The sequence below is a fragment of the Rhizobium sp. KNZ14-9A genome, assembly GCF_056755015.1.
In genome coordinates this window covers 2,239,009-2,466,225 of sequence record NZ_JBPGXB010000004.1, presented here as the reverse complement: position 1 = coordinate 2,466,225, position 227,217 = coordinate 2,239,009, and the positions used below count along the sequence as shown (strand labels likewise).

Genomic DNA, 227,217 nt, shown 5'->3' with positions numbered 1-227,217 from the left:
CTGTCACGCTCCCTCGGCATCCTGCTGGAAAGCAATCGTCAGAAGATCAAGCTCGAAGTCGATGCGGAAACGTCACGGGCTCGCGAGGAGGTCGAACGGCAGCAACGTTCCGTCCTCCATGCCGCCCGCGAGGATTCGATCAAGTTCGCGGTGAGCGAACTCGGGAACGGACTTGCCCGCCTTTCGAATGGAGACATGACCGTCCGGCTGGAAAAGCCATTCACTGACTCCCTTGACGAGATCCGCGTCGATTTCAACGCATCTGTGGAAAAGCTCCAGGCAGCCCTGATTTCCTTCTCCGAAAACGCCGCCGTCATCCAAGCCGGTTCCGAGGAAATCCGCTCGGGCGCCGATGATCTCGCGCGCCGCACAGAGCAGCAGGCGGCTTCCGTCGAGGAGACGGCCGCCGCGCTCGAGCAAATCACGACGTCCGTCAAGGACTCCACCCTTCGCGCCGAGGAGGCGGGGGCTCTCGTTGGTCGGACCAAGGAAGGCGCGGAAAAATCCGGGGAGGTCGTGCGCAGTGCCGTTGAGGCCATGAGAGGCATCGAGCAATCCTCTCAGTCGATCTCCAACATCATCGGCGTGATCGACGACATCGCCTTTCAGACGAACCTTCTGGCCCTCAATGCCGGCGTTGAAGCGGCGCGTGCTGGGGAAGCCGGCAAGGGTTTCGCCGTCGTCGCACAGGAAGTACGTGAACTCGCACAGCGCTCGGCGGCGGCAGCCAAGGAGATTGAGGCGCTGATCACCTCGTCCGGCGACCAGGTCAAGCGTGGCGTCAGCCTGGTCGGCCAGACCGGCAAAGCACTGCAGGCGATCGTCGCCGAGGTGCAGCAGATTGACATCAATGTCCAGGCGGTTGTCCAGGCCGCCCGCGAGCAGTCGACGGGTCTCATGGAGATCAACACGGCCGTCAACCAGATGGACCAGTCGACCCAGAAGAATGCCGCAATGGTCGAGGAATTGAACGCCGCCTCCCATACGCTGGTGACGGAGGTATCTGCTCTCTCAGGGCGTCTGGCCCAGTTCAATCTCGGCCAGGCGACAAAGGCAGCCTCCGCCGCTCGTGCGGCTACCAGGCCGTCGGCGCGCCCGGTCGCGACGCTTATTGCGCATAGAGCGGTTCCCGCCTCGACCACCAACTATAAGCCCGCTGCCTCGCCAGCCCGCACACTCGGTGGGAAGCTCGCAGTCGCGCTTGGCACGTCGCCAGCACAGGTGACGACGGAGGGCAACTGGGAAGAGTTCTAGACGCGGTGCGCGCCATGTCTGCATGGCGCCCGATTGGCAATGTGATGTTGACCGGTGCTTGAGTTTTGCTGGTCGGATGCATTCATGTCTCCGGCCCGTTTACGTATTCGATATGGCAGTTGGCCCTGATCGTGTCCGCTTGAACCGATCCCTATCAGGTTCATCTAAGGCCTCATCTTTTCTGACGTGCGAAGGTCGGCACGCCGCATATTCCGGGAACGTGCACGGAACTTATACTGGCTGCATAGGTTGTCTCTTCACGGCCGTGTGAACCCGGTCAGAGAAAGAGAAAAGCCTCAATGAAAAATATGATCCTAGCGGCGGCGCTCGTCGGAGCGTCGGCACTGACTGCTGTCGCACAGACGGCCCCTGCTTCCTCCACCGATACCACAACGCCCCCCGTCGCAACGACCGATGCGAAAAACCCGGATGCCCCGGTCGCAGGCGCAAACAGCTTCACCGAGGCTCAGGCCAAGGAACGCATCGAGAAGGCCGGCTTTTCCGAAGTCAAAAACCTCAAGAAAGACGACAACGGCATCTGGATGGCAGCAGGCACGAAGGACGGCAAGGCCGTCATAGTCGCCCTCGACTATCAGGGCAACGTCGTCGCGAAGTAGCGCCACGCCTCAAATTCCCAAGGATATCTCTCATGAAAACCATTACTGGACTTTTTGACGACTACACCGATGCGAGTTCTGCCGTCAGCGCGCTTGAAGCAACCGGCGTTCCCTCAAATGACATCAGCATCGTTTCCAACAACGCGGACGATCGCCATTCCACTAACGGTGCTGCGACCGGAGCGGAATCCGGCGCAGGGCTCGGTGCCGTCGTCGGCGGCGCCGGCGGTCTTTTGACCGGGCTCGGCATTATGGCCATTCCAGGCGTCGGTCCTGTGGTTGCTGCCGGCTGGCTTGCCGCAACCGCAGTCGGTGCCGTCGCGGGCGCAGTAGCCGGCGGCGCGGCCGGCGGACTGATCGGAGCATTGACCGGCTCGGGGGTGTCTGAGGACGACGCCAACTTCTACGCCGAAGGGGTCCGTCGCGGCGGCACTTTGGTCACAGCCAGGGTCGATGATGCCCTTGCTCCGGAAGCCTCAGCGATCCTGAAGCGTTCGAACTGGGTCGATCCTGCAGAACGCAAGGCCGCTTACAATGAGCAGGGCTGGACACGCTTCGACGACACGCTCGACCCCTACGGACCGGAGCAGATCGAACAGGAACGCGACCGCTACCGTCGCCCTCCGACGGCTTGATCCAATGCACGGCTGCCTCACGGCAGCCGTGAACGTGAACGGAGCCCTGGTCCCACAGAAATTATTCCAAACCCGAGGAGCCAATAATGGCCAAGCAAACCAAAACACTCGACGTCCTGTTTCACGACACCTTGAAGGACGTCTATTTTGCCGAAAACAAGATCGTTGCGACGCTGCCGAAAATGCATGCCGCAGCCAGCAGCAAACAGCTTAAGGACGCCTTTACGAAGCACCTTGCCGAGACCAAGGTGCACGTCACCCGTCTCGAAGATGTCTTCAAGATCATCGGCAAAAAGCCGGAGCAGAAGACCTGCGATGCGATGATGGGCATCATCAAGGAAGGCGCAGAGATCATGGACGAGTATCAGGGCACGCCGGCACTCGACGCCGGCCTTCTTGCCGCAGCCCAGGCAGTCGAACATTACGAGATGTCGCGCTATGGCACCCTGCGCACATGGGCACTCGAGTTGGGAATGAAGGATGCCGCCAAGCTGCTGCAGACGACGCTCGACGAGGAACAGGCGACTGATATTGCTCTCACGTCCATTGCGACAAAAGTCGTCAATCAGAATGCCGAAAAGGCCGCCTGACACCATGACGCAACCGCGTCAGCCATCACCCCACGGTCACCGCCGCATCGTCGGCGGTGACCGGCCAAGGCAGTCGAGGCACCCAATGAAAGGGAACTCTCCGATGACCGAATTCCAGGATATCAAGATCGTCGAGTTAAACGACGGTGCATCCGGCGCCGCGGTAGGGCCGCTCACGACAATGGTGCTGCAGCTTTCGGCCGATGCGCCCGAGGCCTGGTCCGATACGTTCAACGAGACATGGAAGGGCGGCGCATCCGTGATGAGACGGGCGGCTACAGCTTCCGGAAACACAATAACATCGGCGTGCATGCCATATGAACTGCAGGGCCAGATAACGGAATTAAACACAGTTGTCGCCGCGACCAATGCTGCCCATCGAGACGTGATCAAACAGGCGACGGCTCGACAGGACGCCGAACTCAGGCATTTGAAGGCCACTCTGAACTTCGACTAGGATGATGACGTGGTGGCTCGACTGAGAATACGTTCGTCGTCGTCACCTCATCGTCATCCCGTCCTATCTCTTAATGAAACGACTTCCTCGCTCCAAGATTGTAAAAACAAGGCTTACAGAAGAAGCGATACCATGGATGACATCCAGGTAGACGTCCAGGCTATCGGGCGGATGGCAGAGGTGCCGACGATCCTCGAAGTCATCTGCAAGACAACCGGGATGGGGTTTGCTGCGGTCGCTCGGCTGACGGACAGTCGCTGGATTGCATGCGCCATTCTCGACAATGGCGGTTTCGGGCTGAAGGCTGGCGGGGAACTCAAGGTTGAGTTGACGATCTGCCACGAGATTAGGGAAAGTCACGATTTCGTTGTCATCGACGACGTCGACGAGAGCCTACCATACCTACCATATCGCGACCATCACACGCCTGCGATCTACGGCCTGAAAAGCTATATCTCCGTGCCGATCATCAGAGGCGACGGCAGCTTCTTTGGAACGCTCTGTGCCATCGACGCGGCACCTCACAAGGTCGACAATTCCGTGACGATAGGGATGTTCCGGCTATTCGCCAAACCGATTGTGAGTAACTTGGATAATAATGCCGATCTCGTGGCGACCGCAAAAAGCCCATCGAAATCGGCGCGACGACGACCGGAGGCCGTCTGGAACTCTGGGTCGCCAACAGTGGCCAGCCGATATCAGACAAGGTGAAGACGACACCGTTTCGGCCCTTTTTCCGGGGCGAAGTCCGAAGCAGCCAGCAGGGTTTGGGTCTTGGTCTCTACATAGCGAGCGAGATCGCCAGAGTGCACGGGGGAAAGCTCTCCGTAAATTCGGACGAGTCCGAGACACGATTCACATTGACGATGCCCCTATAGGCGCGTCAGCGCAGGTCCAACAAACAGCGTGAGCGCCCTGCCCCGTAGTCTGAGCAGGGCGATGCTCAGGATGGGAAGTGCTCCTGCAATGTTTCAAGAACGGTCTCGGCGGAAAACGGCTTGCGTATGAAGCTCGCATTGCCCGGGAGCTTGCCCTCCTTCGGCACTCTCGCTCCGGACGCGACGACGACCTCTATGTTCGGCCACCGCTCGGCGATCTTCCTCGCCAGTTCAAAGCCGTCGAGATCACCACCCGTCTGCACGTCCGTAAAGAGCAGCTGGAGCGAGCTATATTTCTCGAGAAACGCCAGAGCTTCGTCAGCCGTGGCCGCCTCTACGACATGATATCCGGCATCGGAAATGATGTCGGCGATATCCATCCGTATCAACGGTTCGTCATCCACGACGAGTGCGATAGGCCCCGGGATCTTGTCGAGTCTCTCTTTGTCCATGCCCGGTAACACCATCCGTAAAGGCTTGTTCCAAGCTTTTGATATAATTCCCAAAATAACCAGGGCGGGCGCGATTGCAAAAATCGAGATGACGGCGAAATCCCCCTTCCGGGGTCGAACGAGCCGACCGCCGCCTCAACAACAGGACTGTCGCGACACGGGAGGCAGGAGCGATCAGCCCTCGAGGGTCAGAATGAAGATCCGAGCGATCTCTACCAAACATTCACGGTTGGCGCCTGGTTATTTTCGAAGTTTATAATTGAAAGCCTTGCAAACCATCCACAGGACATCCATATGGCATCTACGTGGATGGTGCATAATGATGGCTGACGGCGTTTACAAGCTTCGCGACAAAAATAGCGAGTCGGAAAAAATCACGATCAATCTCGGCTATGTCGATCTTGGTCGTATCGACCTTCTCGTGCAGGAGGGTTTTTATTCCAATCGCAGCGATTTCATACGAACAGCGATTCGAAACCAGCTTGCCAGCGAGAGTGAGGCTGTCAAACAATCCACGATCAGGCAAACGCTGGAACTTGGCCTAAGGGACTACAGCAAGGCTGATCTGGAAGCGATAAAAACCGCTGGAGAAAAGCTTGAGATCAGGGTGCTCGGACTGGCCCGGATCGCCCCAGACGTCACACCCGAGCTCGCTCTTTCGACAATTGAATTGATCACCGTACTTGGCGCGCTTCAGGCGAGTGCGGAACTGAAATCGGCATTGGCCGAACGTATTCGCTAGGCTAAGGCCCGGCCACAAGGACATCCGATGAACAATTTCCTCATTGCCATGAGGCGTGCGACGTCGTTGACGCGATCCTTCAATCTCGCCGAGGCAACCCGCGTGATCCAGGATGCACTCGCTAGCCGACCGATCTCCGGCGCTCATGCCTTAACGGAACCCGACATCTCGGACGCTGCACGAGCGCATCATTCGAAACCTTTTCAGATAGATCCGAACGCCGAGATCATCGAGCCTGAAACACCGCAAGCAGCCGGAGCCACGAACCCGCTTGACGGTGTTGGATTTAATCGGCTGCGAAAGCCCCTTGGCGAGACACTCAGCATCCTACGCGAGGGACGGGGAGGCTCTGGCGCATTCGCTTCCGTGCCGGGCCTGGGTCTGCACGAACCGACGAAACCTGAACTCTCTGCTGCTGTGCCGTCGGGCGCACGATTTCTGGCACGATCCTATGCCTGCGCGGCTGGCATCCGAAGTTACAAACTCTATATACCGGCATCCAAACAGGGCCAGCCACTGGGATTGGTCGTCATGCTCCACGGCTGCAAACAAGACCCAGGCGACTTCGCCACGGGCACCGGCATGAACGCCGTTGCAGAGGCGCATGGCCTCCTCGTTGCCTATCCCCACCAGACCGGATCGGACAACGCCTCATCCTGCTGGAACTGGTTCAGGCCCTCCGATCAGACGCGCGATGCAGGGGAGCCATCGATCATTGCTGGAATTACCGCGGAGATCATGGCGGAATTCCACCTCGATCGCAGTCGGGTTTTTGTTGCGGGACTGTCAGCCGGCGGCGCCATGGCCGCGGTTATGAGCGAGACGTATCCCGATCTTTACAGCGCCGTGGGCATTCATTCCGGACTGGCCTGCGGTTCGGCAAACGACGTCATGTCAGCCTTCTCCGTCATGCGAGGAGATGCGCCTCTCATATCTGATCCAAAACCCCGCTACCGCTCCACACCGGAGGTTCGCACGATCGTGTTTCAGGGTGGTGCAGACCGCACGGTCCATCCCTCAAATGCTGAGCGGATAGTCGCGGCGGCCATTCCGCCAGAACCCACCAGGACAATTCAAACTCATACCGGCCGCTCCCCCGGTAAGCGTGCCTACACCAGAAAAATTGTTACAAATGCGCAGGGGTTGCCGGCGCTAGAATACTGGCTTGTCGAAGGCGCCGGGCATGCCTGGTTCGGCGGCGACGCTCGCGGATCGTACACAGACCAGCGCGGGCCGGACGCAACAAATGAGATGGTGCGTTTTTTCCTCGAACCTGGCAACGCTTCGCACGAAAATGTGGCCGCTGAGTAGGGGGTAGGGTCGCGGTACGCGAGTGCGTCGCATCCGGAACATGGATCCTCGAGTTGCTCGGCCCACGTCAAGGGCAGCACATTGTTCGTCACCGCTGAGAAAGTGCCCGATGGCGGCAAGTGGCCGTATTCCATCGCAGACGATTTAGGTGATGGCCAGCATCGGTATCGCATAAATCGTTCGGGGTCACGTATGGCCATGCCCGCTTTGAAGGGATTCTAGTCGACGGCCCAAACAGCGACCGTTCCGGTTCGACGCGACTTGGATCGATTGATCGCCAGCGCTTCTCTCACCTCCCAAGCCGCGCCAGTGACATTGCGATATCGATGGTGTCGTCACGGGCGACGGTCGGGTCTTCCCTGTTCCAGACGAGGCGGTCGTGAGGCGTCGGAGGTTTTAGCCGGACGAGCGCATCAACCCGCTCGGCTACCTCCTCGGCCGCGACCGCGTACAGCATGGGACAGTGACGGCAATCGCCGCGATGCGGACATACGGCCGGGATGGCGACTTCGCCATTTGGTTTGCACATAGGTCTTCTCCGGAAATTCTGGACCGGCAGCGGGCGAGCCTTCTCCCGCCCGCTGCCGGCCTTTCAGGCTACCAGCTGCAATGCGCCGGCGAGCTGCGCGAAGTCGCCGACCGAAAGGGCGGGGCGGACGGCGAAATCGATGACCGCTTGGAAGACTTCCGGTGGCGCATCCTTCTTCATGGCCCCGAGCAGAGCAGCACGTTCGGCCGGATTGATCGCCGGGATCATGATGCGCATAAAGGCCATGCTCTTTTCCGGCGGCAGGGAAGCGATGATACGCATCTCGATACCCAGCATTTCATCGTCGGTGAAGTTGCGCCACAGAAGTGGGCCGGTCACCGCTTCCTCCTCGTGCATATGCGCGAAGTCGTCGGCGATATACGCCGCGAAAGCGAGGTAAAGCTTGCGCCCGCAGGCCGGCCTGTGCAGCGGCCAGGCATTTTCCCAGGCGACGATCAGTTCTTCGAGTTCACGGAAGGCAGTACGGTGATCGTCGTGCTGTTCGTCGAGCGTGGTGGTGGAAAGGCCCTTGGCGGCGAGCGCTTCGTGGATGTGGTCATCTTCATGACCGACGTGGGAGGCGGCGAGCATCAGGTAGTGGCGCAGGTCCTCGATCAGAAAGCCGGTCTCCTCGGCATTGTGGAAATCGGCCGTGCCGAGGCGTGCGAGCAGGTCACAGCCGGCCTTGCGCAGGCCCTTGTGGACGGCGCCGTAGATATCGTAGCGGCCATTGAGACCGGGAATGCTGGTAAGCGAAAATTCGTGGCTCATGACTGGTTTTCCTCTCTTTAGCCGGCGGCGTTTCTCTGTGTACCGGCCGATAGGGAGGGGATAGTCGAGGTACCTGCGAAGAGCTTCCTAAAACCATCCTAAGCGATCGTCACGATTGCTAAGAATATCCTAACTACTTATCGTGACTTCGTAGCAGGGAGAAAAGCATTGCTGGGCTCGAAACTGGCGGAATTCATCGAAAGTCCCGTCATGATGCTGTTTGCGACGCGCGACGCTAGCGGCCGCCCAATGATCGGCCGCGGGTCGGGCGTGCGCTTGGATCGGTCAAGCGGCTATCTGCATTTTCTCGCCTCGCGCTGCCAGTGGCCGAAGGCCGTGGGCGAGGCGTTGGTCGGGCGCCCGATCGCCACGACCTTTGTTCGGGCGGCCGATTACAAGGCCTGTCAAATCAAGGGCCGGATCCTGAATGCCGGACCCGCGGACGCCGCCTGCCAGACGCTGGGCGAGGCCTATGTCGCCGAGCAGCTGGCGCGCATGCTAGCGCTCGGTGTCACCCGCATGCAGCTTTCCAGCACGCTGTCCGACCAGGATCTTGTCTGCCTGACGATTGAGCCGCAGGAAGTCTTCGAGCAGACGCCGGGGCCGGGCGCCGGACGCAGGCTGACGCCGGAAACCATGGCATGATCCCTCTCGAGCGGCTGCGCGACAGTTTCGAAGGCGTCATCCCCTCCGTTATCGCCACCACCGATGCCAATGGCATGCCCAACGTCTCCTATCTCTCGCACGTGCACTATGTCGACGAGACACATGTGGCGCTTTCCAACCAGTTCTTTTCCAAGACTGCCGCCAACGTGGCGCGCAACGGGTTCGCGACCGTCATGGTGGTCGACGGCTACAGCGGCCAGCAACACGTGCTCGACCTTGTTTTCGAGCGCTCGGAGACGGAGGGCGAGGCCTTCGAACGCGTGGCAGTCCATCTCGCGATCCTCGAAAGCCGGATGAGCGGGATCATGAAGCTGCGCGCCCTCGACATTTACCGGGTGGAGGACTGCCAGCCGGTTCCGGCCGCCAATCCGCTCGTCGCGCCCGAGCCCCTGGTGCTGCCCGACCTGATGGGCAAGGTGGCGAGGCTTGCGGCGTGGATGTCGGGTTGCGCCGACCCCGAAACGCTGCTCGACATGACGCTCGAGGGGCTGGCCGAGCACTTCGGCTATGGCCATTCCATAGTCCTGGTGCCGGACGGCGAACGCGGGGGCCTGACGACGATCGCCAGCCGTGGCTACGAGCAGTTCGGCTTCGGCGCCGAGGTTGCGGCCGGGAGCGGCATCATCGGGGTCGCCGCCGAGCGCAGGAGCGCCGTCCGGATCACCGATCTCAGCCGCGGCCAGCGTTACGTCCAGGCGGTGCGGGCCATGGCCGGTATCGAGGACGCCGCATCCATCCCGCTGCCGGCTCTCGAAAAGCCCTTGAGCCAGATCGCTCTGCCGCTGGTCGCGCACTCGAGACTCGTCGGCGTGCTCTTCCTGGAATCGACGGAACGCTTCACCTTCCGGCATCGCGACGAGGAAGCGCTGACAGTAGTGGCAGCACACCTCGCCACTGCCCTCTCCTTCCTGTCCGATGAGCGCGAGCGGGCCGAGACGGGCCTGCGCGACAGGGCCGGGCCGCAGGTGGAACACCTGCCGGCCGGTCGGCGGATCGCGGTGCGCTTCTACCAGCGCGATGGCTCGCTATTCGTCGACGACGACTACCTGATCCGCGGCGTGCCGGGGCGGCTGCTGCTGCACTTTCTCGAAGACTACACCCGTAGCGGCAAGCAGGAGTTCCTGAACCGCGAGATCCGCCGCGACCGGCGCCTGCAGCTGCCGGATTTTAAGGACAACCTGGAGACCCGGCTGATCCTGCTGCGCCGGCGGCTAGAGGAAAAGGCCGGGCCGATCAAACTGGAACGTGCCGACCGAGGGCGTCTGCGGCTGACGCTCACCGGCCGGCCGGAGATCGAGGTGATCGAGGACTAAGCCTTCCGCACCGCCTTTCGCCAACGCAGCCACATTGGCGCGGTTTCGGGTGCAGCGAACCAGCCGGCGTCGGTGCTGACCGTCACCCTCCGTTGATAGCCACCTCCATCTCGCAGGTGAGGGTGAAGTCGTCCCTCCGCTTGGCGACGATCCGAAGGTCAGAAGCTGCCGCGACGGAAGACAAGCACCACCGGAAAGCGGCCTCGAAGCTTGGAAAGCATCCGGCGCTTTCCTGAGTGATCGCTCGCAATCGGGGAAAACTGCCCGGTCACAATATCTGATCGCATCCGGCTCTCACATATCGATGACGAGCTCGCCTTTCGGCTGCGAGCAGCACAGAAGCACATTACCGTCCGCCGGGGCATCGATCGGATCGGGACGGTAGCACACTGCACCGGAAATCAATCCGGTCTCGCAGGTGTGGCAGACGCCTGTCCTGCACGACCAGCGCACGGGCACGTCGCAGGCCTCCGCGAACTCCAGAAGATTGTTGAACTTCGGGTTCCAGGCGACGCTAAGACCACTGCGTGCAAACGAGATCAAGGGGCCTGCACCGGGTGGCCCGTCCGGCAGATGCGGTTGCCGGCTCGGCGAGGCCGCGATCCCTGGAGTGATCGACGAGGCCGATCCGAACATTTCGGTATGAATTCTGCCTCGCTCCACTCCAAGCTTCTCAATCCCTGGTGCCAGATCGTCCATGAAGCTTGCCGGCCCGCAGAGATAGAAGTCGGCGTCCAGCGGCAGGCGCAGCGACTGGATCACCGCCAGATCGAGGCGAGATCGTCTGTCGTAGTCAATACCTGGCTTATCGGCCGGATCGGGTGCGCTGTAGCAGACAAGGTTTTGCGCATGCGGAAGGATTTGTAGTAACCCTCTCACTTCGTCCGCAAACGGGTGTTCTCGTCCATTCCGGGCGCCATGGAGCCACCAGATTTTTCTGCCCGAGCGATCGACTGCCAGGGCGTGGAGCATGGCAAGGACGGGCGTCGCGCCGATGCCCGCGCTGAGGAGGACGATCGGCGTCTCGCCCTCGGCCAGCGTAAAGCTGCCGCGCGGAGCGCTTACCTGCACCACCTCGCCGAGGCCCAGCTCGTCATTGACATAGGCGCTGGCTGCGCCGTGAGCTTCCCGCTTGATGCTCACTCTGTAATAGGCGTCATTTGACTGGCCCGACAAGGAATAGCTCCGAAGCAAGACAGGAGCCCCTCCGGGCTGGAAACCGAGCACGATGAACTGTCCCGGAAGGAAGGCGGGCAGCCGCTTTCCATCCGTCGGCTCGAGCTCAAGAGACTTGACGCTTTCACTCTCGAGCGACATACGCGACACTTTGAACGAGCGAAATCCCTCCCACGCCGGCTCGAGATGCTTCGCCCCCGTAAGGCCAGCGTTTCCAGGCGAAGCCCCGTTTTTTGGAGATTGCTCCAGCAACGACTGAAACGAGCGACGCCAACCGGGACTTAATGCGAGGATCCGCAATGCACGTTCCAATCGATCGCGAGGGTGACCAGGCTTGTAAAGAAGGTCGTTGATGTCGGCGACCGTCATGCTGTCCTCTGCCGATGCCACCTGTTCGACTTCGTCACCCTCCTGAACTTTTCCTTCCTTCAGGACACGGAGATAGAATCCCGGTCTTCCGTGCGAAACCAGCAGAGCGGCTATTTCCGGCAGTTCCATCCGAATACCGAGCCGATAGCAGGTGACGCGAGGCTGGCTCACCTCGAAGACAGCTTCGCCGATGCGGTAGCGGTCGCCGATGCAGACTTCAGCGTCTGGAAGACCGTCGACGGTGAAGTTCTCGCCGAACTGACCATAGACGAAATCACGTCGGCCCAGATGTTCCTCCCAATACCGGTAGGAATCCGTCTGGTAGACATAAACTGCGCGGTTCTCGCCGCCGTGGCCAGCGCGGTCCGCCTGGCCGTCGCCGTCGATATTGAGGCGGCGCACCATGCAAGGTCCTTTGACCGGCGTCTTCCAGATCGCCGTATTCACCAGCTTCCCCTGCCACTCGATATCGCGTGGCAGGCCGACGTTGACCGAAAGCAGATGAACCATAAAGTTCCCTTTCGAAGATCATGACGAGAACCCCTCGCCGCACCACCCCGCAAGCTCCGCACAGCGCCTGAAGCAGGCAACAGCCTCACCCGCTCACAATCCATCATACGATGGTATCGAGTGACACCGTCGTTCCGGTGTCAAGCCGCACGGCGCATTTCTTTTTTCCTAAGGCTTCCGATTTCAAAAGCCGGGTCCTACGGCGTTGACGGGCGATCGGGCTAGCTTCTCCTAAACGCCGTCGACGATCTGGGACTGGGGAACACTTGCACGTCTCCGGGCCCTGTCCCCCGCAGAGGCATCGGACAATCCAGATCCGCGCCGGCCGGCCGTCTGCCGTTACGGCTGCGACCCGCGTGGCTGTGGCCCGGGTCAGTTCTAGTGGAAATCAAAAGAATAGCTATATTTTACAATTCTTTTTTAAGGGACATAGTGCAGCAGGAGATGGCCGAGTGCTGGCGGCTGAAAGTTGGCGATATCGATATGGCCCAGCGTCCAAGGAAAGTGCACGTGAACACGAAACCCTGCGAGCGCGTTGGTCGCATAAACTACACCGTGGGCGCAAGCAGTCGCTCAGGCCGTAGCTTGCCCAATTCATCCTTGCTTGGAGATATCCGTTGACTTTCATATCGACCGCAATGCGCTCCGCCATTAATGCGCCGACGGTTTTGACGGTCGAAACTATTTTGGAAAATCGCCTTTATGCGTTCGCCTTAAGGGATGCTGCGCTGAAGCTCATTGCCATGCACGATGCTGCGCCTCGTATCGTTCGCTATACCGCAGATATGAAACGATGGTTGCTGACGCAATCAATTCTGGCTTTTCATTTTCAGCGCGTCACGTCGCCGTCTCATCCAGGCCTTACGGCCGCCAAACTGAATGCCCTCATTGCCGAGAGTGACGTTGCCTCCAAGAACACGGCATTCGCGCATCTCGCAGAGATGCGCAATTACGGTCTCTTGGTTGATACTCATGAGAGCGGGGACAAGCGCGTTCGCCAGCTCAGAATTTCCGAAACGGCCGAAACCTTGATCCGCGAATGGTTCAACGAACATTTGAAATCACTCGACATGCTGGATTGCGGCACGCGATTCTCGCGATCATCAGCCGATCGGCGCCTGCTTTGGTATGCGCAACCAAGAATGTCCCAGAGCCTCTTCCACGATCCAAACTGGACTAGTCCTCCGCAGACGGTGGACACTTTCGTCCGAACTGCTTCCGGCAGCAACATCCTGCACGACCTGATGTCCCGCTTACCCCCGGGAAGGGAACTGGAGCCGCGCATGCCTATTGGTCCTTTGCGCATCGGAGAATTCTTCAAGCGCTACGCCATCTCTCGGACCCATGCGCGGCGCCTTTTCGATCGCGCTCACTTGCTTGAGGCTTGTGGATGGGACCTCTCCAGTGACCGCGGTGATTTCTGGCTTGGAGCAGAGCTGGTCCGCGACTATCGCCATTGGCAGGCAGTCAAGTTTGCCGCCATCGACGAAGCGTTCGAATGGGCCTACTGTCATCTATCCGAGCCAACCAATGGGCAACAACAGGATTGAGCTCTTGGCGCGGCAGCGCGAGACCTGGAGGGCTTATATCCACCTCGTGCTAGCAAACTACTCGCTCAGCCAGAACGGCCTTGGGCCAAATCTGCCTTGACAACGAACACAGATCACCTGCCCGGCCGCACCCGCGATCGTGCGATATCAATGATGTCATCGGTGGTGGCGCTTCGATATGCATGCGGATATCAGGATATTTGCGGGCAATGCGCGCAAGGAACGCAGGCAGCACGCCGATGGTGGCGGGATAGACGGTGCCGATCGCAATCCTCCGCGTCTTGCCGACAATTGAAAGGGCGATCTTTCGACATGTCCACCGCTCAAGATCCTGGCCGCGCGCTGATAGAGGGCTGTCCCTGACCGACAGCCGGCGAGGCCGAGTTCTTTCCGCCCGATGGACTCAGCACCGCCAAGCGGCAGACGTCTTGTTCGACCTCGCGCTCCGATCTCACCCTCGGTGGCGGCAATGGCTTGTTTGGCTTCTTCCAGCAGAATGTCCTCGGCGCCGTCCGCATAGCGGCGCCGATGCAGCCAGCGCACGTCCTGCCGCCCAGCCAGTTCGAGAATGCGCCTTGCGTTGTTCAGCACCGGCTCAAGCCCGACATTGCCGGCGACACAGGTTACAGCGATCATGTCCAGCGCGTCCGACCGACCAAGCGCAGCATGGCGAGCGCATCATCAGCACCAGGATCGCAATCTTAGAGAAAACGCAAAGCAGTCATCGCTTAGTTCCCTGGGTCAATCCTTGTCGGCCAGGAAGCGAGCAGCTTCCGCCGACCAGCCGAAACGGACCGTCGAGCCGACTGCCACATCGCCGGCCTGGGCTGGTGCGCGGGCAATGATTTCTTGTGCATCGGCATCGATGATGACGCGCAGTTCCGAACCGCCGTAGACCGTTTCGCGCACACGCCCCTCGCAGAAACCTTCGCCAAGCGTGATCATTTCGGGGCGGACGACGAGCGCGCCCTTGGCACCTTCGGCCGGAGCAGCACCGGCGATCGGCAACGTCCCGATAGCCGTTTCAAGCGCACCGGCCCTGACCGTGCCGCGAATAATCGAGGACAGGCCGATAAAATCCGCCACGAACAAGTTCTCGGGCTCGTCGTACATCTGCCGGGGCGTGCCGAGTTGAGCGATCTTGCCGTTGTTCATCAGACATATGCGGTCGGAAAGCGCGAGCGCTTCCTGCTGGTCGTGAGTGACGAAGATGATCGTGGCACCCGTCTCGCGGTGAATGCGCTTGATCTCGATCTGCATCACTTCGCGCAATTTGGCATCGAGCGCGCCGAGCGGTTCATCCATCAGAATAATGGCCGGATCGTAGACGAGGCAACGAGCGAGCGCCACGCGTTGCTGCTGGCCGCCGGACAGCTGCGAGGGGGAACGTTCGGCCGCATGGGCAAGCCCGACGGTTTCCAGCGCCTTGGCCACCTTGGTACTGATTTCGGCCTTCGGCAGGTTGCGCATTTTCAATGCAAAGCCGACGTTTTCCGCCACCGTCATATGTGGGAAGAGCGCGTAGTTCTGGAACACCACACCGATGTCGCGCTTGTTGACCGGCGCGTGGGTCTGGTCCTTGCCGTCGATCACGACGGTGCCAAACGTTGGTTCCTGCAGGCCGCAGATGAGCTGCAGGAGCGTGGTCTTGCCGGAACCCGAAGGTCCGAGAAGCGTCAGAAGTTCACCCTTTCGCACTTCGAGATCGACATGATCGAGTGCGGTGGTCTGGCCGTAGAGCTTGGCAAGCCCCTGAACCTGAAGCTTGATTTCCGGCGTGTTGGCAGAAGCGGCTGACATGTCGAAAGTGGTTCCTTTGGTCGTGATTGGAGAGGCAGGTTCACGCATGTCAGCGCGGCCTTGCCTTTTCGGCGATGACGAAGAGCACTGTCACCACCGCCACGATGAAGACCGAGGCCGCGGCCAAGGTCGGGGAAATGCTGAGGATGATATCGTCCCACATCTGCTTGGGCAGCGTCTGCTTCACGCCCGCACCGACGAACAGCGCGATGGTAAGTTCCTCGAAGGAATGCAGCAAGCCGAACAGGAATGCCGCCACGGCACCGCCGTTTACCAGCGGCAGAAGCACGAGACGGATCTGCTGCCAGCGGCTGGCGCCGAGCGTCGCCGCCGCCTGCAGCAAACGCCAGTCGACGCTGCGGAAGGTGGTGAGCAGGATCACGAACACGATCGGCATTGCGGACAGCGTATGGCCGAGGATGATGCCGGTATTGGTGGCGATCAGGCCGACCTTGGCGAGCACGTAGAACAGCGACACGCCGATCACAATGTTTGGCACGACCATGGGCAGCATGAAGGAGAGGAAGATCAGGCCACCCGCCTTGCGCTGCGTGCGTGCCAGGCCATAAGCTGCCATGCCCGAAATGATCGTAGCGAGAACACCGGTGACGATAGCGATGACGGCGGAACGCGTGGTCGCCCCCATCCACTGGTCGGAACCCATATAGGCCTGGAACCAGCGCAGCGAAAAGCTCTTTGGCGGGAATTCAAGGAAGGTCGAGCCAGAGAAGGCCATTGGCGGGAAGGCAAGAACCGGTACGATCATCACGGCAATCACGATCCAGACGAAGATGATGAAGAAACTGCGACTGAGGCGGGCCGGCAGCAAGCGGGCGACGAAATCGCTGACGGCAGCGCCGACCTCGATGATCAAGCCGCCGATCGCTCCAATGATACCGCCGCGTTTTGCGACCGCACCGTTGCCCGATACGGCCGACATTCCGAAGAAGCGGTCATAGACGGCGATAGTGATAAGCGTCACCGCCAGAAGCAGAGCTGCAAGCGCACCGGCAAGCCGCATGTTGAAGAGTTTCTGCACCTGCGTAATCATCATCTGGCCGATGACGGTCTCGTTCGGCGATCCGAGCAGAGCCGGCGTGATGAAGAAGCCGAGGCCCATGACGAAGATCAGCAGGCCGGCAGCAGCGACGCCAGGCATCGAAAGCGGCATGAAGATGCGCCAGAAGGACTGGCTGCGGCTTGCGCCCATCGTCATTGCCGCGGGCATCAGGCGCCCGTCGATGGCCAGCATGGTCGGCAACATGGTGAGGATGGCGATCGGCAGCATGGCGTGCGCCATGCCAAAGACGACGGCGCCGCGACCATAAAGCAGGTTGAGCTCGGTATCGAAACCCATGCCGGTCAGCATCTGCGCTACAATGCCTTTGCGAGCCAGAAGCACGATCCAGGCAAAGTTCTTAAGAAGCGGGCTCACCCAGAAGGGCAGCAGGACAAGCCACATGGCCATGCGCCGGCGCCGCTCCGGCATGCCGGTCAGCCAGACGGCGATCGGATAGCCGACCAGAAGGCACACGATGGTGACCTGCGCCGAGATGGCGAATGTGTTGGCAAGGACCTTCATATAGACCCCGGCCGAGAACATCTGCTCGTAGACGGTCAGATCGAAAGCACCGGTCTTCGGGTTGACGAAGGACTGCCAGATCAGCGCGCCGGCCGGCAGGATCAGCAACAGCGCCATATAAACAAGCCCCGGCATGGAAAGCCACAGGCTGTCGAGCCTCAGGCGCTGCCGAGAGAATGTGTTGTTGGCGGAGAGTTCAGCCATGATAGTTCCGTTCGTTGAAATGGCCCGTTCCGCATTTTACGGAACCGGGCCACCCATTGTCAGATACGGAGCCCCGCCGAAAGGCGGGACTTGAAGATCAGGTGGTCTTGCAAGCTGAAATCAGCTCAGGATCCACTGCTCGAAACGCTGTGTCAGCTCGTCCTGATGTTCTGCCCAGTAGGCGGCATTGAGAACTGTCAGACCCTTGATATTGTCTGGCGCCGTCGGCAGCAGAGCCGCCTTTTCTGCGCTCAGATGCTCATAGGCCTTCATGTTGGTCGGGCCGCAGGCAAGGATGTCCGTATAGGCAGCCTGACGCTTGGGATCCAGGCACCATTCGATGAACTTGCGCGCGAGATCGGCCTTCTCGGTATTGCCGGCGATGGTCCAGCCGTCGATGTTGAACAGGCCGCCGTTCCAGACGATGCCGGCCGGTGCGCCGGCATTGATGGCGGCCTGCGCGCGGGTCGACCAGGTCGACATCAGGTCCAGTTCGCCGTCCTTCAAAAGCTGGGTCGCGTGGGCGCCGGACGTCCACCAGATGTTGATGTGGGGCTTGATCTTGTCAAGGCTCTTGAAAGCACGTTCGACGTCGAGCGGATAGAGCTTGTCGAGCGGCACGCCATCGGCAAGCAGTGCCATTTCGAGTGTCGTGACCGGACTGCGCCACAGGCCGCGGCGGCCCTGGAAGGCTTCGGTGTTCCAGAAATCGGCCCAGCTTGTCGGAACCGTCTTCACGGTATCCTTGCGGTAGCCCATGGCCAGCGCGAAGATCGCCACACCGGCAAAATCCGGCTCGAACGTGTGCGGCGTGAAATCGTCCTTGTTGGGCACTTCTATGTTGAGCGGCAGCATGTAATTGTCGCCGAGTTGGCGGATGCGCAGCACGTGCTCCGGCGTCATCAGGGCGACGTCGAACAGCTTCGTGTCCGTATCGATCGCCATCTTGTACTGCGGGATCGGGTCGGGCTCGTTGGTATTGGTCTGGATGGTGACGCCTGTCTCGGCGGCAAAGGTGTCGTAGAAGGCGACTTTGAAGCCTTCGTAGAAGGCGCCGCCCATGTCGCGCACGACCAGAGTTTCGCCGGCAAATACGCGGTTGCCCTTCAGAAGCGCCGGAGCGGCAAGCGCCACGGCAGCAAGCCCGGTGGTCGTCTTCATGAAACCACGGCGTGATACATTGTTGTTCATTTTTACCCTCCGGTATTTTTGTTTGACCTTCGTCAACTCTACTTTTCCCGTCGCCACGGCTTCGGTAAATTACATTTTTCCGTGCATCTGCTTTGGGACATACGAAGCAAGCAGGCGACGGCTTGCGCAAAAGCGAATAACTGCGGCAGCGATTACCGCATCGCAGACGGCAAGCTGCGTTTCCTCGATGAATTCGTCCGGGCGATGTCCCTGGTCCATGCTGCCAGGCCCGCAGATCACCACCGGCACCTCCAACGCCTGCGCAAACAGCCCAGCCTCCGTTCCGAAACTGACGCGGCATTCCTTGCTGCCCTTCGGCAGGCACGAAGCAAAGGCCTGAACCACAGGATGGCTTCCATCAATCGAGTGGCCGGGATAATTGCCGGTGATCTCAATATCGATCGATGCTTCCTTGAATCGTTCCTTATGCGGGGCAACGCCGGCAGCGCCGGCCTTGCGGACCTGCTCGGCCAGAGCAAGAGGATCGTCCGCCGCCATCATCCGGCATTCTATCAGCAGTTCAGCGTGATCCGGCACGAGATTGACCGCAGTTCCGCCCGCCAATTTGCCGACATGCACCGTCGCATAGGGCACGGAATAGCCCGGCTCACGCGGGCCGCGGGCCTCGATCTCGTCCTGCAGGCGCCGCAGGCTCGCTATGAAGTCCGTGGCGATATGCAACGCATTGAGGGCTAGCGGCGCTTCCGCCGAATGGCGTGGAACGCCGGTGGCCTTCACATGGAAAGCCATCTTGCCCTTGTGACCAAGGCCGAGCTGCATCGATGTCGGCTCACCGATGACGATCAGATCCGGCAGGATGTCGCGAGCCGCGATTTCCTCAAGCATCGGCCTGACGCCGACACAGCCGATTTCCTCGTCATAGGAGATGGCCAGCCACAGCGGAGCCGCCAGACTTTTGACGTCGATCGTCTCGGCCAGCGCCAATGCCGAAGCGACAAATCCCTTCATGTCGGTCGTGCCGCGCCCGTAAAGCCTGCCGTTCTTCCGGGTCAGGTTAAAAGGAGGCACCGTCCAGTCCTGTCCGGCGACCGGCACCACGTCAACATGCCCGGAGAGCATCAGCCCGCCGGGTGCGTCCGGGCCTAGGCGCGCCAGAAGCGCCGCCTTTTGGCCGGTCGCATCGTAGAAGCGCTCGCAGACGGCGCCGGCACTCGCCAGCGCGGTCTCGATCTCCTCGATCAGCGGCAGGTTGGTGTCCGAACTGACGGTGGGATGGGCAACCAGTCGCTCCAGCCAATCCAGCGTCGAGGTCACAGTTTTGCCTCCGCCTCGTCCATTGCGGCGTTGATCTCTGCAATCAACCCGGCAACCTCGGCCTCCGGAATGGACAGACGAAGACGGCGCTCGAGCGAGGTGAAAATGCCAAAGAATGAGTTCGAGCAATGCGTGAGCATGCGCATCGCATCCTCTTTCGAAATATTGCAGCGGTTCGTCAGATAGGCGCAGATGTGCTCACAAGCGATGGCGTTCGGCAGCACATAGGCCGGCTGCGTATCATAGGCGATCCGGCGGAACGGCAGGACCGAAGGTTGGATCGTCAGCTTGGCGGAGAGTTTTGGATCGCGCGAAGAGGCACCGACGACAAGGCGCGCATCGACACCTTCCAGCACCCAGCGCCCAAGCACCGGATCCCAGATCGCCAGATCAAGACCCTTGATGGCAAGTTCGATCCGCTTGCTTTCACCGGGCGCCAGCACCGGCTTGGCAAAACCCTTGAGTTCCTGCGGCGAACGCTTCAGCCGCTTGCCGGGTGCCTGCAGATAAAGCTGAACGACTTCAGCACCTGCCCGGTCACCCGTATTGGTCACGGTGAAGGCGATGGTGATCTCGTCGCGAAGCCCGATCTGCACCGATGACACCGTGAGGTCGGAATAAGCGAACGTCGTGTAGCTCAGGCCGTGGCCGAAAGGGAACAGGGGTTCGATTTCTCGCAGATCGTAGGCGCGGTAGCCGACATGGATGCCTTCACCGTAGATATGCCGGCCGTTTTCACCCGGGTAATGCAGGAAGCCGGGCACATCGGCGAGACGCTTCGGGAAGGTAACGGACAGCTTGCCGGACGGATTGACCTTGCCGGTCAGCACGTCAGCGACGGCACCGCCCATCGCCTGGCCAGAGTAGAAGGTGACAAGCACCGCCTTGACATCATTGACCCATGGCATTTCCACCGCATCCGGGCAGGCGATCACTACCGCCACCTTCTGCGACACCGCCGCAAGAGCGGCGATCATCCCATCTTGACCGGGGCCGAGCGCCAGCGTGGTTCTGTCCGAACCCTCGCCATCATAGGCACCTTCCGTCGACGTATAGACCAGAACCAGATCCGCCTTGGCCGCGAGCGCCAGCGTTTCCGCATCTGCCTCCTCGCGGAACGTCAGAACATGGCTTGTTCCAAGAGCCCGTTCCAGCTGTTCCAGCGGCTGATCGACCATCGTCGGGATCGTGGTGGCGCAGCCGGAGCCTTGAATGACCGGGGTACCCGCATCACGACCGACCACGAGGATATTTCTCATACCCGGCCGAATCGGCAGGAGACCTTCATTGTGCACGAGCACCATGGAAGCCGCGGCCATCGCGCGCGCTTCGCCATGATGTTCCTCCGCGGTATAGACCGGCAGCGGCGCCTTTGCGCCTTCATTGCAGCGCTTGATCATGTCCAGCATGCGCTGGCACGACAGGTTCGCGACTTCCGCCGGAACAGCGCCACTGTCCAGCGCTGCGAGAAGATCGGCCTTGCGGCGCGGGCTTTCCGGCATGTCGAGATCGCCACCGGCAACCAGCGATACCGGACGTTGCTTGATGCCATGCCAGTCCGAAACGACGACGCCGTCAAAACCCCAGTCCTTGCGCAGGACCTGATCGAGAAGCCACGGATCCTGCGAGGTTTGGACGCCGTTCAGGCGATTGTAGGAGGACATGATCGTCCAAGGCTTGGACTGCTTGATGGCGATCTCGAAACCCTTGAGATAGATTTCCCGGAGTGCGCGTTCTTCGACGACGCTGTCCATTGTCGTACGCTCGACTTCGGAATTATTGCAGGCGAAATGCTTGAGCGACGTGCCGACGCCTTGGGACTGAACGCCCTCAATGACGGCAGCCGACAGCTTGCCGGTGACCAGCGGATCTTCCGAATAATATTCATAGGACCGGCCGGCAAGCGGCGTACGGCGCAGGTTGATGCCGGGGCCTAGAAGCAGATTCACGCCCATGGCACGGCATTCCTGGCCGAGTAGCACGCCCAGCCGCTGCATCAGGCCTTCGTCCCAGCTGTTGCCCATGGCCGAGCCATTCGGGAAGCAGGTCGCCGGCTTCATTTCTCCCCATGCGATGGCGACGTCGCTGGCGCGCTGGTTGACCACCGACAGGAAGGCATCAAGATCCATGCCGCCACGCTCGTCGCTGTCGATCTGCGGAATCGAGTAGCGCACGCCATACGTTCCGTCGGTCATGACGATCGGCTTGATGCCGTAAGCGGGAACTGCCGCGGTCTTCCACATTCCGAAGCCGGAAAGGAGATCGACCTTTTCCTGATTGGTCATCGCTTCGACGATCGATGCGATTGTCTGGCTTGCGGACTGGCTCTTCTCTTGCATGCTGGACTCCTTGATGCGGCACGCCGCGCTGGTCAGGCGACGTTTGGCGCGCACACTGTCAGCCGACGATCAAAAAGAAAAATAGGATATTCGGAACTGGTGCTTTGAAAAAAGCGAGCCTAGCTCTGGCTGGTGCGACGCAGATTGAGGATCGGAGCTTCCATGCCGGGCACGTAATTGTCGGAAATGAGATTGCTGCAATGCTCTTCGAAGGTCCGTACAAGCCGGGTAGACACCTGTTGTGCGACACGGATCAGGCCGATGCGCATCGGCTTGTGTTCACCGGACAAACGAAGACTGACGAGCCGCCGGCCATCCAGCGCCGCCTTGTTCTTGGGCCGGACGTTGGCGAGCGTGTAACCATAGCGGTTGCCGACCATCGTGCGAATGACTTCCTGATGCTGGATCTGTGCGACGATATTCGGGTTGGCGCCGGCGGCCGCAAAAAGCCCTAGGAAATAATCCCGAGAGAGCGGCAGATCGAGAAGAATGAATTCATGCTCCTCGAGTTCGGCCAGCGAGATCGCGGAGCGTTCCGCCAGCGGATCGGTTTCGGCCACCTGAACGTAGGGCGGCAACTCCGCAAGCGGCGTAAACTCAAATCCCTCCGGAATCAGCAGGTCATAGGAGAGCGCGATATCCAGCTCGGCACGCTCCAGCCGCGTCAGGAGCGTTCGGTGATCGGCGACTGTGGGCCTTACGGTGACGCCGTTATAAGCGGCCTTAAAACTCTGGCTGACCTCTGGCAGCAACATCGGCGCAAAGGTCAAGAGACAGCCGAGTGACAAAGTTCCGCGGATCTGATCCGTCGCCTCAGAAGCCGCGGTGTAGAGATTTTGCACCTGCTCGATGACCGTCTTGGCTTGCAGCAACAGCTTCTGGCCGGCAGGCGTCAGCGACAATCCCTGGGCATGGCGCCTCAAGAAAAGCTGGGTGTTGAGCTCGATTTCAAGCTGGGAGATTGCGGTCGAGATGGAAGGTTGCGAAACGCGGATACGGTCCGATGCCAAAGTGATCGAACCGGCCTCGGCCGTCGCGATGAAATATTCGAGCTGACGCAGTGTGAAGCGCATTTGAGGCCCTGATGCCAAGTGTCACGCCCAAAGAGCTGACGCGTATGCCCATGCCAATGCGAAGGCTACGGAGGTCAGCTTAATATTTGCCATTTGCTAAAATGTAAATGTTCTCCCGCGCTCTGCTTTCGGCAATCCTAACCAATGCTGCAGCAAATCGTAATTTTCCGAATGCCAACCGTTCGCTAGAGCGGAACGATAGCTGACGCCGATCGGCGGGTCGTGGCGAAACAGAAAAGGGCGAGTGCATGTCAGTCGAGAAGATCCATACGCTGGTTGTCGGAGCCGGCCAGGCTGGTGTGGCGATGAGCGAGCATCTCAGTCGCAATGGCATCGACTATATCGTCCTTGAACGCGGACGCATCGCCGAACGCTGGCGTTCGATGCGCTGGGATTCGCTCGTTGCCAATGGCCCCGCCTGGCACGATCGCTTTCCCGGCATGAACTTTCCCGGCGATCCGGATGGCTTCGTGCCCAAGGACGGCGTCGCCGATTATTTCGAAGCCTATGCCGAGATGCACAAGGCGCCGATCCGCTGCGGCGTCGACGTGACCAAAGTCGAACGACTTGAAGACCGCCCCGGCTTTCGCGTCGAAACATCGGATGGCGTGATCGAAGCCCTCAATGTCATCGCCGCCACCGGACCGTTCCAAAGCCCGAGCATTCCGCCCATAGTACCTGCAGACGCCGGTATTATGCAGATGCATTCGAGCGATTATCGCAATCCTTCCCAACTTGCGGAGGGCGCCGTGCTGGTGGTCGGCGCCGGCTCGTCAGGTGTCCAGATCGCCGAGGAACTGATGCTTTCGGGACGCAAGGTCTACCTTTCCGTCGGCCCGCACGACCGCCCTCCCCGGGCCTATCGCGGCCGCGACTTCGTCTGGTGGCTCGGCATTCTCGGAAAATGGGATGCACAAGCGCAGGCCCCCGGCTCCGAGCACGTGACCATTGCCGTTAGTGGTGCGGGCGGCGGCAAGACGATCGATTTCCGCCGCCTGGCAGCGCAAGGCATGGTGCTTGTCGGCATGACCGGCGCTTACAGTGACGGATCTCTGTTCTTTGCCGACGATCTCGCCCGCAATCTCGATCACGGCGACCGGAACTATCTGGCGCTGCTCGACGAGGCCGATGCCTTCGTGACGCGCAACGGCCTCGATCTGCCGAAGGAACCGGATGCGCGCATGCTTGGGCCGCAAGTCGACTGCGTGATGAACCCGCTGAAGGAACTGAACTTGCAGGATGCAGGTGTCACAACGATCATCTGGGCAACAGGCTTCGTCTCCGATTACAGCTGGCTGAAGGTGAACGCTTTCGACGATGCCGGTCGCCCCAAGCATCAGCGCGGCGTTTCCGCGGAAAAGGGAATCTATTTCCTTGGCCTTCCGTGGCTGTCCGGGCGAGGGTCCAGCTTCATCTGGGGCGTCTGGCACGACGCGAAACACGTGGCTGACCACATCCTGATCCAGGACAATTATCTCGCCTATGCGCCCAGGAGCTGATCAAGGCAGTGCGCCGGCATTTTGCATGAACAATCCTATGGAGAAGAGAATGGCACATACGCGCATTCGCCCGTTTAATACCAAAGAAACCTACCCGGAGCAGAACCTCGACAACGACCTCTGCCAGGCCGTTGTTGCCCGCGGCACGATGATCTTCCTGCGCGGCCAGTGCCCGCAGGATCTCGACACCGCCAAGAACATCGAAAGCCGTGACCCGGTCGAGCAGACCCACAAAGTCATGCAGAACATCCGCCAATTGGTACAGGAATCCGGCGGCCAGATGGAGCATGTTACCAAGCTGGTTGTCTATCTGACCGACGTGCGCCACCGTCAGGCGGTGTACCGGACCATGGGCGAATACATCAAGGGCGTTCACCCGGTCTGCACCGGCCTCGTCGTGGTGGCGCTGGCCAGACCGGAATGGCTCGTCGAGATCGACGCGACGGCCGTCATTCCGGACTAATATCTGAGCGATAACATTGGTCTCGTCGCTCGCCGAGACCAACCCCTGACGAAAACAATATCCCACTGTCCTGACACAGGAGTTCCCATGACCTTCTCCATCGCCGCTCGTTGTGAACAGACCGGCCAGCTCGGCGTCGCGATTTCGTCATCTTCTCCTGCTGTGGCCGCGCGGTGCGCCTGGGCTCGCGCCGGCATCGGCGCGGTTGCGACGCAGAATGTCACCAATCCAGCACTTGGCCCAAAAATGATCGAGGAACTTGCAAACGGCGCGAGCGCGGCAGATGCCGTCGCTGCGGCGCGACAGAGCGATGATTTTCCAGACTATCGCCAGTTGCTGGCAGTGGATGCGGAAGGCAGGACGGCCATTCATTCCGGCACCAACGCTCTCGGGATCTGGACGTCATTCACCGGTCATCAGTGCATTGCGGCCGGCAACTTGCTGGCAAACGACGGCGTGCCGAAGGCGATGGTCGACACGTTCGAGGCAGCGACGGGTGCTTTGGGAGACCGGCTGATCGCGGCGCTCAAGGCGGCCGTTGATGCGGGCGGCGAAGCCGGCTCGGTCCATTCGGCAGGCCTGCTTATCGTCGACAATGAATCCTGGCCTTATGCCGAACTACGGATCGACTGGCTTGATGAGGGCTGCCCAATATCAGCAGTAGCCCACGCATGGGAAATCTATAAACCACAAGCTGCAGATTACGTGACACGAGCACTCAACCCGCTGGCTGCTCCGTCATACGGCGTGCCTGGCGATGAGTGACCGGCTCTCCTGTCGAATGCCGTCCAGACCAAAGACACAGTTCTTGTGACGGATTAGATCCGACATGCGTGCGGCTTCTGCCTGGGTTCAGCCTTGCGCCTTTACGTGTGCCTCAGGAGCGATCGAACGCGTCACGATGCCATCGCATAATGCCGATTTTCTGAGATGTGAGCGCTGCTTGTCCGGAACCGGTACAGCAATTCCGCTAGGTTCTCAGTTTCCTGCGTCAGACTCTGAGCTGCAGCCGTGGTCTGTTCGACCATCGCGGCGTTTTGCTGGGTCACCTTGTCCATCTGGTCGCCGGCGGCCGAGACCTCGCGCAGGCTTGTGGCCTGCTCGCGGGCGGCCACCGCGATCTCGGCGACCGTCGCATTCATCGCGGTCACCTGCTCGACGATCTGTTCGAGCGAAACACCGGATTCGCCGACCAGTTCGACGCCCGTCTTGACCTGCATCGAGGAGGTGGAGATGAGTTCCTTGATCTCTCTTGCCGCATTGGCCGAGCGCTGGGCGAGTTCGCGCACTTCCTGGGCGACGACGGCAAAGCCCTTGCCGGCCTCACCGGCGCGTGCGGCTTCGACGCCGGCATTCAGCGCCAGCAGGTTGGTCTGGAAGGCGATCTCGTCGATGACGCCAATGATGTTGCCGATCTTCGACGAGGAGTTCTGGATTTCCGTCATTGCGGCGATGGCGCGGGAGACGATCTCCCCACCCTTTTCGGCGTTGGTGCGGGCCGTCGCCACGACAGCCTGGGCGCGGCTGGCGCCCTCCGCCGTTCCGTTGAGGCCGCGGGTGACATCACTGAGCGCCGCGACCGTTTCTTCCAACGAAGCGGCCTGCTGCTCGGTACGGCGGGCGAGATCGTTAGAGGCGGTGGAGATTTCCGCAAGGCCTGACCGAATGGTCGTGACCGCGCGAATAACGGAACCGATTGCTTCTTCCAGGCTTGCCACCGAGTTGTTGAAGTGATCGCGGATCCTGACGTATCGGTGGTCGACTTCGCCGACGCGGACCGAGAGATCGCCCTTCGAGAGCGCATCCAGGCCGACCGAAATCTGGCGGAAGGCATGCTCCATCACCTGTGCATCGCTGAGGCGCTCGGCTTCCTGGCGCAGCCGCTCTTCTTCGGCGGCGAGGCGGGCGCGCTCGGCATTGGCCTCGGCGATCAGTTTGGCGCGACCGGTCTCCTGGAAGACCTTCAGCGAACGCGCCATGGCGCCGAGCTCGTGACGATGCTCGACGCCCTTGATCACGATGGTGTCGTCGCCCCGGGCAAGCCGCTCCATGGACTGCGCCATGCCGCGAACGGCGGAGGCAATCAGTCGGCCGACGAGATAGGAGAGCAGGAGGCCGATGACGATCAACAGGCCACTGATGACCAGCGTCGTGCTGGTCGCGGAGGCGACGGTTGCTTCGACTGAACCGTCCAGGTTCTTCTGCGCGCCGGTCACGCTCTCCTGCAGATCCTTGAACTCACCCGATATCTTCGGCGCGAGCACGTTGAGCTGCGTCTGACGGATATTGCCGGATGCCTGCAGTACTTCCTTCAAATCGCTGAGACGGGCAGTGTAATTCTGCATGAGCTGGCCGGCGCCCATCAGGCGCTTCTTCTGCAGCTCGTTCTTCACCGCCTTGGCGGCGGCATCGTTGAGCGCCACCGCCTCGGCGAGCGCTGCCTGCGCCGTATCATAGGCGGCGAAATCGTCCGAATGCACGAAACGCTCGGAAAAATAGAGGCTGCGGTTCAAGGCCTCCAGCGTCTCTGCCGTCATGTGCTGCAGGGCCACGTCATTCTGGCGCCAGGCGCTGCGCATGACGTCGTTGAGTGCGATGCTGGTCCAGGGTCCGAATTCGGTGACCTTGGAAATCAGCATGTCACGTCGGGCCTGAAGGGCGACAATCTGTTCGAACGCATTGCCATAGGCGGCAATGTCCTGGCGGATTGTCGCAAGACCGGACTGCAGGTCCTTGTTATCTGCAAAACGCGGATCGCCCGCCTCGAAGGCTTTGACGCCGGCGCGGAAGCTGTCGACGACGGCCTGCGTCGGCGTGGAGCGGAAGGCTTCCGCTGACATCTGGATCTCGTGCAGTCTGTCGCTGTAATCGGAGATGGCGAGGCTCTGGCCTGCCGTGGCGCGATAAGAGGTGAAGATGGCAGCAAGCCCGTTCATGCCGGAGATCGCGCTGACGGTAAGAAGGCTCATCAACAGGATCAGCGGTACGAAGCCTGAGGTGATCTGCGCGCGGATGCCGAATTTATTCCAGAAATGCAACATGATTGGCCTCTTATGCTCACTGGCTCTTCGGCAAATATTTGGTGATGTTCTCGGGCGTCACGAGTTCGAAGGGAACGTTGTTTTCGCGCGGCACCTTCTCCTTGTTGGCGAGCTTCACGGCAGCGTCGACAGCGGTCGCACCCTGCCCGACAGCGCTCTGAAGAATGGTGACGTCGAGATCGCCGGCTGCCATCGCGGCAAGCGCGTCGTCGGTCGCATCGACCCCGGCGGTGACGACGTCCTTCATCGTCATACCGGCCTTCTTCATGGCGCGGATCGCGCCGAGCGCCATCTCATCATTGTTGGCGATGACAGCGTCGAACTTGACGCCGGCCGCCAGCCATTCTTGCATCTGCTGATCGGCATAATCGCGCGACCAATAGGCGGCCTGCCGCTCGACGATCTCGAGGCCCTTGCATTCCGGCGTGGCGATGACGTCCGATATGTCCTGGGTGCGGGCACGGGCGGCCGCGTGGAAGGGTTCGCCCATCAGCACGACGACGCGGCCCTTGCCCTTGAGGAGCGCGCAGACCTGCTTCGTTTGGAGCGTCCCTGACTCCTTCTCGTTGGAGGCGACCACCACCTGATTTTCCGGCAGGTCGAGCAGGTTGGAGGGAACGTTGTTGATGTAGACCAGCGGAATGCCCGAGTCTGCCGCCATCTTGGTCATTTGCGGCCCGAGGTCGCCATCGGAGACGGCAAGGATAATGGCGTCGACCTTGTCGGCAATGAGCTTCTGGACCTGCTTCTTCTGCAGCTCATTGTCGCCCTTGGCATTTTCGGTGACGAGCTTGAGTCCTGATATCGTCTGCCCGTGGGTGACGACGCCGTTCAGCAGCGCCGTTCTGAATTTGTCGAGATCGGACATCGAGACGCCGATTGTCTGGGCGCCGGCGGCGGAGATCGACATCGCCAAGGCTATGGATGCGAGCGTGGCAGTCTTCACTAAATTCCCTCCGCGATTTGGATAGGGTCGGATCGTTACAAATCTTGGTAAATTTTACCTTGCATTCGCAGAGAGGTGGACAGGGAAATTTCCCCGCTTGCTGTGGCGCTATGGAGAGAGCGGCCTTCGCCACATCCGGACTGGCCTAGTTTTGCTGCCCGATGACAATAATCTTGTGAAAAATCCGATACTAGGGCACAATTTCCGAAGGCATCTGAAGTTGCGGCGCAGTCTCAAATCCGGCCGTCTCGCGCCGAGTGGCAGTTCGCGTCGGAGGGTCGGCGTCGATGGATCAGGGGTTTTTTCTTCTGTTCGCTGCGGTATCCGTGATCACGGCCCTGACGGTGGTCCTGGCGCGCAATCCGGTTCACAGCGCATTGGCGCTGATGGCGTGTTTCCTGCAGGTCTCGGCAATCTTCGTCTTGCTCGAGGCACCGCTGCTCGCGGTCATCCAGATCTTCGTCTATGTCGGCGCGATCATGGTCCTGTTCCTGTTCGTGATCATGATGATCGATGTGCGCGAAGTGGTGTTGCAGCGGTTCTTGCCGGGCGGCAACCTACCGGCTCTGGTACTGCTCGTCCTGCTCGGGGTCGAGATGCTCGTGCTGGTGCTCTGGAGCGACCGCTTTTCGCTCATGGAGCCCGTCGCCATGGGCGGCGGCGATGAGGTCAGGCAGCTTAGCACGGCACTTTTCGCCGACTATCTCCTACCGTTTGAAACCGCCTCCGTAATCCTGCTGGCGGCCCTGGTCGGCGCCATCATCCTGGCGCGGAAGGAGCAGGGGTGATGGTTCCGCTCTGGTGGTACATTGTGCTCGGAGTGGCCCTGTTCGTGATCGGAGCGGCGGGCGTGCTGCTCAGGCGCAATATTCTCGTCGTACTGATGTCGCTGGAGCTGCTGCTCAACTCGGTCAACATCAATTTCATCGCTTTCGGGCGTTACCATGCCGATTTCCGCGGGCAGATCTTCGCGATCTTCGTCATCGCAATCACCGCGGCAGAGGTTGCCGTCGCCCTCGGTATCCTGGTCGCCCTCGTGAGGAACAAATCCACCCTCAAGGTCGACGACGTGACGGTGATGAAAGGATAGCGGCTTTGGACCCGGTTGTATCGATCCGGCCGTTGCTTGCCATCACCGTCGCCGGTCTGGCGGCCCTTGCAGTTCTCCTTTTGAACAACCGCGAGAGACTTCGCGATCTGGTCTCGCCGTTGGCCGCGATCGCCATGTTCGCGATTGTCGTGTCGATGGCGCCCACGGTGCTGGCGGGCGGGACGGTCGAATTGCGCCTGTTCGAGATTCTACCGGGGATCGACTTTGCTTTCCGGGTCGATGCGCTCGGCATGGTGTTTGCCACCGTCTCGTCGCTGCTGTGGATCGTGGCGGCGATCTATTCCATCGGCTACATGCGGCATCTGAACGAGCATGCGCAGACCCGGTTCTTCGCCTGCTTCGCCAGCAGTCTTGCGGCCGCCGCCGGGGGCGCCTTCGCCGCCAATCTGTTTACGCTGGTGATCTTCTACGAAGTGCTCAGCCTCGTTACCTATCCGCTCGTCTACCACCACGAGGACGAAGAGGGATGGCGGGGCAGCCGCAAGTACCTCGTCTATCTGATGGGTGCCTCGAAAAGCGCGCTGCTCGCCGCACTGGCGCTGACCTATCATATTGCGGGATCGCTCGACTTTGTCGCGGGGGGACTGCTGGCGGGGAGCAATGCCTCGGCGGCGCTGCTGACGGTCGTCTATTTCTGCTATCTTTTCGGCTTCGCCAAGGCCGCCGTAATGCCGATGCACGCCTGGCTGCCCGCCGCGATGGTCGCGCCGACACCGGTCAGCGCGCTTTTGCATGCAGTGGCAGTGGTCAAGATGGGCGTGTTCTGCGTGCTGCGGGTGGTGTTCCATGTCTTCGGCACGGAACTAGTGGGCGGGCTCGGCCTCGGCATCGCCACGGCCTATCTGGCTTCGTTCACGATCCTGATGGCATCGGTTTACGCCCTGACGCGAGACGACCTGAAGGCCAGGCTCGCCTATTCGACGGTCAGCCAGCTCTCCTACATCGTGCTGGGCGCGGTTCTGTTGTCGCCGGTCGCGATGGTCGGCGGGATTATCCACATCGCGGCGCACGCATTCTCCAAGATCACGCTCTTTTTCTGCGCCGGGTCGATCTATTGCGCGTCGGGCAAGCGTAACATCAGCGACATGGCCGGTATCGGCCGCAGGCTGCCCTGGACGATGGGAGCATTCTTCGTCGCCTCGCTCAGCATGATTGGCGTGCCGCCCACTGCCGGCTTCGTCAGCAAGTGGTATCTGGCGGAGGGCGCCGTGGCGGCAGGAGAGACCGCGTTCCTGGTCGTGCTCCTGGTGAGTTCGATCCTGAACGCCGCCTATTTCCTGCCGGTCAGCTATGCCGCCTTCTTCCAGGCGGAGAGGAAAGAGGAGAGCCGGACCACGGTCCGTGAAATTCCGTTGGTCACGATTCCATTGGTCGCAACGGCGATCCTGTCGGTGCTGATGGGCATTTTCCCGGGCTATTTTCTCACCCTGGCAGACGGAGTGATCCGATGATCAAGCGTGTCGTCGACTTCTTTGGTGACGAGCAATATGCGAGGCCGCGACGCCGACTGTTCTACCTCGTGCTCGTCCTGATCGTCCTCGCCGACTTTCTGGTCTTGCGCGAACATGCCGAATATCTGTGGGACAGCCTGCCGGGTTGGTCGGCCGTCTACGGCTTCGTTTCCTGCGTCCTGCTTATCTTCGTTTCCAAGTTTCTCGGCCATCGGGTCGGGCTGATGCGGCGCGAGGACTATTATGACTGACTTCATCCATCCGGCTCTGCTCTTTATTCTTGGCGCCCTGCCGATCCCGTTCCTCAGCGGGTCGATCCGCAAGGCCTATCTGCTTCTGATCCCTGCGCTGGCGATCCTTGCCGTACTTGCGATGGAGCCGGGCAGCTATGGTGAAGCGCGGTTCATCGGGCAGGAGGTCCTGATTGCGAAGGTGGACAAGCTCAGCATCGTCTTCGCCACCGTTTTCACCATCATGGCGCTGATCGGCATGGTCTACGCGCTGCACCTGACGGATGCCGGCCAGCACGTAGCGGCATTCGTCTATGTCGGCAGCGCGCTTGGCGTGGTGTTTGCCGGTGACTATCTGACCCTCTACCTGTTCTGGGAGGGCATGGCATTCGCTTCCGCCTATCTGGTCTTTGCGCAGCGTGGTGGGCCGGCGATCCGGGCCGGCTTCCGCTATCTCATGGTCCATATCACCGGCGGCGTCGTCCTGCTCGGCGGCATCATTTCCCACGGGCTCGCCACCGGTTCACTGCTTTTCGGTCCGATCGCGGGGGACCTCACCAACGGGGGAATGGGGGGCGGCGACTACCTGATCCTCGCCGGCTTCATCCTCAACGCGGCCGTGCCGCCGCTCAATGCCTGGCTGACCGATGCCTATCCGGAGGCGACCGTCACCGGGGCGGTGTTCATGAGCGCGTTTACCACCAAGACCGCCGTCTATGTGCTGGCGCGGGCGTTTCCGGGGACCGAGCTCCTGGTCTGGCTCGGCACCATCATGGCGCTCTACGGCGTCATCTACGCGGTGCTGGAGAACGATTGCCGGCGGCTTCTCGCCTATCACATCGTCAGCCAGGTGGGCTATATGATCGCGGGTATCGGCATCGGGACCGAAATGGCGGTGAATGGAGCCGCCAGCCACGCCTTCGCGCATATCCTCTATAAGGCGCTGCTGTTCATGGGTGCCGGGGCAGTCATCTACGTCACCGGCCGACGCAAGCTCACCGAGCTCGGCGGGCTTTACAAGACCATGCCGCTGACCGTGGCGCTTTACATGGTCGGCGCCTTGGCGATCTCGGCCTTCCCGTTCTTCTCGGGTTTCGTCACCAAATCGATGGTGATAGCGGCTGCAGGAGCGGATCACCGCGCGCTGGTGGTGCTGGCGCTGACGATGGCATCGTCCGGGACGTTCCTGCACACCGGCCTCAAGCTGCCCTATTACATGTTCTTCGGGACGGACCGGAAACTGGAGGCGCGGGAGCCGCCGAGCAACATGCTGATTGCCATGGGCATGGCGGCAATACTCTGCATTGCGATCGGCGTGTTCCCCCAGCCGCTTTATGCGCTTCTGCCCTATCCGGTGGATTTCGAACCCTATACGGGCTCGCATGTCATGGAGAGCCTCGGCCTGCTGATGTTCACCGCCCTGGGGTTCGTGCTTTTCCTCTGGGCGCTCGATCCCGAGAACACGATCAGCCTCGACACCGACTGGTTTTACCGCAAGGGTGCGCGGGCCTTCATGTGGCTCGCCGAAAGGCCGCTGGCGCGCTATGAGCAGGTGGTGAGCAATGTCTCCGAGACCGCAGCGATGCCCTTGCTGCACGGCGCCGCGCGGGCAGGACTCCGGCTCGATCTTGCCGGCGTGGATGCCGTCGTGAACGGCGTCGCCCACTCGATCCTGCAGAGCGGCGGACGGCTCAGGCGGCTCCAGACGGGTGTCGTGACCCATTACGTGCTGGCGATGGTCGTCGGTCTGATCGCAGCCACCGTCGTCTTCGTCGTGGCGTGGCGGTAGGGGGTGCCATGGGCTTCCCGCTGCTGAGCCTCATCATATTCACACCGGTCGCCGGGGCCGCGGTTCTGATGTTCCTGCGCGCTGACGATGCGGCGCGGTGGACTGCGCTCTCTTTCACCGTCCTCGACCTTGCTCTCTGCATCGCCATGCTGGTCGGCTTCGACACCACGACCCATGCCATGCAGTTCACCGAAACGCGCCCGTGGGTGCCCGCGCTCGGGATCAATTATGCGCTTGGCATCGACGGAATCAGCGCGCTCTTCGTCTTCCTGACCGCACTGTTGGGGTCGATCTGCGTGCTCGCCTCCTGGGTCGCGATCGACCGCAAGGTGAAGGAATTCATGATCTGCCTGCTCTCCATGCAGGCGCTGATGCTCGGGGTCTTCTGCGCGCTCGATCTGTTCCTCTTCTACGTCTTTTGGGAGGCTATGCTGATCCCGATGTACCTCATCATCGGCGTCTGGGGCGGCGAGGGTCGGGTCTATGCGGCGATCAAGTTTTTCCTCTACACGCTGGCGGGCAGCCTCCTATTCCTGATCGGTGTCATCGTGCTCTATTTCTACGGTGGCAGGACCTTCGATATCCTCGCTTTGACAGAGCAGGACTTGCCGTTTCGGATCCAGTCCTGGCTGTTCTTCGCCTTCCTGATCGCTTTTGCGGTCAAGGTGCCGATGGTGCCGGTCCATACCTGGCTGCCGGACGCCCATGTGCAGGCGCCGACGGCGGGCAGCATTATCCTCGCCGGCGTGCTCCTGAAGATGGGCGCCTACGGATTCCTGCGGTTCTCGCTGCCGATGCTGCCGGAGGCATCGATGTATTATTCGACGCTGATGCTGGCGCTTTCGGTGCTTGCGATCGTCTATGGCGGGTTGCTCGCGCTGGCGCAGGACGATCTGAAGAAGCTGGTCGCCTATTCCAGCATCAGCCACATGGGCTTCGTGACGCTCGGGATTTTTGCGCTGAACCTCCGTGGGCTCGAGGGCGGTATCCTGCAGATGTTCAATCATGGCGTGACGACAGGCGCCCTATTCCTCTTCGTCGGGCTGATTTACGAGCGGACCCATACCCGCAGCATCGCCGACTATGGCGGGCTGATGAAAGTGGCGCCGGTCTACACCACGTTTCTGGCACTGTTTACCCTGTCGTCGATGGCGCTGCCGGGAACGAATTCGTTCGTCGGCGAGTTGCTGGTGCTGTCAGGCGGGTTTGCCGCCAACCTGGTCGCCGGCTCGGCCGCCGTTTTGGGCGCGTTGCTGGGGGCTGCCTATCTGCTTGGCATGTATGGGAAAGTCGCGCTCGGCCCGACCAGCGTCGCCGGGTTGACGATACGCGACGTGAACGCACGTGAGATGGCTGCGATCCTGCCGCTGGCCGTCTTCGTACTTTGGGTTGGGCTCTATCCGAAACCCTTTCTCAACGTCATCGATGCCTCGGTGAAGCATCTGCTGACGCAGGTGCAAAGTAGGGGGAGCGGCCCATGACCGCCGCCACGCTTTTCCAGTCGGCCCTGGCGAGCCTGCCCGAGATCGTGGTGATCACTGGCGCCTGCATCCTGCTGATCCTGGGACAGTTTGTGCGAAAGGGACAGGAACATTTCCTTGTCTGGGCGTCGGTCGCGGTCGTGTTGATTGCCGCCTTGGCGACACTCATGCTGGCGAGCGAGGTGCGGCCGGCCTACACGGGCATGTTCCTCGCCGACCGCTTCGCGGTCTTCTTCAAGTTCGTCTTCTACTTGGCCACCGTTCTGACATTCCTCCTTTCGCGAAAATATGCCGATATCGAAGGGATCGGCAGCAGCGAATACTATGTCCTGCTGCTCTTTGCGCTTTCGGGCATGATGATCATGGCCTCGGCGACCGATCTCCTGTCGATCTATGTGGGCATCGAACTGATGGTGATTTGCACCTATGTGCTGACCGGTTTCCTGCGGCGTGAGCGGCGGTCGAACGAAGCAGCACTGAAATACGTAATCCTTGGCGCGGTCTCGACCGGGATTTTCCTTTACGGCGTTTCGCTGGTCTACGGGCTCACAGGCACAACGCAATTGGACGGGATGGCTGCGGCCGTGACCGGCGATCGGCTCGATCCCGGATTGTTGCTGGCGGTGGTCTTCATCGTCGCGGGGCTGGTCTTCAAGGTCGGCGCGGTTCCCTTCCATATGTGGCTGCCGGACGTCTATGAAGGCGCGCCGACGACGATCACCGCCTTCATGTCGGTAGGCCCCAAGGCGGCGGGGTTCGCGGTGATCCTGCGGGTGTTCCTCAACCCTCTGGTCGCAGCCTCGGACGTCTGGATCATCCTCGCCGTCATTGCGGTGGTGACCATGGCGCTCGGCAGCTTCGTGGCGCTGGTCCAGGATAATTTCAAGCGTCTCCTGGCCTATTCCAGCATCGCCCATGCCGGCTTCGCCATTTTCGGCGTGGCCGCCGGCGGTGCCGATGGGATCGCCAGCGTGATGCTCTATCTGCTGATCTACGCTTTCATGAATCTCGGCATTTTCGCCGCCGTCATCATGATGCGGAACGGCGATTTCTCGGGCGAGGTCATCGAAGACTATGCGGGTTTCGCCAAGTCACATCCGGGGCTGGCGCTTCTGATGCTGCTCTATCTCTTCTCGCTGGCCGGCATTCCGCCGACGGCCGGGTTCTTCGCCAAGTTTTACGTGCTGGTCGCCCTCGTCGAGCGTGGTTTCGTCATGCTGGCGGTAATCGCAGTGCTGCTCAGCGCCGTCGCCGCCTATTTCTACATCCGCATCGTCATGGTGATTTACATGCGCGAGCCGAAGAGGGCCTTCGCCCCGGCGCTGACGCCTCTGGTGGGTGCGACACTCGCCGTCACCGCCGCCGGCACCATCGGCATTGGCCTGTTTCCGTCGTGGTTTCTGAAGCTTGCCCAAGGATCGGTCTTTGGTGGGTGAGCGATTGGATTTGCAATGATCACACCGACGGAATAGACTTGAACGCGGAGGAAGGATTGCCCAAGTCGCGCCGCGGCGGACCGATTTACCGGTTCGGGATGAGGTCGGTGGGCAACCGGTGCAGTGATATGACTGCAATGGAATTCTTGCCCGTTCTTTTCATGGTCGCCGGAGTCGTTCTGGTGGTCGGGGTGACGTTGTTCGTTTCCTCGCTGCTGCGCCCATCCAATCCCTACCCCGCCAAGAATATGCCCTATGAATGCGGCATGGATGCAGCGGGCGAGGCGGCGGCGGGCCGCTTCAGGGTGCCGTTCTTTATCCTCGCGATCCTGCTGGTCGTTTTCGATGTCGAAGCGATGTTCCTCTTTCCCTGGGCCGTCGTCCTGAAAGAGATCGGGCTGGTCGGCTATATCGAGATGATCGTCTTCATGGTGCTGCTTCTCGTGGGCTTCGCCTACGCCTGGCTGAAAGGAGCGCTGGAATGGGAGGCGTAAACAACGCGATCCGCGACAGCGTGCTGTTCACCACGGCTGACAGCATCATCAGTTGGAGCCGGAGATCGGCGCTGTGGCCGGAGACCTTCGGCATTGCCTGCTGCGCCATCGAGATGATCTCGGCCGGTTGCGCCCGCTACGATCTCGACCGGTTCGGCGTGGTGTTCCGCCCTTCGCCGAGACAATCCGACGTCATGATCATCGCCGGCACCGTGACCCGGAAATTCGCGCCCGTCGTGCGGCGGCTCTATGACCAGATGCCGGAACCGCGCTGGGTGATCGCCATGGGCACCTGCGCTATTTCGGGCGGGGTCTACAACACCTATGCCGTGGTGCAGGGATCGGAAACCTTCGTGCCCGTCGATGTGCATGTGCCTGGCTGTCCGCCCCGGCCCGAGGCGCTGATGCACGGCTTCCTCCTGCTTCAAGAAAAGATCAAGAGATCCCGGGCGCTCGCCGGCACACCTCTGGATCGGGTCATAGCGTCATGAGTGCGCAGCCCTCCCTCAATCGCGCTCCGATCATGGAGCGCTTCGGAGAAACAATCGAGGACCTCGGCACTGCGCACGGTATCGACGCCTTTGCCGTTCCGCCCGGAGGGATCGTCGAGTTCTGCCGGTTCCTGAAAGAGCATCCGGCGCTGCAATTCAACTTCCTCTCGGACATTTGCGGGGTTGATCACTATCCCGAAATGCCGCGGTTCGAGGCGGTCTACCATCTTTATTCGCTGCCCAACAGGTGGCGGGTCCGCATCAAGTGCCGGCTTGGCGATCCTCCTGAAGTGCCTTCGGTCACGGGGGTCTGGCGCACCGCCAACTGGCATGAGCGTGAGGCCTGGGACATGTATGGCATCCGGTTCCAGGGACATCCCGATCTGCGCCGGATCTACATGTGGGAAGGCTTCGAGGGCTTTCCCCAGCGCAAGGATTTCCCCTTAAGGGGCTATAAGGACCAGTTGAACCCCTTCGGTGCCGAAGGTCCGCCGCCAACGCAGCCCGACCTTGCCACCAGGGACATTCCGTAAGGAGGCCGTTCTACGCCGGAACGTTGAGATGACCGAAGTCACCGAGCTCAGCAGGCCTGAGGGCGAAGCGCTCAATACCAGGGAAGTGCTTCTCAACCTCGGTCCGCAGCACCCCAGCACGCATGGGGTTCTTCGGCTCGTCCTCCAACTGGACGGCGAGTTCGTCGAGCGCGTCGATCCGCATATCGGCTACCTTCATCGCGGCACCGAAAAACTGGCGGAGAGCTTCACCTATACCCAGATTTTCCCGCTGACGGACCGGCTCGACTATCTCTGTCCGCCCTCGAACAACCTGGCCTTCGCGCTGGCGGTGGAGAAACTCCTCGGCATAGAAGCACCGATCCGAGCGCAATATATCCGCGTGATGATGGCCGAGCTGGCACGGATCTCCGGTCACCTCCTGATCACCGGCGCGCTGCCGATGGATCTCGGCGCCATGACCGCGCTGCTTTACGTCATGCGCGAGCGCGAAATGATCATGGACCTCCTGGAAATGATCACCGGTGCGCGCATGCACACGTCCTTCTGCCGGGTCGGCGGGGTGCGCGAGGACCTGCTTGACGGGTTCTTCCCGAAGATCCGGGAGTTTTGCGACATCTTCCCGAACCGGATCCGCGACTATGAGCGACTGCTCGAAGATAACCGGGTGTTTCTCAATCGCACGAAGGGGATCGGCGTGATCTCTGCCGAAGATGCTGTCGATCTCGGCCTCAGCGGCCCGAACCTGCGTGCTTCCGGTGTCGACTGGGACATCCGGCGCGATGAGCCCTACGAGATCTACGACCGGCTCGATTTCAACGTCATCACCCGTAACGAGGGCGATTGCTATGCACGCTGGCGATGCCGCGTCGACGAGATGCGCGAAAGCATGAGGATCATCGAACAATGCATCGACCAGATGCCTGAGGGCCCGTTCCAGATCGACAATCCGACAATCGCCTTCCCGCTCAACAAGGATCGGGTGCACTGCTCGATGGAGGCGCTGATCCAGCATTTCGACCTGTCTGCCTACGGCTTCAAGGTGCCGAAGGGCGAGGTCTATTCAGCGATCGAGGCGCCAAAGGGCGAGCTTGGCTTCTACATCATCAGCGACGGGTCGCCAAAACCGTTCCGCATGAAGGTGCGGGCACCCTCGTTCGTCAATCTTCAGGCTCTCTTCGGGGTCACCAACGCCCGCTATCTGGCGGACATGATCGCCGTGCTCGGCAGCCTCGACCCTGTGATGGCGGAGGTGGACAAGTAGCAAGGATTTGAATGCGATGACCATGCGCGAAAAGATCCAAGAGGCGGCGGCGCGCTATCCCGACCAGCGTTCTGCGATCATGCCCGCGCTGCTGATCGCGCAGGAAGAACATGGCCATCTGCCTGGGCCGGTGTTGGAAGAGGTCGCCGACATTCTCAAGGTCGAGCGGATCTGGGTCTACGAGTTGGCGACTTTCTACACCCTTTTCCACACCGAGCCGGTGGGGATGTTCCACCTGCAGCTCTGTAACAATGTTTCCTGCATGCTGTGCGGATCAGAGGAGCTGCTAAACCACCTGGAAACGGTGCTGGGGATCAGGAAAGGCGACACCACCCCGGACGGGCTGTTCACGCTTTCGACCGTCGAATGCCTCGGCGCCTGCGAGATGGCTCCGGTGATGCAAGTCGGCGACGATTACCACGCCAACCTTGATGTGGCGCGGATAAACGCACTGTTGGGCAGCCTGCGGGCGACAGTGGGAGCGCCGAGCGTCGAGCACGCCTCCGCGCGGCTGCCGGGGGAGTAGCGCCATGTTCGAGCCGGTTCTTCTCAAAAATGTCGATGTGGCCGACAGTCATTTGGTGTCGACCTACGAGGCTGGCGGCGGCTACCAGGCGCTGGAAAAGGCGCTGCGCGCGTACACGCCTGACGAGGTTGTCGACCTCGTCAAACGGTCCAACCTGCGCGGTCGCGGCGGTGCCGGATTCCCAACGGGCATGAAATGGGGTTTCGTGCCGAAGCGCACCGGCAAGCCGACATATCTGTGCTGCAACGCCGATGAGGGCGAGCCAGGCACGTTCAAGGACCGGATCATCATGGAGCGCGACCCGCATCAACTGATCGAGGGGCTGGCGGTCAGTGCATATGCGATTGGGGCAGAAACCGCCTATGTCTACATTCGCGGAGAATATGTGACGGCGACCCGTCGTCTGGAGCAGGCGATCGCCGAGGCACACGCAAAGGGCTATCTCGGAAAGCGCATTCTGGGCTCCGATTTCAATTTCGCCGTACATATCCACTGCGGCGCCGGCGCCTATATCTGCGGCGAGGAGACTGCGATGCTCGAGTCGCTCGAGGGCAAGCGGGCGCAACCGCGATTGAAGCCGCCATTTCCGGCCGTGGCCGGGCTCTACGCCAGCCCGACCGTGATCAACAATGTCGAGACGCTCGCTTGCGTGCCGCATATCGTCATACGGGGGTCGGACTGGTTTCGGGGCATCGGCCCGGACAAGAGCCCCGGCCCGAAGCTCTACTGCCTCAGTGGACAGGTGCGCAAACCCGGCCTCTATGAGTTGCCGATGGGCATACCGCTGCGCGAACTGGTCGAGAACCACGCCGGCGGCGCGCTGCCGGGACGCAGAATCAAGGCGGTGATCCCGGGCGGGGTCTCAGCGCCGGTCATACCGGAGCACGGGCTGGAGGTGAGGATGGATTTCAACTCGCTGGCTGCCGCCGGCTCGATGCTCGGTTCGGCTGGCGTTATCGTCATCGACAACTCGACCTGCATGGTCAAGGTCGCCACCCGGATCATCGAATTCTTCCATCATGAGTCCTGCGGCAAGTGCACGCCATGCCGGGAAGGATTGAACTGGGTCGTGAAGGTCCTGCGCCGGATCGAGGCCGGCGAAGGTGCGCCCGGTGATCTGGAGCAGCTGGAGATGCTCTGCAAAGGCATTTTCGGCAATACGTTTTGTGCCTTGGGTGACGGGGCGGCGATGGGGTTGCGGGCGGCACTCGGCCATTTTCGCGATGAGTTCGTTGCCCATATCGAGGACCGCAGGTGTCCTTTTCACTGAAGGCGTGTGCTGCGACAGGACTGCGAGGAAGCATGGTTAGCATTACGATCGATGGACAAACGCTGGAAGTTGAGGCTGGCTCGACAGTGCTGCAGGCCGCCCAGCGTTTGGGCATCGATATCCCGACCTTCTGCTATCTGAAGCGTCTGCCGCCGCTGGCCTCCTGCCGCATGTGCCTGGTGGAGATCGAGGGGCAGCGGCGGCTGCAGCCGTCCTGCGCCACCGCCGTCACCGAGGGTATGGTGGTGCGGGCGAACACAGCTCTGATCGAGGAAACGCGCTCTTCCATGCTCGATATGCTGCTCGCCAACCACCCCCTCGATTGTCCGATCTGCGACAAGGGCGGCGAATGCGAGCTTCAGAACATGGTGATGGCCTACGGGCCCCGCGAGAGCCGATTCCGCGATGACAAGCGTGTGTTCCACTCCGAGGACATTCGTCTGAGCCCGGTCATCATCATGAACGTCAACCGCTGCATCCAGTGCCAGCGCTGTGTCCGGATGTGTGAGGAGGTCGTCGGCGCGGTCGCCCTCGGCACAATCGAAAAAGGCATGGATACCGCCGTCACCGGCTTCGAGGGCAGCCTCGCGGCTTGTGACCAGTGCGGCAATTGCGTCGAGGTCTGCCCGGTCGGCGCGCTGATGAGCTTCCCCTATCGCTACAAGGCGCGGCCTTGGGATCTCACTGAGACCGACACGGTCTGCCCGCATTGTGGCACCGGTTGCCAGCTGACGGTGGGCACACGTAAGGGCGAGTTCATGCGGGTGCGCTCGAAATGGGACGAGGGGGTCAACCGCGAAACGCTCTGCGTCCGGGGACGCTTCGGCCTCGATTTCGTCGCGAGCCGGGACCGGATCAAGCGACCGATGATCCGTCGTGATGGCGCCCTGGTTCCGGTTTCCTGGGATGAGGCTGGGGACTACCTGCGCCGGCGGCTATCGGGCGTCGAGGGCAAGGCTGCCGGCGGGCTGGCCTCGCCTCGCCTCCCCAACGAGATGCTCTATCAGTTTCAGAAGCTGATGCGGACGGCATTCCGGACCAACAACATTGATTGCTCGTCACGCTGGTCCACGCCCTTCGAAACGCTCGGCCCGCTACTGGCAGCCTTCAACAGCCGTGCACCGCTGGACGACGTGATCGGCAACGACTGCGTGCTCGTCGTCGGCGGCAATGTCACCGAGGAGAACCCGGTCACCGAATACCTGCTGCGGGATGGCGTGCGGCGGCGGCAGACCGGATTGCTCATGCTCTCGGCGCGGCCATCCCGTCTGGATGCCGATGCCAGGGTGGTGGTTCGCGTGCTGCCGGGCGGAGAAGCGGCGAGCCTTGCGGCAGTGGTGGCCGGTCTCGCAGCGGCTGTTGGTCAGGCCTTGCCGGACGACGTTCTTGCAGGCATCGCCGCGACAATCGGCAAGCCGGCGGCGGAAACCGGCATTGACGGGCCGGATCGTCTGGCCGCGGCGCTCAGGGAAGGCCGTAGCGTCACCCTGCTTGTCAGCGTCGACCTCCTGAGATCACCCGAAGCGCGCGCGACGCTGCAGCAGATCAATAACCTGCTGCAGGTTCTGCGCCTGCTCGGCAAGGGCCTGGCAATGCAGTTCCTCTTCGACCGCGCCAACCAGATGGGCGCCTGGGACATGGGAGTCCTGCCGGCCGCTCTGCCGGGGCTGCGGGCGGTCGCCGACGATGTGGCGCGCACAAGTCTTGCGCGGGACTGGGGCGCCGAAATCCCGCCTGAACCCGGCGCGGATCTCGACGCCATTCTGGAGCTCTGCGTCGGCGGGCGGATGGGCGCCCTCTACATCGTCGGAACCGACCCCCTGATCGCCTATCCCGACAGGGATTTCGTGACGCGCGCGCTTGGCGCCGCCGATCTCCTGATCGTGCAGGACGCCTTCCTCACGGATACGGCGGGCCTTGCCGAGGTCGTCCTGCCTGCGGCAGGTTACGGCGAGGAAACCGGCACGTTCACCAACAACGAGGGCCGGACCCAGACGGTCCGCAAATTCCGCGAACCCGCCTTCGAGGCGCGGAGCAATCTGGCGATCTTCGACTTCGTCGCAGCGCTCCGCAACCAGGCACTGCGGCCGTCGACGCAAGGCGAAATTTTCGACGAGATTGCACGGCTGGTTCCGGCCTATCAGGGATTGAGACAGGACGGGCTTGGCGCCGACGGCGCATTTACCAAGGCGGTGCCGACGCCACCTGTGGCCAGGTTCTTTGCGCCGCCGTCCGTCCCGGCGGAAGCCGACCGGCTCATGTTGATCACCGGCGACTGCCTGTTCCACAACGGATATCTTTCCGAACGGTCGGACATCTTAAACACGGTCGCCAATGATCCCTATGTCGCGATGAGCGCGCAGGATACCGCGCAGCTTGGCCTTTTAGATGGCGATCAGGTCATTGTGCGTTCCGCCCAGGGCGAACTGACGGCGCAGCTCAAGGTCGACAGGCGGTTTCCCAAGGGCCTCGTCTTCGTTCCGGAAAACTATCGAGCCTTGCGTCTCAACGGCTTGATGCGGCGGGGCGAATACCCATGCCCGGTGGAGGTCCACAAGGTGCATGCCACTCTTGAGGTCGACCGCACGAGCCGGATCTGGCGTGGGGTCTGAAGATTTGGGATCGCCGCGCCGCGGGCCACCCGGCAAGCTGCCCTGCCCCAGCGCCTTCACATCAAGTTGGCGACGTCAGTGATACCTGGTCCCGCAGATGTAATCCTGCAGATCCTGCTCTGTGCGCTGCGCTTCGTCGAGCCTGTGTTTAACCACGTCGCCGACACTGACCACACCGACAACGTCGCCTCCATCCATGACCAGCACATGACGCGTACGCCGCTGGGTCATGATCCCCATCGCGACGGGTAGCAAATCCCGTGTCGAACAGGTCGCCACATTGCGGTTCATGACATCCGCGACCGGCATCATCACCGCCTCGGCCCCGTATTCCGCCACCGCATTGCAGCAATCCCGCTCCGATAGCGAACCCAGGTATTCGTCGTTCGATTGGCTGACGACGACGAAGCCGATATTGTTGTCGCGAAACAGCCTCAAGACTTCCACCATCGTCTGATCGGGAGCGACAGCGATGACACCGACACCCTTGTTCTTCATGATTTCGCCGACAAGCATCTGAGCCTCCTGTCTGCGCGCTCCGGCTTGACGGATGGCGCGCGTTCACGTTCGCCGGATATTCCGCCACCAATTGTAGCCCTGCATCTCTTTCGTCTCGACGAGCACGTCCTTCTGTGTATTCAGGCGCGCAGCGACCACGCCGCCGCCGGTTTCAGCCTTGCCCGGCTTGGCGAGCAGGTCGTCGCGCCCGATCACCAGGTCACGCGAGGAAAAACTCGAAAATTCGTACTGCTGGCCAAGCGCGATTGCATCCGCTGGGCAGGCGTCCTCGCACAGCCCGCAGAACAGGCAGCGAGCCGTGTCAATCTCAAATTTTGCCGGGTGCCGGTTGCCCTTCTCGTCCTCGTAGGGAACGACTTCGATACAGTCGCAGGGACAGATCCGCGCGCAGAGTTCGCAGGCCACGCACTTGATCTCGCCCTCTTCATCACGCGTCAGGAAGTGATGCCCGCGATAGCGTGAGTAGGGTAGCCATTTTTCCGTGTCCGGATATTGCATGGTTACGGTTCTGGAGAACAGGTAGCCGAAGGTCAAAGCCAACGCATTCGCCAGATCGGCGAAGAACGCCCAGCCAATCCATGTTCCAACTCTGTCCTGCGCGCGCGACATCGCCGCCTCGCTACGGAGCCGCTACGGCCCCTAAAAGTACACCGGTTATAATTATGTTCGCCATCGACAGAGGAAGCAAGACTTTCCATCCGATCGCCATCAGTTGGTCGTAGCGGTAGCGGGGGAAAGTGAAGCGGACCCAGATAAACACGTAGACGAAGAATGCGACCTTGAGCACAAACCAGAGGAGTGGTGGCAAGGGGATTAGCACACCGTTCCAGCCGCCGAAAAACAGGATCACCACCAGGACCGATACCAGCAACACGATGGCATATTCGCTGACCATGAAAAACGCAAAGCGGATACCGCTGTACTCGGTATGGAAGCCGGCCCCGAGATCTCCCTCCGCTTCCGAAAGATCGAAGGGAATACGCTGCGCTTCGGCCAATCCGGCGACGAAGAACACGAAGAAGCCGACCGGCTGGTAGACGATGTTCCAGACATCGGTCTGGGCCCGCACGATGTCGAGCAGGCTCATGGATTGCGCCAACATGACCACCCCGATCACCGCAAACCCCATCGGAATCTCGTAGCTGATCATCTGCGCGCAGGTCCTGAGGCTGCCGAGGACCGCGTATTTGCTGTTAGCGGCCCAGCCACCGAAGATCACGCCATAGACCTCGATCCCGATCACCGCAAAGACGAAGAGTAACGCCACATTCATGTTGGAGACGTAAAGCGTGATCTCGGCGCCGAGGACCGAGATGCTTTCGCCGAAGGGGATCGCGACGAACACCACAAAGGGCGGGGTGAGCGCCAGGATTGGCGCCAGTTTGAACAGGAAGCGATCGGCCTCGGCCGGGATGTGGTCCTCCTTGGTTAAGAGCTTAATTCCGTCCGCCACCGGCTGCAGCAGCCCGTGCCACCCGACGCGCATCGGCCCCATCCGCTGCTGGATGTGCCCGGCGATCTTGCGTTCCACCCAGGTTAACGGCAACGGCAGCAGCAGCAGGATCGCAATCAGAAACGCGACCTTGAAGACAATCAGGCCAAGGGCGACGATAAGTTCCATGATCCGCGCCACTTATTCATCGGGTTGAAACATGCGACCGGACTTTGGCTCCGGCTATACATCGAGCACTATGCGCAACCGTCGGGCTACATGGTACAACGGCGACACACCGCATACAATGCCATCACAGTTAAGTCGCTGCTGGCTATGATGTGTCCGGCTCAGGATGTTTGAGACAAGTGGTTCGATGCGCGTCTCTGGCTTTGCGCCATTTGCGGACAAAGCGGTGGTTGTACCACCTCGGCGCCGTTACGAGCCGCCGCCGATGCCTAGTTTGCGCCTTTGCCGCCGGCTTTGGTACGAAACGTTTTGGCCATCAGCGTCTGGTCCAGCTGAGGCAGCTTTGTGACCGAGTAGACGAAGTCGACATTGATGGAGCCAAAGGTGACGATCACGACGTATCCTTTTCAGGCCACCTGAACGAAGTGGCCGTCACCGGCTTGTTCGTAGGTGCGCTTCGGCGGCACATAATCTGCAGCGCGGAACGGGCTCTTGATCTCGGCGTCGGAGATCCGTCGCGGCTGCCGGCGTGACGGACCGGCGATCGGCACCGCCGCCATCAGGCGCTTGGTATATTCGTGCTGCGGGTTTTCGAACACAGCCTGGCGCGGGCCGGTCTCGACGATTTCGGCGAGATACGTGACCGCCACCCGATGGCTGATGCGCTCGACCGCCGCCATGTCATGGCTAATGAAGAGATAACCGAGGCCGTATTTTTCCTGCAGGTCGAGCATCAGGTTGATCACCTGCGCCTTCACGGAGACATCGAGCGCGGAAACGGATTCGTCGGCGATCAGAAGCTTTGGCTCCAGCGCGAGCGCACGCGCGATGCAGACGCGCCGGCGCTGGCCGCCGGAAAACTCGTGCGGAAAACGATCCGCCATCGAAGCTGCAAGGCCGACACGTTCCAAGAGATCGCCGACACGTTGGCGGGCTTGCGAAGCCGTCGCGAGGCCATGAGTGACGCGGGGCTGTCCAAAGTCAGACAGCGCCTCAACGCCGCTCGATGGAGGAACAAAAACCGCGCATCGATGTTGTGCTCTTCAAAGGCTTGCATGCTCGGAGGAATAGACAATGCAGAAAACGCTTCAGTTCGTGCTCGTAGGTATGGCGGCCATGTCCGGGCTGACAGTCCTCCCGACGATCGCGTCAACTCAGAATCTGGAACTGCGCGTAGGCCCCGGAGGCATCGGCGTCTACGACCGTGATCAATATGAACGCTACGACCGGCGGCCACGAGGCTGCCCTCCTCGGGAGGCCCTTGACATTGCGCGAGGCGAAGGGCTCCGCAGAGCACAGGTCGTCCGGGTGACACCTCGAAGCATAGTCGTCGAAGGGTTCACCAGACGAGGTCCGGATCGGATGATCTTCGCAAACCGTCGGGGATGCCCCGAAATCTAGCCAGGAGAAATAACTATGATGAGCGGACCTATGAAGGCCCTACTCGGCGTTCTCGCAGTTGCCGGGTACCAGAACAGAGACAAGATCGGCGAATTTCTGCGGGGGCTGCAAGACCGGCAGCGTGACGGAGCGTCAGCCCCGCAACCAAGCGACGATCAGGGAGGCGTCAGGCCCGGCGGCTTTGGAGACCTTCTCGGCGGTCTCACCGCGGGGGGCATCCTCAGCGGGGGACTGGGCGATCTCCTGAAGACCTTCCAGCAAAACGGCCAGGGCGAAAAAGCGGAGTCCTGGGTCAAGCCCGGCCCTAATGCGGAGATCAACGATGGCGAACTCGAGCAAGCGCTGGGCGCCGAGACCTTAGACGAGTTGGCTGCCAAGACAGGGCTCTCTCGAGAAGAAATTCTCGCCCGTTTGAGCCGCGACCTTCCCAAGGCGGTCGACGACCTCACCCCTAATGGCCAAGTCCCCAGTGCCGAGGATAATTTTCTGTCCTCTGCCAGCAACAATACGTCACGAGGACAGACATCGATCTAGTCGGCGTCGATGCCACGTGGAGATGCTCTTGCGCGACAGCAAGCGTCCCTTGGCGACGGCCAGCAGATAGCGCTCGTGGGCAATCGAGAAGAAGCGCAAGGAGCCGATATTCTCTACCGGCCTGAATCGAGCGGCAGACGCTGCTCGATTGGATCGGCGCGGATGTGCATCTGGTCCAGGCGATCCCCCTGCGTCAGACAGAAACGGCGTGACGGCGATCTATCCTCCCGATACCGCCGTCGCGGCACTTTTCGACACTCTTGGCAGCGCCGTGCAACGCGCCTCCAGGAAGGAGTACGATCTTCTTGCGGCAGCGAGTGCGCTGATGTCGACCTATTTCGGGGTGACGGAGATCGCGACGGCGTGGCTTGCAGAGTTGGACTTGCGCAATCGAAGGCCCATTCCTATCTCGCCCCTCTGTTCGAGAGGCTTGCCAGATGCGCAAACGAGGACCCAGACGCGAGCGTTGTCGAACTGAGCCGCGAGTTCGCCACCAAGGGCGGACTGAACGAACAGGTCCTTACGGACTTCCAGACGAAAGGCGGCCAGGCTTCACTCCATGACGCACTTGGCCGGGTGCTTGCCCGCATCCAGGGCCGTCCCTAGAACGTCGGGGGCGTGCAGGCGCTGACGACCTCGCAGGCAGCGGGGCCAACGCATCGAAAGCGATGCGGGCGGCGGCTCTCGAAATAATAGGCGTCACCCGGACCTAGGATTCGTCGCTCATTGTCGACTGTGACCTCGAGTCTTCCCGACAGGACGAGGCCGCCCTCCTCCCCCTCATGCACAAGGGGCACCTTTCCCGTGTCGGCGCCGGGCTGATAGCATTCCTTGAGGATCTGCAGGCTTCGGCCGAACATGCTCTCGCCCACCTGCCTGAAGGAGATGCCGCCCTTGCCGATCTCGACCAGTTCGTCCGCGGCATAGAATGCCTTCCTTGGCTTTTCCGGCTCCAGGGCAAAGAATTCCGCAAGTCCGATGGGAATGCCATCCAGGATCCGCTTCAACGCACCGACCGACGGATTCGAGGCATTCGATTCAATCAGCGAGATCGTCGAGTTCGGCACTCCGGTCCGCTTCGCCAGTTCACGCTGGGAAAGCTTGCGAGCCGTCCGCACATAGCGCAGGCGGTTTCCAAGATCAAACGACATGTATCACCGTTTATGTTGTCCAGAATATCGAAATCTGTAGGTCAGCACTCACGTATATTCAATAGGTTACGGGCACAAAGAAAAGGACTTGTTCGATCGATGAAAATACGGGAGGTCTCTCTGACAGCCAAAGGAGGGCAAGATGGATCAGATCAGCAAGACGAACGCGCCGGTGCTCGATAATTTCTGGATGCCGTTCACGGCGAACCGCCAGTTCAAGGCGGCGCCCCGCCTCCTCGCTTCCGCTGAGGGCATGTACTATACCGATGTCGACGGCAACCGCGTTCTCGATGGAACGGCTGGCCTCTGGTGCTGCAATGCCGGCCATGGCCGCAGGAAAATTTCCCAGGCCGTTGAGCGCCAGCTATCGACCATGGATTTTGCGCCCACCTTCCAGATGGGACACCCGATCGCCTTCGACTTCGCAGCCAAGCTCGCAAAAATCGCGCCCGGCGGGCCTGACGCGAAGCTCGACCGGATTTTCTTCACCGGTTCCGGCTCGGAATCGGTCGACACTGCACTGAAGATTGCGATCGCCTATCAGCGAGCGATCGGCCAGGGCACCCGCACCCGCATTATCGGCCGGGAAAAGGGGTATCACGGCGTCGGTTTCGGCGGCATTTCGGTTGGCGGCCTCGTCAACAATCGCCGGATGTTCCCGCAGATCCCAGCCGACCACATGCGCCACACGCTCGACGTGGAGCGCAATGCCTTCACCAAGGGCCTGCCGGACCATGGTGCCGAGCTCGCCGACGATCTCGAACGCCTCGTTCAGCTACACGGGGCCGAGACCATCGCCGCCGTCATCGTCGAACCGATGTCCGGCTCCGCAGGCGTTATCCTTCCGCCGAAGGGATATCTACAAAGATTGCGCGCCATCGCCGACAATTACGGCATTCTCCTGATCTTCGATGAGGTGATCACCGGCTTCGGACGGCTCGGAACGCCGTTCGCAACAGACTATTTTGGCGTCATTCCAGATTTGATCACGACGGCGAAGGGGCTGACGAACGGCACGATCCCGATGGGGGCGGTCTTTGCCAGCCGGAAGGTCTATGACGGACTGATGGTCGGTGCGGAAAACGCCATCGAGCTGTTTCACGGCTATACTTATTCGGGCCATCCGGTCGCCTGTGCCGCCGGTATCGCTACTCTGGAGATCTACGAGGAAGAGGGGTTGCTAACCCGTGCCGCCAGCCTTGCCGATCACTGGCAGGAAGCCCTGCATTCGCTGAAGAGCCATCCCCATGTTGTCGACATCCGCAACCTTGGTCTTGTCGGCGCCGTGGAGCTTACGCCTCGCGAGGGCGCGCCGGGCACACGCGCCTATGACGTCTTCGTCGATTGCTTCAACAAGGGACTGCTGATCCGCGTCACCGGCGACATCATCGCCCTCTCCCCGCCGCTTATCGCCGAGAAGAGCGAAATCGAAACGATCGTATCCAAGATCGGCGATGCCCTGAACCGCTTGGCGTGAATAGAGCTAAGACATGGACATTGCGCAACGAGAAAGAAGCGTATCGGAGCTTTCAGCATAGATGAGGTAATCGGCTTCGTGCCTCATCTTCGCCGACCGGAAAGGAAGGTGCTGCGCCCCGAGCTTATGATAAACCGTGGTGTGTTCGTAACAGCCCCAAGCAAAAGAGTGCCGATCTAAATCGTCTGCGTCGTCTTTCCGGCAACTGAGCGGACGATCTCGGTTTCGCGCCACTCGGGCCTCAGCGACCGGCGTCCGTTTCGATCCCTTTCGGGTACCAGCGATTGCTGAAACTGGGCTTGCGGGTGATGTCCTGTTGTTGCCATTGAACCTAAGGATCATATTCCAAACTTGGCCATTCCAGCCGCATCCCAAAAAAGGAACCGCACGCTCAGTACATTGGCTCCACCGTCACACATGGGCTTGACCAAACGCGAACTCACCTTCGTCAGATTCACGATAGAGCGATGCGATCAGAACTGCTGCATAAAGAGCCGCTACTCCACCCAAAACGATCCAACCGCTTACCGGTCCGAGGGCGGCATTCGCCACTAGGTCGCTCCAACGGTTGACGACCTCGGCCTTTGTATCGTCTGGCAGCAATTTCGGTGACGATATCTTCAATGCCCATGCGAGAACGAGGATAAGATACATCCAACTGTAGTTGCGGCAAATCCTTCGGAACACGGCCTGCCTATACGAAATAAAGAATGTCGGCCTGCGCAGGCTTTGTGCAATTGCGCACGCCCAATCCACGTTCAGTTCGGCTTGCGGGCTTAAAACCTGAGCGAAGTAATAGCGCTCCAATTGTCGCACCCGGCTGCGGTAGACGTCGAAGAAGCGATAGCGTCGTGCTTCGATCAGCAAAAGAAGCGATACAAGCAGCATGCCGAACACGATCACCCCATGATGAGACGTCGGTGTCGACAATGAGACCGATAACAGTGCCGCGACGACGGTGATTGCCCAGTTGGATGTCCGGTCAATTCGATCCCGCCAACTTGTCATCCGGCCCATCTCACCGCGATAGTAGTGGATAACCGCATTCACCTTCTCAGTGGAACTTGTCGGAAGCGGCGGGCCAATTCGCTCGTCTGAGTCCTTATTGAGCGGAATTGCAGGTTTCTGTCCTATGAGAGTCTCCACGGCTTGGGTCCTCCAGTGCAGGTACATCTGGAAAACGACCGGCAGTGCGCGCGTGTTCCTCCATCTCAGTCATCGTTTTAGTCAAATCGGCCAGACCGACAATAACAGCCCGCCCGGCCCCATCCAAGTGTGTTCCACTGATGCCCGATGGGGGTCAGAAAATCGCAGCCGGCGAGGCTGAAGCCACTTCGACGGGCGGCCAGCGCCGGGAGGGCGAACGATGATCGAAAGGCTTGGCACGCTCTTCCGCCACCATGCGGAGCGGTTTTGCTGTTCGGTGTTTCCACCTTTAGCCACGCCGCGACGGTTCTCAGGACGGGAACAAAGCCTTGAAGGTTGACTCTCCGGCATCGGCCATTAGCTTTCCACACGCACTGAGGTGCTTTCGACTACCTTTCTGAAACAAACGAATGGTGAGTTAAGTGAAGGGAATCAAAGAACTTTCGCATAGCGAAATCGATCATGTCTCCGGCGGCGCTTCCGTTACCGGGTCTGTCAGAAGCTATATTGACGGCGCGGCCGCATTGGCCGGCGGCGGGGCTATGGGTTATGCCGCGGCAATCGGTGCCGGGGTCGGTCTATCGACCTTCGGTGTCGGCGCTCTTGCCGTCGGAGCGGTGGGCCTCGGAGCTTACGGCATCTACAGGCTCGCAACGGCCTGAGACAATTCCTTTTAAATCACTCAGGCTCTTCGCCGTCAGGCGGAGAGCCGCCAGAGATCGGTCCGCGCCCGCAAGTGGCCGATTGGCTCCATCCTCAGAAAGCGTGACCGTTTGCTTTCAGCCAGCCGCTTTTACGCCGATCCCTGGGCAAGCTGGGGATACGAGTCGAGCTTTGATGGAACACTGCTGGCATGGTGGGGCACGAAGGGCGGACACCCGACGGTTTTCGTCGGCGAGATCACAGCAAAGCCGCTGAAGGCCTTTGCGAGCTTTTCCGGACCCCTGTTGCATTTCTCTTGGCGCGACTACGCCAACCGGCTGCTGCTGACGGAAGGGGACCGGCTGTTCGAGGTGGATCCCAGACGTCCGAACGGACGCATCGACGTCACGCCGCAGGGTTTCCAGACCTGGCAGATCATTGCGGAGCCGTCCGCCCCCGGCGCAAGACAGGCCGTCATCTCGCACGACCGCAGCCCCGTCTTCACCGATCTTTACACGACCCTCGCCGACGGCACGGCACGGCAACTGCTCGAGGAAAATTCCGGGCGCACCGAAAGCTGGCTGCTCGATGCCGATCTGCTGCCCTGCCTGCGTGTCGAGCGCAGCGAGGATGGCGCCAGGCGCTATGTCGCAAGGCTTGCCGACGGCAGCTGGAAAGAGATTGCGGCGCTTAAGGCTGAGGAAACGCTGATCATCTGGAACGCCGACCCGCATGGCCTGCGCTACGAGGCACTGTCGAACCGCGGCCGCGACAAGATCGCCCTCGTCGGCATCGATCCTTCAACCGGGCAGGAAACCGCAATCGCCGGCAGCGACGCCGTCGATATCCTCGATGCGATCCGTTTCAACCCCGCAGAGCCGACCGACCTTGTCGTCATCCGCAACGGCTTTCCACGGCTCGTGCCTATCTCTAAACGCGGTGAGGCCTTCGCCGAACTCGTGTCCAGCGCTGGCCGGCATGCCGATTTCGAAATTTCCGGCGCGTCGAAGGATGGCAGGATCATCGCCGCCTCCGTCTCTTTCGACGCGCAGCAACCGCGCGCCATGCTCTTCGATCTCGCTGGGAAAACCGCTCTGACGCTCGGGCCTGGGCCGCAGGCGTTGCCCGCGACGGCAACCACGCCCGTAGAGATCGCCGCACGCGATGGCGAGCAGTTGAGCGCCATTCTCACCTTGCCGGAAAAGGCTAAAACACCCCTGCCCGCCGTCATCGCCGCCCATGGCGGCCCGGCCCGGCATGAGAATTGGGGCTTCGACCGCGACAGGGCCTTCCTGGCAAGTAGGGGCTATGCCGTACTGTCGGTCAACTATCGCGGCTCGACCGGTTTTGGAAAGCGCTTCCAGGCGCTCGGCTTCCGGCAGTTCGGCCGCGCCATGCAGGATGACCTCGCCGATGCCGCACGCTGGCTCATCGACAAGGGCATTACCGTGCCCGGCCGCATCGCCATTCAGGGCGAAAGTTTCGGCGGCATGATCGCGGCGCTCTCCATGAGCCGCGACCCCGGGCTGTTTGCTGCAGCCATCATCGATTATCCCGTCGTCGACCTGCCCTTTCAGATGGAACACAACCCCGCCAGCTGGGCGCTTTTCACCGAGCAGGTAGAGCAATATTTCGGCACCCCCGCCAATGAGGCGGATGCCCGCGCACTCACTGAATCCTCGCCGATCAACCAGGTCGAGCGCGCCGAGGGCGCCTTCCTGCTGACGGCAGGCGAAGCCGATTCGATCGTCGGTGCGGAGCAGACCAGGCGGTACGAAATGGCGCTGCGCAAAGCCGGTCGCGCGGTGACCGCTCACTACTTCGCCGGCGAAGCACACGGCTACACGAAATGGCAGACGAAACTGGCCAGAGCCCGTGCAATAGAGCTCTTTCTTGCCGGTTGCATTGGCGGAAAGGCAAAAAAATTCGATTGGCGGACGGCCCTAGCAAGGTATTGGAAATAAGAAAAAATTGGTCCTCCAGATGATTTACACACGCAGTGCGCGTCAATTTCATTGGTCACGAAGGGTTGATGCTCGTGCTGATTGCTCTAAACTTGCTCTCGTTCGCTAGAAACGGCGGATTTCTGTTCACCTCGGAGGCACCTATGGCTGACGTTCAGAGCGTTAACGCAAATTCGAACGACTACTATATCCTTCCCCTCGAAGACTTTGAGATAGATGCGGTCAATGGCGCCGGCTCCTGGGTCGGCCACGTCGATCGCGGCATGATCGGCGGCACGGCTGCGGCCGGCGCTACCTTTTCGACGACAGGCAGTCTCAGCAAGGCGGGAATAGCCAGCGGATTTGGATTTGCCGCGGGTGCCGGGAACAGCGTCTACAATGGCGGATTATCCGGTAGCGGCAACTCGAGCGGCCGCGTGATCTGCACTCATTTCTATCGACGTGGAAAACTCGATCGCGATCTTTGGCGCGCGGATCTTGAGTTCACCTTTGCGAACCTGTCGGAAACCACCATTCGCGGCTATCACTACTGGGCTATCCCTTACGTGCACCTGATGCGCCGCAGCCGGCTCGCAGAACAGATCATGTATCCGCTGGCAAGGGCCCGTGCTGAGGAAATAGCCTTCCAGGCGGGCCGTCGCGCCAAAGGATCGATTTCCGGTAAGATCGTTCGTCTGATCGGCGAACCGATTTGCTACGTGATCGGCTCCATGGTGAAGCAAAAGGACTTTGCGCCGCTTTGGACCGAAACCAGTAACGTGTGAGGTGTCGCCATGACCGCACTCCAACGCATCATTATCAGCGAAATCGGTCTTTCCGCCATCATTGCGGCGGCCGCGGTGATCGGGTTGCCGAAGCTCAGCGATCCGGCAGCGCCGGTAGACTATCCGCTGGCTATCATCGTGTTTCTGGCATGCTCCGCTGCCTTCGTTGGGTACGAACTTTTCGCCCGGCGGACCTGAGCTTTAGAAGCTGACACGATCAGGGGCCGGGTCACCGGCCTCATTCTCATCGCGCAGAGCCCGTCCCTTCCGTCGAAAGCTTCATTTTTCCTCTCAAGGTTGACGAATATTCCTCTTCGCCTAGCTCCTTTAGGGACGACAGAGGAGGAAATTCAAGTGAATGTCGATACAGGCATCCAGCCGGCCTTGCCCCGCCCCTACCCGATCAGAGGTCTTGTCTCGTTGAGATGAACCTGTTTCGCCGAGAAGCTCTGGAAAGACAATCCCAGCGGCTGGCCGGAACGGTCTCCATGGCCGTACCGATGGGCTGGCATCTGACCGGCTATCTGATGGCTGTCGTGCTTGCGGGCGTCGTGATCTTCCTCTCGATGGCGAGCTATTCGCGCATCGTCCAGGCCACGGGCGTCATCCTGCCAGACAAAGGCATTGCCGTGGTCATCCCGCCCCGCGCCGGCGTCATCATGCAGATGATGGTGTCCGATGGCGACCATGTGAACGAGGGACAGGAACTGATCGCCGTGCGCTCCGAGGACTATCTCGTCAGCGGCGAATCCGCCTCGAAAAAAGTCGCCGAGATGCTGCAGCGGCAGAATGCCAGCATCGACGAGCAGCTGCAGGAAGTGAAGAATGACGAAGCGTCCCAAACGGCGCAGTTTTCCGCGCAGATCTCCGGCTTCGAAACGCAGATTACCAAACTCGAAGGCCAGATCGGCCTGCAGCAGGATCTCATCAAGTCGATCGAGGCCGATGTCGAGCGCATTCGCGGCCTCGTCAGCAAGGGCATCGTGGCCCAGCGCGACGTGCTGCTGCGCGAGGACTCGCTGACCGAGCGCCGCCAGCAGATGTCGGTCATCGAGAGTACGCTGTCCGAACGGCGCTCGGATCTTTCCGATGCGCAACGCATGCTCGACCAGGTGAAAGCCCGCGCCAATGAGAAGATGGCATCGCTGGAGGCCCAACGCGAAGACGTCAATCGCGGCATGGCGACCAACGAGCAGTCGCGCGCCTATATCATCCGCGCCGCCATGCCCGGCACCATATCGGGGCTCACCGCCAGGATCGGCGAGGCCGTCAATCCGCAGCAGGCGCTGATGAGCATCGTGCCCGATCAGGCCGTGCTGCATGCCCAGCTCGACGTGCCGAATGCGGCAATCGGTTTCATCGAGGTCGGCCAGGATGTTCGGCTCGCCATCGACGCTTTCCCCTACCAGAGCTTCGGCACCGTCGGCGGCCATGTCAGCAGCCTGTCGAAAAGCCCGGTGTCGCGCAGCGGCGCCGGCAGCGCCAATCTCAACTATCTCGTCAAGATCGAGCTCGAACGGCAGGATATCCTCGCTTACGGCAAGCCGCAGGCACTGTTTCCCGGCATGACGCTGTCGGCCCGCATCGCGACGGCCCGCCAGTCGCTGCTGGAGTGGCTGTTCCAGCCGCTCTACGCCTTGCAGCGCCGCTAGGAGACGCACCCCGTGAACACTGCCGTCCTCCAATCAGGCTTCCTCTCCAGCGCCCGCGTGCGGTTGATCCGCCAGACGGAAGTCAGCGAATGCGGCCTTGCCTGCCTTGCGATGATCGCCGGCTTCTACGGACGCAGCGTCGATCTGGCGACCATGCGCCGGCGCTTCACGCCCTCGCTGCGCGGCGCGCCGCTCTCGAGCCTCATCAAGATCGCCGACCGGATCGGCCTGTCGCCGCGCGCCGTCAAGCTGCCGCTGGAGCAGATCCCCAATCTGGCGCTTCCCGCCATCCTGCACTGGGATATGAACCACTATGTGGTGGTCGAAAAGGTCTCGGCCGGCAAGGTGCTGATCCACGATCCTGCGGGAAGAAGCGAATGGCTGCAGACCTCGGAAGTGTCAGGCCATTTCACCGGCGTGGCTCTGGAGCTGAGGCCCAACGAAACATTCGAGAAGAAGAGTGAGCGCGAGACGCTGCGCTGGTCGCAGCTCTGGAGCCGTATTACCGGGCTTGCCGGCGCCTTCGTGCAGGTGCTGGTCTTGAGCCTGGTGTTGCAGGTCTATGTGCTGGCGCTGCCCTACTACCTGCAGATCGGCATCGATACTGCATTGCCGGCCCTCGACCACGATCTGCTCAGCGTCCTGGCGCTGGGCTTCGGACTATTCACCGTCTTCAATGCCGCTGCGAGTTTCCTGCGCTCCTTTGTCATCCTTGCCGCGGGTTCCGCCCTCGGATTCGGCATTGCCGCCAATATTGCCCGCAAGCTCTTTCGCCTGCCGCTCGACTGGTTTCAGAAGCGCGAGGTCGGGGACATCCTCTCACGCTTCCAGTCGGTGACACCGATCCAGAAGCTGCTGAGCGAAGGAATTGCGGCGACACTGGTCGATGGCGTGTTGGCGCTGACGACGCTAGTTATCATGTTCTTCTACAGCGCCAAGCTGGCGCTGGTCGCTATCACCGCCTTCTTCCTCTACTTCGTCGTGCGCCTCGTCTCCTTCTCGCTGGAACGCCGGGCACAGGAGGGCAGCATCATTGCCCATGGCAAGGAACAGACGGCGCTGATCGAGACGATTCGCGGCATCCAGACCTTCCGGCTCTACAACCGGGAAAGTATGCGCCACAGCATGTGGCAGACGCTGCTGACGGATGCAGTTAACGCCAATATCCGCGTCTCCCGCGTCGGCATCTGGCAAAGCACAGCCAATGCGCTGATCTTCGGGCTGGAAAACATCGTCACGATCTGGCTCGCAATCGGCTTCGTCATGGAGGGTGGCTTCAGCGTCGGCATGGTCTTTGCCTATCTCGCCTACAAGGGCCAGTTCCTGGAAAAGACCGGCAACCTCGTCGACCAGGCAACGGCCTTCTTCATGCTGCGCCTGCATCTGGAACGTCTGTCCGATATCGCACTCGAACCCGACGATCGCAGCTTCGGCTCAACCGAGAATTCGATGACGAAGCTCAAGGGCGCCATCGAGCTCAAGAACCTCTCTTACCGCTACTCGCCGACCGATCCACTGGTGCTTTCCGATGTCGGCCTGACGATCCGCGCCGGCGAGCATATCGCTATCACCGGCCCCTCGGGTGCGGGCAAGACCACGCTCTTGAAGCTGATGATCGGGCTCTTGGAACCGATGAGCGGCGACGTGCTGATCGACGGCATGCCGCTCAACCAGTTCGGCCACAAATCCTTCCATAACCAGATTGCAGCCGTGCTGCAGGACGACAATCTCTTCGCCGGCTCGATTGCCGACAACATCGCCCTCTTCGACGAGCAGCCGGACCGGGACGCCATCATCGCCGCCGCCAGTGCCGCGGCCATTCACGACGAGATCATGGCGACACCGATGCAGTATGAGACATTGGTGGGCGACATGGGTTCCAGCCTGTCGGGGGGCCAAAAGCAGCGCGTGCTTCTCGCGCGTGCCCTTTATCGCAAACCGAAGATGCTCTTCCTCGACGAAGGCACCTCGCACATGGATGTCGCCAACGAGGCCCGCGTCAACGCCTCGGTCAAGGCCCTCGGCATCACCCGCATCATCGTCGCCCACCGCCTTGAAACCGTGGCTTCGGCCGATCGCGTGCTTTATCTTGACCAAAACGGCCTCGTGTCGGTTGAGACAGAGCACGTGTTCAGTGATGGTAGCGGAAGGTGATTTGTCCGAACACGATCGTGAGACCCCAATCTGGATGACCCGATGGGTGATGACCTTGCGCGCCCCAAGTCTTATCCAGTCTTGAGTTGCTCCAGCAGTCGACCAACCCACGGCGTACGTGGGTGACGTGACAGAGATTGAAGATGAGATCGATATGCTAAAGCAACTTCAAATTGCGCGACATGAAGCGTCGTTCTTCGCTGTCGCCAGACAGATCGCAGCTGCTGTGTAAAGTCCAAAGGGCAGGAAGCACGAGTACTATTTGCCTAAAATCAAAGACCGGTCAGCGGTCGGGGTGTGTCTCCACTGATGGGTGCGTTTGCGAAAAGCAGGCAGAGCGAACGGATGAAGGAAGGTCTTATTCAGATGCGTCTTCATGTCGGGCCAAAGTAAAATCGATTAGCAATATCCGGGACGGTTGACCTCCTGCGATCTGGCTGCTTTGGAAAGCTGCACTTCGATAGAACAATGATTTTTCGTTGAAGGCGAACTCTTAGCGGTTTCGGCTCTTTCCTGCGGTGAGATATATGACGTCGGATTTCAATGCCGAGCTCCATGCCCGGCCTTCCATCTACTTTACCGGCCCCGCCTTTGTTGAACACATCGCGCTCATGCCATCCGCCCTCCCCGCCTTTCATGGCAGTCGCTATCTACCCGACGGAGGCAACAATGACGATCCGCGAACACAGGTAGAGCACCACACCGAGTTCGTGACCATCACGCGTGTCACCCAATTGAGCGCAGAAGCCGACACGTGGCCGGTTTCCAGCCTTTCGGTAAATGACATCGCGGCGCTGGTAGAGATGGACGCGCCACGGCTCATATCCCGGGTGGGTATCCTGGTGCTCGGCTCCACACCAGCGGAACTCGGATCAACCCTTTCAAAGCTCGGATTTCGCGATACCGCTGCGTCGTTAATCGGCGGCGGGGCGGCACAGGTGTGTTCGGATTTTCGTGTCCAGGACGACCAGACGAGTCGCATCCTTCTTTTCAACAAGGATCTGAATGCCTACCGCCTCGGTAGAATGGTTCGGAGGATCTATGAGATCGAAACCTATCGATCCATGGCCCTGCTCGGTCTTCCCGAAGCCCGCCGGCTAGCTCCGCTGCTCGGAGATTATGACAAGAAGCTCGTGCAATTGACGAACCGAAACCAGACGACGCCGACCACTGAGCATAAGAGACTGCTCGACGAAATCTCCAGCCTGTCCGCCCAGATCATTTCGGCGGCTGCCGAAACACGCAATCGTTTCGGCGCAACGTCCGCCTATGCAAAAATCGTCGAGGAACGCATCGGCGAGCTACGCGAATCTCATGTTGCGGGCTTCCAGCGGTTTGGAGTTTTCGTTGCGCGGCGCTTCCGACCTGCCGTTCGAACCTGCGAAGCGACCGCGTTGCGCCTAGATCAGCTCTCCCACGCAACGATGCACCTGATCGACCTTCTGCAGACACGCATACAAGTCGAGATCGAATATCAGAATGCCATCCAGATCCAGGCGATGGCAGACCGGGCCGCGACACAGGTCAAGATCCAGAGGGCGGTGGAAGGATTTTCCATCATCGCCATCAGCTATTATCTTCTCAGTCTGCTCAAGGTCGCTTTCGAGACCGCCGATCACGCTGGCTTTCACATCAGCCCGTTGGCGATGCTCGTATCGATCCCACTCGTTATTGGAGCCGTTGCCATCTCCATACTGCGCGTGAAACACGCGCTTTCAGCGCATGCGTGAAGACGATTTGTTTTCAATGCTACGCGAAATGCTTTTCGGAGCCGCCACCGGGACAACGGAAAGCCTGGCTCTCGATCAAAAGAACGAAATCCTTAAGCCCGGAGGACGCTGCGCAACACGACCTCCGCGTTGCTACAAGATCACTCGCCGAATGCCTCGATGTTCGGCCGCATCCAAAAAAGCCGACGCGATCAGTGATTGAGGATTTTGCTCAGAAAGGATTGTGAGAGAAATGATCCGGGCTGCAAAAACCGGGCGGGAGCGCGACTTCGACGATCTCAAGATTTTCGGTTTGATGTGCCTAAAGGCTTCTGTCGGCCCGAAGCGGTCATGCCTCAGAGTGGGCGCCCCCAGCAGCCAGTTCAATAAGGTCACGTATTTCGCGATGAGAGCGAAGCACCACTACAGGAAGATCCGCCCCATGCTGATCAATCTGCTTGATGAAAAGAGGGGCGTATTTCTTCTCGAAATTCCAGATGTAGGACAGGAACTCTCGATCAGGCAGCGGTTCAGGGCAGCCCTCGGCCATCGCTGGGCGAACTGAACCGTAGTAACGAGAAACACGTTTCAACAGGCCGAGCAGCGCGGTACGTCTAGGCACTCGCACCCACAATATCAGTTCAGTTCGGGGCAGCCTGATATCGAATGAAGACGCTCCGCTGCCATCCATGACCCACCGCTCGCGGTGAACCAACTGCGCGATGATGTCTCGTTGTTCACTTCGATCACGCTCTTATGGCGGAACGCCGCAATCTTTGCAGAGAACGTCGTCTTGCCTCCGCCCGAACATCCGATAACCAGCACGCGCTGAACTTTCGTGAGAAGGTCTGCCGCTTCCCCCAGAGAAACATATCGTGGCATCCACCCGTCACCTCTTTGACCAACATGCTGCAGAAATTGATTATTTGTTCCCCCATACCGTGGCAATGTCCGCTGTTGGCGCGAGCTACCGTCTCATCATGGCGGCAGTCTTGGAAACTGCTTAGAGCATCTTGGTCAAGGTGCAACCGGGACACCGCTTGCCGAAAGCTCAACGGTCTTAGCGAGAATGAGGTTTCTGGGACAGAAAATATCTTGTCGCAGAGCAATCCCTTGCGCCGACAGCAATCAGTCCTCTATCGGGAAAGCAAAGCCAGCTTTCACTCGATCCATTACCACCATGGTTTTGAAACCTTTGATGTCGTGGTTCTCATAGAAGAACCGACGTGTGAAGGCTTCGTAGTCCTCCATGTCTTTCGCCGTGATGACCAGGATGAAATCGGCATCTCCCGTCACGTAATAGCCGATCATCACTTCCTTTGTGGCGCGGATCGCCGCCTTGAATCGATCAACGATGTCAGCCCGTTCGCGCTCTAGAGAGACAAGCACGATCATGGTGATGCCGCGCCCGGCAGCCTTGGGCGAGACGATCGACACATCCGCTTCGATCACCCCTTCCTCACGCAAGCGCTTCAGCCGTCGCTGACAGGCCGTCGGTGAGAGATTGACGATCTGCGCCAGCTCTTCCGAGGTCAGGCGATTGTTCTTTTGAACAGCCTGAAGCAGCGCTCTGTCGGCTCTATCGAGAGTAGTCATGCAGAAATCCTGCGGGCACAGTCCAAATTGAGCACAATTCCTGCATGGTGGATCAGATCAATGCAGTCAAACGATCATGGCCTACCGTTAGTCTCTTTGTAAACCCAATTTGGAGATTCGTATGAAAGGTATTGCCAGCGCTGCGCTGAACAACCTGCAACGACCCGATCTGATCGAGCGCCGCGCCTTTCTGAGTGGCACATGGGCTTCGCGCGAAGAGACGCTGAGCGTCACCGATCCGGCAAGCGGCGAATACCTCGTCGACGTGGCAGCCTGCTCGCTTGAAGATGCCGACGCTGCCGTCGACGCGGCGAAAAATGCCTTTCTCGATTGGCGTGACAAGCTTGCCGTCGAACGTGGTCAGATCCTTCGTGTCTGGGGAAAGCTGATGCGCGACAACGCGCAGGACCTCGCCGTCATCATGACGGCCGAACAGGGCAAACCGCTGGCAGAGTCGCTAGGCGAGATTTCTTATGCCGCGAATTTCCTCGAGTGGTTTGCCGCCGAAGGCGAGCGTACTTATGGCGAAACGATACCGAGCCACCTGCCGGGCAGCCGCCTCGCGGTACAGATGCAGCCGCTTGGTGTCACCGTCGCGATCACGCCTTGGAATTTTCCCTCCGCCATGATCACCCGCAAGGCAGGTGCTGCGCTCGCGGCCGGCTGCACCATGATCGTCAAGCCTGCCCCGGAAACACCACTATCGGCGCTTGCTCTGGCAAAGCTCGCGCAGGAGGCCGGGATGCCCGCCGGCGTATTCCAGGTTCTCACCGGCGAAGCTGCACCGCTTGCGCGCCGTCTGCTGGAACACACGGATGTGCGCGCATTTTCCTTTACCGGCTCTACTGAAGTCGGGCGCATTTTGCTCAGGCAATCTGCCGCCACGGTGAAGAAGGCCTCGTTGGAACTTGGCGGCCACGCACCATTCATCCTGTTCGGCGACTCCGAGCTTTCCAAAGCCGTAAAGGGCTGTATGGGCGCAAAATTTGCCACGTCAGGGCAGGACTGTCTCGCCGCCAATAGGATTTACGTCCAGCGCGGGCATTACGATCACTTCGTCGATGCCTTCGCCAACGCGACCCGGCAGCTCAAAGTCGGTCACGGCCTCGACCCCCGCACCGATATCGGGCCGATGACACGCCCTTCGGTCGCTGAAAAATGCCGCCAGCAGATTGCGCAGGCGCTTTCCGCTGGCGCGCGTCTCGTCTGCGGCGGACAGGACAGCCCGCTTGGCGGCAATTTTGTCACGCCGACCGTGCTTGCCGATGTCACCGATGACATGCTGATCGCACGCGAAGAGACCTTCGGCCCAGTTGCCGCAATCCTGCCGTTCGATGACGAACAGGAGGTCCTCGCCCGAGCCAATGCCACCGAAATGGGGCTGGCAGCCTACGTCTACACCAATGATCTTGGTCGCGCGATGCGCCTGACCGACCGGCTCGAATACGGCATGATCGCCGTCAACACCTCGAAATTCACCGGCGCGCCCATCCCCTTCGGTGGATGGAAGCAATCCGGCCTTGGTCGCGAAGGCTCCCGCCACGGCGTCCTGGAATATCTCGAAACAAAATATGTCTGCTTCGGCAACCTCGCCGCATGAAAGGATCTGTGCTGCCATGACCGCCAACCTCGATCAGATCGCCGAAATGGACCGCAATTCGGTCCTGCATCCCTTTACGCAGATCAAAGATTTCGCCAGCGGGAAATTGGGCGACCCGACAATCGTCGAAACCGGCAAGGGCATCCGCATCCAGGATGCACAGGGAAAGCAGCTGATCGACGGCTTCGCCGGTCTTTACTGCGTCAATGTGGGCTACGGGCGCACCGAGGTCGCCGAGGCCATCTCGCGCCAAGCCTATCGCCTCGCTTATTACCATAGCTATGCCGCCCACACGACGGACGAACTCGCGATCCTCTCCGATCGTCTGGTGAAAATGGCACCTGGTAGGATGAGCAAGGTTTTCTACGGCATGTCGGGTTCCGACGCCAACGAAACCCAGGCCAAGCTCGTCTGGTACTACAGCAACCTGCGGGGCACGCCGAACAAGAAGAAGATCGTCTCCCGTGAACGGGGTTATCATGGTTGCAGCGTCGTCTCCGGTTCCATGACGGGCATGAGTTTTTACCATGACCATATGGACCTGCCGCGTGGGGGTATTCTTCACACCGGCGCGCCGCATCATTATTGGGGCGCGGAAGCAGGCGAAACGGAACTCGAATTTTCCAAGCGCCGCGCCGACGAACTTGAAGCCCTGATCCTGCGCGAAGACCCCGACACCATTGGGGCCTTCATCGCCGAGCCCGTACTTGGCACCGGCGGCATCACCCCACCGCCGCAAGGCTATTGGGACGAAGTGCAAAAGGTCCTCAAGAAATACGACATCCTGCTCATCGCCGACGAAGTCATCACCGGTTTCGGTCGCACCGGCTCGATGTTCGGATCGCAGCACTACGGCATCGAACCTGACCTAATTACGGTCGCCAAGGGCCTCACCTCGGCCTACTTCCCGCTATCGGGCGCAATCGTCGGCGAAAAGGTCTACAAGGTGATGGAAGAAGGGGCCGACCGCGTCGGCGCGTTCTCACATGGCTACACCTATTCCGGCCACCCGATTGGCGCTGCAGCAGCCAACGCCGTTCTCGACATCGTCGAGAAGGAGGATCTGCCGGGCAATGCACGCACGGTCGGCACCTATTTCCAAGCGCAGCTGAAGGAAAAGTTCGCTCAGCTTCCGATCGTCGGTGAAGTGCGAGGCGTCGGTTTGATGGGCGCCATCGAATTTGTGGCGGATCGCGAAAAGAAGACGCGCTTTGCGCTCAGCCTTGCTGTCGGTGCACGTATCTCGAAGGCCGCGCGCAGTCGTGGACTGATTGCCCGTGCCATGCCGCATGGCGATATTCTGGGTTTTGCGCCGCCCCTCGTCACGACGAAGGAAGAGGTCGACGAGATCATTGTCATCGCCGAATCCGCTGTACGCTCAGTCATGGACGAATTGGTCCAGGCTGGCGAGAGGATCTGATGCAAGCATGGCCGCCACACGGGACAAGGCTTGCTCGGCACTGCCGCCTGCCGAGCAAAATCGCGGCGATCGTGATTATTCCTGATGCAATCACGGCTCTGGCTGCATAACGCTTCATCTTTTGAAACGAAGCGTGCATAATGTCATGAAATAGTCGTCCTCAAAACGAGACAATTTCATGCGACGTCAAGCCAATCCCCTGAACCTTGTTCCGGTCACGGCCACCAAGCCGGTGGCATGGCAACCGCACCTTTCCAAGCAAAAGGGTGAGACGAAGCATGCAGCACTCACCGAGCGCATCATCGCCGATATCGATGCCGGCGTTCTCAAGCCAATGGATCGCATGCCGACGCATCGCGATCTGGCGCGCGAACTCGGCCTTTCCGTCCAAACCGTCAGCCTCTCCTACAAGGAGGCTGAGCGGCTTGGCTATCTGAGCGGTGAGATCGGTCGCGGCACCTTCGTCAAGACACGCGTGACCGACCGCGCCGGCCGCATGATGCTTGACCATAGCGCCAACGAAGTGCTCGACCTTTCCATCATTCGCGGCATCTATCTCGATGCGCATGAGGCCGCATCGCGCGAGATCCTTCGTGAGCTTTCCGAAGGCGACAATGCAAGCTTCATGCGTCCCTGCCGCCCGATCGCCGGCCTTGATCGTCATCGGGAGACGGCGCGCATCTGGTTACGCACGCTCGGCGTCGCGGCCGGGGTAGAGCGCATTCTCCTCACCAACGGCGCCGCCCACGCCATTTTTCTTGCTCTGAGCTGCATTGTCCGCTCCGGCGATGTCGTCTTAACCGAAAATCTCACCGATCACGGTATCATCGGGCTTTCCAATATCCTCGGCTTCAGCCTGAAGGGCTTGCCTACCGACAATGAGGGCATTTTGCCCGATGCGCTGGAGGCCGTGTGTGCAGCAGGCGGTGTCCGGGCGTTGGTGCTCATTCCGACCCTCAACAATCCGACAGGTCATGTCGCGGGCGCAGGACGCAGGTGTGAGATAGCCGCGATTGCGGCTCGTCACGGCGTGTTCGTCATCGAAGATGAGGTCTATCGACCGATGATCGAAGAGAACCTGCCTTCGATCACAGAAATGCTGCCTGATCTCGGTTTCTTCGTCACGAGCTTCACCAAGGTGGTGCTGACAGGGTTGCGCGTTGGCTATCTTGTTGTTCCACCAGCCTATTCCATCCGCGCCGCCTCAATCCTGCGCGTGTCGAGTTGGAGCGGCACCTACCTGACCGGCGAAATCGCAACACGCTGGGTCGAGAATGGCACGGCGCAGCGTCTGCTCGAAATCCAGCGTGACGAAGCACAGGTGCGCCAGAACATCGCCACAGAAATCCTCGGCGACCATATCGCCTCCACTCATCCGCTCTCGCTTTGCGCCTGGCTCAAGGTCCCGCCGCATTGGTCCGAGGAAGGTCTGGTTCGTTCGCTCACCAACCAGAAAGTCGCCGTCACGCCGTCCGAACCCTTCATTGCCGGGCCGGGTCATGGTGGCGGGATTCGTATCTGTTTGGGCGGACGCCTGAACCATGCAAGCCTGGCCAAGGCGCTGACGACCGTGCGGCAGGCCTTTGAGCAACTGCCCCCGGTCTATGATGTCGGTTCGATCGGCTAGAGCGATCCCACGGCAATCATTGAATCATTACAATATAATAATTGACATGATTTTAGTTCGCTCACAACATGACAATCATGAAGAGCGACGCCCAGTCCAGATTGACCGAAGAAAAGGTCCAGCCAGTCGTGCTGGCAGACATCAAGCAGGCTGCAGCCCGCATCGTCGGCCGGGTGACGCGTACGCCGCTCATTCGCTCTCGCACGCTCTCTGAACGCACCGGTCAGCCTGTCCACCTGAAGCTCGAAACGTGCCAGCCCATCGGCGCCTTCAAGCTGCGCGGCGCGATGAACGCCATCCTGTTGCTCGATGATGCGGCGCGCAAGCGCGGTCTCGTTACCGCCTCGACAGGCAATCATGGTCGCGCCGTCGCTTACGCCGCACGCGAGCTTGGCGTTCCCGCCATCATCTGCATGTCATCGCTCGTTCCGGCCAACAAGGTCGAAGCGATCCGCTCGCTCGGCGCCGAAATCCGCATTGTCGGCCTATCGCAGGACGATGCACAAGAGGAGGTCGAACACCTGACCGAGAGCCGCGGCCTCACGCCGATCCCGCCGTTCGACCATGCGGACGTCGTTGCCGGTCAAGGCACGATCGGCCTCGAAATTGTGGAAAACCTGCCTGAACTTGCGGCCGTGCTTGTTCCTCTTTCCGGTGGGGGTCTGGCCGGTGGCATTGCGGTTGCCGTCAAGGCCTTGAAGCCACAGAGCCGCGTCATCGGCATATCGATGGAGCGCGGGGCAGCCATGCATGCAGCGATTGCCGCCGGCAAGCCTGTCGCAATCCGCGAGGAGGAAACGCTGGCGGATTCGCTAGGGGGTGGCATCGGCCTCCAAAACCATGTCACCTTTATCCTTTGCCGCGATCTGCTCGACGACGTCATCCTCCTCAGCGAGGACGAGATTGCCGAAGGCATCCGCCATGCCGCGCGCAACGAGAGCGTAACCGTGGAGGGCGCTGGCGCAGTCGGCATTGCCGCCATCCTCGCAGACAAGGCCCGCCTATCCGGTCCAACCGCCATCATCGTATCAGGCGGCAACATTGACCCGAAGATGCACCAGAAAATCGTCGATGGGACCACCCTATGAGCCGCATCAGCATTCTGATGGAAAAAGACCTTCGCACCATCGTCAAGCTCGACGTCGCTGCCGTCGATTGCGTCGAACAGGCCTTTGCGGCGCTTGCCACCAAAGCCGTTGCTATGCCGCCGATCCTGCGCCTCGACATTCCGGAATTTCGGGGTGAAGTGGACGTCAAGACAGCCTATGTGCCAGGCCTTGACGGCTTCGCCATCAAGGTCAGCCCTGGCTTCTTCGACAACCCCAAGATCGGTCTGCCAAGCCTGAACGGGCTTATGATCTTGCTCAGCGCCAAGACCGGATTGGTCGAAGCCCTTCTTCTTGACAACGGCTATCTCACGGACGTGCGCACGGCAGCGGCCGGTGCCGTCGCCGCACGACATCTGTCGCGCGAAGACACCTCCGTCGCCACGATCTTTGGTGCAGGCATGCAGGCGCAGCTGCAGCTTGAGGCTCTCATGCTTGTGCACCGGATCAAATCGGCGCGAATCTGGGCACGCGATCATGCAAAGGCGCAGAAGCTTGCGATTGATTTCGCTTGCGACCACGGAATCGACGTCGCCGCCGTTGCCGATCCGCGCGAGGCCGTGCGCGGGGCAGATATCGTCGTCACAACAACGCCGGCAGAAAGGCCGATCCTGATGGCCGAATGGCTCGAACGCGGTCAGCATCTGACCGCAATGGGATCGGATGCAGAGCACAAGAACGAGGTCGATCCGGCCGTCTTTGCTCGCGCTACTTACGTCCCGGATCGAATATCGCAGACCCGCATTCTCGGCGAGTTGCACCATGCCATCAAGGCCGGCGCAGTCTTGCCGGACCAACAGTTTGCCGAACTCGGAGCTGTCATCGCCGGCAAGGCGATTGGCCGGTCGAATGCAGACGAAATAACCTTTGCAGACCTCACGGGCACCGGCGTGCAGGACACAGCCATCGCCAACCTGGCGCTCGCCCGCGCGACAGACGCCGGACGGGGCCAGACGATCGAAAATGACATCAAAATGGGAGATGCAGCGTGAGTGTGACGCTGAACTTTACGCGCGAGGAATATGCCGCGCGCCTTTCCAAAACCCGTCACGCGATGGAACAGGCGGGGATCGATCTCCTGATCGTCACCGATCCATCCAACATGCACTGGCTGACCGGCTATGACGGCTGGTCCTTCTACGTGCATCAATGCGTCCTGGTGCCGCCAAGCGGCGAGCCGATCTGGTACGGTCGCAAGCAGGATTCCAACGGCGCCAAGCGCACCGCCTATCTGGACCATGACAATATCATCGGCTACCCCGATCACTACGTCCAGTCGAGCGAACGCCACCCGATGGATCTCCTGGCGCAGATCATCGATGAGCGCAGGTGGTCCAGCCTCACTGTTGGCGTCGAGATGGACAATTATTATTTCTCGGCTGCCGCCTTCGCCTCTCTGCAAAAGCATCTGCCAAATGCCCGCTTCAAGGATGCGGCGGGGCTCGTCAACTGGCAGCGCGCGATCAAGAGCCCAACTGAACTCGACTATATGCGAAAGGCAGGCAAGATCGTCGAACTGATGCACAAGCGCATCGTCGACGTCGTCGAACCCGGCATGCGCAAATGCGATCTCGTCGCCGAGATCTACGATGCCGGCATACGGGGTACGTCCGAATTCGGCGGCGATTATCCGGCGATCGTGCCGCTCCTGCCGTCGGGCGCAGACGCTTCCGCGCCGCACCTGACCTGGGACGACAAGCCGATGCGTTCGGGCGAAGGGACGTTCTTCGAAATCGCTGGCGCCTATAAGCGTTATCATTGCCCACTGTCGCGTACCGTATTCCTGGGCAAGCCGACGCAGGCCTTTCTCGACGCGGAAAAGGCAACGCTCGAAGGCATGGAGGCGGGCCTTGCCGCAGCAAGGCCCGGCAATATGTGCGAGGACATCGCCAACGTCTTCTTTGCCGTCTTGAAAAAATACGGGATCATGAAGGACAACCGCACCGGCTATCCGATCGGTCTTTCCTATCCGCCTGACTGGGGCGAACGCACGATGAGCCTGCGCCCAGGCGACCGTACGGAGCTGAAGCCCGGCATGACATTCCATTTCATGACCGGTCTCTGGCTCGAAGACATGGGGCTGGAAATCACGGAGAGCATCGCGATTACCGAAACGGGTGTCGAATGCCTGTCCAATGTTCCGCGCCAGCTGTTCGTGAAAGGCTGAGGCCATGCTGACGAGTGCGCCCCGCCCCTCGCCGATCGCCTCATCCGTCGATTTCGACGGGAAGGGTGTGCAGCACGGGCACCTGCGATTGCCCTATAGCCGTGACGACAGCGCCTGGGGTTCGGTCATGATCCCGATCTGCGTCATCTCCAACGGCGAAGGTCCGACCGCCCTCCTCACCGGTGCCAATCATGGCGACGAGTATGAGGGTCCGGCGGCTCTCTACGAGCTGGCACAGACACTGGATCCGGCGCAGGTGAGTGGGCGCATCATCATCGTCCCGGCGCTCAATTATCCCGCGTTTCGCGCAGGGACCCGCACGTCGCCGATTGATCGCGGAAATCTGAACCGTAGCTTTCCGGGTCGCCCGGATGGAACGGTGACGGAAAAGATCGCGGACTATGTCACCCGCCATCTCATACCGCTCGCCGACATCGTGCTCGACTTCCATTCGGGCGGCAAGACGCTCGACTTTCTGCCCTATGCCGCGGCACACGAGTTGCCTGACAAGGGTCAGGAGGCGCGCTGTTTTGATGCCGTTGCGGCTTTCGCTGCGCCCTACTCGATGAAGATGCTGGAGATCGATGCGGTCGGCATGCTGGATACGACGGTCGAGGAGATGGGCAAGACCTTTGTCACCACTGAGCTCGGCGGTGCTGGCACCGCCAGCGCGAAGTCGATCGAGATCGCGCGAAAGGGCAGTCTCAACCTCCTGCGCCACGCCGGAATTCTTGAGGGGGCGCCGGATACCCGGCCGACGTGCTGGCTCGATATGCCGTCGAGCAACTGTTTCACATTCGCAGAGGATGACGGCCTGGTCGCCTTTGCGCAGGATCTCGGAGATCCGATCCATACCGGCGATATCATCGCCAGCATCTACCCGGTCGGAAAGACCGGTGTCGCGCCGATCCACTGCCGCGCAGCCATGGATGGCATTCTGGCGGCTCGCCACGTGCCCGGCCTCATTAAGGCCGGCGACTGCCTTTCCGTCATCGCGACGATCACGGAGAAGACCAAATAAACGCAACCATGTGAGATCCGAAAACGGACCACAAGAACCTTAACCAGAGGAGAATTCGAATGCGCATCTCAAAATCCATTTGCCTTTCCGCGCTGGCGCTCAGCATCGGCGTGACATCGGCCAGCGCACTGACCGTCGAAGAAGCCAAGAAACAGGGATTTATCCGCGCCGCGACAGCCAATGAGGTACCCTATTCGTATATGCAGCCGGACGGCACCTCTGCCGGCATCGGCCCTGACGTCGCCAATGCCGTCCTAAAATCCATGGGCATCGAGGAGGTCAATTGGACCGTAACGCCCTTCGGCACGCTCATTCCGGGTCTCAAGGCTCGTCGCTTCGATTTTGCCGCCGCCGAGCAGAACATATCGCCCGAGCGCTGCAAGCAGGTCGCCTTTACCGAACCCAACTCGTCCTACGGTGAGGGACTGCTGGTCAAGAAGGGCAATCCGAAGGGCCTGACGACCTATGGCGACATCGCAAAAGACCCATCCTTGAAAGTCGCCGTTGTTTCCGGCGCAAACAATGTCGACTTCCTGCGCGCCGTCGGCGTCAAGGACGAGCAGATCGTCTTCATTCCGGCGAATGCCGATGCGATCCCCACCGTGCAAAGCCGGGTCGATGCCTATGCGGCAACCGAGTTGACCGTTTCCGAACTTGCCAAGGGACAGGCCAATGTCGAGCAGGTCGCGCCATTCAAGGATCCGATCGTCAAGGGCGCACCGGTCCGCAACTATGGCGGCTTTGCCTTCCGTCCGGAAGACAAGGAATTGCGCGACGCGTTCAACACTGCGCTCGTCGCGTTCCGAAAGACGGACGACTATAAGAAGATCCTCATGAAGTATGGTCTGTCGGAACAGAGCATCGCGGCAGCGGCAGAGAAGAACGTCGCCGATCTCTGCGCCGGGAAGTAACAAGAAAGGCGCCCGGTCCCGGACTGGGCGCCGCCTGCTTTCATTCGGAGAGATTGCCAGATGAGCTGGACAGCCTATCTGCCGATGCTTTGGCAAGGCGCTACCGTGACGATGACGATCACTTTGGCAGCGATCGTCTGCGGCGCGGTGCTTGCCTTCGTTTTCGGCATCCTGCGCGTCGAGGGAGGACCGATCCTGTCAGCCGTCGCGCTCTGCTACACGGAGGTGTTTCGTGGGACCTCGCTGTTCGTTCAGCTGTTCTGGTTCTATTATGCGCTGCCGCTCGTCGGTCTGAGTTTCGATCCGATCACCACCGGCATCCTGGTATTGGCCGCCCATGTCGGCGGCTATGGGGCCGAAATCGTTCGAGGGGCCCTCATGTCGGTCTCCGTGCAGCAGCTGGAAGCCGCCCGGGCGTTGAACTTCAACCGTGCCCAGACCCTCTTTCGCATTTCGCTGCCACAAGCCATCGTCGAAATGATGCCGGCCTTCGGAAACCTCGCCATCGAAACGCTGAAGCTGTCCTCGCTGGTGTCGTTAATCTCGATAGCCGATCTCACCTTTGCGGCCCAATCCATCCGCAACATCACGCTGGACAGCGCAAGCATCTATTCAATCACCCTCGTGTGCTACTTCGCCATGTCGCTCGTCTTGATGGCAGCCGTGCGCGTGATCGAGCATTTCGTGCGGCGCGGCGATGTCTTCCCTCGCTCGGCTCATTCGTGAGGACCTTACGGCTATGATGTATGGTTACGAATGGGACACAACAACCTGGGTTACCTACACGACCTCGATCCTGCCAATCATTCTTATTGGTTTGACCGTCACGTTGAAGGCTGCAGCCGCTGGATTTGCGATTGCACTGGTGCTCGGCCTGGCGTTTGCCCTCCTGCGCCGAAGCCGCGTCAAGGTGATCTCCTGGGCGACAGCCTTTATCGTGGAGTTCCTGCGCGATACGCCGCTTCTGGTGCAGCTGTTCTTCCTCTACTACGTGCTGCCCGATTTCGGTATCGTGCTGCCGGCCTTTCTCACCGGTGCAATGGCCCTCGGTCTGCAATATGCGGCCTACACGTCGGAGGTCTATCGCGGCGGCATCGAAGCCGTGCAGCACGGCCAATGGGAAGCGGCAACCGCGCTCAACATGACCCGCATGCAGACCTATTACGACATCATCCTGCCCCAGGCCATTCCGCGAATCGTGCCCGCCATGGGCAATTATCTCGTGGCCATGATCAAGGAGACCCCGGTTTTATCGGTTGTCACCGTTCTTGAGATGATGGGCCTTGCCAACATGATCGGCGAACGCACATTCGAATATCTCGTGCCGCTGACGCTTGTCGGCCTGATCTTCCTTCTGCTGACGCTGATCTGCTCAGCAGGCCTCCACCGCTTGCAGAAAGCTCTTCCAAAGGCAGGAATACCCTTGCGATGACCGACAGTATCGATCCACCCATCATCGAGTTTTCCGATGTCACCAAGCGCTTCGGCATTCTGACAGTGCTTGACCATTTCAATTTCAGCGTCGCGAAGGGCGAGAAGGTCACGCTCATCGGACCGTCCGGCTCCGGCAAATCGACGGTCCTGCGTATTCTCATGACACTCGAACCGTTCCAGGAAGGCAAGCTGACGCTTGCTGGTACGTCCTACCATGAGCCGGATGGCAAGGGCCGGTTCCAGGCCTCGGAAAAACACCTGCGCCAGATCCGCAACCATGTCGGCATGGTCTTCCAGAGCTTTAATCTCTTTCCTCATATGACAGTCCTTCGCAACGTTGTCGAAGCGCCGGTACGGGTACTGGGAATGGGGCGGGCGGAAGCGGAAGCGCGAGCAATCGAACTGCTGCAGATGGTGGGGCTGGCGGACAAGAAGGACCATTATCCTGTGCAGCTTTCCGGCGGTCAGCAGCAGCGTGTGGCAATTGCCCGTGCGCTTGCGATGCGCCCACGGGTTCTGCTTTTCGATGAACCGACCTCTGCGCTTGATCCGCAACTGGTGGGCGAGGTGCTTTCCGTCATCCGCGGGCTGGCGCATGAACATGATCTCACCATGCTGCTCGTCACCCATGAGATGCGCTTTGCCCGAGAGGTGTCGGATCGCGTCTGCTTTTTCGACAAGGGGCGCATCTGCGAGCAGGGTGCGCCTGAAGAGATATTCGGCGCGCCGCAAGTGGAGCGGACGCGCGAATTTCTATCATCGGTTTTGGGATAGTCTGGAAACCCAGCGGCTAAGAGACTCCGGCAGACGGCTTCGAAACAGAGCGGCTGGACAGGTGTTTTTGAAAGGATATGGACCTGGTGTGGATCGTGATGGGTCGTCCGCATTTGATGTCGAGGAGGAAAGCACTTCGTGCTCACCAATAGGCAATGATCCAGGCGGTTGAGGCCCTCGTCCACGAGAGTGAACCCTGCTTTTCAATGGTTTGCGATTACAGGATGGGTTGGATCGGTGCCTTGACCCACTTACGTCAGTTATCGCCGAGATGCCAAGCCTCAAACAACAGGCCAGAGGCACCTTGCACCGGATCGGTTTCAGGTAAGGCGACGTCGGCGATTGTTCTGAGGAGTTCTGCGGTTGGAGCGCTTGTCTGAATATCGGCGTGTTGGCCTGGCGGGTATGCGCCAACCACTTGAAAGTCGCTGCTCGCTTCCAGGTTTTGATGACCTGTCCCCGCTGGAAGGACAAGACAATCTCCCGGATGCAACTCGAACACCTTACCGGTCGGACCGCCGATCAGCAGCTTTCCCGTTCCCTTTCCGACACCAAGCACTTCATGAGCGCCCGCGTGATAGTGCTGATAATCGAAAACACCATCGCGCCAGATGCCTTCCCACCCGTGCGAGGTGAAGAGACGCGCGAACTCCTCGCACCCATCATCGCAGATGAAGATGCTGCGATAGACGATAACCGGAATCGTCTGGTTGTTGGGCACCCAGTCGCTTTTCTCAAAAACGATCTTTTGCGTTTCCATGTCTTTCCCCATCGCCGATAGCCTAATTTGTGGAACGCACCGTCATTGAACCGTCACGCGCCAGACCGTATTGCCGACGGGTTCCAAAGCCAGAGTGCCGAAGACCTCGGCAGAACACGTTACAGCCGCGATTTGTTCCTTTCGTGCGCAACAATGGCAATGCGTCCGGGGCATATCGACATCGAAATGTCGCCAAAGGACCTGAATGGCGCTACTCGACGTCCTCCCGACACACATCCTCAAGCAAACCGGATCGCATGCGCAGGCGAGCTACGCCATCCTGGATACACCGGATGTCGTGCAGCAGCATTACGGTCGATTCCTGCCGCAGGACAAGGCAGCATTGGCGGCCAAGATTTTGAATCAGGTTTGGCAAGCTGCTTAACCGGTCAAACCGGTCGCCTCAGGGGCAGATCAATCCGCATCTGAGGCGACCTGATAATCAAAACGCCTTGAACGGGGTTGAACCTATGCCCCATTCCGGAACAGGCGTTTTGAATCAAGGTTCCTGACCATGCTGAACGGCAGCACGTTATCAGCTTCAAACTGGGCTGCCGGCGCGGGCCTTGCAATGAAATATCCCTGGAGCTGGTTGATTCCGTACTGCTGCATCAGCCGCTGATGTTCGATGGTCTCGACGCCTTCAATGAGTATCCTCACGCCGCGATTGCGCAGCAGGCTGATGATGTCGAGCAACATCCTCTTGCCTCTCTCCGTGTTGCAGTCATGGAGGAAGGATCGATCGATCTTGACGGTGTCGAACTCTATGAGGCGAAGCCACGAGAGCCCTGCGAAGCCTGTGCCAAAGTCGTCGAGCCAGACTTGAGCGCCGAGCTTTCTCAGGTCGCTAATGCAACGAACCACATCCTGGTCGATTTCCAGCTCCACGCCTTCGGTAATCTCGAAAGCAAGTCGGGCACCCGTCACGCCGAATTCTGCCAGTGTTGCCGCCACATAGGTGGCGAAACCCGGCATCTTGAGTTCAATCGGGGAAACGTTGACGCTGGCAACCTGCACGAGGTCGGTCGCCAACAAGTCTCGGCAAACAGTGCGGATTGCCCACCGGCCGAGTTCGACGATCGAGCCCGTCCTTTCCGCAACCGGGATGAATTTACCAGGCGATACGGGCGTTCCATCCAACATGCTCAAACGCATCAAAGCTTCGACAGCGTCCGTCTTGCCCGTCTGGACGTTGCGGATCGGTTGATAGACGAGCGAGACAAGGCCGTGCTCGAGCGCGATCTTCAGGGTCGCAGCTATATCCTCGCTGTCATCGCTGCTCTCAGGATCTTCGGGATCGAAGACCACGAGGGTGTTGCGGCCCGCAGCCTTGGCGGCGTAAAGCGCGCGATCAGCTTCGTGAATGACCTTCTCGATCTGCTTGCTCTCGTCCCGCGTATAGGACACGCCGACACTCACGGTGATGACAGTGGTCCCGTCTCGCCTGTGTTCGTGTGGCCAAGCCAACGCCCGAACGGCAGCACACATTGCTTCTGCGAGCTCGACCGCTCGCTGCGAATTCGGCATCGGTGTGATGACGATGAATTCCTCACCGCCGTATCGCCCGATGATCGAACCCCAGGAAGAGGCCACGCTTTGAAGAAGCTGGGAGACAGCGATAAGACAGCGGTCACCTTCCTGATGGCCGTAGCAGTCGTTATAGCGTTTGAAATAATCCACATCGATAAGCAGGACGGCAAAGGGCACCCTGTCGTCCTGCCAGCGTTGCCAATGATCACGCAGACGTTGATCGACTGCCCGGCGATTTTCGAGGCCGGTCAACGAGTTGGTGTTCGAGAGGTGCAAAAGAGCCTTGCCTCTTTCGTCGGCGGCAGCTTGCTGCAAACTCGCTTCAACTGCATTAAGGAAGACTTTGTAGCGCTCCCTATTGAGCTGAAGGTTCACGTAAGACGTGAAAATAAAGCAGGAAATACAGAACGAGCCGAGGATGAGCTTGTGGAGAAGCAACATGGGCGCGAACAGATAGAGGGCGCCGATGAAGATGAGCACGTTCGTTGCGGAGGCCGCAAGAGCAACCGAAAACCGGAAACTGAAGAACAAGTTGACGCTCATCATGAAGATCGCGCCAAACACCATATAATATGAGAACGCATCCCCGGCCGCGCTCATCTGGGCGGTGAGAAGCCAGACAAGATAGGCTACGAGCACCGACATCGCCGCGGCCATGTCGACCGTATCGGCTTTTGCCTTGCGGTAGAGCAGAAATTCCAGCACGCATAACGCACTGACGCCAACCGCCAGCCGGCCGGCGACCGTGTACTGGACGACATCGCCGATAAAAAGATAGTCCGTGAAGGAATATGCAAGGTAAGCAGCGACCGCTGTCCAGAGGCCTTTGCGCGTCCCGCTCTTTCGACCGCTCTCGCTCTTCTGCTCATAAAGGCAACGCAACTGCTCTGGCGACAGCGTCGGCCGCACGGTAGCAGCTGCGGTCTCGGCTAACACGTGCATCATGCCCCTGCCACCCAACATCTTGCAGCAGTTGCCCTTCGCAGACTGCCAACTAAAGCTGGATAGCCGTACGCAGACTCCACATCAACCGATAACGCTCAAACGATCCCCAAGCGGGCAGGCTATCTCTCGGGTTCACTAATATTTTCTAAAGCTAAGACGTGCACTGGCGCCGCGGCCCAACCTTAACGCTTGACTTGCGTGAAAATGGTGAGGATTTTACGCAATGTTTTAAGTTCTTATTCACCAGTGAGGTTTCAGTGGCTCAGCCGCTCTTTTCTCTTGATGGCCAAAGCCTGATCACGCCGCAGTCCTTCAGCAATAAGCTTCCCTCACCGAACCGAGATGACCAAACAGACCTCCTGCGAACTGCGGAGGCTGAGTTTGCGATCGTCATCAACATCGCGATACAACGGTTCTCCGCAGGCAAGAACCTGCCTGATGCAGTCAGGTGGCTGATTGGCCAGCTCCATGACGTCCGTCATAAATTCGGCGCTGCCGTGTGGCAGAAGCTCATCCCTGTCATTCAGGCCCATCCCTCGGCAAAGATCCTCCAGCAGTGCCCGTTCACCCGTTGGTCCTTTGACAAGCCTCGCGGCTATTCCGGTGATGCCAGTCTCATAGACTTCATTTATGGGCATCCGGCGGTGGCCGAAGAAGTGGCCAGATCCACCCGTCTCGGCCTGGATATCTTCGACTATACGATAAACGCCCCCGGCCCGGTCGCCGTAAGGGAACGTCGCGACATCCTGACCCGCTACGTCGACGAGACCGCCGCGCGAACGGGTTCGAATACCGAAGTCCTGGCCATCGCTGCCGGTCACCTGCGCGAAGCGGAGGCATCAAAGGCACTTGCGGAAGGCCGCCTTAAACGCTGGGTAGCTCTTGATCAGGATCCGGAAAGTATCGGCTCGATCTCTAGCCAATTCCACGGAACTTCCGTCGAACCTATCAATGGATCCGTGCGCGGCTTGCTCGCACGCAAGCATCGGATCGGCACTTTCGATCTGATCTACGCAGCAGGATTGTACGATTATCTCACCGATAAAGTGGCAATCCGGCTCACGCAGATTTGCATGGAAATGCTGAAGCCAGGCGGCGTCTTTCTATTTGCCAACTTTTCCGACGAGATGGCCGATGACGGGTACATGGAATCCTACATGAACTGGGAGCTTCTCCAGCGTTCGGAAGCCGACATGTGGCGTATTTCCCATCATAGTGCGACGGAAGACACTGATGACAAGACGGTCTGGTTCGGTGCCAACCGCAACATCATTTACGCCACCATCAGGAAGCGGTCGTAAGCCCCGACGGGCCGGGCGCGCATCACAAAATCCGATGCCCGGGTTTTGCGATGTCGACGCTTGCGCGTGGCGGCATGACCTGTCGTTATTGAGGCACCGGCCATGTTGCGCTTCATTTCGCGCGACAAACAAACGAGCCAGACCGATAGCGTGAGTTGGACACTAAAGGGGTTACTGATCGAATGCTCGATGAGTAACCCCTGCTCTTGAAATGGATCGAACCGCGGCTCCGCACTTATGCCTCGCAAGGGAGCGCCGGCACACGCGCCTATGACGTCTTCGTCGATTGCTTCAACAAGGGACTGCTGATCCGCGTCACCGGCGACATCATAGCCCTCTCCCCGCCGCTTATCGCCGAGAAGAGCGAAATCGAAACGATTGTCTCCAAGATCGGCGATGCCCTGAACAGGGTGGCGTGAATACAGCTAAGACATGGAAATTGCGCAACGAGAAAGAAGCGTATCGGAGCCGGACATGTCAGGTAACTGCATGCTGCGGAATTATCCCGAGCCGCAATCGCTGGATGAGCAGGACAGAGTGGCTCAATACTGCGTGAAATCGCCCGATTCCGACTGAAGCAACGTCAGCGGATAACGCGCAGGATGATGGACCAGCGCCGTCAGGTTGACCGGGCGGTTGCGATCGTCGAATGCGATCTGATCCACGGTGAGAACCGCAGCTGGCGGAGGCAGCCCGAGCATCGCAGCCTCCTTATCCGTCGCAAGACGCGCGCTCAGCGTTGTCTGCCCCCGTTTCGGATGAATGCGATAGCGCTCGCGAAGCTCGGCATAGAGCGACCGGTTGGCAACGGCCCAGTCGAGATCAAGCAGGCCCGGAACGCGGGCCACCGGTATCCAATCGGTCTGGACGACAGAAGGTATGTTGTCGAGAAGACGAAGCCTCGACAAGAGAACCACCTCGGCGCCGGGTGCAAGGAAAAGCGGGCGGCTCACCTCAAGCGGCGCATGCACGATGCTGGCCTCAATCAGCCGATGGCCGGGACTTCGCCCGTTCGCCATGGCAATGCTGGTGAAGCTTTTCAGAACTTGGAGTTCGAAGCCGCCACCACGCTCAGCGACGTAAAGTCCTTTCCCCGGCTGGCTATGTATGACGCCTTGCTGGATCAATTCGCGCACGGCGTGGCGCACGGTGATCCGGCTGACATTATAGAGATCAACGAGTTCCCGTTCTGATGGCAGCTTGCCGCGCAACGGCAACTTACCGTCGCGGATAGATGCCAAAAGAGCTTCGTAGACCTGCTTGTGCAAGGGGCGAGGGTCGTTCCGGTCGATGCCGCCCTGTGTCGCAATTAATGATGCCGGAGCTTGCTGCATCTTCGAAATCCGATCCTGTGCGGAGCACTCTTGCCGTTTTGCATCTTCGACGCAAACGCCGGCAAAGTCCATGTTGACATGACTGGTCATAACCAGTCCTATTGGAAACAAGGGGACAGAGAGCTCCGCATGATGCCGAAGCGTTATCAACGAAGGGAACAATCGATGCTGAAGAAAAGCCTTGCCGCATTGGCGATATCTGCAGCCCTCTGGGGCGGCAGCGCGCATGCCGAAACCATTTCCGTGTTTTGCTCGCCGACGGAATTCGAGCTCTGCACGAACGTTGCCAATGCCTGGAAAGAAAAGACGGGCAACGAGGCCAAGATCAACAAGATGCCCGCGCTTCTGGACGATGCGATCCCGATCTATCAGCAGTTGCTCGCCGCCAAATCCAAGGATGTCGACGTCCTTTTCCTCGATGTGATCTGGCTCGGCATGTTCAAGAGTAACCTGCTCGACCTCAAGGCAATGATCCCGCAGACAGATCAGGACAAGCATTTCGCCTCGACACTCAATGCGGCCAAGCTCGATGGCAATCTTATTGCCATGCCTGCCTATATGGATGTCGGGCTCATGTTCTACCGCAAAGACCTGCTCGAAAAATACGGCAAGCCGGCGCCCAAGACCTGGGACGAGCTTGCTGCCACCGCCAAGGAAATTCAGGACAAGGAACGGGCTGCAGGCTCGGCCGACATGTGGGGTTATGCCTGGCAGGCCAAGAGCTATGAAGGCCTGACCTGCGATGCGATCGAGCTTGTTGCTTCCAACGGTGGCGGCACCATCATTTCTGACGACGGAAAGGTGACTATCGACAACCCGCAGGCTGCCGAGGCGCTCGAAAAGGCGAAGGGCTGGATCGGCTCGATCAGCCCAGAGGGCGTCCTCAATTATGATGAAGAGCAGTCGCGCGCCGTCTTCGAATCCGGCAACGCGGTCTTCCACCGCAATTGGCCCTATGTCTGGGGCACTTCGCATGAAAAAGGGAGCAATATTGTCGACAAGGTCGGCGTGATGCCTCTACCGGTCGGCAAGGAAGGCGAAAAGTCAAGCGGATGCCTTGGCCCAATGTATTACGGCGTCAACAAATACAGCGCCAAGCCCGAGGTGGCGGCCGACTTCGTGAACTTCATCACCGGCCCCGATATGCAGAAGATGCGGGCGTTGAAGGCCGCCCTCAACCCGTCGATCCAGGCGCTCTACAGCGATCCGGAAGTTCTTGAGAAGATACCCTTCCTCAAGGATAACCAGCAGGCCTTTGCCGACAGCGCCGTGCGCCCGTCCGGCTACACTGGCACCAGCTACAACCGCGTTTCGCAGGCTTTCTACCGTTCGGTTCACGACATGCTTTCCGGCGGTGCCGAGGTCAAGTCCAGCCTGACGTCGCTGGCCGGCCGGCTCGAGAAACTGAAGGAAAGCCGCTGACGCTCTTCGGATTTCCGGCGGCGGGAACGGTCCGCGACCGGAACGCGTCACTGCCTCGCCACCAATCACGGTGGCGAGCCCTCTGCCGTCTCATACCCCCAGGTGAAAAATGGCATCGGTTTCGCTCGAATCCGTTTCGAAGAATTTCGGTACGCATGCTGTTATCCAGAATGTTGACCTGCAGATCATCGACGGCGAGTTTGTCGTTTTCGTCGGTCCCTCCGGTTGCGGCAAGTCAACGCTTTTGCGCATCGTCGCCGGCCTGATCTCCGCATCGAAGGGTGTGGTGAGGATAGGCGGCGACGACGTGACTGATGTGCCTGCCTCCAAGAGAGGCGTAGCCTTCGTCTTCCAGTCTTACGCGCTCTATCCGCATATGAACGTTGCGCGCAATATCGGCTTCGCGCTTGAGACCCTCGGTATGAACAGGGCCGCAATCAGTGAGAAAGTGCGGTCGGTCGCACGAATGTTGAAGGTCGATCATCTGCTCGAACGCCGGCCGCGCGAGCTGTCCGGCGGACAGCGCCAGCGCGTGGCGATCGGCCGCGCCTTGGTGCGCCAGCCCGAAATCTTCCTCTTCGATGAGCCGCTGTCCAATCTCGACTCGGATCTGCGCATGGAGATGCGCATGGAGATCGCCAAGCTCCACGACGATCTGAAGACGACAATGATCTATGTGACCCATGACCAATCGGAAGCGATGACGCTTGCCGACCGGATCGTCGTTCTCAATCACGGACGCATTGAGCAGGTCGGCACGCCGAAGGAACTCTACCACACTCCTGACAACCGGTTTGTCGCAGGCTTCATCGGCAGTCCCCGCATGAACTTCCTGCCCGTGCAGACAACATCAGCCAAAGTGAGCGGACCGGGCGGCCTCGTCATCGATGCGGACACCGAGGGCCAGGCAGTCACCGAGATCGGCATACGGTCGGAAGCGATCCAACTGGTGGCGGCAGGGGACGGACGAATGACCTGCATGCTCGAACGTATCGAGGATCTTGGCCACGAGCATTTCGCCTATTGCCGCATCAACGGTGACGTCATCTGGGTCGTCCGCGTCAATGTCGAGCCGCCGAGGGAACTGATCGGCAAGGAGGTCGGCCTGAATTTCCAGGACGCCTCGATCTTTGCCTTCGCCGCCGACGGAAGACGGCTCATTCTCAACCGCCAGGTCGGCGTGACCGAAGGAGCGCGGCAATGAGTGCCCGGCTCGCCCGCCGCGACCATCGTGCGGCCTGGCTGTTTCTGCTGCCGGTCATCATGGTCATGCTGGTCGTCGCCCTCTGGCCGCTCGGCCGCACCTTCTTCTTCGCCTTCACCGATGCCTATCTTGACGATCCCTCCGTCTATTCGATGACAGGGGTCGACAACTTCCTTGAGGTCATCAACGACCGCAGCTGGTGGATTGCCGTCAAGAACACACTGATCTTCACGGTCATCTCGGTCGCGATCGAGACGGTTCTCGGCCTGGCGATAGCGCTCCTCGTCAATGAAGCCATTCCCGGCCGCGGGCTGGCGCGCGCCGCCATCCTCGTGCCCTGGGCAATCCCGGTCGTCGTCTCGACGAAGATCTGGGAATGGATGCTGAACGACCAGTTCGGCGTTATCAATAAGCTCCTCATCGGGCTCGGCCTCATCGATCATGGCATCCCCTGGACGGCGAGCGGATCGCTGCTGATGGGCGTCGTGATCTTTGTTGACGTGTGGATGACAACCCCGTTCATGGTTCTGCTCATCCTGGCGGGCCTGCAACTGATATCCTCGGAGATATTCGAGGCGGCAGAGGTCGATGGCATTCCGGCATGGAAGCGCTTCTGGTCGATCACCCTGCCGATGCTGCGCCCGGCGATCGGCGTAGCGGTGCTCTTCCGCGTCCTTGATGCGCTCAGGATGTTCGATCTTGCCTATGTGATGGCGGCCAGCAACGAGAGCGTTATGACCGTCTCCATTTACGCGCGCGACCGGCTGATCAGCTTCCAGGAGCTCGGCATCGGCTCGGCGGCATCGACCTGGGTCTTCCTGCTCGTCGCGCTTGTCGCCATCATCATCATCGGGGTCCTTCGCCTCGACAGAGCCGCGGGGACCTGAGCGACATGGCCGATGCAACCATCCCGAAGACCATGCGCAAGCCCGCCTCCTACTTCCGGATGCGGCGGCGCGCCGCGCGAAGCCTGCAGATCCTGGCTCTTCTGCTCGTCCTGTTCTACACGCTGTTTCCCTATTACTGGGCCTTCGTTTCCTCGACGAAGCAGGGTTCGGCGCTCTATCAATCCGCGCTTATGCCTGCGTTCGACTTCACCTACTATCGCCAGTTGATCGACAATCCTGTTTTCATGGGCTCGCTTCTGAACTCGGCCTATGTCGCGGTCTCAACCACGTTCCTGTCGCTCGTCATCGGGCTCAGCGCCGCTTATGCGCTGGGGCGCATCGACTTTCCGCAACGGCGCACTATCCTGATGATCGTGCTGATGATCTCGATCTTCCCGCAGGTCGTCGTTCTCTCCGGCATGTTCGAGCTGATCAACTGGATGGGTCTGTTCAACCGGCCAAGCGCGCTCGTCCTCACCTATCTCCTGTCGACCGTGCCCTTCACGACCTGGATCCTGACCACCTTCATCCGCGAGTTTCCAAGGGAGCTGGAAGAGGCTGCGATCATCGACGGCTGCTCACATTTTAGAATTCTGACGAAGATCCTGCTGCCCTTGATGGGACCTTCGCTTGCCAGCACAGGCATCCTTGCCTTCATTCTGGCGTGGAACGAGTTTCTCTTCGCACTGACCTTCACCCTGACGGACGAGAACCGGACCGTGCCGGTTGCGATCGGCCTGATCGCAGGCAATAGCCGGTACGAATATCCGTTCGGTCAGATCATGGCCGCATCCGTTACCGTGACGCTGCCGCTGATCATCATCGTATTGATCTTCCAGAGACGCATCGTTGCCGGCCTGACGGCAGGCGCCATCAAAGGCTGACAAAGGAAAAGACCATGGACATGCTGGTAAAACTCTACGAGCTGAGGGCCGATCCTGAACTCGATGCGCGCATCGCCGAAAAGGGCATCACCATCCGGCGCGTCCTTGCGCCGGAGTTGAGCGCTCTGACGGCCTGGATCGAGCCGCGCTTCGGATCCGGCTGGGTCGCGGAAGCGACCGTTGCCACCATGCGCCAGCCGCCCACTTGCTTCATCGCAATCCAGAACGACGAACTCATCGGCTTTGCCTGCCACGAGGCAACCGCGAAGGGCTTCTTCGGGCCGACCGGCGTCGATGCGGTCGCCCGCGGCAAAGGTGTTGGCCACGCTCTGCTGCTGACCACGCTTCTCGATATGTACGCGCAGGGGTATGCCTACGGGGTAATCGGGGGCGCCGGTCCAATGGAATTTTATCGTCGAAGCGTCGGGGCAGTTCCGATCGAAGGCTCGGAACCTGGCATCTATCGCGGCATGCTGCCTCTTGCCGAGCCGAAAGGCATCTCGGAATCGGGCCACTAGGTCTGGTCGAGACAGCCGAGCGGGCCCTTTCGATTTGCAGGACTTCAGGTGCATTGCGGTCGGTCTCCAAGCTGATCGAACGCGGCACCAGAAGGGCTGCCATGTCGGCTGCACTGCGTCCGCCCGCGCAAGACGCGCGGCGCCGATCGAGGTTGAACAGCCTGTCGGAACGCACCGGCAGGTCGGGAAACCTTTTCCGATACGCTTTGACATGCAGCCAGCCGACACAGGCCTCACGGTTCGTGCCGAAAATTCTCTCGTAATACCGAGCAACCGCCAAGCACGGGCCCGTTCATGACGCCAGCGCATGAAACGTGGCCTATGCGCGCGAGGTCGCGCGCGGCGGTCAATACAGAATTGATGGGAAAAACCAGTTATTTATTGCCGGCTAATGTTCCCTTCTGTAGCCTCCTATTTGGGAGGACTACTATGCAACACATCGATTCGATTTCAGCCGAGCCCATCGTAGTGACGAAGGTTTGGTGCATTTCTGATTTTTGCTCGAAGCACAGGCTGGACGAAAGGGAGCAAGCGAAGCTGACCGCGCTTTTCGGTGAGTTCGCGACGACAAGTGAGCTTGCGCACAATGTGACGCGCAGGTCCAAATCTAGGTAAGTCACGCCCGGGCTGATACGTGACCGGGCGTCCACCGCAACTATCTGTGCGTCCGGAAAGTGTGGGGCTATCAACCCCCTCGGCTTGTGAGGGTTTTGAATTGTGGTAAACCTCCCTCACCAATCCTTCGGTCAGTTGCTTCGTCAGTTCCATCGCCTTCCATGAAGCCGATATTTCTAGATGAGGGGCCTTCCGATGATGGCGGCAAAGGCGGAAATACTACCTAGATACTGTGCAACCAAACATGTGATCCGACAGATCACCGGGTATGGCCTGTCGATCATATCTTCCCGAGCAGAGAAATACTCGACCTTCAGTAGGAGAGCTCATAGTGGGTTGGAAAACGCCGAAAATCGATTATGTCAACGGTTACAAGATTGTTGAGGTCGATGGCCCCGCCTTCAAAGTCTTTGAGGGCGACCATCAGCTCGGGGATGATTTCCCTTACCCCGGGGAAGCGGCAGCTCACGCGAATTCTCTACCAAGGCTGAACCCTCCACGAGGCTAGGCAAGGGAGAGGCGCCCCCGCGCCTGCTTGATCTCTCCGATTTACCCCACAGATTCCCACTTTTTCCAGCTATTACTCGGCTGTGCATCAGTTACGCCTCTGCTCTTGAAGGGACACGATCTGGATCCCTACGATCCTCAACCAACTGCATGCCAACTCAGAGCGCTGAGTCTTTACGCCCTGATTATAGTCACGGTTCGCTGTAATTCGCTCGACCAGAATCTAAACTTAGGTATCGGTCAAATAGACCTAGTCCTGATTCTCCAAAGTCTCCAACTGCGCGATCCTCGATTGTGAACCGACGCTCATCGGCATCTTGAGGAAACCCCGATGTCACACACCCAATTATCCTTGTACCATCGCGGTCGGGGCGAGACCTCGTCGTCCCACTCGCGCGTTCTGACCGTCGCGAATTCGAATTGCCAAAACACTCTAGCGGTGCCAATGGCGTTCCCTTCCGGCCCCGAACCCGGCCCCTTAGGCGTGAACACGGGCATGCACAGTTCGCGTCAATTGCACCCGTTGATTGCGCTCTCGACAGTTCTCCCTATCGCGATTGTCGCGTTCGTTGCCGTTTCTTGGGCGGGAGCCCAGCTGATCGGAATGCTTCTCGCGCTATACCAATGACACAGGGATTGAACTCGTGTGAAGTTGCCCGATGTCGTCAACGGGCCGGAATCTCCGGCTAGGGAGAGGTGTTTTTCAAACCTTTTCAAACTGACAAAACAGCACGGAATCGGCATGGGCCTCGCCATTTGCAGGTCTATCGTCGAAGCCCATGACTGAAAAGATCGGCCGGAGCCAATGCGTCGGGCGGCGCGCCGTATTCCGCGTGAGCCTGCCCCTCACTCACAAAAAAACGAACTCAAAGGAGTAAGTATATGGAAGCGATCTACACAGCCAAGGTAACTGCCTTCGGTGGACGTCATGGCAAGATTAGGAGCGACGACGGCATTCTCGACTTACAGCTGGCTATGCCGCAAGCTTTGGGCGGCAAAGGAGGCGCGACCAATCCTGAACAACTTTTCGCGGGAGGCTATGCCGCGTGCTTCGAAAACGCCCTTTTCCGGGCAGCACGGGAAAGCCGTCATCACATTCCCGACGGTGACATCGAGGTAGTTGGTGAAGTTGAGCTTGGCAAGACCGAGAGCGACACGTTCGTGCTGGCTGTTACCCTGCACATCACGATTGCAGGGATTGAACCGGGCCTGATCGACGAGCTTGTCGCGCGGGCTGACGCGATATGCCCATACTCGAATGCCATTCGCGGAAATGTTGAGGTTAGGAAGCTGGCCCACTCTAGGGTCTCGTAATCGAATATCCGATGGGAACAAGCGGCCCCCGTCAGAAAGAGACCTGACGATCATCACTACTACCTACCACGGAGTGTGGGGGTACCTACACTTTAATTTGGTTTCACTCCAATCCGGTCTGGCCTAACCTAGCACTCATCGCCCGACATCGTCAGCGCAAAGCGTTATGAGGACGGCAAACCCATAGCCTCAGACGAAACGTGCCGAACGCCCGGTCACTCGGCGGCGATCGAAACAGCGTGCCCGGAGCAAACTTCTGATTTTGCAACGTTAGACTCGATTCAGAAATTAATCGGCGACAGCCTTTAACCAGCAGCAACAGAGGAACCGTGATCATGAGATACACTAGCGCATGCATGGCTCTTGCCACACTCCTTCCGCTCGCGACCTTGGCCAATCCCGCAGCCGCAGAACCTGTCAAGAACATCGTTCTCGTGCATGGTGCGTGGGTAGACGGTTCCGGCTGGAAGCCGATCTTCGAAATCCTGACGAAGGAAGGGTTCCACGTTTCGATGGTCCAGGAACCCGAAAGTTCTTTCACCGATGACGTGGCGGCGACGAAGCGCGTCCTCGACATGCAGGACGGCCCTACACTGCTCGTTGGCCACAGTTATGGAGGCTCCATCATCACTGAAGCGGGTGTCCATCCGTCTGTCGTAGGTCTGGTCTATGTCGCCGCCCATGCGCCGGATGTCGGGGAAGACGAAGGATCGCTAGGCAAGAAGACGCCCAGCGTGCTCGCCAAGACGCCGGGCGCGGTCAAGAAAACCCCGGATGGCTACACCTATCTCGACCCCGACGAGTTTCCGAAACTGTTCGCTCCTGACCTTCCCCGCAAACAAGCTCTGTTCGGAGCACGTTCGCAGGTCCTGGCATCTGCCGAAGTGTTCACCCAACCACTGACCGCGGCCGCGTGGAAAACCAAGCCAAGCTGGGCTGTCGTTGCCGGCAACGATCAGATCATCAATCCGGACCTTGAGCGTTGGTACTACAAGCGCGCCAATAGCCACACGGTCGAGATCAAGGGTGCGAGCCACTCGGTCTACGAGTCCCATCCGAAGGAAGTGGCGGCCGTCATCACCGAAGCGGCGCGAAAAGTTGAAACTGAGGCCATGGCGAGCGACAAATAACAGCCGGCCAAAAAGGCTGCCGCCAGGCGGCAGCCCTTCATCCCGCAATTCGGTCCACACCGACGGATCGCATGGTCTACCTTCCAAATGCAGGAGTTTCGCATGCAGTGGCACAAGAACCGTGACGCCAGGGATCAACGCATCGAAGCGGGCCGCAAACTGTCAGCGGGAAAAATCGTCGACGCCCAGGATGCCACTCGCCTGCTTGAAGCCGTCATCCGTAAAGGCGATCGCGTTTGCCTGGAAGGCGACAACCAGAAGCAGGCCGACTTGCTCAGCTCGGCCCTCCTGGCAGTAAATACGGAAAACATAAGCGACCTGCATATCGTACAGTCGGGCGTGGTACTTCCCGAGCATCTCGACCTCTTTGAGCGCGGCGTCGCCACCAAACTCGACTATGCCTACTCCGGTCCGCAGTCGGCCCGCATTGCGGAAATGCTGTTCGGCGGAAAAATTCAACTCGGCGCGGTGCACACCTACCTCGAACTGTTTGCCCGCTATTTTATCGATCTGACGCCCAACGTGGCTCTTATTGCGGCGGTTAGCGCTGATCGCGAAGGCAATCTCTATACGGGTCCGAATACCGAAGACACGCCGACTGTCGTCGAAGCAACTGCTTTCAAGGACGGTATCGTCATTGCCCAGGTCAATGAAATCGTCGCCAAGGTCCCTCGCGTGGACATCCCCGGAGACCGCGTGCACTTCGTGGTTAAAGCCGACAAGCCCTTCTTCGTCGAGCCCCTTTTTACCCGCGATCCGGCGGCCATCACCGAAACCCAGATCCTGACAGCAATGCTTGCCATCAAGGGCATCTACGCGCCCTACGGCGTCAAGCGCCTGAACCACGGCATCGGGTTTAATACGGCTGCCATCGAGCTTCTTTTGCCGACGTTCGGCGAAGCTCTGGGGCTGAAAGGCAAGATCGCAAGCCATTTTGCCCTCAACCCGCACCCCGCACTTATTCCCGCAATCGAATCCGGGTGGGTGGAGCAGATACACTCGTTTGGCTCCGAGGTCGGGATGGAAGACTACATCAGGGCCCGATCCGATGTTTACTTCACTGGGCCTGACGGGTCGCTTCGCTCGAACCGCGCCTTCAGTCAGGTGGCGGGCCTTTACGCTTGCGACATGTTCGTTGGCTCGACGCTCCAGATCGACTTGGCTGGAAACTCTTCAACGGTGACGACCTCAAGGATAGCGGGATTCGGTGGTGCTCCCAACATGGGATCGGATGCTCGCGGTCGGCGGCATCCGAGCGATCCCTGGCTGCAGGCAGGAAGTGAAGCGGACCCCACGGGATTGCCGGCCCTGCGCCGCGGCCGGAAACTCGTCGTCCAGATTGGCGAGACGTTCGGAGAAAAGAACGTCCCCTTGTTCGTCGAGAAGCTGGACGCGCTTGCCCTGGCCGAAAAGCTCAAGCTCGATCTCGCGCCCATCATGATCTACGGGGACGACGTCACTCACATCGTGACGGAAGAAGGCATCGCGAACCTGCTGCTGTGCCGCAACCCGCAGGAGCGCGAACAGGCTATCCGCGGGGTTGCCGGCTACACAGACGTGGGCCGCGCCCGCGACAAGGCGATGGTCAACCAGCTCAGGGGCCGCGGCGTCATTCTCAGACCGGAAGACCTTGGAATCGATCCGCTTCAGGCGGACCGCAATCTGCTGGCAGCACGGTCCATCAAGGACATCGTTCGCTGGTCGGGCGGCCTCTACGTTCCGCCCTCGAAGTTTCGCAACTGGTGATGGGAGCAGTCCATGGAAAACCTCACATTCACACATGCCGTGGCCGACAAGGCCGCGGGCAACACGAAGCAAGCGATTACAGGGGTCGTTGCGTCAGGAAATTTGGAAGTCCTCGTAGAGCGCATCGTTCCTGAAAAGCAGTGCGTTGTCGAGATTCGAACCACAGTTCGAGGGTTCGATCCCGTCTGGCAGGCGGTCGTCGAAGATTTCGTCGAGCGCTTCCAAACGGGCGGCCTGCGGTTCTCGATCAACGATGGCGGCGCGCGACCCGACACCGTGTCGCTTCGCCTGGCACAGGCTTTGCGCCTGATGGAGAAAACAGAGAAATGAACGTTCCAACAAACGCTGCCACCCAAGCCGCCGGCACCGACGCCAGACAAGCCAGCTGGTATGAGTCCTCGGCTCGCGCCCGTGTATCGCTTCTCCTAGACGACGATAGCTTCAACGAGTTTCTCGGCCCGGCAGAACGCGAGATGAGCCCAAATCTCAAGTCCTTCGATCTTCCCGAGCAATTCGATGACGGGATGATTGTTGGACGTGGGCTGATCAAGAGCATACCCGTTTTCATCGCAGCGCAGGAAGGCCGTTTCATGGGCGGGGCTTTCGGCGAGGTTCACGGCGCGAAACTCACTGGCCTTCTTCGGGCGGCCCGCGATATGCGTTCGGTACCAGTCATCATCCTGTTTGATACGGGTGGTGTGCGTCTCCAGGAAGCCAACGCCGGCGAACTGGCGATTGCCGAAATCATGCGTGCCGTCATAGAGGCGAGGATCGCCGGTGTCACAGTCATAGGCCTCATTGGCGGAAGAGCCGGGTGCTACGGCGGCGGGGGCCTGATTGCCGGATGCTGCTCGGCTCTCGCAGTCTCCGAGCAGGGCCGCATTTCCGTCTCGGGACCCGAAGTGATCGAGACAAATCGCGGCGTTGAGGAATTCGATTCTAAAGACCGGGCACTCGTCTGGCGCACCATGGGAGGCAAGCATCGCCGTCTGATCGGTGGGGCCGACGCCTTCGTCGATGACACGATCGCAGGTTTCCGGGAGACCGCCCTCAGCCTGTTGGCCGACACTCGGCCGCTCACTCTCCAGACATTGCAGGACGAGCAGAGGCGGCTCGAATGGCGGATTGAACAGTTTGGCAAATCCGCCGATGCGATCGACATCTGGCGGTCCATAGGTATCACCGACGCCGCTTCCATTCCCGAGATGACCTATGCGCGGTTCACGGCCGCCGCTCAAAAAGTACGGAGGCCGAACCATGCAGCTCGCTGATATCCTGGCGTCACTTTTCCCGGACGGTCACAGCATCAAAACCGACCATGGTCTGCTGTACGGTTCGGCTCTGCTTTCGGACGGACAGCAGGCACTTGTCGTAGGCGTTTCGGATCGGGCAGCAGTTGGTGTCGATCAGGCCTCCCTGCTTTCCCGTCACATCCTCGACGACCATTCGGGAACGGGGCCGATCCTGGTGATCGTCGACAGCGATAGCCAAATGATGAGCAAACGCGACGAGTTGCTCGGGCTCAACGAGTTCCTGGCTCATCTCGCCAAATGCCTGATCTTCGCTGATCTTCATGGCCGTCTGACGATCGGCATCCTCTACGGCCACACGGCGGCCGGGGCGTTTCTCGCGACCGCGCTTGCGACCCGGGTTCTCGTCGCGCTTCCTGGCGCGGAGCCTGCTGTGATGGACCTCGCGTCCATGTCAAAGGTGACAAAGCTATCCATCGAGATTCTGCAGGAAAAGGCTAAGACGACTGCCATCTTCGCTCCCGGATTGGACAATCTCTCGAAGACGGGTGCAGTCCATTTCGTATGGAACGAGCGGGAATCGCTGGCAAGCCAACTGAGCGCGCTTCTGGCCGATCTCCCTGACGCAGTCGACAAGCGCGACCTTCTCGGCTTCGAAAGGCATGGCCGTACCAAAGCGGCGGAAATCGCGGAGCGCGTCTATGCGATCGCACGCGCTTCCTAAGCTTCGCCCGCTGAAGCGCCACGACCTGGTTTATCTCGACCCGGCGAGATGGAATTCCGTGCTCGAAAGGCAGCTCGGATCAGATCGCGCCGATCCTCTGATCCGGTCCTGGGTGGACAGAGAATGGCCGCTCGTGGCGCGCCGGCCCATGGTGCACGAGACGCACGGCATCGCCCTTGGCCTGCCGCTGCCACCATCACTGGAAAAGCGACGCATTCCGTTCGTGGTGGAGGCCGATGACATCCTCGCGATCCACGAACCGACGGCGCTCGCCTGTGCCCGCGGCCAAGCCCCCATGTTATGGCAACGGACCTTCGACGAACTGGAATTCTTCGCGGCGCATCGCGGTATCGAACTGCAAGTATTCGGCAGCCTCGCTTGGCAGGCGCTGACCGGTCTTGCGTATCTTACAAGCTCGTCGGACATCGACCTGCTGCTGCATGTCCGTTCCCCGGCCGACATAGACCTGCTCTCCTCGGAGATTTCCAGGATCGAGGATGTATCGCCCAGCCGCATCGACGGCGAGTTTATCCGTGACGACGGCCTTGCCGCCAACTGGCGCGAATTCCTGTTCAGGCCGGCCGACGTCATGGTGAAGTCCATGCAGGGCATCGCACTACTCGACCGAAGACGGTTCCTCGCCGGAGATTTTCTCTCATGAATGCCCTCTCCCTTCCTGTCTCCATGTTCGAAGCTTCCGCGCGCTTGACTGTCGATGCGGCGGGCATCGCTTCTCTAGCGAAGAAAAGCCTCCTTCTGGAGGTGGAGACGTGGCCGAAGCCGGGTTTGGTCAGCCATGTGGATTCAGGCAGCCACAGTGACATGGACGCCGGGACGTTTCGCGACAGTGCTTCCGCAATCGAGCCGTATCTCCGGTCTCTTGTGGTCGCCGGCGCAAGTGGCTGTCAAATGACGCATCTCAGGTCCATCGGACTCGCAGCCGAAACGGCGATGCTGTCGGCGACGAACGGCATTAATACTCATCGAGGAGCAATCTTCGGCATGGGTCTGCTATGTGCTGCCGCGGGCGCGAGGGCCAACGGCGTTGTCAGCCCCCGATCGCCGCTTGGCTCGGTCGTCCACGAGCTTTGGGGCCAAAGCATTCTTGCAGGTCCAAGGCTTGCCGATAGTCACGGTGCACAGGCGCAACTTCGCTACGGAGCGGGCGGCGCGCGAGCGGAGGCCGCCAGGGGATTTCCGAGTGTCTACAAGATCGGAATTCCCGCACTACAGGCTGCGCGGCTCAAATCGCCCGACGATCTGGAGGCGCAGAGGGTCGAAACCTGCTTTGCGCTGATCGCAGAGCTGGATGACACCAACCTTCTGCACAGGGGCGGCGAGGAGGGCCTTCGCTTTGCCCAGCGGGCTGCACGTCATTTTCTGGCGACAGGCGGAATCAGCGCCGGTCGCTGGCAACGACGCGCACAATCGATCCACGAAGAGTTCATCACCAGAACACTCAGCGCAGGCGGAGCAGCGGACCTTCTTGCAATGACGCTGTTCGTCGATGAGATAGAGGGCCCCTGAAGTCGATGCCCGGAACCATCCTACTCGCGCTGACACCAATTTTCTTCATGATGTCACTAACGGTGTTCAGCGTGATCACCCTGCCCATTGCCATATAGGTGCAGTCATGACACTCGCCATCTTGTGTTCCGGTCAGGGGAATCAGAACCCGAACATGTTCACCCTGACCGGGGATTGCGCGATGGCCAGCCACTTGTTCGCCAGTGCGACGATGCTGCTGGACCATGTCGATCCACGCATCATCGTAAGGCAAGAGGCCGAGAATGGGGTCTTCGAAAACCGGACCGCTCAAATCCTCTGCACCCTTCAGTCGCTCGCTGCGATAACCGCGCTGAAGACGAGCATTCCGCAGCGTTCGGTTTTCGCCGGTTACAGCGTCGGAGAGATTGCATCGTGGGGCGCAGCTGGCGTCTTCCGTCACATTGATACCTTGACGCTTGCTGCACGACGCGCCGAGATGATGTCTGGGGCTAGCGCGGCAGGTGATGGGCTGGTCTTTATAAGAGGTCTCGCCTACGAGACGATACGTCGCCTCTGTGAAGAGCACCACGGAGCCATAGCGATAATTAATCCAGATGATGCTTTCGTCGTCGGAGGGGGGCAGGCCTTCCTGGCGGCGATCACGCGGAACGCTAGTGAAGCACACGCCACGCGCATCGTTCGTCTCCCCGTGGAGGTCGCGTCTCATACCCCGCTCCTTTCCGAGGTATCCGCGCAGTTTCGTAGCGCCCTCGAAGGTCCATCCAAGGCGTTTCCACCTATTGCTGGAGCTAGACTTCTGAGCGGGATCGATGGAGCCAGCGTGTCCCGACTGGATCAGGGGCTGGACAAGCTGGCGGCGCAGATTTCGCACACGGTCAGATGGGCGGACAACTTGCAGGGCTGCGTCGAAAACGGTGCAACGGCATTCCTGGAACTTGGACCGGGACGCGCGTTAAGTGAAATGGCTGCCACGAGTTACCCGGACATTCCGAGCCGATCGCTCGACGATTTCAAGACGCTGGACGGAGCGCGGGCATGGATTTCCAGGTGGACATCACGATAGGACAGCCGCTCCAGGTCGGTCGATTCAGAGCGTGGGCATAGCAAATCCACGCCAAAGTCCCTTTGTTGCCCGAGGCGAAGGGCGAGCCGTCGAACAAGCATACATCGCGCTACTTGCCAGTCCTGACGCCAGCCAGTTCCACATCATCCAGCCGCAGGTGATGACATAGAAGAGGGCTATCGAGAATGGCCAGTATATCGCACTGGCGCCGGAAGAGGTCGCCGCCGTACCCGATGGCGACAAGACCTTGAAGATCGAGGCCTTCATTCTCCGTTTACAGATCGATACCACTTATTTCGACAAGCCCTGTTACCTGGCGCCAGACAAGATGGGCACGGCAGGTGGACGGAGGTTCAGTCGAAAAAGCCCGCATCCTCTTCCCTGAGATATCTCCTGGCCCCTTCAGCGTCGATATCGAGGCCGAGCCCCGGCGCTTCCAGCAGGTCCACCATGCTGTCCTTCACGATCTGCGGCGGCAAGCCGATTACCAGATCCTCCCACCAGGGGTCGGAGGCGCTCGGATATTCGAACGCGATGTAATTTGCAGGCAATGTGGCGCAGACATTGATCAACGCGCCGAGGCCTAGCAGACCGTTAGCGGTGCCGTGCGGTGCCATCAGGATCGAGTGCATGTAGGCGTGCTCGGCGACCCATTTAAGCTCGGCAATGCCGCCAATATCAGCCGGATCTGGGCCGATGACGCGCACCGCCTGCGTCTCGATCAGCTCCTTGAAATTGTGCCGCAGGTAGATCTGCTCACCAGTGTGGATTGGCGTCGAGGTGGAGGTTGTCAGTTCCCGATAGGCCTGCGGATTGACCCACGGCACGTAGTCGCCAGTCAGCATGTCCTCGAGCCACATCAAATTGTACTTCTCGACTGCGCGAGCGAACTTGATCGCATCGGGCAGCATCCAGCCCGGGCCGCAGTCGAGCGCCAGGCTGACTTTGTCGCCCAGCACTTCCTTCATCGCGATCACGCAGTCGAGCATGTGATTGAAACCGCGCTCGCTGATCACGCCCTGATCCATGGCACCGTGATAACCGGCCTTCTTCTGCGTCACGCCGTAGTGGAAGTCCTCGATGGTGTCCTTCATGTTCGAGTGGAACGAGATTCCTTGCTTGACCATGAAGAAGTTCTGCGGCTGCTCCATCATCCATTTGACATCAGCGGCGTAATCCTCCGGTCGGTCGCCCGTGCGTTTCTGGCGGACAGAGCCGTTGTATACGCGCACCTTGTCCCGCACCTTGCCGCCGAGCAGTTTATAGACGGGCATGCCCGCGGCCTTGCCAGCAATATCCCACAGCGCATGCTCAATAGCGCTCACCGCCGCGCCGTACGGCTTGAAAGAGCCGCGTTGGCGGATCTTCAGCATGACTCTCTCGACATCGGTCGGGTCTTCGCCGATCAGCGCCTCGCGGAAGTGCAGCACAAAGGGCTTGAGGTAGGACTTGGTGAACTCGACTTCACCCAAACCATAAAGGCCCTCGTCGGTTACGATGCGGACAATCGGGTGTTTGCCGATAACGGCGCAGCGCAGATCGGTGATCTTCATCTTCGTCCCTTTTCGCCTTAGCTCCAGGTGCGATCCCAGGAATACTCATCGTCCCAGCGATCGGTAGGCTGCCAAATGCCGGTGACGCCCGGCTGCAGATGCTGCGCGATCACCTCGTCGACGACATCGTCAATCCCAAGGCCCGGCTTATCCGAAACAGTGATGAAGCCGTTCTTGACCAGCGGCTTGGGAAGGCCCGTGACGATATCGTCCCACCAGTCGACATCGGCGGAATGGTATTCGAGCGCCATGAAATTTTCGGTCGCGGTCGCGACATGTACGGCGGCCATTGCAGCGATTGGACTTTCTGCCATGTGGATAGCCATGGCGACACCACGGTCCTGCGCCATATCGCCGATCTTCTTGGTCTCGAGGATGCCCCCACTGGTGAGCAGGTCCGGGTGGATAACGGAGACGCCACCGCTGTTGAGCAGAGGCTCGAAACCCTCCTTGAGATATATATCCTCGCCAGTGCAGATCGGTATCGTGGTGGCGTCCTGCAGTTGTCGGTATTGTTCGGTATATTGCCAGGGGATCACATCCTCGAGCCAGGCTGGCACGTATTTTTCAATGCGCCTGGCAAGGCGAATGCCGTTCTGCATAGAGATATGGCCGATATGGTCGATCGCAAGCGGCACATCCATGCCGATAACTTCACGAACCTCGGCGATGTATTGCTCAAGCAGGTCGAGGCCCTTGTCGGAAAAGTGCAGGCCGGTAAACGGGTGCGGGACGTTATGCAAATCGTACGCAGCGTTGCGGAGACGCCGCTCTTCAATGGTCTTCAGCGGCCCGCGACTGGGACCGTCGCGGTATCCTTCAAGTGAGCCGGCAGGAAATACGACCGCACCGGGCACATCCGCGATCTGCATCAATCCCAAATCCATCTTGAGGAAGGTGAAGCCGAGCTCCATGCGCTGCTTCAGGCGCTTACCCGTTTCGGTCCCGCTCGGCACGGTAGCGTCGGTATCGCAATAGACGCGCACTTTCTCGCGAAACCGGCCACCGAGCATCTGGTAGATAGGGACGCCATAGGCCTTGCCGGCAAGATCCCACAACGCGATTTCAACCGCCGATACGCCGCCGCCTTGCCGGCCGTGCCCGCCGAACTGCTTGATGCGGCGAAACAGGCGGTCGATGTCGCAAGGGTTCTCGCCAAGCAACCGGCTCTTCAGCATCAGTGCGTAGGTGGCGCTGGCGCCGTCGCGCACCTCGCCAAGCCCGACGATGCCCTGGTTGGTGTAAATCTTAAGCAGCACTGAGGTGAACGGCGCGCCGACAATTTCGGCGACCCGCATGTCGGTGATGCGAAGGTCGGAGGGCTTGGAATGCGTGTTCACCCGATTGAGCGCCTCGTCGGCTCCATGTGCCTCTGGCATGATCTATCCTCGTTCTGGTCGGGGGGCTCGTCGTCGCGCACGCTGAGGCGGCGTAGAGCGTTGCTAGCTAGTCGAGCTCTATCTCGTGATTTTGAAGGTAGTCGCGGTTCATTTCGACGCCGAGACCAGGCTTGGGCGTAAGCTTGAGGCTGCCGTTCGAAACATCGAGTGGTCTGTCGATGAGGTGATCGTATTTGCCCAGGTTCCACTCTGAGGTTTCAAGTTTGTAGAAATTGGGAACGGTCATCATCACCTGCGCTCCCGCAACCACGTTGATCGGCCCTGCAGCGTCATGCGGCGAGACCGGGATGTAGTAGGCTTCGCAGAGCGCGGAAATCTTCTTGAGTTCGGTAATGCCGCCCGTCCAAGTGACATCAGGCATGATGTAGTCGGCGAGCCTGCTTTCGAGCACCGGCACGAAATCCCACTTCGTGTGGCCACGCTCGCCCCACGAGATCGCGGCGCTGACCTTCTCACGGACCTGTCTGAGAGCGTTGAGGCTCTCTGGTGGACAGGGCTCCTCGAACCAGTCGATCTGACCAGCTTCCTCGAGGCTCCGACAAAGGCGAATGGCGGTGGGAACGTCGAACCGGCCATGCGCATCGATGAGGATGTCGACATCAGCGCCCGCCGTCTGGCGGATCAGAGCCGTCAGTTCGGCGGCTTCGCGCTCATCCTTGCGGGTCATGCTGCCATCGAGATAGCCGTCCCGCTGCTCGCGAGGCTGTCCATCGGCGGTGCGGCCTTGGTGGGGGAAAGGATCGAACTTGAGCGCAGTGTGGCCGGACTCGACGATGTCTCGAATTTCCCGGACCACAGCCTCTTTGCTGGTAAACTTGGCCTGGTTGGGATGGGTGTAGAGCGAAATTTCATCGCGTACCGGTCCGCCCAACAGCTCGTAAATCGGCTTGCCGAGAACTTTGCCGCGGATGTCCCAAAGGGCGATATCGATGGCGCTTACGCATTCGACTGCCGCACCGCGACTGCCCATATAAGTGAAGCTACGGAATATCTTGTGCCACAGATACTCGATCCGCGCCGGGTCCTCGCCTGTCAAAGCGGCACCGAGCTGGCGAAGGATCGTGCAGAGGGCGCGATTGGCAAGCCTTGTGGTGGTGGTGATCTCTCCCCAGCCGCTCACCCCGTCGTCAGTCGTCACTTCGACGAACAGGAACTCTCCCCAATAGGAAGCATCGGATCTGATTAACCACGGCCGAACGCTGGTGATTTTCATCTCAACTGCCTTTAACTGAAGTGGTCGGGATAACGATATTCAGGTTGTGGATTCTATCCTGCTCGAGCGGCATTACGCGCACGCATGTGCTCGAGGATGTGCCGGCCGGAGCCCTCAACATGGCGTGCAATAAGTTCGGCGGCCTCGTTCGCATGTCCCGCTTTTACATGAGCGATGAGCTCGCGATGCTCGCTAAGGATTGCGGCACGCCGGGCGAGCGTGAAGTCGAAACGCCGACTTACAGCTCGAAGCACTTCGCGATGCTTCCACCAAAGCTCGGCGGCATGGCGGTTGTAGTGCTTCTGGTACATTACCGTGTGAAAGGCGGTGTCCAGTTCGCTGTGTCTGAACGGGTCGGCGAAGTTGTTCTCTTCAATCAGGCCTTGGATGCGTTCGAGTTCAGCAATGTCCTCGACGGTGGCCATATTCACGAACCATTTCGTCAGTGCCGGCTCGATCAAGACCCCGATCTCATAGATGTCCCTAACGAAATCCTGATCTATGGGCCGGACACGCGCTCCGCGGTTGGGGACGAAGGTGACAAAGCCCTCCCCGCGCAACAGTTGCAGAGCCTCGCGCACGGGGTTGGTCGAGGTGCCGTGGCGCCGGGCGAGATCGGTGACAACAAGCCGCTCGTTGGCAGCGAGCCGCCCTTCGATGATGTCATCCCTGATCAGTTGATAAAGCGAGGCGCCCTCACTGGAGGCCCCGATAGCGTCGATGCCTTCGGGTGGCTGTGCTTTAAAATCGCTCGTTTCGGCCAAGATTGTCCCCAATGAATACACACATTGTTCGGATATCACGCGAAGCTTCTCCAAACAATGTACGATTTCTCTGATTGACAGGCAATCTACGATCTGAAAACGTATGATCAGGTCGAAGGGATACATTAGGGGAAATCCCGTGGCCGGAGAGCAAAGACCGCTCGCCTCGATGCAGAGCGGCATGGGAGAAAACCTGGGAGGTTACCTATGACGAGGATTTCACTCGGCCGTGCCATCCTGTGCGGCACTGTCTCGACTGCTTTGATGGTATCGTTGATGTCCGTGTCTGCGATGGGTGCGCCGGTCGACCTGAGCAAGTGGTCGCCGGAATACGTTCGCTCCATCGCCGGCACACAAGATTTTGACACGGCCGGCGATTGCGCCAAGGTCACTCCGCTCGACTATAAGGGGCGACTGACTTTCTGGTATCAGGGCGTCTTCGAGGGCGACCCCGACCTCCTGCGCCAGTATTACAAGGACTTCTTCGAGACCTTCCGCAAAACCTATCCGAACATCCAGCTCGAGGAACAAGCCCTCACCTATAACGACCTGCTGGACAAGTTCCGGACCGCACTCCTTGGCAATGCAGCGCCCATGGCGGTCCGCCTGCAAATCCTTGGTGGCACCGAGTTCGCCGCAAAGGGCTATTTGCAGCCGCTCAAACCCGAGGATGTAGGGTATTCGACCGAGGATTTCTGGCCCGGCGCAATGAAGGCTGTAACCTGGGACGGGGTGACCTACGGCATTCCAACCAACAACGAGACGATGGCGTTCATCTGGAACGCCGACATCTTCAAGCGTGCAGGCCTCGATCCGGACAAGGCTCCGGCAACCTGGGACGACGTCGTCAAAGATTCCAAGCAGATCCACGACAGGCTCGGCATTGCCGGTTACGGCCTCGTGGCGCGCAAGAATGCGGGCAATACGCCGTACCGTTTCATGCCGCAGCTGTGGGCTTATGGCGGCGGCGTCTTCGATGAAGCTACCGCCAACCCAACCTATAAAGAGGTCGAGCTCAATAGCCCGCAGAGCAAGGCGGCATTGCAAGCCTCCTACGATATGTATGTTCGCGACAAGTCGGTTCCGGTTTCGGCACTCACCAACCAGCAGGCCGACAACCAGCCCCTCTTCCTGGCTGGCCAGCTAGGCATGATGATCTCGCACCCGTCCGACTATAACGTCATGCTCGACCTCCAGAAGAAGACGACGGGCAGCGACAAGGACAAGGCGCAGACCGTCATCGACAACATGCGCTACGGCCTGATTCCGACCGGCCCCGACGGCAAGCGTGCCGTCGTGTTTGGCGGCTCCAACATTCACATCCTGAAGCCGGAATATGTCGAGGGCGGCAAGGTAGACGAGCCGGCTGCAAAGGCTATCATCTGCATGTGGACGAGCCCCGAATGGTCGCTGAAGATGGCCTATGCCGGCTCGAACCCGGGAAACCTTAACGGCTTCAAGACCAAATGGATGAAGGAACGGCTGGACAGTATCAAGTTCCTTGATGTCACGACCTCGATGCTGCCATATGGAATCCCCTTCCCGGCGCTGCCACAGTCTCCCGAGATCATGAATATTATCGTCCCGGACATGCTGCAGAATGCCCTGACCGGAGCCATGACCGTCGACCAAGCAGCGGACGACGCAGCCAAGAAGGTAAAAGACCTGACGGACGGCGGACTCTAGTCCAGGCTTGCCGATCTGACCGGCTGCGCCTCGATTGCAGCCGGTTTCTTCCGAAGAATAAGGGCAGGGCACAGTGACGATCTTGACTGGCAAGGCCGAGGTTCGCCGAAGACTGCACCCCGATAGGTCCGGCGTGCTGCGAAAGATTTGGGAGCATCGCGCTGACTACGCGTATGTGCTTCCTGCGATCGCCGTGATGCTCATCGTTATAGCCTACCCTATCTACTACACGATCGAGCTGTCGTTCTTTAATACACCACCTGGCCTTCAGCTCCGGGACAAGATTTTCGTCGGCTTCGACAACTACGTCGCCATTCTCACAAGTCCGGTGTTCTGGACGGTCACCTCGAACACTCTTATCTGGACACTGGCATCCACTTTTGTCTCATTTGTGCTGGGATTTGCCTGTGCCCTGGCGCTCCATCGCGACTTTATCGGCCGCGGCATCCTGCGGGCCATCCTGATCATTCCCTGGGTCATCAGCGCGGTCGCCGCGTCCTATATCTGGAAGTGGATCTACCATTCGGACTTTGGGATCATTGGCGCGGTGCTGGTCGGCCTCGGGTTGGCCGACCGACCGCCGAATTTCATCGACAGCGTCAGCACGGTGCTGCCCTCGCTGATCGTCGTCAATATCTGGCGAGAGTTTCCGTTTGCTATGATCATGATGATGGCTGGGCTGCAGACGGTTCCCGATCAGTTGCTGCGCGCAGCAAAGGTCGACGGCGCCAATGCATGGCAACGGTTCTGGCACGTCACCTTTCCGCACTTGAGAAACGTCTCGACGGTGACGATCCTTCTCTTGGCAGTGGCCAACTTCAATTCTTTCATCATCCCCTGGATCATGACCGGCGGTGGTCCGTCGAACGCATCGCATATATGGATCACCCATATTTATGAGCTGGCCTTCGGCCGCCAGCGCTGGGGCGTGGCATCAGCCTATTCGGTGCTGCTGTTCCTGATCCTGATGTCGCTCGGCTATTTCTACGTCCGTGCGCTAAGCGGCAATGAACGGAAGGATGGAAACGAATGAGCGCGATTGCCGAGACTGCTCGTCGGAGCCAGGCGCGTCGCCGTACCCGCATCGATGGATGGCGGTGGGGCGGACGCATCTTCCTCGTGTTCATGCTGCTTTACACCGCATTACCGATGATCTGGATGCTGATCACCTCGATCAAGTCCGGCTTCGCGGCCATGCAATTCCCGCCGCAATGGTGGCCGGACCAACCCACCCTTGCCAGCTACCAAAAGCTGCTCGATCCGCAAAACAGCGTCGGCCAGGACTTCCTCCGCTTCTTCTGGAACAGCCTTTTCGTCTCCACCGCCACGACCATCCTTTCGGTGATCGTGGCAGTTCCTGCGGCCTACGCGTTTTCGCGCTTCACCTTCCCGGGCCGGAACTTTCTGTTCTTCGCCGTCCTGCTTCGCAACATGTTCCCGGCAGTGATTTTTCTCGTGCCGCTCTTCATCCTGATGCGCGCGATCGGGCTGGTGAACACGCATGGGTCGCTCATCCTCACCTACCTCACATTCGGCCTGCCGCTGGCAATCTGGCTGCTCAAGGGCTTCTACGACAACATCCCGGTGCAACTCGAGCAGGCTGCGCGCATCGACGGCGCAACGCGGTTCCAGGCCTTTGTCCTCATCGTGATGCCGCTCTCGGCGCCAGGAATCATCGCCACGGCGATCTATTCCTTCATCGGAGCGTGGAACGAGTACATCTACGCCTACACCTTCCTCTCCAAGAACGAGCAGTTGACACTGCCGGTCGGCATTCAGCGCTTCTTCTCGGAAAATACAACGGACTTTCCGGGCCTGATGGCGGCGAGCTTCATGATGAGCGTGCCCGTCGTGGTCCTGTTCCTTGTCCTGCAGCGATACTTCGTACGCGCTCTCACGGAAGGCGCAGTCAAGCACTAGGGAGTTGCCGGTGGCCCACGTGGTCCTCAAAGATCTGGTCAAGACCTATGGCAGCTTCAAAGCTGTCAACAATGTTTCGCTGACGGTCAACGACGGCGAATTCGTTGCACTCGTCGGCCCCTCAGGCTGCGGCAAGACAACCACGCTCAATCTTGTGGCGGGGCTCATCCCCATCACATCTGGCGATATCGTCATCGGCGACAGGGTGGTCAACGACCTCGACCCCAAGGACCGGGACATCGCAATGGTGTTCCAGAACTACGCGCTCTACCCGCAGAAATCGGTCTACAAAAATCTGGCGTTCCCGCTGCAGATGCGCAAACTGCCAAGGGACGAGATCGACAAGAAGGTCAAGGAAGCAGCGCGCGTGCTCGACATGACGCAACTGCTCGAGCGCAAGCCGCGCGAACTTTCGGGCGGGCAACAGCAGCGCGTGGCGCTGGGCCGCGCCCTCGTTCGCGATCCGGCGGTATTCCTGATGGATGAACCACTCTCCAACCTCGACGCAAAGCTGCGCGTGCAGATGCGCTCCGAGATCAAGCGTTTCCACCAGGACCTCAACGCGACGATCATCTACGTGACGCACGACCAGCTCGAAGCGGTAACCATGGCCGACAGGATGGCGGTGATGAACGGCGGCTACTTGCAGCAATACGATACACCGGCGCAGGTCTTTGCCCATCCTGTGAACATGTTCGTCGCCAGCTTCGTCGGCAGCCCGGCGATGAGCCTTGTTCCGCTGGAGGCATCAACGGCAAACGGCAACACTGTGTTGACGAGCGCGGAGGGCTGGCGCCTCGAACTCTCGCCGGAAAACGCTCAGAAGGTCTCGAGGGCAACAACCAAGAAAGTCGTGCTCGGCGCACGACACTCGACGATCAGGCTGCATAAGAGTGCGATACCTGGAAGCGTCCCTGCCAAGGCCTACACGGTGGAGCCGACCGGAGACGTCACTTTCGTGCAGGCGTTCCTGTCCGGCGCCATCGTCAACGTCAGCGTGCCGCCGACCATTGCGGTGGCGCCCGACGAACAAATTTGGCTCGAGTTCGATCAGGAGCGGATGCATCTTTTCGACGGCGAAACAGAAATGGCGCTCAAGGCCAACTAAGACCGGGCGGGTGCGTGTGAAACGAGGGCGTGGATGACTGCGAAGCTTAAGATCACGGCGATCAAGCCCTATCCAGTATGGGTAGGAACGCGCAATCAGATGCTGGTCAAGGTCGAGACCGACGATGGCATCTTCGGCTGGGGCGAGAGCGGCCTGAGCGGGCGCGAGAAGGCCGTGACCGGCGCGATCGAGCACTATCGCGAATTTCTCATCGGCCGCGACCCGATGCAGATTGGTCGGATCTGGCAAGAAGTTTATCGCAGCCAATATTTCGAAAGTGGGCGGGTTCTGCAGGCGGCGATTTCGGCCATCGACATTGCCCTTCACGACATCAAGGGCAAGGCGCTGGGGGTGCCGGCCTACGATCTGTTGGGCGGCAAGCAGCGCGACCGCATTCCGACCTTCGCCTCGACCGGTGACGAGGCCGAGGGCGATGTTGCCATCGAACGGGCCCGCGAACTACGCGCCCAAGGGTGGCAAGCGATCCGCTTCTTCCCCATCGGGCAAAACAGCAGGGATATCTTTGAGCCGCGGGAGTCGATCGGGCCTACCGCACGAATGCTGAACAAGGCGCGTGAAGCGCTGGACGACGACGTCGTCCTCGGCATCGACTATCATCATCGGCTGTCGGTGGCAGAGGCGGCGAGCTTCTGCAACAAGCTCGACCGTGGCGTGCTTGATTTCCTCGAGGAGCCGATACGAGACGAAACGCCGGAGGCTTACCAATCCCTGCGCACGATGACCGACATCCCGTTCGCCATCGGCGAGGAATTTGCCAGCAAGTGGCAGTTCTTGCCCTATATCGAGCGGGGCATCCATCAGTTCAACCGGGTCGATGTTTGCAATGTGGGCGGGCTTACTGAAGCGATGAAGGTCGCGGGCTGGAGCGAGGCGCACTATGTGGACCTGATGCCGCACAATCCCCTCGGCCCAGTCTGCACGGCCGCGACCATCCATCTCGCCGCCGCGGTCGCGAATTTCGCTTGGCTCGAGACCAGGGCGCCCGAAGCAAAGCTGGGCTTCGATAATTCCGACTTCTTCCCCGTGCAACCACGGCTAGACGGCCCCGACTATCCGGTCAGCGATCTGCCGGGGCTCGGCGTCGAGGTCAACGAAGAGGCGGTCAAGGCGGAGAGCTTTCGTTTCTGGGAAGCGCCTCACCTGAAGCGCCGCGACGGTTCTGTCACAAACTGGTAGTTTCATTCACCGGAGCCTAAAATGACGCACACGCCCGACATTACGCGACCGCCCAAAGAGCTGATCGACGCACTGAAGGAAATCGGCGCCGCGACGGTTTCCGGCACGCTTGGCCACATGGGCTTCCGCAATCCGCACATGGTCGGTCCCGTGGCGCAGAATCGTGGAAAATCGATCGTCGGGCCGGCCCTGACGCTTCAATTCCTGCCACAGCGGCCGGACCTCTTCACCGAGGGAGAATATGCAGATCCGGAGACGCAGTTGCACCGCCATGTGCTTTATCACGCGCAGGAGGGCGATGTGGTCGTGGTCGACGCGCGCGGCGACATGAGTTCGGGCGTCTTCGGCGACATGATGTCGACCTATTTCAAAGGAAGAGGCGGCGCTGGCATCGTGATCGATGGCTGCATGCGCGATCGGCCTAATGTCGACAAGCTAGATCTACCTTTATGGCTGCGCGGCTGGACGCCCAACTATCATGTGCAGACTGGCATCTATCCAAACGCCGTCAACGTTCCGATTGCCTGCGGCGGTGTCACGGTAATCCCCGGAGACATCATCGTCGCCGACGATGACGGGGTGGTGGTGCTTCCAGTCGCAATGGCCTCGAAGGTAATCGAAGAATTGCAAAAGCATCACGATTGGGAGGAGTTCTCGCGAGTGAAGCTTATGGGAGGCGGGTCGTTGCAGCGCTACTATCCGCTGCATGACGATGCCCGCGCAGAGTACGAAGAGTGGCGCAAAACAAACCGGCTGGGAACAACTTAGCCAATGGATTACCTAGGCGGCGGAGAACTTCCTGGAGTATCGCCGGCGTCTACACAAAAAGCACGGAGTTCGAGTTTCGCCACCCAGATTTCCTGCCGCCTCTTCAGGTCATGATACATATCGCCCAGGAAGTCCCGTCGCTCAGGATCGTCGACGATGCCCTGTGAAAAAAGGTAAAGAAGCGACAGGTGAATTGGCGCGGGGGGTGATATCGGTCGGCGATGTTTCCTGAATCGTATGACATGATGGCCATGTCAATCGGCACAGGTGCCGAGGATCGGTGTCATGAGCTTCACGTGCGCATCAATCCGCTCGAGCACCTTTTGAGGAACGACCTCACGCTCTGGCAGCGACCACCAAAACTGGTTGACGCGTTCAACGGTTTCGGTCACCATTTTAAGCACGGCAGCTTCCGGCAGGCGTGCTCGATTGGCGAAGGCCTTCCAAAGCTCTGGCTACCGGCTTGGGATCCTTGCGCAACCCTCCGGTTGCCGCTCGGAAAGAGAGACTGAGCACAGGAAAGCCGCCTGTCGAGCGATAACTTTCCTCGAAGCTGAACGCGTTGAAGTCGCCAGGTGTTCTGACAATCGTTCCGACTTTCAGATCGTTCAGCAACACCTCAAGCGATGAGATGGATCTTGGATCGATAGAAGCCTCAGGCATCGGCGTCACCGTCAGAGCTGGCTAAGAAGGCAGGTAAATCATCGTCGTCATCATGCGGCTGCAATAGAGCACCGACCGCCGGAACCATTGCCTGCGGAATGAGCATCAGTTCGAGACCAAGCGCACGAGCAATGTTGATCAGGGTTGTCGTGCGGGCCGCGCTGCTTCCAGTCTCGATTTCGCGATACCGCGGACGCGATATGCCCGCCATGTCGGCGACCTGTTCTTGAGTGAGCCCCAGGCCTTTGCGGGCTGCCTTCAACAGCTGACCTATTTCCAGAAGAGCCTCTGATGCCGGCTTCATCGTAACACCTAAACAGATCATTTTCTTCGCGATGATACGTATAAATATCCTAGATCACCGAGATCGTCGAGAAAGAAGATACCAATAGGGATCATATCAGCGAGTATGATCCATTTATGTATCATTTATTGTGGCAGTCATGCGATTGCCGGCGCGAGCGCCACGACCGTAAATCTCGCCCACGGCGTCGCGACGACCCCGCTGCAGGCGGCGGCTGCGGCCGCATCTCTTATCAACGGCGGCAATGTCATTTCGCCGACCTTCCTACCACGGTCGCCGGAACAGGCCGCAACACTGTCGCGAAACGTCATCAAGCAAAGCACGAGCGCGGGTATGTCACCCACTTTCCTTCCCCGTAGCCGCGCCGAGGCGACGGCGACCAGCGCATTGGCGGGTGAAGTCGTCAACGACAGCCAGGACCCGAAAGCGACGACCATCCGTGAAAGCGTCGCTGACGAAGTCGAGGCTCCAGCACTCATTGGGACGCGATGGCAATGCCAAAGGCCGTCGCGTTCCCAAGGCACGCTTGCGACCGCCACGTTTGCGCACGGTCAGCTTCTCTTCCCGATAGAGACGCCAGAGCTTCTTCAGGCTCATGACGATCCCCTGCCGATCCAGCATGACGTGAATGCGCCGATAGCCGAAACGACGGCGCTCTGACGCCACCATCTTCATAGCTTCACGGATATGACCGTCATCGGGCCGGATGCTGCGGTAGCGCACGCTCGACCGATCAATGGACAAAACCTCGCACGCCCGACGCTGGCTCACACCATGCTTCTCGCAGACATGAACTACAGCACGCCAACAACCAATATGCTCCTTAGTATCTCGTCGCCAGCTCGGATGATTCCCCAGTGACGCCTGCGCTCACGCGGGCCGTACGTTCCTCACCCGGCCGGTTGTCGGTGACACTGCGGAGAATGCCAAAAGGTAGAAAACCTTGATGGCATTGACAAAAATCTCTTTGCGCAAATATTTTATCGTGAATACGAAAAATATATCTGGCTTTTCCAGAACTTTTATTGAATATCCAATCTCGGTAAGGCTTTTGGCGTCGTTCAATACTGCATATCTCAGGTGATTGGGATGTCGGTTCACATACGCAGCAAGGCCATATACGTGTTCACGGATGCGCGAATGCTTCCGGCAGCCTGCTGCGCGCTTCTATCTGTCGAACGCAACAGTCAAAAGCATGATATCAAGCTGATCATTGTCGGCATCGATTTGCCTGAGGACCAGAAAGCGCGGGTTGCGACCTTCAACGCCGTCAACGGCATCGATATCGACATCATCGACTTCACCTTTCCCACCGATACGCCCGAGACGGAAGGCCGCTGGCACAAGTCGACGCTTGCGCGCCTCTATCTCGACAAGCTGATGGGCGAGGAGCTGGAGCGCGTTCTTTACCTTGATGCGGATATATTGGCCGTCGGCAATGTCGATCCACTCTTCGATGTCGATCTCAACGGCAAGGCGATCGGTGCGGCTGACGACTACCTCATTGCCTTCCCCGACAAGATCGGACGGCTGGAGCGGGAACTCGGCCTCGACCCGGGGGCGGGATATTTCAATGCCGGCGTCTTTCTCATGGATTGCGCCGCCATCCGAGCCGGCGGCTTTTTCGAGATGGCACGTTCGCTGCTCAGATCAGGGCAATGCTTTGCCTCCAACGACCAGGATATTCTCAATATTGTCTTTCGCGGGACGTGGCAACGGCTGGACAACCGGTGGAATGTCCAGACCGGGATCATGCCGTATATCCGTGATGCTGTGCTCCTGCATTTCACCGGACGTCGCAAGCCGTGGCATTTTTCGGTGCAGGCTGGGCAGTCGGTCTATGCCGAGGTCTATTCAAACATGCTTTCGAAAACGCCGTGGTCGGGATTTGTCAGCCAGCGCAGCGGCTTCCGAAAGGCTGCCGACTATCTCCTGGCGCTCGGCAAGCGCGTCGGCGCGATAAACCGCTCCCAGCAACTGAAGGCACATTTTGCCGCGAGTGGGGTCCCTAGGGCCGAAAGGAACCCCGGATCCGAAAATTCCGGAAGCCACGTCTTTCACACACAGGGCGCCGATGCGTGGCGCGCATTCTTCAATCGCTATTCGCACATTGTTCTGGTCGCCAATAGCGAGGCGCTTGATCCGCAGCGGATGCGGACGGAGCTTCCCGGCAATGCGTTGTTCGTCTTCTTCAACAAAGTCTACAAGGTTCTCGACGACAGTTTCCCCGGGTATGCCATTCTTGTGGCGCGCAGCGGCATGATGGGCGCCAATATCGTCCATCGGCGGGAGGTGGACGAGGTCCTGAAATTCTTCACTTCCGACAAGTTTCTCGGCGTTCTGAATATCCGTACGGCACCAGAAGAGCGCTTCAGCCCCGTCGGCGCATTCAACGGTGCGATAGTGATGTACAGCGATCTCGAGACGCTGATGGCGGAGCACTACCCGCCGGACAAGATCCCGACGAGCGGCTTTGCGCTGGTTGCGTGGATGCGGGAGCTTCAGCTGACACCGAAGATTGTGCTCGCCGGATTTTCCGGGAAACGGAGCGCGCGCTGGAAGGTCTTCGACGTTCATGACTGGACATTCGAGCGGATCTATTTCAGGCTTCTGGCGCGAAGAGGTGTCATCACCAGCGCCGAACATGCCAGGCCGCCACGCTTCGATCTTCTGACCCGGCATTTTCCGGATGCGAAAAGCGAGGAGATCCAGGCGGCGATCAACGATGCACTCTCCACGCGGCTCGATCACGCGCTGACCCTCATCGACGGCCTGATGTCACTAACCAAATGGCAACGCGCGCTCGATCAGGCCTTCCGCAAGGCGCGGCCAAAAACCCGCAAGCAGCGCGCGCTCGACCGCCCAAAGAAGCAAGCTTCCTGAAGGCAACACATAATTCGTCCCAAGGAGAAATTGATATGGCCGATATCGTCAACATCTATGTTGGTTTTGATTCAAAGGAAGTTGTCGCCCATCACGTGCTGTCGCAAAGCATTCTGGAAAAATCGAGCGTGCCAGTGAGAATCACGCCGATCTACCTGCACAATATCGAGAGCACGTTTACGCGTGAACGCAACGCCCTGCAGTCGACCGAGTTCTCCTTCTCGCGCTTCCTGACGCCCTATCTCAGTCGGTATGAGGGATGGAGCCTGTTCATGGATTGCGACATGCTTGCGCGGACGGATATTGCCGAACTCTGGGCGCTGCGCGATGAGCGCTATTCCGTCATGTGCGTGAAGCACGATTACCAGCCGAAGATCGAAACGAAGTTTCTCGGCCAGGTGCAGACGAAATACGAAAAGAAGAATTGGTCGAGCCTGATCCTCTTCAACAATACGAAATGCAGGGCGCTCACGCCCGATTATGTCAACACCGCAACCGGGCTGCAGTTGCACCAGTTCAAGTGGCTCGACGGTGACGATCTGATCGGCGAGCTACCGATCACCTGGAACTATCTTGTCAACGAATATGACAAGCGCGATGACGCGAAGATCGTGCATTTCACAGATGGCGGACCCTATTTCGACGAATACAGGAGCGACGATTACGCCGAGGAATGGTTCGCGACACGCGAGCGCATGCTACACGTCCAGCAGCGTGGCTGACCGGCATGCAGGGCGGATGGGGCGCTTACCGAAGGCCAGTCTCGAAAAACGGAGTAACTTCGGGGCGAGCAGGCCTGGTGACCTTGCCCCAGGTTTTATCCAATACCGTGTTCTCTCCAGCGGCCTGCCTAACGGAATGTCCTCCGACTTTCGTCTGAAATACCCATGGCGTGAAACCTGGCCTGGAAAAGGCAAACAGGATTTAGCGGGCTAAGACGGCCGGGAAATCGTCGCTCGAATTCAGCTCGACATTACGACTAGCGGCAAAAGTAACTGGTGGCGCTGTAGGGCGGATTTGCGTTCGAGGTCCGGCACAGAGCCATGCCGCAGCAAGGCTGGGCTGAGACCGCGTGAAGCTTTCCGAGCGGCCGAGGATCATTACGACAAGCTGAAGAAACTTCACGGTCGATGACGGCGATAGGAGGACGCACCATACTTCAGGTACCGAAGCCATTGCTGCGTTGCGCGCGAAATTTGGAGACGCGCCGAAACACCTTTGATGATGCATCGGCCGTACCACACCAGCCTGACGATGCAGGGTTGCAGCTTGCAATTTTTTCGCGGAGGATGCGTTGCGACATGTAACGCAACGGGCCTGGAGGTTCTATCGTGAACGATGGAAACCCCTTTGTTGAAGTTGTGCTGGATGGCTTGGTAGCCGTCTTTATCTTCCTTAGTGCGGCAACCGTAATCGCGATGGCAGCAGCATTTGCCTCTCTCATCAGTCATGTTGCTGGAATTGTGCACGACCCAGGCGCGACAGGCTCGCTGTTTGCAACATCCGGTATTCTTTTACTGTCAACTATCTTGTCGGTTCTCGCCTCAATAGCGGCTCAACGTCTCAGCGTCGGCTGGTGCCGACTGAAAAGCCGCGAAGGTTACCCAAGCCGAGTTGGCCAGCGGATCGGTCAGCGCCCGACGTTCGTTTCAAAATTTGAGCTGGATAGAAGGCGCCTCGACGCGGCAGAGGGGTGCGCGCTCCGGCGGGACCATCCGGCGGAGATCACATGGAAGCTTGAAGGCGAAGTATCATCACAATCAGCGCGAAGTCGCGCATGCCCTCCACCTTTGAGGATGTCATCGACGTTATGGGGGAATGGGATTGGTTCGGGGCGCTGAAGTCCCGTCCCGACATTTCCGGCCGCAGCGCCGGAGCGCGATTTGTACGCGCTAATACGCGCCGCGCCGGTGGGCAGTTTTCGCCCACTGGATTGTGATCCTTCTTCGCTGTACAGCGAGAAGGTATCAGTTGCCGAGCCCATCACTTTTAGGTGCAATTTTATGACAAGAAAAGTTTATCTCGCTGGCCCGGAGGTCTTCCTTCCCAACGCCCGTGAGATCCTCGACCGCAAGGCAGCACTTGCCCGTGAGGCCGGACTTCTCCCGCTCTCACCCGGCGATCTGGAAATCCCGCACACGAACTCGAAGCGCGAGCGGGCCGCAGCGATAAACGCGGTGGACGAGAAGATGATGATCCAGGCTGACGCAATCATCGCCAATCTGACGCCCTTTCGTGGCATTGCCGCCGATACCGGGACGGCCTTCGAACTCGGCTTCATGTGCGCAAGCGGTAAGCCTGTATTCGCTTACACGAATGTGGCACGCGATCACAGCGGCCGAGTGAGCGATCTTTATGGCGGGGCCGTCGCGTATGATGCGGAAGGTCGACTACGTGACCCGAACGGGATTGCGATCGAGGATTTCGGCCTGGCCGACAATCTCATGCTGCACGCCGGGATTGAGCGACGCGGTGGCGTCCTCATCATCGGAGACGCAGCGCGGGATGCGCTCTATACGGACCTTGCCGCGTTCAGGACGTGTCTTGCCGTCGCCGTTGAGAAGCTGCGCTAAAGTGCTCAATCCCGGCACTTGATGGATTGGCTTAGGGTAAACCTTTCGGGTTCTCTGCATGCGCAGCGTCGTTATCAAGGTAATCAGCGTAGACGTCGTTGTGCGGTAGGGCAGCCGCCTTCGCCTTGCTGGCCGAGATGACGTCACGGGCGCTGGGATGGATCAGCACATCATGGACGATCAGATCGTCGCGTTGCGGCAGCGACGAGAAGGGCGCGACATTGGCCGCAAATCCGCTGCCGAAATAGAGCCCTTTCAATCCCGAAAAACGCAGCCGCTCCGCTTCGTGCACCTCATGTGCTCATTCAGTTGGTCTGTCTGCCTTGCCGTTCAGGAGATGAATGAGTTCCATGGGGAACGGGAATATGATCGTCGAACTGTTTTCCCCGGCAATAACGTTCAGCGTGCTCAAGTAGCGCAGCTGCATTGACAACGGTTGCCTGGCCAGCATTTCAGCCGCTTCCACCAGCTTTGCCGCGGCCTGCTGCTCGCCCTCGGCATTTATGATTTTCGCACGTCGCTCGCGTTCTGCCTCAGCTTGCCTGGCAATCGCACGGATCATCAACTCGTTGATGTCGACATGCTTGATCTCAACATTGGCCACTTTGATGCCCCACGCGTCTGTTTGGGCGTCGAGCATTCTCTGGATATCTTCGTTGAGCCTGTCGCGCTCCGCGAGCATCTCGTCGAGATCGTGCTTGCCGAGCACCGAGCGCAACGTCGTTTGGGCAAGCTGGCTCGTGGCTGCCATGAAATCCTCGACCTGAATCACTGACTTCTCCGGATCGATGACCCTGAAGTAAATCACCGCGCTTACTCGAACCGAAACGTTGTCACGGGAGATGACGTCCTGGCTGGGGACGTCGAGCACGCGCGTGCGCAGGTCGACCCGAACCATTTGCTGTACGTAGGGAACAAGTAGGATCAATCCGGGGCCTTTAACGCCGGTAAATCGACCAAGTGTAAAGACGACGGCCCGCTGATACTCGCGCAAGATTTTGATCGCGTTCGCCAGGACGATCAGCAGCAGGACGACTGCGACGATATAGAAGATGAAACCTCCAATCATGGTCATGTGCGCTCCTCCTTGCTTTCTTTCTTGCGGGGATCACGGGTGACCTCGAGGGTTAGCCCATTTCTGGCAATGACCGTCACGTCGTCTCCGTCCGTGAGCGGTTCGGCGGAGGCGGCGCTCCAGCGCTCTCCATGCGCGACAATGTAGCCGGTCGTGCCCGTCCAACTGGAGACTTTCCCTGAAATGCCGATCATCTGCTCCGAACCGGTCACCACGGCACGCCGGCGCGCGCCGAATGCAAGGCGAACGACAATGAGGCTGAAGGCGAGGGCTGAAACACCGATACCAACCATGACCTGCCGGCTCACTTCCAGATCGGGCACATCCGTATCGAAGAGAATGGTTGCGCCCAGGATGAGGGCGACCGCACCGCTAAGGCCGAGGACGCCGAATGTCGGTGCATGCGCCTCCGCGACAAAGAGAGCAACCGCAAGCACGATGAGGCCGATGCCGGCATAGCTGACCGGTAGCATTGCCAAGGCGTAGAGACCGAGCAGCAGGCATATGCCGCCGACTGTTCCCGGGATAACCGCTCCGGGCGTGAGAAACTCGAATATCAGGCCGTAAATGCCGATAACCATCAGAATGAGTGCGACATTCGGGTCGGCGATGACCGAAAGCAGGCGCGTTCTCCAGTCAGGCTCGATGCTCTGGACAGCGAGGCCCGTCGTATCAAGCCGGATGTCCGTTCCTCCTGCCCGTACCGTGCGACCGTTGGCTTTCGCCATCAACTCGTCGACGCTGAACGCGACGAAATCGATGACTTTTTCGCGTTCGGCCGCAGTCGATGAGAGGCTGGCTGCGTCGCGTACCGCCTTTTCCGCCCAGTCGGCGTTGCGATTACGCAACTCGGCCAACCCCCGAAGATAGGCAGCAGCGTCGTTCACTGCCTTTGCCTCTGCAGCGTTGGGCGACTGTCGCTCCTTGCTGTCGCCGTTCTGGCCGTTTTCTTGTCCACTCCCACCGAGAGCGATGGGTGTTGCGGCGCCCAGATTGGTACCCGGCGCCATGGCGGCGATATGACTGGCATAGAGGATGTAAGTGCCGGCACTGGCCGCGCGGGCGCCGCTCGGAGCCACGTAGCTCGCGACCGGCACAGACGAGGCAAGGATTGCCCGAACGATGTCCCGCATCGACGTATCGAGACCGCCGGGCGTATCCATCTGCAGGACGACCAACGTCACTTTACGATCGTTGGCAAGCTGGATGCCGCGTATCACATAGTCGGCGGACGCCGGGCTGACGGCGCCATTCAATCGCAGCAGTAAAGCGACGCGTTCCGAGCCCGCTGTCGTGGCGACGGAAAACAGGAATGCTGAACCCCAGATCAATGCCAAAGCGAAAATACGGATTGCCTCTCGGCAATACCTCCGGGGCCGCACGGTCACCCGATCAATATTCATACACTCAAATATACGCCAGATTTACCAAAAGATAAGGCAGAAGTTTCTTCACCAGCCACGGCGATCCCAAAGCGTATGTCAAATCTGAAGGCGATCGGTTGCCAGTAACTGGTATTGCACTTGAACACACTTGTGGCGTTTGTGTTGCGAGGCTTTGCGGCCAATGTGAACCCACTCATGAGAAAGATCTTTGCTATCCGGCCTTCCTTGAGTCCGGAAAAGATTTGAACCTACATCCCGTTAAGGGACCCGCTTCGCTCGATGTCAAACCTGCTGGAAGTCCTTAATCATTGTTGGCAAGTTCCGTCGTAGCCGACATGTCGAGAGAGCCGTTCGTCCACGTCCTTTTCCACTGTGTTTTCCTGCCAGAATTATCGTTTGGTCACATGCCAAAAACCACGGCACCACCCATCAGGCCGGCGCCGGCGGCATGCTGCACCGGTCAACGGCGAGCGGCAGTGTCCTTGGCTCTCTCAACAAGCGGCTCGACATGCAGTCGGATTTCGTAAGCCACCTGCAAGCCAGCATGACATCCGGGATCGGCCGTCTGGTGGATGCGGACATGGAGGAAGAATCTCCCAGGCTAGCAGCACAACAGACCCAGCAGCAGCTTGCCGTCCAGGCGCTTCAGATTGCAAACACGACCCCTGGCACAATCTTGCAGCTTTATTCAGGTCGATAGGCTCGTGTGGGGCACCATCGCGGCGTGCGAAAGTGGTGGGGAGCGTCGCCGTGACATCAAGGAGGTCGACATGGTCATAGGCGGGAATGCCCAATATCATGGAAAACCTCCTCGACACCCGGTTCAGACCGACAGCCGGACCCCGTTGAACCATGTTGCAGGCTGGGGGCCGCGTTTTCGCTCGAGAAGAGCAAGGATCATCGTGGCGGCCATGACAGCCCAGTGAACGATGCCGCTGGAGACGAGGACCACCAGCATGAAGGCCCAGCAGGTCGCCGCGCATGACAGTCCGCGGGCCACACCAAACCGAAACACGTCGAGGTCGGCCCGCTTGCCGTAGGCCGCAAGAGGCGGCCTACCATGGCAGGCGTTCAGGAACCATTGCTTGCTCGGCGTCACCTGCCAGACGAAGGCGATCAGCAGCGCGGGCAGGATTGGTGCCAATGCGACGGTCTGGCTCCAGGCATTCAGCACGATGGCGGCAGGAACGAGTATGGTCCCGGCTGCAATCCAGACGAGGAGATAGGCCACGACAAACGCACCGACAGCTCTTGGCCTGCGGCGGCTGAAACTGCGTCGCCAGACATGCAGCAATGGCCCGGCGAGCAGAGGCGGCATCATTGCCAGGATCATCGCGACCCAGGCCAACGCCGTCAAAAACAAACCTTTGTCTGCGAGGGTGACATCGACCTGGGTCGTCAGGCGGCCTGCCACCGAGGACGAGGAAAAGCAGAGTTTAGGCATGGCCGGCAAAACCTCTTTGCCCGTCATCACCATCCAGCCGAACAGCGTGGCGAGGAGAAGCGGCTTGGGAAGTCGTGTGATGAGACACCAAACGACGACGACGGGCCGCACCTTACTGCTCCTGTCGGTAGACGCTGATACGCCCGATGGAAATTCCTTCGCTTGTCACCCCCGGCACGGCCGAGACGAGTTTGACCGAAATCTCCTCTGCCAGTCCCTCTTGGGCAAAAGTGGCATCGATGATCCTGGTGATGTCGAAGGAGGCATTGATGCCGCTGCCGCCGGTCGGCCCTTCCCGCTTGCTTGCCTTGCTGACACCGAACATCGACAGGGTGCCGGCCAGATGCTCGGTATCGTCGGATGGATCGGCATCGCCGGGCAAGTTGACATAGACGTAAAACACCGCGGCGTCGGTCGGACTTTTGACGTTCTCAAGGTTGAGATAGACCTTGTCCGGTTCCTTCTGGACGCTGGGCGAGATCGACAAGGTGGTGGACAGCCGCTGCTGCTGGTCCTTGTCAAGCCGCACTTTTGTCTCGACGACGTCATCGCCAAGTTTGATCGTCCCGCTATTGGCTCCGAGGAGCTCTGCCTGTTTCGGTGGCGCCATTGACACAGCTCCTGCAACCTGGAATGCGACCTGCGGCGTTGCTCCGAGCCGCTGGAGGCGAGCGGCCACCACGCTCGTCAGGTCCTCGCCGGCCGGCTCGTCATCATAGATATAGTTGAGCGACGGCGATTGTGTATCGAGGACGTCCTGCGCCTTGAAATTATAGATCGTGCCATCGACGGCAGGCATCGCAAATTCTCGATCCTGTGGCCCATCGAGCCAGTCCGGGTCAGTCGGATTGGCAAACACATCCGCACTGTCGTTCGGACGGCGCTTCTGGCGCAACCAGACATTCCAAAGGCGGTCGATATTGGCATGATGCAGCCAGAAGATGGGATCGAGGGCGGCGGTGTCGGGGTTGGTCATCCAGCCGATTTCCAGGGGATCCTGACTGAGGCCGTTGCCCTTGAAGCCGCCGCCGACGAGAACATGGACGGGGCCGTGGGGTTGGGTTTCGAGCACGCCGAAGGTGCCGTCATTGCTTTCGTCGCCATGCCAGAAGGGCGTCTTGACGCCCCCGAAGCCTGGCGAACCGCCACCGGCCGAGCCTTCGAAAAACCGTTCGGCGAGCGGGTCGGTGATGGTAACGGCGCGGGGGTCGAGCACGATTGGCGATTGCACCTGGGGTACTTGCCCCGTACCGTAACGCTGCGCCACAAAGAGGAAGTTGCGCTGACCGCCGACAAGCTTGTCCGTCGCGAAGGCGGGCGGCAATTCGCGACTGCGCGCATCGGCCGAATAATTCCAGTAGGGGAGCGCCCAATCCTTCGGGCCACCCAGGTCGATAATGGCGTTGCGGATGATACGCTCGAAGGCAAGCAGATAACCTCTGTGCCAGGGAAGGAAATACCAGGTCAGATGCTGGCACTGCCGCCAAAGCGCTGTCTGCGCCGGGCCGGCCGGCAAAGTTGCGCCAGCGGGGATGATGTTGAAACCGCGCCAGATCGGTTCGTCGATGCCGTGCATGGCGGCAAGCGACCACCAGCTCGTGACATCGGAAAATGGCAGTCCCTGAAGACGCTCGACAGCACGGCCATACCAAAGTAACGTTTGATCGCCACTTGGTAGCTTCCAAATATCTTTGCGAACAAACATCATGACCTCCCCCGATAGGCATTATTCTGGTAGAGTTTTAGGATGTGCTTGGATTATACATGCGGGATACGGCATTACAATGTTAAATCGCAATCCACTCAGATATTCTATAATAACGCGCACTGGAACGCTCAGAAAACCGAATGCCGGGCCGTGGCCGCGAGGTCATTGCCGACGGCGGCAATCACCAGCACGCGGTTGTCGAGCGCCCTGCCGATTGCCGTGCGAACGGCTTCATCCTCGCTTGCGCCACCGAGGCTAAGATTGATGATATGGCAGCCGTCCTGCACCGCCCGGTCCATGGCGTTCATGATGTCGTAATTGGTTGCCCCGCCCCCAGTGTGGCGAAAGACCCGGTAACTCCTCAGTGTCACCCCCGGGGCGACGCGGAAGCCTTACCGACGCCGAGACCTTTTTACGAATGATGCAGGAATTCCAATCGGGTAAAATCGATTGAAGCTGAAAACTTTAGGGCGTTTCTACTATATTTCATGGGCATTCAAAATCTGTTCGGCAACGGTTCAATTTTATACTTTAATTTTGATATTGATTTGCTATCATGCACGCTGAACTTGTATTTCACAGCAGGATAAAACCGCGCCACATGCGTGGGAAAAGTGGCTCGAAGGAATACGAGCACTGGCAGGGGGAGGCCAAAATGGTCGTCAAAAAGAAGGGCAGCGCTGACATATTCACACTGAAGTCAGACACGCAACTTAAGTCCGTCTTGAAAGAAGTCACCCACGTCTATCACGGTGGCGCGTGCTGCGAGACTGATGGCGTGGGATTTGCCTTGCCCGACAACCGGTCGATCACCGAAATCGTTGTCGACGCCACCAACGGATTCATCCCGCTGTGGGACAGCAATGTGACCTTGAATTGGAGGTTTCAGGAGGCGTCTCTAAGACAGTTCGCTGATCCCGACGCAGTCAAATCTTATCTACGGACGCTGTTTGGTGAGACGCTGATCAAATGGGGAAAGGCGGTTCCGATCAAATTCTCAGAAACTTCCGAACCTTGGGATTTCGAGTTCGTCGTCAAGTCACAGGATAATTGTAGCTCCTTAGGCTGCACCTTGGCGCGCGCCTTCTTCCCGGATGCCGGACAACACGAGCTCGTACTCTTTCCGAAAATGTTCGAGCAAGTGCGCAAAGAGCAAATCGAGACCCTCGCGCACGAGCTCGGTCACGTGTTCGGACTGCGCCATTTCTTTGCGAAAGTGTCAGAAACGGGCTCCGCGAGCGAAATCTTCGGCACCCATGATCCTCTCTCCATTATGAATTATGGGCCTCAGAGTGTCCTGACAACCACCGATATCGATGATCTCGCACGCCTTTATCAACAAGCCTGGAGCGGCTCCCTGACTGAGATAAACGGTACGCCGATCCGCTTAATGCAGCCGTTCAGTCATTTTCGACAGAAACCGCAGATGCCGCCTCAGTTCTCATTGGCGGCTCGGACAATCATCTAGGCGACTGTCGGAGTGCTGATCAGACCATCGTCGATGCCGGTGATTTGCATGTCTACGCACCCAGGCGCTAACTCGCGAAGCGAAAGGTCAGCCCAACGGCGTCGCTATCGACCATATCTGGATCGAGAGGATCAGCTTTACCGATAAGCCCCCTTATTGCGGTCCGGTCATGCAAAAGATCGTTCAGGAAAAGATCGAGAAAGCGAAAAAGCAGCTGGGGCTGATGTAAGCGCAGCCCTGCTCATCCTCAGAATTCAGGATCCGAAATGCACGCATAGCCATAGGAGCAGTCCATGTTCACGATCCGGTTCGTCACCGAGCAATACGCTCCTGGACAAACCGTTACCCTCCGCTGGGCGCCAAACTGGAACTTGGAACGAGGTGGCGTTTTCAAGAACGGCGCATGGACCTTCGACCTTGACGAGGCTGCGTTCCCGAACGGGGTCGAATTCAAGTTCGTACTGACGCCGGCGCGCTGGATGCTCGGGCAGAATCTTTTTCTCCCGCGAGCTGATCTGGCTGGTGTGCATGACTACGTGGCACCGCAAGTCGCCTTTCAGCCCGTTGAAGCCCTGGTCACGGAAAACGGGCTCGTCGCGCAACGTTTCTTCGTCCGCAACCTTGATCCCAATCATGAATACGACGTAATCGTCGTGGGGTCGGGAATGGGCGGCGGGCTGCTCGCTTCACGATTGGCCGAAGAAGGCGCGGACGTATTGGTCCTGGAAGCAGGTTCATTTCTGTTTCCGACCCATATCGGAAACCTGCCGCGGCGATTGAGGATCGGGCAATTCGACAAGCATGTCTGGTCGCTTTGGCCGGACTTCAAGGTCAAGAACTTTGTCAACGGACCAGGATCGGAGTTTGCCGGCGCGCAAGCGTTTAATCTCGGAGGTCGCTCCGTTTTTTGGGGCGGATTAATTCCGCGCCAGGTAGGCTATGAGCTGGCGGCTTGGCCGGCGACGGTCGGAGACTATCTGCTCGGGCCTGGATATCCGGCCGCAGAGAGGGTGATGAATGTCGTGCCGCCCGCCCCCTCGAACTACCAGACCGCCACCAGAGGGTTTCTGCAGAACACGCTACCGAGCTATGTCGCAGAAGACGCTTCCATGGCCGTGCAGTATCGAGGCGCCACCCGCTGTGGTCCATTCCGGCAGGCTTCTTCTCCACGGCCGACCTGCTGATGGAAGATCGCCTTTTGGACGGTCTTGCCGTGGCGCAAGCCAAGCCAACCGTCAATCTCAATTTCGCAGTATGGCGGGTTGTGAAAGATCCCGCTGCTCAGCGACGCGTCGTCGGAGTGGAAGGCTGGGATCTGCTGGGCCAAAAGGCGCGCACGTTCGAAGCCAAGAAAGTGGTTCTGGCGGCAGGCACAATCGAGTCTGCCAAGATTGCGCTCCAGAGCGGCCTCATCGACCCATCTGGTAAGATTGGAAAGGGCATCACGGATCACACGATCCGCTATCGCCATTTCACGCTTCCTCCAGGCGCCCCGCAGTCCAGTGCGATCGATTCCGCCAAGGTGATATTGCGGCACCCGATGGCGGCGGACGGTTCTCACGCATTCGACATCGTGGTGGAACTCGGAAGCGACTTCAACCAAGGTCGGTATATCGACCCTGAAGACTTGGCCCGCGAACGCGCAGCACGCGCCGACTGGATGCTCTGCGAACTCGTTTTCATGAGCTATTCGAAGTTGAACGAAAACAACGCCATCACAGTGACGGGCAATCCCGCAGACCCGGTGGGATTGGAGTTCAAACGCAGCATGCCGACCGCTGCAGATCTCGCCGAACAAGATGCCCTCGCCGCCCAGCTATTCGCGACCATCGGGGCGCAACCCGTTCTCGGCGAAAACAGCCTGGCTTTGCAGTTTGCAGACCTCGGCGGGGTCGCTCACGAGGTTGGGACATTGAGGATGTCCGGCAACGGGACCGGCGTCGTCGATGCCGACCTGAAATTCGAGGGCTACGACAATCTCTACGCCTGCGACAATTCCGTGTTCCCCGCTTCTCCTGCGGCGAATCCGAGCCTGACACTGGCGGCATTGGCGATGCGCTTGGCTGCGATACTGGCCGCGGCTGACTGAGATGTGCGCAACGAGGAAGTTCAGGTAGCTTTGCGGGTATCAGTGCATGACGGAGGAACCTCATCCAATGGATAGGGCGGTCGGCAGGAAGATCCGCCTCCATCGCGTGCCAGTGCGCATATCCGAGGGTCATCTCGGCGCACGCGTCGGTGTTTCGTTTCAACAGATCCAGGAATACGAAAGGGCCTCAACAGGATATCGGCAAGCATGCTGTGCGACATCGTCTGCGCGTTGCGCTTGAAGTCGACAATCCGGCAGGTGACGGGCAGCCGGTTACCATTTCCCCTTCCCGCTCGATCCGTAGTCGGCTTGCCCCTATCGAGTGCCAGGCACACAGCACGACATGGACGTGAACGTTTACTTCGGGACGCCTTAGCAATTGAAGAATGCGTGGCTTCTTGAAAGATAATTTACCTCGCTGCTCGCGAGACAAGTCCTTCATCTTGAGAGGCGAAACACCTGTCGCAGATCATCGCGTTTCTGGGCCGACAGGATGAGCCTGAGGAGACCGCCGAGATTGGTAGTGCCTCGCAAAAAAACCTGGAGCAGTTTTTCTCGAAATTGTGCCCCGCCGCCCTTTACGCCTGATATCCGTCTAAGCAATCAGGGATATGGTCGCCTTGAAGGGCCTAGAACACTCGACCCGCTATTTCGACTTCGTGGCATAACGTTGATTTTTGGAACTGTTGTTAGCGTGTTGCCGCAGCACCCAACCAAATGTCACGTGTTAAACCGTCTCCCAAGGTTTCATGTATTCGATCGAGACATGATCCCCGCATAGTAGTTCGTATGGCCCGGATAATCGTTTGCGTTGAATGTTTGTGTCACCAAGGCACCTCGAGTAGACTAGGTATCCTGAACTTCGGCTGAAGAGTTCGAACTCGCCGCGTCACTATTGCAAGGTACTCGGACGCGGGGCCAAACCGATCGGTAAAAGGTCCTAGGCTTGAAACAGCCCCGCGACAACCGTGCAGGACACGATAGCTAGCCACACGGACGCGGTCCGCTGAAGTATCATCAGCCGCCAATGGCTTCGCACACCGACCTGCGTCAACCTGCCGATCAAACCCCAAATCACGGCAACGATGCTTGCCAAGGCAACGAAAATGATAAGCTTTGGCAAGAAGTCCGACGCGCTCGGCGGAGGTAGAAGAGCAAGTCCGAATACAAGGGCCTTGGGGTTGAGCGTCGTCGTCACATATATGCGTCGAGCGGTCACGCTGCGGTCCGATACATCTTTGTTTCCCGCCACCCAAAGCTTTATTGCGACATACATAACCCAAATCGCCGCTGCGGCCTTCAACACCAGAGCTGTTTCCGGCCAACGCGCGATCAGCTCTCCCCCAAGCCACGTAAGGGGCAAGATCATAGTGAGGTAACCGAGCAATTCGGCGGGGAGCAGTCTCGGAACGACCCAAAAACTGTTGCGTGCCGATGCCAACCCCATCAATGTATTGGTCGGGCCGGGGCTTAGTAGGAGAATGAACACCGCCGGGATAAATGCTGGATAGCTCATTACAGGTCGCCCGTAGTGGTAGTGTCTTGAGTCAATTTCGATGGGGTACACGCAGGTGCTTGCCCTTGGCTTTTCTCAGGTCCAACTATCTGTCTCGTCGTTGTGAGGAATGCTCGACTGGCTTCCCGGACGCGAGCAGGCAATCGCAGCGGCCTTTGCGGCTCGTCGCATCGCCGCGTCGAGCGAGAGGCCTCGATCGAGAGCCGACGCGAGGACGCCTACAAAACAATCACCAGCTGCGGTCGTATCCACAGCATCAACGCGAAGCGCCGGGACCGTTACTTTCTCGCCATTGATGAACGCTTCGGCTCCCTCTCCTCCCATGGTGCGTAAGACCCCGGTGTTGAGAGCCACGGACAACGATCTCGCGCTCGGCTCGCAACCAAGCCAACCGGAAAGAGCTTCGGCCTCGTCTTCGTTGACGATTACGATGTCGACGAGAGAGAAGGTCGCGATCCAACCGGTAGGGCGGCGCGAGGTTGAGAATCGATTTTGCGGGATGATTGGAAACCCGTCTGATTAGATTTTCAATCTGAACAGCGTCGTTCTCCATCTGCATTAGGACGTAACTTGCGTTACGAAGCAGCTCATCTTCAACGCCGGTGGATCGGGCTACCAGGTTGGCGCCTGCTGCGACTGCGATCATATTGCGGCCATCGGCATCGATGATTATTGCGGCGGAGCCGGTAGGCTCCTTCGATCGGACCACGCGGCTGATATCGACCTCGCTTTCCAAATTCTGAAGGGCGATAGGGGCCATGGCGTCGTCACCCACCGACCCCGCCATGACGACATTTGCGCCATCCCGCGCAGCTGCCAGCGCTTGGTTAGCCCCCTTCCCTCCAGCCTCCGTTCGCGATCCGCGTGTTAAGACAGTCTGACCCGCTTGAGGTATCTCGTTGACCAGGTAGATGAGGTCAACATTGATGGATCCGAACGTGACGATCATACTACCAACCCCTAGCTTGCTGCTCGCCGGCGGCGCCAAAATGGTACCTTAGCCATGCGCGATGGATGTGATCGTCGTTGGTAATCGAAGTGAACATCACCGAGACATTCCCATCAGTTCTCACTCTCAAGCGCATCGCACATAATCAGAATTACTTTTTCTTTTAGAATCCATTTCTATTTTCATCAAGCTCAAAGAAGCAAATCCGAACGTTTCTGGCGAGCGCATGCCCCAGACCAACAAACCGACACTTGACGGCAGCGACAAGAAACGGGGATCGTTTATGGAAGCCTATTCCATATTGGAAACAAACCTTATAGGCTTCGCTAAAAGGAGATTAAGGTTTGACCGTCGCAGCCGTATCACGATGCCTGACGCTCTTGGAAGAGTTGGCTGGAGAAGCAGGATCAATCGAGTTGTCCGACCTCGCTGGACGTCTTGATATGCCAGCGAGTGCGGTCCATCGCCTTTTGACTACGCTGATTAACCACGGTTGGGTTACCCAGGACGCCGCAAGCCAAAACTATGCCCTTTCTCTTCGGTTGAGCGCCTTGGCCTTCCGGAATCTTGATGCCCGGAACGTCCCCGACGTGGTCCAATCTGTCCTGAATAGGCTGGCTGCGGAAACACAGGAATACTGCCGTTTAGCGATCCTGGAAGGCCAGGATTTGGTATGGGTGGCACGTGCGCAAGGTGCGACAACCGGCCTTCGATATGATCCGGACATGGGACAAGAGATCGTCCTTCACGCAACGGCGAATGGCAAGGCGTGGCTTTCTACCTTGCCTGAAGAACGCGCACTGGAGATTGTCTATTCTCGCGGTTTTACGGCCAAACGGAAACTTGGTCCCAATTCTGCACGGTCAATCGATGAACTCAGAGTGCGACTGAATCAAACCAGGGAGCGAGGCTTTGCAACCTCTGTCGAGGAAGGTGAAGCTGGTACCGCAGCAGTTGCGGTTCCCTTTCGAACGAGTTCTGATGCTGAAGCGCCAGTCGCTGGAACGATCTCCGTTGCAGGACCGCTTATGCGCATAACCGAAGATCGTTGGCCCGACTTGGTTCGTTCCCTCAAGAAGGCTGCGGACGAGCTGAGCGATATCTGGCCTCTGCGAGTTCGTCAGCGAACCATGACGCCACTGATCGTTGCAACCGGCGCAGTGCGGTAGCTGCGTCTACAGTTACTTTGAAGCATGATCAAGGCCGGCTGGATCTGCAAGGATCGCCGGGCTCCGGCATTGCAGCCCTCATCATGTGCCATCACGGAGGCGGTTCTGCGCGCCTCCCACGCCCTCGCTAGAACAGCTTGTCCACTGCCAGCCCGCCAGCAACGCAGGCTGAATGGGAGCACACTCGCGTTTTTCCTCTACCCTTTGCCGGACATCAGCCTTTTCCTCCCTATCACCGTCCCGATGTCCTGCACCCGAAGGCGCGCCTGACTAAATTTTCCACTAGATTTGAAAGGTGGTTTCGTTTTAGAAATCATTTCCAATTAAATCTGCAAGTGGAGAGGATTTGCGATGAGCGTAACAAGGTGGGAGGACGACGCCACGCTTTGGCACGGGCCAAACTATGGGTCGGAGGCTTTGCATTACCATCCGGACGTCAAGTCGGCGGCTGTCGCAGGTCGGATCATCACCTGTGTCGAGATCGTCGATTGGAGCGGCACAGGTACAAAGGACATGCTGATTTCTGCATGGGACGCCTGCTACGACGGTCGCGTCTTCTTGCGTCGCCAAATCGGCACCAATCCTGACGGCACACCTATCCTGGGTAAAGAAGAACTGGTCGAAAGCGTCCGCGGCTACGTGACGGCCGTTAAGGACGGAGATATTTTCCATCTTGTCTCCGCGTCGCGGCTGCGCAAGCAGATTTATGTGTTTCCCAACATTGGAAAAAAAGGCGCGCCTGAATTTGGCGACCCCGTGCGCCTTGACCTCGATGCCGACTGGGTCAAGGGTAACGAATATTTCCATATGGCCCGGTTCCACGATATCGATGGCGACGGGGTGGCGGAACTCATCGTCGGTAGCGACTACTGGAACGACTATTGGCCGAACGGTCTGGAATGGAACGACGAAGGTTATCGCGGCTATGACGACGCCGGACGTTGGCTCGGCGGTCCGCTGCGTGGCTTCCTGTACGCATTCAAGAACAACGGTACGCTCGCAGCTCCCGTGCTGGAAAAGGGTCATGCCCTCATCGCCGGCGAAACGCCACTTGAGGTCTATGGGCAGCTGGCGCCTGCATTTGGCCAGTTCGGGACTGGGCAGCAACACATCATTGCAGGCGAGTTCTGGAATATCCTGCATATTGCCCGACAGCGCGGAGACGGAACCGTCGAGCCGGCCAGCCTGATCCGCAGTATAGACGATAAGGTTCTGGAACTCGAGCACTGTATCCATCTCCCCTGCGTCGTCGATTGGGATGGCGACGGTCGCGAAGACATCCTTTACGGTGCCGAGGATGGATACATCAGCTTTCTCAAGAACGTCGGCACTGGCGAAGACGGGCTTCCACGTTTCGAGCAGCGCGGCCGCATCGAGACCACGAAGCCATTGATTCACGCGGGTATCCTGCCAAGCCCGGCGGCCTATGATTTCAGCGGTGACGGGCACTACGATCTTGTCGTTGGCAACAGCACAGGCGAATTGCTCTTCTACCAGAGCCGGGAAAAAGACGGGGTCATTTATCTCGACAAGGAAGTCATGCTGAAGGGTGGCGACACGCCGATCCGTCTTGCAGCCGGATTGACAGGCTCTATCCAGGGACCGTCGGAAAAGATGTTCGGCTATTCTTGCCCGACGCTTGCCGACTGGACCGGCAATGGCAGCATGGACATTTTGGTCAGCGACGTCACGGGCCGTCATCGGCTATTCCGCAACACCGGCGAAAAGGTCCTGCCGCCACGCTTCGGCGAGGAGGAGTTCCTAACCTTCAAGGGCAAGCCGTTGAAGACAGTCTGGCGGGTTCGACCGGCGGTCGTTGATTGGCTCAAGGACAGCGACCTCCACTATGTCGCACTGGATGAGGACGGAGTCCTCAGCGATTGGAGGAGGGCGTCCGACACGGAACTCGTCGACAAACGTTTCCTACGTTGGGAAGACGGCGAAGCTATACGCTTTACGGTCGATGTTGGCGGCGGTCGCGGTCGCGTGAAGCTGTGCTTCTGCGATTGGGAAGGCACAGGTCGCACGGATCTTATTTTCGGCACCCATGCCCGCGCCTGCGTTCCCCCGCATCCGAAGACCGGTGCGCCGCGCAACACGACCAAGCAGGCTGGCCTCTTCCTGTCCCGCAACGTCGGAACCCCGGAAGAGCCGCGCTTTGCATTGCCAGTTCCGATCAAGCACCGGGGCGAAACCATTCAGATGGCTATGCACGTTGCCTCCCCAGAAGTTGTCGATTGGGCTGGCCGCGGCATGCTCGACATCATCGTTGGAATCGAAGACGGCAGCCTTGTCTGGCTCAAGCGCGAGGAACTGTCGTGGTAAGCAGTGTCAACATTCGAGGCACGACTAAGCTGATTGGCATCATCGGCGATCCAATCGCCCAGGCCAAGTCGCCAGCGGCGGTCAATCCTCTTTTTGCGGCACGCGGGGCAGATATAGTATCTGTCCCGCTCCATGTCCCAGCAAAAGACCTAGCCACAATTTGGGCCGGTTTGAGGGCGATGCCGAACCTCGTGGGGTTCGGCATTACTCTACCTCACAAACAGACGGCGATCGACCTCTGCGACAGTCTCGATCCGGTGGCAGCCCGGGTCGGCGCTGTCAACTTCGTCCGGCGCGAACGCGATGGTAGCTTTCGAGGCTACCAGTTCGATGGCAAAGGCTTTGTGCGAGGCCTTCAATCGAAAGGGATTGCGATAGGGGGTCGCGATGCTCTCATCATCGGAGCCGGTGGTGCTTCGGTTGCTATAGCGTTTGCACTCGTCGAGGCAGGTGCCAACAGCATTACGGTGTCGAATCGAACTTTTGAGAAAGCCGAAGCGCTGGCGGAGACGGTGAACGCTGACTTTGGGAGAACGGTTGCCAAGGCTGGCAAGCCCGAGCCGGAAGCTGGGCAACTCGTCGTCAATGCCACGTCGCTCGGCCTTCAAGATACTGACGCGCTACCGCTCAATCCGGAACTCCTGCAGCCCGGGATGACATTCGCTGAAGTCATTGCCCAGCCGGAAACAACCAGGCTTCTTGCGCTGGCTGCAGCACGGGATGTCGAAACGCATTCCGGCATGCACATGATCACCGGACAAGCCGACCTCACTGTCGACCATATCTGTGAGCTTTGGGCTTAGTTGCGCTCAGGCTAAGTAGTCTCCAACTGAGGTGGCTTCAAAAGCTCTCCCTGGCACCTGTCGGGAGGGCCATCGTCAATGCATTGGCCATGAAGAAGCTGCCGCTCTTGCAAACGGGGCCTCTGCCGAGGCAGTGCCAGGACTATCGAGTTCCCTGATTTTGCAGTCTCAGACCTTTCTCTGGCCACCGAAGTCTGCCAACCATGCCTGTCAGCGATAGCGTCACGACGGCGTCGCGCAATCCTCGGCCTGCAAACCCGAGGTTTGTCGGATAGATTTCCGGCATCCACACTTGGTCAAGCAGCTCGCCTTGTGGAGAAATCACCGTTATGCACCCGGTCACTAAGGTCGAGACACAGATGTTACCGGAAGCCGCAATCTTCAGGCTATCCAGACGTTGGAAGCCGCCAAGTCCGATAACGAGCTCGCCGCCGCTCTGGCTCGGAAAAGGTCTTTTATGGACCACCCCCGGCCCAGCGATGGAGTAGCTCCACAGTCGTGCTGTTTCCATTTCGGCGACGTAAAGCGTCGAAAGATCGGGTGACAAGCCAATTCCGTTTGGTGCGAGAAGTGGGAACACCACCCTCTTTATCGAACTGCCATCGGCTTTTCCGTAATAGACAGCCCCATGGTCCCGGTAGAACTCCCGGACCCTGCCCGTGTCAGTAAAATAAAAGCCGCCCTGATCATCGAAAACGATGTCGTTAGGGCCGCTAAGTGTTCGGCCGTCGCACTGGTCATACAAGGTCGTGACCTCACCCGTAGCGATATTGACCCTTTGGACCAATCCACCGCAGTAATCTGGAGCCAGACCAACGGGTCGCAGCCAAGCACCCTCCTGTTCCCACGAGAACCCTCCATTGTTGCAAACGTACAGCGCTCCATCCGGCCCTAAAGCCATCCCGTTAGGACCGCCTTTGGTGACCGCCAGTACGTCCTGTTTTCCGCCTTCCCTGATCCTCACGATCCTGCCGCGACCGATCTCAACGACGGCGATCGAGCCGTCGGGCAGTTCGACGGGTCCTTCCGGAAAGTGAAGTCCCTTAGCAATGATCTCGATGTCAGGTTTCGTCATAGAATGGGCAAGCACTGAAAGGAAAGGTCGGCATAGCGATTTAGTGCGAGGGTCCGGCGAGCTTTATACAGTAGCGCGCCAGTGAAGATTGATTTCAGTGGCGAACTAGCTGGTCTCCACGTGCTCGGGCACTCCCCGGTTTGCCGCCGAACGATAACCTGCCTCAATGACGGCCAGTGCGCGCTCCGCTTCGAGCAAGCCTGCAACGGGAGGGCGGCCATTTGCGAGATCAGCCCAGCTGCGGCGAAGGAAAACAGGGTAATACTCGTCCGTATTATATTCGATTGCGGTCGAGCTAGCCCTCTCGTTTTCACGCGGCTTTGCATAGAACTGGTCAGCGTAACCGCGAATGTAAGATTGGCGATGCGAGATCGAGAACGCGAAATCCCGCTGATCGTCGGCTGTGGACGGATACAAATACCCTGTCTCGATTACGCCGATCTGTCCTGCCGCAGTGCGGCAAGTGAAGACAGCCTGTTCGTCGACGGTTACATCAGGTCGGTAGATCTGGATCTGGCCTGAGACCTCGGTGATAGGGGATTGCGTCAGGTTTGAGATGAAGTCGATGAAATGAATACCAACATTCAGCATCGACCCACCTCCTGCGAGCGCCTTGTCAAGCATCCATGCGCATCCGTTTCGCTCATAACGTGCCACCGAGCCTACGACGAACCTGAAGGAAAGATGCTGGAACCCGTCTGGCACCAATCCTGCAGCCGGCGAGAGACGATCGGCCAAGTCGCTCACGCGTTGAATAAATGGCACGCTTACGAAGACGCCGTGTTTCTCAGACAGTTCGCGGATACGACGAACTTCCTCAAGATTAAGCCCGCATGGCTTTTCGATCAGAAAAGGCGTGCCCTTAGCGATCAGCCGCTTAGCGAGTTCGGCCATGTCGGAATGGCGGCTGAAGACAAGCGCGAAGTCGAAATCCTGCCCCATCAGTTCGTCGTTGGAGCCATAAAGCTTACAATCGAGCAATTCGGAGAAACGTGGCCCCGCAAATGCCGCGCTGTCGGATATGCCGATCACCTCGATACCCGGATCCTTCAGGGCAGCGATGTAAAGCGGAAAATGCCAATGGCTGACGTCGAATATTGCGATCCTCATCACGACTCCATAATTTCTGGTTTATCAAGGCGAGCAGGCATGATTAACCGCATCGAAGGAAGCAACAGGAAGATCCGACGATGCGTGGCCTGATTGTCAGCTCCTGCTCAAGCGGCTCCTTGTGAAACGCCTCTGGTAGTGCTATTGGAATAACGTTCCGATAAACCGAATATCGTGGTACCATGCGCCTTGTCAAATCCCTTCTAGACCGTTGTTTCGACGTCATCACACTGTTGAGTGAGAACGCCACTGGACTGTCATTAGGCGAGATCAGCCGCCGGCTGGACGTCCCGAAGAGCGCGGCGCATCGCCTGCTCCACAGCCTGTGTGACTTAGGTTGGGCCGAACAGGATCCGGAGAACGGCTTCTACCGACTTTCGCTGCGCCTTGCCGTAATGGGCCAGCGTCTACTGGCCGGGACACGGATCCCCGACATCTGCCAACCAATTCTGGATCGCTTAGCTAGCGATACCAAGGGACTGGGCAGGATTGCGATCCTTGATCCTGATGGATTGACGTGGATATCCCACTCACAAGGCATGCGGTCCGGCCTGATTTACCAGCCAGAACTGGTGGCAAAGGTCCCATTGCACACGACAGCTAACGGCAAAGCGTGGCTGGCGACACTGGATCGAGAGGAAGCGTTGGCCAGGGCCGTGGCGAGCGGGCTGGGCCGAACAGACCTGGGTGGTCCCCGCGTAATCACCTCCAGGCAGACATTTTCTGCTGCTTTGGATGAGACCGAAGAACGGGGATGGGCCACCGCGATCGAGGAAGCTGAACCCGGCGTTGCCGCTGTCGCGGCGGCTATTCGCGTTGGAGGTCAGGTTGTTGGAACGGTGAGCATCGCTGGACCGATCCACCGCTTTTCACCACTCGTACTTCCTCAATTAGCGGAACAAGTGAAGGCAACTGCCGAGGAACTTTCCGAACTTTGGCCTTATCGGATCGCCTCGCCATCCCCCCAAGCCAATGCTTCGAACAAGTCACAAGTTGTTGGAAATATTATATAAAAAACTTCCGTAACTGATAGCGAACTTCTCACATCGCTGACCTCTGTTGACACCCGCCGTTCTTAGTGGAATAACGTTCCGATAGCGATCGGGGAAATCGCGCTAGGGTCAAGTGGCCGCGTCAGTGGCCGGCAGGAGGAAACAGTTGGCTAATGTTGAGCTGAAGGCCGTTCGCAAAGCTTATGGCGCCGTACGCGTGCTTCATGGCGTGTCAGTCGATATCCACGAGGGGGAATTTGTAACCCTCGTCGGACCCTCGGGTTGCGGAAAATCAACTCTGTTGCGGATGATCGCGGGACTCGAAAATATCACAGGCGGCGAGATCCAGATCGGCGGACGCACCGTTAACGACATACCGCCGAAGGCCAGAGACATTGCCATGGTCTTCCAAAACTATGCCCTTTATCCGCATATGACCGTCGCGGAAAACATGGGCTTCTCGTTGAAGCTCAAAAAGGCTCCGCGCGAGGAAAGAGAGATGCGCGTTCAACGCGCAGCTGAAATCCTCAGTCTCACGAAGCTCCTTGATCGCTACCCTCGCGAACTGTCGGGCGGCCAGCGTCAGCGCGTGGCGATGGGTCGCGCGATTGTTCGCAATCCGCAAGTATTCCTGTTCGATGAGCCGCTCTCGAACCTGGACGCGAAACTGCGTGTGCAAATGCGCGCTGAGATCAAGGAACTGCATCAGCGGCTCAAAACCACGACCGTTTATGTGACCCACGATCAGGTCGAAGCGATGACAATGGCCGATAAGATCGTCGTCATGCACGACGGTTATGTCGAGCAAGTTGGGGCGCCGCTTGAACTGTATGATTACCCCGCCAACGTATTCGTCGCGGGATTTATCGGATCGCCATCGATGAACTTCCTCAACGGCCGAGTGGAGGAAGGCCGGTTCGTCCTCGAGGACGGACAAAAGCTGCCTCTGCCTGCAGGCGTGGCCGATATCTCCGAGAAAGTAATCTACGGCGTGCGTCCTGAGCATCTCACGATCAGTGACGTGGGACTGCCTCTTACCGTCACAGTCGTCGAACCGACAGGTTCCGAAACCCAGATCATCGCCAAGCATGGCGCTCAAACCATCGTCTGCATATTCCGAGATCGGGTTCTTCCGAAAGCTGGCGAGACCATCACCGTGGCTCCGGATCTTTCACGCGTCCACCTCTTCAGCGAGAGCACCGGCAGGCGCTTGTCCTGAGAACCGACGCTACCCACTCTGCCTGAGACGGCCACAGGGGAATAGTATTCGAATGTCGATACCACCGCTACAAGTCACCAATCAAAGCGCGGCGCACCTGGCGAGCGACGTCGTGGACGCCACTGACAACGCAAACCGCTTTAGTTGGGCTCCCTTTCTCTGGTTTACGCCCGCTATTCTGATCCTGTTTCTTGTCACGCTCTATCCGACGATCTTCGTGATCTGGTTGAGCTTTCAGAAAACGAAATACTATGAGCTGGTCGGCTTTACCGGCCTGGCCAATTACGTCGAAGTGCTAAGATCCTCCGAGTTTTGGGACACGACCATCATTTCCTTGAGCTATGTTGGAGGGTCTTTGGCCGGCGCCATGATCCTTGGTCTGGGCTCAGCGCTGGTGTTGAACCGCGCGGGCGTTACTGGCTCTGCGCTACGCGTTTTCATCCTGTTTCCCTGGACGCTGTCCATGTCAGTTGTCGGTAGCATCTGGCTCTGGCTCCTCAACCCCTCGTTTGGGCCGGTACCCTACGTGATCCAGAAGCTGGGTATCGATCCCGGACTGATGTTAGGGGATCCGGGAATGGCATTGCCCCTCATCATCATCGTCACAGCGTGGTGGTCATTTCCCTATGTCATGGTGATGGCAACAGCAGCCATGCAGTCCATTCCGAAAGAACTCTATGAAGCCGTAGAGATCGACGGAGGTGGTGCGTTCGTGAAGTTCCGTTACGTCACGCTGACGGAAATCCTTCCCACCTTGGGAAGCACGGCGCTGACGCTTTCCATCATGTACCTGACCTTGATGACGCTGATCATTGTGATGACTGGCGGAGGACCGCTGGGGTCAACCACGACACTGAGTTTCGAAGCTTTCCGTGGGACGGTTCAGGCGGTCAACATTGGGCCGACTGCTGTCGTCTCGATCGTCGTCCTTATAATCAATGTCGCCCTTGGTGCTCTTTACAGCCGGCTGACCGGCCGCGCGACAGGATAGGATCAGATATGAGTAACGCTCTCTCGAACAGGTCAAACGGACAGATACCCGCGATCCTGGGAAGCTTGATTATCGGGATTATCGTTCTCGGGCCAGTGCTTTGGGCCTTTGCGACATCTTTCAAGACAGAAGTAGAAGCGGTTGTTGTGCCACCTACTCTTTGGCCAACTTCGCCGACGCTGGATAACTACACCAAGGTCTTCCAGGACGCGGCTTTCCTCAATGATCTCTGGAACTCCGTTGCCTACTCCGTCGGCGCCGTAATCATTGCTCTCCTGGTCGGAATTCCAGGAGGTTACGCCGCCGCTCGCTTTTCTTTCAGAGGTAAGCGGACTTTGATGCTCGTGATACTTGGAACCTCGATGGTGCCAGGTGTGGCGTTGCTGGTCCCTACCTATTATCTGCTTGAAACGGTCGGTTTGCTCAACAGCGGCATCGTGGTGACGATCATCCTTTCGGCCCGGATTATCCCCCAGACAGTCTGGTTCATCGCCAATTTCGTCGAAGCCGTTCCAGTTGAGATCGAAGACTCCGCTATGATCGATGGCGCTTCCCGGTTTCAAATCATCTGGGCTCTGATCTTGCCGCTCATACGTCCGGGTATAGCGGCGGTCGCGACGATCGGCATTGTGACGACCTGGAACGACTATATCACTGTGGCGGTTTTTGCGCCCGAAGTCGCAAAACGGACCCTGCAGGTCGCCCTTGTTAATCAGGTTTTCGACGCCGTCGGCATTTCGTGGTCCTACATGATGGCTTTTGTGATGGTCGCATCATCACCGGTTATCTTCATGTTCGGCTTCGTTCAGAAGTGGTTCATCTCCGGGCTCACGGCAGGCGCCGTCAAAGGCTGATGCCCCACTAAAGTTCACACAGCATCTAGTTCAACCTGGGAGGAAGACGCATGCAAACCATATCAAGACGAAAACTCATCAAATCGTCAGCGGCGCTGGCAATTGGTACCGCCATCTTCGCTTTTGCTGCTCCGCAAGCATTTGCCGAGAACACGAAGATCATCTACCAGACATTCCTGGATCCAAACAATTCGAAGGATCCCCGGTCTGCAGCTCAGACCAAGATGATTGACGCATTTCAGGCGAAAAACCCAGACATCAAGGTCGAGCTGCTTGTCGATCCGACCGGGGGGGCAGCAGCACGCGCTATCAAGTCCGGAAGCCAGACACCAGACGTGATCCGCGTCGTCGGCTTTGCTGTTTCCGAATTCGCTGCCACCGGAAATCTCCTCCAGCTCGATGATTTGGTGAAGAAGGAAGGCATTCCGGATGACGATTGGCTCCTGCCTCTGTCGAGCACGAAGGTCGACGGAAAGCTCTATGCTCTCCCCCAGGACTTCCGTATTCCAATCCTCTTCTACCGCAAAAGCATGTTGGAGAAGGCCGGGGTCAAGCCCCCGACGACTTGGGATGAAGTATGCGCACTAGGCGACAAATTCGGTCAATCGGATACGATTACCTTCGCTGTTCCGCTTGGAGCAACAGGCGGTCTTGGTGGCGCCCAAAGCCTTGGAGAATTCTTTCTTAGCACCATGCTGCCTGGCAATGGCGGTCAATATTTTACCCCTGATGGTAAGATTGCCTTTTCAAAGGAGTCGTTCATCAAGGCGGCGCAAACGATCAAAGACTTTTATACGAAGTGCAAGGTGACTCCACTGCGCAGCGCCCAGATGGGGTTCAACGAATTGCACGACGCTCTCCGCTCTGGCAGTGCAGCGACGGCGGTGTTTGGCGTTTATCGTTACAAGACGGTGAAGCAGCAAGGTGGCGGTGACGATCTAGCTTGGGCTCCGGCGCCAGGGTATACGGCAAATGACAAGCAAACGGTCTACAGCTACAACATCGCGATCAACAAGAAGACCGCCAATCAGGATGCCGCTTGGACCTTCGTGAAGTTCATGGTGTCGCCGGAGGCGCAAGCTTTCGCAGCCGAGGGCGGCGAAGTTGTATCGCGTAAATCGGCATACACTTCGCCATACTTCCAGAGCGACGCTGGTAAGGACCAGAAGCAGTGGGCTGACTTGGTAGCCCAGCGTGGCCAGACCGTGACCTACTCCCCCATCCTCTCGACGTATCACACCATCTTGGGTGAGGCTTTCCAGCGGATGATCCTGAAAGATGGATCGCCGGCAGATGCATACGACGAACTGATCGAACGGTATGGAGCGGCTCTCGCGAAGGCGCAGTAATTGACTTAACTGCAGATGAAAATGCTGGATGGGGTGAATAGTCCCCTCCATCCAGCGCCTGCCAAGACTTTACATCCACGCGCGTCGCCGATCGTCGACGCGAAGATTAGTGGTTTCGACGGCCCGTGTTCAGGCTTTTCGCCGGCTGAAATAAGCCGACGGCATCGGTGTGCCCGGCGATCGCAGATCGTGCGTGCACACTATCCGAACCGAGCCGCTTTCAAACTCGCAGAGAGGCGTCGGTTATGAGGTATCGTTACCTTGGGAGGACGGGAGTTCAGGTCAGCGAATACATGTTGGGGACCATGAGCTACGGATCAGATGGGAATACTGACGAAAAAGAGTGCATAGACATCGTGCACCATGCTTTGGACCGCGGCATCAACTTCATCGACACTGCGGACACTTATTCCCATGGAGAGGCCGAAGAGATCGTCGGCAGAGCGATTGCAGGCCGTCGGGACAAAGTGGTGCTCGCAACCAAGTTTCGTCTGGCGGCCGGTGAAGGACGCAACGAACAGGGCGGATCACGCTACTGGATTATGAAGCAGGTCGAAAACAGCCTTCGCCGGCTGAATACTGATCACATTGATCTTTACCAAATGCATCGGCCCGACCTTCAGACCGATCTCGATGAGACACTGGGCGCTCTTAGCGACCTGGTAACCCAAGGCAAAGTTCGTTACATCGGCTCTTCGACACTGCCGAGCTGGTACTTGGCTGAGACCCAATCGGTTAGCCGGTTGAATAAGACGGCACGGTTCATCAATGAGAGCTCGCCCTACTCGATCTTTCAACGCGCCGTAGAGAGAGAAACCCTTCCCGCAGTTCAACACTATCGTATGGGATTTACCGCCTGGAGTCCCCTGAACGGCGGCTGGTTAACCGGCAAATACAAAGCCGATGGCTCCACGCCGTCTGGTTCCCGGGCCGAGCGCGTCAAAGGGCAATGGGGACAGCACTATCCCATCCTGCAGTCTCGCTTCGACATGCAGCGTGAGGGCAACAAGCGCAAGCTGGAACTACTTCCAGAACTTGAACGCGTCGCAACTGAGGCTGGCTTGTCCCTCATGCACATGGCTCAGGCGTTTCCCCTAGCGCATGCCGCGGTGACGTCTGTGATCCTCGGGCCTCGCACGCTCGAGCAGTTCAAGGGCATGGAAGCTGGATTCGAGGCCGTTCTTCACGCAGCGACGCTTGACCGGATTGACGAACTTGTGCCGCCGGGATCGCTCATCGAAGAGGCTGACCGCGGTTATGTTTCTCCATGGCTCGCGCCAGAGGTTCGTCGTCACCTGGGTAAGGTAGCCTAGCAAAAGACGACCGCGACGGGGGTATCAGGTAAAATTTCGTCCGCTTTTTCAAGCGGACGGCATGATCCTGATATTGCTGCGGAAAACCCAGTCGCGGTCCGAGAGACATTGATACTTTAACTTTAAGGGGAGCCGATGACAGACATTGTCTTCAACCACGCCACGGTGCGCGAGAGAGCAGATATGCTGACCTTTCTTCGACTCTGCTCGGAGCGAGGACTTCACACCGTTTCCATTTGGGGGGACGAGATTGCCAAGGTCGGCGAGAAAGACGCTCTCTCTGTTTTACAAGATTTCGGGATGACGGTCTCAGGCTACAATCGCGTTGGACCGTTGGCAGCTGATTGCCTTGACCGGGCTGGGGCGGAGCTTGAGCGCGCAGCAAGATTTGGGGCTGATCATGTTTTCCTGTTTACAGGAGGCTTGCGAGATAGTGAAAAGGATTTGGGTTCAGCAAGACGACGGATCGAGGATCTAGTTGGCAAAGTCCTTGAGCGCGCACGCAAGATCGGAGTGAAGCTGGCCATTGAGCCACTTCATCCAATGCTTACCGGCGATCGCACCGTAATCTCCAGCCTTTCCCATGCAAATTCCCTCTGCGAAGCATTAGGACCGGGCATCGGCGTGGTCGTGGATGTCTATCATTGTTGGTGGGACGAGCGACTTAGTGCCGAAATCGAGCGTGCGGGCGAGGCCGGCCGGCTCTTTGGTTTTCATGTCAACGACTGGCTGATCCCTACGCGGCATCTCCTCACCGATCGAGGCATGATGGGAGACGGGATCATAGATCTACGCGGCATCCACTCGATGATGCGAGATGCCGGCTACCATGGCGCGGTCGAGGTAGAGATCTTCTCCGCCGATTGGTGGGCTCGAGACCCTGCGGAGGTCATGGACATTGCGCTCGATCGCTGCCGTAGCCTGTTCAGCAAGGGATTAAAACCATGCGAGTGAATATTCCCAACCTTGATGGCAACTCGCGTGTCTACGCTGTGTTTGGCGATCCAATCCACCAGGTCCAGACGCCGCGCCTGATCAACCCGATCTTTGCCGCCGCCGAAGTTAACATCTACGCGGTGCCGTTTCTGATAACCGCCGAGCATTTCGCGGCGGCGTGGGATATTTTTGCTGCGATTCCCAACCTCTGCGGTATCAGCACGACCATCCCTCACAAGGTGGCGGCTGCCAAGAGGTGTTCAACCCTCACGCCGACGGCAAAGGCAGTCGGTGCCGTCAACTGCGTTCAGCGTGGCGAGGACGGCCAGATGCATGGCGCGCTCTTTGATGGTGTAGGCTTTGTTGAAGGACTTGGAGAGGCAAAGCCGCGACTACGTGGCGCCCGTGTGCTGATTGTCGGCGCAGGCGGCGCAGGCCGCGCGATCGCCTTCGCACTAGCTGAAGAAGGCGTAAGGAAGATCGATCTTATGGATCTTTCAGCTGAATCCGTCGCCTTCACCGCGAATATGGTCAATTCCTTTCGTGGCGAGGAATGCGCCGTTCCAGTCGATGGATCGACAAGGTGGGACTACGATATCGTCATCAATGCGTCTCCGATCGGCGTCAAGGGTGACAGCGTCTTTCCTATGCCAGCGGCCGCGATCCGGCCTGAAATGCTCATTGCTGACATCGCCAGCTTAAACGGCGAGACGACACTATTGCGCGCCGCTAAGGCAGCCGGCGCAACCGTCTCTGATGGAAATGACATGCTGCTTGCGCAGATCCGCCTGATGGCAGGTTTTGCCGCAGGCTTGCCGGCAGGAACTGCACTCTAACGATCAAAAATAGCGAAAGATTACATCATGAAGATCAAAGCCCAGGGGATCGTTCCCGTTATGCTTACCCCTTTCACCCCGGATAACCGGATCGATTGGGAAGGTCTCGAGCGACTTGTTGAATGGTATATCGCCAATGGTGCCGATACGCTCTTCGCCGTTTGTCAGTCGAGCGAAATGCAGAAGTTGTCGCTGGAGGAGCGAGTTGAGCTTTCCAAGAAGGTGGTCTCCTTGGCGGCCGGACGCGTGCGGGTGATCTCATCCGGACACATCAGCGAGAGCAGGGATGACCAGCGCGCAGAACTGGTGGCGATGGCTGAGACTGGCATCGATGCCCTTGTCCTGGTCAGCAACAGGCTCGACACCTCGAATGCAGGCACCGAAGCATTTCGTTCAAGCCTCGATGCCATTTTGAGTTGGCTACCGAGCGAGCTGGCGCTCGGTCTGTACGAATGCCCTGCTCCCTATCGCCGCCTCTTGAGCGATGACGAATTCAAGCTGTGCCGCGACACCGGCCGCTTCGTAACGCTGAAGGATGTCTCCTGTGACCTCGAAACGGTCAAGCGGCGCATCGCGCTTTCTGGCGATTCCGGCTTTGCGATCGTCAACGCCAATGCGGCCATCGCCGCTGCCGCTATGCGCGCAGGTTCGAAAGGCTTCTCTGGCGTCTTCACCAACATCCACCCCGACCTTTACGCCTGGCTTTACAAGCACGCTTCCGAAGAGAGCGTTTTGCGCCGCGACCTTGAAAACTTCCTGGCGCTAGCAGCGATGGCCGAGCCGATGGGCTATCCCGGTCTTGCCAAGGTTTGGCACAAGCGCCTTGGCACGTTTGAGAGCGTTCATTCCCGTGTCACAGATTATGACATTGCCGAGCGGCACTGGGCAGTCATGGATCTGCTGGACCATATTCGGCGAGGGACCGACAGGTTCAGAGAGCGGATCAAGCAAGTCTCCTAACCACTAGCCTCCGTCGAGTTTGCTTCTTCAATGCGTGGGAACGAGCGCCACGCATTGAAGAACAATGGTTATCCGTGGAGCGCGCCGTCATCCGTGCGGTCATCATCGGACGATTCTAACACTTTCATCATTCAAGCGAAGCCGTCCAAGAGGCAGAAATGAGCCCTACTTTAGCCACACCTGATCAAATTGCGTTGGCTTATCAACTTCGCAGCCTCCGTCATGACGGAAGCCAGATTCCGACGGGTCAGCTCGTGTCAATGCCCTTAGCGCTTGAGGACGCAAAAGAGGTGCAGAGGCAGTTGTCGAAACTCGAAGGAGTAGACGTCCCGGCTTGGAAAGTCGCCAAGTCGCCCGACGGCGAACCTGTTATCGCTCCGCTTCATCCATACTTCGATAATCCTTCCGGTGCGGTCATTGCATGGCGAAGGGACATAAAGCTGGAGATAGAAGTTGCCGTGGAGCTTTGCCAGGATCTTCCTGTTCGGGCCGACACATCCTATGAGCGGGCCGACATCGAGGCCGCAATCTCAAACGTGTACCTCGGTGCAGAGTTGGTTTGGAGCGGCATTTTGGAAGGTGGCAGCATTTCCTTCCAGGCCTTTCTGGCAGACCGCCTCGGAAATATTGGCTACGTAAGAGGGCCGGCTCTAACGCTATCGGTTCTTCAGCCCCGTTCGAGTTTTCCCCTCAAGATTTGGCTCAACAAGCAGGTCGTTTTCGACGCTGCCGCAGAGCATCCGACGAAGGATCCGCTTACTTGGCTCTGCGGGTACGCGAACAATCGATCCAGGCCTGACGAAGTGCTCAGAGCAGGCTCGATTATCACGACGGGAAGCCTCTGTGGTGCACTCGACGTTACCAATCCGGGGGACGTATCCGTCCAACTGGGCGAGGACGATGTGCTGGATTTCGCGCTGTCGTAAGCCTCTTTACACATGACGAAAAAGGAGCCCGAAGTGATGCAGTTGAACGCTTCCTATGCTGTGAACACCTACTCTTACACGACCCGTTACTCCGCTCTCGATTGCCTACGCCATCTTTCTGGTCTTGGCTTTTCTAGCTTCGAAATGATGCTTATCCCGGGGCATTTTTGGCCGAGTGCCGCGACAGTCGCGGAGCGCAAAGCGGTCGAAAGTCTTCTAAACGAACGAAACATTCGCATCGAAACCCTCAATCAGCCAAATCTCGACGTTAATCTTGCAGCCCTTACGCCCGAATGCCGCAACTACTCTTGCGGTGTTGTTGCCGCTGCGTTGGAACTTGCGGCTGACTGGGGTGCCGCTGGAGTAGTAGTCAACCCTGGAAAGACAAACCCTGTTTTCCCGGCGAGTCTTGAGAAGCTTACTGAATGTTTTCAATCGTCTCTCGACATCCTGGTGCCGCGCGCGGCCGATCTGCAGGTCCAGCTCATAGTTAAGAACCATCCGCTGTCGTGGCTTTATAAGGGAACCGACCTTCTGTCCTTTTTTGATCGTTATGGGTGGACGAACATCGGGTTGGGATATGACATTGCGAATGCTGCCTTCGGGCGCGATCCGGCGGTCGACGTGATTCCCAAATTAAAAAAGCATCTGTCGGCCATCTACGTTGCAGACACGCCCCTAGATGATTTTCGTCACGATCCACTTGGAGGAGGCGCAGTGTCATTCGAACCGATCGCTCAGGTTCTGGAGAGCATCGATTATCGCGGACCTTCGATTTTCGAGATCGTTTCAGCTGACCCTGACAGAGCAATTCTGGAAAGCGCATCATTCTTGAACAAATTCTGGCGGCCCAGATGATCGAGATCGGTCCGTTGGCCTGCGATCTTTCTCTCTTAGATTGCAGATAAAACCGCATCACGCAGCTAGATGTCGCGCTGAAAGCGACTAGGAGACGTCAATGATCATAAATACTTTTTCCTACCTTTGGAAATCCACTGCGATACGGGCGATGTCTGAACTTATCCGGCATGGCTTTACGGTATTTGAAGTTCCCGTGAGTTCCCCACACTGCTGGCCGGACGAAATGTCGACAAGTTCGCGTTTGGATGCGAGAAAGCAACTGCAGGACCACGGAGCGAGCGTCAGGTCGCTGAATGCTGGCGGATATGATATTAATCTGGCCAGCCCAGCCGCAAATATGAGGCGCAAAAGCACTGACCACATTAAAGATGTCATCCAGCTCGCGGTCGATTGGGGGGTTGCCGACGTTGTAATCTCTCCAGGAACGCGTCGTCCGATGATTTCTCCCACCATCCCGCAAGCCCTTGGATGGCTATATGAGAGTCTTGACGTGCTTCTACCGGTTGCAAAGCAAGCCGGCGTGCGGCTCCTCATGGAGAATACCCCATATTGTTTCAGGCCGACAATCGGGGAACTCGTCGGACTTGTCGAGGAAATCAAAAACGAAAATCTGAGCATCGTCTATGACGTCGCAAACGCGGCCTACATTGGCGAGGATCCAGTAGCGAGTCTTCGGTTGCATCACTCTCACATAGGTCTCGTGCATATCTCGGATACGGGTACGGACGTCTGGGGCCACGATCCTATCGGCACGGGGATCATAGATTTTGAGGGTCTCGGGCGCGCCGTCTATTCAGTTTTTAGTATTGATCGCGTCGTCCTCGAGGTTATTCGCGAAGAAGAGCCGCTGTTGGAAGTTAACAATGCGATGCAGGAGCTCAAAAAGAGGGGCTGGAGAGTTGATTGATAAACCCCGCATCGCAATTACGCTCGGTGGAAGATCCCCCGTCGGTAAATGAGTGAACTTCGCCCACGATATCCATCTAAAGTGGTGGACACCTTGGGGAGCGCGAATTTTTGTGAGTGTCCATGACCCCTTGATGCCACAACAAGCCCATCTTGTTGGGCAGGCAAAGTTCAACATTTTTCGTATTTTGAGCTCTCTTAGAATCGGATTGCGATTTGGAAACTAATTCCATATTATTCCGTAACATCAATCGGAGAACTGTCCATGAAAGTGTTAGTTAGTGGAGGAAGCCGCGGAATTGGCGCAGCGGTTTGTATACGTATCGCAGAAGCTGCTGCATCAAGAGGCGAGCGTGCTCAGATCGCAGTGTGTGGCCTTGGTTCCTCCGAAGGGCAAGAGGACGTTGCGCGTTCGGTGCGCGCGTTGGGAGGCGATGCTATTGCGTTGTCTGGCGACCTGGGCAACATCGATGTGGCCCCGAACCTCGTAGAGGCGGCGGTGTCGGAGTTTGGTGGTCTGGACGCTCTTGTTGCCAATGCTGGCATCGCAAGTCCTGGAAATATCTGTGATTTGTCGGTTGCGGACTGGGACAAGATGTTCGCGGTCAACCTTCGCGGGGCTTGGCTTCTGGCCAAACACTGCCACCCGCACTTAAAGCAGAGTCGAGGCGCTGCATGCTTCACATCGTCGATGTCGGGACAAGTACCTCATGCGGGATCAGGTGCATATAGCCCAAGCAAAGCGGCGCTAACTATGCTTGCGAAGACCCTTGCCTTGGAATGGGCGCCGGATGGCATTCGGTCGAACATCGTCTCTCCGGGAATGACGCACACTCCAATGTCCGCAAAGATGTATGCCGATCCAGCGATTAAGCGGGCGAGAGAGGATCTGATCCCACTTTCCAGGATCGGCGATCCAAAAGACATTGCTAATGCGATTGAGTTCCTGATAAGCCCACTTGCGAGTTACATCACCGGTCAAGACCTCTGCGTCGACGGCGGCTTCTCAAAATCAATCTTAAGCCATATCCCTGGGCGCCCAAGCTCAAATTCGTAGTCAGCGAAGTCGCGACCGCACGCTTTAATAAATTCCAGCATTTGGCCCCGGAAGACGAAAGCTTTTGAAGGTCCTGGCGATCGCGGAAGCGCTGTGATCGTCAGAAATTTACGCCCGTTCCCTGCAATGCGCGAACTCGTTGCCCTCTCCGCCGTTCGCTTGAACTGTTTGTCACGATCAGCAAGAGCGGCCAAATCGCTTGACACCAGTCGAACAGTTTCTGGGCAACAAGATGGACGACCTCCCCTTCCCGTTGGATACGGCCCTTGATCGCCATCATCGACGATCCGAGAACGATCCGCCGGCGTTTTTCGAAAGGTCTCGGCCAGACGACATGGTTGGCCGGCCCTGTCTCGTCCTCGATGGTGATGAACATGACGCCTTTGGCCGATCCCGGCTTTTGCCGCACGAGCACAAGTCCGGCGGTATAGACCCAACGCCCATCCCTTGCGTTCATTGCCTCTGCACAATCACCGTCCCTTCAGACAGTACCGGTCCAGCGCGACCTTCTGCCCGGCGCCGATAGTAGTCAGCACTCGCTGACCCCGGTACGCCTTCAGGCGCAAAAGTTCGGGTCGTAGGTCATAGGCGCCATCACGATGCGATTTTTCAGTTTCAAGCGATCGGATGGCAATGGGCAGAAAAAGACCGCTGTATCGGGACCAGACATAAAGAGAACTCCGTTGCGTTAATACGAACTCCAAGTATATGATGTAGACCTAGCGTCAAACAGGTACTCCAAGTCGCCTAGGTATATCGAAGGAAACCATCATGCTCGAACTGGAACCGCTCTGCTTTTCTTCTGAATGCCCGAGCCGGGCCTTGTTCGATCAGATTGCTGACAAGTGGTCGATGATGGTGCTTGCCGTACTCGATGACGGACCGCAGCGCTTCAACGCCATTCGCCGCCGCCTGCAAGGGGTGACGCAGAAGGCTCTCACTCAGTGCCTTCGTCGCCTTGAGCGCAACGGTCTCATAGCCAGAGAGGTAATTTCACTCTCGCCGGTCGCCGTTCAGTATCAGGTGACGCCGCTGGGCCGCACGTTACGGGAGCCACTCCAGGAACTTCACAAATGGACACTGGTAAAACTGCCAGAGGTCACCGCAGCAAGAGAGGCTTTCGACAGCATAGAGGGCGGGCAGAAGGGCGCGGATAGATCGCTAATCCAGTTACGCCTGTGAAGCGACGAGAGCGACTGCAGGAGGTCCGATACTAGCTTGCGGCGGTTCGGGAAAAGAGAAATTGGGCCAGGTATACCGTGCCCTACCAGGGCTACTTTAAGTGCCTGATTGACGCCAAGTTTACAAAAGATACTTATGTCTCCGTCAACAATGATGGAGCTTTCTCATGCGCAACAATCTTCAATTCTATATCGACGGAGCCTGGGTGCAGCCCAAAGGCGCAACCGTAATCGATGTTATCAACCCAGCGGACGAGGCCGTTATTGGTCAAGTCGCGCTGGGCGATGCGAGTGACGTGGACGACGCGGTTTCAGCCGCACGAAAGGCATTTGAAACCTATTCACTCACCTCGATTGAGGAGCGAATTTCGCTCTTCGACCGGATTGTAGCTGCCTACGACAAGCGAGTGAGCGACCTAGCCCTAGCGGTAACGGATGAAATGGGCGCGCCGAAATGGCTTTCAGAGCAATTGCAGGTGACCGTCGGCGTTGCCCATTTCAAGATTGCGAGAGCAGCGCTTGAGACCTACCATTTTGATGAGCCTCTTGGCACAAGCGAAGTCGTGCGCGAGCCGATCGGCGTTTGTGCTCTGATCACGCCGTGGAATTGGCCGCTGATGCTGATGGCCGCAAAGGTGGCACCTGCGCTTGCTGCGGGTTGCACCGTGGTGTTGAAGCCGTCTGAAATCGCGCCGTTCTCAGGTACGATCCTTGCCGAAATCCTCCATGACGCCGGAATACCCAAGGGCGTGTTCAACCTTGTTCATGGAAATGGCCGCGTTGTCGGCAATGCTTTGACGAGCCATCCCGAGGTGGACCTTGTCTCCTTCACCGGCTCAACTGCGGCTGGGATCGAGGTGGCTCGCACCGGTGCGCTCACAGTCAAAAGGGTACACCAGGAACTGGGGGGAAGTCACCCAATATCGTTTTGCGCAGCGCGGACCTCGCTTCTGCTGTTGAAGGGGGCGTAGCGCAGATGATGCTGAACAGCGGACAGAACTGCAGCGCACCGTCTCGGATGCTGGTCCATGTCGATCAGGTTGCCGAAGCAATCAGCTATGCCAAGGCGGCCGCGGAAACGTGGTCGGTCGGCCATCCTTCTTCGAATGCAAAGATGGGACCGGTGGCCTCGGAAGCGCAATGGAACAAAATCCAGCGTCTGATCCAGTCGGGTCTCGATGAAGGCGCCACGCTTGTGACTGGAGGGCTCGGCCGTCCCGACGGACTTGATGCTGGCTTCTACGTCCGGCCTACGATCTTTGCCGATGTGCGCAACGACATGACGATCGCGCGCGAAGAAATCTTCGGGCCAGTCCTGGTCATCATCGCCTATTCCGACGAGGAGGAAGCGGTGAGGATCGCCAACGACACGACCTACGGCCTTGCTGCCTATGTCCAGGGTGAGCGGGTTGCGGCCGAAGCTGTCGCGCGTCGCCTGCGTGCCGGCCAAGTCTACCTGAACAATGTTAATCTTAATCTGGCTGCGCCCTTCGGCGGCTACAAGCAGTCCGGCAACGGACGTGAATGGGGTCCGATGGCGATCGCTGAATTCCTTGAGACCAAGGCCATCATCGGTTTCCGTGAGGCAGCTTGACAGCCAAATCTGATTATGAATGCCCGGAACTCAATTGATCCGGGCATTGCTCTTTGTTCCCACCGCCGGCGGAGGAACCGTGATCTGTAGGTACTTTTTGAAAGCGGCGATGCGTTCTTGCAGCGCCATCTGTTCTCGATCTTCCGCCCCGGCGCGGAAGAAAATTGCAGGGGGCGCTGGCGGATGGAGCGTCCTGCCGATTTCAGATCACTATGAAGTAAGAACTCACCTGACGGACATGATCGCCGGGTTGCATGCACCTAGCCGCAAAGACCGATTGGCAGGATCTCGAAAGCATTCGTACGGATTGTGCAATGACATCGCCTGCGGATCCGATAGCTTACAAAAGCAAGCGGTCTCCTCGACAGCATCCGTTTTCATCTTCCGCAGTTTCCGCCCCAAGAGACTTCGCGAATGGCATCCGGAGATGTCCCCACAGTCCGGATGCTGCCCATATAGGCTGCGCATTCTCCCGATCACCTTTGCGCGCAAATACGAAAATTGCCACCTTGGGAAACTTCATCTTATCGAACATTAGCTTCAGGGCCTTTCTGGCCCGCGCGTCGCCATTTCTAGCTGCATTCCGTGCTTCGTCGATCTCCTTGTCGTAAAGTTCGCCAGGAAACTCCGCCGATCACCGCTGATGGGGCCGCAGAAATCGCGGATCTTCAGCGATGACCAGCGGCAGTGCTGCAGAGATCTTCTCTTATTATCACACGAAGCTCGCCGAACCTTTGGAATCCAATGTGCCGGACAAGCCGATGGACCGTTGTTGGAGAAACGCGGCACCTGCGCGCCACCGCGGCAGCACTTTCAAAGGCCGTTATTTCCGGCCTTTCCAGGATCTCCCTTGCGACCCGTTCGAGAGCGACGGGAAATACCAGCTGCCGGCTGGCGATCAGGCGCTTCAGCTCCTGCAGTGTTGAGGGAGGAGGAGAGTTCCGATCCTGTAGCATTGCGCTCACTTTCAAAAGAGCTGACTTCACGCAACTCAGCCGAAGCCCGCACACAGGCGGCGCCACACATAAGATATGCAAGTGAAGTCGGGCGCGTTTCGCTCCGACTAGATCGCCTGCGGCTTGAAATCGCTGGCTGCGACCGGCATCACGCCCTGCAACAGAGCGACGGACTTCTCCAGCCCTTCGAGGCTGTTCAGAAGCACATCCTCATGCTCTATCGAGAGCCAGCCATCGTAACCGGCCATCTTCAGCCTGTAGCAGAACTGCCGCCACCATTCTTCGCCGTGGCCAAATCCCAGCGTTATATAGGACCAGCTACGCGCCGGGATATCCATTAGGCTGCCGTTCTCCAAAAGGCTGGTGACGGCCTGCTTCGGAGTGTTGAGGAGGGTATCTTTGGCATGAACGTGGTATACGGCTCCGCCGAGCGCTTCTGCGGCGACAAGAGGATCGGCACCCATCCAGAAGAGATGCGACGGGTCCAGGTTTGCTCCGACGACCGGGCCAACGGCTTCGCGAAGCTTCAGCAGCGAAGGGACGTTATAGACGCACTGATTGCCATGCAGTTCCAGCGCAATGCGTTCCACACCGTGCTCTCTCGCTAGTGCCACGATCCTGGTCCAGTAGGGGAGGAGCTTCTCCTCCCACTGGTAGCGAAGGATAGCCTGCGTTTCCGGCGGCCATGAGGAGACCACCCAGTTCGGCATGGTGTCGGCGGCATTCCCGGCTGGAAGTCCCGACATCGCGCAGACGGTCTTGATACCCAGCTCGCCGGCTGCGCGGATCGTATCCTCAAGACCCTGCCCCTGGCCATGATCGGTCGGATGCAGGGGATTTCCGTTGGCGTTCAAGCCTACCACTTCCAGTTCCCGGTCGGCGAAAGCTCTGAGGAATGCCTTCTGCGCGTTCTTGTCCCGCAGGATCGTCGATAGATCGAAATGCGGCGCCGTCGACCAGCCACAGGTATTGACCTCGACGCCGGAGACGCCCAGCCTTTGCGCGTGATCCAGCATTGCCTCGAAGGGCAGGCCGCCGAGGCTGTCTGATACGAATCCAAGCTTCATGCATAAAACTCCGGTTTGGCAATCATTTCGACGGGAACCTTGCAGCCGTCGTTCAAGGCCGTGACGCCGGCTTCGGCGACCCTTGCGGCGCAGTATCCGTCCCAACTGCTCGACGCGATGTGCGGGAACACTCCGGTCTCCACGAACCGAATGAAAGCGCGGTTCTGGCGGCGATAGGCTTCGGCATAGCGGCCGCGCCAATCCGCTTCGTAGCTTGTGCTCTGGCCGAGCTCCCGGTCGACGCGGGTGTAGTTGACGGCGTTCATGGCGATGGTCGCCTTCTCGCCCACCAGTTCCGCGCGCACGTCGTATCCGTAGGCCGCGTTATTGTTGATCTCGATATTCACGAGTTGATCATCGGCGGTTTCGAGCACCATATAAACCGGTGCGACCAGCGCGTCGGAGCGCTTCGGCTGGAAGGCGGAGATCGATACGTATTCGGTGTCGAGAACATGTCGGACGACATCGAACTCGTGCGGGGCGGAATTGGTGATTGCCATCGCTCCGGTGAAGTCCGACGCGGGCGTCGCGACATTACGATGAAAGTTGTGCATCATCAGGGCGCGGCCAATCGCACCGTGCTCCAGAGCCTGCTTCATCTCCACATAGGATTGATCGAAGCGGCGCATGAAGCCGAGCATTATGAACTTCTTTCCCGCGGCTTCTTCCGCCTGCATGATCTCCAAGCATTCTTTGGAAGATTGCGACAACGGCTTTTCGCAGAGAGCCCGTTTGCCGGCTCTTATGCAGGACAGCGACAAGGGCGCGTGCGTGAAATCGGGGCTTGCGATGATAACTGCGTCCACGTCCGGACGAGCGGACACCCGGTCGGGGTCTGAGTCGACGTCGTGAGCGCTGTAGGCGTCCGCCACCTTGCGGGCGCGATCCGCATCCATGTCGCAAACGACCTGGAGGCTCGCCCCCGGCAGATCTTCTGCGACGATTCTCGCATGATCGGCTCCCATCAACCCTGCCCCGATGACGGCGATCCTTATTGTCATTTCGATATTTCCTGTCGTTAGAGAACCAGCGATTTGCGGCAAGCATTGCGTCTGTCGTGCGAAATGCGTGCCGGGAACCCCATCCCCGCACGCACCCTTGGGAGGGCTTTATTTCTTTGCGTATTGCTCAACGTTGTCCTTGGTGATCGAAGCAAACGGCACCAGTTTTTCGGCCGGCGCATCCTCGCCTTTTTTCAGGCCTTCCACGACCTCGAAGGCGGCCTTCGCCTGGCCTGCGGCGTCCTGGAAGATGGTCTGCGACATGGTGCCGGCCTTGATCGCATTAAGAGCATCGGCCGTACCATCGACACCGGAGATCATCACGCCCTTGAGGCGGTCGGCACCCTGAAGTGCTTCGAGCGCGCCCAGCGCCATCTGATCGTTGGCTGCGACGATTGCATCGAACTTCGGAAAGCTTTGGATCCAGTCTTCCGTGACCTTCATGCCTTCAGCGCGGTCGTAGTTTGCCGAAAGGCTGGCGAGGGTGGCCACGTCGGAACGGCCGAGCGCATCCTCGAATCCCTTCTTTCGCTCCTGCGTGTGCGAAAGCCCCGGCGTGCCTTCGAGGTAGAGGATCTTGGCGTCCTTGGGCAGGTGTTCTTTCATGTATTCGCCCTGAAGACGGCCGGCATCGATGTTCTTCGAGCCGACGAACGTGTATTTGCCGCCTGCCGATTGGATGCCGAGAGCGATGACGGGAATGCCGGCCTGGTTCGCCTTCTCGACGCCCGGTACGATGCCCTGATAGTCGACCGGCACGACGACAATCGCATTGACTTTCTGCGCTATGAAGTTGTCGATCTGATCGAGTTGCTTGCTGACGTCGTTGTTGGCGTCGGAGAAGCTCACTTCGACTGCCGGATCGGATTTCGACGCTTCGATGAAGGCGTTTTTGCGCGCCATGACGAAGACGTCCGTATCCGCCATATTGGCGTAACCGACGACGAATTTGTCCGCGGCGAATGCAGCGCCGGTGGAGATCCCGGCAAGGGATATGGCGCAGGCGAGAGCGAGTTTGGAAATGGCTTTCATTGGGTCCTCCCATAGAGTTTCAGATTCATTCCGGATGCGGGAAATCCCGCCGACAAAGAGGTGGTTCCTCAGCAGGCGCTAGCCCGCCGAAGAACATCGGTCATGCCTTCTTTTTGCTGCGGGCAGACTTCGTCCAGACATCGAGGATCACGGCGATCGCGATGATCAGACCCTTGATGATCTGCTGCCAGTACGAGCTGACATTCATGAGATTGAGCATGTTGTTGATGACGCCGATGATCAGCGATCCGATGATTGTGCCGGTAATGGTTCCGGTGCCGCCCATCAGGCTGGTGCCGCCAACGACCACGGCGGTGATCGCGTCGAACTCATAGCCGACTCCGCCGGCCGGTTGACCGGAATTGATGCGAGACATGAGGACGATGCCTGCGACGGCGCACAGAATGCCGTTGAAGATGAAAGCCTTCACGACGATGCTGTCTGGATTGATGCCGGAAGCGCGCGCGGCACGCTCATTGCCGCCTACCGCATAGACGTATCGGCCGAACTTGGTCTTGTTGAGAAGAATCCAGGAAATGACGATGACGATCGCGAGGATGAGCACGGAGATCGGTACTGGGCCAAGCGAGCCTTGCCCGATCACTTTGAAGTCGCCCAAGCCCGTCACGGGCGATCCACCCGTATAAAGGAGCACTGCGCCGCGTGCGACGGTCGTCATTGCCAATGTCATGATGAACGACGGGATGCGGAAGAAGGTGATGACGAAACCGTTTACGATGCCGGTCACCATGCCGACTGCTACGCCCGCGACGACCGCGAGGATGACGCTGCCGGTGATGGCCATTACGCTCGCGGCGATGACACCACAGAGCGCGAGAACAGATCCCAGCGATACGTCGATATGTCCCAGAATAATGATAAAGGTGACGCCGCATGCGAGCAGGCTAACCACCACAACCTGACGAAGGACGTTGGTCAGGTTGGCTTCCGTCAGGAACGTCGGGCTCAAAATCGACGCGAGGATGCAGATTCCGACGAAGATGAGAACCGTGCCGTACTGCCGGTAGATCTGGGAAAAGCTCATGTTTCGAGAGCCTGAAATCACCTGGCCTCCTCGTTTCACGGCCGCCTCTGCGCGTTCGATACTCATCAGTGTCCTCCCGTGGCGAGGCGCATGATGTTTTCCTGCGTGGCCTCGTTCCTTGTTAGTTCGCCGGTCACCCGGCCTTCGCTCATCACCACCACGCGGTCACTCATGCCTAGGATCTCGGGCAGTTCAGATGAGATCATGACGATCGCGAGCCCCTGACGAGCGAACTCGGTCATCAGTCTGTGAATTTCGGATTTCGACCCGACGTCGATGCCTCGTGTGGGTTCGTCGAGAATGAGCAGCTTCAGATCACCCAGCAGCCACTTGGCGAGAACGATTTTCTGTTGATTGCCGCCGCTGAGGTTTTCAACGATCATTGCCGTATCGGGCGTCTTGATCTGGAGCATCTTGATCATGCGCTGGGAAGCTGTCTCTTCCTGCCGCTCGCTGATGAAAAGGCCGGAAGCGAACTTCTTGAGGTTCGCAAGCGAGATGTTCTCGCCGACGGACCGGCAAAGCACCAGACCTTCCGCTTTGCGATCCTCTGAGACCATGGCGATGCCGTTGGCGATGGCATCCTTCGGGGACATGAGCTTTAACGGTTTTCCGTTCAGACGGATGACGCCCGCGTCCGCCGCGTCCAAGCCGAAGATCACCCGGGCGACCTCTGTCCGCCCTGCGCCGATCAGACCGGAAAGGCCAACGATTTCGCCGGCACGCACCTCGAAGCTGACATTTTCGAAGCTGCCGTCACGAGAGAGGTTCTCGACGGAGAGGACGACATCGCCGATCGGCACTTCCTCTTTCGGAAAGATGCTGGAGATCGTGCGGCCAACCATCTGGGAAATCAGCTTTGCCGGCTCATATTCGCTCGCCGGCGCAGCTGCAACGAATTGGCCATCACGCATCACCGTGATGTCATCGGCGATCTGGAAGATCTCGTCCATCTTGTGGGTGATGTAGATGATCGCGACGCCTGCTGCTTTCAGGTCTGCGATCTGCCTGAAGAGCATCGCGACTTCGGTGTCGCTGATCGCCGACGTCGGTTCGTCCATGATCACCAGAGAGGCCTCGCGCGAAATCGCCTTGATAATCTCGATGAGTTGCATTGTCGCGATGGACAGCTCGCGCATCTTGGTTTGGGGGCTGTATTTCAGCCCAAGACGATCGAGCAGCGCCTGCGTATCTGAATTCATGCGATCGAAATCGACGAACCGGGACAAAACACCCGTCTGGCCAAAAGTGGGTTCGCGGCCGAGAAAGATGTTTTCGGCGATGGTCATGTCGAGCACCGGGCTGAGTTCCTGATGGATCATTGAGATCCCTCGATCCAGCGCGGCTGCGGCGTTCTGGTGGTCGAGCTTCTCGCCCCTGAAAAAGATCTCTCCCCCGTCGATTGCGTAGATACCGCTCAGAATCTTCATGAGCGTCGACTTGCCCGCGCCGTTCTCCCCGACGAGGACGTGGACCGTGCCGGCACGAACCTTCAGGCTCATGCCATCGAGCGCGAGAACACCTGGGAACGCCTTGGTGATTGAGTGCATTTCGAGAACGAAGCCGGCTCCGCTATCCATAGACGTGCGATGGCCTTCGCCGCCCGAAAGCGGCGCCACCTTTTGAAAGGTCGCAGACATGAGAGTATTTCCTCCAGATGAGAGAGCTCTCCCAAGCTCTCCTGCCAAGCTGGCTTTTACTAGGGAATGAAATTGCGAAAATTGCGCCGAATGTCAACGAACTGGTAGATTTTACTCCCAAAAGCTCTCATAAATAGCGTCAGAGTATGAGAGGTTTTGTTATGTCTCGTCCCACTATTCCTGACTTGGCGAAGGCCGCTAATGTAAGCATTTCAACGGTTGATCGCGTGCTGAATGGTCGCGACCCCGTGCGTTCACAGACGGCGGAGCGGGTTCTTAACGCAGCCCGGCAGATTGGCTTTCATGGGGTGACCGCCATCGCTCGGCGACTTGAGCACGAAAAGCCGGTGATCAAATTCGGTTTTCTTCTCAAGCAATCTCACCGCAAGCTCTATCAAATGTGGAGCGACGTTCTCGTTGCGGCGACCGAAGCATTTCCCGAGGCCCATGGGAGGGCGATCGTTAGATTCATGGACGATCTTGCGCCCGACAAGGCTGCCGAGGCGATCTACGCTCTCAGTCGCGAAGCCGACGTCATCGGTATGATCACCTCCGACCACCCGCAGGTGAACCACGCCGTCGATGGTCTTGCGGCGGAGAATATTCCGGTCGTGACCATGATTTCCGATATTTCCACCGCCTCCCGCGCAGGATATGTCGGCAACGACTGCATCAAAAAGGGCCGCACGGCCGCTTGGTTCATATCCGGGCTGAATAACGACGGCGGCAAGGTTTCCGTCTTCGTCGGGAGCCATCGATATCTCGCCCAGGAGCTGAACGAAATGGGCTTTCGATCATACTTCCGGGAGAGCGCGCCGGACTTTCAGATGCTGGAGACAGTTGCAACCCTTGAAGAGCCCGAAATTGCTTATGAGGCCACGCGCCAACTTTTGCAGACCGAACCAAATTGGGTCGGGCTTTACGTTGCCGGCGGCGGCATCACGGGTGTGATGCGAGCCCTGCGGGAAAGTGATGGGCCGGCAGCCAAACGCCTTGTTGTAATAGCACACGAGCTCACCAATGAAACAAGAGCTGGTCTTGCTGAAGGACTAATCAGGGTCGTCCTGTCGCACCCTGCAAAGCAGTTGGGAGAGACCCTGGTGCGTGCAATGGCGCAAGCTCTCGATGCCGGCCGATCGCCAACCGTTTCGCAGCACATTGTGCCGTTCGAATTTTACACTGCCACCAATATTTGAAGTTTCGGCGAAAGGGCAGGTAAGGCGTGTTGAACAAATCAAATCGGACCCGACGTGCGTTAGCCGGAGTTTCCGCAATTCTCACTGATCCCAGGTCATACGCCTTGCGGCGAGCAGCTACCTCCGTGATGCCAACGCTCTGAATATTTGTGAAACTGTACTTAATCAACGAGCTGATTAAGCCAGCAAGCCTGTCCGAGGAAGAGGTATACGCGGTGCGTCTGTGGACGCAGGGCGATTACACTCTGGATTTCCGTGATTTCCCCACCGTCGTCGATTATGATGCGGATGGGCCGATCAGCGAGCTTGATCAGGTAGACGGCATCGTGGTCATCAGCCAGACTTGCGACATCGTCAACATCGTCCCCGACCGCCATTTCGTGGTGGTCGCTCCCCTTGTCGCATCGGACAACGACAAATTCCTCGAGGAGGTATCGGGGCAGTGACGCCTGTCGCCGCTGCGCTTCAAAACCCAGCTTCGGAAAGGCACATCGTCGATCTGACGCGCACGACCACCATCAGTAAATCGTTGCTGGCGCGCATGACACGACGAGACGGCTTTTCGACTGAAGCCTAGCGATCTGATTTCGCCAAGCAGGTCGAACGCCGTTATGGGCGCTTTGCAATTCCCGACGATATGAATCCGCCACTGGGTGCTTTGCGCGCGCAGGCAAAATCCCGACATACGAAGGATTCCGATGTCGGCCGGGTCTATCGGTCGATCCGGTCCTTTCTTGTCGCTGGGAGCCCGAATTTCGAAACACAGGGGGCGCGGGTCCGCATCACGGTGCTTCTCGAAGATGCCGATAAGATGCAAAGTTCCCGCGAAGACATTCTCAAAGAACTCGAGTCCTTGGCAGCTGCCAGATGCGTAGGTTCTGGAAGGGCCTGCGACGCGAGGACAGCATTGCCGCAATCTGCCACCGTGAGGGGATAGCCGAGGACCTGTATTATAGCTGTCAAAGGAATTCCTCGAAGCGGGCAAGAAGCGCCTTGCAGGTGAGACCTGCCCGTTCGGCGACCAGCGACGAGGTCAGGCTCTGCGTCGTGAAACCCGACCTCAAGAATCTGCCCCCTATCGGCTAGTGGCCGATGCGGATGACGATCTTGCCGAACTGGTCGCTGCCTGCCGCACGCTGATAAGCGGCAAGCACTTGGTCGAATGCGTAAACCTCCGCAATCGGTAGCTTGATGCGATTCTCGTCGACGAAAGCGACCATATCCCGATATGCCATCGCGCTGCCGACCCCCTTGAGGGTTTCGGCATCCTCTACATCCTGGAGGATCTGGTGGCGGCGCCGATTGCCGACGGCCGTCTCATTCGCCTGCTGGAGCTATGGTGCGAGCCGTTCCTCGGCTATCACCTTTATTACTTAAGTCGGAAGGGGACGACGGCTTTCGAACTGTTCAAGGAAGCGCTCAGAGAGAGCAGGCGGTCTTGAAGGGATGTGGACCTTGACCCGTTATTAGAGGCAAAATTCAACTGAAATTTCGCGCCGTTCAGTCCAGCGTATCGTTATGGAGATCGTGCGTGAAGATGTGCCGTGGATCGAACCACCAAGATTGCCTAGCGACGGTCACAAGCCAGGACCCAGCGTAAATTCAAAGGGTATCGGCATCAGCGGCTATTTTGCAATTTACTACGCTGCTCAACATAAGTGACCAGCCGGACCATTGGCCAGAGAAACGCAAGGTAAATTAGAGCCGCGCCAATCAGAGGCGTGGGGCTGGCAAAGAATGCCTGGGCGTCATTGGCCTCCTTCAACAGTTCTGGCAGGGCTACCGCGGAAGCAAGCGACGTGTCCTTGAACATCGAGACGCAGTTGCTCGTCATCGGCGGGATGACGAGCTTGATCGCCTGCGGCAAAACAACTTTTCGAAGTGTCGTGATGAAGGACAGGCCGAGCGCATGCGCGGCCTCGAATTGCCCCTTGGGTATGCTCTCGATTCCGCTGCGAAAAACCTCCGCCGAATAGGCCGACATGACAAGGGAGAAAGCGAGCGTCGCCGAAACCCACGCCGACAGGCGTATACCGACAAATGGCAATGCGAAGTAGATCAGGATCAGGACGACCAGCAAAGGCACCGCTCGGAAAATGTCGATAAAGGCAATGGTGAGCCAGCGGACCGGCCGCGGAGCGTAGAGCCGGAGGAGGCTGATGACGATGCCCGCGGGAATGCCGAAGCAAATAGCCAGAACCCCCAGCAACAGAGTGTTGATGACACCACGAAGCAGTGCTGGGAATACCCCGACGAAGACGTCGACGTTGAAGAATGTATCAATGAGGGTCATAGGCGTGCGGAAGAACCGTGAAGTCAGAATCTCGGGATCGAGCCGATGGAGCCAACCTCCACCGGCCCGATCGGCATCGGGCTCGTGCCTGCCGTTTTCAGCCCTTCGGCAGGTCCGCTTCCAACACTGTAGAAGACTGCTCTGGCGCATTCGTACCGAACCACTTCTTGTGGATGGTCTGCATTGTGCCGTCCTTCTTCATGGCGGTTAGCGCCTGGTTGATCTTGCCGAGATAGGGCGAGCTCTTGGCCATCATGATGCCGTACTGCTCGCCTGACTTGATGCGTTCCACCACGCGCATGCCTTTCATCTTGGTAAAGGCGTATTCCATGTTCGGAACGTCACTGGTAACACCATCAACGCGACCGGCTGAGAGGTCCAGCAGCGCATCCTGGGGACTGTTGTAGCTCTTCACCTCGCTGAATTCGTATTTGTCCTTGTTGTCCACCAACCATTTGTGGCTGGTCGATCCGGAATGCGAGCCAACGATCTTGCCCTTGAGGTCTGCGAGACCGTTGATAGCACCATCATCCCTCGCCGCGATTCCCATGGCGGAATCGTAATAGGGCTGGGTGAAAGCCTGCGAAACAAGGCGCTCCTTGGTTATGGTAATCGACGAAATGGCGGCGTCGATACGGCCAGAATTTGTGGCCGGGAAAAGCGGCTGAAAGTCATACCCTACGATGCTGACCGTCATGCCGATGCGTTTTGCCGCTTCGGTGACGATGTCGATCTCGAATCCTTCGAATACGCCGCTCGCGTTCTTGAACTCGAATGGGGGATTGTTCGGATAGGAGCCGACATTGAGCACACCTTCAGCGTTAGCAATGACGGGCATGGCGATGATGCCGGCTACGGCCGACGCGATGAGAATGCTGCGACGTGTGACGTTCATTATGCTTCCCTCTGGTTGGTCCGCGCCGGTTCCTCCCTACCGGCCGGTTCTGCTTTCCACCCGCGCTCCTAAACGGGCGTCATTCTTTCATTCCAGATACTCCCGATCATCCAAGCCCGCGCGTCAGCTTCCGAGCGTCTCGACAACCCTCCCGATTGCCGTATCCAGCGCGTTCAGTCCGAAGTCGATCTCCTCCTCCGTTGACGTGATCGGCGGCGCCAGGCGTATCACGCCGGATGTGTAGGCTCCGGTGATGTTGGCGGAGAGGCCGAGGTCGAGCGCAACCTGCGTGACCTTCTGGGAGATGGCCGTGCCCGTGTGACCCGCGCGGGGAAGAAATTCCATGCCCAGCAGCAAACCACGGCCGCGTATATCTCCGATACATTCGTGATGCTGCATCAGGTTCTGAAGACCTCTCCTCAGGCGGGTACCCAATACTGCCGCTTTCTCGACGAGGCTGTCGCGCCGGATGATCTCAAGCACCTTTAGGGCGACGCAGGCTGGCAGCGGATCGTTGACGTGGGTCGTGGCGAACATAAATCCGCGGCTGTAGCCAATTTCCGCGATCGCATCCGACGTGGAGACCGACGACATCGCCATGCCTGCCCCGAGCGTCTTGGACAATAGGAGAATGTCGGGCACCACATTGTCGCGCTCGAAGGCAAACATTTCGCCGGTGCGCCCGAGGCTGGTCTGAGCCTCGTCGACGATCAACAACATGCCGCGACGTTCGCAGTGAGCCTTCAAGGCAGCCAGGTAGCCGACAGGCAGGTCGATGACACCGCCTGTGCTGAGGATCGGTTCGGCGACGAAGGCTGCGAGGTTTCCGGTCGACTGGCGATCGAGAAGTTCGAAACTGTCGTCGAGCTCCTGCTGCCAGGTCACACCGGGAAAGCGGGGACGGAACGCATTGGGCGCGGGGATGGCAAAGGCGCCTGGCATCAATGGCCCGTGACCACGCCTTCCGATCGAATAGGTGGCCGTCGCGGCCGCGCCGGTCGATCCATGATAGGATTGGGCGAAACCGACAACCTCCCATTTTCCAGTCACAACCTTGGCCAGCCGGATAGCCGCCTCGACCGATTCACCGCCCGTCGAAAGGAACATCGAGCGTGGAAGCTCGGGTACGAGCTCGGCCAGCGCCTCGGCGAGGTCCACGACTGGCTTCGACACCATCATGCTGAGAAGGTGGTCGAGGCGGCCGGCGGCCTCGTGGATGGTCGCAACAAGTTCCGGGTGGGCATGGCCAAGCACGGAGCTCATCTGCCCGGAGGTAAAGTCGAGGACACGGCGACCGGAGGCGTCGTAAAGCCAGGAGCCTTCGGCACGCTCAGGTATGAAAGGGGTAAAATCGCCGCCCAATCCCATGTAGCGCAGCAGGAATTTGTCGGCTTTGATCGCGGTTTGCTCATCAGCATTCATTGACGAAATAAACTCTCTTGTTCGTATTTCCCCGCAGCTACAAAGACTGCCAGCGATGTGTTTTGGCAGATTAGCGCGGGTATCTGGCTTGAAAAGCGCAAAGATTTCGCGCCAATCAATGAGAAAAATTCATCATTTGTGAGAGTTGATCTCTCGTTGAACATCACACTCAGAACAGCGCGAGCGCCTCGAACATCTGCTAGGACGGCATTGCGTCTTATCCTGTTATTTGTCGGAACCTGCTCCAGCCATCAGCCAATCGATAACGTTACCGACTGTCGCGCTCAGTCTTTTCGTGGAGGGCGTGAAGATCCAGTACCCCAAGCCCGGACGCACGAGATGCGGAAAAGGTGCGACAAGCGCGCCAGACCTTAACTCGCGCTGCACCAGAATGCTGCTTTCCAGCACGATGCCTAAGCCACCCGCAGCCGCCTGTATAGCTAGGTAGGACGGGTCCAGTTGGAGCCTGTTAACCGGATTCCTGTCGAGCTGAACGCCTTGCAGATTCAGCCATTCCTCCCAGGACATATGATTGTGAAATGTGCTGATCAGCGTTTGACTGAGAAGCGCTTGGGGGGATTCGAACGCATTTGGCTCCAATAGGTCGGGGGCGCAGAATGGCTGGAAGGTTTCTCTGAGCATTAAGGAGGCGCGATCTTTCCATATGTCGCCGCCATAGACTATCTGGATGTCTGCCGGCGCATCGACCAGCGGCTCCCAGGGCAACCTCTCGCCTTGGATAGATGATCCCTGTGCGTTCAGCCGGATATCGATCCCCGGCTGGAGAGACATCAGATCCGCCAGCCTCGGCAGGATCCAGGAATGAGCAAAGGACGGCGGCGCTTCGATCCTGACGACATCCAACACGCTTCCGTTCTGCCCGCGTGCCCTCATGTCGCTCGTCGCGGCGCGCAGCCAGCGGATACTGTGGCGCACCGACCGGGCGTATTCGGCGCCTTCTGGTGTCAGCGTGACACCACGCCCTACCCTGTCGAAGAGTTTTACGCCCAAAACTGCCTCCAGCAGACGGATCTGGTGGCTGACGGCGGAGGGCGTCAGGTTCAGTTCCTCCGCAGCAGCATGAAAACTTTCCGCCCGCGCCGCTGCTTCAAAAACAGAGATTCCGCGCAAAGGCAGCACCCGATCAGTCATGTATCCCCCGGCCACCGACAAACCTAATAAGCATAAAGGATGGTCGAAATGACACCGCACGACAAGGCATACTGGCGATAGCGCGTTGTTTCCTCAACGCCCGGATAAGGCGTTTATCTGTGAACTCAGCCGGTTGCGCCGGTCACGGCTTTCCACTGCGCCATTGCACGGATCCGATGAACGAGCGTGGCCAGGGCTGAGTGTTTCTGATGCGGTGCGACGAAGAGATTACGAACTGCTGAAAAGACCGAGGTGAAGCGTTGCAAACCACCGACAGAACGAAATCCCTGCATCATTTAGGCCCTTGTGCGATCGATGTTCGACCGCGGGCATCACGTCCCGTCTTGCCGCTCCGCATGAGCGCAGTTTGTCGGTGACGATGCGCTTGGGCGCCAGGCCCTGCTTCTTCAACAGTCTGACCAACAATCGTTTGGCAGCTTTGGTATCGCGGCGAGTTTGGACGATTTCGTCGAGAACGTAACCGTCCTGGTCAACCGCCCGCCAAAGCCAATGTTTTCGGCCGCCGATTGAAATCACCAGGCGAGTGGCGCGGGGGAGTTCCACCCCCACGCTCTCTTAGAACCGGACGTGATACTCTCGCATCATCCGGCTCCCATTGTTCGACCGTATCCATGAAGCAGAGGCCAATGGGCGAACAGCCGAGGTTGGCGTTGCGCGATGCGCAAAAGCCAATGCCGGGATCGCCGCTTGTGCCTACGCAAGGACTTGTACTTTCCCGATGCCCATCGAGCCAAGTATCGCTCGACACTCCAAAGCGTAGGTTGGAGAGCTGAAGGACAGAACCGACCATAGTAATTGATCCAGCCGCGGATGTACGAGTTGAACATCCGTGCCAGATCATCGAGAGCTTTGTCACTGCGAAGGTGCAAGGACCAACTACGGATCGTGCCCCGTATCGCCTTGAGCGCCGTCGGACTGGCCGCAGGACCGAATGAAACACCCATGCCCCCGGCCTTCTTACTCACAAGTCTCGGCCGGAAAGTGTAGCCGAGAAAGTCGAACTTGTAGACCGGATGAGTACCTCGCCGACTTTCATCCCTGCAGTAGACGATTTTAGTCTTGTCAGGATGAAGCGTCAGCCCACAGTCAGTAAAACGCGCGTCCAGAGCGTTCTGAAGCGCCATCGCCTGATCCTCGCTCCGACAATGACAGATCGCGTCGTCAGCATACCGTTCAAACGGAATGTCCGGGAAATTCCGACACATCCACATGTCAAACGCGTAGTGAAGAAACAAGTTTGCCAAGAGGGGGCTGATCACCCCGCCCTGTGGCGTTCCTCGTTCTCTGGCGACGAGATTTCCGTCCGGCATCTGCACTGGCGCTTTCAGCCATCGTTCAATGTATAAAAGCACCCACGGGCAATCGGTGTGCTTGCGCACAGCCCGCATCAGCAGGTCCGGTTCAATGCTATCAAAGAAAGCCTTGATATCGAGATCAAGAACCCAGTTGTAACGCCAGCATCGCTGCCGTGCCACGCTGATCGCATCGAGTGCCGATTTGCCGGGCCGATACCCATAGGAATCCGGATGGAATTCAGGCTCCACCGCCGGTTCCAGATGGCGTTTGACCACCATCTGCGCAACGCGATCGGCGACCGTAGGTATGCCCAGCGGGCGCGTCTTCCCATCGCTCTTGGGTATGTCGACCCGCCGCACCGGCGGCGGAAAGTAGCTGCCCGACGCCAGCCGATTCCAGAGCTTGTACAGGTTGTTCCTAAGATCAGCCTCGAAGTCCGCAATCGTCTGGCCATCTATACCAGCCGCTCCTTGGTTGGCTCTAACCCTCTTATATGCTTCCCACACCTCCCTTTTCGGGATCGTATACGGCTTTGCTCTATCCACGAGGATCCTCCCGTCGCCGGTTGTCCTCGCTCAAAAGCTGAACAACGCAACCCCTTCGCTCCAGCCCCATTACAGGACCTTCAGCACTACTACGGGCTGCTCCGCCCCTGTGCTCCGCTTCGGTAATCTCACCCTCGCAGGGACCGCCTGCTTGGGTTTCTCCCTTAACATCGGAGCGACAGGTTCCCGCGTTCCACACGAAAGCCTGGTTAAGAGTCACGCCGCCTTTATGCCGGATGTCGCCTGGGCAGAAATCAGGTCGCCCCCCAGACTCGTCCCGGGCTAACGAATTCCTCCCGGTTTCGACATCATCTTGCACTTTTCGACACGTCATCAGCGGTTCGCTTGCGCTCGTCTCTCTGAACCTTACCTGACGGACTAACATCCGCCTTTTCTGCAACGCTCACCACCACGGCTCTTTACCGTCGCAGCTTGCAGTGGTTTGAAACCTACCCCTGACGGTCGGCTTCGAGGGACCTGCCCTCATCTTTCGTGCAGCTCGGCTCCCACACTGCTGTGGGTGCCTCGCGGCACACCTTCGTCCAAATGCCAGATATCCCTTCGCGATGGCCGCTTCCTGCGCAACTGCTTGACGTAGGCCGTCCCGAATTTGCGAGCCCATCGCCGTATCGTTTCGTAAGATACGACAATACCGCGCTCCAACAGTATTTCCTCAACGAGGCGCAGGCTCAAAGGGAACCGGAAATACAGCCAGACGGCACGGGCGATGATCGACGGTGGAAAGCGGTGGTTCTTGTAGCAGATGGTCGGAGAGCTCATCTCAAACTCGTAATCCCCCAACCGTTTAGCTGCAGACAACGTGGCATCGCCGGCCAAACAACTCCCTAGCGATGATTTGCGGCAGTCTGGCGAAGATGATCTTTCATCATCGCGCGAAACTCCCGCAATGTGGCAAACCCGACGTGCCGCGCAAGTCTATGAACCGTCGTTTGGGAAACCTCGCAATGCCGCGCGATCGCGGCGGCACTTTCGAAAGCCATCATTTCCGGCCGCTCTATGATCTGCCTCGCGACGCGCTCGAGACTGTCGGGAAAGACGATATGGCGTTTTGCGATCAGCTGTTTCAATTCCTCTAGTGTGGCGGGAGGGCGATGGTCGCTATTGTGTACCATGGGCGTCACCTTCCAAGGAGCCGAAGTTCCGGTCGTTTGGCCGCGACGCAGATCGGCATTAGGAGGCGGCACGGCCTCCACCGGTGGTGATGCGGCAATGTGAGGACATGCCGCATCGTATTGTTGGTGGAATTATCAATCGACCTGAACGGGCCTGCCCGTCTGCCAGCTCACGGTGGCCGCCTCCGCCAGTTTCTGGGCTTGAAGCCCATCGAGGTCATTCCGAGCATCACGTCCGGGCCGGTCGTCCATGCGGCGGTTCTGGCGATCACCGAAAATTTTGCCGCCGGTTTTACCGGGCGGTAAAACTTTCCTCGCGGCTGGTATCGCCCCAGGGTGCCATGATCTCGGTGGCGCCGCAATTACGGCCCTCGCTGCGCATCACGCCGACCGGCACTGCAAAGGCATATGGATGGACGGTGCGCCTGGCGGCAACGGTCGGCGCGATTTCGCCAAGTGCTGCCTGGATTTCCGTCGAAAGATCTTCGTCCGCAATGATCTGCGTGAGGCCGCTGACGTCGATCCGCGGGTAGTGAAATGCCTCTTCCAAGCTCATGCCAAAATCGACCATGTAGCTGATGAGATTGGTGACGGCCGGCAGGATTTTTCGTCCGCCGGCAGCGCCGATCGCAAACATCCGGCCGCGGTGTTCGCCGATCGTCGGGCAGACATTCATCAGGCAGGCTTTTCCGGGCGCAAGCGAGTTCGGTTTGCCCGGTTCCGGGTCGAACCACATGATGCCGTTGTTCATCAGCATGCCGGTCGAAGGCGAGACAACGCGGCTGCCGAATTTCGACAGAAGCGTCTGGGTGACATTGACCATGTTGCCGGCCTTGTCGACGACACTAAAGGATGTCGTGCAGGGGGCCGCTTCCGCATCACAGCTCTCGTCGCCGGCATTTTCGAGCCGGTCCTGATAGGCCGCGCGCAAGGCACGGGCCATGGCGGCATAACTGCCGGAATCAGGGCTTTTGCCGGCCGCGAGCTCAGCCTCCATCAGCCGCAGCGTCGTCAGCAGTTCACTGCCTGCGCTGAGACCGGAAGGCGCATGGATCGTTGCATCCCTGTAGGAGACGGTGCGGGTCGGGCTGACACGGGCGCGGAAAGCTCTCAGGTCCTCATGCGACAGCGGATTGCCCTTGTCGCGCATGTCGGAGACGAGTGCCTCGGCCAGTTGACCTTCGTAGAAATCCCGCGGCCCGGCTTCCGCCAGACGTCGCAACGCGGCCGCCATGACGGACTGGTCGAGCCGGCTTTCCTTGGTATCGGTCCAGCCGGCAATGTTCGGCCATTGTCCGTCGATGAGGAAAAGCTTTGCCGCGTCCTTGTCCTTCGCCAGCTGACGCGTCACAGAAGCAATCATCAGCGAAGCATACCAGTCGACCAACATACCCTTTTCCGCCAAAGCCACGGCCGGCGCCAGAAGCTCCGCCCAGGGCCGCGTCGCATAACGCTGGTGGGCAAGCTCCATGCCGGCCACAAGGCCGGGGACGGCAATCGAATGAGGACCAAAAATATTCCGATCATCCCTGACGCGCGCCCAGGTGAAAAGGTCCGATACGCCGCCGCTTTCGACCAGCGGATAATCCGAAAGCTTGAGCCCGACCGGCGCGCGCATGCCGAACTCGATCGTTTCGGCTCGCTTTTCGCCAGCCCGCCAGAGCGTCATCATGCCGCCGCCCATCGGGCCGCTCATCCATGGCTCGACCACGCCGAGCGCGAAGGAGGTGGCGATCGCCGCATCCATCGCATCGCCACCCTCTGCCAAGATCTTTGCACCGACCTCGGCTGCGGTCCGATGGTGGGCGGCAACCAGTCCGTCGTTGGTCCAGACGACATCCTTGCTGACACGCTGCGTCTTTGAAAAATTGCTCATCGGGCGGTCCTCGGGATGCGGATGTCAGTCGTCGTTCGGCACGTAGGCGATGACTTCTATCTCCAGCCCGCAATCCATCGGCGTGCGGCCGGCCTGCATGCGGGCGCGGGCGGGTAACGTCTCGCGGCTGGAGAAATATTTGATATAAACCTTCTCGAATTCTTCGGCCTGGGTCTGGTCCTTCAGCCAGACATTGGTCTTCAGCAGGCAATCCATGTTGGAGCCGGCTGCCTCGACCAGTTTCTTGATATTCTCCATGATGATCTCGACCTGCCGCGGAAACGGTGTGTCGGGCATCGGCGGAACCTTAGTGCCGGCAATCCGGGCAGCGGCAACCTCGGCGCAAAATGCCGCGTCGAAGGGCGCCAGCCCCGAAAGATAGAGCATGTCGCCGTAACGGACGCAGAGATTGTAGGCCCCGCCGTTTTCCGGCACGTCGGCCTTGATGATCTGCTTGTGCATCGAATTGTCTCCCTGTTGATGTCAGCTTTAACTTGGCTTCCAGCGATGCAGCATGTGGACCATGCTGCGCGCCACGAAGGGGCCGAAGATCGAAACGGCGAATAGACGCAGCGTCTGCAGCGTCATGACGAAGGTCATGTCGGCTCCGGCATTGACGGCGATCAGCGCGATGGAATCGATGCTGCCCGGCACAGTCGCCAGAAGCGCGCTCATCAGGTCGACGCCGGCGATAACCGAAAGCACGGCACCCGAAGCACCGCAAAGCAACATCAGCAGGAATGCGGCACCGACAAGCGACGGCAGCGCACGGGCGCCGGCACGCAAGATATCCGGCGTCATCCGAAGGCCGATATGCGCACCGAAGGCGAGATAAGCGAGCGCCACCAGCCAGGCCGGCACGGCGAGATTGACGCCGGCAACCTGCAGCGCCCCGCCAAGCGTCAAGGGCACCAGCGATGCCGCTGATGGAATGAAGCGCAGATAACGGCCACTGAGCGCGCCGACGAATGCCAAGCCCAGCACGATCGATATCGAGGCGAGATCCGGCGCAGACCCGGCGGCCGGATGCGCAACCGCAGCGCCAACGATAAAGAGCGCCGCGACGACCATGGTTGTGATGACCACCATCAGCCGCACCGTCTGGATCAGCGCCACGAGACGGCTGTCGAGACCGTGCTCGTGCGCCATGGCAATCACGGTACCTGCCATTCCCGGCAGAAAACCCCAGATCGCTACCTCGCCATCTATCCCCGACGTGCGCGCCGACATCCAGCCGGCAAAGCAGGAGGCAAGGAAGGTCAGCGCTACGAAGACGGTGACAATAGGCCAGATCTCGCCCATCCGCACCAGCAGCGCGGAATCGAGATGGGCGGCGATCAGACATCCGGCAACACCCTGTGCCATGCGGTGCAGGACGCCGGGAATACGAACCTCGCAGCCGCCCCGCGCCATGACGATGCCAACGACCATGGGGCCGAGCATCAGCGCAGCGGGAAGCGACAGCAGCTGCAAGACCTGTCCGAGAACGAGGCCCGGCACCAGCAGAAGCAGCCACTGCAACGGCATGGCCAATGTGGAGACTTTCATCATGGCTTTTGCGGCCGCGCCTCGATGCCTGCAGCGCGCAGGCGATCTTCGACCGCTGTAGCCTGCCGCAGCAGGGCCGCATCCTGTCCGGGGCGGGCAACCAGCTGCAGGCCGACCGGCATGCCCGCCGGGCCGAAACCGGCCGGAATGGTGACACTCGGGCAGCCGAGCAGGGTCCAGCGGATATTGTAGGTTGCAGGCCCGGTCCGTTCGAGGCCGAGTGGCGCCTCACCCGGTGCGGACGGAGTGATAAGGAAGTCCGTATCGCCAAACAGGGCATCGAGATTGGCAAGGGCATGATCCCGCGCCGCAAGTCCGGCCTGCCAGCCTGCAAAGGTGCTCTTTGCCTGCCGCTCCATGAAAGCATGAGTGTCCGGTGTCAGCTTGTCCCAATGAAGGTCGCGGTCGGTTCTGAGCGCGATCGAAGCCTCCCAGCCGAATACATCGTCCTGCGCCGGGCCGAGCGCCTCGAACCAGGCCGGTACCATCTGTGTCGACACGGAACCAAGCACGGAGGCGGCCCGTTCGAGTGGCGAAAAATCGGCGACAGGATCGTGAGCCGGCAGGCAGAGACCCATTTTCGAAAGCGGCAGAGTGCCTTCAGGGGTGAGAATATCCGGAGCAAGCTCCGGACGCCGCATGCAGACCGAGACGAGCAGCGCGAGGTCGCGGATGTCGCGCGCGATCGGCCCGACGACATCGAGCGTCTGCGACAACGGCTTGACACCAAAGGTCTCGATCAGTTTCGGCGACGGTTTCATTGCCGCAACGCCGCAATAGGCGGCCGGGCGGATGGTGGAGCCTGAGGTCTGGGTGCCGAGGCCGAGCAGGATCAGCCCGACACCGAGCGCCGCCGCCGTGCCACTGGAAGAGCCGCCCGGCGTGCGCTTCGGATCGAACGGATTGACGGTGGCGCCGGGGGATGCGGTGGCAAATTCGGTCGAGACCGTCTTGCCCATAAAGACCGCGCCTGCCTGGCGGGCGAGATGGACGACCGGCGCATCCCGGCAGGGCTGCCAACCGGGATAGGCAGCCGAACCATATTCCGTCGGCATGTCGCGCGTCTCGATGACATCCTTGATGCCGAATGGGACGCCGGCAAGCGGCCCTTTTGGCGCCACGGCAGCGAGCGCACGGGTCTTTTCGGGCGCGTGATGGATGAAGGCGTGCAGCGACGGCTCGGCCGTGGCGATGCGATCGAGCCAAATTTCGGTGACGGCCTCGGCAGTGAGCGTGCCGGCGGCAACGGCCTTGCCGATCGCACGTGCGCTCATCGCGGTGATGTCGGCGGCGGATGGCTTTGACGAATTCATAGTCATGATGTCACCTCGGGATGTCAGGCTGAAAGTTTCGGACGACGCATCGCCCAGGGGCTGGCGGCTTCAAGCTGGCCGGCCAGACTGAAAAGCAGAGCCTCGGCACCGAAAGCCGCCCCGAAATGCACACCGACAGGGATACCCGCTTCGGTCCAGTAGAGCGGCACGCTCATGGCCGGGCAGCCGGAGGCGTTGAAGACCGCCGTCAGCGGCGCGTGGTTCCAGAAGCGCTGGAAGAATTCCTTAACGCCGAGGCCCACGCCCGATAGATGGCCGAGCTTAGGAGCCACTTCCGCCGTCGTTGGCGAGAGATAGATGTCGTAGTCGGAGAAATAGCGGCCCATCGCCCGACTCGACTGATGCAGCGTGTCGATTGCGCCGAGATAATCGGTGCCGGACAGTCCCTCGCCCATCTTCACCCATTCGGCATTGACGGGTTCAAGCAGTGCCAGCGGATCGGCGATGTTTTTTGCCTTGGCAAGGTTGCGGGTGCCGCGGGCAATATTGACGGCCGCAATGGTCAGCCAGGCCTGGCTCACCGCCTCGCGATCATAGTTCGGAGCGGCCAGCTCGACCTTGTGGCCAAGCTTTTCGCAGAGAGCGGTCGCCGCTTCGACAGCTGCCCGGCAATCGGCATCACCGGTGACTTCCATGCCGATCTTGAGCGAGCGCGGCGGGCGGGAGACGGTCTCGAGGAAACTGCCTTCCATCGGAGGAGGCCCCCAGGGGTCGCCGATATCGGCACCATGCGTGACATCGAGCATGGCGGCACTGTCGCGCACCGACCGGCTGATTGCATGCAGCGTTCCCATGCCGCCGACGGTTTCGACGATGGCGGGACCAAAGGGATTGCGCCCGCGCGAGGGCTTGAGGCCAAAGACGCCGCAATGGGCAGCCGGGACGCGGATCGAGCCTGCGCCATCCGAACATTGCGTCATCGGCATGATGCCGGCCGCGACCGCTGCGGCAGCGCCACCGGAAGAGCCGCCGGGCGTTCGCGTCAAATCCCAAGGGTTCCGGGCCGGCCCATAAAACGTGCCTTCGGTGGTAAAACTCAGCGCCAGTTCGGGCGTGTTGGTGCGGCCGAGAAAGGCAAAACCCGCCTTGCGCAGCCGTGTGCCCATCGTGCTGTCGGCCAGGCTGACGACACCCTGGTGCAGCCGCGTGCCCGAGGTGATCGGCATGTCCTTCAAAGGCACGCCGGTATCCTTCAGGAGAAGTGGCACGCCGGCAAAACACCCCTCGGTCGCGTAGGACGTTTCATCCGGAAAATGGTGCACGACCGCGTTCAGGCTCGGATTCAATGCCGCGATCCGGGCCTTCGCCTCCTTGACGAAGTGATCCGGCGCCACTTCGCCGCGTCTGACCAGATCCGCCATGGCGAGCGCGTCGAGACTGTCATAGTCCATTTTCAGTCCTTTCAGATCCTGTTTCCGCTGCTCCGACAGATGCCGCCGCATGCCAGAGAAGGGTCGATGTTCCGGCTGGCAGCCGGACTTCGGGACGCCGTCCTTTCAGGACGAGCATCCGTCGGCCCAGCCGCCGGCCGGCGGCTCCTCTTGCCTCAACCATAAAAATTCCATCCGGCGGCAGGATCTGCATCACATCAAATTGCCAACCGGTCCGGCCGGCTTCGATCGTCGTCTCGAAAGGGCGCCCGAGCAGGCGTTCCGCCTCATCCAACCGACCGCTCCTGATGAACTGGCGGACCTGGCTGGAGGAGATCCGAACGCCCTCCTCCCTCCGATCCCGGCATTCGCCGACAACATGGGTCGCGAAACCGCACATCCGGCCCATCGCCTGCAGCAGCGGCACGTCTCCCGCGCGGAACTGGCCAAAGCGGAAATCGGCGCCGGTCACGACAGCCGAAATGCTAAGCCGCGCGACGAGATGGTCGAGCACGAAACTTTCTGCCGGCTGGCCTGCAAATTGCGCGTCGAAGACGGGCGCATAGATGAGGTCGATACCCGCCTCGGCCAGAAGCCGCCTCTGCACCGCATTGCCCGAAATCAGGAACCCCTGCTCTCCCCGGAAATGATGTCGGGGATGCGGGTCGAATTGCAGGATCGCCAGAGGGCTTCCGGTTTTCCTCGACCGCCGCGAGGCAAGCGCGAGCAGCGCCTGATGGCCGAGATGCAGACCGTCGAAATTGCCGAGCAGCAGGACAGAACCACGCAATTCGTCCGGCAGGGCACCGGCGCCGTCATGGACGACCGGAGCCTGCACAACGAAGCGGTCCTGCTCCATGGCAACCATGTCAGCCGAGTGTCGCATACCAGTCGATCACCTCTGACACGGGAATGCAGTCGGCATATTTCTTGTGCATGTCGTAGAGATTGGCGAAATGCGGGCTCTCATGTAGGTCGGCCACGCATTCGATCGGCACGATCGTTCGGTAGCCGCGCGACAGGCTGTCGACAACCGTCGCCCGCACGCAGCCGGAGGTCGAGCCGCCGGTGACGATGACCGTATCGGTCTTGTGGTATGTGGCGAGAGAAGCGATATGTGTCTCGAAAAAGGCGGACGGCATCTTCTTGTTGAGAATGACGTCACCCTTCACCACGTCGAGGCGCGGATCGAGCGCCGCGCGCGGCGATCCTTCCTTGATGTTCTGCAGGCTGTCCGGCGCATTGGTGCGGGAACCGAACACACCGCAATCGTCGCCGGATTCCGAAAAGGCGACATAGGTCCAGATGACCGGCAGGCCGAGCCGGCGGGTCTCCGACGCCAGCTTGTTGATGTATTCGGTCTGCTTCGGATCCGTCTCATAGCCTGTCTTGTAGATGTCCGGCTGCGTATAGGCGCATTGCAGGTCGACATTGATCAGCATCGGGCGGGTGCCGAAGCCGTAACGCGGGCGTGTAGGGTTCTTGCTCAGATGTTCGAACATCTGGCGGGCAGTCATATCGGACAGTTCCATATCGACTCCTGCGGGCTGCACCGCAATCGTGGTGGCGAGGTGTTGAGGTTCAGGCCCCGCCTTTTGTCGGAGAAGCGTCGGCTCAGCCCTTGCTCATCCAGTCGAGCCAGCGAAGGCGGACCTGATCGGCATTCGCCACCCACCAGGCCTGATCGATCTGCACGTTGCGGGCCGAATTTTCCGGGTAGCCGGGAAGCTGCTGCTTCATCTCGGCCGGGATGTCGCCGTAAATCGAGGTATTCGCCAGGCTGAACGGCATCTTCGTCGCAAAGCCGAGCGAACCCTTCGCCATCAGCGCATAGGCGATCAGCTTCTGCGCATTGGCGCCGCCGGGAGCGGACTTCGGGATAACCCAGTAATCCTGTTCGACGATGCTCTGGTTGAAGGTGAAATCGACCTTGCCGGACCTCTTCTTCTCATCGAGCGTGCGCGACAGGCTCGACCCCATCAGGTCGACCTCGCCATTCTGCATCAGGACGCCCCACTGGGAGGTTTTTCGACCCAGAGATTGATCTTCGGCCGCAACTCGTCGAGCGACTTGAAGGCGTCGTTGATATTGATCGGGTAGATCTTTTCCGGCGGAACACCGGCCGCCATCAGGGCGATCTCGAAGGAAGGCCGGGGCTGGGCATACAGCGCGCGCCGTCCCTTGAAGCGGGTCGTATCGGCCCATTCCTTCCAGTCCTTCGGACCGTCCTTGCCGAACAGCGTCGTATTCCAGGCAATCACGGTCGAAAAACCGACCGAACCGACGCCATATTCCTTGATGACCTTCGGGTCGATCTGCTCCTTCGGGACGATCTTGAAGATCAGGTCGTAATCGATCTTCTGCAGAAGGCCCTTCTTCATCGCCAGTTCCATCTGGGTGCCTTCGGCATCCAGAAGGTCCCATTCGACATTGCCGACATTTTCCATGACTTCGAGCTTGGCGATGTCAGGCACGGAAGCAGTCGAGACGTTGACGCCGCTCACCTCGGCAAACGGCTTGAACCAGACTTCCTTCATGGCGTCGGTCGAGGCGCCGCCCCAGGTGCAGACGACAACATCGCCTGAGCCCTTCAGCAGCGACATGTCCTGTGCAAGCGCAGGCTTGATGCCGGTTGCAAGCGCGACGCCTGCGGCTCCCATTCCAGCGAGAAAGCTGCGGCGGTCGACCTCGATGCCGGCATTTTCCGACGGGCCGGCGGGATTGGATGCGTCATTCTCTTTCATCATGGCACGATCTCCAGGAGGGATGGACGAGATAAGATTCGGCACGCCTTGACCCTGGCCGCCGCGACATTCGCGCCGGCAAAGGCAAAATTGCTGCTCAGAGAATGGAGCGCCGGTTCAGCGGCTGCTCAGCCAGCTCAGCCAACGGGTCTGGACTTCGGCATCATGCTCCAGCCACCACTGGGCGTTGATCGTCAGGCTATTGGCCGAGTGTTCCGGCGTGCCGGGCATTTTTGCGAGAAGCTCTTTCGGCAGGCCATCGTAAGCCGTCTTGTTGGCGACGCTGTAATAGGGAAACAGCTTGAGCGACGCCCGCTCGCCCTCTGCCTGCGCCATCCAGGCCACCAGCTTCTGGGCGTCCTTGACATTCGGTGCGCCCTTCGGGATCGTCCAGAAAGACTGTTCCATGATGCTTTGGTTGAAGTTGATCGCGAGCGGCTCGCCCTTGTTGATCTGGGTGACCGTGCGTCCCAAGCTCGACCCCATCAGGTCGACTTCCTTGTTCTGGATAAGCACGTCCCATTGTGAGGTCTTTTCCACCCAGAGATCGACGCTCGGACCAAATTTCTCGAGAGCCTTGAAGGCACGGTCGATATCGATCGGATAGATGTCCTTCGGCGCCACGCCATCAGCCATCAGCATGATTTCGAGCGTCGGCTTCGGACGGGCATAAAGCGCGCGGCGGCCGGGGAAAGCCTTCTTGTCGAAGAATTCCGTCCAGTTGGCAGGGCCTTTCTTGCCGACCGTCTCGGTGTTCCAGGCCATGATCGTGCCGAACGCGATCGAACCGATGCCGTATTTCGTCATCTGCGCCGGATCGAGCTGATCCTTCGGCACGAGCTTGTACATCAGGTCGTAATCGATCGGTTCCAGCAGGTCGTCCTTCATGGCCTGCAGCATCTGTGCGCCTTCGAAATCGACCACGTCCCATTCGACATTGCCGACCTGGCTCATGATCTTCAGCTTGGCGACGTCGGGAATGGAGGTGAAGGTGACATCGATGCCAGTCGCCTTGGGAAAATCGCCATACCAGGCAGCATGCATTTTCTCGACCGTCGGACCGCCCCAGTTGTTGACCACGAGCTTGCCGGTTCCCTTAAATTCGGCGGGTGCTTCCGCAGCATGGAGGCCGATCGGCAATGACATCGCCAGTGCCACGAGGGCGGATAATCCAAATCTAGATTTCATCGGTCTCTCCTGTTGGAAACATTGGCCCGTTGGACGTGCTTGGGAGGCGTTCTGGGCGGTTGGGTGAATTCGGTTTTCTGCCTGCTTGGTCGAGACGGCCTTTCGGCCGTCAGTGGGTCATGACGTGTGCCGTTTCTGGAGCCCAGAACAGTCGGCGGACAGCGCCCTGTTGGGGAATGTCGATCGTGCCATCCAGCGGCCGCGTCACGACGAGCGTGCCGTAGGTCGTCGCGAATTGCATATGCAGAAGGCTGCCAAGGAAACGTGCATTGGTGAGCGTGCCTTCGATCGCCCATTCGGGCGCCGATTGGTTCTGGCCGGCGAGGCGCACCGTCTCAGGCCGGACACAGAGGATCGCCTCGCGTGACTGGGCGTCTGCCAACGGAAAGGCCCGGTCGCCAGAGGCAAGGCTGTTGCCATCGGCCGTGCCGTGGAAGAGGTTGGATTCGCCAAAGAAGTTGGCGACGAAGCTGTTCTGCGGCTTCAGATAGAGATCGCGCGGCGTGGCGACCTGCTGGACGCGGCCTTCGTTGATGACGGCGACGCGATCGGACATGTTGAGCGCCTCTTCCTGGTCATGGGTGACGAAGATCACCGTCTGGCCGAGGCTCTGCTGCAGGCTTCGGATTTCGCGCTGCATTTCGACGCGCAGGTTCCGGTCGAGCGCCGAAAGCGGCTCGTCCATCAGAAGCGCACGCGGACCGAAGGAGATGGAGCGGGCAAGCGCGATACGCTGCTGCTGGCCGCCGGAAAGCAGGGCGATGCGGCGTTCGGCAAAGTCCTGCATATGGACCCGTTCCAGCGCCCATTTCACCTTGGCCTGCTGCTCGGCCTTTGAGACGCCGCGGGCTCGGAGCGGATAGGCGACGTTCTGCGCCACGGTCATATGCGGGAACAGCGCATAGGACTGGAAGACGACGCCGATATCGCGCTGATGCGGTGGCACACGGGAAATGTCGCGCTTGCCGAGCATGAGGCGGCCGGCATCGGGCGAAATGAAGCCGGCAACCAGCATCAGGAGCGTGGTCTTGCCCGAACCCGAAGGGCCGAGAATGGTCAGGAACTCGCCGGGCTTGACCGAAAAGTTCGCCTCTTCCACGACGACCTTGTCGCCATAGAACTTGCTCATGTGCTGGAAATCGATGCCGTAGCCATGCTGTTCGCCGGCTTTGGCGGGACCTGTCTCTGCGGAGGGGAGTATGGCGGGCGTGCCGACGGGCGGAACAGACTTGAGTGCGACGTTCATGGGCAAAGATCCATTGGCAGGGAGGTCAACGGCGGGCGCGTTTTTTGTATTCGCGGCAATGGCGGCGAGCGCTTTGGCACGGCTGGCAAGAACACCGGTCCGGGCGGCTTTCCAGATGTTCCAGCCCGCGAAGGCCACAAGCACGAGGAACAGCTGGACGGAGGCGATCGAGGTAATGGTCTTGTCGAGGCCGTTCTGGCTCAGACCATCCCAGACCTTGCGCGGCAGGGTTTCGAAACGCGGGCTCGCGAGAAACTGCGCTAGCACCACTTCGTCGAAAGAAAAGACGAAGGAGAAGATCGCGGCGGCAATGATGGCCGGCACGAGCAGCGGCAGGATCACCTCGAAAAGCGTGCGGATCTGGGTCGCACCGAGCGAGGCGGACGCCCGCTCATAGGCCGGGTCGAGGCTCGCGAGGCGCGACATGACAGGCATGACGACGAAGGGCAGAACGACGATGGCATGGGCGATCGCCAGCGCCCACATCGAACCGAGCAGACCGTTGCGGGCAAAGACGATGTAGAGGCCGACCGAAATCACCATCAGCGGCACGATCATCGGCGCGATGAAGAACATTTTCAGGAATTTCGACAGCGCCTTGTTCTCGATGCGCGACATGCCGATCGCCGCGGCCGTGCCGGTGACCGTCGCCAGCAGGGTGGCGACACCGGCCACCTGCAATGACAACAGTGCGTCGCGGCCCCAGCGGGGATCGTCGATCAGGTTATAATACCATTCGAGCGAAAGTTCCTTCGGCGGGAAAACGATGGCGCTGCCTGCGCCAAAGCTGATCGGCACGATCATGATCACCGGCAGGATGATGATGACGAGCATCACCCAGCCATAAGCCTTCAAAGCACGGGCGGCATTGCCCTGGACGAGAAGTTCCATCACTTGCCTCCCTTGTCATAGATGCGGTCGATGCCGGCGATGCGGTCGTAGAGGAACAGCAGGCCGAGGCAGAAGACGAGCAGGACCATGGATGTGGCTGCCGCGAGCTGCAGATTGCCGAGCTGCTGGATATGGTCGCGGATCGCCATGACGATGGTCGGCGCGCGGCCGCCACCGAGAATGGCCGGCGTGATGAAGAAACCGAAGGCAAGCGTGAAGACCAGCATCGAGCCGGCGACGAGGCCGGGAAGGCTGAGCGGCACGTAGATATCGCGGAAGACTTTGGCCGGGCTCGCGCCGAGGCTGAGTCCTGCCCGGACATAGGCCGGATCGATCGCCTTCATGGCCGGGATCAGGGTCAGGACCATGAAGGGCAGAAGGATGTGGACCATGCCGATATAGGCGCCGAGCTTGTTGTAGACGAGTTCCAGCGGGCTATCGATGATGCCGATGCCGACCAGGAAATTGTTGATGATGCCGCGCCGCTGCAGGATGATGATCCAGGCGAAGGTTCTGGCCAGAAAGCTCAGCCACAGCGTGATGAACAACACGACGCCCATCCAGGCGGCAAAACGCGAGCTGACATTGACCATCAGATAGGCGAGCGGATAGGCGAGCAGCGCGCAGAGCACGGTGGTGATGAAGGCCAGCTGCAGCGTGAACATCAACAGCTTCACATAGACCGGCTGCATCAGGTCGATATAGCCTTGAACCGAAAAACCCGTCTTGCTGCCGCCGCCAAAGCTCATCCAGAGTAGGACGAGCAGCGGCATGACAAAAACCCCGATCATGGCGACGGTCGGCAGCGCCATCAGCGAAACCGTCAGGCCACGCTGCTGTCTCTGCCAGGCCGTCAGCGTCACGCTCGGCGGACCCGGCATGAGCCTTTTGCTCTTTTCTGCAGTTTCTGATGCGTCGATCGGGGTCATCGCCTCTCCTGTATTCTCCGCCGGTCCGGCATGGGATTTCAGGCCCAGATTTCAGACAAGAAACGGCCCCCGGCAGGGGGCCGGCACGGTTCAGACGGCCATTTCGGGAATGGCGATGCGGCCCTTGTCGACGATGGTGACATTGTCGAGCGACAGCGAGGTTTTCCTGAGCGGGATATCCATGTGACACATCGTGTCGTTCTTGCCGCCAAGCTCGGTATTCGGGCCGGTCGAGAACAGGACATTGCCGTAATAGCTCAGCGAGTTGACGCTGATTTCCTGGGTGCGGGTGCGGGTGATCGCGCGATGGAACCAGGTCGCCGTGTTGAGCAGGCCCCAGCCGATATGGCTGATCGCGTAGGCGCGCGGATCCCGGAAGCTCTCCATGTAATCGCGCAGCAGCGGCGCATCCATGCCGTCGCCTTCGATATCGGTGACGAAACCGTCCTTGATGGTGAGCTTGACCGGGCTCTCGATCATCCGCTGGAAAGCGGTGATGGTATCGCCCGGCATGATCATCACGGTGCCGTTGACCTTGCCGTCGGTGGCCTGGCTCAGCACCTGGCCTGTGCCCATATGGTCCCAGCGGCCGGGTGTGTCGGTGTAACCATACTGGGTCATGACCCGGTAGCCGCCCATTTCATAGGTGACATCGGTGCCAACATCGGACCAGATGCGCAGCGTCTTTGCCGTTTCCAGAAGCTTTTCGCCGTGTTCGATGCGCCGGCGCAGATCGGTATTCGGGAAATTCTGGGCAAGCACGTCATAAGGTTCGCGGACGAACAGCATGCGGGCGCCGGCTTCGCAGATCTCGTCCTGTTCGGGCGAAAACAGCGTGCCCATCACATCGACGATCAGATCAGCCTTCTTGAGTGCCTCGATCACCGGCCGGTTGCCGGCAATCGCGGTCTTGCCCGTCGTCTGCCGGGCCGAGCGCTTTTCACGCAAAGGCACGGTGATCTGGAAGGGCGTAGCACCCAGATCGCGCGCCGCCAGCATGAAGGCCTGGGCGTAATCGGCGCGAATATCGTCCTCGCAGAGGATGATCACCGTCTCTTCCGGCTTCATCGCGCAGAGTTTGAGCTGTTCGGTGAACAATTTCACCATTTCATGTTGCGTAGGCATGGTGTGAAAATCCCTTAGTCGAGCTCGGCAATCTTCTTCAGATCCGCGACCATGGCGGAGGTATCGAATTCGGAGACGAGACGCTCGCGCATGCGGGGCGCCGGGCTGGCATTGACGTTTTCGAACAGTGCCACGCGGCCGGCGAGCGACGAGCAGGTCAGATCCCAGATGAAGTTCATCAGCTTCTCCTTCTGCATACCGGTCACACCCTTCCCCGGCAGAAGCTCTGCAAGATCCGGGCCAATGTCGGGATTTTCGAAGGCGGCCTTGCCGAAACGCATGACGAGACCCTGGCCGCACATTTCCTGCAGGACATGGATGATGTGCGGATAGTTGCGGATGGCGTAGAGGCGGCCGGTCGTGATCATCATCACATCCGGGCACATCACGCCGCTCTCGTTGATCTCGGCATTGGCCTCGGCAGCGAGGATGAAGGCTTCGAGTGTGCGGTTATACTCGATGATCTCGGCGAGCATGGCGCGGACGCCCTGGATCTGGCCGGTGCCGAGCACTTCCGTCACCATTTTCGCGCAGGCGACAAAAACTTCCGACTTCACCTTGAGGCGGGTCAGCACGTGGTAATGGGCAAACAGCGTCGCCTTGCCGGAAATTGCCGAGACGTGTTCGTTGCCGAGGTTGAAGATACGGTCCTTCGGAACGAAGACATCCTTGAAGATGACGAGCTGGTCGGCTTCCTCGCCCTTGTAACCGAGCGGATGGTCGAACGGATCGGCACCCGGATTGGACAACATCTCGCGGCTGACGAGCTTGATGCCTTCGGAATTGATCGGCACCGCGCCCCAGATCGCGGCTTCCGCCGGTGTGCCGGGATAGGCAAGGTTGGAGAAGAAGATCTCATTGGTCTGTGCCGCGATCGAGCCGACCGACTTGGCGCCGGAAATATAGACGCCGTCCTTTTCAACGCGCTTGACGCGCAGCAGCGAGGCGGCCTGGGCAAGCGGCGAGGAACGGTCGTTCTGCGGGCCGGTCAGGCTTTCGGCGCAGGTGATCGAGTTCATCCGGCCGGACTCGACGTAACGCTGGACGTTTTCGACGAAATCCGGCTGGCATTCCGGAAAGGCCGACTTGAAATCCTTGAACAGATGCAGATGCGCCAGGATGCCGACGGCAAGTGTCGGGCCGAGATCCGGCGGACGGCCGAAGGTGCCGACCGTCTTGCGGGATGTGTATTCCATCATCATCCGCCGGCCGATCATTTCTTCCTTCGTCTCCGGCACCTGCCAGGAACGACCGGTGACGAGGCCCGACTTCTTGTCGAGGACCGTCGTCGCCTCGACATATTCCTCGGTGAACTGATCGTCGAACATCGACGCCATCAGCTCGACACCGGCGGCCAGTGCCGGCTCGTCCATCACCTTCGCGATCTTGGTGCCGTTTACCCAGAGCTGGCGGCCGTCATCGAGCGAAGCCTTGAATTCCTCGCCGGTCTTCAGCGCGTGTTTGGGAATGATTGTCGTCATCGTGTTCATAATTGACTTCCGTCTTCTTCCGGATCCGGCTGCAAGGGTATGCGGGCCAGATGGGCGCACAGGTTTCCTGCCGAGCCGGTTGTCCGGATCGGGCAAAAGCGTCGGGCTGTATTCGCAGCATTCGCGCTGGATCTATTTCCAGGGATGAATTTGGTCACACTTGGTTGCTGCAATCGAGCAGCGCAACCAAGTGCGCAACCGTCACATAACCTTCATCGAAGGCTAGACTTTGGTTGAGCGGCTGGCAAGCGAAACTTTTCGGTTTTTTTGCAGATTTTCGCTGTTGCAGCATGAAATTCAATAATCAAAGTCAGCATAAAGTGTTGTTTTAAAATGATTTTATAAAACGAATTTTTCATGAAAAATTTTTGAGCAACCAGAAAGTTGATTATTTTATAGGCGAAACCACCATAAACCAGTTCACAACCAGGATCTCAACCAACATGCGGTCTGGACATTTGGTTGCTTCAACCATATACATTGGACGGCATAACAAACCAGAACGGCCGCCAATGCAGCGGCCGAACAACAGGCACAGTTTTCGAGTGGAAGCTGGAGACGATATCCGGGGCATTCCAACCGAAAAACTGGAGGAGCACCATGAACGCAGGCATCGATGTGAAGAACCCGCCCAGTTCCATAGAGGAAGTTACCCGAGCCATTCTAGGCCTTGCCGACGGCGGCGAGTTTCCGCCCGAACGGCAGCTTGCAGAACAGATCGGCGTCAGCCGCCATCTGCTGCGCAAGGCGCTTTCCAGCCTGCGCGGCGAAAACAAGATCCCGGAAGGCCGGCCCCGCGCCGTGCAGTCGTCCAATGGCAAGTCCCGCAATGCAAAGCAGGCGATCGCCACCCGCGCCAATATCGCGAGCCGGACAAGCCCGGCGGAATTGTGGGAAGTCCGTCTGCTGCTGGAACCAGAGATCGCCCGGCTGGCGGCAATCCGCGGCACGCCGACCGAGATCGACGATATCGTCGCCGCCCATGCGCTGGCCGAACCGACGGTTTTCGATCGCGGCAAGGACAACCTGTTCCACCGCGCGATCGCGGTTGCCAGCCACAACATCCTGGCGGCCTATCTGCTCGAACAGGTGATGGACCTCACCTGGGAGGAGACGATCCGCACCCGCCTGCCCGCCTATACGAACGAGACCGGCTGGCGGCATCATGAGATCATCGTCGATGCCATCCGCGGCCGTCGCGCGGCTGAAGCGGAACAGGCGACGCGCGAGCATCTGGTCGCCATCCTGAAATGGCTGAACGGTGGCGACGCGGCGGCGCCGACGGCAAAATAAGCAGGCGCAAGCCTTCTTCACCCATCCCGAAACAAGCGTCAAAAGGCAGGTGCATGATGATACAGGACACGATCAAGATCGCCGAGAGGATGGATGCACCTCCCATCGACGCCCAGATTTTCAGGGCGGCGATGAAAAAGGTCGCAACGCCGGTGACGATCATTACCACCGGCAATGGCGATGTACGTCACGGCATGACGGCCTCTGCCGTCTGCTCACTCAGCGACCAGCCGCCGATGATCCTGGCATGCGTCAACCGCAACAGCGCCATCCTGCCGCATCTGCGTGCTAATGGCTGCTTCTCGGCAAATTTCCTTGCCGAAGGCCAGGCGGAACTCGCCCAGTGCTTTGCAGGAATGACGAAGATCTACGGCTCCGACCGCTTCAATCACGGTGCATGGACCACGCTTGCGACCCGCGCTCCGGTCCTCGTCGATGCGCTCAGCGTCTTCGATTGCCGGCTGGAATGCGAATACGACTCTCCCACCCATGCTGTTCTGGTCGGCCGGGTGGAAGCGATCATGAAGGAAGGTTCCACGCGAGCACTGATTTATGCGGGAGGCCAATTCGGCTTTCCGGCCTCATTTTGAATCGAAAAGCTGAAACTTAAAAGCCCATAGCTGATGCACGCGACGGCCTCGTCCCAGTGCCATCGCATCAGCTGTTCCCCTCTGGAGGTTTTAACCTCCACACTTCAAGGGCCTCGGTTTTCCGGTGGCCCTATTTTTTTGCCCCCTCAACATGACGGCTGGTGGACGCGATAACTGGTCAGTTTTTGAGGCTATCACACATGCGGAGCCGCCCCCTTGAAAAGCCAACACGCAACCGATATGTATTGGTCATAGTCGAGAGCGCTGATCCGTCGGTGCGTTGAACGATTGTTTCACTCGGCTTACCGAATTCGAGCGGACCGCATGCGGTCCGCTTTTTCGTTTCAGGGGGATTCGTTGCATCTACTATATCTCGACGAGTCTGGTCACTCACATGATCCAAGCTCCGACTTCTTTGTCCTTGCCGGGTTCAGTATATTCGAGCGCCAAACGCATTGGCTGGAAGCCCAGATAGATCCTGTAGCGGCGCGGTTGCTGCCCGACTTGATGACGTGGATCAGAGCGTAGTTTGGACAGCCTGGTATGCCCCCGTTGCGTTCGTGCCTGAAAGCCAGCGCCACTGGTTGGCAGAGAAGCTGGCGGCGAACCTCGGACGGGAGACACAGAAATTCAGCTCAGCCGCAGTCGAGCCCTTATTGGATTGGGAAGCGACATTATCGAGCCTAGGCGCGAAGAGAACGACGGGAGCGAACCCCGTTGAGCGGCAGGTCGAGAAAGAAGCGATCAACGTCAGCGTCGTACAGTTCACCGTCGCGTAAAATACGGCGCACATAGGCATCGAGGCCGTCGGCGCCCCGGCGCTCTTCAAGCATGGCCCTCGATAACGCACCAAAATCATCCATAGCTTGCTAAACCCTCCCCCCGACCCCCACCCGGGACCCCCGCGTCTACGGAAGGTGCTAGAGCCGCCGGCATTCTCCAGGCCGGCCTCCGCCAGCTGCTGGTACTTTACGGGTATTCCTTCCGGCAGTGTTCCTTGTTCTTCGTCGGCGGCTCGTGGTCAATTTTCGCGCGCTTAACACATGGAAGGCGCTTGGGGGTGGGCTGATCGCTATGATCGCCTATGGTGTCGTGGTCGCGGCCTTCGCGCTCGGACCGGGCGGCCCGATTACGGTGCTGCGGGAAACCAGCGTTATGTGCCGTTCTGATAGGATGGCTGTTCCTTGGCGAAACGCTGACCGCCCCGCGTATTCTCGTGCGTGGTCGTCGCGGCCGGCGCAGTCCTGCTCGGGCTTTGATTGGAGGTGACGCAAAAAGTCCGGATTCCGCGACAGGCTAAACGGCTTCAAACACTTCCGATCGTAACAGCCCGGTTTTCATGAGGTGTTGCAAGGTGTACGAAACCGACAGCGCGTCATCGAGTGCATCGTGGCCCTGTAAGGGGGGATGCTCGACGTGGTAAAAATCGACCAGCTCGTTGCTCGGGGTCTTCGCCAGATCCTCGACCGGCATCCCCGCGGCCAGCAGGAGCTTGACGGCGTTATCAAAACGATGAGCGGGAATTGGAGCCTCAACCCCGGCAATATAGCAGCTGATCGCCACCATATTGAGTTCGTCTTTGCCCCAAGACCAGAACCGTGCTCCTCCCGAAAAACTGTCGATGCCGGATAGCGCATCCTGCAGCGTCACACCTTCAGTTTCGATAGCCTCTTCGGTGATACCAGTCAGCTTCGTGAAAAAGGGATCGATCGCGTATCGCTTCCCAAACCGATCGATCGGTTGGACATAGGCCTTGTAGGTGCCAAGGATCGGAAAGTCACTTTCCAAACCAAGTTTTACCGCGCCGATCTGGGCAATGACGGGATCGGGATCGTGGGCGGCGCACCAAAATCTCCTTTGTGAACCTTCAAGGCAAAGGAATTCGCAGTCAAATATGATTGCAGTTTTCAAAGGTCCCTTCCTCTCTTGTGATGTTCTTGGCTTTTGCCGCGGAGCTCCGCATTGGAGCCTCTTGGTCGGCACGGCGACAGCAGGATGACTTCCAGATACACGGCCGTTATGCGGTCTACGTTCGCAATGCCCGGTCTATAGCCGCGCGTGTCGCGAATTCGGTTTCAAAACCATCACTCGCGCGCGAGCATTGCGAGTTCCCTTTTCAGGAAACTACCGCCCGAGAGGTGGGGTGATGAGTTATGTCATGTTTAAATCCGGCAATGCGGCTCAAAACAAGTTCGCGGTAACCTTCTGGCGAAATCTGCCGATCAGCAACGCTCGTTAATCCGCGAGAAACAGGAACCAAAAGGTCGCCCAATTGTCTACCGCGAAGTGCATTGATGCTGCTCGCGTCGCCGCCCTGTGCCCCTAAGCCAGGCGCCAGAATGATGGTGTGAGGCAGAAGCATTCGCAGTCGTCGTCCTTCATGTGGAACGGTCGCTCCGATGACCGCACCAACTGGATTCAAGCCTTCGCCATCTCCTCGGCCGATCCCTCCGATGAGTTCGGCAACATGATCGGAAATCGGCCGGTTCCCCGTCATTCTGTCCTGTAGCCATCCCGCTCCCGGATTGGACGTGCGACAGAGCACGAACAAGCCTTTCCCGTAACGTCTGGCACATTCGGCAAATGGTTCGAGCGTGTCGGGCCCCATCAAAGGATTCACGGTCAGGCAATCGGCCTCAAAGTCGCCAGATCCTCCTTCTGATGCCGGTGTCAGATAGGCGCGCGCATAGGCGGCGGCGGTGGCTCCGATGTCGCCTCTTTTAGCGTCGAAGATCACACCGATACCAGCAGCCTTCGCGCGCTTCATACCGAGGGATAGGGCCGTAAGGCCGGCAAAGCCGCATGCCTCAAAGTAAGCGCTCTGGAATTTCACGAACCCGACTTGTCCCTCGATCGTGTCCAGAACGAAGTCGACAAAACGGCTGATCCATGCCGGGTCGTTTTGTTCAAAAAACACCGGAATCTCGGAAGGTGAGGGATCGATGCCGGCAACAAGCTCGCCATATCTGGCGGTGTTCTCCTGAACTATCTCTATCCATGAAATCGATGACATCGCTAAGTCCCCTCCATCGCCAAACTTGCAGAACCTGACTCCAGTTTATCACTCCAACTTTTGCGCTGATCAATAGTTGGGATTCCTCAGTGTGGACGAGCACAAATCGGTTCCCTAAACGCCGGTTGCAGCCGTTCTGCGTCACCCGTCATGGCGCTGCGGCGGTAAGCTGCTGCAACAGCTTGACGAAATAGCTCGTCCTGATGCCCTTCGCGTTTTGGGCCAAGTCCACGGTTTGCACGATAACCAGGTGTTTCGACGGCACAATGGCAATTGCTTGACCACCATAACCGGACGCCAACGCCGCATCGGGCCCGAATACAACGGGGTTCAACGTCCACCAGAGATAGCCGTATCCCATGCTGCCGCGATCGGTCGCGGAATAGGCCGTCGTTGACGCTTTCACCCACGACAAAGGAATGACCTGCCGGCCGCTCCAGCGTCCCGCGTCAAGATAGAGCTGGCCAAAGCGCGCCGCGTCCCTGGCGCTGAGGCGAAAAGGATAACTGCTGGAGACGGCGCGCATGCACCGTGAAGCGGATTATTCCGAACGGTTGCGGAAGCCGCATCGAGGTCCGACGTCGTTCTCACGCAGGCTCCAGATGACAAGTTCGATGGAACGATCGTCGTGAGGCGCCAACAGCTCGGCGCCATCTCCACTTGTCAACTTTGAGGGGTCAAGTTATTCCGTCTGTGGAATATCGCTTGAAATATTCCACAGATGGAATACATTTGGAGCACCGATGAGTTGGAGCGTTGAATATACCGATGAGTTTGGTGAGTGGTACACGACGCTGATCGAGGCCGTTCAGGACGATATTGTAAGGGTAGTCGGGCTTCTAGAAGCCAAAGGACCGCAGCTTCCCTTCCCTTACTCATCCGGCATCGAAGGTTCAAAGCACGAACATATGCGGGAACTGCGGATTCAGAGCGGCGGCGAACCCTACCGGGTATTCTACGCTTTCGATCCGCGTCGCACTGCTATTTTGCTTGTCGGTGGAAATAAAACCGGCGACGACCGCTTTTATGAAATCATGATTCCGGTCGCTGATCGACTATATGACAATTACCTGATCGAGATCGGGAAGGAAGGGTTGATATGACTGGACATCGCTCCTTTAACGACTTGCGCAACAGAATGTCGCCAGAACGCCGTGCCCGCAACGATGAAGGGACCAAGGCAATTCTCGAAGACATGGCGTTACACGAGCTGCGCGTGGCCCGTGAAAAAACTCAGCAGGATGTGGCACGCGCACTCCATGTGAAGCAGCCGGCTGTCGCAAAGCTGGAGCAGCGCGCCGATATTTATGTCAGCAATCTGCGACGCTATATCGAAGCATTGGGTGGCACGTTGGAGATTACGGCGAGGTTTCCCGACGCCTCGGTCAACATCAAGAATTTCAGCGAATTGGCCACTGAGAAGTAACATCGCTTTGAACCAATAGAGCCTCCGACTATACACTTACCTAGATCGCTCAATGAAAGTTCCGACTCTTCACCTTCAGCGTATCGATATGAAGATCGGGTGTGAACAGGTCCCTCGGGACAATCGGCTTTGGCCTGTCGCGTGAATCCGGCCCTCCACCTCCATGGGCAAATTCGTCGCCGCGCCCAGTCGGTAACTTGAACTCGCTATCCCGATCAGCCAGACCGACAAGGTCCGCTGTCAGGTCGAACAGTTGCTGTGCGACGAGATGCACGACTTCCCCTTCCCGCTGGATCCGCCCATTGATCGCCATCATCGAGGACCCCAGCACCACCCGCCGCCTCTTCTCGAACAAGGTGGACCAGACGACGATGTTGGCCGGTCCCGTCTCGCCCTCGATGGTGATGAACATGACGCCCTTGGCTGATCCGGGTTTTTGACGAACGAGAACAAGGCCCGCCGTATAAACGGCATCGTCATGTCTGGATGGCGCCCGATCCGGTGGATGCAATGATTGTTCACCTCAAAAAGGAGAAGCCTCACTGGGGTGCCAGGAAGATCAGGGAGTTGCTCGTTAAACGGCTCGCTGGCGATGTGCGCATTCCAGCAAAGAGCACGGTGCACGCTGTGCTTGATCGACACGGCCTTGTGAGCCAGGCCCGCAAGAGGAACCGGGCTAACAAGGCCGTTGGCACGCAGCTTTCGGAAGCCCTTGAGCCCAATGATCTGTGGTGCGCCGACTTCAAAGGCGAATTCAAGCTTGGTAACGGCCGCTACTGTTACCCCTTGACGATCACAGACCAGGCCTCACGCTATCTTCTTTGCTGCGAAGCCTTCGAATCGACGCGCGAACAGGGCGTCTTTGAAGCGTTCCGCAGGATCTTTACCGAACACGGCCTGCCTGCAGCCATTCGTTCCGACAATGGCCTTCCTTTCGCAAGCCCGAATGGCCTCTATAATCTATCGAAGCTGTCCGTTTGGTGGCTGCGATTGGGGATCGGCCTCGAACGCATTAGGCCTGGCCATCCGCAACAGAACGGACGCCATGAGCGCATGCATCTGACGCTGAAGAAGGAGGCGACGAGGCCACCTGGCAGGAACACTCTGCAGCAGCAGGCCCGCTTTGATGCATTCGTCAGCGAATTCAATGAGGAGCGGCCGCACGAGGCGTTGGACATGAAGGTGCCGGCAGATCTCTTTGTCGCATCGTCACGCCCCTATCGGGGCCTGCCGGAGATCGACTATCCCTTCCACGACAAGGAGGCGCTCGTCACCAATTGCGGCCGCCTCTGCATCTATCGCAAGAAGATCAACATCTCCACCGTACCGGCCGGACAGAAGCTTGGAATCAAGGAAGTTGATGACGGCATTTGGCTCGTCAGCTTCATGCACTATGATCTGGGATATATCGACCTGGAACAGAGGACTTTGCAAACCATCGACAACCCGTTCGGCACGAGGTTGTCACCCATGTGTTAGGTACGTACAGGTTATCTATGGTAGATTGATTTCGATCTTCAGAATGCAAATTTGACATCGGACGTATAGCTAATCGCTACGACTTGCCGATCGATGGGCCTTGGCGCGGACAAGCGCGACGAAGCGTTGTTTGACAGCGGCAGCAGTGACAGTCGATGTCATTGGCATACTCCATTTTCCGTAAAATACGGATTTCCGGACAATTTTCGATAGCGCAGCGAGCTGCAAGGACAAATCCTGGCGCGCGAAATCTGCGAGAACGCGTTCTCTCCCGCGGGTCACCTATCCGCGACTGCGTCTCTTGGGAGGATTTTGGGACTAACTAGACTATCACGCGCCAGCTCGCTCGCTAATTCGGCGTCGTGCTGATGTAGATCAAGTATCGGCGTGATAAAGACATAAAACTGGGCGTGGCACCGCCTGGCAGAAGCTATTCCTCTTCGTCCTGTCCGATTGAGTCAAACCAGGAGCCGACAAAAAAAGCGGCTATGAAAATAAGGAAATAAACCAGATACTTAGCATCGAGACCCAGGCTGTCGTAGCCGGCTAGGGCCGCGATTGTAATAAAACCTAAGATAATTTTCGCGTTCACGACAGTTCTCTAATACTCTCCTAGGGATTGAAGAGTGAGGTTGATGGCGCCTTCTCCACCAGGTCCGCGAGTAAATCAAGAAATATTCGGGAACAAGACAAAGCAGGAGGACCTGCGCGTGTATGTGCGCTGTCTTGGCAACACCTAATCGCTGCTCCGGCGCGTGCGTCGGCGCATACCATCGGAACGCCTCTCGCGCGGATTGGGCGTCAGCGCTCTTTTGGCAGGCTCCCCCCTCTTCAGCTATCACCGATACCGCTGTTTTTCCGGCATTTCCGCCGCAGAAGCCCGCTGACGCGCCTTTGCTTATCCGGACGCTCCGTTGCTCGTCCACGGTCGTATTTCGAGTCTGGCGGGCCGCTGTTCGACACCTCAAACACGCTTGCAACCGTTCGTTTTCTTACGCATTCCTTATTTGTACAAAGCACCCGAAAAGCGCGCGAGAAAACCATGGCAAAACGACAAGTCGCCAATCCATCGCCGGCCCCAAGACGTCTAATCGGCTATGCACGTGTCTCGACCGACGATCAGGTCCATGACGCTCAGATGGACGAGCTGCGTGCCGCCGGCTGCGAGCGGATTTTTCAGGAGCACGGTTCCGGTGCATCACGGGCGCGCCCGGTTCTGACGAGGTTGCTCGGCGAACTCGCCACCGGCGACGTGCTGGTCGTCGTCCGGCTGGATCGCCTCGCCCGGTCGGTTAGCCATCTGTTGCAGGTGATCGAAGATCTCGAACAGCGCGGCGTCCATTTCAGGTCGATCCGCGATCCGATCGATACATCTACACCACAGGGCATGTTTTCCCTCCAGGTCCTTGGTGCCGTCGCACAGCTCGAGCGAGCGCTGATCGCCGAACGAACCAAGGCCGGCATCAAGGCGGCGAAAGCTCGCGGCAAGCTGCCAGGCAATCCGGGCCTTCGGGAGAGGCGACCGGAAGCGATTAAGGCTGTCTCGAAGGCGCGTGAAAAAAACTATCTCGACGAGCTGATCTCCTCTGCTCAAACCTGGCTTCCGACAGTTCGGCAACTTCGCCCAAAGCATAGCTGGGACAATGTCGTGCGGGTTCTCAATCGTCGAGGCCATGACTGGACGGTGGAAAGGCTACGTCGCGCCGTGCATCGCATGGTCCGCGAAAAGCTGGCCGAGCCCGAGCTTCTGGTCCGTTCACCGCGCCGCGCGCCAGAAGATCACCTGATGAAGCTCGTCGCAGCGATCGCCATTGCCGATCCCGGCCTATCGCTGCGCGATATTGCCAGCCAGCTTGATCAGATGGGAGAGCGACCGGCGCGGGGCGGACGCAAATGGCAGCCATCATCCGTTCGTCACCTACTGGATGAGGCGCATCGGTTTGGTCTCATACGTCATTGAGAGCACGTAGCATCAACTTGCGGATTGCGCGGTCTCTCGCCCCTGATTTCGGCGGCAGAGACTCCCAGCCTTGCTTTCGACAATTCCGCGGACAAGATGCCAGTATTCGGTTTGGGAGCGGAGTTTCACGGCTGTAGTCACCTGCGTAGGTAAAGGGGCTTGGAGATTTGGGTCGGTGGGCCCGCACTCCAATTGCCCAAAGGCTTTGCGAGCGGAAGACGGAAGTCGTGGCGTTTCAGCGACCGGCGCGAGGAGCAGTTACGTGATCGCCGCAACCGTCACTGCCAGCCAAGCCAGTGAGAGGTTCATCGGTGGGTATCGACCGAAACTGAAAAAGACCGCGGCGGAAACAGCGGGCACAGTTAATCTCGAGGCCAATTCCTCGAAGCCGTGGACAAACAGCGCTTCGAGGAATGTCCACGATCGCCGGCAACAATGGTCCCTCCCCTCTTAGGCATCCTCATCAAGGCAGGCCGGACAAAAGCTTCCGTCCAAGGGATCACTCACGAAGGACCCCTCGGGCCGCCCGGCGCTTTGCAGTGACAACCCGTTACGCCTGACTGATCGTCCTAACGTCGGCCGCTGAGCACCGCGAAACGCCATGTTTTGAAGCTGCAGTCGACCTGGCAAAGTCCGGTATCGCGCATCCATTGCAACTGGTTTTCGACCGAGGAGCAACGATCGTGGGACATACGCTCGTGCGCCTTGGCGATTTCCGCTTCGGATATGCCCAGCGTCCTGACCTGCTGCAGCCAGATCCGGGCGGAGCGGGCCTCTACCTCGGAATCATGGCCAAGGACCTGCTCGGCGTTGACGAACAGGCCACCTTCGGACAAGGCGCCCCGAATGCCGCCGAAGAGGTGCTTTTTCGCGGCGTCTTCCAGATGATGGATCGCCAGTGCCGATATGATGAGATCCCACGGACCGCCGAGCTCGGCATCGGCCATGTCGGCTACGGCGTAGGTAATGGCCGGATTTCCATCGAAGCGTTGCCGGGCCTGCTCGAGCATTTTTTCAGAGGCATCGACGAGGTGGATCTGCGCATCTGGGTGGCGGGCAAGCAGCATGGCGCTGAAAAGACCGGTGCCAGCGCCAAGATCCAGTACACGCAGTTTATCGGCGTGCCGCCAGTCATCGATCAAGTCGAGTGCTGTGCCGTAAAACGCATCGAAACAGGGAATAAGGCCGCGCCGAAGGATGTCGTAGCCGGACGCATCTCGATTGAAGACGGGTGAGGACGATACGTTTATTGGTGACATGGTGTGGCTCAACTTTTCGGGATTGTGATCTACTTCGCCGTGGGGGTGGGGATCAGGCTCGGGTTCAATGTATAGGTCGCTATCGCCTCGCCGCTTGCCAGGATGTGGCCCGCCATGGTCATTTCCACGTCTTCGCCAGTGAATGGCCCGGATAGGCCCAGTGTCGGAACGTCGAGTGCGACCACTTCAAGAGTGTAGTGGTGGATGCGCTGGTCGTTTATGGGCGGGCAGGGGCCGTCATAACCGCCATAGGTGCCGGCCATGCCATCAGTTTTGGCCAGAAAACTGGTATAGACATTGGCGCCGCGCAGCCCGTGAGGCGTCACGCCGACCGCCTTGCCGCCCGGCACGAGACCCTCGCTTTCCGCGCCTTCGCCGATGGACATGATACCGGGGGGAATATCGGTCAGAACCCAGTGGAAGACGCTGATCCGCGGCGCGTCGGATGGAATTGTGGTGCCGGGTTTATTGATGAGGCTGAAATCCTGCGGTACGTCCGGATCGGTCATCAGCAACGCATAAGATCTGGTGCCCTCGGGGCCCGCTGACCATGAGACCCCGGGGCTCACGTCCTTGGACCGGATCCCGGGCGGGCAGAAGGCGGCGGAGTCTGCAAACCGGCCAGAGCGGTCAAGCCCTTCGAACTTTACAGACAGCGTGAAGTCTGCGGCCATGGGCGCCGTCGCGGAAAATGCGGCGGCCACACTGATGGCGGCCCATATGCTTATATTCCTGGTCATTGTTCGTCTCGCCTGGTTGATTTCAGTAGACCATAGGGACCAATGCCAGCGCGGGTGGGCCCGATCTGATCAGGAATGAGCCTGAAGCGGTCAGGCCATTGGTTTTCTACGTGCCCTGCGAACGGTCGAAGGAGCCTGTCCGAAGGCATTCTGGAAGTGCCGCGAGAAGTGTGAACGCGAAGCATAGCCCGTAGCGGCAATTGCGTCGGCGACATCGGCATCTCGATCCGAGAGGATGAGGAAAGCGGCTTGCATTCTTTCGGCGAGCAGCAGCGCGCGGAGCGAGTGGTTTTCGTCCCGCAGTCGCCGCCGCAGGGTGGCCTCTGACATCGACAGGGATGCGGCGACCGCAGCTGTGGACCACGCGTGATCGAGCCGGTGGCGGATCAGGAGTCGCACCGCATCTGTGACTGAACTGTCGACATATTTGGGCATCAATGGCAGCGCACCCTGTTCGGCCAGGATAAGCAGAACCTCGAGAACACGGTGGTCCACAACGCGCCGGGAAAGGTCGAGCGGATCCGCCAGCGCCTCGCCACTATGGATGATTGCCGAGCAGAGCGTCGGACTGATCGTGATGGACGAGCCGAGGGGTACTTCGCGCATGGTGAGCTGTGGCCAAAGGCGCGCCGCCTCAATGACCAGGGCGCGGAGAAGCGGACGAACAGGGCGCGATAGACGCCAGTGTCGGTATCTGGTTCGTTGACAACATCAACCTCCGCACCGGCCGGCAGTACGAAGGCGTCACCGGCTTGGTAGATATTGCGTTTCGCGCCCCACAGAACCTCTTTGCGGCCTTCGATGACGATGACGAGGCCGGCGGCGGGCATGCTGAGCTCGGAAACCGTTTCTCGGTGACGAGCGACGAAGGCCGAGATGAACGGTGGATCTTCTTTTTTGAGCAGTAAGCGGGTGTCGCGCTCAGCCAATGGGCGCAAGGCATCAACTAGGCGGCGCCGCAGGGTTTTGTCGCTGTCGCGCATTGAACAAACCATCTCCAAATTGGATCGATCGTCATTGCTATGTCGAAATCAAGTGGCTGTCGATATACCGTCGAATGGCGCCGAAACCGGAAAGACAATCTCTGCTATTGCGGATCTTTTTGGAGGAATACAACTGTCTGAGACAGTGTCGAAAGCGACCCTCAACGCCTAGGTGATTGTCTCCTTCTTGTGCATTGCAGCCGATCAAGAGGATTCTGGGAATCCGGGCAAACAAGGAGAATGCTTCAGGTGTCTGCGCCATTGAGACCTCCTAGCGAGGACATTGGCCTGGCCACGATGCATCGCCGCAAATCTCAACATGCTCGCGAACCATAAGAGTTGGAAGGCGCCGCGATTTGCAAGGACCTGCTAAGAACCGGAATCGGCCCTAAGCGGTCAAAGTCTCGCTTGTCTTTCAAGCATTATCATGGGCTGATCTTTATAATTTTGCTCGCCAAATGCAGTGTAGCCCAGCCTGCTGGCCAGCTTGAGAGACGCACTATTCTCGGGATGGATAAGGCACACTGTCCGACTCTGACGCAAAGTGTCGGTGTACCATCTGTGCGCTGCCTCAGTCGCTTCGAACGCGTAGCCAAACCCGTGCACTCGGGAAGAAAAAGTCCAGCTCCCTTCCCCAACGCCGTCGAAAGAGGCACCAAGCCCGCGATGAAAATCAGCAATGCCGGTCTCACCGACATAGTTACCACTGCATTTTTCGAAAACAGCGAAGATTCCATGCCCTAATAACGACCAGTGGCCTGCATAGCGCATCAGGCGATGCCATGCATCTTCCGATGAAAAAGGTCGTCCTCCAAGAAAGCGGACAACGACCGCGTCGGTGCACATCGCCAGATAAGGCTGATAGTCGTTCAACAGGTACGGTCGGAGAGTAAGCCTATTCGTCTCGATCAATGCACCGCTCGCGTTCCAGAAGCGTTAAAACTGCAGCATCAGGTATCATGCCTACCAGTGTCGTTTTGCAGTTAACCGCAAGACTTCTCACCTTAACATTTTCAATAAGATAGCGCGGCACTTAATTTGAGACGGGGCAGTTAATGTGAGATTCCTCGGGGGATTTTGGCACTTAATGTGAGAATCCGCCGCCGGACGAAATCTGCGATGCCTTCGATGACTTCTCGATCGACTATGGCGAGAATAGAGATTGCTTTTTGCAGGATTTTCAACGCCATCGCAGCGCACGCAAGGCGACCAAGATCGGTTGAAAATTTGCATTTCATTTGCGACTGTCTTTGATGAGAATCTCAGATTCAATGCCAAACGAAATCCAGACGGCCGCATTCTTGCGATTAAGTGCCAAACGACACTTACCACGAAACAACCCGGCAATGGAATCGCCGCTGCTATTGACCTCAAGGTCGGTTCAGGTCGCAAGCTACCTAAAGCTTTGGAGTTTCGATCATGACGAAGATATTGCAAGACGATGACCTGAGAGATGGCTCATTCATGAATGTTGCGATCGACGCCGTAGAAAATGCCTTTCTCGCTCGCGCTCATGGTCAGACGGTATCCCCACCGCGACACCATGTATCGTTCCCAGGACGAGGCGATCGGGTTTTTACGATCGGTGGTTCTTTGGGAGAAAGGCCAGTTGCGGGCTTTCGGGCATACGAGACATTTGAGGGGACAGAACACTCGCAGATCGTTGCAGTCTGGTCTGCAGACGACGGCAGGCTGAAAGGGCTCATTCTCGGGGAACGGCTCGGCGCGATAAGAACTGGTGCGATAGGCGGTGTCGCTATTAGGCACCTCAGTTCACCAGAAGCCAGCGTCGTTGGTGTGCTGGGGAGCGGGCTTCAGGCGCGGACCCAACTCACAGCTGCGGCCGCCGTGCGCAAAATCACCATTGCCCGAATTTACAGTCGCGACGAAACTCGGCGAAACCTCTTCGCCCGGGAAATGCAGGCGGAGCTTGGAATCGAGATAAGGTCAGCAGACAGTGTCCGCGAGGCTGTGAGCGATGCCGATATCGTCATTTGTGCCACGTCTAGCAATCAACCCGTTGTCAACGCGTCTGATCTGAAACGGAGTGTGCATGTCAACACGGTCGGCCCAAAAACGCTCGATGGGTATGAACTCGGGCTCGATATTGCGGATATGGCAAACATTATAGCGACCGATTCCTCCGAACAGACGCGAGCGTACGCTTCCCCTTCTTCCTGAACGGTTCAGGCAATGAGGATCGCATGGTGGAGCTTTCTGATATAATTGCAGGACGGGAGCTCGGCCGGACGTCGGCGGATCAGACCACCCTGTTCTGCTCCGTCGGCTTGGCCGGCACTGAAGTCGCGGTAGCCTCAGCAATCTTCGACAGCTTGTAAGTTAGACGTATGCCAAGCCTAAAGCCGTCGTATCCTGTTAGTTTCTGGACTCTCTGCCTGGCATTTGCATCCCTGCCATTGGCTAGTCGAATTTCGCGGTATGATGGATCTGTGATTCAGAGCGAGCGAGGAGCCAAGATGACCGAGGATATAAGCGTCGAATTTTCGTTGTTTGTCGAACACGGGAGAGAGCGAGAGGCCGCTAAATTCTATGCTGCCGCCTTTGGCGCGCAGGAAGAGAATACCACTGACATTGATGGCGTTCTGGCGGCTGTTGAAATGCGGTTTGGAAATCTGCAGGTGTGGGTCGCCGGCTCAAACCCCAATCGTGAAAAGTCGCCATCCTACGGCGGGCCGTTCTTTCCGAAAGAACCAGGTGCGGTCAGTACGATTTTTCAGCTCAAGGTTGGCAACATTGAAAGCGTAATGCAGCGCGCCGTTACGGCCGGAGCTGTGATCCGAGACGAAATCCAAACTGACATGATCGGTCGCCGCGTGGCCTCGATCTTCGATCCTTTCGGCCACATTTGGGCGCTGGTCGAACGCAAGTCCGAGGGTATGTCATTAGCGGCGTAATTCTGTCGCGAAACTCTGTAGAATAATCGCGAAGGCGCTTGACCTCACCCCGCCGGTTAGAAAAGAAGCTGCTCTCGAATTGCGAGCGGGGCTGACTGCAGGGGCTGCGCTAACGGCCGCCCTCTTCAAGATCCTTCCCAACGGTCTTGCCCATGGCGGCGTGCTTTATCTCGACGAGCATGGTCGAAGCACACATGGCGCGCCGGTCGGGGCGTTTCGTGAGTACGAAAGTGAAAAACGCAAGGTCGAAGGCCTGCATTTTCTGCGGGTGGGCATGAAGAACTATCGCGCCTTCCTGCAGCTTTGGGCAAAATGGCTTCAAGACGAACGATCACGGCAGGTTTCACCGCCACATGATCGGCTGCGAAAGTCCGTTAGAAACGGACATTTCTCCTTCTTTCTAAAGTGATCTTGCCGGGCACTTTAATCAGTGCCATTTTTGTCCGTCATGAGCGATCTAAAACGCGACAAATTAAAGTCAATGCTGGATGAGGTTCCGGCAGGCTTCATCGTGGATTCCGCATGGATGCGGAAAATGGAAATCCGCCGGAGCTCGACACATGACTATCTCCGCCGCGGCTGGTTGGAACCCGTCATGCATGGCGTCTATCGGCGCCCCTCAGGGCGGGATGGTTCAGTCGAGGAACGCATCGACTGGCGCATCGCGGTCATGTCTGCACAGACGATCATGGATTACCCGTTCCATGTCGGCGGCCGCACCGCGCTCGGACTTCGCGGGCATGTGCATTACCTGGCGCTAGGGGCGGCCGAAAAAATCTTCCTCTACGGCGATGCGCCCCGATGGCTCGCAACCCTCCCCACCAATGGCCTTCCCGTCCTGCGCACCACGCGACTATTCAAGACGGCGGATCTCGGGATCGAACCCCTGGCGGGCGAACCAGACGGCAACGCCATCCTGTCTCTACAGAATTGGACGATACGGGCCTCAACGCCAGAGCGGGCCATCCTCGAAGCGCTGGACGAACTGCCGGAAAACGAAAGCTTTCACAACATCGATACGATCTTCGAGGGTCTGACCAACCTGCGTCCGCGCCGCATCACCGAGCTTCTGGCCGACTGCACCAAAGTCCAGGTGAAAAGGCTCTTCTTTGTCTTTGCCGACCGCCACGAGCACGCCTGGCTCAAGCATGTCGACCGATCGATCATCGACCTTGGAAGCGGCGACCGCTCATTCATCAAGGGTGGCAAGCTGCATCCTACATACCGCATCACCATTCCCGAAGAGTACCTTCCTGGAAAGCCCGAGGGCAACGATGGCCCGTGACCAGTATATTTCCCAGCTCGAGCTCCTCGTCCAGGCCTTGCCGATGATTGCCGACGAACCGGCTTTCGCATTGAAGGGTGGCACCGCCATCAATCTCTTCTACAGAGACCTCCCGCGCCTCTCGGTCGATATCGACCTGACCTACCTTCCGCTCAAACCGAGGGACGAGAGCCTAGCCGAAATCGACGCGGCCCTCGACCGGGTGGCCGCGAAGGTCGAGAGGATCAACGGCGTCCGGGCAAAGCGGATAGCCGGCGGTGGCGGCGGCGACACACGCGTCGAGGTGAGGCGGGGCCAGACCGCAATCAAGATCGAAACCTCTCCGGTCGCCCGCGGCACGGTGCACCCCGTCGAACGACGCAGGGTCAGCGAGCGGGTCGAAGACCAGTTTGGTTTTGCAGAAATGCAGGTTGTCGCCTTCGAAGACCTCTTCGGCGGCAAGATGCATGCAGCAGTCGATCGCCAACATCCGCGCGATCTCTTCGACATCAAGTTGCTCTATGAAAACGAGGGACTGACAGACCCGCTGTTTCGCACCTTCCTCGTCTACGTGGCGAGCTCCGGACGCCGGCCCCACGAGTTGCTGCAGCCCAATAGGGCCGACGTCGCACATGTCTTCAATCAAGAATTCGATGGAATGACAATCGAGAAAGTCTCGCTGGACGAATTGCTGGATATCCGGGAGCGGTTCCTGAAGGACATCCAGGCCCGCCTAGATCATAAGGCCCGCACGTTTCTGCTGTCTCTTCACGATGGCGAACCCGACTTCGAGGCTATCGGCCTGACGCACGCCCTCGCCTTGCCGGCCGTCCGCTGGAAGATCCTCAACCTGCAAAAACTAAGGACCGACAATCCGGTCAAACACGCCGAACAGCGTGGGGAGATCGAGCGCCTCTTCACACGATGATGCGCCTTTGGCTGATCTGCGGGATCGATGATCCGACGACTGGCTTGCCTCTCCCACCGCCCGGCGCTGCTGCCTATCGGAGATCATCCTCGGTCTACTCGAATATCGTTCTTCCAGCTGGTGATTTCGCGCTAAAATATCGAAATTCAAAAACCAAGCGACTACAAAAGTTTAGCAGAGTTGGTCGCGACCAACTCTTTTGCAGCGCTTTTGAAAGGCAACCGCCCCGGCGCTTCCCCTCGAAACGGCGCGGCCCCCCTACCCCGCTCTCGTTTGCGCCAGACCATTCGCCTTCAACAGGGCCATGATCATCGGTCCCAGCGAAAATTTCCCGCGCTCAGACCGTCGCGTGAGATCCCGCAAGTATCCGCCCGGAGAATTGATCATGTTTGCTCGCTCCAGGATGCCGGCAACCGCGACCGCCGCATTTTCCGGCCCCATGATCTCGCAGGCCTCCTGGTAGGCCGACGGGCTTATCCCCAGCGTCGACCGGACGACGACGGCTGCGGACATCAACTCGCGCCAGGACCCGATCACGCCGCCAGTCCCATAATCGCTAATCTCCGGGCAGGCCTGTAGCCGCAAAGTTGAAGTATCCTGTTTCTGCAAAGTAAGAATGTCACTCTCCCCGGGTTTTAATGACCTGGGAGATTGCGGATGGGACTGATTGCGATGAGCGAGCGTGATCTGCAGCGGATCGAGATTTTGTCCAAGGTGATGGCCGGCCGGATGACGATGGTGTCGGCTTCGCATGTGCTTGATCTGAGCACGCGCCAGGTGCGTCGGCTGCTGCAGCGGATACGAACCGGCGGCGCGGCTTCGATCCGGCACAAGGCGATCGGCCGGCCGTCGAACAACCGGATCAGCGATGGTGTTCGCGATTACGCAGTGACGCTGGTTCGTGAACGCTACGCGGACTTCGGTCCGACGCTGGCGGCCGAGAAGCTTGCCGAGCGTGATGGATTGCGGGTGTCGCGCGAGACATTGCGTGGCTGGATGTCGGAGGCCGGGCTTTGGCTGTCGCGCAAACAGCGTCGAACGTTTCATCAGCCGCGGCTGCGACGCGAGGCCTATGGCGAGCTGGTGCAGATCGATGGGTCCGAGCATCGCTGGTTCGAGGATCGCGGTGACCCGTGCTCGCTGCTGGTCTTTGTCGATGATGCGACTGGTCGATTGATGCAGTTGCGCTTTGTGCGATCGGAAAGCGCCTTCACTTACTTCGAGGCATTGGAGCTCTATCTCGAGCGTCATGGCGCACCGGTTGCCTTCTATTCGGACAAGCATTCGGTGTTCCGGGTGGCGAAGAAGGATGCCAAGGGTGGCCAGGCATGACCCAGTTCGGGCGTGCGCTTTGCGAGCTAAGCATCGAGATTCTTTGCGCAAATTCCAGTCAGGCCAAGGGGCGTGTCGAGCGGATGAACCGGACGCTGCAAGATCGGCTGGTCAAGGAGTTGCGGCTGGCCGGGATCTGCAACATGGAGGCAGGCAATGCGTTGTTGCCTGGCTTCATGGAAGACTACAACGCACGCTTTGCGATTGCCCCTGCCCGGCCCGACGATCTGCATCGTCCAATGAATCTTGCACCGGATCGGTTGAAGGAGATCCTGTGCAAACGAGAGCAGCGCTATGTGGCGTTGGTGCATCGGTCGACGAATGAACGGATTTCAGTCTTTGATGCTGCGTCTATGCGGTATCTGTCACGCGCCGGGCGGATTTCGGGCACGCGCATGCCAGCATTCGATTGAGGCTGGAGCAGCCGATCGCCAATGCTCTTGTTTGCTGTAAGGCACGTCTGCAATCGCTAGATCGACAGGTGGTAGAGCGGCGAGCTTTGAAGCAACCAGATTGGCCTGCGTCGCATCGGCCTGAAACACATTCGCAGATAGATGGCGGCGCAAGGCGAAAAGCTGATTGCCACTTTGCAGGGCGGTCCGATGGCTTGGCCGGCCGTACAAATCAATAAGGCTGCTTAGCCGCCTGAGACGCTGGGACAGCCCCTGCGGCGTGAGAAGGGCGGGGTTCTGGGTCGCGACCGAGACGGCCCCGGCCGAAATGTCGGACATGCTGACGTTCCGCAGCACGTCGCCATGCAAAAAGCCCAACACCGTTGCGAGATAGCCGCCCCCGCAAGTTGGATCATAGAAATGATAGGGCGGCGGTCGGACGGACAGGAAAGGCGGTGAGACCGGGTCGGCTAAACAGAACTCGACCGCTCGCCAAATCTTCGCTTGGAAGATCGGCGCGAGAATGCGCGAATTTCATGGAAGGCTCTCAGAATTGCAGCCAGCATTACAAGCTCGCAAGGCGAGGCTGGCTAAACGCACCCAGGTGCGATGCACCTGCTTCGGACCCCTTCGGCAAGGGGAGAGCCTTCAGGCGTCGAAGAAAGCCGTTTCGATGTTGAGAACAAAGGTTTTCATAGCGAGGCGAGCTATCGCTGGGCTTGCTGAGGTATCCGGGAAATCGCCCTGACCGAAAGAAGGTGACGACGTCGATCCAATAGCGCGCCGCGGCCCCTTGAAACAACTTAGTTAGTGTGCCAAGTAGGAGATACTTAGCACACTAACGTTAAGCTTACGATGAAACCTGATCCAATCGCATCCGAATTCCTCGAAACGCTGACCAAGCTCAGCCGCAAGATTCGCACGGCCTTTAATCAACAGGTGACGGCGCATGGGCTGACCTATCCGCGCGCCCGCGCCCTGTTCCGACTCGCCAAGAAGCAGAACATGAACCAGAGCGAGCTGGCCTGCGAGCTGGAGCTGGAACAGGCGACCATGGTGCGCCTCCTCGACCGGATGGAGGAGAACGGCTTGATCGAGCGCCGACCGGATCCGAACGATCGCCGTGTCAAGCTTCTGTTCCTGACGGCCCACGGCCAGGAACAGGCAGACCTCGTCCGCTCGATCGGCGACCGTATGCGCGAGCAGATCTTTCAGGATATCGACGCCGACCAAATGCAGGTCTCCATGGCGCTGTTCGAGCGGATCACGGCCAATATCAGCGAGCTGGAGGACATTGATGTCCTCGCGTGAGACAGCAGCAAGGCAGGAAGACGCGACCATCATACGGCCGGATTTCCGCAGAAACGCGGAGCCGGCCGAAACCGTTGCGCCTATCGGGCCGGCGCCAGATCCCGCCGCCGCCTCTTCGCCTGCACCCGCGGCAGCGCCCGCGTTCGTGCCCAAATCCCGCATGATGGTCGCCGCCTATATGCTGGCCGGCGCGCTGATCGCCTTGACGCAGGGCCTCGGCATGACTTTCATCTCCACCAACCTGCAGCAGATCGCCGGTCCGATGGACCTCACCCAGACCGAAGCCACCTGGCTGATGGCGGCCTATTTCTTCCCGAATGCCAGCCTGACGCTGCTGCTCTTCAAGGTCCGCGCCCAATACGGACTCAGAAATTTCGCCGAGGCAGCGATCGTCGTATACGTGCTCGTGTGCCTTGCGCATTTCTGGGTGGATGGTTACGAGAGCGCACTGGCGCTGCGCTTCTTCGCGGGGGTCGCCGCAGCACCGATGACTTCGCTCGGCTTCCTCTATATTCTCGAGCCGGTCTCTCCGGCAAAGAAGATGAGCATCGGCCTCTGCGCCTCGCTGACGGCGCTTGCCCTCCCCTCGCCTGTAACCGGCCTGATCTCGCCCTATCTGCTCGATATCGGTGATTATCATGCGCTTTATCTCTTCGAGATGGGGCTCTCCATGGTCTCGCTCGGGCTTGTCTACGTGCTGCCGCTCGCCTCGCCGCCGCGTGCAAAGGTGATCAGCAGCCTCGATGTCATCAGCTATGTCTTCCTCGCCATCGGGCTCGGCTGTTTTGCCGTGGTGCTCACCGTCGGCCGGCTCTACTGGTGGACCGCGGTCGACTGGCTCGCCTGGATGATCATCGCCGGCATCGCCGCCTCGGCGATCTTTGCGGCGATCGAGCTCAACCGGAAGAACCATCTGGTCGACATCCGCTGGCTCACCTCCCGCGAGATCCTGCATTTCACCGGCGCGCTGATGGTGTCCCGGCTCGTGCTGTCCGAACAGACCAGCGGCGCGGTCAACTTCCTGCGCAATGCCGGCATGCTGAACGAGCAGATGGCCGGCCTCTACTGGTTCATCCTCGCAGGCGCCGTCGCCTCCGGCGTCATCTGCGCCATGATCATGAAGCCCGGCCGGGAGCCGGCGATCCATGCGATCTCGCTGCTGCTGGTCGCGGTCGGCAGCTACATGGACAGCCAGTCGACCATCCTCACCCGGCCGGAACAGATGCATCTCAGCCAGTTCCTGGTGAGCTTCGCGAGCGGCCTCTTCCTGCCGCCGGCGCTGACGATCGGCATGGGTGCTGCGATGAAACGCGGCCCGAGCTACATCCTCTCCTTCATCGTTGTTTTTCTCGCCACCCAAAAGATCGGCGGTTACCTCGGCAGCGCGCTCTACGGCACCTTCGTGCAATGGCGCGAGCAATTCCACTCCTTCCGGCTGGTCTCCGAGCTCGCCTCCACCGATCCGCTGGTCGCCAACCGCCTCAAACAGCTCGGCGGAGCCTATGGCAAGGTGCTGACCGACCCGAACCAGCAGGTGGTCCAGGGTGCGGTCCTCTTCACCAGGCAGGTGCAGCAGCAGGCCTATGCGCTCGCCTACAACGACTCCTTCCTGCTCACCGCCTATCTGTCGCTCGTAGCGCTTGCCTGCCTTCTCCTCCACGTGGCCTGGCGCAACCGCCACCGGCTTTCGCCAACCCGCAACCCTATGCCAGCCGCCGCCTAACGCCCCGAGCAGAGCGCCAAACGAAGAACAAGAAACGAAACTGCCATGTCCAAGATATTCCGCTTCATCGCCACCTATGTGGCGCTTGCCATCGGCGCCGCCGGCATCGTCGTCGTGCTCTACGCCTGGAACCTGCCGCCCTTCCACGGCTCGGTCGAGACGACCAACGACGCCTATGTGCGCGGCCAGGTGACGATCCTCAGCCCGCAGCTTGCCGGCTACCTCACCGAGGTACCGGTCCAGGACTACCAGAGCGTCAAGCAGGGCGACCTGATTGCCAGGATCGACGACCGCATCTACACCCAGAAGCTGGAACAGGCGAAAGCAGCGCTCGCAACCGCCGAAGCCTCGCTCTCCAATTCCGAACAGAGCCGTAAGTCGGCCGAAGCCAAGATCCAGTCCGCCAAGGCCGCCGTCGAAAGCGCCAACGCCGCCTTCGATTCCGCCAGGACCACCTACGACCGCACCCAGAGCCTGCTCGAAAAGAACATCGCCACCCAGAGCGACGCCGAAAAGACCCGCGCCGCCTTCAACCAGGCTCAGGCCGCCGTGCACCAAGCTGAAGCCTCCGAACTCGTCGCCGAGCAGGACCTGAACACGATCGTGGTCACCCGCAAGTCGCTGGAGGCAACCGTCGAAAGCGCCAAGGCAGCCGTGAAGCTTGCCGAGATCGACCTTGCCAATACGCGCATCACCGCCCCGCAGGACGGCACGCTCGGCGAAGTCGCCGGCCGTATCGGCCAGTATGTCTCGATCGGCACCCAGATCGGCTCTATCGTGCCGGACAAGGTCTGGGTGGTCGCCAATTTCAAGGAAACCCAGCTCGGCGGCATGACTGCCGGCCAGAAGGTCACCTTCACCGTCGACGCCCTCGGGCACGAAAAATTCACCGGCCGGATCGAGCGTTTCGCGCCGGCCATGGGCTCGGAATTCTCGGTCATCAAGGCAGACAATGCCACCGGCAACTTCACCAAGGTCGCCCAGCGCATTCCGGTCCGGATCGCCATCGAGCCGCAACAGAAGCTCACCGACAGGCTCGTCCCTGGCATGTCGGTGGTCGCAAGCGTAGACCTAGCTCAGCAAGGCGGCGCGGCTCTAGTCGAGGCCAAGCTCGACTGATCGCCCTCCGGCGATCAAGGGCTCGACCTTTGACGATCCGACTCTAGCTTGACCCGTCAAACGGTCTGCGTTTCAACAATCCGACCCTCGCCGCTGAGAGAGGCCGGCTGCCCTCTCTCAGCGGTTCGTTCTTCGCCTGTTCGGCAGCAAAAGTCATAAGACAAGCGTTTCCGCTCTTGTTTGAATCCGCGGGGATTCTCGCAGCATCGGTTTTGTGTTCAATATGCTGGTCGGGCGGAGGCCAGCATCGGATGGTACGACTTCTTTCTGATGATCTGGGGAGCGCGCCTGGCAACGCCGGGCTGCGCTCCTACGAGAGAATGGGAAGCCGGGAAGCCGAACGCCACTCTGTGACCGAAGCCAGGAGCGGCATCAGGGTCACGCATTGGAGAATGGTTCGAGAACCGACGAAGGACAACAACAACCTGTCCGGCGGAGAGAAAGACTTTACCGATCGGGGCGAATGCCGGTCAAAACCTAACCGAACCCAAGAAAAAGCCGCTAATGGAGGCGTTTTGCCCCTTGCATTCTTTCATTGGAGCGGATCATGCAGCGATTCCGCTCGCCGGGTTCGCTGCAACGTTTCGTCAGTGTGTTCTCCGCGATCCGAAATCTCTTCGTCCCCGCACGCTCCAACCACTCTGCCATCGCTGTTCATCTGCATCGCCTCACGGCGATGGCAAATTGGAAGGCGGTCACCGCGACAGCGGCCTGATCCAATCTGCATGCCGAAAGCTTACTTGATCGAGTTAACCTGACATCACCCACCAGAATATCACCACTCCCGGCTACGGCGCCGAGGACGTTTGGGGGCGGAGGTGCAGATGAACTCATCCGGCACCTTGAAATATGGAAACCTTCGAAGCAAGCTGGTTCCATGAGCGCCCAAAGCCGTTTTTCCCCTCCGAATCCTGCTCCAAACGCTGTCCGGCGTCGCACCCTTCTTCGGCGAGTGGAAGAGGGAGGGTTAAGACGCCTGATGACGATCGTTGCCCCGGCAGGATATGGGAAGACGTGTCTTGCGGCGCAGTGGCATGACAACTTGCTTGCATCCGGTCAACAGGTCGTCTGGGTCGGGCTCGATTCGGAACACAGGAACCAGAGTCAGTTTATCCTCGTCCTCCTCGATGCGTTCGACCGGTTGATGCCTGCAGACAGAATGGCACGCGATACAGCAAGCCTGTCCGCCGCCGCCTTGCTCGGTATCCTGGCGACACGGCTTCGCCGCTTCACTGCCCCACTCATCCTCTTTCTCGATGATTATCATTTTGCCCAGACGGATGCGACGGAATCGGTCGTTGCGCGATTGCTGGCCGACAGCACGCTCGAGCATCTGAAATTCGTGCTGATCTCCCGAAGCGCTCCACGTTTTCCGATATCGTTCCTGCGGCTCAACAACGACCTGAAACAGGTCAGCGTCGTCGAGCTGGCGTTTTCGGATATGGAGGCGGAGGAATTTTTCGCCGGCAACCCCGCCGGCCTGACCGCAGACCAGATCGGCAGCCTCAACCAGCGCACCGAAGGCTGGGCGGTGGCGCTGCAGATGGTGCGCGTGCTGGTGTCCGACAATATCGAGGCGGATGCGATCCTTTCCTATCTCGACGCCGGGACGGCGGAAATGGGCAGCTATCTCTCCGAACAAGTCTTCGCCAACCTGCCTGCCCCGATGAGGCGCTTCCTGATCGAGACGGCCGCCTTGCCGGCGCTCAATCGCGAACTGGTCGCGGCCATCAGCGACGGGGTTGACGTCTCGGCGGTTTTTCAGGATCTGGCCGGGTTCGGGCTGCCGATTGCAACCCTCGGCGGCCAGGGCAACTGGATCCGCTACCATCCGGTTTTCAACAGCTTTCTGAAGGAAGAGGCTGAGCGCCAATATGTCGATACGCGCGGCACGCTGCAAAGGGCGGCTCGCTGGTTCGAGCAGCAGGGCGATTGCGATACGGCGGTGCGGCACGCGCTGTTGAGCGGCGACGCTAATCTCGCAGCTGGAATCGTCGAGGATGCCGGCGGCTGGCGGCGGGTCTATGCCACGACCCGCGGCGGCACGACCATGTTCCAGGCGATCATCGACAAGGCGGCCGAAATCGACCTCAGCCGTTTTCCCCTGACTACACTCGGCCTTTCGGTAGTGAGCGCCAAGGCGGGGCAACTCGACGCGGCCGATCACTACCTGGCGATCGCCGAACACGGCGCCGCGCAGGGCAACGAGGCGCTGGCCGGCGATCTCAGGGTCGTCCGTGTGCTGCTATCCCTCTACACCGACCGCACGGCGAGCAATGCGGATCTGTCGGCGCTGGAGGATGATCTCCTGAAGCGAGAGGGAATGGAACTGATCCACAGAGCTCTCGCGCTGAACATGCTCTGTTACAATGCGCTGATCCGCGGCGAACTGGAAAGGGCACTGCATTACGGCCATCTCGCCATTCACGCCTTCCGTGGCGGCAAGGCCGATTTCGGCGCCATGCATCTTTATACCCATGTGGGACAGGCCGCCTATTTCAGCGGTGACTGCGCGAAGGCGGCGGAGGCCTATAATCAACTGATCACCGAAGCACAGTGCAATATCGGCAAGGGAAGCGATCTCGATGCCGTCGGCCAGGTGCTGAAGGCCGAGCTGCTGTCGATGAACGGGCACGAGGATACCGCCGAGGCGATCCTCGACTGGGCCCTGCCGCATCTCGAACGCCACGACACCTGGTTCGATTTGCTAGCCGCAGGCTTCCTGGCGCAGCAGCGTGTCTTGCTTCTCAAGGGCGATCAGGTTGCAGCCCACGCCTCGATCGACCGGGTTCATGCCGCCGCGCGCCGCCGCGGCTTCGACCGCCTGACCTGGCTGGTCGAAGGGGAGCGCGCAAGGCTCCTGCTCGCCTTTGGCGATACCGAGCAAGCGGTCCGATATGCCGAGGCCAAGGGGATGGGACGAAAGTCGGCGGGCTTGGACAGGGCGAACAACCTTGCCATCCATTCGCGCGGCACAGTCCCGGCTCTGCTCTGGGCACGCATCCACCTTGCGCTCGGCGACTTCGGTGGTGCCCGCGGATGCCTTTCGCAGCTGATCGTCCGGCAGGTGCGGAAGCCGAACGTACCGCGCGGGATCGAGCTAGCGCTGCTGGAAATAAGCCTCATGATAGCCGAAGGCCGGCAGGGCGAAGCTGCCACACGGCTCGGCGACCTCGTCCTCGGCACCTCCCTCGGCGACTATAGGGCGATCCTGCGGGTCGAGGGCGACGGCTTTCTCAGCGCGCTTCGCGCACTGGCTTCGGACAAGTCGGCGCCTGAGATCGTCGGCCGCCGGCTGGCTCAGTCGCTCGGCGAGGACTGGCCGAGCCGGGTCGGCCGCAAAGATATCGCTGAGGTCCGGCAGGCGGACGGCGGGCTCACCGATCGCGAACGGAGCGTCATGGAACTGCTGAGCGTCGGCCTCAGCAACAAGGAAATCAGCCGCAAGCTCGACATGAGCGACAATACGGTGAAGTTCCATCTACGGAACATCTACGCCAAGCTCAATGTCGGCACCCGCCTGGCAGCGGTGAACGTCGCGCGGGATCGCGGCGTTCTGGCAGGCGGCTGACCTACCCGAACGGGTGGGGCGTTTTCGCCTCCCTACCCGTCTGACAGGCTATCCAAGCAACAGAGGATGCGTACTCTGGGGCCTGCCAGCCAATGCGGGGGATATATGAGCAAGATGATTTCGGTTGCAGATCCCATCGATCCGGTCACCCAGGAAATCGTCGAGGGCAAGCTTGCGGCGACGGTGGACGAAATGGGTATCGTCATGGCCCGCACCAGCATGAGCCCTGTTATCTACGAGGTGCTCGATTTCGCCTGCGGCCTACTGACGGCCGAGGGCGAACTGGTGGCGCAAATGAACGGCATCACGCTGTTCACCGGCACCTTCGGCGCCCAGGTCAAGGCGCTGATTTCCCGCTTCAAGGGGAACATGGCCGACGGGGACGTGCTCCTGACCAACGATCCCTATGCCGGCGGCACGCATGCCTGCGACTTTGCGGTGGTCAAGCCCGTCTTCGTCGCCGATGACATCGTCGCCTATGCGATCAACGTCGCACACTATCTCGATGTCGGCGGTTCGGTTCCAGGCAGTCTTGCACCGAATGCGATCTCGGTGTTCCAGGAAGGGCTGCGCCTGCCGGGCGTCAAGATCGTAGTCGGGGACGTTTTCTCCTCGGAGCTGATCCATATCATCAGCGAGAACGTCCGGTTGCCCGAAATAGCCATCGGCGACCTGACCGCGCAGATCGCCACCGTGCGGGTCGCTGCGCGGCGGATGCTGGAACTAAACCGCAAATATGGCGCCGCCACCGTCAAGGCGGCTTTCGCAAACCTGATCGCCGCCAGCGAGAAACAAAGCCGCACAGCGATCGCCGCCCTGCCCGACGGGACCTACCATGCGACCGATGTCATCGACGGCGACGGCGTCAGTGACGGCCCGATCGAGGTGATGGTCGCGGTCACGATCAAGGGCGACAGCATCACCGCCGACTTCACCGGTTGCCCACCGGCCGTGGAAGGGCCGATCAACTGCGCGAGGGGGGCGCTGGAATCGGCATGCCGCACCATCATCAAGGCACTTGTCGGCCCGCAGGCGCCATCAAACGAAGGCTGGTTCCGGCCGCTGACGGTCGTCGCGCCCGCCGGCACCATCTTCACAGCAGAAAAACCCTCACCCACCGGCTGGTATTACGAGGGTTCGGTCCACGCGTCTGAACTGGTCTGGAAGGCACTGGCGCCGCTGATGCCCTCACGTTTTTCGGCCGGCTCTTATTCCAGCCTCTGCGTCGTCTATGTCTCCGGCAAGGATGCCAGTGGCCAGCCCTTCATCCATATCGAGCCGCAGCATGGCGGCTGGGGCGCAAGCGAGGATCGCGACGGGGCCAACGCGGTGATCGCGCTGACCGACGGTGATACCTACAACTATTCGGTCGAGGTGATCGAGGCCCGCTATCCGCTGCTCGTCAAGCGCTACGGCTTCAATACCGAAGCCGGCAGTGGAGCTGGAAGGAGACGCGGCGGCTTCGGCATCGTGCGCGAATACGAGATCCTTTCGCAGAATGCCTCGGCCTATTGCAGCTTCGGCCGCACGCAGACCCTGCCCTGGGGCATGAACGGCGGCATGCCGGGTTCGGCGAACGTGCTGCAGGTGGCGTCCGCCAAGACCGCAGATTGCCGGGACTACGGCCGCGCGGCCCATATCGATCTTTCGAAGGGCGACGTCCTGCGCATCGTCACCGGCGGCGGCGGCGGCTGGGGTGACCCGCGCAAGCGCGAGCCTGATCTCATCGAGCATGACCTCAACAACAGCTTCGTCACGGAAGAAGCGGCCGCCAAGGCCTATGGATACCGCAGGAGGATAGCGGGATGATCCGGCTGGCGACCGATGTTGGCGGAACATTCACCGACCTTGTCGGCTATGACGAGCGGACGGGGGAATTGTTCACCGCAAAGAGCCTGACTACGATCGACGACCAGTCGGTGGGCGTGCTCGCAGCGATCGCGATGTCCGAACAGTGTGATGGACTACGAGCCCGCGATGTGACCTTTTTCGCCCATGGCGGCACGACCGTTATCAACGCCATCACCGAACGCAAGGGCGTACGGACCGCGCTGGTGACGACGGCGGGCTTCCGCGACGTGCTGGAAATCGGTCGGGGCAACCGGCCCGACCTCTACAATCTGCAGTTCCACAGCCCTGAGCCCTTCGTTCCGCGGCATCTGCGCTTCGAGGTGCGGGAGCGTGTCGCCGCGAACGGCGAAGTGCTCACGCCGATCGAACTGGACGATCTCAGACCGATCATCCGACACTGCCGCGAACAGCAGGTGGAAGCAGTCGCCGTGCTGTTTCTGCACAGCTACGCCAATCCGGAGCATGAGATCATCTGCGCCGACATCCTGGCCGATGCGCTTCCCGACGTAACGGTTTGCGCCAGCCACGAGGTGTCGCGGCAATGGCGGGAATACGAGCGTTCGAACACCGTCGTGCTCAATGCTTATGTGCAACCGATCATCCGGCATTATTTCGAGCGGCTGGAAGAGGCCCTGACCGACCGCGATCTCACCTGCCCCTATTACGCCATGCAGTCGAACGGCGGTATTTCCACCTTCGACCAGGCAACCCGCAGCCCGCTCACCCTGGTCGAATCCGGGCCGGCGGGGGGAATTGCGGGCGCGGTACGCATCGGCGCCGCACTCGGCGAAACGGAAGTTCTCTCGCTCGATGTCGGCGGAACGACGGCGAAATGCTCGCTGATCCATGACACCAGGCCGACGCTTAATGCCGAATACCGCCTGGAGCATACCCGCATTCAGCCGGGCCATACCGTGCAGGTTCCGGTCGTCGATATCGTCGAGATCGGTTCCGGCGGCGGGTCCATCGCCTGGATCGACGAACGCGGATCGCTGCGGGTCGGGCCGCAAAGCGCTGGCTCCACGCCGGGGCCGGCCTGTTACGGACGCGGGGGGACGACGCCGGCGCTTTCGGATGCCATCCTGACCGTCGGGATCTTCGATCCGAAGAACTTCGCCGGCGGCACCATGGCGCTCGACAAAGCCAGGGCCGCACAGGCGATCATGACCGTCGCCGAGCCGTTCGGCATGTCTGTGGAGGATGCGGCGATGGCGATCATCGAGATCGCCCATGCCAACATGATCAACACATTGAAGCTGGTGACCGTTCAACGCGGCCACGACCCGCGCGACGCAGCCTTCGTCATCAGCGGTGGCGCCGGCCCCGCGCTCGCGGCACGGCTCGGCCGCGACCTCAGCGTCAAGGCGACGGTGGTGCCGCCGCATCCGGGCATTTTCTCCGCATGGGGCATGCTGGCCGCCGAGCCGCGCGCCGATTTCCGCGGGACATGGTTCTGCCCGCTCGACGACGCGGCGGTCGGCGAGCTCAACCGGCGCTTCTCCCATCTGGAAGAGGAGGCCGTCGCCTATTTCGCCAAGGGCCGGGATGCCGCTATCCAGTTCACCTACCGGGTCGAGGCGCGCTATCGCGGCCAGGAGCACGGCGTGTTCGCAACTTTCCGGCGCGGGGACGATGCCGCTAATTTCGCCGACCGTTTCCATGCCGCCCACGAGAAGGCATACTCCTTCCGCCTGCCGGATTCCGCGATCGAAGTCACCACGCTGCATCTCGAAGCCGTCCTGAACGGGCCTGTCATAGCCCTACCGAAGGTGCCCAGGGCGGGACGGAGCCTCGACGCGGCACGGACCGGAACGCGACAAGTCTACTTCGGCGCCGAGCATGGCTGGGTAGCTTGCCCGGTATTCGACCGCAGCAGGTTGCCGGCCGAGGAAAGGTTCGAAGGGCCGGCAATCATCGAGGAGGCGACGGCGACGACACTGGTGCTCGAAGATCAGGTCATCGAAATGACGGAAACCGGCATTCTCGTGATCCGCGAAGGGAGGCCCACGGCGCGCTGACATGGCCATATCGATCGAAATCAACGATGTCGTTAAAAGCTACGGGCCGGTCACGGCCGTCGACAGTGTGTCGCTGTCGATCGCCGCTGGCGAGTTCTTTACCTTGCTTGGCTCGTCAGGCTGCGGAAAGAGTACGCTGCTGAAGCTGATCGGCGGTTTCGAGACGCCAACGTCCGGACGCATCGCCTTCGACGGTAAAGACATGGGCGCAGTCCCGGCAAATCGACGCCCGGTCAATACCGTCTTCCAGGGCCTCGGTCTTTTTCCGCACATGACCGTCGCGCAGAACATCGGTTACGGTCTGAAACTGAAGGGCATGTCGGGCGGCAAGCTCGATGCCAAGGTCAACGAGGCGCTCGAGCTTGTTGAACTTTCCGGCTTTGGCCCACGTGACGTCAATCTTCTCTCTGGCGGCCAACGGCAGCGTGTGGCGCTTGCCCGCGCACTGGTCATGGAACCCGGTATCCTGCTGCTGGACGAGCCGCTGACCGGGCTCGACGAACGCTTGCGCCAGCAGATGCGCGACGAATTCGGCCGCCTGCACAGGCGGACCGGCGCGACTTTCGTCCTCGTCACCCACAATCAGGACGAGGCCGTGAGCCTGTCGGACCGCATGGCCGTCATGCACGGCGGGCGGATCGCGCAGGTGGACACGCCGGCTGCCTTCTACCGCACGCCAGCCAATGCATTCGTCGCCCGCTTCGTTGGCATCGATTCCCTGCTGCGGCCGGAGGCGGTCCGGGCAGGCGGCCGTCAGGGCGAAGCGGTAGTGGCGGGGCAGAGCCTCCCGGTACGGATCGCCGGGCCGATCGACCCACAGGTGAGCCTCGTCGCGATCAGGCAGGACCGCCTTTCGCTTGTGCCGGATCCGGCGGGAACCGACGGCAAGCTGGAACTGACGCTGACTGAAACGACCTTCCGCGGGCTGCACCGCGACGTCAGGCTTGCCTTTGCCGATGGGCAGTCGGTGCTGGTGGCGCTAGACGCAGACCTTCAGCCGTTGGCGCCGGGCACACGTGTTTCCGTCTATCTCAAGCCGGATGCCGCGGTGCTGATCGCGGCCGGCAGTGCCTAGCCGACGTTACGGACAGACGGAACGACAATGAAAGACTTAACAAAAAGGGGAATGGCGATGATAAAACGAAATGAGTGGTTTCTATCCTCCAATACCAGCAACAGGCAGCGCCGCCAGTTCCTGGGGCTCATGGGTGCGGGTGCCGCGGCGTTTTCGCTCGGTGGCCTCGGTCTTGCCGGACGGGCGCAGGCGGCCGACACGGTCGCCTTCTGGGCGACGGCGACCCTCGATATCGGCGACAAGTGGCAAGAATTCGCCTCTGAGATCGGCGTCACGCCCGAGTTCACCGACAACGGCAACGATGTCGGTCCCGTCGTCGCCCGCCTTGCCGCCGGCAATGCCAACGACCTCTTCGACGTCGGCGGCTTCCAGGGTGGAGCGGAAAAGGAACTGGCGCGCCAAGGCGTGATCATTCCCTGGGACCTTTCGAAGATCCCCAACTACCAGGGCGTCTGGCAATGGGCCAAGGACATTCCCTACCTCAAGCACGACGGCAAACAATACGGCATTCCGACGGTCGTCAATGCCGACTCGATCATCTACCGGCCCGACAAGCTCGGCAAGGTCGACAGCTACGGCGTGATCTTCGATCCAAAGCTGAAGGGGCGCGTCGGAATGGAGGACGCCTGGATCAACAGCGCGATCTTCACGGCCATGTATTTGAAGGAAAGCGAGAACAAGCCGATCACCGACCCCGGCAACCTGACGGAATCCGAACTTGGGCTCGTCATGGAATTTCTGATCAAGCACAAGAAGGACGGCCAGTTCCGTACCTTCTGGAACGGCTGGGAGCAAGGTGTCCAGCTTGTCGCCGACGGGGAAGTCGACGCAATGACCGGCTGGGAGCCTATCGTCTATGAGGGGCGCAAGCGCGGGCTGCAAGTCGAATATGCAGCACCCGTCGAAGGCTATGAGGGCTGGGGCAACAACAGCGTGCTCCTGAAGGGCGCCGGCGACCGGGGCGTCTCGGATGCCGCGCATAAATTCGTCGATGGCCTGCTCGACGGCCTCTATGGCTGCGAACTGGGCAAGGCGCGCGGTTATCTGGTTCCGACCGACAAGAATGTCGAATACGCCAAAGCGCACCCCGACGAATACAAGCCCGAGGATGTCCAGGCGCTCGGCGACCATGTGAAGGCCAAGTTCGCCGGCAAGGTTTATTGGCAGAATTGCCGGCCGGATAATTTCCAGCTCTACGAGGAATGGTGGCAGAAGCTGCGCAACGCTTGACGACGGCCTGAGCAATCATGCGAGAATGGCCGCGGCCGCTTGCTGCCGCGGCTAGCCCCAGCCAAGGTTCAGACATGTCCGGCCCATACCGCTCCACTGCCCTGCCCCTGATCTCGCTGCCGTTGCTTGTTATCCTCGTCTTCGGCTTGGCCCCGCTGGCGGTCGTGGTCACATGGAGCTTCTGGACCTGGGATTCGGCGACCTACTGGATCAAGCCGGATCTAAGCTTTGCCGGCTACGCCGCGATCCTCGATGCCGGGCGCTGGACGGTCATTCTGTCGACGCTTGCAAAAGCGCTTGGAACGGCGCTGCTCTGCCTCCTGATCGCCTATCCCTCCGCCTATGCGGTGCATTTCCTCGCCGGCCGCAGGCTCGCGGTCATCCTGCTCGCGCTGATGACGATCCCCTTTTTCACCTCCTATCTTATCCGTTCCTTCTCCTGGCGCCTGGTGCTCGGACGCACTGGTGTCGTCAATACCGGGCTCCAAGAGCTTGGGCTGACCACAACGCCGATCGACTGGCTGCTCTTCAGCAACTTTGCTGTCATCGTCGGCCTCGTGGCCTCATACCTGCCGTTCGCGACCTTTCCGCTGCTGCTCTCGATGCGCCGCCTCGATACAACAGTGCTGGCCGCCGCCCGCGACCTTGGGGCCGGATTCTGGAAGACGCTGACGACGATCATGATACCGCTCACCATGCCTGGCATATTCGCCGGCTTCCTGTTCGTCTTCGTCATGGTCGCCGGCTCCTCGACGGAAGTGCAGATGCTGGGCGGCGCCGGTGCCAGCATCGTCTCGGTGATGATCAACGACGTGATGCGCGTTGCGAACTACCCGCTCGCCTTCGCCATCTCCACCGTCGTGCTCGCCGTGATCTTCGCGCTCGTCCTGATCGGCAACCGCCTGTTCGGCCTTGCCTCCCTGTTCGAGGATCGCTCATGACGGCGCAAACCGAAGGCAGCGCGAACCGTCTGCTGATCTGGGCCCTGACGATTGCCGGACTGGTCGTGATCTATGCGCCGCCGCTTTACTTGCTGGCGGTTTCGTTCAATCCCGCCTTGCAGCCGGGGCTGCCGAACCTCTCGGATATCACGCTGAAATGGTACGCCTCGCTGCTCGAGGAGCGGGCACTTGTGTCAGCGTTGCAGCAATCAGCAATCATAGCCACCCTGACCGCGGTGCTTGCGACGGTAATTTCGCTTGCCGCAGCACTCGCCTATTTCGAGCTTCATCGAAGCCGCACAGCCTGGTTCCTGACCGTCATTCTGCCGATGTTCGTCCCGGGCGTGATCCAGGGCCTCGCTCTGTCAACCGTCTTTACCCGCATCGGGATCAAGGCCTCCGCGCTGACCGTGACGGCCGGGCATCTGCTCTGGGCGATGCCCTTCGCCTTTATCGTCATCCTGACGAGTTTCGCGGCGGTCAAGCCGTCCTACCTGATGGCGGCGGCCGATCTCGGCGCCGGCCGTTGGCGGCAGTTCCGTGACATCACACTGCCGCTGATCCGCCCCGGCCTCGTCAGCGCCTTCATCTTCTCGTTCCTGCTCTCGCTGAACGAGTTCACCCGTTCCTTCTATCTCGCCGGCCGACAGAACACGCTGCCGGTCGTCCTGTTCGGCAAGATGAACGCCGGCGCCTCGCCGACGATCTATGCAATGTCGGGGGCGATATTCATGTTGTCGGTGGCGCTTGTTTTCCTGATAGCGCTCAAGCTTGCCGCACGCAGGAAGCCGGTTAGATAGCGCGCATTGACATGGTGCCGCTATGGACGAAATCACTTTGATTATTGTCGTGAAAGACGCCGTCGAGGCGATGGAGCGATCGAGAGATCATCGACTGAGATCAGCAGCATTATCGGCGTGATTGACGACATAGTTTTCCAGTCCGGCTTGCGAGCATTTGCAGTCATCGGACCCCTCCGTCCGCATGGCTCAGGTTCCCTTAAATCGCCAAAGCGCTAACGCGGAAGCCAGGATCAATATCGTGCAGAAGCCCCACAGTGCCGACGGAGACAGCTGCGCATAAATGAATGTTCCGATCGAAGGAGCAGCTAAACCTGCAACCGACTGAGCAGTCCGGTAAAAGCCCATATACTCTCCGCTTCGTTCTCCGTTTTTCGCGGCTATCCCCATGACGATCGACATGATTGCTGGATAGAAGAGTAGCTGACCAAAGGTGATGAGTAGGTAAAGGCCCACAAGTACTGACCCACCGGAACCGGTCGGCAGCAGGGAAAAGGCGGTCGCAACGATGGCCATACCCGCTACGGCCATCTGTATGGGATTTCGCTGCTTTACCCAGCTCGAGACGGGCAGCACCGCGACCGCGAACATGAGATAGCCGAGGGTAAGGAGATGACCAAAAGCCTCCGGCGTCATCCCGTATGCCGAGGTAACATAGAGCGGCAGGGTAACAGAGGTCTGTTTTGCCACCACGTCGAGTACGCATGAAGCCAGGCAAACAAGGAGGAAGGCTATGCTCTTATGAGCTGCTCGTGCCGCTCCGTCGACCATTTCAGTCTCCGAAGCTTTTTTGCTCTCCGTGTTTAAAGGTCGGGCAAGGAAAACGGATACAAGGCCGGCCGCGAACAGCGAGGTCGCAGCATCCACGTAGAAAATCAACTCTGGTTTGACAGCGTAAAGATAACCGCCCAAACTGGCAGCGATCCCCGCCCCAATATTGATGGCGACCACATAGACTGCGTACGCTCGTGATCGCTCGTCTTCGGGACATAGCCCAACGACACAGGCATCATAGGCGGGCCGAAAAGCGCCATTGGCAAAGGCAAGGACGATCAATATTCCCCCGATAAGCAGTGTGCTGGAGATTGCCGGGATGACCGCCATTGCGCCACCGCTGATCAGGAAACTCAATACCAGAACGTTAGGCGCGCCGATCCGATCGCTCAATCTTCCGCCTGACCAGGTGCCAGCGATACCGCCAAAGCCAAAACACGTCAGCAGGCCCCCCGCGCTCTCGATGGAGAAATTGGCCACTTCTGTCAGGTATAGGACCAGAAAGGGCGTGACCATATAGCCCAGGAAATTCACGAAGGCCGCAGCTGCGAGCAGCCAGAGCTGTGCGGGGAGCTGTGGTACGAATGCAATCCAGTCTGTACGCTGTTCACTCATAAGGGCTGATGGCCTCTTGGTACGGTCGGCCAGTTCGTTACCATTCGGAACCATTGAGCAAGCATCAGCAGGCGCGCGAGCATAGTCATCGGCCCCGCGATCGTCAGCCCCATTGGCAAGCCTTCCACGGAGAACCCATTCGGAACGGTGATCGCTGCCACGTCACTCAGCAGTACCGGCATGATGGTCTCAAAGGGATCGGGATCGAATCTTCCCGGTGTGAGCGGCCAATCAGCAATCAGCGGAGCCGCCATCCCACTTGATGGAAGTAGAAAGATGCCGTCCGTCACCGGAAGCTGATACGTTCCGCGGAGATCCTGGAGTTTCTGCTGTCCTTCAATGCCAAGCGGATTTTGTGACACGAGCGATGCCGCCGTTCTGCACTCGTCGGTAATGAACCCTTCGACGGGAACGATCTCAATGCCTGCCTTCTCCAATTCGCGCATTGCCAGGGCGTAATTGGTGCGCGCATCGAAATGCACAATGTCCCAGAACCTGCCTTTGGCAAGATAAACGCGAGGTATGATTGAAGAGATGGGGGATAGACGATCAAATCCGTCATCAGCTTCGTATGCGTTTAGCGCTTTGTCGTCTTTCGAAAGGCTTTTCAGCCAGGTGTGCCTGATGTCGTGGACGTCGTGTCCGAGGACGACCAGCCTTCCTCTGGCCATAGAGCCGACGTTTCGAGGGCCATAGAATCCGACGACACCTGACATCGATGCCGCCACGAGGAGCTGACCGTTTATATCTTCGCCCAGACCAATCGTTTCGGGCCGAGTGGAGATAGCATGGGCGAGCGGTGAACCCAAAGGTCCCGCAATGAAATTCTCGCCCCATGCGTTGGGTAGCTTGCGCCCTGATGGCGTCTCCATAATGACATCCGCGATATGGGCGGCGTTGTTTTCAAGCTGCCGCAGTGCCTGACTGACAATTTCATCGTCAGCTATCTGCGAAACCTGGCCATTACCGTTCTCATAGCGCAGGTAAATGATAGCTCTGCTGGGTATGAGATCGGGAGGAACCGAGAGATCGTTCTTTGCGCTGAATTCAACTTCTTCCATTGCGCTATCCATGAAACCCTTGAGCCCGGATCCTCGAGAGCAGTTCATCCCGAATTGCAAACTCAGGTGCCAGCCAGGAAACGTAATCATCAGATGTGTCGGGATAGCCCACCGCTAGCGCGTAGACCACGCTGTGGGTCAGATCGTTCTCTCCGATCGCTCTTTCGATAAGCGAATGACCAATTGCCCCGGCGGGATTGACGACCGCGCCTTGTTTATTGAGGATCAGCATCATGTTCTGTGCGATGTGACCCGCTTCGACGAAAGCATGGGCATAAGCGCTTCCGTTGATATACTTCCACATAACCCTCTCAAAGTGTGCAACGAGGAATACGATGAAGCTCGCCTTTTCGACCCATGGCTGGTTTTCTGCGAACATGGCCTGCATCGTCGGCATCGGATCCTGAAGTGCGACCAATTCCAGTGAGTGCCGAAGAGCATTGTAGTGGTAAAAGCGATCCTCCATAAGGCCTGAGACCTTACGCGCAAAAATGTAACCTTCATAAGCATTGCGAGCGCCAGGAGAAGGTGTCATCCGGAGGGGATGATCGCCAACCTCGGTGCTGACAATGTCGGTTACGCCCAGCCCCGCATACATCGCGTCGGCAACCAGGGGCAGATCCAGCGGTTCGTCGAGAAAGGCTCGTATCGATCGCCGACTTCGCATGACGGCTTTCAGTTCGCCGTCTATTGCAAACGGCGGCAAAGACACGCTGGCTTCGCGTGTTTTTGAATCCAGTAATGGAGGCGAAGGATGGGATTTCGAACGAAGTATCTGAATCTCTGCCGCCATTTTATCACTGACGGTCAAGTTATCCTGTGATGAGAAGTGCAGCTGCGCTGTCACCGGACCCCATTCCCAGGTTTCCTCATATTCCGTATCCTTGTCAGCTATCATATCGCCTTCGACAACCAAAGCCGTCAGAGAGAACAGCTGTACGACTTCCTCGACTAACGACGAGGTGTAAACGTCAGACGTTATCGCAAAAAGTGCGTCCAGCGATTGCCAGTGCTCCGAATTGATCAGAACCTCAAGGCAGCGCAAGTTGCAGGCAAAAGAACGATTGGTCAGGAAATTGAAGACAACGATTTCGCCATCGTTGACAAAATAGGAAAGCGCTCGCGCCCGTCGAAAGCGGAACGATCGGATTTCGGTTTCATCAGAACTCAGCACAGATTAGCCTCCGTTCGACATATCGATAGTGTGGTCCAACGGCGACCTTCTGCAGCTGGACCAACTTGTCACTATTTGCCGAAGAGGCTGGGATTATTTCTCGTTTTCCGAGTGAACGTGAAGTGCGGGCTTCACGAACGGCATGCTCTTGTTCAGACTAAGAGCGCAATAGACGATTTCCTGGGCGGCTTGGTCAATCTTGGAAATCGCGAAGGCCGCCTCGTTGCGAGCTGGTCCTTCAGGCAGTTCTTTGGCGATGTTGCGTAGCGTATCCTGTACTTCGGATAGAAGCTGGTCGCCAACCTGATAGCGCGGAATAGCGCTACGATCGATTTCGGATGAGAGCTCCTCCTCGGACATGGGGACGGACTTTGCCCTGTGGTACTGCATCAACTTTGATTTCAGTTCAGTGGGTGTCACGCGTTGAGTGTGCATTTCAACCTCTTGATATCAAATATTGAACTTCCGAAGGTGAATGCCGGTATCTTCAACCGGCGATTTAAGGCTAAATCTGCATCTTATCCGTGTAAAGACCGCGGCAATCACTTTGTTTTACAATCTCTAGATGCGGCGTTAATTGGGGCTTTTATCATTCTGAGAATCAAGAATAAATTTCGATCCCGTAAAGGTGCAAGAACTGGCATTGGATCACGACAATTATCTAAGCGAGTCCCGCGAAACAGCCTTTTGGCGCCGTTGCGTTCTTCCAGAATAATCCGTTTCTCCGGGGGATCGAGAAGTTTGGCTATTTCAACAGCGCGGATCAAACGATGAGAGTAGCCGGATTCTATCGTGACGGTTAGAGAAGCCCTCACACCCGAACCCCCCCCCTCCCGGTCATCTCCCTCAGCCCCAGCTCGCCCACAATCCGCCGCGCCGCCTGCGGTGTTACCTCGAGCGTTTTTGCCACCATCCCGGCCGACAGGCGGATAATCCCTGTCCACGCAAGGCTCGAGGAGATCTTCATTGCCTCGCTGGTAGAGTCCAGCGGCGCGCTCGCCGCTTCGGTGAATCGGGCGACCTGATCCGGATGCGAGGCATCGACGAACACCAGGCCCGCGACTTCATCGCCAAATTTCCGAGTGTAGGCCATGCCGTAAGGTCCACCGATCGAATGGCCGACCAGAATGAAAGGTCCCTTTTCTCCGGCCGCAACCAGGTCTGGTTTGCAAGGAAGAGCGGGGCGGGTGAGATGCCCCTTCGGCTCGATATCGGCATGACATTGGCTTGGCATGGCAACAGCCTCGATCGAGCCCGGACCAATCCTGTTGTGAAGGGACACTTAGAAAAGCCTGAGCGGAAAGTCTTTTCGTCATCAAAGGACGATTCTTTTGGTTCGACGGTGATCGGTTTGTTGGGCCATAGCAATTCAGTGCCGGGCTTCTAATGGAGGCCGCGCTCACTGTGGCATTCTCGCTTCATCCTTGTGGCCCTACGGCGTCGATATAGCCAAGTTCGGCCGCGCGAAGGATGGCCTCCGTGCGATTATGGGCTCGTAATTTTCGCACGGCGGCGGCCACGTAACCTTCTACTGTCCTTGTCGACAGTCCGGAGAGGTAGGCGATCTGTTTATAGTTGTTGCCCAGCATCAACAAATGCAATGTTTCGATTTCTTGAGGCGACAAGGCATTCTCGGCAGCGACTGCTCGTTGCACCGGCCTCTCATCTACGTTTTCGCTCAACCATCTGTGGAGCCGAAGGGCAACAAAATCGAGCGCATCCTTTTCGGAGGCGGACAACGAACGCCCATCCATTCCAATGGAGATGAACGCAACACGCATACTCGGCCCCCAGAAGGGGACGGTATATCCATCGACCATACCGGACTCCCTAGCGTGCGACATGACACGTCTCTCCACTTCGGACGAGCGCGCTGGATCCAGAACCTGGCTCCAGATGAACGGAAACGCCGTCCTCCGCAGATGCTTCATCACCGGGTCAAAATGGACGTAGTCGTTGAAGTCATACAAATCGAGCCAGGCGCTGTTCCATCCATGGAGCCGAATGTTGGTCGCGAGCCGGTTTCTGCGACTTGGCAGCCAGGCGGAAATTATGTTCACGATCCCGAGGCGAGCTCTGATCCTCTCCAGTTCGATCAAGAGATTCGACGCTTCCGTTATCCGTCGGCACGCGTTGCCAAAAGCCTGAATGAGAAAGAGAAGCTCGTCGTCGAGTGACAAGGCGTAGTGTTGCATGTCCAGGATCCTTCTTGCCGAGGAGCTTCCCTCTCCGCGGTCCAGGCAACGGTTAGCCACGGGAAGTGATCGATGAAGATGACGGGCCGTTCACCATTGACGGGCCAGGCAGCCGGTCACGCATCCGACAACTAAAACAGCGCGTATGAAACGCGGCCGGGGGATCAAGGAGGTCGGCTATGGTGACCTGTTCCATGGCCCTCAGAAAAGGAGCAAAAGCAGCCTCGACAATCGGCTTGAGAGCGGCCGCGGCCGCATTATCGTTTCCAGTTTTGAAGAGTTCCGGTTGAGTAATGCGAAGAATGTGGTCGAGAGTGAGCCCACCAGGGTGACCCGTCAAAAAGCTTCCGCCATTTCTGCCACGAATCGAAGTGAGGTAGCCGTGCCGTGCGAGAAGATAGACCACTTGGGCCGCATGGTCCCTTGTTGCGTTGGCCGCTTTAGCGAGTTCCACCGTTTGAAGGCGCCGACCTTCCGCCTTTCCGCAGGCGGTAAGAATGTTGATTGCGATTTCGGTCTGTCGACTAAGCCTCATGCCACCTACCTCCTTTTTGTCAGCATGCCGCAGCGATGGGATTGCCGCTGGTTGGATGCGTTATCACCACCATTGGGACGCTATAGATAGCTTCCAGCGTTTGAGGTGTGAGGATTTTGCCGGGAGCGTCGTAAGCAATCATCTGACCCTTATGCAGGGCAGCAATCTCGTCGCAGAAGCGCGACGCCATGTTGACGTCGTGGAGCACCAGCAATACCGCCAGCCCCTTGGCATGGCTAAGATTGCGAATGAGAGAAAGAATCTCGATCTGGTGCGCGATATCGAGCGCCGATGTCGGCTCGTCAAGCAGGAGACATTCGGCATCCTGGGCAATCAACATCGCAAGCCAGACGCGCTGACGCTCCCCTCCCGAAAGGCTATCGACAACACGCTCCGCCAGCCCACCGATATTGGTCACCGTCATCGCCTCATCGACCTTTCGTCGATCGGTGGCGCGGAAACGGCCGAGCGGCCCGTGCCAAGGATAGCGGCCGAGGGCAACCAGCTCTTTGACAAGCATTCCATTTGCTGAAGGGATCTGCTGGGGCAAGTAGGCGACCTTTCGCGCAAACTCGCGATCGGGCCATGCGGATAACGCGCGACCCTCAAACGATACGCTGCCCTTAGTCGGAGGATGCTGACGCGCGAGGATTTTCAGAAGTGTCGACTTGCCGGAACCATTATGGCCAACGAGCGCCGTCATCCGTCGTGCCGCAATTGACATTCTCAGAGGCTGCAGCAACGTCTTTTCGCCGATCGAGAATGATGTGTCCCGCAGCTCGAAAAGCGTCTCACCAGGCTTCTCTGCACCCGTCAGCGACCGAGACGATGTGATCATGGACGGGATCCTTCGACTGACGTCTTTATATCGTCGGTCGATACCGGTCTCAGATTTCGCGAAAACTCTAGCGTCGCGTGATCGTGCGGGCTGACAATTTCCTCTATGACACTGCCTTTCTCGATACGCGCTATCCTGTCGGCAGCCGAGAAGTAACGGTCGTCGTGCGAGATGACGATGAGGGTTTTTCCCTGCTTTTTTAGATCGGGTAGCATGTCGGTGTAGAATAAGCGTCGGAACGTCGGATCCTGTTCGGCTGCCCATTCGTCGAAGACGATGATCGACCGCCCTTCGAGATAGACCTGAACCAGCGCCAACCGCTTGCGTTGCCCTGCCGAAAGGTCAGTCGTCGAAAATCTGCCATTCTCGATCTTGACCTTCCGGCCGATCTCGAGTTGGTCGAGATAACCCCTGGCCCGATCCGTCACTTCCCCTTCCGGCGCGACGACGTCGTCGAACAGGTAATAATCGAAGAATATCGCCGAGAAGAGCTGACGATAGTCGTCGCGGTTCTCCGCGTTGACGGGTACGCCATCCAAGTGAAGCGCGCCTGATACGGGCTGGTAGAGGCCGAGAAGCAGTTTGATGAGGGTTGTCTTGCCCGAACCGTTCTCTCCAACGATGAAAAGAATCTCGCCTTTCCTAATGGTCAGATTGACGGGGCCGAGGGTGAAGGGCTCGCTACCCTCGGCCGGCGGAAAAGTATAGCAGGCATCGACGAGCTTGATGTTGTCGTCGAGCCGTTCGAACCCTTGAGAACCGGAGGGCGGCAGAGATATTGTCGCGAGATGCGGTTCCGGATTGGCAAAGTCAGCCGAAAGCTGCGCGATGCGTTTGAAAGAGATCTGCGCGTTGACGAATGAGCCATAGGCCCCGAGCGCCTGGTCGAGCGGGCCCTTGACGTATAGGAGCACCAGCACGAAACCCGACACAGTCGAGCGCTCGACCCCGAACCAGCTCTGCCAACCGACGATCAGACCGATTGCAGCGAAGAACAGGGCGGAGTCGGCGGCATTGGCGGACATGAATATGCGGAAAGCCTTCGTCTTCATGTCCCTGATCCGGTCGATCGTGCCTGCGAGGCCAACGCCATGGACGTGAGTACGGCGCGCGCGATTGATGCGCAGCTCCTTGGCGCCCTCGGTGATCGAGCGGTAGTGTCTGTAAAGATCATCCTGCGCGCTGCGCGCTGCGTCGTAATAAGCAGCCCCGCGCTTGCGGGCGAGACGGTTGAAGGTCACTCCGGCGCCGATCGCGACAGCCACGATGACGAACAGGGCCGGCGACAAGAACAGCAGATAGGCGATGCAGGCCCCCGTGACTGCAAGCGCGATGGCAAGCGCCGAGAAACCGTAGGAAAATGCCGACACCGTATCGACGTCCTGACCGAGCGCCGAAAGCAGGCGATGTGCCTTGTAGCGCTCGATTTGGTCGATTGGCGCGGCGACGACCTTCGCGACCAGATCCTTCCGCAGCGAGGCGATGATCTGCTGGCCGATCCAGCTGTTGCCGAGGTCGGAGACGATTTCACCGAAGAGGGTCAGCACGACGAGACCGGCGAACGTCCACATTAGCGCCGTTGTGATGTCGCCATCGGCATAGAGCGCGCGATTGACCGTCGCAAGCAACCACGCCGTCGCCAACCCGCTGAGAGTCCCCATTCCGGTGGCGAATACCGTGATCGGCCAGAAGGGCTTCAGCAGTCGGATACCTTCGGAAATAAGACTGTTTTGGTTACGCATGGAACGCTTCCTCTGCCGTTGAACAGGTCTGTCAGTCACCGGTCGTCGTCGCATCCTGCCCGCGGGCGCGGGCAGTCTGGAGCCGTCGCGCTAGGGCAATGCCATCGCAACAAACCATCGTATGGGGCCAGCCGAAAGCTGATCCCGCGGTTGGATCACGGTCGCCGAACCGTCCCGATTCATCGCCCGCTCCGCCAAATGAGAACCATCAGGTATGGTCCGCCGATGAACGTTGCCAGCAATCCGGCCGGGACCTGATAAGGGAAAAGCACATTGCGGCCGAGCCAGTCGGCAACGAGCATGATGAGGGCGCCGATAACGGCCGATCCGTAAAGCTGCGGCATGGGTCTCTGCAGGCCGATCATGCGCGCCATGTGCGGCGCCATCAGGCCGACAAAGGACAACGGACCGACGATCAGCGTCGCCCCACCGGTCAGCACCGCCGCAGTCAAAAGCAGTTGAAGACGGCTGGCCGTCAAAGTGACGCCGAGGGCGCGACTGGATGCCTCGCCGAGCGGAAGGATCTCCAGCCAACGTGAAAAGAGCGGCATGAGAAGGAAGCAAAAGCCTGCAAGAATGAGCGTCAGCACGGCATCGGTTTCCGTGACGAGGTAGGTCGATCCCGCCATCCAGGACAGAAGCGTACCCATGCGCGGATCACCGGAGGCCATCAGGATGGCGACCAGCGCGCCAAACGCCGTTCCGACCGCAATGCCGCTCAGCAGCATCCGGTCGGGCGAAAAGGAATTCTTCCGGCCGATCACCAGCATGGCGACCATGCAGATCAAAGCGCCGACGGTTGCAGCCAGGATTTGCTCGACCTTGTCGGGGGCGGACGCCAAAAAAGCGAGCAGGATCACGCCGCAGGCAGCGCCCGAGGAGACGCCGAGCACTTCGGGCGACGCCATTGGATTGGCTGTCAACCGCTGCACCAGCGTCCCGGCAACGGCAAGCATCGCTCCTGCCGACAAGGCGGCTACCATACGCGGCCAGCGCCAGTGCAGGAGCCGCTGTGCGTCGTCGGAATCGAGCCATGTCCAGCCGCCAGGCCCTCGTCCGAAAAAGAGAACCGGCACGAGCATGACGAGGAGCAAGACGATACCGACGCATATCAAGGTCCACGGCATGGATGTTCGCGGCGCGACATCGACCGCACCCGACGTCGGGGGCACGATCATTCCCTTCAGTCTCGGGAGCATCCATATCAGGATGGGCGCCCCGAGAACCGCAGTTCCCACTCCTGTCGGTACTTCCTGGTTAAAGGGAAGCATCTGTACGCATTGATCGGTGAGCCAGAGCAAGGAGCCGCCGACGAGCGGCGCCCATATGATCTGCTGGGGTACGGTGCGCGCGCCCGAGAGCCGCGCGATCGCCGGGGCCGCGAGCCCGATGAAGCCGATAATGCCCACGGCGCTAACGACAGAAGCCGACAGTCCGATGGCGACAGCCAGCGCTGCAAGGCGCATGCCGCGTTGGGATAGGCCGAGGCTTCTGCCGCTTTCATCATCGAGCGCGAGGATCGTCAGCGGCCGCGCGATCATGGAAGCAAGCACTATGCCGACAACAAAACGCGGCAACAGATAAGCGACGGAACTCCAGTCGTTCTGTCGCAGCGATCCGGCGCCCCAAAGAAAAACGCTTTGCAGCGCATTGTTGTAGAAGAGAGCGATGACGGCGCTGACGGAGCTGAAGTGAAGCCCGACGATCAAGCCGGCGAGGATCAGCGATAGTGGCGAGAACCCCCTGCCCCAGGAGAGCCCGAACACAAGAAGTGCCGCCGCCGAGGCCCCGAGGATCGCAACACCTTCGCGTCCAAAACCGAAAGGGCCGGGCAGCCAGAGCGTGAAGGCGGTGACGGCGAGCGAGGCGCCGGCAGAGACGCCGAGTGTGGCAGGTTCGGCGAGCGGATTGCGCAGCACCTGCTGGAAGATCGTCGCCGCAAGCGCCAGCATCGCCCCGGCGAGAATCGAAACCGCCATGCGCGGCAGATAGCTGTAGTGCACAACCCAGGCGGCGACATCGGAGCCGTCGGCACCCATTGCCGCGGACCACCACGAATGCGGGGGCAATATAAAGAAGAGCCGGCAGAGCGACAGCACCCCCGAGATTCCCACGAGCACTGCGACAAGCCGGATTGGCCGCGCCTGCGCCGCATGAGGGAACCCGCGGGTGACAGCCAAGTCGCTCATTGCGTCAATCCAACCGGCAGTCGTTCGAGCAGCAGTTCGGCAAATCGGCGGGCCGTCGGCAGTGCCCCCCAACTGTAAAGCTCAGGGATAGACGTCATCCGCCCGGCCCTGACGGCAGGAAGCTGCCGCCAGAAGGGATTGGAGACTACGAGCCGTTCGGCAGCGCCGCGCTGGGTCGGCTCGAAACAGATGATCCAGGCGTCGGCTTCCGACGCCAAGGTTTCGATGCCGACCGTAATGAAGCCCCAGTCGCTCGCGACATCGCAGGCATTACGCAGCCCGAACTTGGCCAGGACTTCATCGAAAAGGCTTCCACCGCAATAGAGCATGACGTTGCGGTCATCGAGAATTCGAACGACGAAGACCGGCCCCTTCGCGCCCGACAGGCGCCCGTCATTGGCATCCAAGAACGCGTCGGTTGCGGCCAAAAACTGGCGGGCTTCGGCCGTCGCCGAAAGCAGTTCGGCGAAACGCAAAGTCTCAGCGCGGGCGGCAAGGAGAGGCCTGCGATCGGCCGAATAGATGGAGCTGACGACGACAGGAGCGATCTGCCGAAACAGCGGCTCCCAGCGGGCGCCCTGGAAGCGGCCCTCAATGAAAATGTAATCGAGATGGAGCTGATCGAGAAGTTCGAGATTGGGCTCGCTGATGAGGCCGAGATCGACGGTGTTCTTCGTGAGAGGCAGGTCCTGCCATATGCTGTCTGTGCTCGTCAGTTCCGGCAGCGCAACGGGCTGAATTCCCAGTGCGATCACGGTCTCGGCTATCCATCTTGCAAGCACAGCGATGCGAGGGCGCCCCGAAGGGGTTGTGCCCGTGTCATCCCCGCGAGCGGAAAGAGGAACTATCGGGAGCAGAGCCGCGCCGGCAGCGGCAACAAGTTGCCGCCGGGTCATATGGAGAGAACGAGATCGTCTCGTTCTCTCCTTTATGTTGCTTGCGCTCACCATTTGTACTTCAGGTTGGCGAGGACGGTGCGACGGATGCCGTAGGAGCAATTGATCTCGCTGCAGCGGGCAAGATAGTCCTTGTCGAACACGTTGGTGACGTTGACATCCAGCTGCAGCCCCTGCAGCTGTGGGCTCTTTGCACCGAAATCATAGGAGACGGCTGCGTCGAAGAGCGTATAGTCCGGCACCTTGTACTCCTCGTGCGGACCGTTATAGGCCGAGCCGACATAGCGAATGCCGCCGCCGAGCTTCAGCCCTTCCAGGACGCCGCTATCGAAGGTGTAGTTGAGCCATGCCGAGGCCGTCTGCTTGGGATAGTACCACGGCACGCGGCCCTCCGAGTTGAAGCCGCTCGAGTCCGGGTTGGCTTTGGACGTTTCCAAGTCGTTGTAAGTGTAGGACGCGACGAGGTCGATATTGTCGTTGAGCGCGAGATAGGT

Annotated in this window: 208 protein-coding genes and 26 pseudogenes (2 of these 234 cut by a window edge); 131 read left to right on the top strand and 103 right to left on the bottom strand. The window is 59.2% G+C overall.

Going from position 1 to position 227,217, the window contains the following annotated elements; translation table 11 throughout:
- From ACR9ZQ_RS41830 to ACR9ZQ_RS41800, 7 genes and pseudogenes are all read left to right on the top strand, one after another.
- Nucleotides 1–1,254: pseudogene (locus ACR9ZQ_RS41830) on the top strand (methyl-accepting chemotaxis protein); it begins 1,122 nt to the left of the window's first position.
- A gap of 299 nt (nt 1,255–1,553) precedes the next feature.
- Complete coding sequence (locus ACR9ZQ_RS41825; RefSeq protein WP_113320990.1) at nt 1,554–1,871, top strand: periplasmic substrate-binding domain-containing protein; 318 nt, start codon at nt 1,554–1,556, stop codon at nt 1,869–1,871.
- 32 nt (nt 1,872–1,903) lie between these two features.
- Complete coding sequence (locus ACR9ZQ_RS41820) at nt 1,904–2,506, top strand: general stress protein (RefSeq protein WP_113320991.1); 603 nt, start codon at nt 1,904–1,906, stop codon at nt 2,504–2,506.
- An 86-nt stretch (nt 2,507–2,592) separates the two neighbouring features.
- Complete coding sequence (locus ACR9ZQ_RS41815) at nt 2,593–3,096, top strand: YciE/YciF ferroxidase family protein (protein WP_481430932.1); 504 nt, start codon at nt 2,593–2,595, stop codon at nt 3,094–3,096.
- 103 nt (nt 3,097–3,199) lie between these two features.
- Nucleotides 3,200–3,553, top strand: a complete 354-nt coding sequence (locus tag ACR9ZQ_RS41810) for a hypothetical protein (RefSeq protein ID WP_481430931.1) — start codon at nt 3,200–3,202, stop codon at nt 3,551–3,553.
- A 132-nt stretch (nt 3,554–3,685) separates the two neighbouring features.
- Complete coding sequence (locus ACR9ZQ_RS41805; RefSeq protein ID WP_481430930.1) at nt 3,686–4,264, top strand: GAF domain-containing protein; 579 nt, start codon at nt 3,686–3,688, stop codon at nt 4,262–4,264.
- Nucleotides 4,183–4,431 carry a sensor histidine kinase gene (locus tag ACR9ZQ_RS41800; protein WP_481431021.1) on the top strand — a complete coding sequence of 83 codons (249 nt, stop codon included), beginning with the start codon at nt 4,183–4,185 and terminating at the stop codon, nt 4,429–4,431. Before ACR9ZQ_RS41805 ends, ACR9ZQ_RS41800 begins: the two co-directional genes overlap by 82 nt.
- A gap of 65 nt (nt 4,432–4,496) precedes the next feature.
- Here ACR9ZQ_RS41800 and ACR9ZQ_RS41795 read toward each other — a convergent pair whose 3' ends face one another.
- Nucleotides 4,497–4,883, bottom strand: a complete 387-nt coding sequence (locus ACR9ZQ_RS41795; RefSeq protein ID WP_481430929.1) for a response regulator — start codon at nt 4,881–4,883, stop codon at nt 4,497–4,499.
- Between the two features lie 322 nt (nt 4,884–5,205).
- Here ACR9ZQ_RS41795 and ACR9ZQ_RS41790 point away from each other — a divergent pair, with 322 nt between their 5' ends.
- Nucleotides 5,206–5,625, top strand: coding sequence for a CopG family transcriptional regulator (locus ACR9ZQ_RS41790; protein ID WP_481431020.1), 420 nt, complete (start codon nt 5,206–5,208; stop codon nt 5,623–5,625).
- A 27-nt stretch (nt 5,626–5,652) separates the two neighbouring features.
- A complete protein-coding gene (locus ACR9ZQ_RS41785) occupies nt 5,653–6,936 on the top strand; it encodes an extracellular catalytic domain type 1 short-chain-length polyhydroxyalkanoate depolymerase (protein ID WP_310381162.1) in 1,284 nt (427 codons plus the stop codon).
- Between the two features lie 289 nt (nt 6,937–7,225).
- Here the strand turns inward: ACR9ZQ_RS41785 and ACR9ZQ_RS41780 are convergent, their stop codons facing one another.
- A complete protein-coding gene (locus ACR9ZQ_RS41780) occupies nt 7,226–7,465 on the bottom strand; it encodes a hypothetical protein (RefSeq protein ID WP_310381160.1) in 240 nt (79 codons plus the stop codon).
- 63 nt (nt 7,466–7,528) lie between these two features.
- The gene (locus tag ACR9ZQ_RS41775; protein WP_481430928.1) at nt 7,529–8,236 is read right to left on the bottom strand and encodes a hemerythrin domain-containing protein; all 708 of its coding nucleotides are present in this window, start codon (nt 8,234–8,236) and stop codon (nt 7,529–7,531) included.
- Nucleotides 8,237–8,404: 168 nt separating this feature from the next.
- Here ACR9ZQ_RS41775 and ACR9ZQ_RS41770 point away from each other — a divergent pair, with 168 nt between their 5' ends.
- Both ACR9ZQ_RS41770 and ACR9ZQ_RS41765 read left to right on the top strand, forming a co-directional pair.
- On the top strand, nt 8,405–8,881 hold the full coding sequence (locus ACR9ZQ_RS41770; protein WP_310381155.1) for a hypothetical protein: 477 nt from the start codon (nt 8,405–8,407) through the stop codon (nt 8,879–8,881).
- Nucleotides 8,878–10,215 (top strand): GAF domain-containing protein, encoded by a 1,338-nt coding sequence (locus ACR9ZQ_RS41765; protein ID WP_310381152.1) that lies wholly within the window; start codon nt 8,878–8,880, stop codon nt 10,213–10,215. The genes ACR9ZQ_RS41770 and ACR9ZQ_RS41765 overlap by 4 nt, the downstream gene beginning before the upstream one ends.
- A gap of 294 nt (nt 10,216–10,509) precedes the next feature.
- Here the strand turns inward: ACR9ZQ_RS41765 and ACR9ZQ_RS41760 are convergent, their stop codons facing one another.
- Nucleotides 10,510–12,270, bottom strand: coding sequence for an MOSC domain-containing protein (locus tag ACR9ZQ_RS41760; protein WP_481430927.1), 1,761 nt, complete (start codon nt 12,268–12,270; stop codon nt 10,510–10,512).
- A gap of 617 nt (nt 12,271–12,887) precedes the next feature.
- On the opposite strand from ACR9ZQ_RS41760, the gene ACR9ZQ_RS41755 reads away from it, so the two are divergent.
- Nucleotides 12,888–13,820: a hypothetical protein gene (locus ACR9ZQ_RS41755; RefSeq protein ID WP_481430926.1), complete on the top strand. Its 933-nt coding sequence runs from the start codon at nt 12,888–12,890 to the stop codon at nt 13,818–13,820.
- A 169-nt stretch (nt 13,821–13,989) separates the two neighbouring features.
- Here ACR9ZQ_RS41755 and ACR9ZQ_RS41750 read toward each other — a convergent pair.
- From ACR9ZQ_RS41750 to ACR9ZQ_RS41720, 7 genes and pseudogenes are all read right to left on the bottom strand, one after another.
- Nucleotides 13,990–14,109: pseudogene (locus ACR9ZQ_RS41750) on the bottom strand (LysR family transcriptional regulator); the annotation flags it as partial.
- A gap of 452 nt (nt 14,110–14,561) precedes the next feature.
- Nucleotides 14,562–15,620, bottom strand: coding sequence for an ABC transporter ATP-binding protein (locus ACR9ZQ_RS41745; protein WP_481430925.1), 1,059 nt, complete (start codon nt 15,618–15,620; stop codon nt 14,562–14,564).
- A gap of 49 nt (nt 15,621–15,669) precedes the next feature.
- On the bottom strand, nt 15,670–17,406 hold the full coding sequence (locus ACR9ZQ_RS41740) for an ABC transporter permease subunit (protein ID WP_481430924.1): 1,737 nt from the start codon (nt 17,404–17,406) through the stop codon (nt 15,670–15,672).
- Nucleotides 17,407–17,526: 120 nt separating this feature from the next.
- The gene (locus tag ACR9ZQ_RS41735; protein ID WP_481430923.1) at nt 17,527–18,597 is read right to left on the bottom strand and encodes an ABC transporter substrate-binding protein; all 1,071 of its coding nucleotides are present in this window, start codon (nt 18,595–18,597) and stop codon (nt 17,527–17,529) included.
- Between the two features lie 69 nt (nt 18,598–18,666).
- Nucleotides 18,667–19,872, bottom strand: coding sequence for an acetylornithine deacetylase (gene argE / locus ACR9ZQ_RS41730; protein ID WP_481430922.1), 1,206 nt, complete (start codon nt 19,870–19,872; stop codon nt 18,667–18,669).
- The gene (locus ACR9ZQ_RS41725; RefSeq protein WP_481430921.1) at nt 19,869–22,211 is read right to left on the bottom strand and encodes a glycoside hydrolase family 3 C-terminal domain-containing protein; all 2,343 of its coding nucleotides are present in this window, start codon (nt 22,209–22,211) and stop codon (nt 19,869–19,871) included. The genes argE and ACR9ZQ_RS41725 overlap by 4 nt, the downstream gene beginning before the upstream one ends.
- 119 nt (nt 22,212–22,330) lie before the next feature.
- Nucleotides 22,331–23,284, bottom strand: a complete 954-nt coding sequence (locus ACR9ZQ_RS41720; protein ID WP_310381126.1) for a LysR family transcriptional regulator — start codon at nt 23,282–23,284, stop codon at nt 22,331–22,333.
- 248 nt (nt 23,285–23,532) lie between these two features.
- Between ACR9ZQ_RS41720 and ACR9ZQ_RS41715 the strand changes: the two genes are divergently transcribed.
- From ACR9ZQ_RS41715 to ACR9ZQ_RS41705, 3 genes are all read left to right on the top strand, one after another.
- Entirely contained in the window at nt 23,533–24,783 is a 1,251-nt protein-coding gene (locus tag ACR9ZQ_RS41715) for a flavin-containing monooxygenase (RefSeq protein WP_481430920.1), read from the top strand.
- A 49-nt stretch (nt 24,784–24,832) separates the two neighbouring features.
- Nucleotides 24,833–25,246, top strand: a complete 414-nt coding sequence (locus tag ACR9ZQ_RS41710; protein WP_481430919.1) for a RidA family protein — start codon at nt 24,833–24,835, stop codon at nt 25,244–25,246.
- Nucleotides 25,247–25,333: 87 nt separating this feature from the next.
- On the top strand, nt 25,334–26,011 hold the full coding sequence (locus tag ACR9ZQ_RS41705; RefSeq protein ID WP_481430918.1) for a DUF1028 domain-containing protein: 678 nt from the start codon (nt 25,334–25,336) through the stop codon (nt 26,009–26,011).
- Between the two features lie 131 nt (nt 26,012–26,142).
- Here ACR9ZQ_RS41705 and ACR9ZQ_RS41700 read toward each other — a convergent pair whose 3' ends face one another.
- A complete protein-coding gene (locus ACR9ZQ_RS41700; protein ID WP_481430917.1) occupies nt 26,143–28,287 on the bottom strand; it encodes a methyl-accepting chemotaxis protein in 2,145 nt (714 codons plus the stop codon).
- A 16-nt stretch (nt 28,288–28,303) separates the two neighbouring features.
- Nucleotides 28,304–29,233, bottom strand: coding sequence for a substrate-binding domain-containing protein (locus ACR9ZQ_RS41695; protein WP_481430916.1), 930 nt, complete (start codon nt 29,231–29,233; stop codon nt 28,304–28,306).
- Between the two features lie 287 nt (nt 29,234–29,520).
- Between ACR9ZQ_RS41695 and ACR9ZQ_RS41690 the strand changes: the two genes are divergently transcribed.
- From ACR9ZQ_RS41690 to nuoG, 14 genes are all read left to right on the top strand, one after another.
- On the top strand, nt 29,521–30,021 hold the full coding sequence (locus ACR9ZQ_RS41690; protein WP_481430915.1) for an NADH-quinone oxidoreductase subunit J: 501 nt from the start codon (nt 29,521–29,523) through the stop codon (nt 30,019–30,021).
- Nucleotides 30,021–30,323: an NADH-quinone oxidoreductase subunit NuoK gene (gene nuoK / locus ACR9ZQ_RS41685; RefSeq protein ID WP_310381107.1), complete on the top strand. Its 303-nt coding sequence runs from the start codon at nt 30,021–30,023 to the stop codon at nt 30,321–30,323. The genes ACR9ZQ_RS41690 and nuoK overlap by 1 nt, the downstream gene beginning before the upstream one ends.
- A 5-nt stretch (nt 30,324–30,328) precedes the next feature.
- Nucleotides 30,329–31,795 (top strand): monovalent cation/H+ antiporter subunit D family protein, encoded by a 1,467-nt coding sequence (locus ACR9ZQ_RS41680; RefSeq protein ID WP_481430914.1) that lies wholly within the window; start codon nt 30,329–30,331, stop codon nt 31,793–31,795.
- On the top strand, nt 31,792–32,046 hold the full coding sequence (locus ACR9ZQ_RS41675) for a hypothetical protein (RefSeq protein WP_481430913.1): 255 nt from the start codon (nt 31,792–31,794) through the stop codon (nt 32,044–32,046). Before ACR9ZQ_RS41680 ends, ACR9ZQ_RS41675 begins: the two co-directional genes overlap by 4 nt.
- Nucleotides 32,039–33,814 carry a Na(+)/H(+) antiporter subunit D gene (locus ACR9ZQ_RS41670; RefSeq protein WP_481430912.1) on the top strand — a complete coding sequence of 592 codons (1,776 nt, stop codon included), beginning with the start codon at nt 32,039–32,041 and terminating at the stop codon, nt 33,812–33,814. Before ACR9ZQ_RS41675 ends, ACR9ZQ_RS41670 begins: the two co-directional genes overlap by 8 nt.
- A gap of 8 nt (nt 33,815–33,822) precedes the next feature.
- The gene (locus ACR9ZQ_RS41665) at nt 33,823–35,295 is read left to right on the top strand and encodes an NADH-quinone oxidoreductase subunit M (protein WP_481430911.1); all 1,473 of its coding nucleotides are present in this window, start codon (nt 33,823–33,825) and stop codon (nt 35,293–35,295) included.
- Nucleotides 35,292–36,731 (top strand): NADH-quinone oxidoreductase subunit N, encoded by a 1,440-nt coding sequence (locus ACR9ZQ_RS41660; protein WP_310381090.1) that lies wholly within the window; start codon nt 35,292–35,294, stop codon nt 36,729–36,731. The genes ACR9ZQ_RS41665 and ACR9ZQ_RS41660 overlap by 4 nt, the downstream gene beginning before the upstream one ends.
- Before the next feature lie 128 nt (nt 36,732–36,859).
- Nucleotides 36,860–37,225, top strand: coding sequence for an NADH-quinone oxidoreductase subunit A (locus tag ACR9ZQ_RS41655; RefSeq protein WP_037071608.1), 366 nt, complete (start codon nt 36,860–36,862; stop codon nt 37,223–37,225).
- On the top strand, nt 37,213–37,716 hold the full coding sequence (locus ACR9ZQ_RS41650) for a NuoB/complex I 20 kDa subunit family protein (RefSeq protein ID WP_003582024.1): 504 nt from the start codon (nt 37,213–37,215) through the stop codon (nt 37,714–37,716). Before ACR9ZQ_RS41655 ends, ACR9ZQ_RS41650 begins: the two co-directional genes overlap by 13 nt.
- Nucleotides 37,713–38,249 carry an NADH-quinone oxidoreductase subunit C gene (locus ACR9ZQ_RS41645; protein WP_310381055.1) on the top strand — a complete coding sequence of 179 codons (537 nt, stop codon included), beginning with the start codon at nt 37,713–37,715 and terminating at the stop codon, nt 38,247–38,249. Before ACR9ZQ_RS41650 ends, ACR9ZQ_RS41645 begins: the two co-directional genes overlap by 4 nt.
- 28 nt (nt 38,250–38,277) lie before the next feature.
- The gene (nuoD, locus tag ACR9ZQ_RS41640; RefSeq protein WP_481430910.1) at nt 38,278–39,492 is read left to right on the top strand and encodes an NADH dehydrogenase (quinone) subunit D; all 1,215 of its coding nucleotides are present in this window, start codon (nt 38,278–38,280) and stop codon (nt 39,490–39,492) included.
- A gap of 16 nt (nt 39,493–39,508) precedes the next feature.
- On the top strand, nt 39,509–40,018 hold the full coding sequence (gene nuoE, locus ACR9ZQ_RS41635; protein WP_310381049.1) for an NADH-quinone oxidoreductase subunit NuoE: 510 nt from the start codon (nt 39,509–39,511) through the stop codon (nt 40,016–40,018).
- A gap of 4 nt (nt 40,019–40,022) precedes the next feature.
- Complete coding sequence (gene nuoF / locus ACR9ZQ_RS41630) at nt 40,023–41,288, top strand: NADH-quinone oxidoreductase subunit NuoF (protein WP_481430909.1); 1,266 nt, start codon at nt 40,023–40,025, stop codon at nt 41,286–41,288.
- Nucleotides 41,289–41,320: 32 nt separating this feature from the next.
- A complete protein-coding gene (gene nuoG, locus ACR9ZQ_RS41625) occupies nt 41,321–43,900 on the top strand; it encodes an NADH-quinone oxidoreductase subunit NuoG (protein ID WP_481430908.1) in 2,580 nt (859 codons plus the stop codon).
- 75 nt (nt 43,901–43,975) lie between these two features.
- On the opposite strand, the gene ACR9ZQ_RS41620 is transcribed toward nuoG, so the two are convergent.
- The 5 genes and pseudogenes from ACR9ZQ_RS41620 to ACR9ZQ_RS41600 all read right to left on the bottom strand — a co-directional run.
- Nucleotides 43,976–44,416, bottom strand: a complete 441-nt coding sequence (locus ACR9ZQ_RS41620) for a CBS domain-containing protein (protein WP_037108634.1) — start codon at nt 44,414–44,416, stop codon at nt 43,976–43,978.
- A 45-nt stretch (nt 44,417–44,461) separates the two neighbouring features.
- Nucleotides 44,462–45,028, bottom strand: a complete 567-nt coding sequence (locus ACR9ZQ_RS41615; RefSeq protein ID WP_310381040.1) for an NADH-quinone oxidoreductase subunit I — start codon at nt 45,026–45,028, stop codon at nt 44,462–44,464.
- A gap of 10 nt (nt 45,029–45,038) precedes the next feature.
- The gene (gene nuoH / locus ACR9ZQ_RS41610; protein WP_310381038.1) at nt 45,039–46,040 is read right to left on the bottom strand and encodes an NADH-quinone oxidoreductase subunit NuoH; all 1,002 of its coding nucleotides are present in this window, start codon (nt 46,038–46,040) and stop codon (nt 45,039–45,041) included.
- 269 nt (nt 46,041–46,309) lie between these two features.
- Nucleotides 46,310–46,435, bottom strand: coding sequence for a hypothetical protein (locus tag ACR9ZQ_RS41605; RefSeq protein ID WP_481430907.1), 126 nt, complete (start codon nt 46,433–46,435; stop codon nt 46,310–46,312).
- A gap of 12 nt (nt 46,436–46,447) precedes the next feature.
- Nucleotides 46,448–47,014 (bottom strand): annotated as a pseudogene (locus ACR9ZQ_RS41600) (ATP-binding cassette domain-containing protein); the annotation flags it as partial.
- Between the two features lie 100 nt (nt 47,015–47,114).
- Here ACR9ZQ_RS41600 and ACR9ZQ_RS41595 point away from each other — a divergent pair.
- Nucleotides 47,115–47,441 (top strand): hypothetical protein, encoded by a 327-nt coding sequence (locus ACR9ZQ_RS41595; RefSeq protein WP_310381034.1) that lies wholly within the window; start codon nt 47,115–47,117, stop codon nt 47,439–47,441.
- A gap of 15 nt (nt 47,442–47,456) precedes the next feature.
- Complete coding sequence (locus ACR9ZQ_RS41590; RefSeq protein WP_310381031.1) at nt 47,457–47,975, top strand: YidB family protein; 519 nt, start codon at nt 47,457–47,459, stop codon at nt 47,973–47,975.
- 27 nt (nt 47,976–48,002) lie between these two features.
- On the opposite strand, the pseudogene ACR9ZQ_RS41585 reads toward ACR9ZQ_RS41590, so the two are convergent.
- Nucleotides 48,003–48,098: pseudogene (locus ACR9ZQ_RS41585) on the bottom strand (LysR family transcriptional regulator); the annotation flags it as partial.
- A gap of 5 nt (nt 48,099–48,103) precedes the next feature.
- Here ACR9ZQ_RS41585 and ACR9ZQ_RS41580 point away from each other — a divergent pair.
- Nucleotides 48,104–48,581, top strand: a pseudogene (locus ACR9ZQ_RS41580) (pyrroline-5-carboxylate reductase); the annotation flags it as partial.
- Here the strand turns inward: ACR9ZQ_RS41580 and ACR9ZQ_RS41575 are convergent.
- Complete coding sequence (locus tag ACR9ZQ_RS41575; protein WP_481430906.1) at nt 48,578–49,126, bottom strand: cupin domain-containing protein; 549 nt, start codon at nt 49,124–49,126, stop codon at nt 48,578–48,580. The pseudogene ACR9ZQ_RS41580 and the gene ACR9ZQ_RS41575 overlap by 4 nt on opposite strands.
- 142 nt (nt 49,127–49,268) lie before the next feature.
- Here ACR9ZQ_RS41575 and aptA point away from each other — a divergent pair, with 142 nt between their 5' ends.
- On the top strand, nt 49,269–50,603 hold the full coding sequence (gene aptA / locus ACR9ZQ_RS41570) for an omega-aminotransferase AptA (protein WP_481430905.1): 1,335 nt from the start codon (nt 49,269–49,271) through the stop codon (nt 50,601–50,603).
- A gap of 411 nt (nt 50,604–51,014) precedes the next feature.
- Here the strand turns inward: aptA and ACR9ZQ_RS41565 are convergent, their stop codons facing one another.
- Nucleotides 51,015–51,749, bottom strand: a complete 735-nt coding sequence (locus tag ACR9ZQ_RS41565; protein ID WP_481430904.1) for a DUF2270 domain-containing protein — start codon at nt 51,747–51,749, stop codon at nt 51,015–51,017.
- Nucleotides 51,750–52,171: 422 nt separating this feature from the next.
- On the opposite strand from ACR9ZQ_RS41565, the gene ACR9ZQ_RS41560 reads away from it, so the two are divergent.
- The 7 genes from ACR9ZQ_RS41560 (at nt 52,172) to ACR9ZQ_RS41530 (ending at nt 60,655) form a co-directional block, all read left to right on the top strand.
- Nucleotides 52,172–52,411, top strand: coding sequence for a hypothetical protein (locus tag ACR9ZQ_RS41560; RefSeq protein WP_310381018.1), 240 nt, complete (start codon nt 52,172–52,174; stop codon nt 52,409–52,411).
- 111 nt (nt 52,412–52,522) lie between these two features.
- Complete coding sequence (locus ACR9ZQ_RS41555; RefSeq protein WP_310381016.1) at nt 52,523–54,355, top strand: alpha/beta hydrolase family protein; 1,833 nt, start codon at nt 52,523–52,525, stop codon at nt 54,353–54,355.
- Between the two features lie 68 nt (nt 54,356–54,423).
- Complete coding sequence (locus tag ACR9ZQ_RS41550; protein WP_481430903.1) at nt 54,424–55,119, top strand: hypothetical protein; 696 nt, start codon at nt 54,424–54,426, stop codon at nt 55,117–55,119.
- Nucleotides 55,120–55,128: 9 nt separating this feature from the next.
- Complete coding sequence (locus tag ACR9ZQ_RS41545) at nt 55,129–55,317, top strand: hypothetical protein (RefSeq protein ID WP_481430902.1); 189 nt, start codon at nt 55,129–55,131, stop codon at nt 55,315–55,317.
- A 290-nt stretch (nt 55,318–55,607) separates the two neighbouring features.
- Nucleotides 55,608–56,771, top strand: a complete 1,164-nt coding sequence (locus ACR9ZQ_RS41540; protein ID WP_310381006.1) for an HlyD family secretion protein — start codon at nt 55,608–55,610, stop codon at nt 56,769–56,771.
- A gap of 12 nt (nt 56,772–56,783) precedes the next feature.
- Nucleotides 56,784–58,925 (top strand): peptidase domain-containing ABC transporter, encoded by a 2,142-nt coding sequence (locus ACR9ZQ_RS41535; protein WP_310381003.1) that lies wholly within the window; start codon nt 56,784–56,786, stop codon nt 58,923–58,925.
- A 527-nt stretch (nt 58,926–59,452) separates the two neighbouring features.
- Nucleotides 59,453–60,655, top strand: a complete 1,203-nt coding sequence (locus ACR9ZQ_RS41530; RefSeq protein ID WP_481430901.1) for a DUF3422 domain-containing protein — start codon at nt 59,453–59,455, stop codon at nt 60,653–60,655.
- A 328-nt stretch (nt 60,656–60,983) separates the two neighbouring features.
- Here the strand turns inward: ACR9ZQ_RS41530 and ACR9ZQ_RS41525 are convergent.
- Together ACR9ZQ_RS41525 and ACR9ZQ_RS41520 are read right to left on the bottom strand one after the other, a co-directional pair.
- Nucleotides 60,984–61,516 (bottom strand): annotated as a pseudogene (locus tag ACR9ZQ_RS41525) (P-loop NTPase family protein).
- 246 nt (nt 61,517–61,762) lie between these two features.
- Nucleotides 61,763–62,230, bottom strand: a complete 468-nt coding sequence (locus tag ACR9ZQ_RS41520; RefSeq protein ID WP_310380998.1) for an Lrp/AsnC family transcriptional regulator — start codon at nt 62,228–62,230, stop codon at nt 61,763–61,765.
- Between the two features lie 121 nt (nt 62,231–62,351).
- Between ACR9ZQ_RS41520 and ACR9ZQ_RS41515 the strand changes: the two genes are divergently transcribed.
- The 11 genes from ACR9ZQ_RS41515 (at nt 62,352) to ehuA (ending at nt 74,290) form a co-directional block, all read left to right on the top strand.
- The gene (locus ACR9ZQ_RS41515; protein ID WP_310380995.1) at nt 62,352–63,830 is read left to right on the top strand and encodes an NAD-dependent succinate-semialdehyde dehydrogenase; all 1,479 of its coding nucleotides are present in this window, start codon (nt 62,352–62,354) and stop codon (nt 63,828–63,830) included.
- 16 nt (nt 63,831–63,846) lie between these two features.
- A complete protein-coding gene (locus tag ACR9ZQ_RS41510) occupies nt 63,847–65,250 on the top strand; it encodes an aminotransferase (protein ID WP_481430900.1) in 1,404 nt (467 codons plus the stop codon).
- Between the two features lie 178 nt (nt 65,251–65,428).
- Entirely contained in the window at nt 65,429–66,877 is a 1,449-nt protein-coding gene (ehuR, locus tag ACR9ZQ_RS41505) for a MocR-like ectoine utilization transcription factor EhuR (RefSeq protein ID WP_310380990.1), read from the top strand.
- A 68-nt stretch (nt 66,878–66,945) separates the two neighbouring features.
- Nucleotides 66,946–67,965 (top strand): hydroxyectoine utilization dehydratase EutB, encoded by a 1,020-nt coding sequence (gene eutB / locus ACR9ZQ_RS41500; protein WP_310380987.1) that lies wholly within the window; start codon nt 66,946–66,948, stop codon nt 67,963–67,965.
- Nucleotides 67,962–68,975: an ectoine utilization protein EutC gene (eutC, locus tag ACR9ZQ_RS41495; RefSeq protein ID WP_481430899.1), complete on the top strand. Its 1,014-nt coding sequence runs from the start codon at nt 67,962–67,964 to the stop codon at nt 68,973–68,975. The genes eutB and eutC overlap by 4 nt, the downstream gene beginning before the upstream one ends.
- Nucleotides 68,972–70,150 (top strand): ectoine hydrolase DoeA, encoded by a 1,179-nt coding sequence (doeA, locus tag ACR9ZQ_RS41490; RefSeq protein ID WP_481430898.1) that lies wholly within the window; start codon nt 68,972–68,974, stop codon nt 70,148–70,150. The genes eutC and doeA overlap by 4 nt, the downstream gene beginning before the upstream one ends.
- 4 nt (nt 70,151–70,154) lie before the next feature.
- Nucleotides 70,155–71,171 (top strand): N(2)-acetyl-L-2,4-diaminobutanoate deacetylase DoeB, encoded by a 1,017-nt coding sequence (gene doeB / locus ACR9ZQ_RS41485; RefSeq protein ID WP_310380975.1) that lies wholly within the window; start codon nt 70,155–70,157, stop codon nt 71,169–71,171.
- 59 nt (nt 71,172–71,230) lie between these two features.
- Nucleotides 71,231–72,082 (top strand): ectoine/hydroxyectoine ABC transporter substrate-binding protein EhuB, encoded by an 852-nt coding sequence (gene ehuB, locus ACR9ZQ_RS41480; RefSeq protein ID WP_310380973.1) that lies wholly within the window; start codon nt 71,231–71,233, stop codon nt 72,080–72,082.
- Nucleotides 72,083–72,142: 60 nt separating this feature from the next.
- On the top strand, nt 72,143–72,808 hold the full coding sequence (gene ehuC, locus ACR9ZQ_RS41475; RefSeq protein ID WP_310380970.1) for an ectoine/hydroxyectoine ABC transporter permease subunit EhuC: 666 nt from the start codon (nt 72,143–72,145) through the stop codon (nt 72,806–72,808).
- 13 nt (nt 72,809–72,821) lie between these two features.
- Nucleotides 72,822–73,514 carry an ectoine/hydroxyectoine ABC transporter permease subunit EhuD gene (gene ehuD, locus ACR9ZQ_RS41470; protein ID WP_310382170.1) on the top strand — a complete coding sequence of 231 codons (693 nt, stop codon included), beginning with the start codon at nt 72,822–72,824 and terminating at the stop codon, nt 73,512–73,514.
- Nucleotides 73,511–74,290, top strand: a complete 780-nt coding sequence (gene ehuA, locus ACR9ZQ_RS41465; RefSeq protein WP_481430897.1) for an ectoine/hydroxyectoine ABC transporter ATP-binding protein EhuA — start codon at nt 73,511–73,513, stop codon at nt 74,288–74,290. Before ehuD ends, ehuA begins: the two co-directional genes overlap by 4 nt.
- 256 nt (nt 74,291–74,546) lie before the next feature.
- Here the strand turns inward: ehuA and ACR9ZQ_RS41460 are convergent, their stop codons facing one another.
- Complete coding sequence (locus ACR9ZQ_RS41460) at nt 74,547–75,050, bottom strand: cupin domain-containing protein (protein ID WP_310380960.1); 504 nt, start codon at nt 75,048–75,050, stop codon at nt 74,547–74,549.
- A 205-nt stretch (nt 75,051–75,255) separates the two neighbouring features.
- Here ACR9ZQ_RS41460 and ACR9ZQ_RS41455 point away from each other — a divergent pair, with 205 nt between their 5' ends.
- Complete coding sequence (locus ACR9ZQ_RS41455; protein WP_481431029.1) at nt 75,256–75,435, top strand: hypothetical protein; 180 nt, start codon at nt 75,256–75,258, stop codon at nt 75,433–75,435.
- An 83-nt stretch (nt 75,436–75,518) separates the two neighbouring features.
- Here ACR9ZQ_RS41455 and ACR9ZQ_RS41450 read toward each other — a convergent pair whose 3' ends face one another.
- Nucleotides 75,519–77,522, bottom strand: coding sequence for a putative bifunctional diguanylate cyclase/phosphodiesterase (locus tag ACR9ZQ_RS41450; RefSeq protein WP_481431019.1), 2,004 nt, complete (start codon nt 77,520–77,522; stop codon nt 75,519–75,521).
- 260 nt (nt 77,523–77,782) lie between these two features.
- Between ACR9ZQ_RS41450 and ACR9ZQ_RS41445 the strand changes: the two genes are divergently transcribed.
- A complete protein-coding gene (locus tag ACR9ZQ_RS41445; RefSeq protein ID WP_481431018.1) occupies nt 77,783–78,826 on the top strand; it encodes a class I SAM-dependent methyltransferase in 1,044 nt (347 codons plus the stop codon).
- A gap of 248 nt (nt 78,827–79,074) precedes the next feature.
- Nucleotides 79,075–79,245 (top strand): annotated as a pseudogene (locus tag ACR9ZQ_RS41440) (aspartate aminotransferase family protein); the annotation flags it as partial.
- Between the two features lie 123 nt (nt 79,246–79,368).
- On the opposite strand, the gene ACR9ZQ_RS41435 reads toward ACR9ZQ_RS41440, so the two are convergent.
- Nucleotides 79,369–80,160 (bottom strand): GntR family transcriptional regulator, encoded by a 792-nt coding sequence (locus ACR9ZQ_RS41435; RefSeq protein WP_481430896.1) that lies wholly within the window; start codon nt 80,158–80,160, stop codon nt 79,369–79,371.
- 165 nt (nt 80,161–80,325) lie between these two features.
- Between ACR9ZQ_RS41435 and ACR9ZQ_RS41430 the strand changes: the two genes are divergently transcribed.
- The 5 genes from ACR9ZQ_RS41430 (at nt 80,326) to ACR9ZQ_RS41410 (ending at nt 85,075) form a co-directional block, all read left to right on the top strand.
- Nucleotides 80,326–81,582, top strand: a complete 1,257-nt coding sequence (locus ACR9ZQ_RS41430) for an ABC transporter substrate-binding protein (RefSeq protein ID WP_481430895.1) — start codon at nt 80,326–80,328, stop codon at nt 81,580–81,582.
- Between the two features lie 109 nt (nt 81,583–81,691).
- The gene (locus tag ACR9ZQ_RS41425; RefSeq protein ID WP_481430894.1) at nt 81,692–82,786 is read left to right on the top strand and encodes an ABC transporter ATP-binding protein; all 1,095 of its coding nucleotides are present in this window, start codon (nt 81,692–81,694) and stop codon (nt 82,784–82,786) included.
- Complete coding sequence (locus tag ACR9ZQ_RS41420; protein WP_481430893.1) at nt 82,783–83,673, top strand: carbohydrate ABC transporter permease; 891 nt, start codon at nt 82,783–82,785, stop codon at nt 83,671–83,673. The genes ACR9ZQ_RS41425 and ACR9ZQ_RS41420 overlap by 4 nt, the downstream gene beginning before the upstream one ends.
- A 59-nt stretch (nt 83,674–83,732) precedes the next feature.
- Nucleotides 83,733–84,557 (top strand): carbohydrate ABC transporter permease, encoded by an 825-nt coding sequence (locus ACR9ZQ_RS41415; RefSeq protein WP_481431017.1) that lies wholly within the window; start codon nt 83,733–83,735, stop codon nt 84,555–84,557.
- A gap of 14 nt (nt 84,558–84,571) precedes the next feature.
- On the top strand, nt 84,572–85,075 hold the full coding sequence (locus tag ACR9ZQ_RS41410; RefSeq protein ID WP_481430892.1) for a GNAT family N-acetyltransferase: 504 nt from the start codon (nt 84,572–84,574) through the stop codon (nt 85,073–85,075).
- Here the strand turns inward: ACR9ZQ_RS41410 and ACR9ZQ_RS41405 are convergent.
- Nucleotides 85,062–85,310: pseudogene (locus ACR9ZQ_RS41405) on the bottom strand (GlxA family transcriptional regulator); the annotation flags it as partial. The gene ACR9ZQ_RS41410 and the pseudogene ACR9ZQ_RS41405 overlap by 14 nt on opposite strands.
- Before the next feature lie 1,769 nt (nt 85,311–87,079).
- Between ACR9ZQ_RS41405 and ACR9ZQ_RS41400 the strand changes: the two are divergent.
- The 10 genes and pseudogenes from ACR9ZQ_RS41400 to ACR9ZQ_RS41355 all read left to right on the top strand — a co-directional run.
- Nucleotides 87,080–87,511, top strand: a complete 432-nt coding sequence (locus tag ACR9ZQ_RS41400) for an organic hydroperoxide resistance protein (RefSeq protein WP_481430891.1) — start codon at nt 87,080–87,082, stop codon at nt 87,509–87,511.
- 335 nt (nt 87,512–87,846) lie between these two features.
- Nucleotides 87,847–88,641 (top strand): alpha/beta hydrolase, encoded by a 795-nt coding sequence (locus tag ACR9ZQ_RS41395; RefSeq protein WP_481430890.1) that lies wholly within the window; start codon nt 87,847–87,849, stop codon nt 88,639–88,641.
- Between the two features lie 102 nt (nt 88,642–88,743).
- On the top strand, nt 88,744–90,387 hold the full coding sequence (mdcA, locus tag ACR9ZQ_RS41390) for a malonate decarboxylase subunit alpha (RefSeq protein ID WP_481430889.1): 1,644 nt from the start codon (nt 88,744–88,746) through the stop codon (nt 90,385–90,387).
- Between the two features lie 12 nt (nt 90,388–90,399).
- Complete coding sequence (gene mdcC / locus ACR9ZQ_RS41385) at nt 90,400–90,717, top strand: malonate decarboxylase acyl carrier protein (RefSeq protein ID WP_310380931.1); 318 nt, start codon at nt 90,400–90,402, stop codon at nt 90,715–90,717.
- Nucleotides 90,714–91,658 (top strand): biotin-independent malonate decarboxylase subunit beta, encoded by a 945-nt coding sequence (locus ACR9ZQ_RS41380; protein ID WP_481430888.1) that lies wholly within the window; start codon nt 90,714–90,716, stop codon nt 91,656–91,658. The genes mdcC and ACR9ZQ_RS41380 overlap by 4 nt, the downstream gene beginning before the upstream one ends.
- Complete coding sequence (locus ACR9ZQ_RS41375; RefSeq protein ID WP_481430887.1) at nt 91,645–92,361, top strand: biotin-independent malonate decarboxylase subunit gamma; 717 nt, start codon at nt 91,645–91,647, stop codon at nt 92,359–92,361. Before ACR9ZQ_RS41380 ends, ACR9ZQ_RS41375 begins: the two co-directional genes overlap by 14 nt.
- Nucleotides 92,300–93,022, top strand: coding sequence for a malonate decarboxylase holo-[acyl-carrier-protein] synthase (gene mdcG, locus ACR9ZQ_RS41370; protein WP_481430886.1), 723 nt, complete (start codon nt 92,300–92,302; stop codon nt 93,020–93,022). The genes ACR9ZQ_RS41375 and mdcG overlap by 62 nt, the downstream gene beginning before the upstream one ends.
- Nucleotides 93,023–93,045: 23 nt before the next feature.
- Complete coding sequence (gene mdcB, locus ACR9ZQ_RS41365; protein WP_481431016.1) at nt 93,046–93,888, top strand: triphosphoribosyl-dephospho-CoA synthase MdcB; 843 nt, start codon at nt 93,046–93,048, stop codon at nt 93,886–93,888.
- A 106-nt stretch (nt 93,889–93,994) separates the two neighbouring features.
- The gene (locus tag ACR9ZQ_RS41360; protein WP_481430885.1) at nt 93,995–94,933 is read left to right on the top strand and encodes an acyltransferase domain-containing protein; all 939 of its coding nucleotides are present in this window, start codon (nt 93,995–93,997) and stop codon (nt 94,931–94,933) included.
- Between the two features lie 178 nt (nt 94,934–95,111).
- A pseudogene (locus tag ACR9ZQ_RS41355) lies at nt 95,112–95,270 on the top strand (Ku protein); the annotation flags it as partial.
- Nucleotides 95,271–95,286: 16 nt separating this feature from the next.
- Here the strand turns inward: ACR9ZQ_RS41355 and ACR9ZQ_RS41350 are convergent.
- From ACR9ZQ_RS41350 to ACR9ZQ_RS41335, 4 genes are all read right to left on the bottom strand, one after another.
- A complete protein-coding gene (locus tag ACR9ZQ_RS41350) occupies nt 95,287–96,486 on the bottom strand; it encodes a mandelate racemase/muconate lactonizing enzyme family protein (protein ID WP_481430884.1) in 1,200 nt (399 codons plus the stop codon).
- A gap of 17 nt (nt 96,487–96,503) precedes the next feature.
- Nucleotides 96,504–97,865: a mandelate racemase/muconate lactonizing enzyme family protein gene (locus ACR9ZQ_RS41345; RefSeq protein ID WP_481430883.1), complete on the bottom strand. Its 1,362-nt coding sequence runs from the start codon at nt 97,863–97,865 to the stop codon at nt 96,504–96,506.
- Nucleotides 97,866–97,932: 67 nt separating this feature from the next.
- The gene (locus tag ACR9ZQ_RS41340; protein WP_481430882.1) at nt 97,933–99,099 is read right to left on the bottom strand and encodes a mandelate racemase/muconate lactonizing enzyme family protein; all 1,167 of its coding nucleotides are present in this window, start codon (nt 99,097–99,099) and stop codon (nt 97,933–97,935) included.
- A gap of 53 nt (nt 99,100–99,152) precedes the next feature.
- Nucleotides 99,153–99,863 carry a GntR family transcriptional regulator gene (locus tag ACR9ZQ_RS41335; protein ID WP_310380905.1) on the bottom strand — a complete coding sequence of 237 codons (711 nt, stop codon included), beginning with the start codon at nt 99,861–99,863 and terminating at the stop codon, nt 99,153–99,155.
- A 207-nt stretch (nt 99,864–100,070) separates the two neighbouring features.
- On the opposite strand from ACR9ZQ_RS41335, the gene ACR9ZQ_RS41330 reads away from it, so the two are divergent.
- The 6 genes from ACR9ZQ_RS41330 to ACR9ZQ_RS41305 all read left to right on the top strand — a co-directional run bounded on the left by ACR9ZQ_RS41330 (nt 100,071) and on the right by ACR9ZQ_RS41305 (nt 106,542).
- The gene (locus tag ACR9ZQ_RS41330; RefSeq protein ID WP_310380902.1) at nt 100,071–101,549 is read left to right on the top strand and encodes an ABC transporter substrate-binding protein; all 1,479 of its coding nucleotides are present in this window, start codon (nt 100,071–100,073) and stop codon (nt 101,547–101,549) included.
- 73 nt (nt 101,550–101,622) lie between these two features.
- Entirely contained in the window at nt 101,623–102,582 is a 960-nt protein-coding gene (locus ACR9ZQ_RS41325) for a carbohydrate ABC transporter permease (RefSeq protein ID WP_310380900.1), read from the top strand.
- Nucleotides 102,579–103,469 carry a carbohydrate ABC transporter permease gene (locus ACR9ZQ_RS41320; protein ID WP_310380897.1) on the top strand — a complete coding sequence of 297 codons (891 nt, stop codon included), beginning with the start codon at nt 102,579–102,581 and terminating at the stop codon, nt 103,467–103,469. The genes ACR9ZQ_RS41325 and ACR9ZQ_RS41320 overlap by 4 nt, the downstream gene beginning before the upstream one ends.
- Before the next feature lie 10 nt (nt 103,470–103,479).
- Nucleotides 103,480–104,577, top strand: a complete 1,098-nt coding sequence (locus ACR9ZQ_RS41315; protein ID WP_310382168.1) for an ABC transporter ATP-binding protein — start codon at nt 103,480–103,482, stop codon at nt 104,575–104,577.
- A 33-nt stretch (nt 104,578–104,610) separates the two neighbouring features.
- The gene (locus ACR9ZQ_RS41310) at nt 104,611–105,774 is read left to right on the top strand and encodes a mandelate racemase/muconate lactonizing enzyme family protein (protein WP_481430881.1); all 1,164 of its coding nucleotides are present in this window, start codon (nt 104,611–104,613) and stop codon (nt 105,772–105,774) included.
- 21 nt (nt 105,775–105,795) lie between these two features.
- Nucleotides 105,796–106,542 carry a ribonuclease activity regulator RraA gene (locus ACR9ZQ_RS41305; RefSeq protein WP_481430880.1) on the top strand — a complete coding sequence of 249 codons (747 nt, stop codon included), beginning with the start codon at nt 105,796–105,798 and terminating at the stop codon, nt 106,540–106,542.
- A 254-nt stretch (nt 106,543–106,796) separates the two neighbouring features.
- Here the strand turns inward: ACR9ZQ_RS41305 and ACR9ZQ_RS41300 are convergent, their stop codons facing one another.
- The 4 genes and pseudogenes from ACR9ZQ_RS41300 to ACR9ZQ_RS41285 form a co-directional block, all read right to left on the bottom strand.
- Entirely contained in the window at nt 106,797–106,946 is a 150-nt protein-coding gene (locus ACR9ZQ_RS41300) for a hypothetical protein (protein WP_481430879.1), read from the bottom strand.
- Nucleotides 106,945–107,205: pseudogene (locus ACR9ZQ_RS41295) on the bottom strand (type II toxin-antitoxin system HipA family toxin); the annotation flags it as partial. The gene ACR9ZQ_RS41300 and the pseudogene ACR9ZQ_RS41295, both read right to left, overlap by 2 nt.
- Complete coding sequence (locus tag ACR9ZQ_RS41290) at nt 107,198–107,509, bottom strand: helix-turn-helix domain-containing protein (protein WP_481430878.1); 312 nt, start codon at nt 107,507–107,509, stop codon at nt 107,198–107,200. The pseudogene ACR9ZQ_RS41295 and the gene ACR9ZQ_RS41290, both read right to left, overlap by 8 nt.
- 384 nt (nt 107,510–107,893) lie before the next feature.
- Nucleotides 107,894–108,310 (bottom strand): annotated as a pseudogene (locus ACR9ZQ_RS41285) (IS3 family transposase); the annotation flags it as partial.
- A 339-nt stretch (nt 108,311–108,649) separates the two neighbouring features.
- On the opposite strand from ACR9ZQ_RS41285, the gene ACR9ZQ_RS41280 reads away from it, so the two are divergent.
- The 4 genes from ACR9ZQ_RS41280 to ACR9ZQ_RS41265 all read left to right on the top strand — a co-directional run bounded on the left by ACR9ZQ_RS41280 (nt 108,650) and on the right by ACR9ZQ_RS41265 (nt 112,965).
- Nucleotides 108,650–110,392, top strand: coding sequence for a glycosyltransferase family 8 protein (locus tag ACR9ZQ_RS41280; protein WP_481430877.1), 1,743 nt, complete (start codon nt 108,650–108,652; stop codon nt 110,390–110,392).
- 35 nt (nt 110,393–110,427) lie between these two features.
- Nucleotides 110,428–111,114 carry a glycosyltransferase gene (locus tag ACR9ZQ_RS41275; RefSeq protein WP_310380879.1) on the top strand — a complete coding sequence of 229 codons (687 nt, stop codon included), beginning with the start codon at nt 110,428–110,430 and terminating at the stop codon, nt 111,112–111,114.
- Between the two features lie 609 nt (nt 111,115–111,723).
- Nucleotides 111,724–112,233, top strand: coding sequence for a hypothetical protein (locus tag ACR9ZQ_RS41270; RefSeq protein ID WP_481430876.1), 510 nt, complete (start codon nt 111,724–111,726; stop codon nt 112,231–112,233).
- A 162-nt stretch (nt 112,234–112,395) separates the two neighbouring features.
- Nucleotides 112,396–112,965 (top strand): nucleoside 2-deoxyribosyltransferase, encoded by a 570-nt coding sequence (locus ACR9ZQ_RS41265; protein WP_310380871.1) that lies wholly within the window; start codon nt 112,396–112,398, stop codon nt 112,963–112,965.
- An 85-nt stretch (nt 112,966–113,050) separates the two neighbouring features.
- Here the strand turns inward: ACR9ZQ_RS41265 and ACR9ZQ_RS41260 are convergent.
- The 3 genes and pseudogenes from ACR9ZQ_RS41260 to ACR9ZQ_RS41250 all read right to left on the bottom strand — a co-directional run.
- Nucleotides 113,051–113,263: pseudogene (locus tag ACR9ZQ_RS41260) on the bottom strand (8-amino-7-oxononanoate synthase); the annotation flags it as partial.
- Nucleotides 113,264–113,266: 3 nt separating this feature from the next.
- Nucleotides 113,267–114,040 carry a slipin family protein gene (locus ACR9ZQ_RS41255; protein ID WP_481430875.1) on the bottom strand — a complete coding sequence of 258 codons (774 nt, stop codon included), beginning with the start codon at nt 114,038–114,040 and terminating at the stop codon, nt 113,267–113,269.
- Nucleotides 114,037–115,443, bottom strand: a complete 1,407-nt coding sequence (locus ACR9ZQ_RS41250; protein ID WP_481430874.1) for an NfeD family protein — start codon at nt 115,441–115,443, stop codon at nt 114,037–114,039. The genes ACR9ZQ_RS41255 and ACR9ZQ_RS41250 overlap by 4 nt, the downstream gene beginning before the upstream one ends.
- A 430-nt stretch (nt 115,444–115,873) precedes the next feature.
- On the opposite strand from ACR9ZQ_RS41250, the gene ACR9ZQ_RS41245 reads away from it, so the two are divergent.
- Nucleotides 115,874–116,125, top strand: coding sequence for a flagellin (locus tag ACR9ZQ_RS41245; RefSeq protein WP_481430873.1), 252 nt, complete (start codon nt 115,874–115,876; stop codon nt 116,123–116,125).
- A gap of 123 nt (nt 116,126–116,248) precedes the next feature.
- On the opposite strand, the gene ACR9ZQ_RS41240 is transcribed toward ACR9ZQ_RS41245, so the two are convergent.
- The 3 genes and pseudogenes from ACR9ZQ_RS41240 to ACR9ZQ_RS41230 form a co-directional block, all read right to left on the bottom strand.
- Nucleotides 116,249–116,980 carry a copper chaperone gene (locus tag ACR9ZQ_RS41240; protein ID WP_481430872.1) on the bottom strand — a complete coding sequence of 244 codons (732 nt, stop codon included), beginning with the start codon at nt 116,978–116,980 and terminating at the stop codon, nt 116,249–116,251.
- 1 nt (nt 116,981) lies between these two features.
- Nucleotides 116,982–118,574 carry a tyrosinase family protein gene (locus ACR9ZQ_RS41235; protein ID WP_481430871.1) on the bottom strand — a complete coding sequence of 531 codons (1,593 nt, stop codon included), beginning with the start codon at nt 118,572–118,574 and terminating at the stop codon, nt 116,982–116,984.
- Between the two features lie 131 nt (nt 118,575–118,705).
- A pseudogene (locus ACR9ZQ_RS41230) lies at nt 118,706–118,951 on the bottom strand (S8 family serine peptidase); the annotation flags it as partial.
- A gap of 281 nt (nt 118,952–119,232) precedes the next feature.
- On the opposite strand from ACR9ZQ_RS41230, the gene ACR9ZQ_RS41225 reads away from it, so the two are divergent.
- The 3 genes from ACR9ZQ_RS41225 (at nt 119,233) to ACR9ZQ_RS41215 (ending at nt 122,134) form a co-directional block, all read left to right on the top strand.
- Complete coding sequence (locus ACR9ZQ_RS41225) at nt 119,233–120,045, top strand: zinc metalloprotease (RefSeq protein WP_310380766.1); 813 nt, start codon at nt 119,233–119,235, stop codon at nt 120,043–120,045.
- Nucleotides 120,046–120,338: 293 nt separating this feature from the next.
- Nucleotides 120,339–121,229 carry an NAD(P)-binding protein gene (locus ACR9ZQ_RS41220; RefSeq protein WP_481430870.1) on the top strand — a complete coding sequence of 297 codons (891 nt, stop codon included), beginning with the start codon at nt 120,339–120,341 and terminating at the stop codon, nt 121,227–121,229.
- Entirely contained in the window at nt 121,229–122,134 is a 906-nt protein-coding gene (locus tag ACR9ZQ_RS41215) for a GMC oxidoreductase (protein WP_481430869.1), read from the top strand. The genes ACR9ZQ_RS41220 and ACR9ZQ_RS41215 overlap by 1 nt, the downstream gene beginning before the upstream one ends.
- Before the next feature lie 940 nt (nt 122,135–123,074).
- On the opposite strand, the gene ACR9ZQ_RS41210 is transcribed toward ACR9ZQ_RS41215, so the two are convergent.
- The 3 genes and pseudogenes from ACR9ZQ_RS41210 to ACR9ZQ_RS41200 all read right to left on the bottom strand — a co-directional run.
- Nucleotides 123,075–123,650 carry a LysE family translocator gene (locus ACR9ZQ_RS41210; protein WP_481430868.1) on the bottom strand — a complete coding sequence of 192 codons (576 nt, stop codon included), beginning with the start codon at nt 123,648–123,650 and terminating at the stop codon, nt 123,075–123,077.
- 75 nt (nt 123,651–123,725) lie between these two features.
- Nucleotides 123,726–124,076 carry a PfkB family carbohydrate kinase gene (locus ACR9ZQ_RS41205; protein WP_481431015.1) on the bottom strand — a complete coding sequence of 117 codons (351 nt, stop codon included), beginning with the start codon at nt 124,074–124,076 and terminating at the stop codon, nt 123,726–123,728.
- A gap of 190 nt (nt 124,077–124,266) precedes the next feature.
- Nucleotides 124,267–124,599, bottom strand: a pseudogene (locus tag ACR9ZQ_RS41200) (PfkB family carbohydrate kinase); the annotation flags it as partial.
- A gap of 344 nt (nt 124,600–124,943) precedes the next feature.
- On the opposite strand from ACR9ZQ_RS41200, the gene ACR9ZQ_RS41195 reads away from it, so the two are divergent.
- From ACR9ZQ_RS41195 to ACR9ZQ_RS41185, 3 genes are all read left to right on the top strand, one after another.
- Complete coding sequence (locus ACR9ZQ_RS41195; RefSeq protein WP_481430867.1) at nt 124,944–125,768, top strand: IclR family transcriptional regulator; 825 nt, start codon at nt 124,944–124,946, stop codon at nt 125,766–125,768.
- Nucleotides 125,769–126,119: 351 nt separating this feature from the next.
- Nucleotides 126,120–128,093, top strand: a complete 1,974-nt coding sequence (locus ACR9ZQ_RS41190) for an FG-GAP repeat domain-containing protein (protein WP_481430866.1) — start codon at nt 126,120–126,122, stop codon at nt 128,091–128,093.
- A complete protein-coding gene (locus ACR9ZQ_RS41185) occupies nt 128,087–128,896 on the top strand; it encodes a shikimate dehydrogenase family protein (RefSeq protein ID WP_481430865.1) in 810 nt (269 codons plus the stop codon). The genes ACR9ZQ_RS41190 and ACR9ZQ_RS41185 overlap by 7 nt, the downstream gene beginning before the upstream one ends.
- Nucleotides 128,897–129,038: 142 nt before the next feature.
- Here ACR9ZQ_RS41185 and ACR9ZQ_RS41180 read toward each other — a convergent pair whose 3' ends face one another.
- Nucleotides 129,039–129,971, bottom strand: a complete 933-nt coding sequence (locus ACR9ZQ_RS41180) for an SMP-30/gluconolactonase/LRE family protein (RefSeq protein WP_481430864.1) — start codon at nt 129,969–129,971, stop codon at nt 129,039–129,041.
- A 105-nt stretch (nt 129,972–130,076) separates the two neighbouring features.
- The gene (locus tag ACR9ZQ_RS41175) at nt 130,077–131,081 is read right to left on the bottom strand and encodes a Gfo/Idh/MocA family protein (RefSeq protein WP_481430863.1); all 1,005 of its coding nucleotides are present in this window, start codon (nt 131,079–131,081) and stop codon (nt 130,077–130,079) included.
- Nucleotides 131,082–131,263: 182 nt separating this feature from the next.
- On the opposite strand from ACR9ZQ_RS41175, the gene ACR9ZQ_RS41170 reads away from it, so the two are divergent.
- From ACR9ZQ_RS41170 to ACR9ZQ_RS41110, 13 genes are all read left to right on the top strand, one after another.
- Complete coding sequence (locus ACR9ZQ_RS41170; protein WP_481430862.1) at nt 131,264–132,094, top strand: IclR family transcriptional regulator; 831 nt, start codon at nt 131,264–131,266, stop codon at nt 132,092–132,094.
- A gap of 145 nt (nt 132,095–132,239) precedes the next feature.
- Entirely contained in the window at nt 132,240–133,292 is a 1,053-nt protein-coding gene (locus tag ACR9ZQ_RS41165) for an ABC transporter ATP-binding protein (RefSeq protein ID WP_481431014.1), read from the top strand.
- Between the two features lie 52 nt (nt 133,293–133,344).
- A complete protein-coding gene (locus ACR9ZQ_RS41160; RefSeq protein WP_481430861.1) occupies nt 133,345–134,283 on the top strand; it encodes a carbohydrate ABC transporter permease in 939 nt (312 codons plus the stop codon).
- An 8-nt stretch (nt 134,284–134,291) separates the two neighbouring features.
- The gene (locus ACR9ZQ_RS41155) at nt 134,292–135,137 is read left to right on the top strand and encodes a carbohydrate ABC transporter permease (RefSeq protein WP_427145802.1); all 846 of its coding nucleotides are present in this window, start codon (nt 134,292–134,294) and stop codon (nt 135,135–135,137) included.
- Nucleotides 135,138–135,187: 50 nt separating this feature from the next.
- Complete coding sequence (locus ACR9ZQ_RS41150) at nt 135,188–136,486, top strand: ABC transporter substrate-binding protein (protein WP_481430860.1); 1,299 nt, start codon at nt 135,188–135,190, stop codon at nt 136,484–136,486.
- Nucleotides 136,487–136,791: 305 nt separating this feature from the next.
- Entirely contained in the window at nt 136,792–137,799 is a 1,008-nt protein-coding gene (locus ACR9ZQ_RS41145) for an aldo/keto reductase (protein WP_481430859.1), read from the top strand.
- Nucleotides 137,800–137,934: 135 nt separating this feature from the next.
- Nucleotides 137,935–138,753 carry a sugar phosphate isomerase/epimerase family protein gene (locus ACR9ZQ_RS41140; RefSeq protein ID WP_481430858.1) on the top strand — a complete coding sequence of 273 codons (819 nt, stop codon included), beginning with the start codon at nt 137,935–137,937 and terminating at the stop codon, nt 138,751–138,753.
- Complete coding sequence (locus ACR9ZQ_RS41135; protein ID WP_481430857.1) at nt 138,744–139,571, top strand: shikimate dehydrogenase family protein; 828 nt, start codon at nt 138,744–138,746, stop codon at nt 139,569–139,571. The genes ACR9ZQ_RS41140 and ACR9ZQ_RS41135 overlap by 10 nt, the downstream gene beginning before the upstream one ends.
- A gap of 27 nt (nt 139,572–139,598) precedes the next feature.
- Nucleotides 139,599–140,531 carry a dihydrodipicolinate synthase family protein gene (locus ACR9ZQ_RS41130; RefSeq protein ID WP_481430856.1) on the top strand — a complete coding sequence of 311 codons (933 nt, stop codon included), beginning with the start codon at nt 139,599–139,601 and terminating at the stop codon, nt 140,529–140,531.
- A 158-nt stretch (nt 140,532–140,689) separates the two neighbouring features.
- Complete coding sequence (locus tag ACR9ZQ_RS41125; RefSeq protein ID WP_481430855.1) at nt 140,690–141,457, top strand: 2-keto-4-pentenoate hydratase; 768 nt, start codon at nt 140,690–140,692, stop codon at nt 141,455–141,457.
- A gap of 36 nt (nt 141,458–141,493) precedes the next feature.
- The gene (locus tag ACR9ZQ_RS41120) at nt 141,494–142,315 is read left to right on the top strand and encodes a sugar phosphate isomerase/epimerase family protein (RefSeq protein WP_481431013.1); all 822 of its coding nucleotides are present in this window, start codon (nt 141,494–141,496) and stop codon (nt 142,313–142,315) included.
- A gap of 100 nt (nt 142,316–142,415) precedes the next feature.
- Nucleotides 142,416–143,225 carry a sugar phosphate isomerase/epimerase family protein gene (locus ACR9ZQ_RS41115; protein WP_481430854.1) on the top strand — a complete coding sequence of 270 codons (810 nt, stop codon included), beginning with the start codon at nt 142,416–142,418 and terminating at the stop codon, nt 143,223–143,225.
- Nucleotides 143,226–143,489: 264 nt separating this feature from the next.
- Nucleotides 143,490–144,281 carry an SDR family NAD(P)-dependent oxidoreductase gene (locus ACR9ZQ_RS41110; RefSeq protein WP_481430853.1) on the top strand — a complete coding sequence of 264 codons (792 nt, stop codon included), beginning with the start codon at nt 143,490–143,492 and terminating at the stop codon, nt 144,279–144,281.
- 126 nt (nt 144,282–144,407) lie between these two features.
- Here ACR9ZQ_RS41110 and ACR9ZQ_RS41105 read toward each other — a convergent pair.
- Nucleotides 144,408–144,750: pseudogene (locus ACR9ZQ_RS41105) on the bottom strand (OB-fold nucleic acid binding domain-containing protein); the annotation flags it as partial.
- Nucleotides 144,750–144,951 (bottom strand): annotated as a pseudogene (locus tag ACR9ZQ_RS41100) (oxidoreductase); the annotation flags it as partial. The pseudogenes ACR9ZQ_RS41105 and ACR9ZQ_RS41100, both read right to left, overlap by 1 nt.
- Before the next feature lie 101 nt (nt 144,952–145,052).
- On the opposite strand from ACR9ZQ_RS41100, the gene ACR9ZQ_RS41095 reads away from it, so the two are divergent.
- Together ACR9ZQ_RS41095 and ACR9ZQ_RS41090 are read left to right on the top strand one after the other, a co-directional pair.
- Entirely contained in the window at nt 145,053–145,463 is a 411-nt protein-coding gene (locus ACR9ZQ_RS41095; RefSeq protein WP_037132637.1) for a winged helix-turn-helix transcriptional regulator, read from the top strand.
- A 166-nt stretch (nt 145,464–145,629) separates the two neighbouring features.
- Nucleotides 145,630–147,056: pseudogene (locus ACR9ZQ_RS41090) on the top strand (aldehyde dehydrogenase family protein).
- A 668-nt stretch (nt 147,057–147,724) separates the two neighbouring features.
- Here ACR9ZQ_RS41090 and ACR9ZQ_RS41085 read toward each other — a convergent pair.
- The 6 genes from ACR9ZQ_RS41085 to ACR9ZQ_RS41060 all read right to left on the bottom strand — a co-directional run bounded on the left by ACR9ZQ_RS41085 (nt 147,725) and on the right by ACR9ZQ_RS41060 (nt 153,797).
- Entirely contained in the window at nt 147,725–148,012 is a 288-nt protein-coding gene (locus ACR9ZQ_RS41085) for a MurR/RpiR family transcriptional regulator (RefSeq protein WP_481431012.1), read from the bottom strand.
- Nucleotides 148,013–148,119: 107 nt separating this feature from the next.
- Nucleotides 148,120–149,079: a sugar phosphate isomerase/epimerase family protein gene (locus ACR9ZQ_RS41080; RefSeq protein ID WP_018444515.1), complete on the bottom strand. Its 960-nt coding sequence runs from the start codon at nt 149,077–149,079 to the stop codon at nt 148,120–148,122.
- A complete protein-coding gene (locus ACR9ZQ_RS41075; RefSeq protein WP_446960517.1) occupies nt 149,076–150,080 on the bottom strand; it encodes a Gfo/Idh/MocA family oxidoreductase in 1,005 nt (334 codons plus the stop codon). The genes ACR9ZQ_RS41080 and ACR9ZQ_RS41075 overlap by 4 nt, the downstream gene beginning before the upstream one ends.
- 108 nt (nt 150,081–150,188) lie before the next feature.
- Complete coding sequence (locus ACR9ZQ_RS41070) at nt 150,189–151,112, bottom strand: sugar ABC transporter substrate-binding protein (protein WP_112907630.1); 924 nt, start codon at nt 151,110–151,112, stop codon at nt 150,189–150,191.
- Between the two features lie 100 nt (nt 151,113–151,212).
- Complete coding sequence (locus ACR9ZQ_RS41065) at nt 151,213–152,223, bottom strand: ABC transporter permease (protein WP_018444516.1); 1,011 nt, start codon at nt 152,221–152,223, stop codon at nt 151,213–151,215.
- A complete protein-coding gene (locus ACR9ZQ_RS41060) occupies nt 152,223–153,797 on the bottom strand; it encodes a sugar ABC transporter ATP-binding protein (protein WP_481430852.1) in 1,575 nt (524 codons plus the stop codon). The genes ACR9ZQ_RS41065 and ACR9ZQ_RS41060 overlap by 1 nt, the downstream gene beginning before the upstream one ends.
- A gap of 161 nt (nt 153,798–153,958) precedes the next feature.
- Between ACR9ZQ_RS41060 and ACR9ZQ_RS41055 the strand changes: the two genes are divergently transcribed.
- From ACR9ZQ_RS41055 to ACR9ZQ_RS41045, 3 genes and pseudogenes are all read left to right on the top strand, one after another.
- Nucleotides 153,959–154,993, top strand: coding sequence for a LacI family DNA-binding transcriptional regulator (locus ACR9ZQ_RS41055; protein WP_481430851.1), 1,035 nt, complete (start codon nt 153,959–153,961; stop codon nt 154,991–154,993).
- Nucleotides 154,994–155,142: 149 nt separating this feature from the next.
- Complete coding sequence (locus ACR9ZQ_RS41050) at nt 155,143–155,439, top strand: hypothetical protein (protein ID WP_481430850.1); 297 nt, start codon at nt 155,143–155,145, stop codon at nt 155,437–155,439.
- 433 nt (nt 155,440–155,872) lie between these two features.
- Nucleotides 155,873–156,031, top strand: a pseudogene (locus ACR9ZQ_RS41045) (IS3 family transposase); the annotation flags it as partial.
- A 44-nt stretch (nt 156,032–156,075) separates the two neighbouring features.
- Here ACR9ZQ_RS41045 and ACR9ZQ_RS41040 read toward each other — a convergent pair.
- Nucleotides 156,076–156,228: a zinc-binding dehydrogenase gene (locus tag ACR9ZQ_RS41040; protein WP_310380762.1), complete on the bottom strand. Its 153-nt coding sequence runs from the start codon at nt 156,226–156,228 to the stop codon at nt 156,076–156,078.
- Nucleotides 156,229–156,282: 54 nt separating this feature from the next.
- Between ACR9ZQ_RS41040 and ACR9ZQ_RS41035 the strand changes: the two genes are divergently transcribed.
- A complete protein-coding gene (locus tag ACR9ZQ_RS41035; protein ID WP_481430849.1) occupies nt 156,283–156,435 on the top strand; it encodes a hypothetical protein in 153 nt (50 codons plus the stop codon).
- 176 nt (nt 156,436–156,611) lie between these two features.
- Here the strand turns inward: ACR9ZQ_RS41035 and ACR9ZQ_RS41030 are convergent, their stop codons facing one another.
- From ACR9ZQ_RS41030 to ACR9ZQ_RS40995, 8 genes and pseudogenes are all read right to left on the bottom strand, one after another.
- Nucleotides 156,612–157,286, bottom strand: a complete 675-nt coding sequence (locus tag ACR9ZQ_RS41030; protein ID WP_481430848.1) for an amino acid ABC transporter permease — start codon at nt 157,284–157,286, stop codon at nt 156,612–156,614.
- A gap of 97 nt (nt 157,287–157,383) precedes the next feature.
- On the bottom strand, nt 157,384–158,181 hold the full coding sequence (locus tag ACR9ZQ_RS41025) for an ABC transporter substrate-binding protein (RefSeq protein ID WP_310380756.1): 798 nt from the start codon (nt 158,179–158,181) through the stop codon (nt 157,384–157,386).
- Nucleotides 158,182–158,304: 123 nt separating this feature from the next.
- Nucleotides 158,305–159,603, bottom strand: a complete 1,299-nt coding sequence (locus tag ACR9ZQ_RS41020; RefSeq protein ID WP_481430847.1) for an aspartate aminotransferase family protein — start codon at nt 159,601–159,603, stop codon at nt 158,305–158,307.
- Nucleotides 159,604–159,828: 225 nt separating this feature from the next.
- Nucleotides 159,829–160,755 carry a LysR substrate-binding domain-containing protein gene (locus tag ACR9ZQ_RS41015; protein ID WP_481430846.1) on the bottom strand — a complete coding sequence of 309 codons (927 nt, stop codon included), beginning with the start codon at nt 160,753–160,755 and terminating at the stop codon, nt 159,829–159,831.
- Between the two features lie 125 nt (nt 160,756–160,880).
- A pseudogene (locus tag ACR9ZQ_RS41010) lies at nt 160,881–161,295 on the bottom strand (IS6 family transposase); the annotation flags it as partial.
- A gap of 62 nt (nt 161,296–161,357) precedes the next feature.
- Entirely contained in the window at nt 161,358–162,617 is a 1,260-nt protein-coding gene (gene ltrA / locus ACR9ZQ_RS41005) for a group II intron reverse transcriptase/maturase (protein ID WP_047468282.1), read from the bottom strand.
- Between the two features lie 531 nt (nt 162,618–163,148).
- A pseudogene (locus ACR9ZQ_RS41000) lies at nt 163,149–163,444 on the bottom strand (IS6 family transposase); the annotation flags it as partial.
- 18 nt (nt 163,445–163,462) lie between these two features.
- Nucleotides 163,463–163,750, bottom strand: a complete 288-nt coding sequence (locus ACR9ZQ_RS40995; RefSeq protein WP_481430845.1) for a MurR/RpiR family transcriptional regulator — start codon at nt 163,748–163,750, stop codon at nt 163,463–163,465.
- A 123-nt stretch (nt 163,751–163,873) separates the two neighbouring features.
- Between ACR9ZQ_RS40995 and ACR9ZQ_RS40990 the strand changes: the two genes are divergently transcribed.
- Nucleotides 163,874–164,056, top strand: a complete 183-nt coding sequence (locus ACR9ZQ_RS40990; RefSeq protein ID WP_481431028.1) for a hypothetical protein — start codon at nt 163,874–163,876, stop codon at nt 164,054–164,056.
- On the opposite strand, the gene ACR9ZQ_RS40985 is transcribed toward ACR9ZQ_RS40990, so the two are convergent.
- The 14 genes from ACR9ZQ_RS40985 to ACR9ZQ_RS40920 form a co-directional block, all read right to left on the bottom strand.
- Nucleotides 164,043–165,626, bottom strand: coding sequence for a gamma-glutamyltransferase (locus tag ACR9ZQ_RS40985; RefSeq protein WP_481430844.1), 1,584 nt, complete (start codon nt 165,624–165,626; stop codon nt 164,043–164,045). The two genes, ACR9ZQ_RS40990 and ACR9ZQ_RS40985, sit on opposite strands and share 14 nt — an antisense overlap.
- A gap of 24 nt (nt 165,627–165,650) precedes the next feature.
- Nucleotides 165,651–166,088, bottom strand: coding sequence for a RidA family protein (locus tag ACR9ZQ_RS40980; protein ID WP_481430843.1), 438 nt, complete (start codon nt 166,086–166,088; stop codon nt 165,651–165,653).
- Nucleotides 166,089–166,115: 27 nt separating this feature from the next.
- A complete protein-coding gene (locus ACR9ZQ_RS40975; RefSeq protein ID WP_481430842.1) occupies nt 166,116–167,177 on the bottom strand; it encodes an AbrB family transcriptional regulator in 1,062 nt (353 codons plus the stop codon).
- Nucleotides 167,174–168,493: an amidase gene (locus tag ACR9ZQ_RS40970; RefSeq protein ID WP_481430841.1), complete on the bottom strand. Its 1,320-nt coding sequence runs from the start codon at nt 168,491–168,493 to the stop codon at nt 167,174–167,176. Before ACR9ZQ_RS40970 ends, ACR9ZQ_RS40975 begins: the two co-directional genes overlap by 4 nt.
- A 17-nt stretch (nt 168,494–168,510) precedes the next feature.
- Nucleotides 168,511–169,899 (bottom strand): amidase, encoded by a 1,389-nt coding sequence (locus ACR9ZQ_RS40965; protein WP_481430840.1) that lies wholly within the window; start codon nt 169,897–169,899, stop codon nt 168,511–168,513.
- Entirely contained in the window at nt 169,889–170,764 is an 876-nt protein-coding gene (locus ACR9ZQ_RS40960) for a hypothetical protein (RefSeq protein WP_481430839.1), read from the bottom strand. The genes ACR9ZQ_RS40965 and ACR9ZQ_RS40960 overlap by 11 nt, the downstream gene beginning before the upstream one ends.
- Nucleotides 170,748–171,410: an isochorismatase family protein gene (locus ACR9ZQ_RS40955; RefSeq protein WP_481430838.1), complete on the bottom strand. Its 663-nt coding sequence runs from the start codon at nt 171,408–171,410 to the stop codon at nt 170,748–170,750. The genes ACR9ZQ_RS40960 and ACR9ZQ_RS40955 overlap by 17 nt, the downstream gene beginning before the upstream one ends.
- Nucleotides 171,411–171,492: 82 nt before the next feature.
- The gene (locus ACR9ZQ_RS40950) at nt 171,493–171,882 is read right to left on the bottom strand and encodes a hypothetical protein (RefSeq protein ID WP_481430837.1); all 390 of its coding nucleotides are present in this window, start codon (nt 171,880–171,882) and stop codon (nt 171,493–171,495) included.
- Nucleotides 171,882–172,625 carry an extracellular solute-binding protein gene (locus tag ACR9ZQ_RS40945; protein ID WP_481430836.1) on the bottom strand — a complete coding sequence of 248 codons (744 nt, stop codon included), beginning with the start codon at nt 172,623–172,625 and terminating at the stop codon, nt 171,882–171,884. Before ACR9ZQ_RS40945 ends, ACR9ZQ_RS40950 begins: the two co-directional genes overlap by 1 nt.
- Nucleotides 172,626–172,739: 114 nt before the next feature.
- On the bottom strand, nt 172,740–173,810 hold the full coding sequence (locus ACR9ZQ_RS40940) for an ABC transporter substrate-binding protein (protein ID WP_481430835.1): 1,071 nt from the start codon (nt 173,808–173,810) through the stop codon (nt 172,740–172,742).
- A 109-nt stretch (nt 173,811–173,919) separates the two neighbouring features.
- Nucleotides 173,920–175,947 (bottom strand): ATP-binding cassette domain-containing protein, encoded by a 2,028-nt coding sequence (locus tag ACR9ZQ_RS40935; protein ID WP_481430834.1) that lies wholly within the window; start codon nt 175,945–175,947, stop codon nt 173,920–173,922.
- Nucleotides 175,947–176,876, bottom strand: coding sequence for an ABC transporter permease (locus ACR9ZQ_RS40930; protein WP_481430833.1), 930 nt, complete (start codon nt 176,874–176,876; stop codon nt 175,947–175,949). Before ACR9ZQ_RS40930 ends, ACR9ZQ_RS40935 begins: the two co-directional genes overlap by 1 nt.
- Nucleotides 176,877–176,966: 90 nt before the next feature.
- The gene (locus ACR9ZQ_RS40925; RefSeq protein ID WP_481430832.1) at nt 176,967–178,001 is read right to left on the bottom strand and encodes a 2,5-dihydroxypyridine 5,6-dioxygenase NicX family protein; all 1,035 of its coding nucleotides are present in this window, start codon (nt 177,999–178,001) and stop codon (nt 176,967–176,969) included.
- Nucleotides 178,002–178,015: 14 nt separating this feature from the next.
- Nucleotides 178,016–179,491: a 4-hydroxyphenylacetate 3-hydroxylase N-terminal domain-containing protein gene (locus ACR9ZQ_RS40920; RefSeq protein ID WP_481430831.1), complete on the bottom strand. Its 1,476-nt coding sequence runs from the start codon at nt 179,489–179,491 to the stop codon at nt 178,016–178,018.
- Nucleotides 179,492–180,091: 600 nt separating this feature from the next.
- Here ACR9ZQ_RS40920 and ACR9ZQ_RS40915 point away from each other — a divergent pair.
- From ACR9ZQ_RS40915 to ACR9ZQ_RS40905, 3 genes are all read left to right on the top strand, one after another.
- Nucleotides 180,092–180,784 carry a FadR/GntR family transcriptional regulator gene (locus ACR9ZQ_RS40915; RefSeq protein ID WP_481430830.1) on the top strand — a complete coding sequence of 231 codons (693 nt, stop codon included), beginning with the start codon at nt 180,092–180,094 and terminating at the stop codon, nt 180,782–180,784.
- A 53-nt stretch (nt 180,785–180,837) separates the two neighbouring features.
- Entirely contained in the window at nt 180,838–181,374 is a 537-nt protein-coding gene (locus ACR9ZQ_RS40910) for a flavin reductase family protein (protein ID WP_481430829.1), read from the top strand.
- Between the two features lie 324 nt (nt 181,375–181,698).
- Complete coding sequence (locus ACR9ZQ_RS40905; RefSeq protein WP_481430828.1) at nt 181,699–181,902, top strand: DUF3800 domain-containing protein; 204 nt, start codon at nt 181,699–181,701, stop codon at nt 181,900–181,902.
- 155 nt (nt 181,903–182,057) lie between these two features.
- On the opposite strand, the gene ACR9ZQ_RS40900 is transcribed toward ACR9ZQ_RS40905, so the two are convergent.
- The 4 genes from ACR9ZQ_RS40900 to ACR9ZQ_RS40885 all read right to left on the bottom strand — a co-directional run bounded on the left by ACR9ZQ_RS40900 (nt 182,058) and on the right by ACR9ZQ_RS40885 (nt 184,913).
- The gene (locus tag ACR9ZQ_RS40900) at nt 182,058–182,237 is read right to left on the bottom strand and encodes a hypothetical protein (protein ID WP_481430827.1); all 180 of its coding nucleotides are present in this window, start codon (nt 182,235–182,237) and stop codon (nt 182,058–182,060) included.
- 433 nt (nt 182,238–182,670) lie between these two features.
- A complete protein-coding gene (locus ACR9ZQ_RS40895) occupies nt 182,671–183,285 on the bottom strand; it encodes a 3'-5' exonuclease family protein (protein ID WP_481430826.1) in 615 nt (204 codons plus the stop codon).
- A 205-nt stretch (nt 183,286–183,490) separates the two neighbouring features.
- On the bottom strand, nt 183,491–184,387 hold the full coding sequence (gene pyrF, locus ACR9ZQ_RS40890) for an orotidine-5'-phosphate decarboxylase (protein ID WP_481430825.1): 897 nt from the start codon (nt 184,385–184,387) through the stop codon (nt 183,491–183,493).
- 148 nt (nt 184,388–184,535) lie between these two features.
- Nucleotides 184,536–184,913, bottom strand: a complete 378-nt coding sequence (locus ACR9ZQ_RS40885; protein ID WP_481430824.1) for a hypothetical protein — start codon at nt 184,911–184,913, stop codon at nt 184,536–184,538.
- A gap of 217 nt (nt 184,914–185,130) precedes the next feature.
- Between ACR9ZQ_RS40885 and ACR9ZQ_RS40880 the strand changes: the two genes are divergently transcribed.
- Both ACR9ZQ_RS40880 and ACR9ZQ_RS40875 read left to right on the top strand, forming a co-directional pair.
- Complete coding sequence (locus tag ACR9ZQ_RS40880) at nt 185,131–185,490, top strand: type II toxin-antitoxin system RelE/ParE family toxin (protein ID WP_080830936.1); 360 nt, start codon at nt 185,131–185,133, stop codon at nt 185,488–185,490.
- Nucleotides 185,487–185,813: an XRE family transcriptional regulator gene (locus ACR9ZQ_RS40875; protein ID WP_481430823.1), complete on the top strand. Its 327-nt coding sequence runs from the start codon at nt 185,487–185,489 to the stop codon at nt 185,811–185,813. Before ACR9ZQ_RS40880 ends, ACR9ZQ_RS40875 begins: the two co-directional genes overlap by 4 nt.
- 49 nt (nt 185,814–185,862) lie before the next feature.
- On the opposite strand, the pseudogene ACR9ZQ_RS40870 reads toward ACR9ZQ_RS40875, so the two are convergent.
- A pseudogene (locus ACR9ZQ_RS40870) lies at nt 185,863–186,282 on the bottom strand (OB-fold nucleic acid binding domain-containing protein); the annotation flags it as partial.
- A 23-nt stretch (nt 186,283–186,305) separates the two neighbouring features.
- Here ACR9ZQ_RS40870 and ACR9ZQ_RS40865 point away from each other — a divergent pair.
- Nucleotides 186,306–187,292: pseudogene (locus ACR9ZQ_RS40865) on the top strand (integrase core domain-containing protein); the annotation flags it as partial.
- Nucleotides 187,293–187,722: 430 nt separating this feature from the next.
- Here ACR9ZQ_RS40865 and ACR9ZQ_RS40860 read toward each other — a convergent pair.
- Entirely contained in the window at nt 187,723–187,884 is a 162-nt protein-coding gene (locus ACR9ZQ_RS40860) for a hypothetical protein (protein ID WP_442207281.1), read from the bottom strand.
- A gap of 450 nt (nt 187,885–188,334) precedes the next feature.
- Here ACR9ZQ_RS40860 and ACR9ZQ_RS40855 point away from each other — a divergent pair, with 450 nt between their 5' ends.
- On the top strand, nt 188,335–189,252 hold the full coding sequence (locus ACR9ZQ_RS40855) for a recombinase family protein (RefSeq protein WP_481430822.1): 918 nt from the start codon (nt 188,335–188,337) through the stop codon (nt 189,250–189,252).
- A 569-nt stretch (nt 189,253–189,821) separates the two neighbouring features.
- On the opposite strand, the gene ACR9ZQ_RS40850 is transcribed toward ACR9ZQ_RS40855, so the two are convergent.
- The 5 genes from ACR9ZQ_RS40850 to ACR9ZQ_RS40830 form a co-directional block, all read right to left on the bottom strand.
- Entirely contained in the window at nt 189,822–190,511 is a 690-nt protein-coding gene (locus tag ACR9ZQ_RS40850; RefSeq protein WP_481430821.1) for a class I SAM-dependent methyltransferase, read from the bottom strand.
- A 29-nt stretch (nt 190,512–190,540) separates the two neighbouring features.
- Complete coding sequence (locus tag ACR9ZQ_RS40845; RefSeq protein ID WP_481430820.1) at nt 190,541–191,251, bottom strand: YbhB/YbcL family Raf kinase inhibitor-like protein; 711 nt, start codon at nt 191,249–191,251, stop codon at nt 190,541–190,543.
- Between the two features lie 90 nt (nt 191,252–191,341).
- Nucleotides 191,342–191,581, bottom strand: coding sequence for a helix-turn-helix domain-containing protein (locus ACR9ZQ_RS40840; RefSeq protein ID WP_481431011.1), 240 nt, complete (start codon nt 191,579–191,581; stop codon nt 191,342–191,344).
- Between the two features lie 104 nt (nt 191,582–191,685).
- On the bottom strand, nt 191,686–192,234 hold the full coding sequence (locus tag ACR9ZQ_RS40835) for a hypothetical protein (RefSeq protein ID WP_481431027.1): 549 nt from the start codon (nt 192,232–192,234) through the stop codon (nt 191,686–191,688).
- A 396-nt stretch (nt 192,235–192,630) separates the two neighbouring features.
- Nucleotides 192,631–193,146 (bottom strand): GNAT family N-acetyltransferase, encoded by a 516-nt coding sequence (locus tag ACR9ZQ_RS40830; protein ID WP_481430819.1) that lies wholly within the window; start codon nt 193,144–193,146, stop codon nt 192,631–192,633.
- A gap of 250 nt (nt 193,147–193,396) precedes the next feature.
- Here ACR9ZQ_RS40830 and ACR9ZQ_RS40825 point away from each other — a divergent pair, with 250 nt between their 5' ends.
- The 6 genes and pseudogenes from ACR9ZQ_RS40825 (at nt 193,397) to ACR9ZQ_RS40800 (ending at nt 197,341) form a co-directional block, all read left to right on the top strand.
- Nucleotides 193,397–193,657 carry a hypothetical protein gene (locus tag ACR9ZQ_RS40825; RefSeq protein ID WP_481430818.1) on the top strand — a complete coding sequence of 87 codons (261 nt, stop codon included), beginning with the start codon at nt 193,397–193,399 and terminating at the stop codon, nt 193,655–193,657.
- Nucleotides 193,654–194,573, top strand: a pseudogene (locus tag ACR9ZQ_RS40820) (ornithine cyclodeaminase family protein). The gene ACR9ZQ_RS40825 and the pseudogene ACR9ZQ_RS40820 overlap by 4 nt, the downstream one beginning before the upstream one ends.
- Before the next feature lie 138 nt (nt 194,574–194,711).
- Nucleotides 194,712–195,149, top strand: coding sequence for a VOC family protein (locus ACR9ZQ_RS40815; RefSeq protein WP_481430817.1), 438 nt, complete (start codon nt 194,712–194,714; stop codon nt 195,147–195,149).
- A gap of 160 nt (nt 195,150–195,309) precedes the next feature.
- The gene (locus ACR9ZQ_RS40810; RefSeq protein ID WP_481430816.1) at nt 195,310–195,558 is read left to right on the top strand and encodes a hypothetical protein; all 249 of its coding nucleotides are present in this window, start codon (nt 195,310–195,312) and stop codon (nt 195,556–195,558) included.
- Nucleotides 195,559–195,597: 39 nt separating this feature from the next.
- Entirely contained in the window at nt 195,598–196,434 is an 837-nt protein-coding gene (locus ACR9ZQ_RS40805) for a type IV toxin-antitoxin system AbiEi family antitoxin domain-containing protein (protein WP_481430815.1), read from the top strand.
- Complete coding sequence (locus ACR9ZQ_RS40800; protein ID WP_481430814.1) at nt 196,424–197,341, top strand: nucleotidyl transferase AbiEii/AbiGii toxin family protein; 918 nt, start codon at nt 196,424–196,426, stop codon at nt 197,339–197,341. The genes ACR9ZQ_RS40805 and ACR9ZQ_RS40800 overlap by 11 nt, the downstream gene beginning before the upstream one ends.
- Nucleotides 197,342–197,599: 258 nt before the next feature.
- Here the strand turns inward: ACR9ZQ_RS40800 and repC are convergent.
- Nucleotides 197,600–197,920, bottom strand: a pseudogene (gene repC, locus ACR9ZQ_RS40795) (replication initiation protein RepC); the annotation flags it as partial.
- 78 nt (nt 197,921–197,998) lie between these two features.
- On the opposite strand from repC, the pseudogene ACR9ZQ_RS40790 reads away from it, so the two are divergent.
- Nucleotides 197,999–198,972, top strand: a pseudogene (locus tag ACR9ZQ_RS40790) (ISNCY family transposase); the annotation flags it as partial.
- 66 nt (nt 198,973–199,038) lie between these two features.
- Here the strand turns inward: ACR9ZQ_RS40790 and ACR9ZQ_RS40785 are convergent.
- Nucleotides 199,039–199,446: a hypothetical protein gene (locus ACR9ZQ_RS40785; protein ID WP_481430813.1), complete on the bottom strand. Its 408-nt coding sequence runs from the start codon at nt 199,444–199,446 to the stop codon at nt 199,039–199,041.
- 31 nt (nt 199,447–199,477) lie between these two features.
- Nucleotides 199,478–199,603, bottom strand: coding sequence for a hypothetical protein (locus ACR9ZQ_RS40780; protein ID WP_481430812.1), 126 nt, complete (start codon nt 199,601–199,603; stop codon nt 199,478–199,480).
- Nucleotides 199,604–199,920: 317 nt separating this feature from the next.
- On the opposite strand from ACR9ZQ_RS40780, the gene ACR9ZQ_RS40775 reads away from it, so the two are divergent.
- From ACR9ZQ_RS40775 to ACR9ZQ_RS40725, 11 genes and pseudogenes are all read left to right on the top strand, one after another.
- Nucleotides 199,921–200,376, top strand: coding sequence for a MarR family winged helix-turn-helix transcriptional regulator (locus tag ACR9ZQ_RS40775; RefSeq protein WP_481430811.1), 456 nt, complete (start codon nt 199,921–199,923; stop codon nt 200,374–200,376).
- Nucleotides 200,363–202,099, top strand: a complete 1,737-nt coding sequence (locus tag ACR9ZQ_RS40770; RefSeq protein WP_481430810.1) for an efflux MFS transporter permease — start codon at nt 200,363–200,365, stop codon at nt 202,097–202,099. The genes ACR9ZQ_RS40775 and ACR9ZQ_RS40770 overlap by 14 nt, the downstream gene beginning before the upstream one ends.
- Nucleotides 202,100–202,144: 45 nt before the next feature.
- A complete protein-coding gene (locus ACR9ZQ_RS40765; protein WP_481430809.1) occupies nt 202,145–203,218 on the top strand; it encodes an HlyD family secretion protein in 1,074 nt (357 codons plus the stop codon).
- 538 nt (nt 203,219–203,756) lie between these two features.
- Nucleotides 203,757–203,933, top strand: a pseudogene (locus ACR9ZQ_RS40760) (IS6 family transposase); the annotation flags it as partial.
- 264 nt (nt 203,934–204,197) lie between these two features.
- Entirely contained in the window at nt 204,198–206,789 is a 2,592-nt protein-coding gene (locus ACR9ZQ_RS40755; RefSeq protein WP_481430808.1) for a winged helix-turn-helix domain-containing protein, read from the top strand.
- 114 nt (nt 206,790–206,903) lie between these two features.
- Nucleotides 206,904–208,598 carry a hydantoinase B/oxoprolinase family protein gene (locus ACR9ZQ_RS40750; protein ID WP_481431010.1) on the top strand — a complete coding sequence of 565 codons (1,695 nt, stop codon included), beginning with the start codon at nt 206,904–206,906 and terminating at the stop codon, nt 208,596–208,598.
- A complete protein-coding gene (locus tag ACR9ZQ_RS40745; RefSeq protein WP_481430807.1) occupies nt 208,595–210,658 on the top strand; it encodes a hydantoinase/oxoprolinase family protein in 2,064 nt (687 codons plus the stop codon). The genes ACR9ZQ_RS40750 and ACR9ZQ_RS40745 overlap by 4 nt, the downstream gene beginning before the upstream one ends.
- Before the next feature lies 1 nt (nt 210,659).
- A complete protein-coding gene (locus ACR9ZQ_RS40740; protein WP_481430806.1) occupies nt 210,660–211,733 on the top strand; it encodes an ABC transporter ATP-binding protein in 1,074 nt (357 codons plus the stop codon).
- Between the two features lie 57 nt (nt 211,734–211,790).
- Nucleotides 211,791–212,963 carry an ABC transporter substrate-binding protein gene (locus ACR9ZQ_RS40735; RefSeq protein ID WP_481430805.1) on the top strand — a complete coding sequence of 391 codons (1,173 nt, stop codon included), beginning with the start codon at nt 211,791–211,793 and terminating at the stop codon, nt 212,961–212,963.
- Between the two features lie 74 nt (nt 212,964–213,037).
- Nucleotides 213,038–213,904: an ABC transporter permease gene (locus ACR9ZQ_RS40730; RefSeq protein ID WP_481430804.1), complete on the top strand. Its 867-nt coding sequence runs from the start codon at nt 213,038–213,040 to the stop codon at nt 213,902–213,904.
- Nucleotides 213,901–214,704 carry an ABC transporter permease gene (locus tag ACR9ZQ_RS40725; protein WP_481430803.1) on the top strand — a complete coding sequence of 268 codons (804 nt, stop codon included), beginning with the start codon at nt 213,901–213,903 and terminating at the stop codon, nt 214,702–214,704. Before ACR9ZQ_RS40730 ends, ACR9ZQ_RS40725 begins: the two co-directional genes overlap by 4 nt.
- 189 nt (nt 214,705–214,893) lie before the next feature.
- Here ACR9ZQ_RS40725 and ACR9ZQ_RS40720 read toward each other — a convergent pair whose 3' ends face one another.
- The 12 genes from ACR9ZQ_RS40720 to ACR9ZQ_RS40665 form a co-directional block, all read right to left on the bottom strand.
- Nucleotides 214,894–216,093, bottom strand: a complete 1,200-nt coding sequence (locus ACR9ZQ_RS40720) for an MFS transporter (RefSeq protein ID WP_481430802.1) — start codon at nt 216,091–216,093, stop codon at nt 214,894–214,896.
- Nucleotides 216,090–217,154 carry an amidase gene (locus ACR9ZQ_RS40715; protein ID WP_481430801.1) on the bottom strand — a complete coding sequence of 355 codons (1,065 nt, stop codon included), beginning with the start codon at nt 217,152–217,154 and terminating at the stop codon, nt 216,090–216,092. The genes ACR9ZQ_RS40720 and ACR9ZQ_RS40715 overlap by 4 nt, the downstream gene beginning before the upstream one ends.
- Before the next feature lie 4 nt (nt 217,155–217,158).
- Entirely contained in the window at nt 217,159–218,328 is a 1,170-nt protein-coding gene (locus tag ACR9ZQ_RS40710; RefSeq protein WP_481430800.1) for a SagB/ThcOx family dehydrogenase, read from the bottom strand.
- A 93-nt stretch (nt 218,329–218,421) separates the two neighbouring features.
- Nucleotides 218,422–218,763: a hypothetical protein gene (locus ACR9ZQ_RS40705; RefSeq protein ID WP_481430799.1), complete on the bottom strand. Its 342-nt coding sequence runs from the start codon at nt 218,761–218,763 to the stop codon at nt 218,422–218,424.
- A 376-nt stretch (nt 218,764–219,139) separates the two neighbouring features.
- Complete coding sequence (locus ACR9ZQ_RS40700) at nt 219,140–219,562, bottom strand: alpha/beta fold hydrolase (protein WP_481431009.1); 423 nt, start codon at nt 219,560–219,562, stop codon at nt 219,140–219,142.
- A gap of 184 nt (nt 219,563–219,746) precedes the next feature.
- A complete protein-coding gene (locus ACR9ZQ_RS40695) occupies nt 219,747–220,523 on the bottom strand; it encodes a helix-turn-helix transcriptional regulator (protein WP_481430798.1) in 777 nt (258 codons plus the stop codon).
- Nucleotides 220,524–220,575: 52 nt separating this feature from the next.
- A complete protein-coding gene (locus tag ACR9ZQ_RS40690) occupies nt 220,576–221,058 on the bottom strand; it encodes an RrF2 family transcriptional regulator (protein WP_481430797.1) in 483 nt (160 codons plus the stop codon).
- Between the two features lie 19 nt (nt 221,059–221,077).
- Complete coding sequence (locus ACR9ZQ_RS40685) at nt 221,078–221,896, bottom strand: ATP-binding cassette domain-containing protein (protein ID WP_481430796.1); 819 nt, start codon at nt 221,894–221,896, stop codon at nt 221,078–221,080.
- On the bottom strand, nt 221,893–223,638 hold the full coding sequence (locus tag ACR9ZQ_RS40680; protein WP_481430795.1) for a cyclic peptide export ABC transporter: 1,746 nt from the start codon (nt 223,636–223,638) through the stop codon (nt 221,893–221,895). The genes ACR9ZQ_RS40685 and ACR9ZQ_RS40680 overlap by 4 nt, the downstream gene beginning before the upstream one ends.
- 179 nt (nt 223,639–223,817) lie before the next feature.
- Nucleotides 223,818–225,827 carry a Fe(3+)-hydroxamate ABC transporter permease FhuB gene (gene fhuB, locus ACR9ZQ_RS40675; RefSeq protein WP_481430794.1) on the bottom strand — a complete coding sequence of 670 codons (2,010 nt, stop codon included), beginning with the start codon at nt 225,825–225,827 and terminating at the stop codon, nt 223,818–223,820.
- Nucleotides 225,824–226,723: an ABC transporter substrate-binding protein gene (locus ACR9ZQ_RS40670; protein ID WP_481430793.1), complete on the bottom strand. Its 900-nt coding sequence runs from the start codon at nt 226,721–226,723 to the stop codon at nt 225,824–225,826. Before ACR9ZQ_RS40670 ends, fhuB begins: the two co-directional genes overlap by 4 nt.
- Before the next feature lie 47 nt (nt 226,724–226,770).
- Nucleotides 226,771–227,217, bottom strand: the final stretch of a protein-coding gene (locus ACR9ZQ_RS40665) for a TonB-dependent siderophore receptor (protein ID WP_481430792.1). The gene runs 2,034 nt beyond the window's last position; only the last 447 of its 2,481 coding nucleotides appear in the window; its start codon lies beyond the right edge, outside the window; it ends in the stop codon at nt 226,771–226,773.

Bases quoted from the DNA above. Each gene is read 5' to 3' on its own strand.
- ACR9ZQ_RS41825 (WP_113320990.1), top strand. From the start codon at position 1,554: ATGAAAAATATGATCCTAGCGGCGGCGCTCGTCGGAGCGTCGGCACTG.
- ACR9ZQ_RS41820 (WP_113320991.1), top strand. From the start codon at position 1,904: ATGAAAACCATTACTGGACTTTTTGACGACTACACCGATGCGAGTTCT.
- ACR9ZQ_RS41815 (WP_481430932.1), top strand. From the start codon at position 2,593: ATGGCCAAGCAAACCAAAACACTCGACGTCCTGTTTCACGACACCTTG.
- ACR9ZQ_RS41810 (WP_481430931.1), top strand. From the start codon at position 3,200: ATGACCGAATTCCAGGATATCAAGATCGTCGAGTTAAACGACGGTGCA.
- ACR9ZQ_RS41805 (WP_481430930.1), top strand. From the start codon at position 3,686: ATGGATGACATCCAGGTAGACGTCCAGGCTATCGGGCGGATGGCAGAG.
- ACR9ZQ_RS41795 (WP_481430929.1), bottom strand. From the start codon at position 4,883: ATGGACAAAGAGAGACTCGACAAGATCCCGGGGCCTATCGCACTCGTC.
- ACR9ZQ_RS41790 (WP_481431020.1), top strand. From the start codon at position 5,206: ATGGCTGACGGCGTTTACAAGCTTCGCGACAAAAATAGCGAGTCGGAA.
- ACR9ZQ_RS41785 (WP_310381162.1), top strand. From the start codon at position 5,653: ATGAACAATTTCCTCATTGCCATGAGGCGTGCGACGTCGTTGACGCGA.
- ACR9ZQ_RS41780 (WP_310381160.1), bottom strand. From the start codon at position 7,465: ATGTGCAAACCAAATGGCGAAGTCGCCATCCCGGCCGTATGTCCGCAT.
- ACR9ZQ_RS41775 (WP_481430928.1), bottom strand. From the start codon at position 8,236: ATGAGCCACGAATTTTCGCTTACCAGCATTCCCGGTCTCAATGGCCGC.
- ACR9ZQ_RS41765 (WP_310381152.1), top strand. From the start codon at position 8,878: ATGATCCCTCTCGAGCGGCTGCGCGACAGTTTCGAAGGCGTCATCCCC.
- ACR9ZQ_RS41760 (WP_481430927.1), bottom strand. From the start codon at position 12,270: ATGGTTCATCTGCTTTCGGTCAACGTCGGCCTGCCACGCGATATCGAG.
- ACR9ZQ_RS41745 (WP_481430925.1), bottom strand. From the start codon at position 15,620: ATGTCAGCCGCTTCTGCCAACACGCCGGAAATCAAGCTTCAGGTTCAG.
- ACR9ZQ_RS41740 (WP_481430924.1), bottom strand. From the start codon at position 17,406: ATGGCTGAACTCTCCGCCAACAACACATTCTCTCGGCAGCGCCTGAGG.
- ACR9ZQ_RS41735 (WP_481430923.1), bottom strand. From the start codon at position 18,597: ATGAACAACAATGTATCACGCCGTGGTTTCATGAAGACGACCACCGGG.
- ACR9ZQ_RS41725 (WP_481430921.1), bottom strand. From the start codon at position 22,211: ATGCAAGAGAAGAGCCAGTCCGCAAGCCAGACAATCGCATCGATCGTC.
- ACR9ZQ_RS41720 (WP_310381126.1), bottom strand. From the start codon at position 23,284: ATGCGCTTCACACTGCGTCAGCTCGAATATTTCATCGCGACGGCCGAG.
- ACR9ZQ_RS41715 (WP_481430920.1), top strand. From the start codon at position 23,533: ATGTCAGTCGAGAAGATCCATACGCTGGTTGTCGGAGCCGGCCAGGCT.
- ACR9ZQ_RS41710 (WP_481430919.1), top strand. From the start codon at position 24,833: ATGGCACATACGCGCATTCGCCCGTTTAATACCAAAGAAACCTACCCG.
- ACR9ZQ_RS41705 (WP_481430918.1), top strand. From the start codon at position 25,334: ATGACCTTCTCCATCGCCGCTCGTTGTGAACAGACCGGCCAGCTCGGC.
- ACR9ZQ_RS41700 (WP_481430917.1), bottom strand. From the start codon at position 28,287: ATGTTGCATTTCTGGAATAAATTCGGCATCCGCGCGCAGATCACCTCA.
- ACR9ZQ_RS41690 (WP_481430915.1), top strand. From the start codon at position 29,521: ATGGATCAGGGGTTTTTTCTTCTGTTCGCTGCGGTATCCGTGATCACG.
- nuoK (WP_310381107.1), top strand. From the start codon at position 30,021: ATGGTTCCGCTCTGGTGGTACATTGTGCTCGGAGTGGCCCTGTTCGTG.
- ACR9ZQ_RS41675 (WP_481430913.1), top strand. From the start codon at position 31,792: ATGATCAAGCGTGTCGTCGACTTCTTTGGTGACGAGCAATATGCGAGG.
- ACR9ZQ_RS41670 (WP_481430912.1), top strand. From the start codon at position 32,039: ATGACTGACTTCATCCATCCGGCTCTGCTCTTTATTCTTGGCGCCCTG.
- ACR9ZQ_RS41665 (WP_481430911.1), top strand. From the start codon at position 33,823: ATGGGCTTCCCGCTGCTGAGCCTCATCATATTCACACCGGTCGCCGGG.
- ACR9ZQ_RS41660 (WP_310381090.1), top strand. From the start codon at position 35,292: ATGACCGCCGCCACGCTTTTCCAGTCGGCCCTGGCGAGCCTGCCCGAG.
- ACR9ZQ_RS41655 (WP_037071608.1), top strand. From the start codon at position 36,860: ATGACTGCAATGGAATTCTTGCCCGTTCTTTTCATGGTCGCCGGAGTC.
- ACR9ZQ_RS41650 (WP_003582024.1), top strand. From the start codon at position 37,213: ATGGGAGGCGTAAACAACGCGATCCGCGACAGCGTGCTGTTCACCACG.
- ACR9ZQ_RS41645 (WP_310381055.1), top strand. From the start codon at position 37,713: ATGAGTGCGCAGCCCTCCCTCAATCGCGCTCCGATCATGGAGCGCTTC.
- nuoD (WP_481430910.1), top strand. From the start codon at position 38,278: ATGACCGAAGTCACCGAGCTCAGCAGGCCTGAGGGCGAAGCGCTCAAT.
- nuoE (WP_310381049.1), top strand. From the start codon at position 39,509: ATGACCATGCGCGAAAAGATCCAAGAGGCGGCGGCGCGCTATCCCGAC.
- nuoF (WP_481430909.1), top strand. From the start codon at position 40,023: ATGTTCGAGCCGGTTCTTCTCAAAAATGTCGATGTGGCCGACAGTCAT.
- nuoG (WP_481430908.1), top strand. From the start codon at position 41,321: ATGGTTAGCATTACGATCGATGGACAAACGCTGGAAGTTGAGGCTGGC.
- ACR9ZQ_RS41620 (WP_037108634.1), bottom strand. From the start codon at position 44,416: ATGCTTGTCGGCGAAATCATGAAGAACAAGGGTGTCGGTGTCATCGCT.
- ACR9ZQ_RS41615 (WP_310381040.1), bottom strand. From the start codon at position 45,028: ATGTCGCGCGCGCAGGACAGAGTTGGAACATGGATTGGCTGGGCGTTC.
- nuoH (WP_310381038.1), bottom strand. From the start codon at position 46,040: ATGGAACTTATCGTCGCCCTTGGCCTGATTGTCTTCAAGGTCGCGTTT.
- ACR9ZQ_RS41595 (WP_310381034.1), top strand. From the start codon at position 47,115: ATGCAGAAAACGCTTCAGTTCGTGCTCGTAGGTATGGCGGCCATGTCC.
- ACR9ZQ_RS41590 (WP_310381031.1), top strand. From the start codon at position 47,457: ATGATGAGCGGACCTATGAAGGCCCTACTCGGCGTTCTCGCAGTTGCC.
- ACR9ZQ_RS41575 (WP_481430906.1), bottom strand. From the start codon at position 49,126: ATGTCGTTTGATCTTGGAAACCGCCTGCGCTATGTGCGGACGGCTCGC.
- aptA (WP_481430905.1), top strand. From the start codon at position 49,269: ATGGATCAGATCAGCAAGACGAACGCGCCGGTGCTCGATAATTTCTGG.
- ACR9ZQ_RS41550 (WP_481430903.1), top strand. From the start codon at position 54,424: ATGCTCGTGCTGATTGCTCTAAACTTGCTCTCGTTCGCTAGAAACGGC.
- ACR9ZQ_RS41545 (WP_481430902.1), top strand. From the start codon at position 55,129: ATGACCGCACTCCAACGCATCATTATCAGCGAAATCGGTCTTTCCGCC.
- ACR9ZQ_RS41540 (WP_310381006.1), top strand. From the start codon at position 55,608: ATGGCCGTACCGATGGGCTGGCATCTGACCGGCTATCTGATGGCTGTC.
- ACR9ZQ_RS41530 (WP_481430901.1), top strand. From the start codon at position 59,453: ATGACGTCGGATTTCAATGCCGAGCTCCATGCCCGGCCTTCCATCTAC.
- ACR9ZQ_RS41520 (WP_310380998.1), bottom strand. From the start codon at position 62,230: ATGACTACTCTCGATAGAGCCGACAGAGCGCTGCTTCAGGCTGTTCAA.
- ACR9ZQ_RS41515 (WP_310380995.1), top strand. From the start codon at position 62,352: ATGAAAGGTATTGCCAGCGCTGCGCTGAACAACCTGCAACGACCCGAT.
- ACR9ZQ_RS41510 (WP_481430900.1), top strand. From the start codon at position 63,847: ATGACCGCCAACCTCGATCAGATCGCCGAAATGGACCGCAATTCGGTC.
- ehuR (WP_310380990.1), top strand. From the start codon at position 65,429: ATGCGACGTCAAGCCAATCCCCTGAACCTTGTTCCGGTCACGGCCACC.
- eutB (WP_310380987.1), top strand. From the start codon at position 66,946: ATGACAATCATGAAGAGCGACGCCCAGTCCAGATTGACCGAAGAAAAG.
- eutC (WP_481430899.1), top strand. From the start codon at position 67,962: ATGAGCCGCATCAGCATTCTGATGGAAAAAGACCTTCGCACCATCGTC.
- doeB (WP_310380975.1), top strand. From the start codon at position 70,155: ATGCTGACGAGTGCGCCCCGCCCCTCGCCGATCGCCTCATCCGTCGAT.
- ehuB (WP_310380973.1), top strand. From the start codon at position 71,231: ATGCGCATCTCAAAATCCATTTGCCTTTCCGCGCTGGCGCTCAGCATC.
- ehuC (WP_310380970.1), top strand. From the start codon at position 72,143: ATGAGCTGGACAGCCTATCTGCCGATGCTTTGGCAAGGCGCTACCGTG.
- ehuD (WP_310382170.1), top strand. From the start codon at position 72,822: ATGATGTATGGTTACGAATGGGACACAACAACCTGGGTTACCTACACG.
- ehuA (WP_481430897.1), top strand. From the start codon at position 73,511: ATGACCGACAGTATCGATCCACCCATCATCGAGTTTTCCGATGTCACC.
- ACR9ZQ_RS41460 (WP_310380960.1), bottom strand. From the start codon at position 75,050: ATGGAAACGCAAAAGATCGTTTTTGAGAAAAGCGACTGGGTGCCCAAC.
- ACR9ZQ_RS41455 (WP_481431029.1), top strand. From the start codon at position 75,256: ATGGCGCTACTCGACGTCCTCCCGACACACATCCTCAAGCAAACCGGA.
- ACR9ZQ_RS41450 (WP_481431019.1), bottom strand. From the start codon at position 77,522: ATGCACGTGTTAGCCGAGACCGCAGCTGCTACCGTGCGGCCGACGCTG.
- ACR9ZQ_RS41435 (WP_481430896.1), bottom strand. From the start codon at position 80,160: ATGCAGCAAGCTCCGGCATCATTAATTGCGACACAGGGCGGCATCGAC.
- ACR9ZQ_RS41430 (WP_481430895.1), top strand. From the start codon at position 80,326: ATGCTGAAGAAAAGCCTTGCCGCATTGGCGATATCTGCAGCCCTCTGG.
- ACR9ZQ_RS41425 (WP_481430894.1), top strand. From the start codon at position 81,692: ATGGCATCGGTTTCGCTCGAATCCGTTTCGAAGAATTTCGGTACGCAT.
- ACR9ZQ_RS41420 (WP_481430893.1), top strand. From the start codon at position 82,783: ATGAGTGCCCGGCTCGCCCGCCGCGACCATCGTGCGGCCTGGCTGTTT.
- ACR9ZQ_RS41415 (WP_481431017.1), top strand. From the start codon at position 83,733: ATGCGGCGGCGCGCCGCGCGAAGCCTGCAGATCCTGGCTCTTCTGCTC.
- ACR9ZQ_RS41410 (WP_481430892.1), top strand. From the start codon at position 84,572: ATGGACATGCTGGTAAAACTCTACGAGCTGAGGGCCGATCCTGAACTC.
- ACR9ZQ_RS41400 (WP_481430891.1), top strand. From the start codon at position 87,080: ATGGAAGCGATCTACACAGCCAAGGTAACTGCCTTCGGTGGACGTCAT.
- ACR9ZQ_RS41395 (WP_481430890.1), top strand. From the start codon at position 87,847: ATGAGATACACTAGCGCATGCATGGCTCTTGCCACACTCCTTCCGCTC.
- mdcA (WP_481430889.1), top strand. From the start codon at position 88,744: ATGCAGTGGCACAAGAACCGTGACGCCAGGGATCAACGCATCGAAGCG.
- mdcC (WP_310380931.1), top strand. From the start codon at position 90,400: ATGGAAAACCTCACATTCACACATGCCGTGGCCGACAAGGCCGCGGGC.
- ACR9ZQ_RS41380 (WP_481430888.1), top strand. From the start codon at position 90,714: ATGAACGTTCCAACAAACGCTGCCACCCAAGCCGCCGGCACCGACGCC.
- ACR9ZQ_RS41375 (WP_481430887.1), top strand. From the start codon at position 91,645: ATGCAGCTCGCTGATATCCTGGCGTCACTTTTCCCGGACGGTCACAGC.
- mdcG (WP_481430886.1), top strand. From the start codon at position 92,300: ATGGCCGTACCAAAGCGGCGGAAATCGCGGAGCGCGTCTATGCGATCG.
- mdcB (WP_481431016.1), top strand. From the start codon at position 93,046: ATGTTCGAAGCTTCCGCGCGCTTGACTGTCGATGCGGCGGGCATCGCT.
- ACR9ZQ_RS41360 (WP_481430885.1), top strand. From the start codon at position 93,995: ATGACACTCGCCATCTTGTGTTCCGGTCAGGGGAATCAGAACCCGAAC.
- ACR9ZQ_RS41350 (WP_481430884.1), bottom strand. From the start codon at position 96,486: ATGAAGATCACCGATCTGCGCTGCGCCGTTATCGGCAAACACCCGATT.
- ACR9ZQ_RS41345 (WP_481430883.1), bottom strand. From the start codon at position 97,865: ATGCCAGAGGCACATGGAGCCGACGAGGCGCTCAATCGGGTGAACACG.
- ACR9ZQ_RS41340 (WP_481430882.1), bottom strand. From the start codon at position 99,099: ATGAAAATCACCAGCGTTCGGCCGTGGTTAATCAGATCCGATGCTTCC.
- ACR9ZQ_RS41330 (WP_310380902.1), top strand. From the start codon at position 100,071: ATGACGAGGATTTCACTCGGCCGTGCCATCCTGTGCGGCACTGTCTCG.
- ACR9ZQ_RS41320 (WP_310380897.1), top strand. From the start codon at position 102,579: ATGAGCGCGATTGCCGAGACTGCTCGTCGGAGCCAGGCGCGTCGCCGT.
- ACR9ZQ_RS41310 (WP_481430881.1), top strand. From the start codon at position 104,611: ATGACTGCGAAGCTTAAGATCACGGCGATCAAGCCCTATCCAGTATGG.
- ACR9ZQ_RS41305 (WP_481430880.1), top strand. From the start codon at position 105,796: ATGACGCACACGCCCGACATTACGCGACCGCCCAAAGAGCTGATCGAC.
- ACR9ZQ_RS41290 (WP_481430878.1), bottom strand. From the start codon at position 107,509: ATGAAGCCGGCATCAGAGGCTCTTCTGGAAATAGGTCAGCTGTTGAAG.
- ACR9ZQ_RS41280 (WP_481430877.1), top strand. From the start codon at position 108,650: ATGCTTCCGGCAGCCTGCTGCGCGCTTCTATCTGTCGAACGCAACAGT.
- ACR9ZQ_RS41275 (WP_310380879.1), top strand. From the start codon at position 110,428: ATGGCCGATATCGTCAACATCTATGTTGGTTTTGATTCAAAGGAAGTT.
- ACR9ZQ_RS41265 (WP_310380871.1), top strand. From the start codon at position 112,396: ATGACAAGAAAAGTTTATCTCGCTGGCCCGGAGGTCTTCCTTCCCAAC.
- ACR9ZQ_RS41255 (WP_481430875.1), bottom strand. From the start codon at position 114,040: ATGACCATGATTGGAGGTTTCATCTTCTATATCGTCGCAGTCGTCCTG.
- ACR9ZQ_RS41250 (WP_481430874.1), bottom strand. From the start codon at position 115,443: ATGAATATTGATCGGGTGACCGTGCGGCCCCGGAGGTATTGCCGAGAG.
- ACR9ZQ_RS41245 (WP_481430873.1), top strand. From the start codon at position 115,874: ATGCTGCACCGGTCAACGGCGAGCGGCAGTGTCCTTGGCTCTCTCAAC.
- ACR9ZQ_RS41235 (WP_481430871.1), bottom strand. From the start codon at position 118,574: ATGTTTGTTCGCAAAGATATTTGGAAGCTACCAAGTGGCGATCAAACG.
- ACR9ZQ_RS41225 (WP_310380766.1), top strand. From the start codon at position 119,233: ATGGTCGTCAAAAAGAAGGGCAGCGCTGACATATTCACACTGAAGTCA.
- ACR9ZQ_RS41220 (WP_481430870.1), top strand. From the start codon at position 120,339: ATGTTCACGATCCGGTTCGTCACCGAGCAATACGCTCCTGGACAAACC.
- ACR9ZQ_RS41215 (WP_481430869.1), top strand. From the start codon at position 121,229: ATGGAAGATCGCCTTTTGGACGGTCTTGCCGTGGCGCAAGCCAAGCCA.
- ACR9ZQ_RS41210 (WP_481430868.1), bottom strand. From the start codon at position 123,650: ATGAGCTATCCAGCATTTATCCCGGCGGTGTTCATTCTCCTACTAAGC.
- ACR9ZQ_RS41190 (WP_481430866.1), top strand. From the start codon at position 126,120: ATGAGCGTAACAAGGTGGGAGGACGACGCCACGCTTTGGCACGGGCCA.
- ACR9ZQ_RS41180 (WP_481430864.1), bottom strand. From the start codon at position 129,971: ATGACGAAACCTGACATCGAGATCATTGCTAAGGGACTTCACTTTCCG.
- ACR9ZQ_RS41175 (WP_481430863.1), bottom strand. From the start codon at position 131,081: ATGAGGATCGCAATATTCGACGTCAGCCATTGGCATTTTCCGCTTTAC.
- ACR9ZQ_RS41170 (WP_481430862.1), top strand. From the start codon at position 131,264: ATGCGCCTTGTCAAATCCCTTCTAGACCGTTGTTTCGACGTCATCACA.
- ACR9ZQ_RS41160 (WP_481430861.1), top strand. From the start codon at position 133,345: ATGTCGATACCACCGCTACAAGTCACCAATCAAAGCGCGGCGCACCTG.
- ACR9ZQ_RS41155 (WP_427145802.1), top strand. From the start codon at position 134,292: ATGAGTAACGCTCTCTCGAACAGGTCAAACGGACAGATACCCGCGATC.
- ACR9ZQ_RS41150 (WP_481430860.1), top strand. From the start codon at position 135,188: ATGCAAACCATATCAAGACGAAAACTCATCAAATCGTCAGCGGCGCTG.
- ACR9ZQ_RS41145 (WP_481430859.1), top strand. From the start codon at position 136,792: ATGAGCTACGGATCAGATGGGAATACTGACGAAAAAGAGTGCATAGAC.
- ACR9ZQ_RS41140 (WP_481430858.1), top strand. From the start codon at position 137,935: ATGACAGACATTGTCTTCAACCACGCCACGGTGCGCGAGAGAGCAGAT.
- ACR9ZQ_RS41135 (WP_481430857.1), top strand. From the start codon at position 138,744: ATGCGAGTGAATATTCCCAACCTTGATGGCAACTCGCGTGTCTACGCT.
- ACR9ZQ_RS41130 (WP_481430856.1), top strand. From the start codon at position 139,599: ATGAAGATCAAAGCCCAGGGGATCGTTCCCGTTATGCTTACCCCTTTC.
- ACR9ZQ_RS41125 (WP_481430855.1), top strand. From the start codon at position 140,690: ATGAGCCCTACTTTAGCCACACCTGATCAAATTGCGTTGGCTTATCAA.
- ACR9ZQ_RS41120 (WP_481431013.1), top strand. From the start codon at position 141,494: ATGCAGTTGAACGCTTCCTATGCTGTGAACACCTACTCTTACACGACC.
- ACR9ZQ_RS41115 (WP_481430854.1), top strand. From the start codon at position 142,416: ATGATCATAAATACTTTTTCCTACCTTTGGAAATCCACTGCGATACGG.
- ACR9ZQ_RS41110 (WP_481430853.1), top strand. From the start codon at position 143,490: ATGAAAGTGTTAGTTAGTGGAGGAAGCCGCGGAATTGGCGCAGCGGTT.
- ACR9ZQ_RS41095 (WP_037132637.1), top strand. From the start codon at position 145,053: ATGCTCGAACTGGAACCGCTCTGCTTTTCTTCTGAATGCCCGAGCCGG.
- ACR9ZQ_RS41085 (WP_481431012.1), bottom strand. From the start codon at position 148,012: ATGCTACAGGATCGGAACTCTCCTCCTCCCTCAACACTGCAGGAGCTG.
- ACR9ZQ_RS41080 (WP_018444515.1), bottom strand. From the start codon at position 149,079: ATGAAGCTTGGATTCGTATCAGACAGCCTCGGCGGCCTGCCCTTCGAG.
- ACR9ZQ_RS41075 (WP_446960517.1), bottom strand. From the start codon at position 150,080: ATGACAATAAGGATCGCCGTCATCGGGGCAGGGTTGATGGGAGCCGAT.
- ACR9ZQ_RS41070 (WP_112907630.1), bottom strand. From the start codon at position 151,112: ATGAAAGCCATTTCCAAACTCGCTCTCGCCTGCGCCATATCCCTTGCC.
- ACR9ZQ_RS41065 (WP_018444516.1), bottom strand. From the start codon at position 152,223: ATGAGTATCGAACGCGCAGAGGCGGCCGTGAAACGAGGAGGCCAGGTG.
- ACR9ZQ_RS41060 (WP_481430852.1), bottom strand. From the start codon at position 153,797: ATGTCTGCGACCTTTCAAAAGGTGGCGCCGCTTTCGGGCGGCGAAGGC.
- ACR9ZQ_RS41055 (WP_481430851.1), top strand. From the start codon at position 153,959: ATGTCTCGTCCCACTATTCCTGACTTGGCGAAGGCCGCTAATGTAAGC.
- ACR9ZQ_RS41040 (WP_310380762.1), bottom strand. From the start codon at position 156,228: ATGGCATATCGGGATATGGTCGCTTTCGTCGACGAGAATCGCATCAAG.
- ACR9ZQ_RS41030 (WP_481430848.1), bottom strand. From the start codon at position 157,286: ATGACCCTCATTGATACATTCTTCAACGTCGACGTCTTCGTCGGGGTA.
- ACR9ZQ_RS41025 (WP_310380756.1), bottom strand. From the start codon at position 158,181: ATGAACGTCACACGTCGCAGCATTCTCATCGCGTCGGCCGTAGCCGGC.
- ACR9ZQ_RS41020 (WP_481430847.1), bottom strand. From the start codon at position 159,603: ATGAATGCTGATGAGCAAACCGCGATCAAAGCCGACAAATTCCTGCTG.
- ACR9ZQ_RS41015 (WP_481430846.1), bottom strand. From the start codon at position 160,755: ATGACTGATCGGGTGCTGCCTTTGCGCGGAATCTCTGTTTTTGAAGCA.
- ACR9ZQ_RS40995 (WP_481430845.1), bottom strand. From the start codon at position 163,750: ATGGTACACAATAGCGACCATCGCCCTCCCGCCACACTAGAGGAATTG.
- ACR9ZQ_RS40985 (WP_481430844.1), bottom strand. From the start codon at position 165,626: ATGAGCAATTTTTCAAAGACGCAGCGTGTCAGCAAGGATGTCGTCTGG.
- ACR9ZQ_RS40980 (WP_481430843.1), bottom strand. From the start codon at position 166,088: ATGCACAAGCAGATCATCAAGGCCGACGTGCCGGAAAACGGCGGGGCC.
- ACR9ZQ_RS40975 (WP_481430842.1), bottom strand. From the start codon at position 167,177: ATGATGAAAGTCTCCACATTGGCCATGCCGTTGCAGTGGCTGCTTCTG.
- ACR9ZQ_RS40970 (WP_481430841.1), bottom strand. From the start codon at position 168,493: ATGACTATGAATTCGTCAAAGCCATCCGCCGCCGACATCACCGCGATG.
- ACR9ZQ_RS40965 (WP_481430840.1), bottom strand. From the start codon at position 169,899: ATGGACTATGACAGTCTCGACGCGCTCGCCATGGCGGATCTGGTCAGA.
- ACR9ZQ_RS40960 (WP_481430839.1), bottom strand. From the start codon at position 170,764: ATGCGACACTCGGCTGACATGGTTGCCATGGAGCAGGACCGCTTCGTT.
- ACR9ZQ_RS40955 (WP_481430838.1), bottom strand. From the start codon at position 171,410: ATGGAACTGTCCGATATGACTGCCCGCCAGATGTTCGAACATCTGAGC.
- ACR9ZQ_RS40950 (WP_481430837.1), bottom strand. From the start codon at position 171,882: ATGCAGAATGGCGAGGTCGACCTGATGGGGTCGAGCCTGTCGCGCACG.
- ACR9ZQ_RS40945 (WP_481430836.1), bottom strand. From the start codon at position 172,625: ATGATGAAAGAGAATGACGCATCCAATCCCGCCGGCCCGTCGGAAAAT.
- ACR9ZQ_RS40940 (WP_481430835.1), bottom strand. From the start codon at position 173,810: ATGAAATCTAGATTTGGATTATCCGCCCTCGTGGCACTGGCGATGTCA.
- ACR9ZQ_RS40935 (WP_481430834.1), bottom strand. From the start codon at position 175,947: ATGGAACTTCTCGTCCAGGGCAATGCCGCCCGTGCTTTGAAGGCTTAT.
- ACR9ZQ_RS40930 (WP_481430833.1), bottom strand. From the start codon at position 176,876: ATGACCCCGATCGACGCATCAGAAACTGCAGAAAAGAGCAAAAGGCTC.
- ACR9ZQ_RS40925 (WP_481430832.1), bottom strand. From the start codon at position 178,001: ATGCCTACGCAACATGAAATGGTGAAATTGTTCACCGAACAGCTCAAA.
- ACR9ZQ_RS40920 (WP_481430831.1), bottom strand. From the start codon at position 179,491: ATGAACACGATGACGACAATCATTCCCAAACACGCGCTGAAGACCGGC.
- ACR9ZQ_RS40915 (WP_481430830.1), top strand. From the start codon at position 180,092: ATGAACGCAGGCATCGATGTGAAGAACCCGCCCAGTTCCATAGAGGAA.
- ACR9ZQ_RS40910 (WP_481430829.1), top strand. From the start codon at position 180,838: ATGATGATACAGGACACGATCAAGATCGCCGAGAGGATGGATGCACCT.
- ACR9ZQ_RS40905 (WP_481430828.1), top strand. From the start codon at position 181,699: ATGCGGTCCGCTTTTTCGTTTCAGGGGGATTCGTTGCATCTACTATAT.
- ACR9ZQ_RS40900 (WP_481430827.1), bottom strand. From the start codon at position 182,237: ATGGATGATTTTGGTGCGTTATCGAGGGCCATGCTTGAAGAGCGCCGG.
- pyrF (WP_481430825.1), bottom strand. From the start codon at position 184,387: ATGTCATCGATTTCATGGATAGAGATAGTTCAGGAGAACACCGCCAGA.
- ACR9ZQ_RS40885 (WP_481430824.1), bottom strand. From the start codon at position 184,913: ATGCGCGCCGTCTCCAGCAGTTATCCTTTTCGCCTCAGCGCCAGGGAC.
- ACR9ZQ_RS40880 (WP_080830936.1), top strand. From the start codon at position 185,131: ATGAGTTGGAGCGTTGAATATACCGATGAGTTTGGTGAGTGGTACACG.
- ACR9ZQ_RS40875 (WP_481430823.1), top strand. From the start codon at position 185,487: ATGACTGGACATCGCTCCTTTAACGACTTGCGCAACAGAATGTCGCCA.
- ACR9ZQ_RS40855 (WP_481430822.1), top strand. From the start codon at position 188,335: ATGGCAAAACGACAAGTCGCCAATCCATCGCCGGCCCCAAGACGTCTA.
- ACR9ZQ_RS40850 (WP_481430821.1), bottom strand. From the start codon at position 190,511: ATGTCACCAATAAACGTATCGTCCTCACCCGTCTTCAATCGAGATGCG.
- ACR9ZQ_RS40845 (WP_481430820.1), bottom strand. From the start codon at position 191,251: ATGACCAGGAATATAAGCATATGGGCCGCCATCAGTGTGGCCGCCGCA.
- ACR9ZQ_RS40840 (WP_481431011.1), bottom strand. From the start codon at position 191,581: ATGTCAGAGGCCACCCTGCGGCGGCGACTGCGGGACGAAAACCACTCG.
- ACR9ZQ_RS40835 (WP_481431027.1), bottom strand. From the start codon at position 192,234: ATGCGCGACAGCGACAAAACCCTGCGGCGCCGCCTAGTTGATGCCTTG.
- ACR9ZQ_RS40815 (WP_481430817.1), top strand. From the start codon at position 194,712: ATGACCGAGGATATAAGCGTCGAATTTTCGTTGTTTGTCGAACACGGG.
- ACR9ZQ_RS40805 (WP_481430815.1), top strand. From the start codon at position 195,598: ATGAGCGATCTAAAACGCGACAAATTAAAGTCAATGCTGGATGAGGTT.
- ACR9ZQ_RS40800 (WP_481430814.1), top strand. From the start codon at position 196,424: ATGGCCCGTGACCAGTATATTTCCCAGCTCGAGCTCCTCGTCCAGGCC.
- ACR9ZQ_RS40780 (WP_481430812.1), bottom strand. From the start codon at position 199,603: ATGAAATTCGCGCATTCTCGCGCCGATCTTCCAAGCGAAGATTTGGCG.
- ACR9ZQ_RS40775 (WP_481430811.1), top strand. From the start codon at position 199,921: ATGAAACCTGATCCAATCGCATCCGAATTCCTCGAAACGCTGACCAAG.
- ACR9ZQ_RS40770 (WP_481430810.1), top strand. From the start codon at position 200,363: ATGTCCTCGCGTGAGACAGCAGCAAGGCAGGAAGACGCGACCATCATA.
- ACR9ZQ_RS40765 (WP_481430809.1), top strand. From the start codon at position 202,145: ATGTCCAAGATATTCCGCTTCATCGCCACCTATGTGGCGCTTGCCATC.
- ACR9ZQ_RS40755 (WP_481430808.1), top strand. From the start codon at position 204,198: ATGACGATCGTTGCCCCGGCAGGATATGGGAAGACGTGTCTTGCGGCG.
- ACR9ZQ_RS40750 (WP_481431010.1), top strand. From the start codon at position 206,904: ATGATTTCGGTTGCAGATCCCATCGATCCGGTCACCCAGGAAATCGTC.
- ACR9ZQ_RS40745 (WP_481430807.1), top strand. From the start codon at position 208,595: ATGATCCGGCTGGCGACCGATGTTGGCGGAACATTCACCGACCTTGTC.
- ACR9ZQ_RS40740 (WP_481430806.1), top strand. From the start codon at position 210,660: ATGGCCATATCGATCGAAATCAACGATGTCGTTAAAAGCTACGGGCCG.
- ACR9ZQ_RS40735 (WP_481430805.1), top strand. From the start codon at position 211,791: ATGATAAAACGAAATGAGTGGTTTCTATCCTCCAATACCAGCAACAGG.
- ACR9ZQ_RS40730 (WP_481430804.1), top strand. From the start codon at position 213,038: ATGTCCGGCCCATACCGCTCCACTGCCCTGCCCCTGATCTCGCTGCCG.
- ACR9ZQ_RS40725 (WP_481430803.1), top strand. From the start codon at position 213,901: ATGACGGCGCAAACCGAAGGCAGCGCGAACCGTCTGCTGATCTGGGCC.
- ACR9ZQ_RS40720 (WP_481430802.1), bottom strand. From the start codon at position 216,093: ATGAGTGAACAGCGTACAGACTGGATTGCATTCGTACCACAGCTCCCC.
- ACR9ZQ_RS40715 (WP_481430801.1), bottom strand. From the start codon at position 217,154: ATGGAAGAAGTTGAATTCAGCGCAAAGAACGATCTCTCGGTTCCTCCC.
- ACR9ZQ_RS40705 (WP_481430799.1), bottom strand. From the start codon at position 218,763: ATGCACACTCAACGCGTGACACCCACTGAACTGAAATCAAAGTTGATG.
- ACR9ZQ_RS40700 (WP_481431009.1), bottom strand. From the start codon at position 219,562: ATGCCAAGCCAATGTCATGCCGATATCGAGCCGAAGGGGCATCTCACC.
- ACR9ZQ_RS40695 (WP_481430798.1), bottom strand. From the start codon at position 220,523: ATGCAACACTACGCCTTGTCACTCGACGACGAGCTTCTCTTTCTCATT.
- ACR9ZQ_RS40690 (WP_481430797.1), bottom strand. From the start codon at position 221,058: ATGAGGCTTAGTCGACAGACCGAAATCGCAATCAACATTCTTACCGCC.
- ACR9ZQ_RS40685 (WP_481430796.1), bottom strand. From the start codon at position 221,896: ATGATCACATCGTCTCGGTCGCTGACGGGTGCAGAGAAGCCTGGTGAG.
- ACR9ZQ_RS40680 (WP_481430795.1), bottom strand. From the start codon at position 223,638: ATGCGTAACCAAAACAGTCTTATTTCCGAAGGTATCCGACTGCTGAAG.
- fhuB (WP_481430794.1), bottom strand. From the start codon at position 225,827: ATGAGCGACTTGGCTGTCACCCGCGGGTTCCCTCATGCGGCGCAGGCG.
- ACR9ZQ_RS40670 (WP_481430793.1), bottom strand. From the start codon at position 226,723: ATGACCCGGCGGCAACTTGTTGCCGCTGCCGGCGCGGCTCTGCTCCCG.